Source organism: Marivirga arenosa, assembly GCF_030503875.2.
GTDB lineage: Bacteria > Bacteroidota > Bacteroidia > Cytophagales > Cyclobacteriaceae > Marivirga > Marivirga arenosa.
On the sequence record NZ_CP129968.2, the window covers coordinates 2,774,115 to 3,004,800 of the forward strand.

General features: G+C 33.0%; 194 protein-coding genes and 3 tRNA genes (1 of these 197 running past the window's edge). 114 read left to right on the forward strand and 83 right to left on the reverse strand.

The features are described from left to right. The first annotated feature begins 29 nt into the window (after positions 1-29). The 3 genes from QYS47_RS11955 to QYS47_RS11965 all read left to right on the forward strand — a co-directional run bounded on the left by QYS47_RS11955 (position 30) and on the right by QYS47_RS11965 (position 2,445). On the forward strand, positions 30-1,196 hold the full coding sequence (locus QYS47_RS11955; protein WP_322346391.1) for a hypothetical protein: 1,167 nt from the start codon (positions 30-32) through the stop codon (positions 1,194-1,196). A gap of 4 nt (positions 1,197-1,200) precedes the next feature. Further along, on the forward strand, positions 1,201-1,638 hold the full coding sequence (gene secG, locus QYS47_RS11960) for a preprotein translocase subunit SecG (protein WP_322346393.1): 438 nt from the start codon (positions 1,201-1,203) through the stop codon (positions 1,636-1,638). Between the two features lie 96 nt (positions 1,639-1,734). Continuing rightward, entirely contained in the window at positions 1,735-2,445 is a 711-nt protein-coding gene (locus tag QYS47_RS11965) for a TonB-dependent receptor (RefSeq protein WP_302124461.1), read from the forward strand. 7 nt (positions 2,446-2,452) lie between these two features. Here QYS47_RS11965 and QYS47_RS11970 read toward each other — a convergent pair whose 3' ends face one another. The 3 genes from QYS47_RS11970 to hppD all read right to left on the reverse strand — a co-directional run bounded on the left by QYS47_RS11970 (position 2,453) and on the right by hppD (position 6,228). Further along, on the reverse strand, positions 2,453-2,953 hold the full coding sequence (locus tag QYS47_RS11970) for a metallophosphoesterase family protein (RefSeq protein ID WP_322346394.1): 501 nt from the start codon (positions 2,951-2,953) through the stop codon (positions 2,453-2,455). 217 nt (positions 2,954-3,170) lie between these two features. Next, positions 3,171-4,892 (reverse strand): phospho-sugar mutase, encoded by a 1,722-nt coding sequence (locus QYS47_RS11975; RefSeq protein ID WP_322346395.1) that lies wholly within the window; start codon positions 4,890-4,892, stop codon positions 3,171-3,173. Positions 4,893-5,133: 241 nt separating this feature from the next. Beyond that, entirely contained in the window at positions 5,134-6,228 is a 1,095-nt protein-coding gene (gene hppD / locus QYS47_RS11980) for a 4-hydroxyphenylpyruvate dioxygenase (protein ID WP_308356414.1), read from the reverse strand. A gap of 159 nt (positions 6,229-6,387) precedes the next feature. Between hppD and QYS47_RS11985 the strand changes: the two genes are divergently transcribed. From QYS47_RS11985 to gldC, 18 genes are all read left to right on the forward strand, one after another. After that, positions 6,388-6,795, forward strand: coding sequence for a hypothetical protein (locus QYS47_RS11985; RefSeq protein ID WP_308356413.1), 408 nt, complete (start codon positions 6,388-6,390; stop codon positions 6,793-6,795). A gap of 273 nt (positions 6,796-7,068) precedes the next feature. Then, on the forward strand, positions 7,069-9,276 hold the full coding sequence (locus QYS47_RS11990; RefSeq protein WP_322346396.1) for a sodium-translocating pyrophosphatase: 2,208 nt from the start codon (positions 7,069-7,071) through the stop codon (positions 9,274-9,276). A 162-nt stretch (positions 9,277-9,438) separates the two neighbouring features. After that, positions 9,439-11,370 carry a GAF domain-containing protein gene (locus tag QYS47_RS11995; protein ID WP_322346398.1) on the forward strand — a complete coding sequence of 644 codons (1,932 nt, stop codon included), beginning with the start codon at positions 9,439-9,441 and terminating at the stop codon, positions 11,368-11,370. 43 nt (positions 11,371-11,413) lie between these two features. Then, positions 11,414-13,015: an ATP-dependent DNA ligase gene (locus QYS47_RS12000; RefSeq protein WP_322346400.1), complete on the forward strand. Its 1,602-nt coding sequence runs from the start codon at positions 11,414-11,416 to the stop codon at positions 13,013-13,015. Further along, positions 13,008-15,434 (forward strand): ligase-associated DNA damage response DEXH box helicase, encoded by a 2,427-nt coding sequence (locus tag QYS47_RS12005; protein WP_322346402.1) that lies wholly within the window; start codon positions 13,008-13,010, stop codon positions 15,432-15,434. Before QYS47_RS12000 ends, QYS47_RS12005 begins: the two co-directional genes overlap by 8 nt. A 43-nt stretch (positions 15,435-15,477) precedes the next feature. Continuing rightward, positions 15,478-15,909: a DUF2147 domain-containing protein gene (locus QYS47_RS12010; RefSeq protein WP_302124452.1), complete on the forward strand. Its 432-nt coding sequence runs from the start codon at positions 15,478-15,480 to the stop codon at positions 15,907-15,909. 4 nt (positions 15,910-15,913) lie between these two features. Beyond that, on the forward strand, positions 15,914-16,573 hold the full coding sequence (pdeM, locus tag QYS47_RS12015) for a ligase-associated DNA damage response endonuclease PdeM (RefSeq protein WP_322346405.1): 660 nt from the start codon (positions 15,914-15,916) through the stop codon (positions 16,571-16,573). Positions 16,574-16,722: 149 nt separating this feature from the next. Further along, the gene (locus QYS47_RS12020; protein WP_322346407.1) at positions 16,723-17,268 is read left to right on the forward strand and encodes an RNA polymerase sigma factor; all 546 of its coding nucleotides are present in this window, start codon (positions 16,723-16,725) and stop codon (positions 17,266-17,268) included. 5 nt (positions 17,269-17,273) lie between these two features. Then, complete coding sequence (locus QYS47_RS12025) at positions 17,274-18,152, forward strand: anti-sigma factor (RefSeq protein WP_322346409.1); 879 nt, start codon at positions 17,274-17,276, stop codon at positions 18,150-18,152. A gap of 116 nt (positions 18,153-18,268) precedes the next feature. Continuing rightward, entirely contained in the window at positions 18,269-19,165 is an 897-nt protein-coding gene (locus QYS47_RS12030) for a cell division protein FtsX (RefSeq protein ID WP_322346411.1), read from the forward strand. A 9-nt stretch (positions 19,166-19,174) separates the two neighbouring features. After that, the gene (locus QYS47_RS12035) at positions 19,175-19,384 is read left to right on the forward strand and encodes a DUF3098 domain-containing protein (protein ID WP_302124443.1); all 210 of its coding nucleotides are present in this window, start codon (positions 19,175-19,177) and stop codon (positions 19,382-19,384) included. A 1-nt stretch (position 19,385) separates the two neighbouring features. Beyond that, positions 19,386-20,183: an undecaprenyl-diphosphate phosphatase gene (locus QYS47_RS12040; RefSeq protein WP_322346414.1), complete on the forward strand. Its 798-nt coding sequence runs from the start codon at positions 19,386-19,388 to the stop codon at positions 20,181-20,183. Next, a complete protein-coding gene (truB, locus tag QYS47_RS12045; protein WP_322346415.1) occupies positions 20,180-20,875 on the forward strand; it encodes a tRNA pseudouridine(55) synthase TruB in 696 nt (231 codons plus the stop codon). Before QYS47_RS12040 ends, truB begins: the two co-directional genes overlap by 4 nt. Then, positions 20,862-21,800, forward strand: coding sequence for a bifunctional riboflavin kinase/FAD synthetase (locus tag QYS47_RS12050; RefSeq protein ID WP_302124441.1), 939 nt, complete (start codon positions 20,862-20,864; stop codon positions 21,798-21,800). The genes truB and QYS47_RS12050 overlap by 14 nt, the downstream gene beginning before the upstream one ends. Before the next feature lie 63 nt (positions 21,801-21,863). Continuing rightward, positions 21,864-22,559 carry a CoA transferase subunit A gene (locus QYS47_RS12055; protein ID WP_308356400.1) on the forward strand — a complete coding sequence of 232 codons (696 nt, stop codon included), beginning with the start codon at positions 21,864-21,866 and terminating at the stop codon, positions 22,557-22,559. A 3-nt stretch (positions 22,560-22,562) separates the two neighbouring features. Continuing rightward, positions 22,563-23,225: a 3-oxoacid CoA-transferase subunit B gene (locus QYS47_RS12060; RefSeq protein WP_322346419.1), complete on the forward strand. Its 663-nt coding sequence runs from the start codon at positions 22,563-22,565 to the stop codon at positions 23,223-23,225. Between the two features lies 1 nt (position 23,226). Then, positions 23,227-24,045, forward strand: a complete 819-nt coding sequence (locus tag QYS47_RS12065; protein ID WP_322346421.1) for a M48 family metalloprotease — start codon at positions 23,227-23,229, stop codon at positions 24,043-24,045. 31 nt (positions 24,046-24,076) lie between these two features. Further along, positions 24,077-24,415, forward strand: a complete 339-nt coding sequence (gene gldC / locus QYS47_RS12070; RefSeq protein WP_308356399.1) for a gliding motility protein GldC — start codon at positions 24,077-24,079, stop codon at positions 24,413-24,415. Positions 24,416-24,440: 25 nt separating this feature from the next. On the opposite strand, the gene QYS47_RS12075 is transcribed toward gldC, so the two are convergent. The 3 genes from QYS47_RS12075 to QYS47_RS12085 form a co-directional block, all read right to left on the reverse strand. Next, positions 24,441-24,821 carry a PH domain-containing protein gene (locus tag QYS47_RS12075; protein ID WP_322346423.1) on the reverse strand — a complete coding sequence of 127 codons (381 nt, stop codon included), beginning with the start codon at positions 24,819-24,821 and terminating at the stop codon, positions 24,441-24,443. A 67-nt stretch (positions 24,822-24,888) separates the two neighbouring features. After that, entirely contained in the window at positions 24,889-26,172 is a 1,284-nt protein-coding gene (locus tag QYS47_RS12080) for a hypothetical protein (protein WP_322346425.1), read from the reverse strand. Positions 26,173-26,190: 18 nt separating this feature from the next. After that, positions 26,191-27,288, reverse strand: coding sequence for an esterase-like activity of phytase family protein (locus tag QYS47_RS12085; protein ID WP_322346427.1), 1,098 nt, complete (start codon positions 27,286-27,288; stop codon positions 26,191-26,193). Positions 27,289-27,451: 163 nt separating this feature from the next. Here QYS47_RS12085 and QYS47_RS12090 point away from each other — a divergent pair, with 163 nt between their 5' ends. Both QYS47_RS12090 and msrB read left to right on the forward strand, forming a co-directional pair. Next, entirely contained in the window at positions 27,452-27,643 is a 192-nt protein-coding gene (locus QYS47_RS12090; protein WP_302101170.1) for a cold-shock protein, read from the forward strand. 144 nt (positions 27,644-27,787) lie between these two features. After that, entirely contained in the window at positions 27,788-28,228 is a 441-nt protein-coding gene (gene msrB / locus QYS47_RS12095) for a peptide-methionine (R)-S-oxide reductase MsrB (protein ID WP_322346430.1), read from the forward strand. Here the strand turns inward: msrB and QYS47_RS12100 are convergent, their stop codons facing one another. The 4 genes from QYS47_RS12100 to QYS47_RS12115 are packed head-to-tail and all read right to left on the reverse strand — an operon-like array spanning position 28,229 to position 31,250. Continuing rightward, entirely contained in the window at positions 28,229-29,068 is an 840-nt protein-coding gene (locus QYS47_RS12100; protein ID WP_308356395.1) for a substrate-binding periplasmic protein, read from the reverse strand. A 56-nt stretch (positions 29,069-29,124) separates the two neighbouring features. Continuing rightward, positions 29,125-29,526, reverse strand: a complete 402-nt coding sequence (locus tag QYS47_RS12105) for a hypothetical protein (RefSeq protein WP_302124433.1) — start codon at positions 29,524-29,526, stop codon at positions 29,125-29,127. Beyond that, positions 29,523-30,251 (reverse strand): lipoyl(octanoyl) transferase LipB, encoded by a 729-nt coding sequence (gene lipB, locus QYS47_RS12110; protein WP_322346432.1) that lies wholly within the window; start codon positions 30,249-30,251, stop codon positions 29,523-29,525. Before lipB ends, QYS47_RS12105 begins: the two co-directional genes overlap by 4 nt. A 3-nt stretch (positions 30,252-30,254) precedes the next feature. Beyond that, positions 30,255-31,250 carry a bifunctional phosphoglucose/phosphomannose isomerase gene (locus tag QYS47_RS12115; RefSeq protein WP_302124431.1) on the reverse strand — a complete coding sequence of 332 codons (996 nt, stop codon included), beginning with the start codon at positions 31,248-31,250 and terminating at the stop codon, positions 30,255-30,257. Between the two features lie 59 nt (positions 31,251-31,309). Between QYS47_RS12115 and QYS47_RS12120 the strand changes: the two genes are divergently transcribed. Then, the gene (locus tag QYS47_RS12120) at positions 31,310-31,657 is read left to right on the forward strand and encodes a YraN family protein (protein WP_302124430.1); all 348 of its coding nucleotides are present in this window, start codon (positions 31,310-31,312) and stop codon (positions 31,655-31,657) included. Positions 31,658-31,659: 2 nt separating this feature from the next. Here QYS47_RS12120 and QYS47_RS12125 read toward each other — a convergent pair whose 3' ends face one another. Beyond that, complete coding sequence (locus tag QYS47_RS12125; RefSeq protein WP_322346436.1) at positions 31,660-32,679, reverse strand: glycosyltransferase family 9 protein; 1,020 nt, start codon at positions 32,677-32,679, stop codon at positions 31,660-31,662. Positions 32,680-32,681: 2 nt separating this feature from the next. After that, the gene (gene polX, locus QYS47_RS12130; protein ID WP_322346438.1) at positions 32,682-34,394 is read right to left on the reverse strand and encodes a DNA polymerase/3'-5' exonuclease PolX; all 1,713 of its coding nucleotides are present in this window, start codon (positions 34,392-34,394) and stop codon (positions 32,682-32,684) included. A 126-nt stretch (positions 34,395-34,520) separates the two neighbouring features. On the opposite strand from polX, the gene QYS47_RS12135 reads away from it, so the two are divergent. The 3 genes from QYS47_RS12135 to QYS47_RS12145 are packed head-to-tail and all read left to right on the forward strand — an operon-like array spanning position 34,521 to position 37,556. Next, positions 34,521-36,050 carry a hypothetical protein gene (locus tag QYS47_RS12135; RefSeq protein WP_322346441.1) on the forward strand — a complete coding sequence of 510 codons (1,530 nt, stop codon included), beginning with the start codon at positions 34,521-34,523 and terminating at the stop codon, positions 36,048-36,050. Positions 36,051-36,081: 31 nt separating this feature from the next. Further along, positions 36,082-36,630: a bifunctional pyr operon transcriptional regulator/uracil phosphoribosyltransferase PyrR gene (pyrR, locus tag QYS47_RS12140; protein WP_322346444.1), complete on the forward strand. Its 549-nt coding sequence runs from the start codon at positions 36,082-36,084 to the stop codon at positions 36,628-36,630. Further along, the gene (locus QYS47_RS12145) at positions 36,627-37,556 is read left to right on the forward strand and encodes an aspartate carbamoyltransferase catalytic subunit (RefSeq protein WP_322346446.1); all 930 of its coding nucleotides are present in this window, start codon (positions 36,627-36,629) and stop codon (positions 37,554-37,556) included. The genes pyrR and QYS47_RS12145 overlap by 4 nt, the downstream gene beginning before the upstream one ends. Here QYS47_RS12145 and QYS47_RS12150 read toward each other — a convergent pair. Together QYS47_RS12150 and QYS47_RS12155 are read right to left on the reverse strand one after the other, a co-directional pair. Next, the gene (locus tag QYS47_RS12150) at positions 37,553-37,843 is read right to left on the reverse strand and encodes a hypothetical protein (RefSeq protein WP_302101182.1); all 291 of its coding nucleotides are present in this window, start codon (positions 37,841-37,843) and stop codon (positions 37,553-37,555) included. The two genes, QYS47_RS12145 and QYS47_RS12150, sit on opposite strands and share 4 nt — an antisense overlap. 57 nt (positions 37,844-37,900) lie before the next feature. Then, complete coding sequence (locus QYS47_RS12155; protein WP_302101183.1) at positions 37,901-38,203, reverse strand: hypothetical protein; 303 nt, start codon at positions 38,201-38,203, stop codon at positions 37,901-37,903. A gap of 137 nt (positions 38,204-38,340) precedes the next feature. Between QYS47_RS12155 and QYS47_RS12160 the strand changes: the two genes are divergently transcribed. Further along, complete coding sequence (locus QYS47_RS12160) at positions 38,341-39,711, forward strand: cystathionine beta-synthase (protein WP_308356387.1); 1,371 nt, start codon at positions 38,341-38,343, stop codon at positions 39,709-39,711. A 54-nt stretch (positions 39,712-39,765) separates the two neighbouring features. Here QYS47_RS12160 and QYS47_RS12165 read toward each other — a convergent pair. The 3 genes from QYS47_RS12165 to QYS47_RS12175 all read right to left on the reverse strand — a co-directional run bounded on the left by QYS47_RS12165 (position 39,766) and on the right by QYS47_RS12175 (position 40,271). Then, positions 39,766-39,849, reverse strand: a tRNA-Leu gene (locus QYS47_RS12165). Positions 39,850-39,923: 74 nt separating this feature from the next. Beyond that, positions 39,924-39,996, reverse strand: a tRNA-Lys gene (locus tag QYS47_RS12170). A 202-nt stretch (positions 39,997-40,198) separates the two neighbouring features. Then, positions 40,199-40,271 (reverse strand) — tRNA-Lys (locus QYS47_RS12175). Between the two features lie 128 nt (positions 40,272-40,399). On the opposite strand from QYS47_RS12175, the gene QYS47_RS12180 reads away from it, so the two are divergent. Next, positions 40,400-41,119, forward strand: coding sequence for a tol-pal system YbgF family protein (locus tag QYS47_RS12180; RefSeq protein WP_302124425.1), 720 nt, complete (start codon positions 40,400-40,402; stop codon positions 41,117-41,119). 76 nt (positions 41,120-41,195) lie between these two features. Beyond that, on the forward strand, positions 41,196-42,596 hold the full coding sequence (gene rlmD, locus QYS47_RS12185) for a 23S rRNA (uracil(1939)-C(5))-methyltransferase RlmD (protein ID WP_322346449.1): 1,401 nt from the start codon (positions 41,196-41,198) through the stop codon (positions 42,594-42,596). Between the two features lies 1 nt (position 42,597). Here the strand turns inward: rlmD and QYS47_RS12190 are convergent, their stop codons facing one another. Then, the gene (locus QYS47_RS12190; protein ID WP_322346451.1) at positions 42,598-44,550 is read right to left on the reverse strand and encodes an OmpA family protein; all 1,953 of its coding nucleotides are present in this window, start codon (positions 44,548-44,550) and stop codon (positions 42,598-42,600) included. Positions 44,551-44,747: 197 nt separating this feature from the next. On the opposite strand from QYS47_RS12190, the gene lon reads away from it, so the two are divergent. Genes lon through hslU form a run of 3 tightly spaced genes read left to right on the forward strand, consistent with a single transcriptional unit; the run spans position 44,748 to position 49,674 of the window. Further along, positions 44,748-47,243, forward strand: coding sequence for an endopeptidase La (gene lon / locus QYS47_RS12195; protein WP_308356382.1), 2,496 nt, complete (start codon positions 44,748-44,750; stop codon positions 47,241-47,243). Then, a complete protein-coding gene (gene porQ / locus QYS47_RS12200; RefSeq protein ID WP_302124421.1) occupies positions 47,240-48,289 on the forward strand; it encodes a type IX secretion system protein PorQ in 1,050 nt (349 codons plus the stop codon). The genes lon and porQ overlap by 4 nt, the downstream gene beginning before the upstream one ends. Then, complete coding sequence (gene hslU, locus QYS47_RS12205; RefSeq protein ID WP_322346454.1) at positions 48,286-49,674, forward strand: ATP-dependent protease ATPase subunit HslU; 1,389 nt, start codon at positions 48,286-48,288, stop codon at positions 49,672-49,674. The genes porQ and hslU overlap by 4 nt, the downstream gene beginning before the upstream one ends. A gap of 118 nt (positions 49,675-49,792) precedes the next feature. On the opposite strand, the gene QYS47_RS12210 is transcribed toward hslU, so the two are convergent. Beyond that, entirely contained in the window at positions 49,793-50,302 is a 510-nt protein-coding gene (locus QYS47_RS12210) for a hypothetical protein (protein ID WP_322346456.1), read from the reverse strand. Between the two features lie 103 nt (positions 50,303-50,405). Between QYS47_RS12210 and QYS47_RS12215 the strand changes: the two genes are divergently transcribed. The 4 genes from QYS47_RS12215 (at position 50,406) to QYS47_RS12230 (ending at position 59,461) form a co-directional block, all read left to right on the forward strand. Further along, positions 50,406-51,134: an SDR family NAD(P)-dependent oxidoreductase gene (locus QYS47_RS12215; RefSeq protein WP_322346458.1), complete on the forward strand. Its 729-nt coding sequence runs from the start codon at positions 50,406-50,408 to the stop codon at positions 51,132-51,134. A 143-nt stretch (positions 51,135-51,277) separates the two neighbouring features. After that, positions 51,278-55,366: a hypothetical protein gene (locus QYS47_RS12220; protein WP_322346460.1), complete on the forward strand. Its 4,089-nt coding sequence runs from the start codon at positions 51,278-51,280 to the stop codon at positions 55,364-55,366. A 167-nt stretch (positions 55,367-55,533) separates the two neighbouring features. Continuing rightward, on the forward strand, positions 55,534-57,297 hold the full coding sequence (locus tag QYS47_RS12225) for a UvrD-helicase domain-containing protein (protein WP_322346462.1): 1,764 nt from the start codon (positions 55,534-55,536) through the stop codon (positions 57,295-57,297). Between the two features lie 124 nt (positions 57,298-57,421). Then, positions 57,422-59,461: an OmpA family protein gene (locus QYS47_RS12230; protein ID WP_322346463.1), complete on the forward strand. Its 2,040-nt coding sequence runs from the start codon at positions 57,422-57,424 to the stop codon at positions 59,459-59,461. A 48-nt stretch (positions 59,462-59,509) separates the two neighbouring features. Here the strand turns inward: QYS47_RS12230 and dapA are convergent, their stop codons facing one another. The 3 genes from dapA to ligA are packed head-to-tail and all read right to left on the reverse strand — an operon-like array spanning position 59,510 to position 62,934. Next, positions 59,510-60,412 carry a 4-hydroxy-tetrahydrodipicolinate synthase gene (gene dapA, locus QYS47_RS12235; protein ID WP_302124409.1) on the reverse strand — a complete coding sequence of 301 codons (903 nt, stop codon included), beginning with the start codon at positions 60,410-60,412 and terminating at the stop codon, positions 59,510-59,512. Further along, positions 60,384-60,914, reverse strand: coding sequence for a DUF6913 domain-containing protein (locus QYS47_RS12240; RefSeq protein WP_322346464.1), 531 nt, complete (start codon positions 60,912-60,914; stop codon positions 60,384-60,386). Before QYS47_RS12240 ends, dapA begins: the two co-directional genes overlap by 29 nt. 4 nt (positions 60,915-60,918) lie before the next feature. Next, complete coding sequence (gene ligA / locus QYS47_RS12245; protein ID WP_322348402.1) at positions 60,919-62,934, reverse strand: NAD-dependent DNA ligase LigA; 2,016 nt, start codon at positions 62,932-62,934, stop codon at positions 60,919-60,921. A 221-nt stretch (positions 62,935-63,155) separates the two neighbouring features. Here ligA and QYS47_RS12250 point away from each other — a divergent pair, with 221 nt between their 5' ends. Then, positions 63,156-65,318: a S9 family peptidase gene (locus QYS47_RS12250; RefSeq protein WP_322346466.1), complete on the forward strand. Its 2,163-nt coding sequence runs from the start codon at positions 63,156-63,158 to the stop codon at positions 65,316-65,318. 222 nt (positions 65,319-65,540) lie between these two features. Here QYS47_RS12250 and QYS47_RS12255 read toward each other — a convergent pair whose 3' ends face one another. Then, on the reverse strand, positions 65,541-67,208 hold the full coding sequence (locus QYS47_RS12255; protein WP_308356373.1) for an AMP-binding protein: 1,668 nt from the start codon (positions 67,206-67,208) through the stop codon (positions 65,541-65,543). A 374-nt stretch (positions 67,209-67,582) separates the two neighbouring features. On the opposite strand from QYS47_RS12255, the gene sufB reads away from it, so the two are divergent. From sufB to QYS47_RS12290, 7 genes are read left to right on the forward strand one after another with little or no spacing between them, the layout of a single operon-like run. Further along, positions 67,583-69,028, forward strand: a complete 1,446-nt coding sequence (gene sufB / locus QYS47_RS12260) for a Fe-S cluster assembly protein SufB (RefSeq protein WP_308356372.1) — start codon at positions 67,583-67,585, stop codon at positions 69,026-69,028. 51 nt (positions 69,029-69,079) lie between these two features. Continuing rightward, a complete protein-coding gene (gene sufC / locus QYS47_RS12265) occupies positions 69,080-69,835 on the forward strand; it encodes a Fe-S cluster assembly ATPase SufC (RefSeq protein ID WP_322346468.1) in 756 nt (251 codons plus the stop codon). Positions 69,836-69,853: 18 nt separating this feature from the next. Beyond that, complete coding sequence (sufD, locus tag QYS47_RS12270; RefSeq protein ID WP_322346469.1) at positions 69,854-71,182, forward strand: Fe-S cluster assembly protein SufD; 1,329 nt, start codon at positions 69,854-69,856, stop codon at positions 71,180-71,182. Between the two features lie 33 nt (positions 71,183-71,215). Beyond that, positions 71,216-72,454 carry an aminotransferase class V-fold PLP-dependent enzyme gene (locus tag QYS47_RS12275; protein WP_322346471.1) on the forward strand — a complete coding sequence of 413 codons (1,239 nt, stop codon included), beginning with the start codon at positions 71,216-71,218 and terminating at the stop codon, positions 72,452-72,454. A 10-nt stretch (positions 72,455-72,464) separates the two neighbouring features. Next, positions 72,465-72,908 carry a SufE family protein gene (locus tag QYS47_RS12280; protein WP_308356368.1) on the forward strand — a complete coding sequence of 148 codons (444 nt, stop codon included), beginning with the start codon at positions 72,465-72,467 and terminating at the stop codon, positions 72,906-72,908. Between the two features lie 11 nt (positions 72,909-72,919). Continuing rightward, positions 72,920-73,261, forward strand: coding sequence for an SUF system Fe-S cluster assembly protein (locus QYS47_RS12285; RefSeq protein ID WP_308356367.1), 342 nt, complete (start codon positions 72,920-72,922; stop codon positions 73,259-73,261). Between the two features lie 50 nt (positions 73,262-73,311). Then, positions 73,312-73,728 carry a BrxA/BrxB family bacilliredoxin gene (locus QYS47_RS12290; RefSeq protein WP_308356366.1) on the forward strand — a complete coding sequence of 139 codons (417 nt, stop codon included), beginning with the start codon at positions 73,312-73,314 and terminating at the stop codon, positions 73,726-73,728. A 101-nt stretch (positions 73,729-73,829) separates the two neighbouring features. On the opposite strand, the gene QYS47_RS12295 is transcribed toward QYS47_RS12290, so the two are convergent. Together QYS47_RS12295 and QYS47_RS12300 are read right to left on the reverse strand one after the other, a co-directional pair. Further along, positions 73,830-75,473: an amidase family protein gene (locus QYS47_RS12295; RefSeq protein ID WP_322346473.1), complete on the reverse strand. Its 1,644-nt coding sequence runs from the start codon at positions 75,471-75,473 to the stop codon at positions 73,830-73,832. A gap of 108 nt (positions 75,474-75,581) precedes the next feature. Beyond that, positions 75,582-76,526 carry a polymorphic toxin type 23 domain-containing protein gene (locus tag QYS47_RS12300; protein ID WP_322346474.1) on the reverse strand — a complete coding sequence of 315 codons (945 nt, stop codon included), beginning with the start codon at positions 76,524-76,526 and terminating at the stop codon, positions 75,582-75,584. Between the two features lie 298 nt (positions 76,527-76,824). Between QYS47_RS12300 and QYS47_RS12305 the strand changes: the two genes are divergently transcribed. The 3 genes from QYS47_RS12305 (at position 76,825) to QYS47_RS12315 (ending at position 81,403) form a co-directional block, all read left to right on the forward strand. Next, complete coding sequence (locus QYS47_RS12305; protein ID WP_322346475.1) at positions 76,825-78,570, forward strand: DEAD/DEAH box helicase; 1,746 nt, start codon at positions 76,825-76,827, stop codon at positions 78,568-78,570. Between the two features lie 382 nt (positions 78,571-78,952). Next, complete coding sequence (locus QYS47_RS12310) at positions 78,953-80,443, forward strand: Gfo/Idh/MocA family oxidoreductase (RefSeq protein WP_322346476.1); 1,491 nt, start codon at positions 78,953-78,955, stop codon at positions 80,441-80,443. Positions 80,444-80,581: 138 nt separating this feature from the next. Further along, positions 80,582-81,403, forward strand: a complete 822-nt coding sequence (locus QYS47_RS12315; protein WP_302124393.1) for a 3-keto-disaccharide hydrolase — start codon at positions 80,582-80,584, stop codon at positions 81,401-81,403. Between the two features lie 55 nt (positions 81,404-81,458). Here the strand turns inward: QYS47_RS12315 and QYS47_RS12320 are convergent, their stop codons facing one another. The 3 genes from QYS47_RS12320 to QYS47_RS12330 all read right to left on the reverse strand — a co-directional run bounded on the left by QYS47_RS12320 (position 81,459) and on the right by QYS47_RS12330 (position 83,498). Next, positions 81,459-82,355, reverse strand: a complete 897-nt coding sequence (locus tag QYS47_RS12320; RefSeq protein ID WP_322346478.1) for a sugar phosphate isomerase/epimerase family protein — start codon at positions 82,353-82,355, stop codon at positions 81,459-81,461. A 67-nt stretch (positions 82,356-82,422) separates the two neighbouring features. Continuing rightward, a complete protein-coding gene (mscL, locus tag QYS47_RS12325; RefSeq protein ID WP_308356360.1) occupies positions 82,423-82,848 on the reverse strand; it encodes a large-conductance mechanosensitive channel protein MscL in 426 nt (141 codons plus the stop codon). Between the two features lie 101 nt (positions 82,849-82,949). Further along, positions 82,950-83,498 carry a DUF2911 domain-containing protein gene (locus tag QYS47_RS12330; RefSeq protein ID WP_308356359.1) on the reverse strand — a complete coding sequence of 183 codons (549 nt, stop codon included), beginning with the start codon at positions 83,496-83,498 and terminating at the stop codon, positions 82,950-82,952. A 72-nt stretch (positions 83,499-83,570) separates the two neighbouring features. On the opposite strand from QYS47_RS12330, the gene QYS47_RS12335 reads away from it, so the two are divergent. Together QYS47_RS12335 and QYS47_RS12340 are read left to right on the forward strand one after the other, a co-directional pair. Further along, entirely contained in the window at positions 83,571-84,053 is a 483-nt protein-coding gene (locus tag QYS47_RS12335) for a deoxycytidylate deaminase (protein ID WP_302124387.1), read from the forward strand. A gap of 92 nt (positions 84,054-84,145) precedes the next feature. Continuing rightward, on the forward strand, positions 84,146-84,643 hold the full coding sequence (locus tag QYS47_RS12340) for a hypothetical protein (RefSeq protein ID WP_308356358.1): 498 nt from the start codon (positions 84,146-84,148) through the stop codon (positions 84,641-84,643). A 13-nt stretch (positions 84,644-84,656) separates the two neighbouring features. On the opposite strand, the gene murB is transcribed toward QYS47_RS12340, so the two are convergent. After that, positions 84,657-85,682, reverse strand: a complete 1,026-nt coding sequence (murB, locus tag QYS47_RS12345; RefSeq protein WP_322346481.1) for a UDP-N-acetylmuramate dehydrogenase — start codon at positions 85,680-85,682, stop codon at positions 84,657-84,659. An 81-nt stretch (positions 85,683-85,763) separates the two neighbouring features. Here murB and QYS47_RS12350 point away from each other — a divergent pair, with 81 nt between their 5' ends. Further along, a complete protein-coding gene (locus QYS47_RS12350; RefSeq protein ID WP_302124385.1) occupies positions 85,764-86,564 on the forward strand; it encodes a tetratricopeptide repeat protein in 801 nt (266 codons plus the stop codon). A gap of 9 nt (positions 86,565-86,573) precedes the next feature. Here the strand turns inward: QYS47_RS12350 and xseB are convergent, their stop codons facing one another. The 5 genes from xseB to dnaG form a co-directional block, all read right to left on the reverse strand. Next, positions 86,574-86,777 carry an exodeoxyribonuclease VII small subunit gene (gene xseB, locus QYS47_RS12355; RefSeq protein WP_322346482.1) on the reverse strand — a complete coding sequence of 68 codons (204 nt, stop codon included), beginning with the start codon at positions 86,775-86,777 and terminating at the stop codon, positions 86,574-86,576. Positions 86,778-86,821: 44 nt separating this feature from the next. Continuing rightward, entirely contained in the window at positions 86,822-87,604 is a 783-nt protein-coding gene (gene surE, locus QYS47_RS12360; RefSeq protein WP_308356355.1) for a 5'/3'-nucleotidase SurE, read from the reverse strand. Positions 87,605-87,611: 7 nt separating this feature from the next. Further along, positions 87,612-88,244: a hypothetical protein gene (locus QYS47_RS12365; protein WP_308356354.1), complete on the reverse strand. Its 633-nt coding sequence runs from the start codon at positions 88,242-88,244 to the stop codon at positions 87,612-87,614. A gap of 1 nt (position 88,245) precedes the next feature. Beyond that, on the reverse strand, positions 88,246-89,469 hold the full coding sequence (locus QYS47_RS12370; protein ID WP_308356353.1) for a bifunctional 3,4-dihydroxy-2-butanone-4-phosphate synthase/GTP cyclohydrolase II: 1,224 nt from the start codon (positions 89,467-89,469) through the stop codon (positions 88,246-88,248). 99 nt (positions 89,470-89,568) lie between these two features. Further along, positions 89,569-91,491 (reverse strand): DNA primase, encoded by a 1,923-nt coding sequence (gene dnaG, locus QYS47_RS12375; protein ID WP_322346484.1) that lies wholly within the window; start codon positions 91,489-91,491, stop codon positions 89,569-89,571. A 137-nt stretch (positions 91,492-91,628) separates the two neighbouring features. Between dnaG and QYS47_RS12380 the strand changes: the two genes are divergently transcribed. From QYS47_RS12380 to QYS47_RS12405, 6 genes are all read left to right on the forward strand, one after another. After that, a complete protein-coding gene (locus tag QYS47_RS12380; RefSeq protein ID WP_322346486.1) occupies positions 91,629-92,723 on the forward strand; it encodes an Mrp/NBP35 family ATP-binding protein in 1,095 nt (364 codons plus the stop codon). Between the two features lie 12 nt (positions 92,724-92,735). After that, positions 92,736-93,011 (forward strand): NifU family protein, encoded by a 276-nt coding sequence (locus QYS47_RS12385; protein WP_302124383.1) that lies wholly within the window; start codon positions 92,736-92,738, stop codon positions 93,009-93,011. Between the two features lie 111 nt (positions 93,012-93,122). Next, on the forward strand, positions 93,123-96,077 hold the full coding sequence (locus QYS47_RS12390) for a M43 family zinc metalloprotease (protein WP_322346487.1): 2,955 nt from the start codon (positions 93,123-93,125) through the stop codon (positions 96,075-96,077). Positions 96,078-96,219: 142 nt separating this feature from the next. After that, the gene (locus QYS47_RS12395) at positions 96,220-98,904 is read left to right on the forward strand and encodes a D-alanine--D-alanine ligase family protein (protein WP_322346488.1); all 2,685 of its coding nucleotides are present in this window, start codon (positions 96,220-96,222) and stop codon (positions 98,902-98,904) included. Continuing rightward, positions 98,901-99,689 carry a PASTA domain-containing protein gene (locus tag QYS47_RS12400; protein ID WP_302101228.1) on the forward strand — a complete coding sequence of 263 codons (789 nt, stop codon included), beginning with the start codon at positions 98,901-98,903 and terminating at the stop codon, positions 99,687-99,689. Before QYS47_RS12395 ends, QYS47_RS12400 begins: the two co-directional genes overlap by 4 nt. Continuing rightward, positions 99,686-101,602 carry a T9SS type A sorting domain-containing protein gene (locus tag QYS47_RS12405; RefSeq protein ID WP_308356347.1) on the forward strand — a complete coding sequence of 639 codons (1,917 nt, stop codon included), beginning with the start codon at positions 99,686-99,688 and terminating at the stop codon, positions 101,600-101,602. Before QYS47_RS12400 ends, QYS47_RS12405 begins: the two co-directional genes overlap by 4 nt. Positions 101,603-101,662: 60 nt before the next feature. Here QYS47_RS12405 and prfB read toward each other — a convergent pair. The 9 genes from prfB to QYS47_RS12450 form a co-directional block, all read right to left on the reverse strand. Continuing rightward, a protein-coding gene (prfB, locus tag QYS47_RS12410; RefSeq protein WP_308356346.1) for a peptide chain release factor 2 occupies positions 101,663-102,758 on the reverse strand; the annotation gives its coding sequence in 2 pieces (ribosomal slippage) (positions 101,663-102,697 and positions 102,699-102,758; 1,095 coding nt in all). An 82-nt stretch (positions 102,759-102,840) separates the two neighbouring features. Next, positions 102,841-103,905 carry a branched-chain amino acid aminotransferase gene (locus tag QYS47_RS12415; RefSeq protein WP_308356345.1) on the reverse strand — a complete coding sequence of 355 codons (1,065 nt, stop codon included), beginning with the start codon at positions 103,903-103,905 and terminating at the stop codon, positions 102,841-102,843. Between the two features lie 57 nt (positions 103,906-103,962). Then, entirely contained in the window at positions 103,963-104,511 is a 549-nt protein-coding gene (locus tag QYS47_RS12420; protein WP_322346490.1) for a cob(I)yrinic acid a,c-diamide adenosyltransferase, read from the reverse strand. Between the two features lie 86 nt (positions 104,512-104,597). After that, complete coding sequence (locus QYS47_RS12425; RefSeq protein WP_322346492.1) at positions 104,598-105,776, reverse strand: hypothetical protein; 1,179 nt, start codon at positions 105,774-105,776, stop codon at positions 104,598-104,600. Positions 105,777-105,801: 25 nt separating this feature from the next. Further along, positions 105,802-106,278, reverse strand: a complete 477-nt coding sequence (locus QYS47_RS12430) for a T9SS type A sorting domain-containing protein (RefSeq protein ID WP_322346493.1) — start codon at positions 106,276-106,278, stop codon at positions 105,802-105,804. Between the two features lie 394 nt (positions 106,279-106,672). Further along, on the reverse strand, positions 106,673-107,140 hold the full coding sequence (locus QYS47_RS12435; protein WP_322346494.1) for a c-type cytochrome: 468 nt from the start codon (positions 107,138-107,140) through the stop codon (positions 106,673-106,675). 31 nt (positions 107,141-107,171) lie between these two features. Then, positions 107,172-107,816: a DUF2202 domain-containing protein gene (locus QYS47_RS12440; protein ID WP_322346495.1), complete on the reverse strand. Its 645-nt coding sequence runs from the start codon at positions 107,814-107,816 to the stop codon at positions 107,172-107,174. A 175-nt stretch (positions 107,817-107,991) separates the two neighbouring features. Further along, positions 107,992-109,518 (reverse strand): SulP family inorganic anion transporter, encoded by a 1,527-nt coding sequence (locus QYS47_RS12445; RefSeq protein ID WP_322346496.1) that lies wholly within the window; start codon positions 109,516-109,518, stop codon positions 107,992-107,994. Between the two features lie 141 nt (positions 109,519-109,659). After that, positions 109,660-110,913 carry a cystathionine gamma-synthase family protein gene (locus tag QYS47_RS12450; RefSeq protein WP_322346498.1) on the reverse strand — a complete coding sequence of 418 codons (1,254 nt, stop codon included), beginning with the start codon at positions 110,911-110,913 and terminating at the stop codon, positions 109,660-109,662. A 124-nt stretch (positions 110,914-111,037) separates the two neighbouring features. Here QYS47_RS12450 and QYS47_RS12455 point away from each other — a divergent pair, with 124 nt between their 5' ends. Both QYS47_RS12455 and QYS47_RS12460 read left to right on the forward strand, forming a co-directional pair. Next, entirely contained in the window at positions 111,038-111,514 is a 477-nt protein-coding gene (locus tag QYS47_RS12455; RefSeq protein ID WP_308356338.1) for an Lrp/AsnC family transcriptional regulator, read from the forward strand. Positions 111,515-111,596: 82 nt separating this feature from the next. After that, on the forward strand, positions 111,597-113,819 hold the full coding sequence (locus QYS47_RS12460) for a helix-turn-helix domain-containing protein (RefSeq protein WP_322346501.1): 2,223 nt from the start codon (positions 111,597-111,599) through the stop codon (positions 113,817-113,819). Here the strand turns inward: QYS47_RS12460 and miaA are convergent. Continuing rightward, positions 113,816-114,736 carry a tRNA (adenosine(37)-N6)-dimethylallyltransferase MiaA gene (gene miaA / locus QYS47_RS12465; RefSeq protein WP_322346502.1) on the reverse strand — a complete coding sequence of 307 codons (921 nt, stop codon included), beginning with the start codon at positions 114,734-114,736 and terminating at the stop codon, positions 113,816-113,818. The two genes, QYS47_RS12460 and miaA, sit on opposite strands and share 4 nt — an antisense overlap. A 55-nt stretch (positions 114,737-114,791) precedes the next feature. On the opposite strand from miaA, the gene QYS47_RS12470 reads away from it, so the two are divergent. From QYS47_RS12470 to QYS47_RS12490, 5 genes are all read left to right on the forward strand, one after another. After that, positions 114,792-118,076 carry a PAS domain S-box protein gene (locus QYS47_RS12470; RefSeq protein ID WP_322346503.1) on the forward strand — a complete coding sequence of 1,095 codons (3,285 nt, stop codon included), beginning with the start codon at positions 114,792-114,794 and terminating at the stop codon, positions 118,074-118,076. 1 nt (position 118,077) lies between these two features. Then, positions 118,078-118,455: a response regulator gene (locus QYS47_RS12475; RefSeq protein WP_302101246.1), complete on the forward strand. Its 378-nt coding sequence runs from the start codon at positions 118,078-118,080 to the stop codon at positions 118,453-118,455. A gap of 83 nt (positions 118,456-118,538) precedes the next feature. Further along, entirely contained in the window at positions 118,539-118,814 is a 276-nt protein-coding gene (locus tag QYS47_RS12480) for a hypothetical protein (RefSeq protein ID WP_308356334.1), read from the forward strand. Further along, on the forward strand, positions 118,811-119,572 hold the full coding sequence (locus tag QYS47_RS12485) for an MBL fold metallo-hydrolase (protein ID WP_302124360.1): 762 nt from the start codon (positions 118,811-118,813) through the stop codon (positions 119,570-119,572). The genes QYS47_RS12480 and QYS47_RS12485 overlap by 4 nt, the downstream gene beginning before the upstream one ends. A gap of 1 nt (position 119,573) precedes the next feature. Beyond that, on the forward strand, positions 119,574-121,145 hold the full coding sequence (locus QYS47_RS12490) for an NFACT RNA binding domain-containing protein (protein WP_322346506.1): 1,572 nt from the start codon (positions 119,574-119,576) through the stop codon (positions 121,143-121,145). Positions 121,146-121,147: 2 nt separating this feature from the next. On the opposite strand, the gene QYS47_RS12495 is transcribed toward QYS47_RS12490, so the two are convergent. Continuing rightward, positions 121,148-123,412, reverse strand: coding sequence for an ATP-dependent helicase (locus QYS47_RS12495; RefSeq protein WP_322346507.1), 2,265 nt, complete (start codon positions 123,410-123,412; stop codon positions 121,148-121,150). 217 nt (positions 123,413-123,629) lie between these two features. Here QYS47_RS12495 and QYS47_RS12500 point away from each other — a divergent pair, with 217 nt between their 5' ends. Beyond that, on the forward strand, positions 123,630-124,955 hold the full coding sequence (locus tag QYS47_RS12500) for a sensor histidine kinase (protein WP_322346508.1): 1,326 nt from the start codon (positions 123,630-123,632) through the stop codon (positions 124,953-124,955). Positions 124,956-125,056: 101 nt separating this feature from the next. Continuing rightward, positions 125,057-125,626 (forward strand): DUF3109 family protein, encoded by a 570-nt coding sequence (locus QYS47_RS12505; RefSeq protein ID WP_302124355.1) that lies wholly within the window; start codon positions 125,057-125,059, stop codon positions 125,624-125,626. Positions 125,627-125,649: 23 nt separating this feature from the next. On the opposite strand, the gene QYS47_RS12510 is transcribed toward QYS47_RS12505, so the two are convergent. The 3 genes from QYS47_RS12510 to QYS47_RS12520 form a co-directional block, all read right to left on the reverse strand. Continuing rightward, on the reverse strand, positions 125,650-127,881 hold the full coding sequence (locus tag QYS47_RS12510) for a PAS domain-containing sensor histidine kinase (protein WP_322346511.1): 2,232 nt from the start codon (positions 127,879-127,881) through the stop codon (positions 125,650-125,652). Positions 127,882-128,093: 212 nt separating this feature from the next. Then, positions 128,094-128,897 carry a 3'-5' exonuclease gene (locus QYS47_RS12515; RefSeq protein WP_302101253.1) on the reverse strand — a complete coding sequence of 268 codons (804 nt, stop codon included), beginning with the start codon at positions 128,895-128,897 and terminating at the stop codon, positions 128,094-128,096. Positions 128,898-128,949: 52 nt separating this feature from the next. Beyond that, positions 128,950-130,323: a UDP-N-acetylmuramate--L-alanine ligase gene (locus QYS47_RS12520; protein WP_322346514.1), complete on the reverse strand. Its 1,374-nt coding sequence runs from the start codon at positions 130,321-130,323 to the stop codon at positions 128,950-128,952. Between the two features lie 184 nt (positions 130,324-130,507). Between QYS47_RS12520 and dnaB the strand changes: the two genes are divergently transcribed. From dnaB to QYS47_RS12535, 3 genes are all read left to right on the forward strand, one after another. Continuing rightward, on the forward strand, positions 130,508-132,073 hold the full coding sequence (gene dnaB / locus QYS47_RS12525) for a replicative DNA helicase (protein ID WP_322346516.1): 1,566 nt from the start codon (positions 130,508-130,510) through the stop codon (positions 132,071-132,073). Positions 132,074-132,161: 88 nt separating this feature from the next. Next, positions 132,162-133,154, forward strand: a complete 993-nt coding sequence (locus QYS47_RS12530) for a quinone oxidoreductase family protein (RefSeq protein WP_308356327.1) — start codon at positions 132,162-132,164, stop codon at positions 133,152-133,154. A gap of 79 nt (positions 133,155-133,233) precedes the next feature. Further along, a complete protein-coding gene (locus tag QYS47_RS12535) occupies positions 133,234-134,016 on the forward strand; it encodes a sterol desaturase family protein (protein ID WP_322346519.1) in 783 nt (260 codons plus the stop codon). Here the strand turns inward: QYS47_RS12535 and QYS47_RS12540 are convergent. From QYS47_RS12540 to QYS47_RS12550, 3 genes are all read right to left on the reverse strand, one after another. Then, positions 134,010-134,258, reverse strand: a complete 249-nt coding sequence (locus QYS47_RS12540) for a DUF7218 family protein (protein ID WP_302101254.1) — start codon at positions 134,256-134,258, stop codon at positions 134,010-134,012. The two genes, QYS47_RS12535 and QYS47_RS12540, sit on opposite strands and share 7 nt — an antisense overlap. Positions 134,259-134,350: 92 nt before the next feature. Further along, positions 134,351-134,743: a DUF779 domain-containing protein gene (locus QYS47_RS12545; protein ID WP_322346522.1), complete on the reverse strand. Its 393-nt coding sequence runs from the start codon at positions 134,741-134,743 to the stop codon at positions 134,351-134,353. A gap of 191 nt (positions 134,744-134,934) precedes the next feature. Further along, entirely contained in the window at positions 134,935-136,458 is a 1,524-nt protein-coding gene (locus QYS47_RS12550) for an aldehyde dehydrogenase family protein (protein ID WP_322346524.1), read from the reverse strand. 219 nt (positions 136,459-136,677) lie between these two features. Between QYS47_RS12550 and QYS47_RS12555 the strand changes: the two genes are divergently transcribed. After that, entirely contained in the window at positions 136,678-137,613 is a 936-nt protein-coding gene (locus QYS47_RS12555) for an AraC family transcriptional regulator (protein ID WP_302124348.1), read from the forward strand. Between the two features lie 72 nt (positions 137,614-137,685). Then, the gene (locus QYS47_RS12560) at positions 137,686-138,603 is read left to right on the forward strand and encodes a glutaminase (RefSeq protein WP_322346526.1); all 918 of its coding nucleotides are present in this window, start codon (positions 137,686-137,688) and stop codon (positions 138,601-138,603) included. 9 nt (positions 138,604-138,612) lie between these two features. On the opposite strand, the gene QYS47_RS12565 is transcribed toward QYS47_RS12560, so the two are convergent. Then, positions 138,613-139,911, reverse strand: coding sequence for an MFS transporter (locus QYS47_RS12565; protein WP_322346527.1), 1,299 nt, complete (start codon positions 139,909-139,911; stop codon positions 138,613-138,615). 39 nt (positions 139,912-139,950) lie between these two features. Here QYS47_RS12565 and QYS47_RS12570 point away from each other — a divergent pair, with 39 nt between their 5' ends. Then, positions 139,951-140,187, forward strand: a complete 237-nt coding sequence (locus QYS47_RS12570; protein WP_308356317.1) for a hypothetical protein — start codon at positions 139,951-139,953, stop codon at positions 140,185-140,187. Here QYS47_RS12570 and QYS47_RS12575 read toward each other — a convergent pair. The 6 genes from QYS47_RS12575 to QYS47_RS12600 form a co-directional block, all read right to left on the reverse strand. After that, a complete protein-coding gene (locus tag QYS47_RS12575) occupies positions 140,171-140,539 on the reverse strand; it encodes a hypothetical protein (RefSeq protein WP_322346528.1) in 369 nt (122 codons plus the stop codon). The genes QYS47_RS12570 and QYS47_RS12575 overlap by 17 nt on opposite strands. Before the next feature lie 10 nt (positions 140,540-140,549). After that, positions 140,550-141,320 carry a LytR/AlgR family response regulator transcription factor gene (locus tag QYS47_RS12580; RefSeq protein ID WP_322346529.1) on the reverse strand — a complete coding sequence of 257 codons (771 nt, stop codon included), beginning with the start codon at positions 141,318-141,320 and terminating at the stop codon, positions 140,550-140,552. Beyond that, a complete protein-coding gene (locus QYS47_RS12585) occupies positions 141,317-142,324 on the reverse strand; it encodes a sensor histidine kinase (RefSeq protein ID WP_322346530.1) in 1,008 nt (335 codons plus the stop codon). The genes QYS47_RS12580 and QYS47_RS12585 overlap by 4 nt, the downstream gene beginning before the upstream one ends. A gap of 85 nt (positions 142,325-142,409) precedes the next feature. Continuing rightward, the gene (locus tag QYS47_RS12590) at positions 142,410-144,302 is read right to left on the reverse strand and encodes a fasciclin domain-containing protein (protein ID WP_322346531.1); all 1,893 of its coding nucleotides are present in this window, start codon (positions 144,300-144,302) and stop codon (positions 142,410-142,412) included. A gap of 134 nt (positions 144,303-144,436) precedes the next feature. Then, entirely contained in the window at positions 144,437-145,150 is a 714-nt protein-coding gene (locus tag QYS47_RS12595) for an MbnP family protein (RefSeq protein ID WP_322346532.1), read from the reverse strand. After that, positions 145,137-146,252 (reverse strand): cytochrome-c peroxidase, encoded by a 1,116-nt coding sequence (locus QYS47_RS12600; protein ID WP_322346533.1) that lies wholly within the window; start codon positions 146,250-146,252, stop codon positions 145,137-145,139. Before QYS47_RS12600 ends, QYS47_RS12595 begins: the two co-directional genes overlap by 14 nt. Before the next feature lie 169 nt (positions 146,253-146,421). On the opposite strand from QYS47_RS12600, the gene QYS47_RS12605 reads away from it, so the two are divergent. From QYS47_RS12605 to QYS47_RS12615, 3 genes are all read left to right on the forward strand, one after another. Continuing rightward, a complete protein-coding gene (locus tag QYS47_RS12605) occupies positions 146,422-147,897 on the forward strand; it encodes an aminopeptidase P family protein (protein ID WP_322346534.1) in 1,476 nt (491 codons plus the stop codon). An 80-nt stretch (positions 147,898-147,977) separates the two neighbouring features. Next, complete coding sequence (locus tag QYS47_RS12610) at positions 147,978-148,409, forward strand: hypothetical protein (RefSeq protein WP_302124333.1); 432 nt, start codon at positions 147,978-147,980, stop codon at positions 148,407-148,409. Positions 148,410-148,689: 280 nt separating this feature from the next. Further along, the gene (locus tag QYS47_RS12615) at positions 148,690-149,319 is read left to right on the forward strand and encodes an LON peptidase substrate-binding domain-containing protein (protein WP_322346536.1); all 630 of its coding nucleotides are present in this window, start codon (positions 148,690-148,692) and stop codon (positions 149,317-149,319) included. A gap of 21 nt (positions 149,320-149,340) precedes the next feature. Here QYS47_RS12615 and QYS47_RS12620 read toward each other — a convergent pair whose 3' ends face one another. The 4 genes from QYS47_RS12620 to tilS all read right to left on the reverse strand — a co-directional run bounded on the left by QYS47_RS12620 (position 149,341) and on the right by tilS (position 155,560). After that, complete coding sequence (locus QYS47_RS12620; protein WP_322346537.1) at positions 149,341-152,538, reverse strand: T9SS type A sorting domain-containing protein; 3,198 nt, start codon at positions 152,536-152,538, stop codon at positions 149,341-149,343. Between the two features lie 167 nt (positions 152,539-152,705). Further along, complete coding sequence (mdh, locus tag QYS47_RS12625) at positions 152,706-153,626, reverse strand: malate dehydrogenase (RefSeq protein WP_302101280.1); 921 nt, start codon at positions 153,624-153,626, stop codon at positions 152,706-152,708. A gap of 100 nt (positions 153,627-153,726) precedes the next feature. Next, positions 153,727-154,194: a Crp/Fnr family transcriptional regulator gene (locus tag QYS47_RS12630; RefSeq protein ID WP_308356310.1), complete on the reverse strand. Its 468-nt coding sequence runs from the start codon at positions 154,192-154,194 to the stop codon at positions 153,727-153,729. Between the two features lie 49 nt (positions 154,195-154,243). After that, positions 154,244-155,560 carry a tRNA lysidine(34) synthetase TilS gene (tilS, locus tag QYS47_RS12635; RefSeq protein ID WP_322346538.1) on the reverse strand — a complete coding sequence of 439 codons (1,317 nt, stop codon included), beginning with the start codon at positions 155,558-155,560 and terminating at the stop codon, positions 154,244-154,246. 8 nt (positions 155,561-155,568) lie between these two features. Between tilS and QYS47_RS12640 the strand changes: the two genes are divergently transcribed. The 7 genes from QYS47_RS12640 (at position 155,569) to recN (ending at position 163,126) form a co-directional block, all read left to right on the forward strand. Beyond that, positions 155,569-157,221, forward strand: coding sequence for an OstA-like protein (locus tag QYS47_RS12640; RefSeq protein ID WP_322346539.1), 1,653 nt, complete (start codon positions 155,569-155,571; stop codon positions 157,219-157,221). A 106-nt stretch (positions 157,222-157,327) separates the two neighbouring features. Next, complete coding sequence (locus QYS47_RS12645; RefSeq protein WP_302124320.1) at positions 157,328-158,026, forward strand: T9SS type A sorting domain-containing protein; 699 nt, start codon at positions 157,328-157,330, stop codon at positions 158,024-158,026. Between the two features lie 83 nt (positions 158,027-158,109). Beyond that, positions 158,110-158,934: an outer membrane protein assembly factor BamD gene (locus QYS47_RS12650; protein ID WP_302124319.1), complete on the forward strand. Its 825-nt coding sequence runs from the start codon at positions 158,110-158,112 to the stop codon at positions 158,932-158,934. Positions 158,935-158,940: 6 nt separating this feature from the next. Beyond that, on the forward strand, positions 158,941-159,252 hold the full coding sequence (locus tag QYS47_RS12655) for a DNA-directed RNA polymerase subunit omega (protein WP_302124318.1): 312 nt from the start codon (positions 158,941-158,943) through the stop codon (positions 159,250-159,252). Positions 159,253-159,260: 8 nt separating this feature from the next. Then, positions 159,261-160,460, forward strand: coding sequence for a bifunctional phosphopantothenoylcysteine decarboxylase/phosphopantothenate--cysteine ligase CoaBC (gene coaBC, locus QYS47_RS12660; RefSeq protein ID WP_322346540.1), 1,200 nt, complete (start codon positions 159,261-159,263; stop codon positions 160,458-160,460). A 2-nt stretch (positions 160,461-160,462) separates the two neighbouring features. Further along, positions 160,463-161,362 carry a type IX secretion system protein PorD gene (porD, locus tag QYS47_RS12665; protein WP_322346542.1) on the forward strand — a complete coding sequence of 300 codons (900 nt, stop codon included), beginning with the start codon at positions 160,463-160,465 and terminating at the stop codon, positions 161,360-161,362. 111 nt (positions 161,363-161,473) lie between these two features. Continuing rightward, positions 161,474-163,126 (forward strand): DNA repair protein RecN, encoded by a 1,653-nt coding sequence (gene recN, locus QYS47_RS12670; protein WP_322346544.1) that lies wholly within the window; start codon positions 161,474-161,476, stop codon positions 163,124-163,126. A gap of 1 nt (position 163,127) precedes the next feature. On the opposite strand, the gene QYS47_RS12675 is transcribed toward recN, so the two are convergent. After that, positions 163,128-164,135: a LuxE/PaaK family acyltransferase gene (locus QYS47_RS12675; protein WP_322346546.1), complete on the reverse strand. Its 1,008-nt coding sequence runs from the start codon at positions 164,133-164,135 to the stop codon at positions 163,128-163,130. Between the two features lie 12 nt (positions 164,136-164,147). Here QYS47_RS12675 and QYS47_RS12680 point away from each other — a divergent pair, with 12 nt between their 5' ends. Then, positions 164,148-164,885: a hypothetical protein gene (locus QYS47_RS12680; RefSeq protein WP_308356302.1), complete on the forward strand. Its 738-nt coding sequence runs from the start codon at positions 164,148-164,150 to the stop codon at positions 164,883-164,885. Positions 164,886-164,938: 53 nt separating this feature from the next. Here QYS47_RS12680 and QYS47_RS12685 read toward each other — a convergent pair whose 3' ends face one another. Then, positions 164,939-165,835 (reverse strand): M48 family metallopeptidase, encoded by an 897-nt coding sequence (locus QYS47_RS12685; protein ID WP_322346549.1) that lies wholly within the window; start codon positions 165,833-165,835, stop codon positions 164,939-164,941. 139 nt (positions 165,836-165,974) lie between these two features. Between QYS47_RS12685 and QYS47_RS12690 the strand changes: the two genes are divergently transcribed. The 7 genes from QYS47_RS12690 to QYS47_RS12720 are packed head-to-tail and all read left to right on the forward strand — an operon-like array spanning position 165,975 to position 172,534. Further along, the gene (locus QYS47_RS12690; RefSeq protein WP_308356300.1) at positions 165,975-166,586 is read left to right on the forward strand and encodes a fumarylacetoacetate hydrolase family protein; all 612 of its coding nucleotides are present in this window, start codon (positions 165,975-165,977) and stop codon (positions 166,584-166,586) included. Continuing rightward, entirely contained in the window at positions 166,573-168,468 is a 1,896-nt protein-coding gene (locus QYS47_RS12695; RefSeq protein WP_322346552.1) for a M23 family metallopeptidase, read from the forward strand. The genes QYS47_RS12690 and QYS47_RS12695 overlap by 14 nt, the downstream gene beginning before the upstream one ends. Positions 168,469-168,473: 5 nt before the next feature. Next, complete coding sequence (gene bcp / locus QYS47_RS12700) at positions 168,474-168,923, forward strand: thioredoxin-dependent thiol peroxidase (protein WP_322346554.1); 450 nt, start codon at positions 168,474-168,476, stop codon at positions 168,921-168,923. A 6-nt stretch (positions 168,924-168,929) separates the two neighbouring features. Next, the gene (locus tag QYS47_RS12705) at positions 168,930-169,781 is read left to right on the forward strand and encodes a transketolase (RefSeq protein WP_308356297.1); all 852 of its coding nucleotides are present in this window, start codon (positions 168,930-168,932) and stop codon (positions 169,779-169,781) included. A gap of 43 nt (positions 169,782-169,824) precedes the next feature. After that, on the forward strand, positions 169,825-171,210 hold the full coding sequence (locus tag QYS47_RS12710) for a vWA domain-containing protein (RefSeq protein ID WP_322346556.1): 1,386 nt from the start codon (positions 169,825-169,827) through the stop codon (positions 171,208-171,210). Between the two features lie 10 nt (positions 171,211-171,220). Further along, a complete protein-coding gene (locus QYS47_RS12715; protein ID WP_322346558.1) occupies positions 171,221-172,180 on the forward strand; it encodes a transketolase family protein in 960 nt (319 codons plus the stop codon). 57 nt (positions 172,181-172,237) lie between these two features. Beyond that, positions 172,238-172,534: a putative quinol monooxygenase gene (locus tag QYS47_RS12720; RefSeq protein ID WP_322346560.1), complete on the forward strand. Its 297-nt coding sequence runs from the start codon at positions 172,238-172,240 to the stop codon at positions 172,532-172,534. A gap of 1 nt (position 172,535) precedes the next feature. On the opposite strand, the gene QYS47_RS12725 is transcribed toward QYS47_RS12720, so the two are convergent. Next, positions 172,536-173,510, reverse strand: a complete 975-nt coding sequence (locus QYS47_RS12725; protein ID WP_322346561.1) for a polyprenyl synthetase family protein — start codon at positions 173,508-173,510, stop codon at positions 172,536-172,538. Positions 173,511-173,547: 37 nt separating this feature from the next. Here QYS47_RS12725 and QYS47_RS12730 point away from each other — a divergent pair, with 37 nt between their 5' ends. Next, a complete protein-coding gene (locus QYS47_RS12730) occupies positions 173,548-174,405 on the forward strand; it encodes an alpha/beta hydrolase family protein (protein ID WP_322346562.1) in 858 nt (285 codons plus the stop codon). Between the two features lie 10 nt (positions 174,406-174,415). Here QYS47_RS12730 and QYS47_RS12735 read toward each other — a convergent pair whose 3' ends face one another. From QYS47_RS12735 to QYS47_RS12765, 7 genes are all read right to left on the reverse strand, one after another. Beyond that, complete coding sequence (locus tag QYS47_RS12735) at positions 174,416-174,835, reverse strand: hypothetical protein (protein ID WP_302124305.1); 420 nt, start codon at positions 174,833-174,835, stop codon at positions 174,416-174,418. Continuing rightward, positions 174,835-178,581, reverse strand: coding sequence for a T9SS type A sorting domain-containing protein (locus QYS47_RS12740; protein ID WP_322346564.1), 3,747 nt, complete (start codon positions 178,579-178,581; stop codon positions 174,835-174,837). Before QYS47_RS12740 ends, QYS47_RS12735 begins: the two co-directional genes overlap by 1 nt. 207 nt (positions 178,582-178,788) lie before the next feature. Next, positions 178,789-180,261: a SusD/RagB family nutrient-binding outer membrane lipoprotein gene (locus QYS47_RS12745; RefSeq protein ID WP_322346566.1), complete on the reverse strand. Its 1,473-nt coding sequence runs from the start codon at positions 180,259-180,261 to the stop codon at positions 178,789-178,791. Between the two features lie 12 nt (positions 180,262-180,273). Beyond that, the gene (locus QYS47_RS12750; protein WP_407660334.1) at positions 180,274-181,407 is read right to left on the reverse strand and encodes a SusC/RagA family TonB-linked outer membrane protein; all 1,134 of its coding nucleotides are present in this window, start codon (positions 181,405-181,407) and stop codon (positions 180,274-180,276) included. Between the two features lie 84 nt (positions 181,408-181,491). Then, on the reverse strand, positions 181,492-183,249 hold the full coding sequence (locus QYS47_RS12755; RefSeq protein WP_322348404.1) for a TonB-dependent receptor plug domain-containing protein: 1,758 nt from the start codon (positions 183,247-183,249) through the stop codon (positions 181,492-181,494). Positions 183,250-183,258: 9 nt separating this feature from the next. Continuing rightward, complete coding sequence (locus QYS47_RS12760) at positions 183,259-183,468, reverse strand: carboxypeptidase-like regulatory domain-containing protein (protein WP_322346569.1); 210 nt, start codon at positions 183,466-183,468, stop codon at positions 183,259-183,261. A 260-nt stretch (positions 183,469-183,728) separates the two neighbouring features. Next, complete coding sequence (locus tag QYS47_RS12765) at positions 183,729-184,046, reverse strand: HesB/IscA family protein (protein ID WP_302124295.1); 318 nt, start codon at positions 184,044-184,046, stop codon at positions 183,729-183,731. A gap of 110 nt (positions 184,047-184,156) precedes the next feature. Here QYS47_RS12765 and QYS47_RS12770 point away from each other — a divergent pair, with 110 nt between their 5' ends. Further along, entirely contained in the window at positions 184,157-184,678 is a 522-nt protein-coding gene (locus QYS47_RS12770) for a DUF7935 family protein (RefSeq protein WP_322346571.1), read from the forward strand. Between the two features lies 1 nt (position 184,679). On the opposite strand, the gene QYS47_RS12775 is transcribed toward QYS47_RS12770, so the two are convergent. The 3 genes from QYS47_RS12775 to QYS47_RS12785 form a co-directional block, all read right to left on the reverse strand. Next, on the reverse strand, positions 184,680-185,141 hold the full coding sequence (locus QYS47_RS12775) for a nuclear transport factor 2 family protein (protein ID WP_322346573.1): 462 nt from the start codon (positions 185,139-185,141) through the stop codon (positions 184,680-184,682). 14 nt (positions 185,142-185,155) lie between these two features. Continuing rightward, on the reverse strand, positions 185,156-187,396 hold the full coding sequence (locus tag QYS47_RS12780) for a TonB-dependent receptor (RefSeq protein ID WP_322346576.1): 2,241 nt from the start codon (positions 187,394-187,396) through the stop codon (positions 185,156-185,158). Between the two features lie 83 nt (positions 187,397-187,479). Further along, positions 187,480-188,373 (reverse strand): hypothetical protein, encoded by an 894-nt coding sequence (locus QYS47_RS12785; protein ID WP_302124288.1) that lies wholly within the window; start codon positions 188,371-188,373, stop codon positions 187,480-187,482. Positions 188,374-188,436: 63 nt separating this feature from the next. Here QYS47_RS12785 and QYS47_RS12790 point away from each other — a divergent pair, with 63 nt between their 5' ends. Genes QYS47_RS12790 through dtd form a run of 5 tightly spaced genes read left to right on the forward strand, consistent with a single transcriptional unit; the run spans position 188,437 to position 190,775 of the window. Then, positions 188,437-188,658 (forward strand): hypothetical protein, encoded by a 222-nt coding sequence (locus QYS47_RS12790; RefSeq protein ID WP_302124287.1) that lies wholly within the window; start codon positions 188,437-188,439, stop codon positions 188,656-188,658. Further along, the gene (locus QYS47_RS12795; RefSeq protein WP_308356279.1) at positions 188,651-189,052 is read left to right on the forward strand and encodes a YkvA family protein; all 402 of its coding nucleotides are present in this window, start codon (positions 188,651-188,653) and stop codon (positions 189,050-189,052) included. Before QYS47_RS12790 ends, QYS47_RS12795 begins: the two co-directional genes overlap by 8 nt. Before the next feature lies 1 nt (position 189,053). Continuing rightward, positions 189,054-189,659 carry a thioredoxin family protein gene (locus tag QYS47_RS12800; protein ID WP_302124284.1) on the forward strand — a complete coding sequence of 202 codons (606 nt, stop codon included), beginning with the start codon at positions 189,054-189,056 and terminating at the stop codon, positions 189,657-189,659. A 1-nt stretch (position 189,660) separates the two neighbouring features. Continuing rightward, the gene (locus tag QYS47_RS12805; RefSeq protein ID WP_308356277.1) at positions 189,661-190,320 is read left to right on the forward strand and encodes an NAD-dependent epimerase/dehydratase family protein; all 660 of its coding nucleotides are present in this window, start codon (positions 189,661-189,663) and stop codon (positions 190,318-190,320) included. A 2-nt stretch (positions 190,321-190,322) separates the two neighbouring features. Beyond that, positions 190,323-190,775, forward strand: a complete 453-nt coding sequence (gene dtd / locus QYS47_RS12810; protein ID WP_322346582.1) for a D-aminoacyl-tRNA deacylase — start codon at positions 190,323-190,325, stop codon at positions 190,773-190,775. On the opposite strand, the gene QYS47_RS12815 is transcribed toward dtd, so the two are convergent. From QYS47_RS12815 to QYS47_RS12850, 8 genes are all read right to left on the reverse strand, one after another. Beyond that, positions 190,772-193,126 carry a hypothetical protein gene (locus tag QYS47_RS12815; protein WP_322346584.1) on the reverse strand — a complete coding sequence of 785 codons (2,355 nt, stop codon included), beginning with the start codon at positions 193,124-193,126 and terminating at the stop codon, positions 190,772-190,774. The genes dtd and QYS47_RS12815 overlap by 4 nt on opposite strands. Next, complete coding sequence (locus QYS47_RS12820) at positions 193,123-194,220, reverse strand: DUF4249 family protein (protein ID WP_322346586.1); 1,098 nt, start codon at positions 194,218-194,220, stop codon at positions 193,123-193,125. Before QYS47_RS12820 ends, QYS47_RS12815 begins: the two co-directional genes overlap by 4 nt. A 52-nt stretch (positions 194,221-194,272) precedes the next feature. Continuing rightward, on the reverse strand, positions 194,273-195,367 hold the full coding sequence (locus QYS47_RS12825; RefSeq protein ID WP_322346588.1) for a DUF4249 family protein: 1,095 nt from the start codon (positions 195,365-195,367) through the stop codon (positions 194,273-194,275). A 4-nt stretch (positions 195,368-195,371) separates the two neighbouring features. Beyond that, complete coding sequence (locus tag QYS47_RS12830) at positions 195,372-197,978, reverse strand: TonB-dependent receptor (protein WP_322346591.1); 2,607 nt, start codon at positions 197,976-197,978, stop codon at positions 195,372-195,374. A 97-nt stretch (positions 197,979-198,075) separates the two neighbouring features. After that, complete coding sequence (locus QYS47_RS12835; protein ID WP_322346593.1) at positions 198,076-200,298, reverse strand: efflux RND transporter permease subunit; 2,223 nt, start codon at positions 200,296-200,298, stop codon at positions 198,076-198,078. A gap of 63 nt (positions 200,299-200,361) precedes the next feature. Then, positions 200,362-201,831, reverse strand: coding sequence for a cryptochrome/deoxyribodipyrimidine photo-lyase family protein (locus tag QYS47_RS12840; RefSeq protein ID WP_322346595.1), 1,470 nt, complete (start codon positions 201,829-201,831; stop codon positions 200,362-200,364). 124 nt (positions 201,832-201,955) lie between these two features. After that, the gene (gene acnA, locus QYS47_RS12845) at positions 201,956-204,724 is read right to left on the reverse strand and encodes an aconitate hydratase AcnA (protein ID WP_322346597.1); all 2,769 of its coding nucleotides are present in this window, start codon (positions 204,722-204,724) and stop codon (positions 201,956-201,958) included. 91 nt (positions 204,725-204,815) lie between these two features. Next, positions 204,816-208,265, reverse strand: coding sequence for a pyruvate carboxylase (locus QYS47_RS12850; protein ID WP_322346598.1), 3,450 nt, complete (start codon positions 208,263-208,265; stop codon positions 204,816-204,818). Between the two features lie 196 nt (positions 208,266-208,461). Here QYS47_RS12850 and QYS47_RS12855 point away from each other — a divergent pair, with 196 nt between their 5' ends. From QYS47_RS12855 to QYS47_RS12935, 17 genes are all read left to right on the forward strand, one after another. Next, positions 208,462-209,229 carry a LytTR family DNA-binding domain-containing protein gene (locus QYS47_RS12855; RefSeq protein WP_322346601.1) on the forward strand — a complete coding sequence of 256 codons (768 nt, stop codon included), beginning with the start codon at positions 208,462-208,464 and terminating at the stop codon, positions 209,227-209,229. Between the two features lie 96 nt (positions 209,230-209,325). Continuing rightward, on the forward strand, positions 209,326-209,559 hold the full coding sequence (locus tag QYS47_RS12860) for a hypothetical protein (protein ID WP_302124259.1): 234 nt from the start codon (positions 209,326-209,328) through the stop codon (positions 209,557-209,559). 707 nt (positions 209,560-210,266) lie between these two features. Beyond that, positions 210,267-216,737, forward strand: coding sequence for a Calx-beta domain-containing protein (locus tag QYS47_RS12865; protein ID WP_322346602.1), 6,471 nt, complete (start codon positions 210,267-210,269; stop codon positions 216,735-216,737). Between the two features lie 23 nt (positions 216,738-216,760). Beyond that, the gene (locus QYS47_RS12870; protein ID WP_322346604.1) at positions 216,761-218,305 is read left to right on the forward strand and encodes a PorP/SprF family type IX secretion system membrane protein; all 1,545 of its coding nucleotides are present in this window, start codon (positions 216,761-216,763) and stop codon (positions 218,303-218,305) included. A 49-nt stretch (positions 218,306-218,354) separates the two neighbouring features. After that, the gene (locus QYS47_RS12875; protein WP_322346605.1) at positions 218,355-219,191 is read left to right on the forward strand and encodes a hypothetical protein; all 837 of its coding nucleotides are present in this window, start codon (positions 218,355-218,357) and stop codon (positions 219,189-219,191) included. 295 nt (positions 219,192-219,486) lie between these two features. Next, positions 219,487-219,660: a hypothetical protein gene (locus QYS47_RS12880; protein ID WP_302124244.1), complete on the forward strand. Its 174-nt coding sequence runs from the start codon at positions 219,487-219,489 to the stop codon at positions 219,658-219,660. Between the two features lie 88 nt (positions 219,661-219,748). Next, positions 219,749-220,015 carry a hypothetical protein gene (locus QYS47_RS12885; RefSeq protein ID WP_302124242.1) on the forward strand — a complete coding sequence of 89 codons (267 nt, stop codon included), beginning with the start codon at positions 219,749-219,751 and terminating at the stop codon, positions 220,013-220,015. 269 nt (positions 220,016-220,284) lie between these two features. After that, complete coding sequence (locus QYS47_RS12890; protein WP_322346607.1) at positions 220,285-220,866, forward strand: LytTR family DNA-binding domain-containing protein; 582 nt, start codon at positions 220,285-220,287, stop codon at positions 220,864-220,866. Between the two features lie 95 nt (positions 220,867-220,961). Beyond that, positions 220,962-222,116, forward strand: a complete 1,155-nt coding sequence (locus tag QYS47_RS12895; RefSeq protein ID WP_302124237.1) for a serine hydrolase domain-containing protein — start codon at positions 220,962-220,964, stop codon at positions 222,114-222,116. Positions 222,117-222,118: 2 nt separating this feature from the next. Continuing rightward, positions 222,119-222,841: a hypothetical protein gene (locus tag QYS47_RS12900; protein ID WP_322346609.1), complete on the forward strand. Its 723-nt coding sequence runs from the start codon at positions 222,119-222,121 to the stop codon at positions 222,839-222,841. Between the two features lie 195 nt (positions 222,842-223,036). Further along, positions 223,037-224,155: a helix-turn-helix domain-containing protein gene (locus QYS47_RS12905; RefSeq protein WP_322346611.1), complete on the forward strand. Its 1,119-nt coding sequence runs from the start codon at positions 223,037-223,039 to the stop codon at positions 224,153-224,155. Positions 224,156-224,226: 71 nt separating this feature from the next. Next, on the forward strand, positions 224,227-225,039 hold the full coding sequence (locus QYS47_RS12910) for a CPBP family intramembrane glutamic endopeptidase (protein WP_322346612.1): 813 nt from the start codon (positions 224,227-224,229) through the stop codon (positions 225,037-225,039). 90 nt (positions 225,040-225,129) lie between these two features. Then, the gene (locus tag QYS47_RS12915) at positions 225,130-226,008 is read left to right on the forward strand and encodes an alpha/beta fold hydrolase (protein ID WP_302124229.1); all 879 of its coding nucleotides are present in this window, start codon (positions 225,130-225,132) and stop codon (positions 226,006-226,008) included. A 43-nt stretch (positions 226,009-226,051) separates the two neighbouring features. Next, a complete protein-coding gene (locus QYS47_RS12920; RefSeq protein ID WP_302124227.1) occupies positions 226,052-226,471 on the forward strand; it encodes a hypothetical protein in 420 nt (139 codons plus the stop codon). 101 nt (positions 226,472-226,572) lie between these two features. Next, entirely contained in the window at positions 226,573-227,880 is a 1,308-nt protein-coding gene (locus tag QYS47_RS12925; protein WP_322346613.1) for a serine hydrolase, read from the forward strand. A gap of 223 nt (positions 227,881-228,103) precedes the next feature. After that, a complete protein-coding gene (locus QYS47_RS12930) occupies positions 228,104-229,216 on the forward strand; it encodes a TlpA family protein disulfide reductase (protein WP_322346615.1) in 1,113 nt (370 codons plus the stop codon). A gap of 115 nt (positions 229,217-229,331) precedes the next feature. Next, positions 229,332-230,686 carry the 5' portion of a cadherin domain-containing protein gene (locus QYS47_RS12935; RefSeq protein WP_322346616.1) on the forward strand. 979 nt of this gene lie beyond the right edge of the window, so 1,355 of the gene's 2,334 nt are visible here — the first part of the coding sequence; the start codon lies at positions 229,332-229,334; the stop codon falls past the right edge of the window.

The following is a 230,686-nucleotide window of genomic DNA, read 5'->3' on the forward strand; positions in this document are numbered from 1 at the left end:
TTAATTTAAATTCTTTAAAATAGAACCAAGTGGAAAAACAAAGGCTTACAACCCTTATTAATCAACCAGAAAAATTAGATGAAAATGACTTCAATTCCTTATTGAAATTGAAGCAAGAGTTTCCTTATTTCCAAGCGATATTTCCTCTTATTACATTAGGTTCTAAAAAATTTGCTCCTGCAAAGGAAAAAAAATACACACAATCAGCCGCTATTGGTGTTTTAGAAAGAAAGCTTCTTAAGGAATTTTTAACAACCGATTTTGAAGAAGTAAATACTGATGAAACTGAAGTTAAAGAAGTAAAATTAAAAACAAAAAGTCCTCAGGGTCATACTGAAGAACCAAAAACTAATTCTGATAGTGAAACTAAAAAGGAAGTAATTCCTACTTCTCCTACTGAGGGTAAAAATAAAATAGAAGCGACTGAGCCCCCTATAGATTCTCATTTACCTGATTCATTCTTTTCTGAACTGATGAAAGAAATGGAAGAACTGAAAGCTGAGAAGGAAAATTATCTTAAAACCTTAGAAAGAATAGAATCTCTGGAAGAAAAACCAAAAACCAGGGGGACAAAGAAGACGAGTTCGACTAAAAATACTACGAAAAAAGCTTCTAGTCCGAAAAAAACAACTGCTAAGAAAACCTCCGCAGCAAAGAAAAGCAATACTGGAAAAACTAAAGCAGCAAGCACATCTGCAAAAAGCAATACTGCTAAAAAAACCTCCTCAACGGTTAAAAAAACTACTGCATCTAAGAAACCTAGCGTTGAAGAAAAAAAAACTAGCTCAGCAAAGGCAAAGTCATCTACTAAAAAGTCTGAAAGCGAAACAACAAAAAAAAACAAAAATGAAGAGGTAGATTTAATTCAAGAAATTAGAGCTAGAAAGGAATTAAAAATTAGTGATTCACATAAGAAAGAACAATTAGATATCATTAACAATTTTATTGAAAATGAACCTGTTCTAACTAGAAGAATTGATTCTGATAATCAATCAAATAAACAAGAAGCAGAGGACCTTTCAGCCAGCAGTACTAACCTTTCTGATGATGTAGTTTCTGAAACTTTGGCAAAATTGATGATAAAACAAGGCAGAAAGCAGAAGGCCATCGATATTTACAAGAAATTAATTTGGAAATTTCCACAAAAAAAGACGTACTTTGTCGAAATTATTGATGAATTAAAAAAACAATCATAAATACATGTTAACATTATTAATTACTTTAATCATTTTAGTTGCCATTTTATTGGTATTAGTAGTATTAGCTCAGAATTCAAAAGGTGGTGGATTATCTAGCCAATTTGGAGGATCAGGAGCAAGTCAGGTTGTAGGTGTAAAAAGAACAGGAGATATATTAGAAAAAATCACTTGGGTATTAGCTATTAGTTTAGTGGTTTTAAGTTTAGCTTCTTCTTTTGTTATCAAAAGTACTTCTGTCGATACTGGTTTTACTAGTCCTAACATGGAAAAAGTACAAGATGAGACTTTACTTCCTGGTATGGAAAGTGGAGGACAAGAAGGTTTATTACCTGCTACTGAGGACGAAGAAAGCACTGAAGGAACCTCATCTGAAGAAGGAAATTCTGAATTGATTGAAGGTTTACAAGAAGATACTGAAGAAGGAAGTTCTGAAGAGTAATTCAAACTTCTTTTAACGAATATTTAAAAGGGAATCCATTGGGTTCCCTTTTTTATTTTATTCAAATTATTGTAAATTCATTATATACAATATTATATGAAAACGTATTTCAACCTTATCGTTTTAACTCTTCTGAGTTTTCAATTATTATCTCAAGAATTCCCTTCCTTGAAAAGTCAAAATAGAGCCATCAATAACTATTTTACGATAAAGTACAAAGTGGTTGATTTTAAAAATAGCCTACATATTAAAGATTATAAAACCTCAGAATTTCAATTAGAGAACGGATTTGATTATTATTTAAACAAACTTATTTATATTTCTTTTGGTATCAAGGGAGGCGTTATTTTAGGAATCCCATACAAAAATAGATTGCAAGCATACTTTAATAGTGGTAATGTTTCGGGTTTAGACACTTTTCTTAAATATTACGATGAGATCGATTTCATAGATCAATCTTTGGCTATAACTAGATATTTCATAGGTGTGCAACCTCAACTAGGTTTTAATATCACAGAGAAATGGAAAATTTTGGCTGGTACAGAATTACGCTACTTCTTTCAACATTTTTTTGAAAGAAGAACTTTCGATGGAACACATGTCATTGATGAAGGGGTAAATTTCAACCTATTAGGAACCATAGGATTAAACTACCTTTTGAATGAACAACTTTCAATAGGTCTTAATTATGATAGAGGACTGTCATACTTACGCAGAATATTGATAATAAACTCAGGCGGGAATGGACCCTATACAAGTTCTGTTAGATATCATAGCTTAGGTCTCAATCTGAAATATTGTTTTTAAATTGCTTCTATCCTCTTTTACCTAATTCAATTACCTCCAAATTCTCCACTCTCCCATTGTTAATTTCAAAGCGCATCATTGTTCTGATTTTATGAAAACCCTGATTACCTGCAGCTCCAGGATTTAGGTACAGTAAATTATTACGCTTTTTATCAGGCATCGCTCTTAAAATATGGGAATGACCACATATAAAAACATTTGGTTTTTCAGATTCAATTAATTTCCGAACTCTTGGATTATAGCTTGGAGGCTTCCCTCCTATATGAGTCATAAAAATTTTCACTCCTTCTCGCTCAATAAATAAATCTTCAGGATATATATTTTGAAATTCAGGGGTATCTATGTTGCCAAATACTGCTAATGTTGGAGCGACCTGTTCTAGCTTTTCAATTATCTCTCCAGTTTCACCTATATCTCCAGCATGCCATATTTCATCACAATCTTTGAAATATTTGGGAATATTATCATCCCAAAAGCTATGGGTATCGGAAATAAGACCTATTTTCATAAATTGGTAGTTATTTTTGTCGTAACAGCTTAAGAAGAACTCAAAACGAACAGGTATTTTAACCTTTGGTTAAAATAAACAGATTCCTGTCTTCATAGGAATGACGCACAGATCTTAGATCAAATGATAACAAATATCTAAATCTACTAACTAAATCTCGGGCGTCACTTCTGTGAAGAAAGAGATTTATCCTATTGACTCGAAGTTTCAGTACGCGTTACAAATCCAAATCATCTAAATAGGCTTTAATGATATTCCCTAATTCCGCAAAATCACTTTCGAAGCTATCTTTTGAATTTAAGCTCCCCTTCACACTCACATAAAATTTAATCTTAGGTTCTGTGCCAGAAGGTCTTGCAGAAATTTTACTACCATCCTCCAGGAAGAATTGTAATACATTAGATGCTGGAAAATCTAATCTTGACATTTTACCAGTCTCTAAATCTAAAATTGTTGACTTCTGATAATCTCTTACCTTTAGAACCTTTGTCCCTGCAAGGCTTTTAGGAGGTTCTTCTCTAAACCTAGTCATCATAGCCTTAATTTCCTCGCTACCCGATTTACCTTTCTTAGTAATGGAAACTAGATCTTCTCTATAAAAACCGAATTTAAGATACATCTCAATAAGATAATCATATAAAGTCTTTCCTTTTGACTTAACGTAAGAGGTCATTTCAGCTATCATTGCAACGGAAGCAATAGCATCCTTATCGCGTACATAATCACTAATCATATAGCCATAGCTTTCCTCACCACCGCCTATAAAAGTTTTCTTACCTTCTAATTCTCTAATTACAGCTGCGATATTTTTAAAACCAGTGAGGGTATCATAACAATCTACTTTGTAGGCTTCTGCTATATTTTTAAATAGTTCTGTAGTAACTATGGTTTTAACGATATATTGATTGCCATCCAATTTTCCTAAATCATTCCATCTACTTAACAGATAATAGATTAATAGTGAGCCTGTTTGATTCCCGTTAAGCAATTCAAATTCATTATTCCCATTTTTAATGGCAATCCCTACCCTATCAGAATCCGGATCTGTAGCCATCACAATATCTGCATCAACTTCTTTTCCTTTAGCTAATGCCATAGACATGGCTTCCTTCTCTTCAGGATTAGGATAAACAACAGTAGGAAAATCTCCATTGGGTTCTGACTGTTCTTCTACGATATGTACATTTTTAAAGCCGAAGGATTCTAAAGCTTTAGGCACTAGTGTAATTCCTGTTCCATGAATGGAAGAAAATACTATATCAATTGATTTATCATTTTCACTGGCGTCAGGAAATAGTCTCAATTTCTTGATTTCTTCTAAATAAGCTTCATCTAAATCTTCTCCTATAAATTCAATAAGGGCATCTTTCCTTTCGAAGGAAACATCATCAATGGAAGAAATAGATTGAACTTCATTCATAACGTTAATATCATGAGGAGCAACCATTTGAGCTCCATCTGTCCAATACGCTTTATAACCATTATATTCTTTCGGATTATGCGAAGCCGTTAACACTACACCACTTTTACAGCCTAAATGACGAATAGCAAATGATAATTCTGGCGTTGGTCTTAAAGCTTCAAAAAAGAATACTTTTATATCATTAGCTGTAAAAACATCTGCCACAACATTAGCAAATTCATCTGCATTATTTCTACAATCGTGAGCAATTGCCACAGAAACACCTTGTTCTTTAAATGTTTTGTTCAAGTAATTACTTAAACCTTGAGTAGCCATCCCTAAGGTGTATTTATTCATACGGTTACTCCCAACTCCCATTATGCCACGCAAACCACCAGTTCCAAATTCTAAATCTTTATAAAAAGATTCTTCAAATTCTTCTTTATTATTTTCCTGTAAATCTCTTATCTGTTTTTTAGTAGCCTCATCCACAGCTTTACTGTCTAACCACTGCTGGGCTTTTTCCTGACTTGTCATGATGGTTCTTATTTTTAATTAATAAAATCTGAATAACGACTAATTATGATCTCTTAAGATTAGAATTGATTCTCACTGCAAATCTTTTAGATAATCAAATAATAATGAAAGTTAAATTACTGAATAATGTGCTAGCAAAAAACAAAAATTGTCTTTAAAGCGCTTTAAGCATAAAAAAACCACAGCTAAAAAAGCCTGTGGTTTTTTGGTTTATTTTTTAATTGCTCTTATGAGCAGATTACTATAAGTTCCCTCTTAGCTCTTGTTCTCTTTCAATTGCTTCAAATAAGGCTTTGAAATTACCTTTACCGAAAGACTTAGCTCCTTTTCTTTGTATAATTTCATAGAAGACAGTTGGTCTATCCTGAACTGGTTTTGTAAAGATTTGAAGTAGATATCCTTCATCATCTCTATCTACCAAAATATTATTTTCTCTGATGGGTTCTATATCCTCATCTATTTCTCCTACCCTTTCGAATAAATCGTCATAATAAACATCAGGAACCCTCAAGAATTCAACCCCCCTTCTTCTCATTTCAGATACAGTATCCACGATGTCATCAGTTGCAATGGCAATATGCTGAACGCCTGCTCCTTTATAAAAATCTATATACTCCTCAATTTGAGATTTTTTCTTACCCTCAGCTGGCTCATTAATAGGGAATTTGATAAATCCATTCCCATTAGAAACCACTTTAGACATTAGGGCAGTATAATCAGTAGAAATATCTTTATCATCAAAAGTGATTAATAAGTTGAAGCCCATAACATCTCTGTAAAAATCAACCCATTTGTTCATTTCACCCCATCCTACATTACCTACGCAATGGTCAACATATTTTAAACCTATAGGGCTTGCAGGTAATTCACTTGTTTTTTCAACATAGCCAGGTAAGAATACCCCACTATAATTTTGTCTGTTAACAAATGTGTGAAGTGTATCGCCATAAGTATGAATAGAAGCTACTGTTACTTCTCCATGCTCATCTTTAATAGTTTTGGGTTCAGAATGTGCTTTTGCCCCTCTTTTAGTGGTTTCATTAAAAGATAACTCAGCATCATCAACCCAAAGTGCTAATACTTTAACTCCATCTCCGTGTAATCTAACATGTTCTGCAATTTCGGAATCCGGCTCTAAGGAAGAAGTTAATACCAAACGGATCTTGCCTTGTTGCAACATATATGAAGCCCTATCCTTAATGCCTGTTTCCGGACCAGCGTAGGCTTTTAACTCAAAACCAAAAGCCGTTTGATAATACATGGCTGATTGCTTAGCATTTCCAACATAAAATTCAATGTAATCGGTGCCATTTATAGGCAAAAAATCCTGTTCCATAGTCTTTTAAATCAATTTTAAAATTAATTATATTCAAAATTATGCATTTTGACCACTTATAGAAATTAAATCCAAAACTATTACTAAATAGTGCTCGTATTACTTGGAAGTTAATTTCAATCTAAAGAATTTTACATTCAGAAAACAATAGCGCATAGCATGATAGATATTAAAAAGTTAGATGAAGATTTGACAGCATTGGTAAAGGCAAAAATTGCTTTAAGTAAATTGACTTATGCTGATAATGATTATGACAAAATCGAAGAAGAACTTCATGATTTAGAGGATGATTTCCAAGAAAATTATGGTGAATACTTGGAAGAAGCATTAGCAGACGTTCATGATGAATTCTGCCCAGACAATGATGTTTTGCTTCCGATTGCCTATTTAGCTGATGAATATGTTGTTACTGAAGATACAATAGATGTAGCTCCAGGCCATGGAGTGTTAGTTGAAGCTGATGATTTCGCCAGCTCTAAAGTTACATTAGCATTAGCTCCAAAACCTACAAGAATAGTTTTACAAGCTGGAAATGACCACAAAGAAGTGGTTTGGAAAGCGAGCTAATTCTTAATTAATAGCATAAACTAAAAAGTTCTTTAGTACTCTAAAGAACTTTTTTTATTTAAGACCACATATTGCTTTATCCGATTGCTTATAAACAATAGTCTTCTCTATTTTTATGAGCTTATAGTTCATTTATACCTCATATCTATTATTTACCAAATGAATTATGGAAATGAAGTAGATTAACAATTCATCATTTTCTTTGAGGAATTTATTTCCATTTACCAATCATCCCTCTATATTTGCAGGGTTTCAAAAAAATAACTAAAACTTATGAGCAATATTATCTGGATTGTCCCGATTCTCGGGATTGTGGGACTGATTGTTATGGCTATCAAATCCGCATGGGTATCGAAGCAAGATGCCGGTGATGAGAGGATGCAAGAATTAGCTGGATACATAGCAAAAGGTGCTATGGCATTTTTAAAAGCCGAATGGAAGGTAATGTTCTACTTTGTGATCATTGCCGGTATATTGTTGGCATATTCTGGCACATTAGTGGAAACATCATCTCCTGTAATTGCAATTTCATTTATTATAGGTGCTATTTTTTCAGCATTTGCAGGTTACGTAGGAATGAATATTGCTACTAAAGCGAATGTGAGAACTACTCAATCCGCAAAAACTAGTCTAGCAAAAGCTTTGAAAGTATCATTTTCAGGTGGTACTGTAATGGGGCTTGGTGTTGCAGGCCTTGCAGTTTTTGGAATGGGTACTCTATTTATTTTCTTCTATAACCTTTATGTATTACAAACTGGTGGTGATGTAAACGGTTTGGAAATGGAAAAAGCATTAGAAGTGTTAGCAGGTTTTTCTTTAGGAGCTGAATCAATTGCATTATTCGCCAGAGTTGGTGGTGGTATCTATACGAAAGCTGCCGATGTTGGTGCTGATTTAGTGGGTAAGGTTGAAGCTGGAATTCCAGAGGATGATCCAAGAAACCCTGCAACTATTGCAGATAATGTTGGAGATAATGTTGGAGATGTTGCAGGTATGGGAGCCGATTTATTTGGTTCTTATGTAGCTACTATCTTAGCTTCAATGGTATTAGGTAGAGAAATCATCTCTGAAGATCAGTTTGGTGGTATTGCACCTATCCTTTTACCCATGATAATTGCAGGTTTAGGATTAGTATTCTCTATTGTAGGTACTCTTTTCGTTAGAGTTCAAAATGAAACTGATAGTGTTCAAAAGGCACTAAACTGGGGAAACTGGTCTTCGATCATTCTTACCGTTATAGCTTCTTATTTCTTAGTGGACTACATGTTACCAGAAACACTTGTTATCCGTGGATTCGAATTTGGTAGTATGGATGTATTCTGGGCTATATTTACAGGTCTTATTGTAGGTGCTTTAATGAGTATCATAACAGAATATTATACTTCTATGGGTAAAAAACCTGTATTATCTATAGTGAAACAATCAAGTACTGGTTCTGCTACAAACATCATTGGTGGTTTAGCAGTCGGTATGCAGTCAACTGTATTGCCGATATTAGTTTTAGCGGTAGGTATAGTAGTTTCTTATTCTTTCGCTGGTTTATATGGTGTAGCAATTGCTGCTGCTGGTATGATGGCAACTACAGCTATGCAATTAGCGATTGATGCTTTCGGTCCTATTGCTGATAATGCAGGTGGTATTGCAGAAATGAGCGGATTACCTGAAGAAGTAAGAGATAGAACTGATAATCTTGATGCGGTTGGTAATACTACTGCTGCAACGGGTAAAGGCTTTGCTATTGCTTCTGCTGCATTAACTGCATTAGCTCTTTTTGCAGCTTTCGTTGGTATTTCCGGCATTGACTCAATTGATATTTACAAAGCTCCTGTATTGGCTGCTTTATTTGTTGGGGGTATGATTCCATTCATCTTCTCTTCATTAGCAATAGCTGCTGTAGGTAGAGCTGCAATGGATATGGTACAAGAAGTAAGAAGACAGTTTAAAGAAATGCCTGGCATTATGGAAGGTACAACTAAACCAGAGTATGAAAAATGTGTAGACATCTCTACTAAAGCCTCTATTCGTGAAATGATTTTGCCAGGTGCTATTGCGTTAATCGTTCCTTTATTAGTTGGATTTGGTTTAAAAGGAGTATTTGAAGATACTTCTTCTGCAGAAATCTTAGGTGGATTATTAGCAGGTGTTACCGTTTCAGGTGTTTTAATGGGAATATTCCAGAATAACGCTGGTGGTGCTTGGGACAATGCTAAAAAATCATTCGAAAAAGGAGTAGAAATTAATGGCAAAATGGAGTATAAAGGATCTGAAGCTCATAAAGCATCAGTGACTGGTGATACCGTTGGTGATCCTTTTAAAGATACTTCTGGCCCATCTATGAACATTTTAATTAAATTAATGTCTATTGTAGCATTAGTTATCGCTCCTCACATTTCTGTTAAGGACCATAGCACTGCAGAAGTGAAGAAAGAGGTTAAAGAAATAGTAGTGGAAAAAAGCGAAGTGATTCAAGCTGAGAAATAAGCTTTTTTAAATGATTTGTGAAAGGTTAGTTGGTCATCCAACTAACCTTTTTTGTTAAAATTGTTTTCTGAATTCTGAAATCAATTCACTTACCTTTTATTGTATTTACAGTAAATCATTTCTATTTTGCTAATTAATTGAAGCATTAGAAAAAGTAATCAAATGGCGGATAAAAATTCTCGAAATCAAGAACAGAACAGAAAGCTTAATATTAAAAATTACGTTCGAATTGATTTTAAAACCCTTCAAGGCAGAATTTCTATAGGTTTTATTATAATTGGTGCATTCGCATTGATTATGTTAGTAAGCAGCAACAGAGCTTGGAAAAACCAAATTGAGGATGGTAAAAATCTAATTGCTTTAAATAAAAACAGTAATACGCTAGTAGCTGAGGTTCAACAATTGGTTGATTTAACCACTATTTTAACCTTTCGTTACGTCAGTACAGAAGATGATTTCTACAAAAATGACCTAGAAAGATGGTGGGCTGATGAACTATACCCTAAAGTTGATGAACTCGATAGCTTAGTAAGAGAATATGGAGACAAAAATGTAATCACTTATACGGAAGAGCTGAAAGAACATCTTCCAAAAATAAAGAAAACCCAAAAAGAAGCTATTGATAATCTTAACTATTCAATATTGAATAGTGATTCAACGATAGACGATATCTTACATTTAACTTTTTTAAGAGAAAATATTCAAGATAGATTACAAATGGCTGAGCAAGAAGCTATTCAAGATATTCAAGACGCAGAAAGAAACATTCCTTTAATGCTTATAATTGAATTCATAATAGCCTCTATTATCAGTAGCATTATAGCTGTATTTATTATTCGATCAGTTCTGAAAAGAATAAACTTCCTAAAATCAAATATTAGAGAACTTTCTAAAGGTAATCTTCCAGATAATTTAGAAGAATCGGAAGATGAAATGAATTCCATTATCAAAGGTATCAATGAATTAATATTTAATTTAAAGGGAATAACCCGATTTGCTGAAGAAGTTGGTAAAGGTGATTTCAATACGAAAATATCTGTTTTTAATAACGAAGGTCATTTAGGTCAGTCTTTAGCCGACATGCGCAATAAACTGCAAACCGTTGCGGAACAGGATAAAAGAAGAGTTTGGTTTAATGAGGGAGTTGCAAAATTTGGGGATATTCTACGTAAAAATGATAGCAGTATAGAGGATCTCTCATCCAGCTTAATATCTGAACTAGTAGAATATACGGATTCTATTCAAGGTTCATTATTTATTGTTGATAAAGAAAATGAAAATGATATTAAAATCATTCTTAAGGGAGCTTATGCCTACCATCGACAAAAATTCATTGAAAAAGAATTAGCTCCTGGTCAAGGTTTAGTTGGACAATGTTATTTAGAAAAAGAATACATCTATTTATCTGAAATACCTGAAAATTATGTTAGCATCCGATCTGGTTTAGGTGAATCATCCCCTACTCACATTTTAATTAGCCCAATGAAATTGAATGAAGAAATATTCGGAATAATTGAATTAGCATCATTCCAACCATATGAAGAATATCATATGAATTTCATTGATAAAGTGGGTGAAAGTATTGCCTCAACTATTCAAGGCCTTCAAGTATCATTAGAAACTAAAAAGCTTCTTGAAGAGTCTCAAATGAAGGCAGAACAATTACAAGCTCAAGAAGAAGAAATGCGACAAAATGCTGAAGAGCTTGAAGCTACTCAAGAGGAAATGGAGAGGCAAAGTAAAGAAATGGGGGCCTTTAATCAAGGAGTTCGCGTTTCAACTATGGTAGCTGAATTTAATAAAGAGGGTGAGATTTTAGATATCAATAATCAATTACAAATTCAAACAGGTTGGAGTAATGACGAAATTATAGGTTTAGATAGAAAGAGGCTAATCATATATGATGAAGATATTGATTGGACACAAACTTGGAATAAAATTACAGACAGCATGTCATTGAGTGCTTCTGGCACTTTAATTGGTAAAAGCGGTAATGAAATTCCTATTATTGCTCATTGTATTCCAGTTTCTGATGAATCAGGTAATACTGCTAAAATTGCGTGTATTTTCATCAAGAAAGAGAATTTTCAATAACATTATAATTTAATGCTGGTTATAATTCTTTAAAGCTATAGCCTTGAAAGAATTTTCGAAACTCATTACGGCATTAGATCAAACCAACAAGACAAACGATAAAGTTGAGGCGCTAAAGCATTATTTCAAAAGGGCTGAGGACCATGATAAAATATGGACTTTGGCACTTTTTACTCATCGTAGACCCAAAAGAGCAGTCAAAACATCCTTACTAAAAGCATGGGTAATGGAATGGACCTCCATACCTGAATGGCTTTTTCAGGAATCTTATCATGTAGTGGGTGATTTAGCTGAAACAATCTCACTTCTACTGGCTAATATAGATTGTAAATCTAATGCTGAGGATAAACCCCTCACCTATTATATCAACACTTTGAACAGAATCAGAAATGAAGATCTGATTGAAAAAAAACAAGTATTATATACTCTTTATCAAGAATTAGATCAACAAGAGAGATTTGTATTCACAAAAATCATGACAGGTGGCTGGCGAGTTGGTGTATCTCAAAACTTAATTACTAAAGCACTTAGTGAAACTTACAATATAGATAAAACTATTATTGCTCACAGATTAATGGGAGATTGGTCTCCAGAAAAATTAAGTTTTGAAGAACTGATATTTGAAGAAAATAGCAAAGATTTAGCATCAAGGCCCTACCCTTTTTATTTGGCACACCCAATTGAAACCAATGAAATAAAAGAAAAGCTAAAACCGGAAGAATGGCAAGCAGAATGGAAATGGGACGGTATAAGAGGCCAAATCATTAAACGAAAGGAGGAAGTTTTCATATGGAGCAGAGGGGAAGAGTTAATCACTGATAAATTTCCAGAACTAAAAGAGATGGCCAACCAATTACCAAATGGTACTGTTCTAGACGGAGAAATCACTGCATTTGAAAATGGCGAACCTTTATCTTTTGCAGTTTTACAAACAAGGATTGGACGCAAAAATGTCACTAAGAATCTATTAAAAAAGGCTCCTGTTGTTTTTATCAGTTACGACTTAATTGAGTTTAACGGGCTGGATTATAGAAATCGACCACTTAATACTAGAAAAGCTGAATTAGATAATATCATTCAGCAAACATCAGATAGTCGGCTAATCAGTTCTGAAAGTTTAAGGTTTGATAATTGGAGTGAATTAGAGGAGATTAGAAAAAAATCTCGTTCAGTAAAAACTGAAGGCATTATGCTAAAAAACCTAGATTCCGTTTATGAAGCTGGTAGAAAAAGAGGAAGCTGGTGGAAATGGAAAATTGCTCCATTAACTATAGATGGCGTAATGATTTATGCCCAAAAAGGACATGGCAGAAGAGCAGATTTATATTCAGATTACACATTGGCTGTTTGGCATGAGGATGAATTAATACCTTTCGCTAAAGCCTATTCTGGACTGACAGATGCCGAAATGAAAAAAGTTGATTCTTTTGTCAAAAAAAATACAAAAGAAAAGTTTGGTCCTGTCAGAACTGTGAAACCTGCATTGGTTTTTGAAATAGCATTCGAGGGCATTCAAGAATCAAAGCGACATAAATCAGGTATTGCTCTACGCTTTCCAAGAATCAAAAGATGGAGAAAAGACAAATCCATATCTGAAGCTAATAAACTCATTGATTTACAGGAATTATTAGAAAAATATGGATGATCAATTGAAAGCTGGAATTAATTGGTTTAAGAAAAAAGGTTGGGACCCTTTTGCTTTTCAATTGGAAACATGGAAACACTTCATTGATGGTAATTCTGGCCTACTTAATGCGCCAACTGGCAGTGGAAAAACCTATGCAATCTGGATTGGCTATTTACTTTCCAACTTAAATAAAAAACCAAAAAAGGGATTGAAGTTTTTATGGGTTTTACCTTTAAGAGCACTTTCAAAGGATATTCAATCTGCAATTCACGAAGCTGCTTATGATTTTGGTTTTGATTGGAAAATTGAAATACGAACAGGTGATACGTCAACTAAAGATAGAAAACGACAAAAAACAAGCCCTCCTGATTGCCTAATCACTACTCCTGAAAGTTTGCATCTACTTTTGAGTCAAAAAAATTCTACCAGCTATTTTAAAAATCTTGAAGCCTTGGTAGTAGATGAATGGCACGAATTATTAGGAAGTAAAAGAGGTGTTCAGGTAGAATTAGCTCTATCATCATTTAAAGCTTTCAGCAAAAGCAAACTTAAAATATGGGGGATCTCAGCCACTATAGGTAATCTACCTGAAGCTCAAAAAGTATTGCTTGGACCTAATAATTCAGATGGTATTTTCATCAGTGCAAAACTTGATAAAGAAATAAAAATTGAATCCATACTTCCCGATGAAGTAGAAAAATATCCATGGGCGGGACACTTAGGAATAAAACTCATTGATAAAGTTCTACCCATAATAAATGAGAATAAAACTACTTTAATATTTACAAATACGAGATCCCAAACTGAAATATGGTATCAACAATTACTGAATAAAGATCCTAATCTAGCTGGAGCTATTGCCATGCATCATGGCTCATTAAATAATCAAATCAGAACTTGGGTAGAAGAAGCTTTGCATTCTGGCCAGATAAAAGTTGTGGTTTGTACTTCCAGTTTGGATTTAGGTGTTGATTTCAGACCAGTTGATACCATTATTCAGGTTGGTGGACCAAAAGGAGTAGCAAGATTTGCACAACGAGCTGGGAGAAGTGGGCATAGGCCAGGTGAAATCAGTAAAATATACTTCCTTCCTACTCACTCTTTAGAACTAATTGAAGGTGCGGCTTTAAGATCAGCCATTAAACAAAAGGATTTCGAAGCTAGAATCCCTATTAAAATGGCTTTGGATGTACTGCTTCAATTTATGACCACTTTAGCAGTAAGTGATGGTTTTGATGCAGATAAGTTATTTAAGCAAATTACAGAAATCTATTGTTATCAAGACTTATCCAAAAAAGAATGGAATTGGTTATTAGACTTTTTAAAAACAGGTGGTAAAAGCTTATCAGCTTATGATGAATATCAAAAAACTACAGAAGAAAATGGCCTTATTAAAGTGACAAACAGAAGAATTGCAATGCGCCATAGGTTATCCATTGGTACCATAGTAGGCGATCAGGTATTAAATGTAAAATATGTAAAAGGAGGTCATTTAGGAACAATAGAAGAGTATTTCATCAGCAAACTTAAAGTTGGTGACACTTTTTGGTTTTCTGGTAAAGCATTGGAATATGTTAGACTAAAAGATATGACAGTTCAAGTAAAGAAAAGTAAAAGGAAAACCGGCTTAATTCCCCAGTGGATGGGTGGTAGAATGCCATTATCTTCACAACTGTCACTACATATAAAGGAAAAACTTGAAAAAATAAAAAACAATCAATTAGATGAAATAGAATTATCTACAATACAACCTCTAATAAATAGACAACTAGAACTATCCGTCATTCCAAACAAAGACGAATTGTTAATAGAATCTGTAAAATCAAAAGAAGGTTTCCACATATTCATATTTCCTTTTGAGGGGCGATTTATACATGAGGTAATGGCCGGACTTATTGCCTACAGGATAAGTGTTTCTCAACCCATTACATTTTCCATTGCAATGAATGATTATGGCTTTGAATTACTCACGGATGAAGAATTTGATTTTGAAGAAATGTTATCACTTGACTTATTTTCACTAAACAATATTAAAGAAGATATTATGCTGGGAATAAATGAAACAGAGATGGCTAAAAGAAAATTTAGAGATATAGCTTCAATATCGGGCATGATTTTTAAAGGGTTTCCAGGAAAGAATATAAAGGAAAAACACATTCAAGCTTCCTCTTCTATTTTATATGATGTTTTTACTGAATATGAACCTGAAAATCTGTTGTTAAAGCAAGCTCATAAAGAAGTAGTTGAGCAACAATTGGAGGAAGAAAGATTAATTGAATCGATGCGGAAAATCAATCAACAAAAAATAATTTATAACAAAACTTTAAAACCCTCACCTTTTGCATTCCCTATTATGGTGGATCGATTAAGGGAAAAATTTTCAACAGAAAGTCTGGAAGAAAGAGTGGCGAAAATGCAGATACAATTAGAAAATTAATAATTTTAACTTTAGATTTGAAGGCTGTAATATTTAAAATAAAATGAAGAGATTTACATTACTATTAGTATTTATAGGGATAAGTTTCACTGCAATATCACAATCCGTTGTCACTGGAAAGTGGAAAACAATTGATGATGAGACAGGAAAAGAAAAAAGTATTGTTGAGATATATGAAAAAGATGGAGAGCTTTATGGAAAAATTTTAAAAATATTTACCGAACCTAATGAAGATCAGGACCCTATTTGTGATAAATGTTCTGGTGACAGAAAAAATAAAAAAATCATAGGAATGGAAATCATTCGTGATATGGAATGGGATGCAGATGATGAAGAATGGGAAGACGGTGAAATTCTTGATCCTGAAGATGGAAAAACTTATGATTGTGTAATCTGGAGAGAGGGTGATGATCTTAAAGTAAGAGGATATGTAGCCTTTTTCTATAGAACTCAAACTTGGAAAAAAGCAGACTAATCATTTGATATTAAAAGTAGTAGGCAAAGAATTAGAACTTTCAGAAGACCGAGTTATTTTTTGGTCCGATAAAGAAGTATTATTTATTGCGGACTTACATATAGGCAAAACCAGTCATTTTAGAAAATCTGGAATTGCTATTCCCACTGGAATTATTGACGCTGAAATAGCAAGACTTGAAGCTTTAATTAAAAAGTATCACCCTAAAAGAGTTTTCTTTTTGGGTGATTTATTTCATAGCGATTTAAATCATGAATGGACTCTATTTGATCATTTCTTAAATCGTAATTCTACAGTTGAATTTATTCTTATTAAAGGCAATCATGACATTCTTCCAAAAGCTATCTATGATCAAAGTATTTTGATTATAGAAGAAGAGCCATTTCAATTAGATTCATTTATTTTAAGTCATCATCCATTAATAAAATCTCAACTAAAAGAGGGTTATATTAATCTTTGCGGACATATACATCCAGGCCTTTCTATAAAAACTAAAGGAAGATCCTACCTAAAACTACCTTGTTTTTATCATAAAAAAAATCAATTGATATTACCTGCATTTGGTAAATTAACTGGATTAGCCAAAATCAGTCCTTCAAAAGAAGAGACTGTTTTTGTAACACTTAATAATTCGGTTAAAGAAATAAAATTAAACAAACATTAACTTTCCGTTCATTAATTTCAAATTATCTGAAACTATTGAATTGTAATGTATTCGCTGTTTTTATATTCAATTATTTATAATTTTTTCCGTATAATTATAATTATTTAAAAATCTTGGGGTTACCTAAAAGCCTTAAGAAGTATTAACAAATGAAATTAACTGACGAACAAGTACTAAACCGCATCAAATTAGGCGATGAATCTGCTTTAGATTATCTCTACAAGCAGCATTATAAAATGATGCTTAGGATGGTTCTCAGAAATAATGGTTCAGAGCAAGAGGCTTTGGACATCTTCCAAGATGCCTTAATTGTATTTTGGCAAAAAGCAATGGATGAAAAATTTACGCTAACTTCAAAAATAAGTACTTACTTATTTAGTATATGTAAGAACTTATGGAGAAAAGAATTAGATAGAAAGAAAAATTTTGAAGAAAGCGATAAAGAAGAAAGCGAGCATAACCAATTTGAAAATCAAGAAATGGTTAAAATAATTCATGAATGTATTAATGAATTAGGAGACTCGTGTAAACAAATATTAAACTATCACTATTTTGATGGTCTGTCAATGGATCAAATAGCTAAAAAAATGGGACTGGCTAATAGTGATACAGCTAAAACAAAAAGGTATAAATGTAAAAAAAGACTGGATGATCTTATCAGATCAAGATATCAGGCCAGCGACTTTTTAGACTAACAATTATGAGTGAAATCAATTACTTTCGCTTAATCGAAGCATATTTTGAGGGGACTATCTCCCCTAATGAGAAAGCTATGCTTGAAGCAAAAATTGAATCTGATCCGCTAGTAAAAGCTGAATTTGATTTACAAAAAAACATCATTCAAGGAATAGCTAATACACGAAAACTAGAATTGAAATCAAGATTAGCTTCAATTGATTTACCTACAACTGCTGGAGTTTTAGGTGGAAGTGGAGTTAAATGGCTAGCAGGCACTATTACTGGAGTAACTTTATTTGGTAGTGTTCTTTATTGGTCACTTTACAATTTTAATGAAGTGATTAAACCACTTGACATCAATGTTGCTCAAGCTATGGAATTTAAAAGTCCAAAATTTGATGAAATCCCAACAGTTCAAAGAGAAATCACAAGTACTCCAAAAAATATAGCTGAAAAACCAAGTTCAATAGAGCTTGTTGAAGAAAAAATTAAAGAAGAAGAGAGAAAAGAAAATACTGCTAAGGTAAAACCACAGTCTTTAATTTCTTATGAAGACGACAAAATATTTTCTGAGCATAATGAAGAGGAAATAGAGAATATCTCTAGTAAGGATATTGCGCTTAATAGAGCTGACAAGACTGAAATACAATTATTTGAAGGAATTGATTCTCAAGACAATTTCCATTACAGATATTATAACTCTAAGCTTTATTTATATGGGGACTTCAAAAAGATGCCTTACCAAATCATTGAGTTAAATGATAAAGGAAGGAAACAATTGTTCCTAAGCTATAATCAGGATGTATTTATTATAAAAGATAATACAACGGATATAACACCATTATCAAAACTTGATGATGAATTATTAAAAATGGAAATAGACCTAATTCTAGAAGATTAACTACTAGGTTTAAACAATAATAAATGAGGCTTTTCAATTTTTGGAAAGCCTTTTTTGTTTTTATATCAAATTAATAAGCTAAGCATAAATAAATTCTTATTTTTGGGCTTTGATTTATGAGCAAAGAAAAAAAATATAGAAAGAAGAAAAAGCTTGGGCACTATCCTTTTGTAAGCGTCATATTAAGTATGACGCTTGCCTTATTTATTCTAGGTTTATTCGCACTTTTAATTACCACCACTTCCTCTCTAACAAAAGTGATTCAGCAAAATGTGGAGATGCAAGTATATTTAAATTCAAATTTATCTGAACCGCAACAGTTAAGGATAAGTAAATCATTAGCTTCAAAAGCTTATATTCTTAAGGGAGAAGATATTGAATCAGTGAGATTTATTTCCAAAAAAGAAGCTGCTGAAAAATTTATTGAAGATACTGGTGAAGACTTCATGGAATTCTTGGGTGATAACCCTCTAAAAGATGCGTATATCGTTAAAATCTCATCAGATTTTCATTCTTCTGAAAAAATGCTTGAAGTACAAAAAGACATAGAGAAAATTAACGGTGTTTTTGAGGTTATTTACACCAATAACATGGTACAAAGTATCAATGAAAACATCACAAAAATTAGTATTGTGCTATTAAGTATCTCAATCTTACTATTTATTGTGATCGGTATTTTGATTAACAATACAATAAAATTAGCATTGTTTTCACAAAGATTTTTAATAAGAAGTATGCAACTTGTGGGCGCAACTAAAGGTTTTATCAGAAAACCATTTATTTATCGTTCCATTTTACATGGAATAGTTTCTGCCACAATTGCTGCAGCTTTATTGTATGGATTATTAGCATATGGTAGCGAGCAATTGGAAGGTTTAGCAGAATTACAAAACCAACAAATGCAATTGATAATTTTTGGTGGATTAATTTTAACCGGTATTATCATTGCAACTTTTAGTACTTACAGAGCCATGCAAAAATATATGGCAATGTCTTTAGATGAATTATATTAAATAATATTTATGTCAGAGAAAAAGAAACTAGCATTTGGTAAAAGCAATTATATTTTAATGATTGCTGGAATTTTAACTCTTATCACAGGATTTATCATTATGACATTAGATTCCGAACAATATGGTTTTGGATTTCTTGGTCTTACATTAGGTCCTATAATCGTTTTTATAGGTTTCATAGTAGAAATATTTGCAATTCTTAAGCGACCTAAACACTAAAATGGGAGTATTAGAAGCTATTATCCTTGGTATCATCCAAGGATTATCTGAGTTTTTACCAATTAGCAGTAGCGGTCATTTAGAAATCGGAGCAGTATTATTAAACGCACATACTTCTGAAAGCTTATTATTTTCAGTATTAGTTCATGCTGCCACTGCATTATCGACTATAATAGTTTTCCGAAAAGACATTGGAAATATCTTTCAAGATCTATTTAAATTCAAATGGAACGAATCTTATGATTTTGTATCCAAAATAGTGCTGTCTATGATTCCAATTGGAATTATAGGAGTCTTTTTTGAAGATCAAGTTGAAAGCTTCTTTACAGGTAATTTACTTTTGGTTGGCAGTATGCTTTTGGTAACAGCAGTTTTACTCGCATTTACAGAAACTGTAAAATCAAAAGAAGGAGGAAATGTAAACTATTGGCAGGCTCTTGTAATTGGAATAGCTCAATCTATCGCTATTCTTCCTGGAATTTCAAGGTCAGGGGCTACTATAGCAACTGCCTTGTTAATAGGGGTTAATAAAGAGAAGGCAGCAAGGTTTTCATTTTTAATGGTCCTTGTACCGATTTTAGGTGCTTCTTTCTTAAAAGTTTTAGATTACCTAGAACAACCCGCTGTGGAAAGTCAAACTTCATCACTTGCTTTACTACTAGGTTTTTTAATGGCTTTTCTTGCTGGTCTATTTGCTTGCAAAGCCATGATTAAAATTGTTAAAGAAGGAAAATTACTTTATTTCGCTATTTATTGTGCGATCATTGGAAGTATAGCTATAATAAGCCAGTTAATATGAGTGAGGAGCAAAATGGCTATAATGAGGGAAAAGTACTCCTTATTGATAAACCATTAAATTGGACATCTTTTGATGTTGTTAAAAAATTAAGATACACCTTAAAGGTTAAGAAAATTGGTCATGCAGGCACATTAGATCCCTTAGCAACGGGATTACTTATCCTATGTACTGGTAAGATGACGAAGTCTATTGAAAAATATCAAGCTCAACAAAAAGAATATACTGGAGAGTTTACTATTGGATATACAACCCCTTCCTATGATTTGGAAACTGAACCTGAATTCCAAAAGTCAACTGAAAATATTTCGTTAGAGGATTTAAAAAAGGCCACCGAAAACTTTATTGGTGAAATTGAACAAACCCCTCCTATTTTTTCTGCTGTTAAAAAAGATGGTAAAAGAGCATATGAATTAGCTCGAGAAGGTAAGGATGTGAAATTAAAATCGAGAAAGGTAAATATTGAAGAGTTTGAAATTATCGATTTTCAAAATCAAAAAGTAAAGTTTAGAGTTAGTTGCTCAAAAGGCACATACATTAGAAGCCTGGCAAATGATTTTGGTGAGATACTTGGTGTAGGTGCTTACTTATCAGAATTAAGAAGAACAAAAATCGGTAACTTTTCAGTTGATGATGCTGAAAACCTGAGTGAATTTGTAGAAAAACATAAAGCAAGCGTCAATGATCGTCCATGACGGGTATGAAAATTTAGAAGGTATAAAAAATGCTGTGGTCACCATCGGTACATTTGATGGCGTTCATATCGGGCATCAAGAAATAATCAGTCGTATTATTGATTTGGCTAAATCAGTTGATGGGGAAACTGCTTTAGTAACCTTTTGGCCACATCCAAGATATGTATTAGGCAAAAATCCAGATCACCTAAAACTATTAACCACTTTTGATGAAAAAGCTGAGATTTTAGAGCAATTAGGTCTAGATCATTTGGTAAGAGTAAATTTCACTAAAGAATTTTCTCGCTGGACCTCAGAACAATTTATTCAAAGAATTATAATATTAGCTTTACATACCAAAAGATTAGTAATTGGATATGATCATCGTTTCGGTAAAGACCGAGAAGGTGGTTTTGAACATTTAAAAAATAATGCTAAGCGATACGGCTTTGATGTTGAGGAAATATCAAAACAAACTATAGATAATGTAGGTATCAGTTCGACTAAAATACGTAATGCAGTTGAAGAAGGAAATGTACAACATGCTCATGATTTTTTAGGTAGATATTATGAAATAAATGGCGTAGTGGTGAGTGGTGACAAAATCGGTAAAACACTCGGCTTCGCAACTGCGAATATTGATGTTGAAGAGAAATATAAATTAATACCAGCTGATGGGGCTTATGCAGTTTTAGCAACTGTAAAAAACAAAACCTATCATGCAATGCTTAATATTGGGTACAGACCTACTGTAGATGGTAAAACAAAAAGGATTGAAGCTAATCTTTTTGATTTCAATGACAGTATTTATGATGAGAAAATTAAAATTACTTTCATAAAAAAGTTAAGAGATGAAATAAAATTCAACTCCAAAGAGGAACTTAGTGACCAGCTAACGAAAGATAAAGAAAATGCGATACAAATCTTAAATCAGCATATTCAATAACCATTAAATTAATTAACTTAGAGTAAGATTACATTTAATCAGGAGCTTTTAAATAGATAAAAAATGATTAATAAAGTAGTTAAAAATGCTAGTGAAGCAGTAAAAGACATACCTGATAATGCAGTATTGATGTTAGGAGGTTTTGGTTTGTGCGGTATTCCTGAAAACAGTATTTCTGCATTATTAGATAGTAAAGTAAAAGGATTGACCTGCATTTCTAATAATGCGGGTGTAGATGATTTTGGTATCGGACTTTTATTAAAAACTCACCAAGTAAAGAAAATGATCTCTTCATATGTAGGAGAAAATGCAGAGTTTGAGAGGCAACTTCTTTCTGGTGAATTAGAAGTAGAACTTATACCTCAAGGTACTTTAGCTGAAAGGGTAAGAGCTGGTGGTGCTGGTATTCCTGCATTTTTTACGCCAGCAGGCTTTGGGACTGAAGTTGCCGAAGGTAAAGAAACTAGAGAGTTCGATGGTAAAATGTATCTATTAGAATCTGGATTAACAGCTGATTTTTCATTGGTGAAAGCCTGGAAAGGCGATACTGCTGGAAATTTAATATTTAAGGGTACCGCCAGAAACTTCAATCCTATGATGGCAGCAGCTGGTAAAATAACTATTGCTGAAGTTGAAGAATTAGTACCTGCAGGTGAATTAGATCCTAATGAAATTCATACTCCTGGAATATACGTGCAACGTATTTTCGAAGGTAAAAATTATGAAAAAAGAATAGAACAAAGAACTGTAAGATCTTAAGTTATGGCACTAGATAAAATTGGAATAGCAAAAAGAATAGCTCAGGAAGTACAAGATGGAATGTATATTAATCTTGGTATTGGTATACCAACCCTAGTTGCCAATTATATCCCTGATGCTTTAGATGTAGTATTACAATCAGAAAATGGTTTACTAGGCATTGGCCAATTCCCTACTGAAGATGAAGTGGATGCTGATTTAATTAATGCTGGTAAACAAACCATTACCATGCGCGATGGATCAGTATTATTTGATTCTTCTGAAAGCTTTGCCATGATTAGAGGTGGGCATGTAGACCTGACTATTTTAGGGGCCATGGAGGTTTCCGAAAATGGTGACATTGCCAACTGGAAAATTCCAGGAAAGATGGTAAAAGGAATGGGTGGAGCGATGGATTTAGTAGCTTCAGCTAAAAATATAATTGTTGCCATGCAACATACTAGCCGAAGTGGTGATTCTAAACTTTTAAAAGAATGTACACTTCCAATAACAGGCTTGAATTGTGTAAAGAAAATTGTGACCAATTTAGCAGTTCTAGAAGTTCAGGAAGAAGGTGGTTTCAAATTAATCGAAAGAGCTCCAGGTGTTAGCGTTGATGAAATAAAAGAAGCCACAGCTGGTAAGCTAATTATTGAAGGCGATATACCTGAAATGAAAATTGATTAATATGAGAAAGCTAAATGTAAGCGTATTTTTAATTGCACTACTCAGTACATTCATTTTCAAAGCTTGTAAAGACAAGAATGATGATTTTGTATTCCTTTCAATTGAAGAGGATGTGGACTTAGGGGCTCAAGTAGCAGCCGAAATAGAAAATGATCCTGAACAATTTCCTGTTTTAGATGAGGCAGAATACGCAGATGCTTATACCTATTTAAATGGATTATTAGATGAAATATTAAATTCAGGAGAAGTAGCTTATAAAGAAGAGTTTGCTTGGGATATTCATATTATAGAAGACGACTCCACATTAAATGCATTTGCAACACCAGGTGGTTATATTTATGTGTATACAGGTTTAATAAAATATCTTGATCAAGAAGATGATTTAATGGGGGTTTTAGGTCACGAAGTTGCACATTCGGACTTAAGACATACAAGCAAGAACTTACAAGTTCAATATGGTTTAAGTTTTTTAATCAGCTTAATATCAGGTAATAATTCTAGTGATTTAACAAAAATAGCAGGCCAAATAGCAGGTACAGCAACTGGATTAACTTTTTCTCGTGCTTATGAAAAAGAAGCCGATGATAAATCCGTTGAATATTTGGCTAAAACACCTTACGCATGCAATGGGGCTTATTCATTTTTTCAAAAGTTAATTGATGAAGGGAATTCAGGTAGACTTCCTGCTTTTTTAAGTACTCATCCAAACCCAGAGGATAGAGTGGAAGATATTAATGTAAAAGCTGATGAATTAGGATGTGATACAAACCCTTTAAATCCTGCAAGTTATCAGGATTTCAAAAATATGTTACCGAATTAGTATAAAGTATAATATAGATAGAAGAGCAATAATGAAGAAATCGAACATTAATTTCGAAATTGAATTAGATAAAGATAACGTACCTGAGAAAATCAATTGGAGCGCCACTGATGCAGGTAATGAATTGACAGAGACAAAGAGCATCAGTATATCGCTTTGGGATCATATTCAGAAAAACTCAATGAGAATCGATTTATGGACTAAAGAAATGCCTGTTGATGAAATGAAAAGGTTTTATATTGATTGCTTGGGTGGAATGGCACAAAGCGTATTAAATTCTACTGGTGATGAATTTATGGCTGAGGAAATGAATATGCTTTGCGAAAAATTAGTGAAGCATCTTGAACGAGAAATGAAAGAACAAAAATAAATGAAAGGTGGCTTCGGTCACCTTTTCAGTTTATCATATAGCTTGATAATATCTTTTGTACTTCATACACATCAACTGAATCATTAAACTCTTTATTTACCTTAGGATATTCATTGCCTACCAAATAAATTTTGAGGCTAGCCTTTGAATCAAACTCCTTTGAAGCCTCAATACTGATACTTTCAATTTTTGAATAAGGTATAAAATAATATTCGATAGTTTTATCTTCCTTTTTTCTATGTTCTTCAATAATGAGCCTTTTATTGGTAAAGATATAGGTATCATGATCTATTTTGAACCCCACATCTACTATCTCATCATTTATAAACAAATTACTATATTCTTCGATAAGCTTAGTAGTTTCAATTACACCAGAATTTGAATGAAAAAATGATAGAATTCCCATAGCATTATATTAATAGTTATAATAATTAACGAGAAATCTTGATAAAGGTATGTGATTATTTATATTACTAAAATAATAAACCTAGTTCAAATTTTAATTGATGATAATTAAAAGTTTTATCACCTCCTTGAATTCTACCGGAGTTTAGATAGAAATTATTCGCTTGGTATCTCAATCTATTAATGACTTTAAATTTGTCTGATATCGAGAAATTCACCCCCACAACAGTCCATATACCAAATGAATTATTCGGTTCTAATTTCTGTGTACTATTTTCAAATATGTTTTCTTCTCCAATATTTCCAGTTTTAGGTTTTCTCCTAACAAGATAATTTGTTGAAACATTTAAAAATCTAGTATATGTATAACCAATACCAAAGTATGGTACATTTTTACTTTCACTAAATTCCTTACCAAATCCAAATGGTATATCAAGTTGATCGAATTCAAACGTTAAATTATAATTATATATCCAATACTTATTTGCTGTTGCTATAGTTTCGACTGAATAAGTATAATTAGAAATATAATGGGGAGAAATAAGAATAAAGTAACTGCTTGAAGATCTTAATTTATATTTAAGATCTACACCAAAAAAGATATTATTCCATCTAATTCCAGTAAGTTCATTTATCCTATTTGTTGAGATTCTAGATGAAGTCCAGGAGGTACTCAATCCTATGAAAGTACCAATTTCTAATGAAGGATTTAATCGCTTTTCATCAATAAATATTTTATATTTCTGATTATTACATTCGTGGTAATTTTTCAATATATGTACTAAGCTTTTATAGGTTAAGTTTAAGGACGTTATTTTATCATACAATCCATAGCAGTCACTTAATAAGACATTTAAAGTAGATATATACTCCTTATTATATTTTACTACCACATCTCCTTCTTTATTCTTTTTATTTGATTCAGTATTTTTTAACTTATATAATTTCTTATTTTTTTCTAGATAAAAATCTGACTGATACTTGTAAAGACTAACCTTCCCTTTAAATAATAATTGAAAAAAATGAAATGATGGGTTTCCAAACCTTAAAATACTTTTTTTATAATAAAATTCCCCTTTGCTATTCTTGTATGCTATAATTTCTTCGGTGGGAATTAATTTTCTTTCAATAGTATTCGATTCAATAAAGAAGCCATTTCTGTCGTGTAGAGGATCATTTACTCGTCTTATATCTCCAAATAAAGTATCATTTGATTGTAAAACCAGAAACTCCTGATAATTTTCGTTTTGTGATTTTAATTTATTAGAAACAAGAATTAAGATAAAAATCAAGATTAGACATTGTAAGATTCTTTTAGTGAAGTCTCTTGAGACTAAATATTTTAATGTCATACAAATTTAAATTACAAATTAAAAATCATAGTTCATCTTAAACAACCACAATTGTGTTTCCTGATCTTTATTAAAATTATCATCGGAAATAAATAAAACACTTTTACTTCCATCAGGAAAATTGGGACCAAAAGTTAAGCCTTCAATATTATCAATTCTTATATTATAATCTGAGAAGTCAAGTACTAACCTTTTTGATACAGAATTAAATTCTGAACCCTCTAAATACTCAATATTTTGTATATCTGATGCTTTTGAGGTATTTACTTGGTAAACTCTAACAAAATTACCCACACCTGTTGTATAAGACCTTTCCATCACCCATAATGTGTTATCATCAATCCATAATATTTCAGGGACAGAGTTGATATAAAAGCCATCCTCTGGAATTGGCTTTTTTTGTAATGGTTCAATTTGATAAGCATATTGAGCTAATACTTTGTTATTCTTAATATCATACCTTACTAAACGAAGTGGATAACTTCCTTTGGTAAAGCCTGGTGAAATTCCATCTTGTATTAAAGGTAATTCGTTTACATACCATATTATAGTATCATTCTCAAAGCTTAAACTTTCAAAAGCACCATTTTTACGTACTCCCTTATCCTCATAAAATCTAAATAATGACGGTGTTTCAATATTTCTTAAAAACTCTCCATTTTTATTAATTTCCCAAATAAACGGATCTATATATCCCCCTATTCTCCCTCCTTCACTAGTTATAAAATATGAGTTAGATTTTTTTCTATAGCGAATAGATTCAGGGTCCAACTCATCTTGGGAAAACCTATTATTTAATTCATTTTTCAAATATATAGTATTTAAAAACTCATAGTTTTCAATACCTTCCTCTGAGAATTGAATTTGTAATTTATATAATCTTGCGTCTGAATATTCAGATCTATCATCTGAAATAACTATGTACTGATTAGAACCTAAATAATCTATTGATGACAACCCTCCCAAAACACTTTCATCTTTTATTTTATTTGGATCTAGAATTATTTGATCTACTAATTCGAAGGAATATTTTAAACTTTCATCTGAAGAATTAGAAAGGCTGCAGGCGGATAAAAACAGTATAATTGAAAATAAACTTACTACTCTAAGATTCATGGAATTCAATAAAATTTTTGTCAAAAATAATCAAATAAATGGGCTTTGGATTCAGAAAAACAGCTTTTATCGAAATTAGATGTTTTCTTTAAAAAATATAATTCAAAATTATGCTACTATTGATATTTAAAGGTGTACCTTTGTGTAAATTAAAATTATTATAATGAATAAAGGAACAGTAAAATTCTTTAATGATTCAAAAGGCTTTGGATTTATTATTGACGAAAGCACTCAAAAAGATTATTTCGTACACATTTCAGGTCTTATTGATGATGTTAGAGAAAACGATGAAGTTGTTTATGAGCTTCAAGAAGGTAAAAAAGGTTTAAATGCAGTGAATGTTAAGTTAGCTTAATTGATAAATATACATTTTTAATACATTTGATTATTGAAGGTTTCTCTGTTTAGAGAAACCTTTTTTTATTTCATCAAATTATAATTTCAAAACTTGAAAACAACATGAATCTGATAGTGTTGTCTGTATATAATTTTAGTTATTATGAATTGGAACGAGGTAATTAAATACGCAAATAATGGTAGTCCTGAACCACCTAAAAAAGTGGAGAAAACGGAAACGGAATGGAAAGAAATTCTAACTGCTGAAGAATTCCAGATCACCAGAAAAAAAGGTACTGAAAGAGCATTTACTGGGGAGTATTGTGAAGCTCATGAAGCAGGTAAGTATGCATGCAGATGTTGTGGAACTACCTTATTTGATTCTACCTTGAAATTTGACTCTAGTTCAGGTTGGCCAAGCTTTACTGAACCATTTAAAGATAATGTAATCAAGTACGAAAAGGATGTTAGCTTCGGAATGGTAAGAGTAGAGGTATTATGTAATGTATGCGAGGCTCATTTAGGACATGTATTTCCTGACGGCCCTCCTCCAACAGGCTTGAGGTATTGTATCAATTCCGCTTCCATAAAATTGGAAAATTAATTACCTTATCAAATTTACAAAGGAAGTACCGAGATTATCTGCTAAGATTTTTTTGTACGTAACGCTTTCCTTAAATGCAGGTGTTAAAAATTCACCCCATATTTTCTCCCAATCGCTGCCTTTTGGAAAGATAAATCCTAATTGATCTTCTAATTCACTAAGTGGAATGGGGTGACGCGTAACATCCATTCTGTTCCTAACTGCATCAAAATACTCTGTAAAATCAATTAAAGTAAAATATTTTTCTCCACTTCTAAGTTTTGCATTCACTTCAGACCCTGAGTTCGCATATTCAATATCTAAATCAGGATAGTATTCAGAAGAAATTTCCTTTAAATATTTCTCATGCGTTGAACCCTTTATTATTATTGCCTTATAATCAGAGAAATTACTTGATATTTCAGATAGTTCTTTAATTGCAGGAGCATTTCCATTGGACAATAGTACAGATGGATTATTCATATAAGCTGGTGAAAACGCTAAATATTTTTTCCTTTCGTTTGTAATACTTGTATTACAAACTCCCATTATATTTTTACCATTCTTTACTGTATTTATAAAATCAGTAAATACAGGGACTTTCTTCTTGAAGTCAAACTCTAAATTTACATTATATTTTTCCTTTACAAAGGATTGAAATTCATTCATTATATCAACACAAACACCCTTCATCTGACCTCCTTCCTCAAAAACAAGGCCTGGAGTTTGATAATAAACACAAGTTAATTCTCCTTGACCTTTGCCTTTTATATCTGACCAACTAGAGCCATTTATTTGAGCTTGAGCGCTGATTCCAAGAAATATGAATATTAGATTAAATAATGCAGTAGATAGTTTCATTATATTTAAATTTTGCCATAAATATATTTATTGAAACTATTATTTACAAAAATAATTTAAGCATGTCGTATTCCCATAAGATCTAATTCTGGGATATACTGAAGATTATCTTCCTGTATTGAATCAGGAACGAAAACGAATTTTTTATCAAAGATTTGATTTAAAATGTAATAGCTAACCCAGTACTCATTGTTTAATTGAAATAATTCAGGTTGAATAGGTTCAATTCTAGCGTAACTCTGCTCCTCAACTTTTTCAATCATATGTCTTAAAACTGAAGTTTCTTTCTTATGGCCATCAATTTCACCGTATCCTTTTGAAGTAATCATTACAGTTTCCAGTTCAATCAAGTTTTTATTGACCAAATAAACATCCCATTGAGTTTCACCATTATTTTCTGATTTAGTTAAAACCAACTCTACTCCAGTAACTGGTGAAAAATCTATATCTTTTTTCATGATTTCTCAATCAATTTCATCTCAAACAAATTAGCAATATGCCTTTTTAATTTCTGGCTTACTTCATTAAAATCTTGCTTCTCCCCTAGTTCTGCTTCCATTGAAGTAACGGCTTTATCATCTATACCACATGGAATAATATTGTTAAAATAATCTAGATTTGTATTTACATTAAAAGCAAATCCATGCATCGTTACCCATCTACTGGATTTCACCCCTAGCGCACAAATTTTTCTTGGATTTTTAGCTCCTACCTTAAAATCAATCCAAACGCCTGTCAGACCTTTAATTCTACCTGATTTTATACCGTATTCTTCTAATGTTAATATTACTGCTTCTTCAAGTAGTCTGAGGTATTTATGGATATCAGTAAAGAAATTATCTAAATCTAAAATTGGATACCCTACAATTTGTCCAGGGCCATGATAAGTTATATCACCTCCCCTATTGATTTTATAATAAGTAGCTTCCTTTTCCTTTAGGCCTTTTTTATCTAATAACAAATGATCTTCAGAACCACTTTTTCCCAACGTATAAACATGAGGGTGCTCTAAAAATATTAGGTAATTTGGAGTAATCTCGTGTTCTTCTTCAGTTAGCTTTCGATTAGCTGTTTTTATGTCAATTGTTTTTAAAAACAACTCTTCCTGATAATCCCAAGCCTCTTTATAGTCCATCATTCCTAAGGAAAGGAATTCAGTATTTTTATTTATTTTGTAATTCACTACTTAATGAGCCAGTTTATTTTTCAGATAATTTATTTTCTCAACAGGAAACGGATCAACATGGTTTTCCTCTGCTAAACAAAAACTAATCCAATCTGCAAGGTGAATGAAATAATAAACCTGCTGAGTAAAAGTTTCACCTAAAGCCATTAATTCTATTACTTCAGTCTTTTCTGCTAAAATAGACTTGCTTATATTCATCCTTAACTTATTTCGTTCATGATCTAAATCTGAACGAAGAATAATTACTTTAGAATTTGAAATATGATGCTTTGGATTTTCCCAACCTACCAATTCATTGTGGTTAAGTTCTGGGAAGACATTTAAATGAGATACTTGTTTACTGTTTTCAGCAAGTTGCTGCTGAAACCTTAATAATGCTGGGTAAAATATTTGATCACCATACAAGAATGTAAAATGATTTGAAATAGCTTTTGAATATTTTTTAGCTAAATCAATAATAGCCTCCTGTTCATTTTGTAAAAATTCAGAAGTCTTTTGAATTTCATCTTTAATATTCAAACCAGGACAAAATCCAAGTTTTGATATGAGACTGAGCATCGCTACCGAAGGAAACGCAAGACCTGCTCGCGGACATTCAGCTTCTCCCGAAAAATTATATTGTGGATAAGCATTCTGATCAGAAATTGCTTTCAACTTACCACCAGTTGTAATCGTGAAAATATTTTTTGTCACCTTTTTTGCAAGTTCCAATAAAGTCAAAGTCTCTTCAGTATTTCCACTATAAGAGCATGCAATAAAAAGTGTGCTATCATTAACCCATTTTGGCAATCTATAACCTTGAATAAGTGTTATGGGTACATGACAATAATCCTCAACTATGCTTTTAACCAAGTGCACACCAATTCCTGATCCTCCCATTCCACTGATCACAATATGATTAACATCTTCAAATGAAGTATTCAAATCATCCAGCTGATGAGTAAGTTCAAGAGCTTCAGAGAGTTGATTAGGAAAAGTTTTTATTAAATTTATCACAGTAAATTTTAATTCAATATTTTAGCTCACAAATATAATACTTGAATTATACCTGAAGCGTGAATAACAAAAAAATAGGCGATTTAGGAGAAGATTTAGCGATAAAAATTCTCCAATCAAAAGATTATGAAATCTTAGAACGTAATTACAGATATAAAAGATCTGAAATTGATATTATTGCTTTACATCATAATTTATTAGTTTTTATTGAAGTAAAATCATTGCATTCCTTTCAACATGGATTTCCAGAAGAACGCGTTAATCAAGCAAAAGTTGATAAAGTAATGGAGGCCGCTGAAGATTATATACATGCAATTAATTGGCAAAAAGACATTAGGTTTGATATTCTAAGTATAAACTTAAAAAAGCCATCAGAATATCTCCACATCGAAGATGCTTTCTATTAGTATCAAGGTAACCAAAAATCAAAAACTATTTTATTCATACAATTAAAATGTCCTTTAGGGCATTTCTGATATCCAATTTTTGAGCATGGTCTACAATTCACCTTATTATTCTCCAGTATTGTAAATTTCGTTTTGTATGGATACATTCCAAACATTGGAATTGTATTCCCCCAAATGCAAAATATGTTCTTTTTAAAAGCAGCGGCAATGTGCATTAGACCTGTATCATGTGTAAAAACATAAGTTGCTCCTTTCACAATGGAAGCTGATTGATTTAAATTGAACTTTCCACAAGAATTAAATACTTTTGCTTTTTTACCCAATTCCGTGAGTTTCTCTTCATAGGGTTCAGAAAAATCAGTTTTCTTGAAAAAATCTTCAACTCTTTCACCCATTTTAGCATCATCTGGTCCTCCTACTAATACTATAGGTTTATTTATTTTATCGCATAATTCAACCATTCTCTTAAATGGCAGTTTTTTAGTGTTATGCTGGGCTCCAATAACATAAGCCACATATTCTTTTTGATGAGATTCAGGAAGCCATTCTTTTTCAATCTCATCCTTTTCAGGAATAAAATAATCTAAACCGAACTGATCTTTTTTAACACCTAGTTCGGATGCGGCCTCCATATAACGGTCAACAATATGCTTATTAGGCAGCTTATCCACCTTCAAATTTACCATCAGCCATTTTTCAAAATTTAACTTTTGAAAGGATTTTGATGGCTTATTCAGCCTAAGTTTGATAATTCTGCTTCTTAAATTATTATGCAAATCCACTATATAGTCATAGTTTTCAGCCTTCAAATCTTGAATTAAATCATCAATTTTATCTTCTAAAACATGAACTTTATCTACATAGTGGTTATTTTCCAGAATATTAGCATATGCTCTTTTAGTGGCATAGTGAACCTCCACATCATCTAATTGGAGTTTGATTGCTCGAATAACAGGCGTAGTCAAAACAATATCACCTATTGAAGAGAACCGAAGTATAAGTACTTTATTAAGCTTTTTCAAGTTTATGATTTTGAGAGTGCAGACTTTTTACGATTTATGAAATACTGAGAAATCTCATCCCTATTCATAGTGTTTAAGGTTTCTTCAGCAGTAAGTCCTGCTTTTCTACCAACACACAGACCATAATACATATCGTGGTATCCTATTGTTTCGTGGGCATCAGGATTTATTGAAATCTTAACTCCTTTATCTAAAGCATATCTAACATGTCTCCAATCTAAATCCAACCGCCATGGATGAGCATTTATTTCAATTACCACATTAAACTCAGCACAAGCATCTATCACTGCCTTATGATTAATGGGATATCCTTTTCTTTGCAATAGTAACCTACCGGTCGGATGACCTAATATAGTGGTGTATGGATTTGAAATAGCAGTAATTAGTCTATTGGTCGCAGTCTTTTCATCCATATTGAGAGGAGAATGAATAGATGAAACTACAAAATCAAAACTATCCAAAACATCATCTGCATAATCTAAGGAACCATCATTGAGTATGTCTGATTCAATTCCTTTAAAAATCTTAAATGGTGCTAATTCTTTATTCAGTTGCTCAATTTCCTCATGCTGCTTCTTAATTCTAAATTCCTGTAGCCCATTCGCATATGCAGCAGTTTTACTATGATCGCTAATTCCTAAATATTCATAGCCTAATTCCTTACAGTATTCTGCCATCTCTCTTAAAGTATTTTTACCATCACTGTATGTGCTGTGATTATGTAATATTCCTTTAAGATCATCCATCTCAATAAGCTTTGGAAGTTTATCATTTTGAGCCCAATTAATTTCCCACAATCCTTCTCTTAACTCTGGTTCAACATAAGGCCAATCAGCGGCCTTATAAATTGCTTCTTCCGAAGAATATTTTTTTTCTTTTAAAAGCTCATTAAACGTACTTTTATTATGAAGCTCTAAGCTTAAATGTTGTAGATTAGCAGTAGTTTTAAATAATTCATTTACAAAATCTTCCTCAGTGGTAAAAATGATTTTATAGGATGCATTAAGTGCTGAATGAATAAATTTCAAACTCATTGGGCCAGAATTCTTTTTATCTAATTCTAAGGAATCAGCCTTTATAATATATTGAATTACCTTAGCTTTATTTTCTGCCGCTACTAGTAATTCAGTGGTATTAATTACTTCTATTTTTCGCCTTAAATCACCCGTAATGGATATCTTTTTGACTCCCTCTATCTCTTTTAGTTCTTTAATTATTTCTGCTGCTAACTTTTCTGCCTCTCTAAAATGAAGATATCCTCTCCAACTTAATTTAAATTCAATTGCTTCTAATAATTTTGTTTGCGTTTTAGCTCCAAAGCCTTTTAAAGCTGCTACTTTATTTTCTTCACAAGCTAATTTTAAATCTTCAAGATTATCTACCCCAAGTTTTTCCCAAATTAATTTAATTTTCTTGGGACCAAATCCGCTGAGTTGCATCATTTCTATAATTCCGGCAGGAGTTTTATCATGCAATACTTCAAACTGATGCAGAGTACCCTTTGCACTTATTTCAAAAATAGATTGTGCTAAACTTTTACCTACACCATCAATTTTTTGCAGCTCATTTTCACTTAAATCAGAGAGCCTATTATCAAACCGTTCTAGGCTATTGATAGCAGACTGATAGCTTTTAATTTTAAAATCATTTTCACCGTGCAGCTCCATGAGCTTAGCAGTATTTTTTAAAACTTTTATTATTTGTTTATTTTCCAAAGCTTATTGATTTTTTGTAAAATTAAAGGATATATTGGGTTTGATAATGGATTGTTTCTATAATTTTAATGTCTAACAAATCAAATAATCGAATGTTATCAATGCTGATTTTATAATCTATTATTTATGAAATTATATTTTTCGCTTAGTCTTTTATTTATTCTTAGTAGATTTTTTGCTATTGGACAAGTCTCTCAACCTACTCGTTATGAGATTGAAATAGATGACCTTAATGATGACTATTACATTGTTTCAGCAAAAGAAAAAGGACTATTTCTTTTTAAAGAATTAGAAGAAAATGAAACTAAAAATGAAAATGTATGGGAAATTATAAGGCTTGACACCAATCTTATAGAAATCAACAGACAGGAAGTATTGATTGATAAAAAGTTTTCTTTTAAAGGCTACAGCTACGATAAAGATAGATTTGTAATGCTTTTCCAAGAAGGTCTTGAATATGCTAAAGATCTATTATTTGTCACTTTTTCAGCGAAATATGATAATGAATTTAAATCCTACCTATATAATAATGTTGTTCCGATCAGATTAACCGAATTTGAAATAAAAAATGATGCGGTAATCTTTGGTGGAAATGTTAATATGAGAACCGTGGTGATGTTGTACAATTTTACAGCTGAAAAAGGAATTGTACTTCCAGGCTTTTATAGCGATAGAAGCACTCTTCTTCAATTGGTTACTAGCACCAATGATGATTTCATAAGAGTAATTACATCAGATCGCTTGATGAATAAAAGATATGGTATTACAATAAGAGCATTTAATACATTTGGAGAACCTGAATTTACAAGAACATTAGAAGCAAAAGACAACCTCAGTTTAACCGATGGACGTATTGTGAATAGTAGTGAAGGTGGAAATTTACTTGCTGGAACTTACTCTATTAAAAGAAGAACTGAAACCTCCAGAGGTATATTCATTGCAGATTTAGAGAGAGAACAGGAGAAACAAATCCGATATTATAATTACGGAAATCTTGACAATTTCTTTAACTACATGAAAGAAAAAAGAAAGAATCGCGTATTAAAAAGAATAGCTCGCAAAAAAATTAAAGGTAAAAAACTAAAGTTTAGTTATAGATTATATGTTCAAGACATAGTAAAACAGGAGGATCAGAATATTTTAATTGGTGAGGCATATTTCCCCACCTATTCAAATAGATCCTATGGATATGGATATACAGCCTACAGTTATGACCCTTTTCTCAATAGGGGATCCACTCAGGTTTTTGATGGCTACAAATATACGCATGCAGTTATCATTGCATTTGATGATGATGGTAATTTAATATGGGATAATAGCTTTGAAATTAATGATTTGAAAAGCTTTCAACTTGAAGAACACGTTCATCTTGCATTCTTAGATAATGAAATTGTAATGCTTTATTTATATAACCAGGAATTGAAAATTAAAGTTATCAAAGGCAGCGAAATTGTAGAGGGTAAATTTACAGAAAGCTTGAAATTGATGTATGAGAATGATGAAATGAAAAGTAGTGATGAAGAATTAGAAGGGCTTAAACAGTGGTACGGTAATAACTTTTATGCTTTTGGAGTAAATAAGGTTAAAAACCTTAGAGATCAAAACATCAAGTTGAATAGAAAAGTATTTTTTATCAATAAAATCGTGGTCGAATAAATTACTGTTTTATTATCTTTGCCAGTGCACAATGGAAAAACGCCTAATTTTAGATACCGACCTTCTTCAAATCACCATTAATAGGTTAGTAGAAGAATTAATTGAAAATCACAAAGATTTTGAAAACACAGTTTTAATAGGCCTACAACCAAGAGGAGTTTTTTTAGCTCATAGAATTCAAAAGCGCTTAAAAGAAAGGCTTAATAAAGAATTACCTTTAGGACTTCTAGACACTACTTTCTATCGTGATGATTTCAGGAGAAGAGAAACTCCTATTAAAGCAAATGCGACTAAAATTCCTTTTATAATAGAGGATAAAAAAGTTGTGTTAATTGATGATGTACTGTTCACTGGGAGAACTGTAAGAGCTGCTCTAGATGCTATGATTGCGTTTGGCAGACCTAAATTAGTTGAGCTTCTTACTTTTATTGATAGAAAGTATACTCGAGACTTACCCATACAACCTGATTATGTGGGAAGAGGTGTTAATACTATTAAGACCCAAAAGGTATTGGTTGAATGGACGGACCAAGGTGCAGAAAGTGATAAAATCTGGTTAGTGACAAACGAAGAAAAATGACAAATTTAAGTGTTAATCATTTATTGGGTATCAAAGATTTAACTACAGAAGATATTCAATTAATTTTTCAAACTGCCGACCATTTTAAAGATGTTATTAATCGACCAATCAAAAAAGTACCTTCTTTGCGCGACATCACGATTGCCAATATTTTCTTTGAAAATTCAACTCGAACTAAACTATCATTTGAATTAGCAGAAAAAAGACTTTCTGCTGATGTGGTTAATTTCTCCTCTTCAAATAGTTCTGTAAAGAAAGGAGAAACACTGTTAGATACAGTGAATAATATACTTTCGATGAAAGTAGATATGGTAGTAATGAGACATTCTAGCCCAGGAGCAGCACACTTTTTATCTAGAAATATAGAAGCCAATATAGTTAATGCTGGAGATGGTACACATGAGCATCCAACTCAAGCTCTTTTAGACACCTATTCAATTCGAGAAAAGATAACTGATTTACAAGGTAAAAAAGTGGCAATTATTGGAGACATATTACACTCAAGAGTAGCATTATCAAACATTTACGCCCTGAAAAAACTAGGTGCAGAAGTAATGGTTTGTGGTCCAGCCACCTTAATCCCAAAATATATTGGTGATTTAGGTGTTAAAATAAGTTGGGATATTAAAGAAGCCTTAGAATGGTGTGATGTTGCCAACATGCTAAGAATACAATTAGAAAGGCAACAACTTAAATACTTCCCTTCATTAAGAGAATACTCTCTTTATTATGGACTTAATAAAAAATTATTGGATAGCCTTCAAAAAGAGATTATTGTAATGCACCCAGGCCCCATAAACAGAGGTGTTGAAATTAGTAGTGATGTAGCTGACTCTGATCAATCAATTATTCTAAATCAGGTTGAAAATGGGGTAGCGATAAGAATGGCTGTACTATACCTTTTAGCACAAAAAAGGCAGAATTAAGATTCTGCCCCTAGTATAAATTCTGTAAGTTCTTGGTTTGCACTTGGCCCAAATCCATCAGCTATAGTTCCTTTAACTCCTGATTTAGTTTGTATTTGATACAAGATTGATAAATCATCGGGATTTGACTTTCCTTCGAACCTATATTCTTTGATATCTTGGATTTCATTTTTATCAAATGAATCATTTTCTGTATTCAGCTTACCATTCTCAAAAAAGAAATCTTCAGAAAAACCTTTTCCTTTTAATTCTTCTATTTTTTCTTTTATTGTATTCATTGAATCCATAAAATATTTTTTAGTGTTTATGTATTCAACGAGTAAAAACCATGAATGTTAAACAAATTAGTCTTCTAATGCTTCGAAGTAATTGATTAATGGAAACTCACCAGTAGAATTCATGGTATCAATTGCATAGCCTAGTTCACCGTCATTAGTCATAAAAGTTATAACAGCGGAACCATTATCTTCATATAAATACTCAGCTTCTACCGACACTTGCTCTGCTACATAGTGTTTTTCAATCTTAGAATCATCTTCTTCCTTTCTTAACACTAGTTCACCATTCTCAAATTGAAAATTATTATTGTATCCATAATCAGACAATTCATTTATCTTCATTAGGATTTGTGGATTAAGGTTTTCCATAGCTTTAAATTTTAATTACACTACAAATAACGCCACTATTGTAGTGACTGTTCTTTCTAAAAGATTATGAATATTACATACGTCACATTTCACTGATGATTTTAAATAACTACCTTTGTCAAAAAAAAGAATTTAAAATGTACTACAACTCTATAATAGAGACCATTGGAAACACACCATTGGTAAAACTAAATAAGGTAAATAAAGGTATTCCTGGAACCATCTTAGTAAAAGTAGAATACTTCAATCCTGGCAATTCAATGAAAGACCGAATGGCTATAAAGATGATTGAAGACGCGGAGAAAGAAGGGAAATTAAAGCCAGGAGGAACCATTATTGAAGGGACTTCAGGGAATACGGGAATGGGATTGGCATTAGCTGCTATTTCAAAAGGTTATAAATGTATCTTCACTTTAGCAGATAAACAATCAAAAGAAAAAATGGATATTTTAAGAGCTGTAGGAGCTGAAGTGATAGTTTGTCCTACTAATGTAAGTCCTGATGACCCTCGTTCTTATTATTCTGTTGCAAAAAAATTACACGAGGAAACACCAAACTCAATTTATCCTAATCAATACGATAATCCTGCAAATGCAAAAGCTCACTATGAAACTACTGGGCCAGAAATTTGGGACCAGACTGAAGGAAAAATTACACATTGGGCTGCTGGTGTGGGTACAGGTGGTTCTATGTGTGGAACCTCTCGTTACTTAAAAGAACAAAATCCAAGTATCGTTAGTGTAGGTATTGATTCTTACGGATCTGTTTTTAAGAAATATAAAGAGACAGGGAAATTTGATGAAAAAGAAATCTATCCTTACTTAACAGAAGGCATAGGTGAAGACATTCTGCCTAAGAATGTTGACTTTGCAATGATCGACCACTTTGTAAAAGTAACGGATAAAGATAGCGCAATAATGACCAGAAGATTAGCAAGAGAGGAAGGTCTTTTCTGTGGCTGGTCATGTGGTGCTGCTGTTCATGGTGCATTAGAATACGCTGAAGAATTCTTAAAAGAAGATGATGTTATGGTGATCATTTTACCTGATCATGGGACACGTTATCTTGGAAAGATTTATAATGATGACTGGATGAGAGATCATGGGTTCCTAGAAAATAATGATTATGCTACAGCAAAAAATATTATTAAGAAAAGAGGTGATAATTATAATTTAATCAGTATCGAAAGTGACCAAAAAATTGGAGAAGTTGTTAGACTTTTAGATGAGTTATCAATTTCTCAATTACCAATTACTCATAATGGTGAATTTGTTGGTAGTATTTCAGATACGAAATTACTAAACAAACTAGTAGAAAAACCTGAATTACGTAATAATCCAATAAAAGAAATAATGGATGATCCATTTAAATTTATTGCTTTAAACACCACAGTAGATACCATTTCATCCATGATGAATCATGGTGATAAGGCATTAATGGTTTTAGATGATAATAATGCTCCACACATAATCACAAAACAGGATTTATTAATGGCATTTACGGATTAAAAGTAGAGTGGATATCAAAATAGAAAGGCTGTGAACATTCACAGCCTTTTTTTGTGCGCACGAGAAGATTCGAACTTCCACGGGCTTGCGCCCACCACCCCCTCAAGATGGCGTGTCTACCAATTCCACCACGTGCGCTTAATTCTTAAGCAAATATAAAGGCTAAAACTAAAAAACCTATCCATTTTTCAACAGATAGGTTTAGTAGTAAGTGACCCGCTTGGGGTTCGAACCCAAGACCCCATCCTTAAAAGGGATGTGCTCTACCAGCTGAGCTAGCGAGTCATATAATTATTTTAAATTTTCTAGAAGTCTTGGCTACCAAGACCCACCCGATTCTTTTAATCGGGATACTCTACCAGCTGAGCTAGCGAGTCAAAGTCTTTGAAGACTTTATTTTAATGAATTAAATTAAAGCTGATTCTCTTAATCAGTCACTATTTAATCAATTTTATCGAAAAATGTTTTTATTTTTTTCGATAATTTGTGACCCGCTTGGGGTTCGAACCCAAGACCCCATCCTTAAAAGGGATGTGCTCTACCAGCTGAGCTAGCGAGTCATTTTTTTGATTACAAAACTCTTTATAAATAAACTCAACTATTATGAGTTAAGAGCGTTTTTATTGCTTTTAAGGAGTCGTTTTCCTTAATTGCGTTGCAAAGGTAAGTACTAAATAATAAAATGCAAATGCTTAAGTTTAAAATTCTATCCTACTCCCTTTTACTTTTTACATTTATAAGCCAATATGGATTTGCGCAGTCGCCTGAAAAGGAATTAGTTAAGGCTGATTCTTTGTATCAAAAAAAACAATATATAAGTGCGATAAAAATTTATAATAAAATTTATGAAAGTGGAAATGCTAGTCCTTCAATGCTATTAAAGCTCGCTAGAATTGAGGAAGGAATGGGTAATCCTGGTAAATCATTTTATTATTTAGAGAAATATTATCAGCTCACTAAGGATGAAATAGCCCTCGATTATTTAAAAGAAAATACTGAAGAAGAAAATATAGCTGGATTTGATTATGGCTTTGCTTACAAGCTTGACTTATTGTACAAAGAATGGAAGATTTACATTCAACTCTTAGCTTCAATCTTAATGTTCCTTTTCATTGGATTGATGATTAAAAACAGAGAAGATTCCAGCAAAAAGAAAAACTATTTTGCAGCATCTATGCTCCCTATTATTATTTTAATCTTTCTAACTAATTATGAGGGTAGAAATGAAGCAATCATAACCAATAACCCTAGTTATTTACTTGAAGGCCCTTCATCTGGATCCAACCTAGTTGAACAGCTTAAATCTCCAGCCAAGGTTAAATTGAAATCAGAAATTGATGTTTGGAGTAAAATCATATATGATGATAAAGTTGCCTACATTAAAAGCTCTCAAATTAAAAAATTGTAAAAATTAAAATCTGTAGATTTATAAATTCTACTTTCGTGCTTTTTGCTTCCATAATTATAGCCTAATTTTGCAGGCTATGGGAAGAAAACCGCATCCAATAATAAGGGAATTAAAGATTGAAAAAATAGCTTCAGAGGGTAAGGCCTTAGGTTATTATAATGATAAAGTCGTATTTGTAGGAGGAACTGCTCCAGGAGATGTTGTAGACGTTAGGGTTAATAAGAAAAAGAAAAGTTTTCTGGAAGGACAGGCCATTCATTTTCATAAAAAATCTGAAATGCGAATAGAACCATTTTGTAGCCACTATGGTGTATGTGGTGGTTGTAAATGGCAGCATTTGAGCTATGAAGATCAGCTTGAGTTTAAAAGTGAGCAAGTAAAAGATTCGTTAGAAAGAATTGCAAAAGTTGATTTACCTAAGATATCCCCAATACTTGGATCAGAAAATACTACTTTCTATAGAAACAAAATGGAATTTACATTCTCTAATAACCGATGGTTAACTCGAGAAGAAATTGATTCAGGAAAAGAGTTTGAGTCCGATGCATTAGGTTTTCATGTACCTAAGAGATTTGACAAGATAGTTCAAATCGACAAATGCTATCTTCAGGCAGATCCTTCAAATGCAATTAGAAATGCAGTTGACCGCTTTGCTAAGGATAATAAGATCACCTATTTTGATTTAATTAAGCAAGATGGCTTTCTTAGGAACCTGATTATCAGAACTACCTCCACTGGGCAGCTAATGGTAATTTTGCAAGTAGCAGAAGAAAATGAGGAGTGGCTAAATATGATGCTTAATCATATAAAAGAAAGCTTTCCTGAAATTACTTCTTTGCTTTATATCCTAAATCAAAAAGGAAATGAAACTTTCCATGATTTAGAGGTAAATGTATTTCATGGGAAAGATCATATTATTGAAGAAATGGAGGGATTGGAATTTAAAATTGGTCCAAAATCTTTCTATCAAACAAATTCCGATCAAGCTTATGAATTATATAAAGTAGCTAGAAATTTCGCGGATTTAAAAGGTAATGAAACTGTTTATGATCTGTACACTGGAACAGGAACAATCGCTAATTTTATAGCTAAAAGTGCAGAAAAAGTAATAGGAGTTGAATATGTACCAGAAGCCATTGAAGATGCTAAAGTAAATTCAGAGTTGAATAACATCAAAAACACTAAGTTTTTTGCTGGTGATATGAAGGATGTTTTCAATAATGAATTTTTGAAAGAACATGGGAAGGCTGATGTAATTATAACCGATCCTCCACGAGCAGGCATGCATCCTGATGTAGTAAAAACAATATTAAATATTGAAGCCGAAAAAATAGTTTATGTAAGCTGTAATCCAGCTACTCAAGCAAGAGACTTGGCACTGCTAGATGAGAAATACAAAGTAACTAAAGTTCAAGCTGTTGACATGTTCCCTCAAACCCATCATGTTGAAAATGTAGTGCTTCTGGAAAGAAAATAAATTAATTTGAATCGGGGCGGTAGATTTCAAACTCTACCCTCCTATTCAATCTACGGTCATCATCAGTTTGTTCATCTGAAACTACTGGTTTACTATTTCCAAAACCTTCAGCAACCACTCTACTAGGATCAATTGGGTGTAACAAAATAATATAATCACGAATTGCGTCTGCTCTTTCTTGTGACAAAGACTTATTCCTAATCTCATCACCAGATGAATCGGTATGACCTGAAATTTTCAGTTTAAATTCAGGATAGTCCAGAAGAAAATCTACCACTTTATCCAAATCAAAATACATATCTGGCCTTAGTTTTGCAGAGTTCTCCTCAAATTCAATGGATTTGAATCTGATTTTACTGGACATTGGATCAATGTTTTTATTCATAACCGTATCACCCGAAAGGAAAAACATTTCTTCAATTCTAAATAATTCATCAGATTGCACTACCATCACATAATTAGCATTATTGATTAGATTGAATTCAAAACTCCCATCTTCTCTTGTAAACTTAGGTGCTATCTCAATTCCATTTTCGATATCGACTATTGAAACTATACCTCTGAAGGGTTTTCCTTTTACCGTATCCGTTACAACACCACTAACTTTTGTATTCGCTCCCGGTTGAGCTTCCATTGGTAACGGGAAAGAAAATAAATCTAAATTGTGGCTTCTCATCGAGGAAGAACCAGCATAAAACAAATCTTCAGATTCAGAATCTATTGTGAAATAATATTCATCTCCTTCGGTATTGATTAATGGTCCTATATTTTGGGGTTCATCCCATAAAAACATTTTAGAATTAGATTTATATATGTCAAAACCTCCAAAATTTAACAAATGTCCGTTTGAGCTAAAATATAGTATCTGATGTCTAGGGTGTATAAAAGGACTCACTTCATTCCCTCTGGTATTCACTACTGGACCTAAATTTTTTGCAGCAGACCATTGCCCGTCTTCATTTTTAACTGAAAAATAAATGTCTGACAAGCCAAAGCCACCAATTCTGTCGGATGCGAAAAATAAGGTGTCACCTGTAATAGAAAGTGATGGATGAGAATCCCAGGCTTTAGAATTTAAATTGGCTCCTAGATTCACTGCCTTACTCCAAGTGCTATCTTCTTGCAGATGTGTTTCATATAAATCACAATTACCAAAGCCATCATATGATCCGCAGCGTGCAAATATTATTTCATTTCCTTCAGCATTTAATGCTGCTGAGCCTTCATTATTCCTACTGTTTATACCTCTAATCGGGACTGCATCCTGCCACATGCCATCTATCTGAACAGAAACATATAAATCCTCATTAGAATTATTTGATAGTAAGCTGCCGCTAATACTTCTTTTAGATGTGAATATGATGGTTTTATTATCCAGAGTAAGAGCAGGTGCATAATCAGCCATATTGGAATTGATCTGCTTTCCCATACTTAATAAAATTCCTCTTGGCGGTACTAATGTGTCAATAGATTTTCTAAAATCTACCAATTCATAATAATAATCTATCGGCACGTAATCATCAGTTTGCTCAAGCTTAACTGAATCAAGAAATATTTCCATCTGGCGAAGATCAATTTTGCTTTGATGATGCTTCAATGCCAATCGGTATAGACTTTTAGCTTTTTCAAGATCACCATAAAGTTCTTCCATCTTAGCCAATTGCCATATTAAACGAGTATCTTTATAGAAATTTTCAATGGCAAATTGCTGAACATAATCCTCTAACAATTCCTTGAATTTTTCCCAGTTTTTAGATTGCTGGGTCCGGTTTATTTTCTCAAGTTCATTTTCATCTTGATAATAATTGAATTGATTTACATTAGGGAAATAGAAAGGAAATAATTCCTCTGCCTCCTTTTTTGATAATTCAACCTGAGGATTAAATTGAGCCTGAATATCGATAGAAAACAGGATCAGAATAATTAAAAATAATTTATTAAGATATTGATTCAAGACAAATTGATAGTTTTACGGTAAATATGTCAGTTTTTCAAACTTTAATATCCGAAAAATGTCTGAATTACCATTTAATTAAAACCAAAATTAGGTATAATTTTATTGGCATAACAATTGAATTAGTCAAGAACCCCATTTAAAGGGACAAATAAGGGATTTCAAATGCCAAATTGGCTGAAATATTAATGATATATATGGATTCAATATTAAAGCATACACAAGCGCTTTCTGAGATAAATGATGATGAAACTGGTGAATTAATACAACTCATATCTACTGATGAAGAAAATAGTATGAGAGAAGATGATTTACCAGATCAACTTCCAATTTTACCAATAAGAAATACAGTTTTATTTCCTGGTGTAGTTATACCTATTACGGTTGGCCGACAAAAATCAATTAAGTTAGTTAAAAAGGCTTATAAGGGAGATAGAATTATAGGAGTAGTTGCTCAATCAAATAGCAAAGTTGAAGATCCTGGAAAGGATGACATTTACAATATTGGTACAGTAGCTAGAATATTGAAAATGATTGTATTACCAGATGGGAATACAACCATTATCATTCAGGGTAAGCAGAAATTTAAAGTAAAGGATGTGGTACAGGAGGACCCATTCTTAATTGCCACATATGAAGAATTGAATGACGAGGAATTAGATCCTAAATTAAAATCTAATAAGGCAGTTATTCAATCTTTAAAAGATGCTGCCAGCAAAATAATGAAGCTCAATCCGGAAATTCCTCAAGAAGCACAAGTTGCGCTTGATAATATTGAAAATCCGAATTTCCTAACTCACTTTTTATCTTCAAACATAAATTCTGAGGTAGCTGATAAGCAAAAATTGCTGGAGAAAACCAATGCTAAAGAACGAGCTACTTTGTTATTGGAATTCATGCTTAAGGATATCCAGATGCTGGAATTAAAAAATGAAATCCATAAAAAGGTTCATACTGACATTGACCAGCAACAAAGAGATTACTTCTTGAGGCAACAAATCAGAGTGTTACAAGATGAATTAGGTCAAGACAGTCCTGATCAAGAGTTGGACAACTTAAGACAAAAAGCGAAAGATAAAAATTGGCCTTCAGAAGTCCAAAAACACTTTGATAAAGAAATAGATAAGATTTCTAGAATCAACCCACAAGCCGCTGAATATCCAGTAGCTATGAATTATGTTGAGCTTCTTCTAGAATTACCATGGGGAGAAGTTACTAAGGATAATTTTGATTTAAAAAGAGCCAAGAAAATTCTAGACCGCGATCACTACGGACTAGAAAAAGTGAAAGAAAGAATAATAGAATATCTTGCCGTTCTAAAATTAAAGCAAGATATGAAAGCTCCTATCCTATGTCTATACGGACCTCCAGGTGTTGGTAAAACTTCCTTAGGAAAATCAATTTCTGATGCACTAGGAAGAAAATATGTTCGCATGTCTTTAGGTGGCGTTCATGATGAAGCTGAAATCCGTGGACATAGAAAAACTTACGTAGGTGCAATGCCCGGTAAAATCATCCAAAACATGAAAAAAGCCGGTAAATCAAATCCTGTTTATATTTTAGATGAAATTGATAAGGTTAATTCTGATTTCAGAGGCGATCCATCCTCAGCTTTACTTGAGGTATTAGATCCTGAGCAGAATGAAACTTTCCAAGATAATTATCTTGAAGTAGAATACGATTTATCTAATGTGCTATTTATAGCTACTGCTAACTCCCTAGACACCATTCAGCCAGCTTTAAGAGACAGAATGGAAATCATTGAAGTAACTGGCTATACACTTGAGGAAAAGGTTGAAATTGCTAAAAAGCATTTAATTCCTAAGCAAAAGAAAGAGCATGGGCTTAAAGCAAAGGATGTTACTTTTAGTAAAAAAGCAATTGCTAAAATCATAGAAGATTACACTAGAGAATCAGGGGTAAGAGGCTTAGAAAGAACAATTGGAAAGGTGATTCGAAATATCGCTAAATCAATTGCTATGGAAGAAGAATACAATAGCAAGATTGAGTCAGAAGATATTGTAAAAATATTAGGTGCTGAAGTATTTGAAAAGGAAACTTATCAGGATAATGAGACTGCTGGATTAGTTACTGGTTTAGCCTGGACTTCAGTAGGTGGTGAAATACTCTTTATTGAATCTAGTCTGAGTAGAGGGAAAGGTAAATTAACCTTATCAGGTCAATTAGGAGATGTGATGAAAGAGTCTGCTATGACTGCCCTATCCTACCTAAGATCACATGCTGATGAATTAGGTATTCATCATAAAATCTTTGATAATTACGATTTACATATTCACGTACCAGCAGGTGCTGTTCCTAAAGATGGGCCTTCAGCTGGTATCGCAATGATTACTTCTTTGGCTTCAATTTATACTCAACGAAAAGTGAAATCGAAGCTGGCTATGACAGGTGAAATTACTTTAAGAGGAAAAGTATTACCGATTGGTGGACTGAAAGAGAAAATATTAGCGGCAAGAAGAGCCGGTATCAAAGATGTAATTCTTTGTAAACGTAACAAAAAAGATATTGAGGAGATCGACTCAAGGTATATCAAAGGCTTAAACATTCACTTTGTAGATCAGGTGAATGAAGTATTAGAGATTGCACTATTGAAAGAGAAAATCAAAAATCCAATCAATTTTGTAATCCCAGATGAGGACGATAAAAAAACTGTGCCTGCTAATTCCATATGAGGTTCCAAAAGGTCATACTGAGCCTTTTGGTTTGCATGCTTGCCTCCCAAACTGCTTTTGCGCAGATTGGGGGCTTACGGACTTTTGAATTTTTAGAGTTACCTAATCACGCACGAGTTGCAGGTTTGGGTACAGTTAATGTTAGTTCTAATGCAGGAGATGTCAATATGGTTTGGCAAAATCCAGCATTATTAAATGCTGATATGGGAGGCCAAGTATCCTTTAACTTCATTCCTTTTTATGCTGATATTTATAACAGTCAGCTTACCTATGCACAAAATTTTGAAAACGCTGGAATTTTCAGTTTAGGAGTAAATTATTTAAGCTATGGTAGTTTTAAAGGTTTTGATAATACAGGAGCTTCAACTAACGATTTTACAGCTGCTAATTATGCCATTCAAATAAGTCATTCGAGAACAGATGGTGCTTTTCAATATGGGGCCAATGTGAAATTTGTTATGAGTCAGATAAGTGGATTTAATCAATCTGCTATTCTTACTGACTTTGGCGGTGCCTTTATTCATCCTGAAAAAGACTTATCGATAGGATTGGTTATAAAAAACATTGGTTTTTATACCAATAAATATGAAAATGAAGACAGAAGTTTACCATTTGATGTACAATTAGGGAGTACATTCAAACCTGAGTTCATGCCTTTCCGTTTCTCTTTAACACTTAATAGACTTTATCAATATGATCTAAGTTATTTTGATAATAGTTTAATTCCTGAAGATGATAGCAATGTATTTACAGATATTAGTAACAATCCACCTAATACATTTGATAAAATTTTTCAGCATGTGACAATTGGAACTGAATTAATCTTAGGTGAAAACATTAATCTTAGAGCTGGCTATAATCATTTAATCAGACAATCATTAAAAGCTGAACAAGTTGGAGGAGCAGGGGGTTTTACCTTTGGGTTTTTTGTACATACAAAGAATTTTAATATAGCATATTCTAGTGCGATATATCAAGCGGGTAGTTTTGCTCACTTTATTACTTTGGGAAGTAATTTGAAAAATATAGTAAAGAAAAAATCATGAATAATAAATTATTTTTGACACCAAAAGAGATCGTCTCAGAGCTCGATAAATATATAATCGGACAAAATGATGCAAAGCGTAATGTTGCCATTGCTTTGCGTAATAGATGGAGACGTATGAATACACCTGAGGATATTCAAGGTGAGATTGTACCGAATAATATCTTAATGATTGGAGCTACTGGTGTTGGTAAAACAGAAATTGCCAGAAGATTGGCTAAGATAGCGGATGCTCCTTTCACTAAAGTGGAAGCTTCTAAATTCACTGAAGTAGGTTACGTTGGACGTGACGTTGAAAGTATGGTTCGTGACTTAGTAGAACAATCGGTAAATCTAGTGAAAGCTTCTAAAAAAGAGGAAGTGAAAAATAAGGCTGCTGATATTGTTGAAGATATCATTCTGGATGCCTTGATCCCACCTATGAAGTCTAACAGTCAGCGTCCGATTAGCACAACTGCTGATAATCAAGTACCGGACAATGATTATGAACTGAATCAAAAAACTAGAGAGAGATTCAGAGAAAAATTACGTAATGGAGAATTAGAAGATCGTAAAATTGATATCAATGTAAAAACCCCTGCAAATAATGGAATGGGCATGATTGGTGGTGGCATGATGGATGAAGCATCTATGATCAACTTGCAAGACATGCTTAGTAACATGATGCCTAAGAAGAATAAAAAACGTAAGGTTACGATTGAGGAGGCTAGAAAGCTATTAATTGAGGAAGAAGTTTCCAAATTGATTGATATGGATGAAGTGAAGGAAGAGGCAATTCAAAAGGCAGAGAATACAGGTATGATCTTCATCGATGAAATTGACAAAATTGCCAAAGGAAGCAGTAATTCGAGCGGTGGTGATGTAAGTAGAGAAGGGGTACAAAGAGATTTACTTCCAATTGTAGAAGGAAGTGCTGTCAATACTAAGTATGGTATTATCCATACCGATCATATTTTATTTCTAGCTGCAGGGGCATTTCATGTAAGCAAACCATCTGATTTAATTCCAGAATTACAAGGAAGATTCCCAATCAGAGTGGAATTAGATAGCTTAACGAAAGCTGATTTCCTTAGAATATTAAAAGAACCTAAAAACTCATTAACAAAACAATATACTGCTCTGCTTAAAGCAGAAGAAGTTGATTTAACATTCGATGATGATGCCTTAGAGGAATTAGCTGAAATCGCTTTTAGAGTAAATTCAGAAGTTGAAAATATTGGTGCAAGAAGACTTCAAACTGTAATGAGTAAACTTCTTAATGAATTACTTTTTGACATTCCTGACAAAATCGGTGCAAATGCTAAAGTGGTAATCACTAAACAAATGGTGGGTGAAAAATTAGACGGCTTAGTAAAAGACAAAGATCTAAGTCAATATATACTTTAACCTAAATTTCAATGAAGAATAAAGCTTGTCATTCTTAACAGGATGTCAGGCTTTTTTTTATGGAATACGGCAGAACTAAATTTCTATAAATAAATCTCATTTATTTATTCATCAATGCTTATTCGTAGTAATTTAGATCAAATCTACCTTCAGTGACTTCTACTGTATCACAATCACTAAACACTATAAATTCAAAAGTACCAGCAACTATTTTATTTATTGAATCAATTTTTAAAATTTCTAAATAGCCAGAATTAGAATCTGTTTTCAAATTACAATTATCTTCCATAGAAACTGAGGCAAAACTTTTTTCGGTCTCTTGCTGATAGAACTGTATTGATTTATCTTGATTAAAAATATCTCTTAATGTAAATTCTAATGATTGAGATTTAGGTTCATACAATGCTTTAATATGCATATCTATACCTCGATTTAGAAATGCTTCCAATATATTCCCACCACTATTCAAATATCGATCATCAGGCAACCATACTTCACCATTTATCTTGCATCCAAACGTTCCATTCCCTTCTTCTGTAACAGGTGGTAATTCGGGCTCTGGATCAAATAGCAATTCACAAGAAGTAATAAATATCAATGCTGTTAGAATTATGAATAGATTTTTCATAAAGTAAAGTTTAACAAAAATTAAGTAAACAACTATACTTTCAACATAAAAAGTATCCTTCCGTATCAATAGTTTTATATTAGATTAAAAGAAAGAAAGAAAGATGAATAAATCACTTTTTATCATAACAGGTGCTAGCAAAGGAATTGGAAATGGTTTAGCCAATAAAGCTTTGGAATCTGGAGCTTCTGTTTGGGGAATTAGTAGAAGTCATTCAATATCTGATGAAAACTATAAAGCTATTTCAATAGACCTTTCCAATTTAGATGAATTGAAAAATGAATTACCCAATCTTTTCAATGATGCGAAGGGATATGACAAGGTAGTTTTAATTAATAACGCTGGAACATTAGGAGACATCAAACATTTAGGAAGTATTGAAAACGATAGCATACCTCAACTTTTCAATTTAAATGTAAGTGCACCTCTCCTACTGATGAATCAGTTTATGCATGATTTAAAAGATCATGAAGGAGAAAAAATAATCATTAATATAAGCTCAGGAGCTGGTAAAAATGCCGTAGATGGTTGGTCAGGATATTGTGCCTCCAAAGCTGCTTTAGATATGGCTTCAAAAGTAGCGGCTAAAGAAGCTGAATTAGATGGAAATGGCTTTATCATTAAAGCTATCGCCCCTGGTGTTGTGGATACAGAAATGCAAACACAGATCCGAAATGCGGATGAAAAGTCCTTCAGCGGAATAGATAGATTTAAAAATCTAAAAGCTGACAATGCTTTAAGTAGCGAGAAAGAAGTAGCTGAAAAATATTTTTATTACCTGGAAAACATAAATCAGTATCCAGATGTAATCTTAGATGTGAGAGATGTATAAAATAAAAAAGGTAGAGTTTTAACTCTACCTTAATTGATACCCTAATATCTTTAGAGACATCTATTGTTAACTAAAATTTTAATAATAGTCCTCCAGTTCTGATAAATTCATTCAAATGGATTATATTAAACTTTCAGTTTAATATGAACCCGAAAAGAAAAAAACTATACCGCGCACTTCTAATTATAGCTATTACCATAGCAGTGGGAATTATTGCAAATAATTACCTTAGGAAACAAGGAAATAAGATTTCAGGTGAGTATTTAAAAGAGCTGGTTAAAAAAGAAAGCAAAGGCTTATATCAATTAGAATTTGAGGAAATTGACCTCAATATTTTCCTTAAAACAGTTACGATTAGAAATTTAGAACTCTATGCTACACCAGAGAATAGAGAGGATACAATTAATGCTAAAAATTTATATGAAGCAGTAGTAGATGAAGTCAGTATTTCATTAGAATCTGTTTTTCGGATTTATACGGATAAAGAACTAGTAGTGGATGGCATAGAAGTCATTAATCCATTGGTTTATATGACCAAAATTAATCCTGAAAAACAACCGTTGAAATTTGGACGCGAAACAGGAGAACTATATGATGTAATTTCCCAATACTTGAATCTATTACAAATCAACTATTTGAAGGTTAAAAGTGGGACGATCGACCACTTTCCTAGCAAATTCAGATTGAAATCAATTGATTTTGCTGTTGAAAACTTTGTAGTAGCGGACAAAAAAAAACAGAAAAGGAAAAAGATATTCTACTCAGAAGCCATCAACTTAGGGGTCAATCAGCAATCGATTCTATTACCGGATAGTATTCATCAATTAAGTTTTGATGGCTTTGAATTATCCACAAGAGATTCAATACTTTATTTCAATAATTTTAGAATTAATGCTCGAGATAAAATAAATTCAAAAGAAGTATTTCAAGACCAAAATCAAAATATTTATGATATCGAAATCCCAACACTTGAATTACGCGGAATTAATTATCTAAAAGCTTATGAAGATAATTTTTTAATCGTTGACCAGGTTAATATTCCTCAACCGAATATCAAAATAAAATCTGTTTTAAAATCAAAAAAAGACAGTACTCCCCAGGCTCAAAATAGTATTGGAGCTTCATTACTTGCACTTTTCGATTTAATAAAGATTAATGATTTAAGAATTCAAAGAGGAGGTCTAGACTTAACACTTAAAGGAGATAACAAACAAAGCTTTTTATCAAATAATATAAGCATTGAGTTATTTAATATCTCTCTTGATTCTACTCAGCGAGACATTCAAAATATTTTAAATTATTTTAAGGATGCTGAAATTGAAATAAACGATTACGATTATTTATTACCAGATAATCTACATGAAATAAAATTCGAAAAGCTTAAGTTCAAGACCTTGGATTCAACTTTGAATGTCAAAAACCTTCGAATTAAACCCTCTAGAAATTTAGATGACAGCACATTAACTCAATTTAATTTAAATTTACCCTCTTTAGAAATGAAAGGAGTGGCTCAAAACCAGATTTATGAAAATGAAATTATTGATTTAGATTTTCTAAAATTAATTAATGGAACCATCAATATTACCCCTCCATACTTTAGAAATAGTGATGAAAAAAAAGCTGTCATCACAGCAAATGGTTTGTATGGAATATTAGGTCAATACTTTAAGTACATCAATATTGATGATTTTTCTATTGTTAATTCAAACCTAGGGGTCGGCAACTTTTTAACAGGAGAACAAATCAATTTAAATTCTGAATCTTTAAAAATTGATTCTACATTAAACTCTTGGCATCAGATTTCAAATAATACTCGTATTGATGGTAAGTTGCTTAATTATGATTTCGAAGGCAATTCATTATTAATTAAAAACTTCGCCTCTAGTAAAAATCTGCATAATATTAAACTAGATGAATTAGACCTTATTTATCAAAATGAAGATAATAAAGTCAATTCAGGTTTAATTGAATTTTCAGGCATTCAATTGGATAGCATTATAAATTATGGAATTGTACAAATTGATAGCATTAAACTTGATAAAGTTGATATTAGATTAAATCCTGAAAGTATTCGTAATAAAAAACACAAATCAGCAACTAACTGGAAATTCTCAGAAAAACCCATTAATGTCTCATTAAGTGACTCAAAGTTAAAATATAGGCAATCTGGTAATGACCTTAGTGTTCAAAATTTCAATTTAGAATTGAATTACCTGAATGATATTGAAATTATTGAGGCTCAATTTTTAAATACAAAATTCAATAACAAACAATTATACCACCAATTAAGTGCTCAAAATATCAGTTTAGCTAAGCATAGTAATAATCTTGATATAAAGAATGTAGAAATTGAGCCCAATCAATTTTCTAAAAACCTTAAACTCAAATTGGATATTCCTTCAATAAGGTTATCAAATATTAATAAGCAAGGTTTATTTAAAAGCAAATTATTGGAGGCGGATAGTTTAATTGGAGAAATAAGTAATCTAAACCTTCACTATATTAAAGAACTGAATAAGTTAAAGTCTAAAAATCTTGATTCCGCAAATTTTAATGTTGCCTTTAAAAGTATCCTTTTTGATATAGATAAAACTGATATTAATATTCAAAATGATGAGAAAATTAATCTAATTAAAACTCAGAAATCCGTTATTACACTTACGAATTTTACCCTCCTCAAAAAGCAGAATGCAAATCTATTTAATGCTGAGAATTTCACTTTTGATAACGACAAGCTCTACTTTTTAAGTCCTAAAAAGGATAGCCTGATCGTAAATAACTTCTATTATGAAAGCTTTAATGAAGAAGGAAATATAGATGGGATCGAATACATAGAAGAAAATAAAAACACTCAACTAACTTTCAATGATATCATTCTAAAAGGAGCTGATTTTTATAATCTTTTGGAAGAAAATCAAATCAAGATTGATGAGATTAGTAGCGGACGAACCGATTTAAAAATTGAAATTGATGGAGAAGCTAAAAACTCTTTACCTACAGAAATAAAACTACCCTTCGAATCTGTAAACATAAAAAAATCGAACACCAGAAATATTAACGTTAAAATTTATGATAAAAAGAAAGAGCGAAATTACTATGTAAGAAAAGCGGACTTATTTATTAATGGTATAAAAACGGATTCTATAATCCATACAAACCAAATACATAAATATGTAAACTCCTTTATATTCATGGGTAAAAATTATAAAGAAAACTTTTCTCATTATACCGTAACTGCTAATGATTATTCTTTTAAATATCCAGAGTCGAATTTTGAAGCAAACAATATAAAACTAAGATCAAAATATTCCAGATTTGATTATAGCCAGCATATTGAATATCAAAACGACTGGTTTAAACTCGATATCGATCAACTAAAACTTAATAAAGTAAAAATTGACAGTATCTTGAAAGATCAAAAATATATGGTCGATAAACTGTCAGTAGTAAATGGTGACTTCATTGTTTTTAGAGATCTGAACGTACCTCATAATAGAGATAGAAGAGTTCCTATGCCTCAAAAAATATTATCTGAATTACAATTCGCTTTTAAGGTAGATACCGTTTTTGTTAATTCTGATATCAAAATCCATATAGTACCAAAGGATGCAAGCGGAATAGGAACTATGAGTATTTTCATTGATAGTGGTCATATATATAATATGAGAACTCATCATTTCAATAGTAATGAGGTTATGCATCTTACAGCTAAAGGGAAACTAAATAATAAAGCTAATTTTAATACAAAAGTTGATTTCCCTATACCTTCCACTAAGAGTGATTTCCATTTCATTGGTAATATAGGGAACCTGAATCTAACTGCTTTAAATGATATGTTAATTCCGTTAGGGGCAATTGAAGTTAGATCAGGCTACAATGAAGAAGTTAATATAAATTTCAAGGGAAATGATGATTATGCTGAAGGAAAAATGGAATTTAGATATAACAACCTTAAAATTGATATTCTGGATCGACAGACTTATCAATCGAAAGGTTTCGGGAATAACTTAAAGACAATTTTTGCAAATAGCTTTATAGTAAGTACAAGAAATCCAAGATGGTTTAAATTGCAAGAAGGTAATATTTTCTTCGAACGAATAAAAAGTAGATCGATTTTTAACCTTTGGGCAAAAGCTCTTCTAAGTGGTGCAGTTAGTAGTATCGGGATTAAGAAAAGTAAAGAAGAGGCAAAGGCTTATTATAAAGAAAATAAGGAAGAAATTGATGAGTAATCGCACCATGGCTCCTCTGTTTATTATACTGTGAACCTTCGATTTTCATCATATTGAAGTTTTTGGAGATTAGTTTATTTTTGATAATTTTAAGAACAATAACTCATTAGATTATTAATCTAAAGGGTACCTCTGAAAAGTAGCTTCAGCTACAAAACTATCAACCAATGAGATTATCCAAAGAACAATCCTCCATCATCCAATCAAATAGCAATATAAAAATCAATGCGGTGGCCGGTTCAGGAAAAACCACTACCCTAATTGCATATGCTGAAAGCAGACCCAAAAATAGTAGAATCCTTTATTTAGCTTTTAATAAATCAGTGAAGCTTGAAGCAGCTAAAAGATTTAAATCAAAAAAGCTTTATAATGTGGATGTACAAACTGCGCATTCATTGGCCTTTAAGCATGTTGTTATTGGTAAAAATTTTGAGATCAATAGTAATGGATATAAAAATCATGAAGTCGCAGATATTCTGAATATTCAAATCAAAAGTGAGCCATTGGCTGAAATGATTATTGCCAATCACATTAGCAAATTCACTGCATACTTTTGCAATAGTAGCGCTTCAAAAGTGGAAGAACTAAATTATGAAGATACAATTTCAGATAAAAAAGCATTAGCTTTTGTGAAAGGAAATTATTCATACATCAAAAAGAAAACTAGAGAGTTCTTAGCTAAAATGAATAAGGGAGAAATACCAATCACCCATGACTTCTACCTTAAGAAATTTCAACTTCAAAACCCTCTGTTGGATTATGATTACATACTCTTTGACGAGGGGCAAGATGCCTCCCCAGCCATGCTTGATGTATTCCTAAAACAAAGGGTAATTAAAGTGATTGTAGGTGACACTCATCAACAAATCTATTCCTGGCGCTATGCTGTTAATTCTTTAGAAATGGTCGATTTTAAGCCTTATAAGCTTTCTATCAGTTTTCGATTTAATGAAAAAATAGCTCATTTGGCACAAGCAATAGTAGAAAGGAAAAAACTCCTGCAAACAACTCTAAAATTTCAAATAAAAGGAAAGGGCAATCCATCACAAGGACAACAAAAAGCGGTAATAGCTCGCACCAACCTAGGACTGTTGACCAAGGCCATCGACTACATATCCGAAAAGGAAAATTTGGCCGACATTTATTTCGAAGGCAATATCAATTCCTACACCTATGCTGATGACGGCACCTCATTATATGATGTATTGAATCTCTATGAGGGTAAAAGGAAATTCATCAGAGATCCTTTAATTAAAAAAATGAAGGGACTAGAGGATTTGGAAGAATATATAGAAAAAACAGAAGATATGCAGTTGGGCATGATGGTGGAATTAGTTAAGGAATATGGAAATGAAATTCCAAAATACATCAAGCAACTGAAGGAAAAACATCTTGAAAATGAAGATCGTGATAAAGCACACATCATTTTCTCCACCGTGCACAGGTGCAAAGGAATGGAATATGACGCTGTTCAGCTAGTCAATGATTTTTTAACGGAAGAGAAATTAAGGAAATTGGTACAACAAAAAGATTTGCCTGAGCTGATCAAACAAAAGCTAAATGAAGAAATCAATTTGCTATATGTTGCGATTACCAGAACCCAAAACAAACTCTATATAGAAGAAGATTTACTCCCTGAAAACTGGACGAAAAATGGCCAAATCATACTACTGAGACGTAAAGAGGAAAAAGAAAATACTTCAATTAAAGATTTGAAATTAAATAGTTTTGAAGAAAAGGCTTTTGATATGGGCGAGATTAGAAAAACGCATAAATCTGCCTACACACCTTGGACTGACGAATTGGATCGGGAATTAAAATTTATGTTTGAAGAAGGATTGAGTACTAAAGATTTGGCAAATCATTTTGGCAGAACCAAAGGGGCTATCAGAGCAAGGATTAAGAAATTATACTCCTTTGAGGATTCATGAAGCACAGCTAATTCAAATAATTAATCCTTAATTTCTTTCAAAATATTACAGATGAATACAGTTTAATATTCGATGAATAGCTATTTTTCTTCTTTTTGTCAATCTTTACTTCAAATTAATAAAAATGAAAAAGCTAGTACTACTCTTTTTATCTATACCATTCCTTTCCTTTAGTCAAAATGAGGAGATATTATATCAATTAGTGGAGCTCAATGATGAGGTAAACTCTCGATATCATGAAAGTGCTCCACTAGTAACACCTGATAATCAGCGTCTATATTTCAGTATATCTAATCATCCTGAGAATAATGGCGGACGAGAAAATTCTCAAGACATATGGTATTCAGATAAGAAACCTGATGGGACTTGGGGAAAGGCAGTTCATATGGATTCCCCTTTTAATAAAAGGCAATTCAATCAGGTTCTTACCATTTTAGATGATGGAAATACTTTATTTATAAGAGGTGGGAATCGAAGAAAGGAAAAAGGTTTTTCAATCGTAACTAGAGATGATAAAGGATGGAATAATCCGGAAGAATTACCAATTGAGGGATATGAGGAAATGAGTAATGGCCGTTTTTCGGGTGCTGTAATTAGCCAAGATAGAAGTGCAATTGTTATTTACATGAATGAACGATCAGGGAAAAATTACAGTGACTTATACATAAGTAAAAGAAAAAGTGATGGGACTTATTCAAGACCCATCATGATAAAATCTCTAAGTACTTATAAAGATGAATTTGGCCCCTATTTAACCGAAGATGATAAGGTTATGTATTATGCCAGTAATAGAGAAGGCTCAATTGGAGATGTAGATGTTTGGAGAGTTCGAAGATTAGATGATAGCTGGTTAAAATGGAGCGAACCTGAAAATATTGGACCTCCAATTAATACAGACGGTTTTGATTCTTACTTTTCAGTGGATGCTACTGGAAATAATGCTTTTACCACAAGAACCTATGTAAGTGCCGATGGTAGTAATATGAATATTTATGGATTAGTACCCAAAGCTAAAATAACGGTTAAAGGGAAAATATTAGATAAAGAAACTCAAAAACCATTGTCACTTTATCTTACAGCACAGGCAGAGGAATCTAAACCCATTAATGTAGAAGTGAAATCAGATGGTAAATATTCCTTTACAACATATAATAATAAGCCATTTTCATTTATTGCCGCTAAAATTGGATATGAACAGCTTGATGAATCTTTAGATCTTTCAGATATTAAACAGGATACTGTTATCGAAAAAGATTTTATCCTTACCCCCGTAAAAGCCAAAGTCAGATTAAGCGGTTTTATAACAGATTCAAAGACACTAAATCCTGTAAACGCAAGAGTTTACGTCTTAAAAGATAATTTTAAAGATTCTGCCAGAACTGCCTTTCAAAATGGAGGATATGGTATGGAGCTAAATGGAGCTGGGAAATATGAAATCAAAGTGCTTTCAGACGATTATGATAATATAATTGAAAAATTTAGTGTAGAAGTTCCTGAAGGTACTTATGAATTTGAGGTGAGAAAAGATTATGAGATGGTTCGCACTATTAGACCTTATATAGTTTCAGGTGTAGTGTTAGATGAAAAAACAAAAGAACCGCTAATAGCTGAATTAAGTTTTGAAATGGAGGATTCAATAATAAATGAAATTTCCAGCAATGCCGATGGAACCTTTCAAGTCAAAATCCCAAGCGCGGGAGATTTAATTATAAGAGGTAAAAAGGTCAATTATCTAAACCTGGAAAGCGAACTTAATATTAGCGATAATCAAGATTTCTTAGAATACAGCACAACACTTGAGATGGCTCCTATAGAAGTCGGTAAAACTGTAATCATCGATAATATTTACTTCAATTTTGACAAAACTACATTGAAAGAAAGCTCTTTTCCGGAGTTAGATAGATTAACTGATTTAATGAAACAAAACCCTGGAATAAAAATTGAAATTATTGGTCATACTGACAATAAAGGAAGTGATGAATATAATCTTCAATTAAGTGAGGGAAGAGCTCAATCTGTAATGCAATATTTATTGGAGCAAGATATTGCTCAAGATAGAATGACAGCAAAAGGATTGGGAGAAACACAACCCATAAGCTCTAATGATACTGAAACTGGTAGAGCCGAAAACAGAAGAGTCGAATTTACGATTACAGCAAAATAAAAAAAGCCTGATAGGATTACTATCAGGCTTAACATTAAAATTTCTAAATTATTTCAATTCGTATTTCTTAATCATCTCTTTTATCCTATTGGATAGATTATCAGATGCGGGTAATAATGGCATACGCACATAATTGTCACAAACCCCTTTTAATTTTAAAGCCTCTTTTGCTCCTATGGGGTTGCTTTCTTCATACATTAAAGGATTGATTGGCAAAAGCTTAAATAAGCTTTCATTAGATTTAGCAAAATCACCTTTCAATGCATTTTGAATCATTTCAGCAAATACTTCTGGAAAAGGATTGGCTAGTACTGAAATCACACCCACCGCACCCAGAGTAATCATTGCATTGGTTAATAGATCATCTCCAGAAATAAGTAAAAACTCTTCAGGCTTATTAGCCATTATTTCCATGCACTGACCTAAATCACCAGAAGCTTCTTTAATTCCAATAATGTTTTCATGCTGAGCTAATCTTAGAGTAGTTTCAGCAGTCATATTTGAAGCCGTTCTTCCAGGTACATTATACAAGATAACTGGAACGGGTGAAGCATCTGCAATCTTTACAAAATGCTGATATATTCCTTCTTGTGAAGGTTTATTATAGTGAGGAGAAGCAGATAGAATTGCATCAACACCTGACAAATCCATTTGACCTATTAGGTCAATAACTGCTTCAGTATTATTACCTCCTGCTCCAAAAACTATTGGTAAATTCTTAGGATTATGCGTTTTTACAAATGCTAAAATTTCTTGCTTTTCTTGTAATGTTGTGGTTGCAGATTCACCGGTAGTACCCTGAACTACAAAATAATCAGCACCTTTCGCTGTATGAATTAAAAGCTTTTCTAAAGCTTCTCGATCTACCGTTAAATCTTCTTTAAATGGGGTAATTAAGGCTGGCCCCACACCTGTGAATTTTTTAGTTATTTCCTGAAATCTTTCTGACATAATGAATTATTTCTTCTGTTAAAACTTTTGTATCTCCGTTTGATTTTGGCTTAATCATTAATTCAAAAAAAGCGGCTTCATCTTCTGTTGGCTGAAAAGCACCAATTCGGGTATCAGATTTAGTGTGTACTAACAAATACTGCATGAACAAGTTTAAGGAATCATCTAAACAAAACAGATATTCAAGCTTTTGATCTAAGAAACTTTGAAAATAAGGGTTTTGAATGCTACCGAAAAAGCCAATGTCTTTATCTTCAAAGAAATCAAAATAAAATTCGAAATTCTGGGTGTCCTTAGGTTTATAAGCTAAAGTTTTGACTTCAATACCATCATTTTCTAATACCTTAATGAATTTTTTAACTGCTTCATGCTTTTTCAAATCATCAAAAGAAAAAATAACACCTACTTTCTTAAGCTTATTATAAGGATAAGCTTGGTGTAAAAATTTACTTTTCTTTTGACCTCTTTTTATCTTGTATGAAAGAATTTTATGTTTAATCACGTTTTTAGTTTTCTTTGATCAGGCTTCGGAATTCTTCTTCCGAAATAATCTGAATGCCTAACTTGTCCGCTTTTTGCTTCTTAGAAGGCCCCATATTTTCTCCAGCCACTAATATATCTACTTTTCCTGAGATAGCCGAAACTACCTTCCCACCATATTGCTTTATGACTTCTTTTATTTCATCTCTTCCGTAATGTTCAAAAACACCCGATACCACTAAAGATTTCCCTTCTAATGCACTACCTTTTTGCTCAACCTCTACTTCCTGAACTTCAAATTGTAAACCAGCATTCTTAAGCCTTTCAATCAATTCAATATTATCTGTATCTTTAAAATATTCCACCACACTTTGAGCAATTCTCTCACCTATTTCAGGAACTTCAATCAATTGCTCATAATTAGCTTTAGCTAAATTGTCGATATTTTTGAAATGAGCTGCGAGTTTTTCAGCAACAGTTTTACCAACAAACCTTATTCCTAATCCAAATAGTATATTCTCAAAAGGAATATTTTTAGAAGCTTCAATACCTTTCAAAAGGTTTCGAGTGCTCAAATCTTTAAAGCCCCCTAATTGAAAAACTTGATCATAAGTCAAATCATATAAATCCGCAATGTTTCTCACCAATCCCTTTTCATATAATAAATGGATGGTTCGCTCTCCCATTGAATCAATATCAGCAGCTTTTCTTTGAATATAATGCTCGATTGATCCTTTTATTTGAGGGGGACAGCCTTTTTTATTAGGACAATAATGTACTGCTTCTCCTTCAGCTCTTACCAATTCAGAACCACACTCAGGGCAAGTTCTGATATAATCTACTTCTTTGCTTCCTAAATCTCGTTTGCTAAGGTCAACCCCAGTAATTTTAGGAATAATCTCTCCACCTTTTTCTACATGAACGGTATCCCCAACTCTTAAATCAAGACGAGCAATTTCGTTTGCATTGTGTAAAGAAGCTCTTTTTACTGTGGTACCAGCTAATAAAACTGGCTCTAAGTTAGCCACTGGCGTTACAGCTCCAGTTCTACCTACCTGGTAGCTTATTTCTTTAAGAATTGTTGTAGCACTCTCTGCTTTGTATTTATAAGCAATTGCCCATCTTGGACTTTTTGCAGTAAAGCCCAATTCTTCTTGTTGAGCAATGCTATTTATTTTGATTACAATTCCATCTGTATCAACATTGAGAGTATGTCTTTTTTCTTCCCATTTATTAATGAAATCGAAAACTTCATTAATATTTTTGCACTTTTTATAGGTTTGGGAAACATTAAAGCCAAATTTTTCGAGTTGTTTTATTCCTTCCTCATGTGATTCAATTGGCAAATCTTCACCTGCATAAGAATAGAGATAGCAATCCAGTTTCCTTTTTGCTACAACAGCAGAATCTTGCATTTTAAGAGTGCCTGATGCCGCATTTCGTGGGTTTGCTAATAAGGCTTCCCCATTTTCTTCTCTTTCTTTATTGATCTCATTGAAACTTTCTCTAGGTAGAAAAACCTCTCCTCTAGCTTCAAAATATACAGGGTATTCTTCTCCTCTTACCTTCAACGGAATAGTTCTAATAGTACGAGCATTATTGGTAATATCATCACCTTTTGATCCATCCCCCCTGGTAACTCCACGAACCAACTTTCCATTTTCATAATGTAGACTTATCGCTACTCCATCAAATTTAAGTTCACAGAAATACTCATACTCTTCATGACCTAATCCTTTTTTTACCCTTCCATCAAAATCATCAAGTTCTTCCTTAGAATATGTATTTCCTAAAGAAAGCATAGGGATTTTATGTTCTACCGTTTCAAAATTTTTGGTTATATCCCCTCCTACTCTCTGGCTCGGTGAATCATCAGTTTTTAAATCTGGATATTCTTCTTCAAGCTTTATTAGCTCATTGAGCATCATATCAAATTCATAATCTGATATTTCAGATACACTTTCCTGATAGTATTTATAATTATAGTAATGAAGCTTATCGCTTAATTCCTTTATTTTCTCTTCAGCTGATTTTTTATCCATCTTAAATGCAAAAGCTTTAATCACAAATCTAATAATTTGAGAATTGCTTTATCTATAAATAATTTAAAAAATAATAACCGGCAATACTTATTTATATCAATTTTCAGGAATTGTGTTTTCATAGAATAACCATTCAAACTATTAAGCTTCCTTTAATGCTATTTCCTTCTTCGGTTTATTAGAATGCTTATTACATTTGGAGCTGAATCAATTCAATGATTATGAAAAAATTATTAGTACTAATATTTGTTTTAAGTTCAAGTTTAGCACTTGCTCAAAAAAATATCACTGTATCCGACATCTATGAAAAAGGCACTTTCAGACAAGAGTCTGTTTATAATGTGAACTGGATGAACGATGGAAAGTATTATTCTGCCCTGGAGGATAATAAAGTCCAAAAGATTAATGTTGAAAACGGAAAAGTTGTTGAAACTTTAGTAGACGGAAATGAGCTAGAGCCTGCATTAAATATTAGAAGTTATACATTTAGTGAGGATGAGAAGAAGTTATTATTAGCTACTGAAGTGAATTATATCTACAGAAGATCCTTTACTGCTCAATATTATGTGTATAATTTGGAGGATGAGAGCTTAACCCCTCTTTCAGAAAACCCACAGATGTTTGCTACCTTTTCGCCTGACGCCTCTAAAGTAGCTTATGTGTTTGAGAACAATATTTACATTTTTGATTTAGAAAGTGAAGAAACTACGCAAGTTACATCAGATGGAAAAATCAATGAAATCATAAATGGTGGTTCTGACTGGGTTTATGAAGAGGAATTTTACATCACCAAAACTTTCTATTGGTCACTAGATGGTAAAAAATTAGCTTATTACACTATGGATGAAAGCCATGTTAGAGAATATACGCTTCAAAAATGGAATGATGGTCAATTATACCCTGAAAATTATGTTTATAAATACCCTAAAGCGGGAGAAGATAATTCTTATGTATGGATTTCAGTTTATGATTTAGCTTCTGAAAAGAGTGTGAAAATGGATATTGGTGAAGAAAAAAACCAATATATTCCTCGAGTACAATGGACTAAAAATTCAAATCTTTTAAGTATTATCAGAATGAACAGAAGACAGAACATTCTTGAAATACTTCATGCAAATGCCAGCACAGGAGAAAGTAAAGTTGTTCTTAAAGAGGAATCTGAAACCTATGTAGCCTTAAATTATTGTGATGATTTAACCTATACAAATGATGGGAAATACTTTATTCATTCAAGTGAAATGGAAGGCTTTAAGCATCTTTATCTTTATACATTAGATGGTAAATTAGTTAGACAAATTACTGAGGGAGATTGGGAAGTAGTAAGTATAGTCGGTATTGATCAAGATAATAGTACCATCTATTATATCAGTACGGAAAATTCACCATTAGACAGATCTTTTTATTCTATCAAAATGAATGGAAAGAAAAAGCAATTGTTAGGTGAGAAAATGGGTGTTAGTCGTATTAATATGAGTAATGATTTTGAATACTACTTGAAATACTACAGCAATCCAACTACACCAAATCAAGTAAGCCTACACCAAACGAAAGGCAATAAAAAATTAGTAACCCTAAAAGACAATAAAAGCTATAAAGCAATCACTGAAGAGTTTGGCTTTGTTGAGAAAGAATATTTTACTTTCAAAACTTCAGAGGATGTGGAATTAAATGGTTATTTCTTAAAACCAGCTAATTTTGATGCTTCTAAGGAGTATCCTGTCATTGTATACCAATATAGCGGACCTGGTAGTCAGCAAGTTCAAAATGGATGGAGCGGAAGCCATTTCAATTGGCACCAAATGATGACTCAGAAAGGATATGTTATTGCCGTTATCGATCCTAGAGGAACTGGTGGAAGAGGTGAAGCTTTCAAAAAAATTACATACCGCCAATTAGGTAAGTATGAAACGAAAGATATGATTGAGGCCGGAAAATATTTAGCTAGTCTTAATTATATAGATTCTGAAAGAGTTGGAATATGGGGATGGTCATACGGTGGCTATATGGCTGGAAATGTAATTTTAGACGGGGCTGATGTTTATAATGCAGCAGTTTCAGTAGCGATGGTATCTAATTGGAGATATTATGATACTATTTATACTGAAAGATATATGGATACTCCTCAGAATAACCCTAATGGTTATGATGATAATTCACCATTAAGTAAGGTTGAAAAATTAGAAGATCCTTATTTGGTGATTCATGGTACTGGTGATGATAATGTGCATGTTCAGCATACAGTAGTTTATCAAGATGCATTATTAGAAGCTGGAAAACAATTTGATCTATTCTATTATCCTGACAGAACACATGGAATAGGTGAAAATGGCGCAAGACCACATCTTTTTAGAATGATGACTGACTGGTGGTTGGAGAACTTATAATCAATAGTAAAGTTATAATATGAATTAAAGCTCGGTTCTACCGGGCTTTTTTATTTTCTGCATACTAGAGTATCTACGAAATATCTTTCAAACACAAAAATAATCCATAATTTAAAAGCATAAGTCTGCCTTACGCCTATCCTATAATCAACAAAAAAGAGGTTGTCTTAAAATTTTACTTTTTAGACAACCTCTTTTCAATATTAATAAGATTTAAATGTTTTAATTATCTCTTAAGTGTCTTCTGATGATCTTACCCACATTTGATTTAGGTAATTCTGTTTCAAAAGATACTGATTTTGGACACTTATAGGCAGTTAGGTTTTCTTTGCAATACGCAATTACCTCTTCTTCAGTTAAGCTATCATCTTTTTTCACAACGAAGGCTTTTACCACTTCCGTTGATTTTTCATCGGGAATACCAATTACAGCTACTTCAAGAACTTTATCCATTCCTGCAATTACATCTTCAATTTCATTTGGATACACGTTGAAACCAGATACATTAATCATATCTTTCTTTCTATCCACAATTTTGAAGAACCCATCCTCATCCCTTACTCCAACATCACCAGTTCTAAACCAATCACCATTAAAGAAAGTGGTATCATTTAATTCTGGTTTATTCCAATAACCTGACATTACCTGTGGTCCTTTACCACAAATTTCTCCTGGTTCACCAACTGCAACTTCATTGCCTTCATCATCTAATATTTTCATATTAGTACTTGGGGTAGGAATTCCAATCGTACCAATTCTTTCAGTACCATCCAATGGATTAACACTCAATACGGGTGAAGTTTCACTCAATCCGTATCCTTCTACTAAAGGACCACCTGTTAGTTTCTTCCACTTTTCAGCAACAGCTCTTTGAACAGCCATACCGCCTCCAATAGAACCTTTTAGATGAGAAAAATCTACTTCATTAATATTTGGCTGATTTAATAAACCATTAAATAGAGTATTAACACCGGTCATTAAGGTAAATGGATGCTTTTTCAATTCTTTAATGAAAGCAGGCATGTCCCTAGGATTGGTGATTAAAATACTTTTAGCCCCAATACTGAACATTAAAATACCATTTACAGCTAATGCAAATATATGGTATAATGGTAAAGCTGTAATCATTTGTTCTTGCAAACCATCTGTAAATAATGGTTTAAACCATTCCTTAGTTTGCATAGTATGCGCCACAAGATTTCTATGTGATAATTGAGCACCTTTACTTACTCCTGTGGTACCTCCGGTATATTGCAAAAATGCAAGATCAGAAGAATCAATTTCAGGCTTTTTAAAAGTATAATTTTTACCCTTTTTCAAAACGTCCTTAAATTTTATAGCAGACGGTAAATTGTAGCTAGGGACCATCTTTTTAACATTCTTTACTACAAAATTTACTATACCACCTTTCAGACCACCCAGCATATCCCCTAATTGAGTCACGATTACCGTTTTGATTTCAGTTTCTGCTAAAATCTTTTCAAGATTGCTAGCAAAGTTGGCTACAATAACGATAGCTTTAGCACCTGAATCCTTAAACTGATGAGCCATTTCTCGTGAGGTATATAATGGATTGGTACCTACTACAATTAATCCAGCTTTTAAAGCTCCTATCATGGCAATAGGGTACTGCAAACAGTTAGGCATTTGGATTGCTATTCTATCTCCTTTTTTTAACCCTGCCTCATTTTGTAAATAAGCAGCAAAGTTATTTGAAAGCTCATCTACTTCAGAATATTTTAAAACCTTACCCATATTCTCATAGGCTTCATTATCGCCATGCTTTTGAAAAACTTCTTCAAATAATTCAGGTAGGTTTTTGTATTGATCTGGGTTTATCTCTTTTGGTACTCCTTTTGGATAGTGATTGTACCATGGAAAGTCGCTCATAGTCGTATATTTAATTCAATTTTTAAATTTTCGGATTGGAAATTAATAAAAAATATTCTTCTTCCATAGAGCTATTTTAAACAACATTCATACATATGAATCTAATATTTCAATATTTACTGTAAATCAGACTTTTACAGATAACCGCTTCTTCTGTATTATTACTGGAAAATCTATTGAAAAACATTCTCTAATAACATTTAGTCCAATATTTCGTCAAAATACATGTAGCTGTATGTATTATAAGCTTTACCTATTGCGCAATAGTTTTTATTGATAATTCTGTGTTTAAAAAATATAGGTTTTTGATAACATTAGCACATAAAATATGTTAGCTTTGTACCTAAATTGAAATTAGTCTAAATAATCCATATATGAGTAAGGACGATCAAATACTGGAAGAATTTGCTTCTAAAGAATACGAGCATGGCTGGACAGTTGATATTGAAGCTGACTCGGCACCTCCCGGTTTAAATGAAGATATTGTACGTTTTATATCTGCAAAAAAAGAAGAACCTGAATGGCTTCTTGAATGGAGGTTGAAAGCTTATAGAAATTGGAGAAAAATGACAGAGCCGAGTTGGGCCAACGTTCATTATCCAAAACCAAATTTTGAAGATATTATTTATTATTCTGCTCCTAAGCAGAAAGATAAACCTAAAAGCTTAGATGAAGTGGATCCTGAATTAAGGAAAACTTTTGAGCGTTTAGGAATTTCTTTGACAGAGCAAAAAAGATTAACAGGTGTAGCGGTAGATGCAGTAATGGATTCCGTTTCTGTGGGTACTACCTTTAAAAAGCAACTAGCTGAATTAGGAATTATTTTCTGTTCATTTAGCGAGGCTGTTAAAGAACATCCTGAGTTAGTTAAAAAATATCTTGGTTCTGTTGTACCTTCTAATGATAATTTCTATGCTGCTTTAAATTCTGCTGTATTCTCTGACGGTTCATTCTGTTACATTCCAAAAGGTGTAAGATGTCCGGTAGAGCTTTCAACTTATTTCAGAATCAATGCAGCAAATACAGGACAATTTGAAAGAACTTTAATTGTTGCTGAAGATGATTCATATGTAAGTTATCTGGAAGGATGTACTGCTCCTATGCGTGATGAAAATCAATTACACGCTGCTGTAGTTGAAATTTATGCAGCTAAAAATGCAGAAGTAAAGTACTCTACGGTACAAAACTGGTATCCAGGTAATAAAGAAGGTAAAGGCGGTATTTATAATTTTGTTACCAAAAGAGGTATCTGTGCCGGAGATTATGCAAAGATTTCATGGACACAAGTTGAAACTGGTTCTGCTGTAACTTGGAAATACCCTAGTTGTATACTCAAAGGAGATTATTCACAAGGTGAATTCTATTCTGTTGCTGTTACTAATAATATGCAACAAGCAGATACTGGTACTAAAATGATTCACTTAGGTAAAAATACTAAAAGTAGAATTGTTTCTAAAGGTGTTTCTGGAGGTAAAAGCCAAAATTCCTACAGAGGTTTAGTGGAAATTCATAAAAGAGCTGAGAATTCAAGAAACTTTTCTCAATGTGACTCTTTATTAATGGGTGATAGATGTGGAGCACACACTTTCCCTTACATTGAGGTTAAGAATAAATCTTCTCAAATAGAACATGAAGCTACCACTTCTAAAATTGGAGAAGATCAAATTTTCTATTGTCAGCAAAGAGGTATTGACGAAGAAAGTGCAGTTGCCTTAATCGTAAATGGTTATTGTAAAGAGGTTTTAAATAACCTTCCAATGGAATTTGCTGTAGAGGCTCAAAAATTATTAGCCTTAACTTTAGAAGGATCTGTAGGATAATAGACCTTTATTCAAACACTAGAATATTATTATTTTTTGAAATAAGTAGATATGTTATCGATTAAAAATTTACACGCCTCAATAGAAGGTAAAGAAATACTAAAAGGAATTAACTTAGAAGTTAAGCCAGGCGAAGTACATGCTATCATGGGACCCAATGGTTCTGGTAAAAGTACTTTAGCTTCTGTTTTAGCTGGCAGAGAGGATTATGAAGTAGACTCAGGTGAAATTTCTTTCAATGGTAAAGATTTGCTTGAATTAGAAGCTGATGAAAGAGCGCAGGAAGGCGTATTTTTAGCATTTCAATATCCAATTGAAATTCCTGGAGTAACCACTACAAACTTCATGAAAACAGCTTTAAACAAGATTCGTGAACATAAAGGGTTAGAGCCATTAGATGCTGTATCATTCCTTAGCTTAATGAAAGAAAAAATGAAGTTGGTTGAAATCGACCAATCATTATTAAGCCGTTCACTAAATGAAGGTTTCTCAGGTGGTGAGAAAAAAAGAAATGAAATTTTCCAAATGGCGATGCTTGAGCCTACCCTATCTATTCTAGATGAAACTGATTCTGGTTTAGATATTGATGCGCTAAGAATTGTAGCAAATGGTGTAAATAAGCTTAAAAGTGATGACAACGCTTCCATAGTGGTTACTCACTATCAGAGATTATTAGATTATATCGTTCCAGATTTCGTACACGTTCTTTTCAACGGAAAAATTGTTAAAACTGGTGGAAAGGAATTAGCTCTTCAATTAGAAGAAAAAGGATACGATTGGATCAAAGAAGAAGCAGGCGTTGCATAATTTTAATCAGCAATACATATGAGTAAATTGATTAAAGAAGATATAGATAAATTTTTCATCGAGCAATTTCAAGCTTTTGAAAATTCTTTAAACGGAGAAAGTAAAAAGCCTTTACATGCCGAAAGAAAAACTGCCATTGATAAATTCAAAACAGCAGGTTTTCCCCATGCAAAAGATGAAGAATATAAATACAGTAATATAGCTAAGACATTTGGTAGACTTTTTAGTTTAGACAACATGTCAGATGGTGCTTTTTCATTAAGCATCGATGAGGCTTCTAAATATTTTATTCCTGAATTGGATGCTATTCGTTTGGTATTTGTAAACGGTGTTTTAGATGCTAATCTGTCAGATGACTTTAGCTCTCTTCCAAAAGGAGTTCATATTCAGCCAATAAAAATTGCAGCCGATGACTATGCTGAAGATTTTGAAAAGCACTTCAACAAGCACGAAATCGAAGGGTCTGATAATTTTACAGATTTAAATACAGCTTTTACAAATGGCGGAGTATTTGTAAAAATTGATAAAAGCGTAGTGGCTGAAAAGTCAATTGCATGTTATTATTTCAACGATGCGAAAAATGCTGATATAGTAAGTCAACCTAGAAATTTAGTTATAGCTGAAAAGAATAGTCAGGCATCTGTTATAGAATCCTACATTACATTAGGTGAGCACGCTAGTTTTACCAATGCAGTAACTGAAATTGTGGTTGAAGACGATGCAATATTTGACTATTACAAATATCAAAACGAATCGGATAAAGCGATTCAAGTTGGTACAACTATGGTACACCAATTAGGCAAATCAGTTTTTAATGGTGTTACTCTAAGTTTGAATGGTGCTATGTTACGTAACAATCTTAATATAGCTGTATATAAAGAGCATTCTGAAACGAATATGTATGGTTTGTATCTACTGGATGGAAACACACATGTAGATAATCACACAGTAGTAGACCATAAAGTACCTAATTGTGAAAGCAATGAGATGTACAAAGGTATCTTAGACGGCAAGTCTAGAGGTGTATTTAATGGTAAAATCTTTGTTCGTCAGGATGCACAGAAAACAAATGCTTTTCAATCTAATAGAAATGTAGTTTTATCGGATGATGCTGAGGTTGATACTAAGCCTCAATTAGAAATTTGGGCAGATGATGTTCAATGTTCTCATGGTTGTACAGTTGGCCAGCTAGATGCTGATCAATTATTTTACCTAAGAGCAAGAGGTATTGATAAAAAAACTGCTAAATCCATACTTTTAAATGCTTTTGCATCTGATGTATTAAGCAATATTAAAATAGAAGCATTTAGAACGCTAATGGAGAACAAAATTCATGAAAGGCTGTAGTCAATCAATAAATTAAATCATTAAATATATTTTATGAGTGTAGCTTTAGCTTCCAATATTGATATAAATAGTATTAGAAAAGATTTCCCAATCATTGATCAAAAGGTAAATGGGAAACCTCTTATCTATTTTGACAATGCAGCTACCACACAAAAACCCAAATCGGTTATAGAAGCATTATCTGAATACTATAGTTCATATAATGCTAACATACATAGAGGATTACATACTTTAGCTGAAAAGGCAACTACTGCTTTTGAAGATACTCGAAAAGTATTTCAAAAGTTTATTAATGCAAATGAAGTTGAAGAAGTAATTTTTACAAAAGGAACTACAGATAGCATTAATCTAGTAGCTAACGCCTATGGTAGAAAATTTTTAGAGAAAGGTGATGAAATAGTGATTACGGCTATGGAACACCATTCTAATATTGTTCCATGGCAGATGATAGCTGAAGAAAAAGGAGCTGTATTAAAAATTATACCTGTTAATAAGAAGGGTGAAATATCACTAGATGATGTAAAAGCTACTGTTAATAAGAATACCAAAATTGTAGCAGTAGTTTACGCTTCCAATTCATTGGGAACTGTTAATCCTGTTAAAGAGATTGCAAAAATAGCCCATGATCATGATGCAGTAATGCTTGTAGATGGGGCTCAAGCCTCCTCTCATTGTATAGTTGATGTTCAGGATTTGGATTGTGATTTTTATGCTACTTCTGGCCATAAAATGTATGGGCCAACAGGTTGCGGGATTCTATATGGTAAAAGAGCTATTTTAGAAGAAATGAATCCTTATCAAGGTGGTGGTGAAATGATCAATAATGTATCATTTGAAAAAACTACTTATAATGATATTCCATATAAGTTTGAAGCTGGCACACCTAATATTGCAGATGTAGTAGCACTAAAAAAAGCTGCAGAATACATCAATAATATTGGAAAAGATAATATCATGGCACATGAAAAGGCATTAACAGCCCACGCTCATGAAAGATTATCCGAAATACCAGGCATTAACTTTTATGGAACAGCTGATGATAAAGTAAGCGTTGTTTCATTCACTATCGATAATCTACACCCTTATGATGCAGGTCTTATGTTAGATGCTAAGGGGATTGCAGTCAGAACAGGTCATCATTGTACGCAACCCTTAATGGAGCATTTCGGAATTGATGGAACAATTAGAGCTTCCTTTTCTGTTTACAATACGATAGATGAAATAGATTTTTTTGTAGATTCTTTAAAAGATATAGTAGCAAAATTTAGCTAAATTATATTCAATGTCTGATCAATCAATTAATACGAGACAAGACGACATCATTGAAAAATTCTCCATGTTAGATGGAGATATGGAAATGATGATAGGTTATTTAATGGAGCTAGGCGAAAAGCTTCCTGAAATGCCTGAAGAAATAAAAACGGAAGATAATATTGTAAAAGGTTGTCAATCAAAAGTTTGGTTAACCGCTGAAGAAAATGATGGTAATCTTAGCTTTCAAGCCGATAGTAATACAGCGATTACTAAAGGATTGGTAAGTTTATTAGTGTCTATATTAAACAATAGTGCAATAGATGATATTTTAAATGCTGATTTATATTTTGTTAATAAAATTGGTATGAATAGGTTTATTGGTACGCAAAGGTCTAATGGTTTTTTAGCTATGATTAAGCAAATCAAAATGTTTGCACTAGCGTATAAAACCAAATTAGAAAATGAAGCTTAAACAATAGCATTATGGCTGAAGAAACAAAATTCGAAAAGAAATCGGAAATACCTAATTTAAGAGATAAGGTTCTAGAGGCTTTAAAATCAGTTTATGACCCTGAAATTCCAGTGGACATTTACGAATTAGGATTAATATATGAGGTGAATGTATACCCAGTTAATAATGTATACATTTTAATGACTTTAACCTCTCCTTCTTGCCCAGCAGCAGAGGATATCCCTAGCGAAGTCGAAATGAAAGTGAGAGCCATTGAAGGAATCAGTGATGTAAAGGTTGAATTAACTTTCGATCCACCTTATACTCAAGAAATGATGAGTGAAGCTGCAAAGCTTGAATTAGGCTTTATGTAATTAATAAAAAGTAGAATAATCTAATATTTAAAATAATAAATTCATAATATATGTATCCTGAAGAATTAGTAGCACCAATGCGTGCAGATTTAACGGAAGTTGGTTTTGAAGAATTCAAAACAGCTGACCAGGTAGTGGAACACCTTAAAGATCATAAAGGAACTTCTTTAATGGTTATAAACTCAGTATGTGGTTGTGCAGCAGGTGCAGCAAGACCAGGTGTTAAGTGGGCAGTACAACAAAGCCCTAAAAAACCTGATAATTTAACAACTGTATTTGCTGGTGTTGATCAGGAAGCGGTTGCTAAAGCAAGAGAATTAACTGCTCCATACCCACCATCATCTCCATCAATTGCTTTATTTAAAGATGGTGAGTTGGTTCATTTTGTGGAGAGACACCATATTGAAGGTAGAACTGCTGAAATGATTGGAAATCATTTGGTTCAAGTATTCGAAGAGTATTGTTAATAATATAATCTAGCATCTAGATTACTAAACAAAAAAGGGGTAATGAATTAAGTTTCATCACCCCTTTTTGTATTTAAGATAATATTGAGATTAATTAGGTTTTACTTATACTTTGCAGGTATTTTTCTAGCTTGAGTTGCCTTTTCAAATGCATAAGCATATGCTAATAATTTCTGCTCTGAAAACGGTTCTGCTATAAATGTCAATCCTTTAGGTTGCCCATTTTCCTCGTAGCCCATAGGTACTGTTAATGCAGGATAATGTGCTACAGCAGCATAACCTGCTGTCCAATTATTGATGGATAAAATAGCATCAAGATCATTTTCACTCATCATCGTTTCAAAATACCTTCTTCCTTCGCTCATCAATCGAGTTTTTAAGGTATCAAACTCTGAAGCAGTGGTAGAGTCAGTCACTATTCCTTCAAATCTGGCTTGTCCATAAGGAATTCGTTTTGCTGAATCTTCTTTATTAAAATCCATTACATCCTGAACTGAATTAAAGCTAATAGAAGGACCAGCATAATTTTCAAAATAATGGGGTAAATCAGCCTTCATATCCAAATTCAATAAAGTTAAAAAGCCTGATAAATTTACTTCTGGGGCTTCAACTTCTACAATGACAGCTCCCATATCTTTTAACTTCTCAACTTGAATCTTGTATAATGAATCTTCTAAGAATCCTTTCAGAGCAGCTAATCTCTTTCCTTTCAGAGCATCAGCATTTAAGGACTTCCAGTAGTCTTTTTGTGGCGAATTACCAACAGTAACTCGATCTTCTGAATCTTCACCAGTTAAAGCAGACAACATAATAGCATTATCCATAACGCTTCTTGTCATAGGACCAGGTGTATCCAAAGTACTAGAAATAGGAACTATCCCTCCTCTACTTAATAAGCCAACTGTTGGCTTTAAACCTACAATAGAATTTGAACTAGAGGGAGATAAAATTGAACCAGAAGTTTCAGTTCCAATAGCTCCTGCTGCATAATTAGCCGCGATAGAAGAACCACTTCCCGAACTTGAGCCTCCTGTATCAAATTCTCCTCTTCCATAAGGATTTAGAGTTTGACCTCCAATAGCATTATAGCCATTAGGACATCCATCACATAAAAAGTTAGCCCATTCACTTAAGCTTGATTTACCCAGAATAATAGCTCCAGAAGCTTCTAATCTCTTTACTATAAAAGCATCTTCTGCCATATTATCTTGTAAAGCAGCAGCTCCAGCAGTGGTAGGAATACCTGCAAAATTCACATTATCCTTCAATAATATGGGCATACCATAAATTGGATGATGCTCTTCTGAATTATTTTCATCTTTTGCTATCGCTTCTTGAACTGCAGTAGGATTAATTGAAATGATATTATTTAATGTGCTTAAACTATCATTTTCAAAAATTACAATTCTATATAGGTACCATTGCGTGAGCTGTTTATAGCTTAATTTGCCTTCATCTATAGCATTTTGCAGGCTCATCATATCCTGCTCAAGTATGATGGGTTTTAATTTCTCATAATCTTTGAGAGAAAAATCGCTAATCTGAGGCTCTATTTGTGCCCAAAGGTCATTTCTATCACTAATTTTTGATTGAATCAATTTATAGCGCATAAAACGTGATTCGTGATCAGCATTCTTCTCAATTATGGCTGTTTCATCATAGGGTACCCAAGTATCAATTGTAGTTTTGGGCTTTTCTTCACAAGCCCACAAACCTAAAATCAATAAGTAAAATATCTTTTTCATAAATTATTCTATTTAAGTTTATGCTTATAAAAAACAAGATAAGCAAAATAAGAAGCTTAATTCTGAATCAGAATCTATTTTACAGGACTGGTATGTTTTAACTTTTATTTAGTAGAATTCAGGAGTATTCAATCCAATATTGAAATAAAATTGACCTTCTCTTAACTGCTGACCATCTTCATAGAGATAGGAATTTCCTTCTTGGTCTACCATTGGAATATGTCTGCTTTTAGCAGTATTCCATTTTTTAGGATAGAATGGTAAATCATGCATAAATTTATTTTGAATTGCATTTCTTATTTTTTCATGATCATAACCTAATGAAAACCTAAGTTGATTTGCCAATGGAAGTTGTCGAATATAATCCACGGCAAGAACACCATGAGAATATTTACCAAATGGTGTATCGCTTAAGTCAAAGTAACCATATCTTGAAAATTTCGATTCATTTATTCTTTTGGTCTTAGGATTATCTTTATTACCGGTCCAGAACGTAAAAGATGTTGCGAAACTTTGAATAGAATCCTGATATCCTAAACGCATTGCAGCAGTACGGAATTTATCAACTGATTTAGCTGCTAATAAATCATTTTCATGATAAATGTAAAAATGACCGAAGTTTAAACCAATTTCACCGGTGGGTTGAGCAGTATTCCAATGATTAAAATAATATCTATACTGATAATGAAATTCATAAAAACAATTACTACTAAAAGGAGAATACTGAAATGATCTAAAACTATGATCTCTTCGGTCAATTGCTGTAGTTACTTTAAATCCTAAAATATGTTGAAATGTCTTTTCGTAATAGCCAAAATCAGAAAGTGTATATAAAACATTATACTCAAGTCCCAAATTAGCATAATCTCTTCCTCCTTTTGCAGAAACTGATATCCCTACCCTATTTTGATGTGAGCCAAATTGAAATACTACTCCAGCTTGAGCATAATAGTTTAAATTTCCACTTATGTTTAATACTTCTTGACTGTATAAATCTAAATGATTTAATAGATTAAAGATTAATACAACAGAAAGCACTTTAAGAAATTTCAATATCTAAATGGTTAAGTAATTATTTAAAAATTCAAAATTAATTAAAAGCATAAAAACTTTAACCCATTTCATAACAACTTTAATCGCAGAATATAATTTGGTTTCTTAATTGTAAATTGCAATAAATCAAAAAACTATTTGTACCTTTGTACCACATTACAATCCTAGGCTACTCGAAAGGTTCGAAATATGGCTTGGGTTAAGCCGGGGAAAATCGAGAGTCGCTTTAATGCAATAGGCTGCTTAGCAGTCATGTCACAACATATCCCTGCTATTGTATTAATTTTTAAACATTAAAATGCTAACATTCGAAGAATTAGGCCTTAAGCCTGAAATTCTCAAAGCTATTTTAGAAATAGGTTTTGAGACACCAACTGCTATTCAGCAAAAAACTATCCCTCATTTATTAAACTCTAAGCAAGATTTAATTGCTTTAGCACAAACAGGGTCTGGTAAAACAGCCGCTTTTGGATTACCTGTAATTAATCAAATCGACAGTAATTCTAAAAAGACTCAATCTTTAGTATTATGTCCTACTAGAGAATTAGCTATTCAAATCGCTAATGATTTTAATGCATATACAAAATTCTCTAATAGATTAGATGTTTTACCAGTTTATGGTGGAGCAAGCATTGAAACTCAAATTAAAGCCTTAAACAGAGGCGCTCAAATAGTGGTCGGAACACCTGGTAGAGTTGTTGATTTAATCAAAAGAAATAAACTAAAGCTAGAAGACATTGAGTGGGTAGTGTTGGATGAAGCTGATGAGATGTTGAACATGGGATTTAAAGATGATCTTGATTTCATTCTTTCTCACACTCCTGAAAGCAGACAAACCTTATTATTTTCTGCTACAATGTCAAAAGAGGTATTAAGGATTTCAAATAATTATATGTCTAATCCTGAAGAAATATCTTCTGGAAAAAGAAATCAAGGGGCTGATAAAGTCGACCATTTCTATTATGTAGTAAAAGCAAAAGATAAATACCTTGCTTTAAAAAGAATTGCAGATATAAACCCAAATATTTATGGGATCATCTTTTGTAGAACCAAAAGAGAAACCCAAGAGATCTCTGATCAATTAGTAGCCGATGGCTATAATGCTGATTGTTTACATGGTGATTTATCTCAAGCTCAGCGTGATGCTGTGATGGGACGTTATAGAAAAAAACATCTTCAAATGCTTGTTGCTACTGATGTAGCTGCTCGTGGCTTAGATGTAAATGAAATTACCCATGTTATCAATTACAATATTCCTGATGATCTTGAAACTTACACACACAGAAGTGGAAGAACAGGAAGAGCAGGTAAAGCTGGTATTTCGATGGCCATTATAGGTCCTCGTGATGTCAATAAAATTAAGCAACTTGAAAAGGTATTAGGTAAATCATTTACAAAAGCTGACGTTCCTGCTGCTGAAGCGGTAATTGAAAAGCAATTGATGTCATTTGTGAATAAGGTTAAATCAACAGAAGTTGATGAAAAGCAAATGGAGCCATTCATTGAAAATATTGCTGCTGAATTTGAAGAATTAAGTAGAGAAGAATTAATTAAGAAATTCGTTTCGGTGGAATTCAATAAGTTCTTAGATTATTATAAAAACTCATCTGATATTAATCAAACTGCTTCAGCAGGAAGAGATAACGAAAGAGGAGATAGCAGAAGAAAGAATGGTAACTTCAATAAGCTATTCTTAAATATCGGTCAAAAAGATAATCTAAATGCCGGTACGCTTCTAGGATGGATCAACGGCTTACAAAACGTTCCAAATGGAATCGAATTTGGTAAAATTGACGTTCAAAGAAGCTTTACTTTTATGGAAGTTGAAAGCCAACATGAGGACACAATTTTAGGCGCTTTAAATGGCAGCGAATTTGACGGCAGAAAAGTAGTCGCTGAGCCAAAAACAGGTGGTGGTCCAAGAAGTTCAGGACGTTCTGATGGAAAGAGAAAAAACAGTAGTGGTTTCAAAAAAAGAGCTGGAGATAGAAAACCAGGTGGACGCTCAAGAGTAAAAGCGGGCTCTGGTGGTAGAAGAAGATAGAAGTTGGGAGTTGGAATACTAGAAGTTAGGAAGATTGAAATTTGGAAACTGTGACCTAAGCCATGTCGGTACCGAAGGTAAGACATTGAGATGAAAGTAGGAAGCTTGAAGTAGAGAGATTATCGATCGAAATCTAAAATTTCCTAAAACAATAAAGCCTTTTTGCAGTAATGCAGAAAGGCTTTATTGTTTTAATATGTTTCAATCTCAAATACACTAAGTGTAAAAATTACACTATCTTTCAAAGCAAATTAACTGCTGTATATCAATAACTTATCTTTATTTTTATAATACAGCTATGACCTTTTACCAAATATTTTTATGTTTTATTCGAGAGATTTCATAATTTCATTCCAATCAAAAACTCACAAAACTATTTATTATGGACGACTCAAATAAAGATAATCACTTGAACAGACGGAAATTCCTAAAGAATATGGGATTGGCTGCTGCGGGTATAACTATCGTACCAAGCAATGTAATTGCAGGTTTAGGTCATACAGCACCTAGCGATAAACTAAATATTGCAGGAATTGGTGTGGGCGGTATGGGCCGTACCAATTTACGCCACATGAATTCACAAAACATTGTGGCTTTAGCAGATGTGGATTGGAAATATGCTGATAGAACATTTAAAGATTATCCTAAAGCAAAAAAATATAAGGATTATCGAAAAATGTTAGAAGAGATGGACAAGGATATTGATGCTGTCATGATCAGTACTCCGGATCATACCCACTACGTTTCGGCTAAAGATTCAATGAACGCAGGTAAACATATTTACCTTCAAAAGCCATTAACTCATTCCGTTTATGAGTCAAGAAAATTAAGAGAATTAGCGGATGAAACTGGGGTTGCTACCCAAATGGGTAACCAAGGTAACTCTTCTGATGACATGCGTAAAGTGTGCGAATGGATTTGGAATGGAGAAATTGGTGAAGTAACTAAAGTGGATGCTTGGACCGATAGACCAATCTGGCCGCAAGGACTTGAAAGACCAAGTGAGAAAATGGAAGTTCCTAAAACATTGGATTGGGATTTATTCATCGGCCCTGCTCAATATAGACCTTATCATGAAGCTTATACTCCATGGAACTGGCGAGCGTGGTGGGACTTCGGTACTGGTGCATTAGGTGATATGGCTTGCCATATTATGGACCCTGTTTATAAAGCTTTAGAATTAGGTTACCCTTATGCTTTTGAAGCAAGTTCATCTCAAGTAAATACTGAAAGTGCTCCAATGGCTGAAAAAGTAACTTATTATTTTGGAGAAAGACCTAAGAAAGGTAAAATTAATATGCCTGGAGTAGAATTCACATGGTATGATGGCGGTTTAAAACCTGATAGACCCGAAGGCTTAAAAGAAGGCATGTACCCTGGTGACCAAAGAGGTTGGGGAGGTGCAATCTTCTACGGCACTAAAGGAACTTTAGTCTGTGGTACTTACGCTATGGATCCATTTATTATTGGTAGAGAGGATAATCCACCACCCGTTACCAATGAATTAAGAAGAATTCCTAAAGCAATGGAAGGTGGTCATGAAATGGACTGGGTAAGAGCTGCAAAAGAAGACAAGAAATCAAGAGTTGAATGTAGTTCTAATTTTGCTTATGCAGGACCATTAAATGAAGTAGTGGTTGCAGGTAATCTTGCTGTTAGACTTCAAGATCTAAGAAGAAAGTTAGATTGGGATGCTGAGAAAATGGAAATCACCAACATTGGCGATGACGAGGAAATTAGAGTAGTTACTACGGATAGCTTTACTGTTGTTGATGGTGATCCAAGATTCGATACGAAATATGATACCATGAATGCGAAGCAAGCAGCCAAAGAATATATTAAAAGAACATATAGAGAAGGCTGGAGCTATTGATATAATAAATTATTGCTAGTCATATCTCATAAATCTCTGTTGATTATTGATTTAAGTTAATTTGATATATGAGGTATGGCTATAATCTATTAAATAAATACAATCACATATATTTTCTAAATTTTAAAATATAAAAACATGAAAAAATCAATATTTATCGGTTGTGTTGCCATGATGGCAATTTATGCATGCGATAGTAGTAAAAAGGGAAACTCAGAAGAAGCTTCAGATGCAGAAGCTAAAGAAGAAATGGTTGAAGAAGTAGCAGAAGCTCAACCAGCAGAAGAAATGCACAATACTTTAACGGAAGCAGAAAAAGCAGACGGTTGGATGTTATTATTTGACGGTAAATCAACAGAAGGTTGGAGAGGTTACAAAAAAGAAACTTTTCCAGTTGCGTGGAATATTGAAAATGAAGCTTTACATATACAAGGATCAGGAAGAGGTGAAGCTGGAGCAAAAGACGGTGGAGATATTGTATATGACAAAGAGTTTGGCGATTTCCATTTAAGTATTGAGTGGATGGTTGATAGTGCTGCCAACTCTGGTATATTATATAGAGGGAAAGAAGAGTTCGATTATATCTGGAAAACAGCTCCAGAAATGCAAGTACTTGATAATGCTCATCACCCTGATGCTAAATTAGGTAAGAATGGAAACAGACAAGCAGGTTCATTATATGACCTAATCCCTGCTGATCCGCAGAACTTCAAAGGACATGGTACATGGAATAAAGCTGAAGTAATTGCTAAAGGTAATGACATTGTGCATATCCAAAATGGAGACACTGTTGTACAATACACTATTGGTTCTGATAGAATGGCTGATTTAATTGCAAACAGTAAATGGGCTGAGATTAATGAAAACTGGGGTAATATTGCTCCTTCAGGTTTAATTGCCTTACAAGATCATGGAGATAATGTTTGGTATAGAAATATCAAAATCAAAGAATTAAAGTAAGGTAAAAGTCGGAAGTTGGAAGCTCTAAGAACCTCCAACTTCTCACTTCTAACTTCTAACTCTTTTTAATTCCCTTTAAGTATTCGTAACTTTTAGTAATCTCTTCAAAAGGTTTACCACTTTTCGTATCATCTTGTTCAACAAAGAATTGCTTTAATCCAGCTGTAGATGCATGATTAAAGATATTCTTCCAATCAATCACACCTTCTCCCACAGCTGAGAAAAACTGATCTTCTCCAGCTGCCATATCCTTTACATGCCAAAGTGGAAACCTTCCCTCATTATCCTTAAAATATTGAATGGGGTCTACCCCTGCCCTTGCCGTCCAGTATAAGTCTAATTCAAATTTAACTAGATTAAGGTCACATTCAGAAAGTAAAAGGTCGTATGGAATTTCACCGTCTAATTTCATGAATTCAAAATCATGATTATGATACGCCATTTGCAATCCATACTCTTTAGCCGTTTCTCCACAGGAGTTCAGTAAATCAGAAAGATTTTTATAGTCATCAATAGATTTTCGTTCAGAATCAAATAAATACGCGCATACTATGTATGATTGGCCTAGCTCAGCAGCATCTGCTACAGTTCGTTCCCAGTCATTTGTCATTGTCCCAACATTATCTGGCATAGACCAGCCTGTTAATACATGACTACTTTTAGCTTTCACACCTAAATTATTAAATATAGACTTGACTTCCTTTATACTGTTGCCAAAGTACTTCCCATTAGAATAATTAAATAATTCTAGATTTTTATAGCCTATTTTAGCAGCTCGTTCAATAGTCCCTTTGAAATCCTCTTCCAGACTTTTCCTAAGAGTATAGATTTGTAGACCAGCCTCACCCGCTACTCCCTGTACGTTTGAACTACATGAAGCTAAAATAGAGGGAGAAACAAAAGCTAAGACAGATGCAATACCTGCATTTCTAATAAATTTACGTCTTTCCATAGTTATGATGTTTGATCATTGAATTTAGCAATAATTGTAATGACAAGGAAATGCTTTACCAAAAGGATTACTTTCTATTCTCTTTTAAAAGATCTCTTATTTCAGCTAACAACTCAATATTTTTAGGTGTTGCCACAGTATTATCTTCCTCATTTTCAGACCTTTTCCTTAATTTATTAAATGTCTTCACTACTAAATAAATGCAAAAGGCAATGATTAGAAAATCGACAGAAGATTGAATTAAATTACCATAATTAATGGAAACAGCTGCATGAAGCAAATTACCTTCCTTATCGTACTCTTCCGCTCTAAATACATACTTAAGATCTTTAAAATTTATTCTCCCAACGAAAATGCTAAGAATAGGCATAATCAAATCTGAAACAATTGAATTGACTACTTTAGTAAAAGCTGAACCAATAATGATACCAATTGCCATGTCAAAAACATTTCCTTTAATTGCAAATTCCTTAAATTCTTTTAAAAACTTCATAGCTAAAATGGACATAGTGGAAAAATGAGAACAAAAAAATAGCTGCCATACGAAAGCATGGCAGCTACTATAAAAATAATTAAATACTGATATTAATATTCTTATAGAAATTCAAATGGGATACTTATCATCGTATTCGCCCAAATCATTTGAAGGCTAACATCACCATTTGCCTGATCAAATCTGATTGTAAAGGGTTCATACATCTCATCTGATTTATTAACCGGAACTTCGAATCTCAATAAATCTTGTTCTTCATCATACTTATATGCTCCCCATTGGCCAACATCTTTATTTAAAATTATAGTCCAGCTTTTAGCACCTGGTATAGTAAACATGGAATATGTTCCAGCAGGAACAGTTTCACCAGCCATTTTTACATCAGAAGTTACGGTAATTTCAGTTGCTTCATTCGCTCCTGTTCTCCATATTTTTCCTAAAGGAGCTAATTCTGATGTTTCTGTAAAAGCTTCTCTACCTCTTAAATGGGGTCTTCCGTAAGTCACTTTAACATAAGTATCTTCGAAAGTATAAGTAACCATTCCTAAAGGACTTGGCTTTTGTTTTAAAGCTTCTTGCGCATGCGCATCAATACTAAAAATAGCAAGCATGATGAAACAAGCTAAAATTGATGTGAATAATTTTTTCATGATTTCCTGTTTTATTTTAAAGCAATTTACAATTTTATTAATCATAGTGCCATTATCCCTTATATTTGTTTTATGGAAAAACCACAATTCGATGATATTTTCATGGAGCTAGCTGTAAACCTAGCAAAACGTTCTCATTGCATTAAAAGGCATGTGGGTGCAGTTCTAACAAAAGAAACAAGAATTATTTCTATCGGCTATAATGGGCCTCCTGCAGGTACCCATAATTGTGATGAAGAATTTCCTGGTAAAGGCTGTGGACTCGATTCTAAGGGAAGCTGTATGTTAGCAATTCATGCTGAACAGAATGCCATTATGTATGCTGTTAAGAATAATGCTTCCGTAGAGAACTCCACTCTTTATGTTACGCTATCCCCTTGTCTATCATGTGCGAGAATTATTTTTAGCATGGGAATAAAAAAAGTAATTTACCTAAATTCTTACGCTCAATATAAAGGCTTGGAAAGAGATGAAGGTCTAGATTTTCTCCAAAAATTTGGTGTAGAGGTAGAACACTATGAAGGAAACCTTCAAAATGTTACACATATGATTTGATCTACCTAATGGTTTTCTAAAAGTAAAAACTGGAAAAAGGTATATTATCGATAAAACCTTTTACTTTTGAACTTCAACTTAATTAAAAATACATGAAAAATTTAAAATTACTATTCGTTTTAGTAGCAAGCATGTTCTTATTCCAAGCTTGTAATGATGATGAAACTGCAAAAGAAGGTGAAGTAGAAGGTCTATGGAATGTAACTAACTTTACAGTTGACTTTACGATCAATGGTGAAAGTTTTACTGATTTTTTTGCTGATGATCAATCTACTGCTGATTTAGTTGAAGAAATTTTAACTGCTTCTTTTGAAGATAGTTTTGGTGGTACAATAGAATTTAAAAGTGACGGAAGTTATGTAGCTCAAGATGACAATAACACAACGGGTGAGGGAACTTGGTCAATTAATTCTGACGGCACCGTTTTAACGCTTGATGGAGGTACAGCTGAAGAATTTTCTTTTGATGTAATTACTGCAACCAAAAGTTCATTAGTATTAAATTACACTGAATCTCAAAGTCAGGACATTGACTTTGACGGAACAACTGATGAAGTGTCTACTTCTTTAGATTTAACATTATCAAAATAATATTAGCATAATATTAAATAAAATTAACTTCAGGGCTTAATTCAATACCAAACTCAGATTGAATTGAGCTCTGTATTTTTTTAGCCAAATTTAAAATATCTCTCCCTCTACCCTGACCATGATTCACCAACACAAGCGCTTGCTTATGGTGAACTCCTACTCCATTCTCTTCATAGCCCTTCCAACCTGCTTTTTCAATCAACCAACCGGCAGCAAGCTTTATTTGCCCACTTTCTAATTCATAGCTAGGAATAGATGGATATTGTTCCTTTAAAGCCTCAAATTGAAACTTGTCAATAATAGGGTTTTTAAAGAAACTTCCAGAATTACCAATTTCTGCAGGATTAGGGAGCTTTGACTCTCTGATTTCAATAACAGCATTGCTTACATCTTTAATAGAGGGTTTATTTATATCCCTTTGTTCCAGCACATCTCTAATGACTCCGTATTCAAGACTCAATTTGTGAAAATTCTTTTTGTGTAATCGGAAACTTACTGACACTATCAAATACTTCCCTTTCAGTTTGTGTTTAAAAACACTTTCACGATAACCAAATTTACATGCATCAGTATTGAAGCTTTCAATTTCTCCACTTTCCAGATTTACGGCTTCTAAATTCTCAAAAGTATCTTTGATCTCTATACCGTAAGCTCCAATATTTTGCATTGGCGCTGCCCCAACCGTTCCTGGGATTAATGATAAATTTTCTAAACCTCCCCAATCATTATTGATAGTAAATAGTACGAATTCATGCCAATTAACCCCTCCACCAACTTTAACAGTCACAGTTTCATCATCTTCTGCAACTTTTTTAATACCGCTAATTTTATTTATTACAACTAAACCATGAAAGTCATCAGTTAATAAAATATTACTCCCTCCTCCCAAAATAAGATGGGAATTTTCCTTCCATTCTTTACTCTCTAATAATAATTGAAATTCTTCTATTGTATTTATCTCAATTAACAAATCAGCAACAGCGCTAAAGCCAAAGGTATTGTAGGAACGGAGAGATTCTGACTTAAGGAAATTTAACATAAGATATTTAATGGTATTAAAAATTGGATTTTAAATTCAAAACTATTTTATTAGTTATAATCTATTATCCCTAAAATTACTATGAAAAACTTATTCCTCACAACTATTACAATTTTCATTTGTACAGCATGCACTAACCATAAAGAAAAAGGAGCAGAACTCTTTGAATCAGGCCAATATGACAAAGCCTTATATCATTTTGAAGAAGTTTTAAGTCTTGATCCACGAAATGAAATGATGCTCTATAATGCTGCTAGATGTTATGAAGAATTAGGAATGTATGATGAAGCAATCCTTAGATATGAAAAGAGCATAAATCAAAAAAAAGATTTAGCAATAGCCTATTTGGGTAGAGGAAGATCATACTTTAAAAATGGTGATTATAAAAGTGCTACGATTGACTTCGGAAATGTACTCTATTATGATAAGAAAAATGAAGATGCTCTTTTTTATGCCGGACTAAGCTTTATGAAAGATTCAGTTTATGAAAAAGCAGGAAAAGCTTTCAGCGCTTTACTTGAGTTAAATCCTGATCATTCTAAAGCAAGGTTTAATAGAGGCGTATTATATGCAATTCAGGCTAATACACTATTTGCTCTTTCAGATTTTAACAATCTCATAAGAAATAAAAAATATCTCTCAAACTCCTATTTTAACAGAGGTATGATCTACCAACACATGGAAAACTATGCAGGAGCAGTACACGATTATAACAAAGCAATTGAATTGGGGCTCAAAAGTGAATCAATATTTATTAAGCGAGCTGAATGTTATATAATTCAAAAAGATATTGTAAAAGCTTGTGAAGACTACCACGAACTTATAAAATATGATGAAATGAAAGCGCAAGAATATATTAGCAAATACTGTGTTGAGCTATAATTTATATAATTATTCTTCTAAATCATTAAATGCACTTTCAACCCTGTTTTCAGCATTCTTCAACATGTTCTTACAATTTTTCAATAACTCCATAGATTCATTAACATAAGCTGTTAATTGATCTATGGGAATATCTTCATTTTCTACTTTATTCAAAATCTCTTCTAGTTTGTGAAGTGATTCTTCATAGCCAAGCTTTTTTTTCTTTGCCATTATTGAAAATTATAAGATTTCAAAAATATAATTTATTCAAATTGTTAATCTATTTTGATATCCCATTCATCATTCAATTGACTAATGGTATGATGAGCAGTTAAATCAAACTGACAAGGGACAACAGACACATAATTATTAGCAATAGCCCACTCATCGTTATCTTCTCCCTTATCAAAATTCACGAAATTTCCCGCCATCCAAAAATATCTTCTTCCATTTGGATCATATCTTTGGTCAAATTCCTCTTCCCATTTAGCTCGTGCTTGTCTACAAACCTTCACTCCCTTTATTTTTTCATTTCGTTTTGGAGGGAAATTCACATTGAGTGTTGTGTATTTAGGTAGACCAGTCTTAAGGACTTGTTTTGCTATAGCTTTTACATAATCTAATGTATGTTCAAAATCTGCATCCTGAGCGTAATCACATAGTGAAAAGCCTATAGAAGGATAACCTTCAATAGCTCCTTCAATAGCTGCCGACATGGTGCCTGAATACAACACACTAATTGAAGTATTGCTTCCATGATTAATACCACTCACTACCAAATCAGGGTTTCGATCTTTCAAAACATGATGCTTAGCTAGTTTAACACAATCTGCTGGAGTACCAGATGATTCATAAGCGGCTATATCATCTCCAAAAATGTCTGTTTTATCTAATCGTAAAGTATTTCCAATCGTAATTGCATGTCCCATTCCAGATTGAGGACTATTGGGCGCCACTACTACTACTTCTCCTAACTCCTTCATGCATTCCACTAAATGACGGATTCCTTTACTAGTTACTCCATCATCATTACTTACTAATATTAAAGGTCTTTCCATAAATCTTTTACTTTCGTCCAGATACTAATCCATTATAATATTTCATAATGGTTACTAAATCACCCTGTTTTGTTGTTTTTAACCTTCTGTCTTTTACGAATTCTTCAACCTGTTCTTTATATACGCCAAAAAACGAGTACAAATCTTTCTTTTTCTCACTATATTTATGAATTACGCCATCATTAGTCAGTAAAAAATAGTCATAAGTAAGTATTTCTCTGCCTCCAAAACTTCTAGAAGGCCTGTACATTGGATTTCCAAACCTATTATTATCGATTACAACATACTCTCTAGTCATGAAAGTAATATAGCCCTCCTCTAAGATTTCAAAAAAGACAGGTACCTTCATTCTTCCTTTCAAATCATAAGGAATAGAATATACCGTTCTCGGACGATTAAAATATTGACAATTAAAACGAAAGAAAAGAACATTTTGTGAAGTAAACGTTCTCACCCTATTTTTATCACCAGAAAATTGAACTAGGTTCGATTCAAAATCATACTGAATATTACCCCTTAATGTATCTTGAGAGTCTAAAACAACTATACCTGGATGCCACATTTCTTGCGGCAAATCTTGCCCAGAAGATATAAAGGTTGCTACAAAATAGAATACAATAAAGAGGTTGAAATTTTTCACTTTAATCCTTTTTAAGAATGGTATGCCCCATTTTATCTCTTTTAGTTCGTAGGTAATTTTCATTATGCTTATTAGGTGGAATTTCTAATGCAACATTTTCTACAATTTCCAGGCCATAACCAAGTAATCCAGCTCTTTTTGTTGGATTATTTGAAATCAATCGAATTTTTCTAACTCCTAATTTTCTAAGAATCTGAGCTCCAACACCATAATCTCTCTCATCCATTTTAAAGCCAAGAGCAACATTAGCTTCAACTGTGTCCATTCCCTCTTCCTGTAGCTTATATGCCCTCAATTTATTCATTAAACCTATTCCTCTACCCTCTTGGTTCATATAAACAATAACACCTTTGCCTTCTTTTTCAATCATCTCCATGGCCTGATGTAATTGAGGACCACAATCACATCGGCATGAACCAAATATATCGCCTGTTAAACATGAGGAATGAACTCTTACCATGATAGGTTCATCTTCTTCCCATTCGCCTTTTACTAATGCTAAATGGTTATCTTTAGTATTGGTTTGTTCAAATGCCACTAATTTAAAGTCACCAAAATCAGTTGGCATTTCAACATCAACTTTCTCTTCAACTAATGATTCGTTGTTTAATCGATATTCAATCAAATCCTTAATAGCAACCAGCTTTAAGTTGAAATGATCCGCTACTTTTCTTAAATCGGGAAGACGAGCCATGGTACCGTCTTCATTCATGATTTCAACTAATACACCACCAGGGATTAAACCCGCTAATCTGGAGAAATCAACGGCAGCTTCAGTATGTCCTGTTCTTCTTAAAACTCCTCCTTTTCTAGCTTTAAGAGGAAATATGTGGCCTGGTTTGCCTAAAACCTCAGGTTTAGTATCAGGATTTACTAAGGCTTGAATTGTTTTCGATCTATCACTAGCAGAAATACCAGTAGTTGTACCTTGCCCTATTAAATCTACAGAAACAGTAAAAGGAGTCTCGAATTGAGCGGTATTTTTACCCACCATTAATTCTAATCCTAATTCATCACATCTGTCTTCAGGCAGAGATGCACAGATTAATCCTCTACCGTGCTTTGACATGAAATTAATTATTTCCGGAGTTACCTTTTCTGCAGCACAAATAAAATCGCCTTCATTTTCTCTATCTTCATCATCTACTACGATGATGATTTCTCCATTTTTAACAGCTTCAATTGCTGATTCTATAGTATCTAATTGGATTCTTTCTGATGACATAAATCTTTGAAAAATAATAAATCACAAAGGTAGCCAATATTTCATGATTACCTGACAAATTTTAAAACGATTACAAATTGATTAGTGTTTTAACAAATTCTATTTTACCACCACCATTCCAAGTAAATTACCTATCTCCAACTTGGCCTGATTAAGCTGCATTAGATATTGCAAGATTACTTCCTCATCAGCCTCACTTTTTACATTTTTCAGCTCCTCTGTATTCTTCTCCATCAAATGTAATATTGATCGGTGCTTTAAACGAAGCACATGTGTATAAATAGAATCATTTAAAATATGACGCTCATGTGGAGTATAGATTTCGAATTTTTTTTCCCAGTTTTCACTTAACTCATAACGATCTGTGTATAGTGAGAAAATAACCTTCCTTACTTCCTCTGAACCATTTTTAATAAAATAAGACTCATTTAAGATTTTACCTTCTTTCAAATGAGCTACAAATTCATTTAAAATTTCACTGTAAACTGGATGAATAAACTCCGTATCATCTAATTCCTGAAGTAAATAGTCAATGACTAATTTGTCATCAGCCAAAGGTAAATCAGCATAAGTTAAGAGCAGACGAATACTTTCTTTTTCCTGTAAAGCCACAACTTCAAAAGGAGTGTATTGCTTTTGAATCTGCTCAGGTGTTTGGCTATAATTTTCACTTAAGTAATTTGCCTGCCTTTTAGTAATATCACCTTTACTTTGCTTATCCCTTAGGACAATCTTATTCTGTTCTGCAACAAGTAAAGCTTCATCTATTTCCAGTATATCGCTACATTCTTTTATATATACTGCACGTTTTACAGGATCAGGAATTTTAGAAATAGACCGAACTATATCTTGAATAGTTTCTGCTTTCCTGATAGGATCTTTTTTGGTTTCCTGAAGTAATAAATCAGATTTGAACCGAATGAAATCTTTAGCATTTTCATTCAAATAATTCTTGAATGCCTCATCTCCCATTTTCTGAGAGTAGCTGTCAGGATCTTCACCATCAGGAAAAATTACAACTTTAACATTAAGCCCTCCTTCTAAAATCAAGTCAATTCCTCGCATTGCAGCCTTTAAACCAGCAGCATCCCCATCAAAAAGAACAATAACATTATCGGTGTAGCGACCAATCAATTTAATTTGTTGAGTGGTTAATGAAGTTCCTGAAGACGCAACTACATTTTCAACTCCCGATTGATGTAGCGAAATTACGTCTGTATATCCTTCAACCAAATAACAATTTTCTTCATTCCTGATACTCTGTTTGGCCTGAGAAATTCCATAAAGCACCTCACTTTTATGATACACCTCTGTTTCAGGCGAATTAATATACTTTGGCTGCTTTTTATCATTCACCAATATTCTAGCCCCAAAAGCAATGGGTTTACCCGAAATGGAATGAATCGGAAAAATTACTCTGTTTCTAAATCTATCGTAAGTCTTATCTTCTTTTTTAATAATAAGACCTGCTTTTTCTAATAACTCTTCAGTATGCCCCGCTTTTTTTGCTGCATTTATTAGCCCATCCCATTGATCTAATGTATATCCTAGATCAAATTTATCAATAGTAGCATTTGAAAATCCTCTTTCTTTAAAATAACTTAAACCAACAGACTTTCCTTGAGGATTATTGTGTAATAAGTCTTTAAAATATTCAGCAGCAAAATTTAAAACAATATAAAGCGATTCCTTTTCATTATATGCTTCTTGTTGTTCGGGAGAGCTCTCAGTTTCTTCAATTTCAATCCCATATTTTTCTGCCAACTGTCGGATTGCTTCAGGGAAATTCAATCCTTCTAAATCCATAATAAATTGAATTGAATCACCGGCTTTACCACATCCGAAGCATTTATAGATACCTTTATTAGGAGCAACTGAAAAAGAAGGCGTTTTTTCGTCATGAAAAGGACAGCAAGCCCAAAGATTTTGCCCCTTCTTTTTTAAAGGTACATAATCCCCCACAACCTCTTCAATCTCTACCCTATCTTGAACATCTTGTATCGTTTTTTGACTTAATCCCACTTATTTAGCGCTATTTTTTGTATTTATTTAAACTAATTCCAACTTATTTAGCTTATCAATTGTTAGCTTATTCTATAAAGTTTAACTTGCAACAATTTTGTAGCAAAACTACGGTTTTTTTTAAATATTAAAGATATATGGCTGTTACTAAAGATAGCATAATTAAAGCATTAAGTACTGTTGAAGATCCAGATTTTAAAAAAGATCTGGTAACGCTAAATATGATAAAGGATGTACGCATTGATGGAAATGCGGTACATTTCACTGTAGTACTTACTACTCCAGCATGTCCGTTAAAGGAAATCATAAAAAATGATTGTATTAATGCAATACATAAACATGTAGATGCAGACTTACAAGTATTTCCTAATATGAGCTCTGATGTTACCTCTACCAGAAATACTGAACCTCTTTTACCAAATGTGAAAAACATTATAGCAATCGGTTCCGGAAAGGGTGGAGTTGGAAAATCTACTGTAACTGCAAACTTAGCTGTTGCATTAGCTCAAGAAGGTGCAAAAGTTGGATTGATTGATGCAGATATTTTTGGTCCCTCAATCCCTACCATGTTTAACTGTGAGGCTGAACAACCAGAGGTTAAGCAAGTAAATGGAAAAAATGTAATTGTTCCTATTGAGCAATATGGAATTAAATTAATATCTATAGGATTCTTAACCCCACCAGATAATGCAGTAGTATGGAGAGGACCTATGGCTAGTTCTGCTTTAAAGCAATTTATTAGTGATACAGACTGGGGTGAATTGGATTATCTACTAATAGATTTACCTCCAGGCACAAGTGATATTCATTTAACATTAGTGCAAACAATTCCTGTAACAGGAGCTGTGGTTGTAACCACTCCGCAAAAAGTAGCTTTAGCAGATGCCAAAAAAGCTATTGGAATGTTTAAACAACCACAAATTAATGTTCCAATCTTGGGGATGGTAGAAAATATGGCGTATTTCACACCTGCTGAGCTACCTGATAATAAATACTTTATTTTTGGTGAAGGTGGTGGCTACAAAATGAGTGAGGAGTATGAAATCCCTTTCTTAGGTCAAATGCCACTGGTTCAGTCTATTCGTGAAAGCGGTGATTCGGGATATCCTACTGCCATGAAAGATGGTCCTTCTGCTGATGCTTTCAGAGAATTAGCTCAAAAACTTGCGAGACAAGTAGCCATTAGAAATGCGAGTATGGCAGGTACCAAAACAGTTGAAATGACTAGTTGAAATTAAAAAATTATGGAAATTTTAGATAGAGTTGAAAAAGCATTAGATTCCATCAGACCTTATTTAGAGGCAGATGGTGGAAATGTAAAGGTTCTAGATATAAACGAGGGTATACTTAGACTCGAATTATTAGGTGCTTGCGGAAATTGCCCGATGTCAACAATGACATTAAAAGCTGGAGTTGAGGAAGCTGTTAAAAAAGCAGTACCCGAAATCATATCAGTGGAAGCGATAAATATTACATCAGCTGATGATCCAAATGCAGAGTTACCCCAAACAATGAAATAAAATCGTATTGTTTAACATATGCCAGAAGTATAAAATTAGTTTTTTACTTCTGGCATTATTCTTGGTTTTAAATATCAGTCTATTTAATTTAGAGCAAACTATTTAAACCAAATGCAAAGAAAAAACCTCTCTTATATTGATTTCATTTTTAGGAGTGGTTTATACATTCTCATCACAACATTACCTCTTTTTAGCATTTCGGCTCAAGAAAGATGTGCCGTACCAAAAATACTCGAAGAAAGAGCTCGTAATAACCCTAATTTAAGTACCCAACAATTTGAAAATTGGCTTTCTAGTCAACAAATATTACAGAAAGTTTTATCCCCTCTCAGAACACGGCAAGAAAAAGTTACAGTACCCGTTGTTTTTCACATCATTCATAATGGAGAAGCAATAGGAACAGGAGGTAACTTATCAAAAGAACGTATAGACAGACAGCTGGAAATATTGAATGAAGATTTCAATAGACTTAATGCCGATACAACTGAAACTTTAGATGAATTTAAAGCTTTGGCATCTTCTTTCGATATTGAATTCATTTACGCCAAACAAGACCCTGATGGCTTTGAAACATCCGGAATTGTAAGAATACCAGGAAGCCTAGTTGATTATAGTTATCAAGAAAGATCTATACTTACAGCAGAGAGCTATTGGCCAGCAGAGGATTATTTAAATATATGGGTAGCTGATCTAGCGGGAGGTAGTTTAGGATGGGCTGAATTTCCAATTTCTAATCTTGAAGGTTTGGAGGAAGCCAGTAATAATCGATTAATTGATGGAGTTACCATTGATTATGTATTTTTTGGAGAAAACCCTGATAGCCCAACCTTTGAAAGTAAAGGAAGAACCCTGACACATGAAATGGGACATTTTTTTGGATTAAGGCATATTTGGGGTGATGGCGGCTGTTCTGTAGATGACTTTTGTGAAGATACGCCTACCGCTAGAAATTCAAGCACAGGTTGTAATCTTGGAAAAATTACTTGTGAAAGTTTAGATATGGTACAAAACTTCATGGATTATACTAATGATGCCTGCATGAATATATTTACTGAAGATCAAAAATCTAGAGTTAGAACGGTTGTAGAAAATAGCCCTAGAAGGTTGAGTCTGACAAGCTCACCTGCATTAGAAGCACCTCCAGTATATGATGTAGATTTAGGCTTATCCGAAGTAAATTCAAGATATACAGGAAGTTGCAGTGGAAATTTCAACCCTCAAATAACGGTAAAGAATCAAGGATTGCTTCCTATTGGCAATTATAGTGTTCAATTATTTGTTAATGATATCTTAGAAGAATCAATTATAGTAGAGGACACACTCAATAGCGGAGAAGAAAAAACCATTTATTTTTCACTATTGAATTTTAATGAAATGGGCGAATATTCAATTTTTTACAATGTTGATTTAATAGGAAGTTTTCTGGATGAAAGAACCGATAATAACAAAAAAATAGAATATTATCAAAGAATACAACAAGCAAGTCTGCCATATGAAAAGTCTTTCAATAACATTACTCCATGGATTATTCGTAATCCAGATGAAGAAGAAAGCTGGCAGATATTTGATGTGGGTCTCGGAGTTCCTTTTTATGGTAATAGACAAAATTTTGGCGAAAGAGAAGATATTATTTCTCCGATCTTTGATTTTACAACTATAGATGTCCCCGAATTAAGTTTCGTATTTTCACAAGTTGGTGATTCTATTCCTAATAATATAAAAATTTATGCTTCCTACGATTGCGGAAGAACGTTTAATGATTTAATTTTTTCCAATTCAATTACCGATTTATCTACAGCCTATCCTACAGATACTGTATTTATACCCGCACATAGATTAGATTGGGATACCGTAAAAATCGATTTAAATAGATTGAAAGATGAACCCTCAGTTTGCTTTAGCATAGTGGCTGAAAACCGCCTGTCTAACAACTTTTACATTAATGAATTCCGTGTACAGGAATCAAGTAAAAAAAATAGAGAAATTGATATTATAAGATGGGAAGATGTAAACCCTTTAGTCTGTAATGAAACTCTTGAAGGAGTAATAACAGTTAAAAATGTAGGTAGAGAAAATATTGATAGTTATGAGATTCAAATTTTAGAAAACGACAATCTCGTAAATGAATTCACCATGAATAATGAAGTTCTCGTTCCCGGGCAGGAAACCCAAATTAACTTAATCATACCAGTTCCAAGTTCAAATATTAATGAATATGAAATTCAGGTAATTACTCCTTCAAATGATGCAGATATTGTGAATTCACTTTATTTACCATTCTCAAATGACTGTGTTGAGGAATTACCTCCTTTACGCTTAAGTTTAAACGAAAATGGGAGAGATAATTGGTATGAATTCAATCCTGATAAAGATGCAGGCTGGACTTTTAATCCCAATCTGTTAGCAGTAAACAGTAATTCTTCTCAAATTAATACAAAGGGTTCTGAGGATTGGTTAATTAGCCCATTACTTGACGTGAGTAGGGTAAATTATTTAGGATTGATTTTTGATATTTCTTATCGCAAGCCTTTTAGGCAATCTGAAACCTTTGAAATATATATTTCAGATGAAGGAGGTAAATATTTTAAGTCATTAATCTATAGCAAATCCGGAGATTCATTAGCCACCTCTTTAGGTAATGATATAAAGGAGCAACTCATATGGAGAAATGAGTTTGTTGATTTATCTCCCTATGTATTCCGAAATAAAATTAGATTAGCGTTTAAAATAAAACATGATAATGGGCAAGATGTAAATTTAAAAAACATTACATTTTTTGTAGGTCAATCTCCGCCTCCAGCCTATCCGAATACTCTTGAGCCATTTGTTATCTACCCAAATCCAGTACAAAATGAAATTAATTTACATCTGAATCTAGAAATAGCAGAAGAGGCATTTTTTCAAATATTGGATTTAAACGGTAAAGTGATGTTGGAATTCATTGAACCTAAAATTCTCAATCAGTTTATAAGCTTTGATGTATCTCAATTAGCGGCAGGTGTTTACATTCTTAGATTAAATACTGATAGAATAACTGCAACAGAAAGGTTTATCGTAATAAAGTAATCTGAATTCTTCAGTAGATTAATACATTCTGAATTTCATTGGTAAAATTCTTAATAGATATGCTATTTTTACAATTCGAATTTTGATAAACCTGTAGAGTTATCATCAAGTAATATTTTTGAATACAATTGAAAAGTACTAAATGAAGATTGGAATATTTTTCGGAGGACAATCTAGAGAAAGAGAAATCTCCTTTGCGGGTGGAAGAACAGTATATGATAACCTCAATAAATCGATATTTGAAGCAGTGCCCATTTTTGTGGATAGTAAAGGCCATTTCATTTTATTAGATTGGCAATATATTTATAAAGGTACAATTCGAGATTTTTATCCTCCAGTAAAATATTTACCACAATCAGATCTTCCGGTTCAGATATATGCTGAATCATTAGAAAACTTATCCGAAAACGAATGGGATAAACTAATCAGTGAAGTAGGTAAAAAGTTAGAACCATCTGAATTTAAAGAATATATAGATTTTGCTTTCCTAGCCATGCATGGACCATATGGTGAAGATGGAAATATTCAAGGCATGTTAGAATGGTATGGAATCCCTTATAGTGGTGCAGGAATATTACCATCTTCAATTGGAATAAGTAAAATAGCGCAAAGACAATTATTACAACAAGCTAATTTTGAAAGCCCCAAAAGCATAACATTAAATAAAGCGGATTGGAAAAGCCACGATCATTCTAATATATTTGAGAGTCTCCAGAAAGAACTAGGATTACCACTAGTCATAAAAGCTCCGCATCAAGGGTCTTCTATAGGAGTTAGTATTTTAAGTGAAGACAATCTTGAGGATTTTGAGAAGCTTATTCAAAAAAGCTTTTTCGAACTTGAAATTCATCATTCCGAATGGTCAAGCTATGCTGAAGATGAAAAGATAAAATTCATTGCCAAATTAGTTGATATTAGAGAAGGAATAGGATTGCCAGTAATTCATAATGAATCCATCATTTATACTCCGGATGATTTATTAAATACTTTGAATCAAAAACTTTCTTCAAATTCAGAAAGCATCAAACTTCAAGCTATCGATTCGGAAGATTCTCTTTTGATCGAATCCTTTATAGAAGGAAAAGAATTCTCTTGTATTGTAATTCAAGATGAAAACGGAAAACCTATAGCACTTCCCCCTACTGAAATCAGAAAAGGAAAAGATGTATTTGATTATAGATCGAAATATTTGCCTGGCATAAGTAGGAAAATCACTCCTATCAATGCTCCTCAAGATATTATTGAGAAAATAAGAACTAAATGCGCTAATCTATTTAATGCATTACAGATCGATGTATATGCCAGAATAGATGGATTTATTACTGAAGAAGGTAAAGTATTCTTAAATGATCCGAACACCACTTCAGGTATGTTACCCTCTTCCTTCTTCTTTCATCAAGCTGCGGAAATAGGATTGAATCCTTCTCAATTTTTAAGCTATATTATCAGAACATCTTTAAAAGCTCGATTAAAAACTGGCAAACATCATTTTGAACTTCAGAAGATGGTGAAAAAGCTTGATACTAAATTAGAAGGACTAAAGAATGAAGCTCAGCAGAAAATCAATGTAGGTGTTATTATGGGAGGTTTTTCAACTGAAAGGCATATATCGGTTGAAAGTGGTAGAAATATTTACGAAAAACTAGCTTCTTCAGAAAAGTATTTACCCATTCCTATTTTCTTGAGTGGGGATGAATCCAAGCATATTCTACACATCCTACCCATCAACATTATGTTAAAGGATAATGCTGATGACATAAAAGATAAAATTCAACATTATGAAGTTCACCCTATTATTTCTCAAATAAAATTTGAGTGTCAAGATATAACCGATAAATATGTCTCAGGTGGAACAAATGAACTTAAAAAGATAAAATACAGTGATTTAAACAAACTTATTGATGTTGCTTTTATCGCATTACATGGCAGACCAGGAGAAGATGGTGCTGTTCAATCGGAATTAGAGAAATTAAATATCCCATATAATGGATCCGATGTTGAAAGTTCAAAAATCACGATAAATAAATATGATACAAATGAAATTTTGAAGAAAGCAGGAATTTCAGTTGCTGATCATAGATTAGTTTTTGAAGATAAATGGCAATCCAATAAAGAGGCTGAATTAAGTGCTATTGAAGGGCAATTAAACTATCCACTTATTGCGAAACCTGCTGATGATGGTTGTAGCTCTGCAGTGAAGAAAATAAAAAATAGAGCTGAACTAGAAGCTTTTGCTGGCATGATGTTTAGACCTCAAGCTGAATTCATCGAAAGTTTAGCCAAAACATTAAATCTTAAGAAGAACGAGGAATTCCCTCAAAAGAATTTCTTCCTTTTAGAAGAATTAATAGAAAAGAAAGATGCTAAATACTTCCTTGAGATTACAGGAGGCTTATTAACACATTTAAATCATGATGGCTCAGTTAGATATGAAATATTTGAACCATCAGAAGCGTTAGCTGGTGGTGAAGTGTTAAGCCTTGAAGAGAAATTTTTAGCTGGAGAAGGACAAAATATAACTCCTGCTAGGTATACTCCAAAAAGTGAAGAGTATGATAAAGTAGCTGAACAAGTGAAAAACACATTAAAGAAAACCGCTGAAGTGTTAAATATTACGGGTTATGCTCGAATAGATGCTTTTGTTAGAGTTTTTGATGATTTAACAGCAGAAACCATTATTATTGAAGTTAATTCTTTACCTGGCATGACACCTGCCACATGTATTTTTCATCAAACGGCAATCAATGGTTACAAACCATATGACTTTATTGATAAAATACTTTCTTTTGGGACAGAAAAAATGAAAAATCAAACCATTGAAAAATGAAATTAAAAGCTGATTCAGTAAAAGACATATTGATTCATTTAGGAATCATAGTTACCCTAGGCTTAATCATAGTACTCACTTTCTTTTACATTTATTTACCTGTAACTACACATCATGGTGAAAGTATAACGGTACCTCAATTAGAAGGTGTTCATTTGGATGAATTAGATGAATTTCTTCTTGAAAGAGATTTAAGATTTGAGGTAACTGAAGATTCTGGCTATTCAGCTGAATATCCACCATTGACAGTATTAAGTCAAAATCCAAAAGAAGGTAAAAAAGTAAAAGAAAATAGAAAAATTTACGTTTCCTTAAATGCTACTAGTCCACCGAATGTGAAAATGCCAAAATTGGTTGACGGTTCATTAAAAAATGCTCAAATGGTTTTAGAAAGTTATGGTTTATTATTAGGAGACATTACCTATGAGCCTCATGAATTTCAAAATGCTGTTCTGAAACAAAAATTTAATGGGAAAGAAATAGAAGCAGGGTCTGATATTGCTAAAGGCTCAACCATTGATTTGGTAATAGGAAATGGTTTAGGAAGACCTTTTGCTATGCCTGAACTTGTGGGCAATAACAGAGAAGATGCCGAATTTATTATCGTAGGTAGTGGTTTACAAATTGGAAAAGTAAGAACCCGTGAAGATGATGAAAAAGCATCTGGAATCGTACTACAACAATATCCAGAAGCAGGTAGCTCGGTTAGAACTGGTAATCAGGTAGATATTTGGGTTGTAGCACCTAAAAATCAAGAACAATTGTTGACACCGGATAAAATATGAAACCATTATGGCTTCTTAAAATAAAGATTATTTTAATAATTAGTGGTTATTCCATGGTTGCAAGCGCTCAAATCATTGAAAAACCTACAAACTTTAAACGGATAAATCATACAGATTTTAGATCCATAGCTAATCCTGATACAATTACTTTACCCTTTTGGGACGATTTCTCATATGATTTATCGGCTCCAGACAGTTCATTATGGCAATTTGGAGAAAATGTATTTGTCAATAATAGCTATACTTATCTTCCCCCATCATATAATGTCGCAACCTTAGACGGTTTTAATGGTCAGGGCGTAGCTTATGCTGACGATGCTGGTAATAATGGAATTGGTGACAGCCTAGTATCGCAACCCATTGACTTATCAGCTTATTCTGTCAATTCTAATATCAATTTAAGTTTCTTTTGGCAGCAAGGATATGGGGGGTTTGCCCCTGACAATCAGGATTCATTAAAATTAAGCTTTAAAAATGAAGCAGGTGATTGGATTCAAGTAAATGGCTTTGGCGGAACAGGTAATGTAGAACCTACAAAATTCTCACAGCATTTTGAACGAGTGAATGATCAAAGCTTTTTACACTCAGGTTTCCAATTTAAGTTCGAGGTTTCTGGAAATTTAGCAGGTGATTTCGATGTCTGGAATATCGATTATATTTATTTAAACGAAGGAAACACCCCTGTAAGTACTCAGAATAATGCTTATGATTCTTATGAAGACAGGACATTCTCGAGAAAAGCAGAAACCATTTTTAAAGATTATTATGCAATTCCACTGCATCATTTAAATAGAAACTGGTTGGAAGAGAACTTAAAACCCTCAAATTTTATCTATAACAATCTATGGGGAGGAAATTCGACTAACTTTTCTTTTGGTACAGAATTTTTCAGCATTGTTTATGATACTCTCAAACCTTTAAACATAATTGATTCACTTGATGTAACTGGAAATTTCATAACTGACCTACAAGATACTGCCTTATTTAATTATGATTTATCAAATAAAGCTGCTTTCATAGATTATTTATTAGCCGAAAAAGAACAAGAGGATTCTATTTATCTTAATTTTCAATTCAACCTGGGAACCAATGACAGCCTATTTTTTGAAACCATTAATGGAGTAGCTAATTATTATCCAAATTTAAGTTTTAGACAAAACGATACAATATCAACCATCATCCCATTAGATGATTTTTATGCTTATGATGATGGCACCGCTGAATCTAGAGTTCAGCTAAATTCTAGAAATTATTTATTAGCTCAAGGCTTTGAGATGATCGGAGAGCAATACCTTACTGGAATAGAAGTTTATGTGCCCAATATTACCCAAAATTCATCTAATCAAAATATAACTTTATTGGTTTGGAGTGACTTAACTGCAAATACTGATGATATTTTAAGGGCTAAAAATGTATTGATTAGTAAAGAAACCGAAATTAATGAATTCCAAAGATTCTCTTTTGATAGACCAGTTTTACTAAGTGGAGAATTTTATATCGGATATAGAGAAGAAAATGACCAGCCTATTTCAATTGGATTTGATAAAAATACTAACAATGCTAATAGGCTTTATTACAACCAAAGTGGGACTTGGGAACCCAATATCATATTAGAAGGAAGTGTGATGATAAGACCAGTTTTTGAGGAGGAACGCATCACTTTATCTACCCGAAATCCATTTAATGAAAACTGGAATATGAGAGTTTATCCGAATCCGAATAGTGGGCTATTAAAGTTTACTGATAATTGGGATACTATCTCTATTTATGATTTACAAGGAAAAATAAAATATCAATCTGATAATAATGAGTATAAAAATGAGTTAAATATCAGTTTCCTTGATAAAGGTTTATACTTTATAAAAATCAGAAAAGGGGATTTAATTTCAACTCAAAAGATACTTCTGAAATAATCTTAAGCAATAAAAAAGGCCTGAACTCAGGCCTTTCAAATTACTATATTTAGTTACATTTTATTCACCAACAGTTTCATCACTACCCATTAAATAGGCTTTAATGAAATCATTCAGATCACCATCTAGAACATTTTGAACATCAGTTCTTTCAACTCCAGTTCTAGCATCTTTTATCAATTTATAGGGATGAAGTACATAGTTTCTGATCTGAGATCCAAAATCAATTTTCTTCTTACCAGCCTCAATTTCACTTCTTTCGGCATTTCTTTTCTCTACCTCAATTTGATATAATTGAGATTTCAACATCTTCATTGCCTCTTCTCTGTTTCCTAATTGAGTTCTATTGGCCTGACATACCACAACAATTCCTGTTGGCTTATGGGTTAATTGTACTTTAGTCTCAACCTTGTTCACATTCTGACCTCCAGCACCTCCAGATCTTGATGTTTGCATTTCAATATCATTAGGATGAATGTCAATTTCAATTGTATCATCCACTACTGGATAGACATAAACTGAAGCAAAAGATGTATGTCTTCTTCCACCACTATCAAATGGCGAAATTCTTACTAATCTATGAACCCCATTCTCAGATTTCAGAAATCCATATGCCTGAGGCCCGTCAAATTCCAAAGTAACAGATTTCACTCCGGCAACATCACCTTCCTGAAAATCTACTTCCTTTACCTTATAACCATTTGATTCACCCCACATGATATACATCCTCATGAGAATGCCAGCCCAGTCATTACTTTCTGTACCACCAGCTCCGGGAGTGATTTGAAGCATAGCTGAGAACTGATCTTCTTCTGAAGATAGCATTTTCTTCAATTCTAAATCTTCAGTTTTCGCTAAAGCTTTTTCATAGGCTTTTTGTACTTCTTCCTCACTAGATTCACCGATTTCTAAAAACTCATGATACGTTTCAGTTTCACCATATAGTTCATTCAGCTCATCAAAATGTTTGGTCCATTCTTTAAGACCTTGAATTTTCTTCATGGTCTTCTCTGCTTCATCTGAATCATTCCAAAAGTCAGGTTGAGCAGAGACTAATTCTAATTCTTTTATTTCTTCTACTTTCTTATCGTAGTCAAAGATACCCCCGAAGTGCTTCCACTCGGGCTTTTAAATCTTTCAAATCGTCAGTAGTCATAAAGACAGCTTATTTAATTTTTTAAAATAAAAAATGCCGTATAATTCACATCATACGGCAAGTTCAATATAATTATGTTGCTTTAAAGCTTAAAAATCCAGTCATGCTTATCTTCAGCTTCACCTAATTTTATAGCATCAAGCGCTTTCAATACTTTATTTGAGAACTTTCTTTCTTCGATCGGAGGCAAAGTATAATCTACTCCATCATGGCCGATAAGTGCAATATGTGCGATTGTAGCCGCTGTTCCCGCTCCGAAAGCATCTTGTAGCGTACCATTCTTGGCCGCCTCAATCACTTCGTCAACACTAACTCTTCTCTCTTCCACTTTCATTCCCCAATCTCTTGCCACTGTGAGAACAGAATCTCTGGTGATACCTCTAAGGATAGTTGAACTTGCTTCTGGCGTAATTAAAGTATCATTAATCACGAACATGATATTCATGGTACCTGATTCCTCTATGTAGGCATGCTCTTTTGCATCGGTCCAGATTAATTGATGATACCCCTGTTTCTGAGCTAATTTTGCAGGATATAAAGAACCTGCATAATTACCAGCAGCTTTTGCATATCCTGTTCCACCTTTAGCAGCTCTAGTAAACTCAGTTTCAATCTTAACTTTTACAGGTTCACTATAGTAAGCTCCAACAGGGCATGTAATAATCATAAATCTGTACTTCTCAGAAGGCTTAATTCCTATATAATCATCCATTGCAAAAACGAATGGTCTGATATATAAGGCAGTGTTTTCCTTATTAGGAATCCAATCCTTATCAAGATTTAACAATTCCGTCATAGCTGTTATGAAAAGCTCTTCAGGAACTTCCGGAATGCACATTCTTTCAGCTGATTTGTTCAATCTTTTAGCATTGGCTTCAGGCCGAAACACCACTGCTTCTCCTTTATTGTTTTTGTAAGCTTTTAAACCTTCAAAAACAGATTGACCATAGTGAATAACACTTGACGCTGGTGCTAGAGAAAGATTCTCATAAGGCACTATACGTAAATCACTCCATTGACCATCTTCATAGTCCGCAATGAACATATGGTCAGAATAAACTTTTCCGAAAGGAATATTGTCAAAATCAACCTCATTGATGCGTGAATTTTGAACTTTTTGAATGGAAATATCTAAAGTATCTATCATGATGGTCGGTTTAAATTAAAATTGCACGAAAATACAAAAAAAAGGTCAAATTTCCAATTACTTTTTAGGTACCCATGGTACTTCATCTACCTTTAATTCTTGGGTTAATTTCCGTGATAACATGAATAAATAATCTGACAATCTGTTTAAATATGTGATTATCAAATCATTGACTTCTTCATGCTCCTTGAGAGTTACTATTCCCCTTTCTGCTCTTCTACAAACCGTTCTGGCAATGTGGGTGTAAGATACTAACTGATGTCCACCTGGTAAGATGAAATTTTTCATTGGTGGTAACTGATCGTTCAATTCATCAATTACTTTTTCAAGTCTATCTACATCGCTTTCAGAAATATCTGGAATGGGAAATTTGCTTTCTCCTGGTTCCTTTGCAAGTTGAGAACCAATAGTAAATAATCTATCTTGAATTTCAATTAACAAAAGATTTCGAGATACATTCTCTTTATGATCTCTCAATAAACCAATCCAAGAATTTAGTTCATCTACATTGCCATAAGCATCAATTCTTATATGCGCTTTTGATACTCTGGAACCTCCCAATAATGATGTTTTACCTTTATCTCCTCCTTTAGTATATATCTTCATAGAAATGATTCATTAGTCGAAGTGCAAATATAGAATAATTCATAAGAAGAAATTACTTCTTAAAAGGATTCAAAATACTATTAACATTAAAATGATCGAATAGCTCTTACATTTCTTGGGACTTGTTTTCCAAAACCTAATTGAACCCCTGCATTAAACTGCATAGCTTCTGCATTATTTGCATTTATTTCGTTAGAACTCCAATAAAAATCAGAAGCAAATGCATTCCCTCCTGCACTTACAGCTGAGGAATTAATTAGCTCTTTATTATTATACATAATGCCTAATTCAACCATTGAAGGAAGATACCAGTCTCCGTAATCAACCCCATTTTCTGTGACAACTAATTCATTACATATTCTTGCTGCATAAGTTTCACCATCATCTCCTATTGCTACATGTGAACTTATCGCAATAGCAGTATTTGATTTTCCCGCATAAATGCCATCACCTTTTGCTTGAGTACTGCCTTTTGTTCCAGCATGCCATCTAATACCAGCACTCTGATCAGATATTGCGCAAACTAAGCCATGTCTTCCGGTAGCATCGACCCAAAAAACAACTCCTCCCTGCGCTAAATCCCCTACTTCGTAAATATTGTCTGTTGCTGTAGTTGCAAAACCCATATTTGCAATGGCTGTTGAATCAAGTTGTGGACCAGCCACATATCCATAATTAGCAATATCAGTTGAGTCTGTGTGAGGTCCTGTAACAAATCCAAATTCAGCAATTTCATCACTAGTTAATTTAGTATCCTCAGTATGAGTATTCCAAAATGCAGTATCCGCTTCTGTAATTCCAGATGCCAATGAGGATTGAAAAATAGGATCTGATTCTTCGGTCACAACATTAAAAGTCAATTCATCAGCGGTATTGGCATGTAGCGCGTAAGGCACACTTAATAGTTGACTAGTACTTACTATGGTATAGTTACTTCCACCTTGTGGATCTGTTTCACTTTTAATAAAATAAGGCCCTTCACTCCAATCTATACCAGAAAAATCACCTGATACAACTTCCCCCTCTCCTATTATTATGCTTAATAATCCATTTGCATTAGTATTTGATCTGTGTGTCTCAGAATAAACAGCACCTCCATTTACAGAGTTTTGAATAATGCTAATTTGCATTGCCACATTTTGTTGATTAAGCACTTTACCATCGGCATTTCTAATTACAGCTTGGTAACTAAATTTTTCAGGACTTTGTGCGTATGACGTTAGCGCGATGAAAAATATTGATTGAATTAATAATAACTTTTTCATAATATATTTCCCTTCCTCTTTTCTTTTATTGCTTTAATACTTTAAATGATTTAAGAACTTTACCTTTACTGTTAACATTAATAAAATAAATAGCTGCAGGAAGCTCTCGTATATCAATCACAGTTTCCGATGTTTCTACTATATGTGATTTTAGGATATTTCCATTTGCATCAAATAATTGGTATAAATAACTGCCAATGCCTTTTACTTCCAATTTCAATTCATTTGAGGTTGGGTTTGGGTAAATTTTTGATTCTATCTTGATATTTTGATTTCTTAACCCAGAAACAACTTCTGTAATTACAGGCTGTTGCACTCCAGAAGATAGGATTCCATGAGAAGAACTTACTGAAGTATATATCACTTGGCCGATAGAGGCGCTAACTGAACCTCCACTCCCTACAGCTTCAAAAGCTGCAGTGTTTACACTTTCCTGTGCTTTTAAATTTGAACAGCTTATAACAGCTATAATCAGGGCAATTATTAAACCTTTGAATGTCATACGATTCATATTGAAGAATTGAAAATTAGACTCAGCCCCTATTATATTTTAAATCTAAATTTCAACGAGAATTAACTAAATCAAAATCATGAATGCTTAATTAGGATAAGTGATTTCAGGTTTTGATTTCTATACATCAAATTTATATATTAAATATTTGTTTTAGACATCTAATTCTTTCAGTTCATCGAAATATGAAAAAAACAGTACATCAATATTTTATAAATTTTAAAAGTAAAGTGCAAAATGAAGTAACTATTAGGGTATTAGAGAAGGGTTTTAAATAACATATAGTAAGATTTAGTAACAATTATCAAAAAGGGAAATAAAAGTATTTTAATAAAATATTACCTAAGAATAATCAACTTGGAGGGTTTAGCTTAGTAAAAGATACCTAATGTTTCTTCTTATGTTCATTAAACCATTTTGGTGCTGGAATATCGTTATCATGAATATAATTTATAATAACTTTAATTTCATCTTCTGACAGTGCTGTTTTAGGCATTAATCCAAATCGTTTTACTGGCCCTTTCATCAAAGCTTTATCTTTTGAAGGATTATAAGCGAAAGAAGTCATTTTATTTATAAAATCAGCTCTATCAGTTGATGCTTTCAAATACCTTTCTTTAATTCCTGCAAGTGGTGGTGCTATTATTTCTTCATGTGAATTACTATTTGGATTATGACATACATAACAATTACTACTTATCAATTGGGCACCATTTTGAGAAATGATTGAATTAGAGGCCAAATCAGTTTTTTGAGATTCAGTAGAACTATTTGACTCATTATTTTGACAGCCAAAAAATGTTAAAGCAATTGTTAGTGGTAATATTCCGCTTAATATTATTCTATTATTCATATTTTTATCTATTCTTAAAATAAATTTATTATTAGTTTTCCTTTTCGGAATTTATAATCGAATTATATAATTCTTGGCTTAAGTATTCAGGATTATAAATTATGCCTCGATTTAACAAATTCTTAACAAAAGCACGAAGGTGATTTCTAGATCCTTTTAATAAATTCTCATAGACATAATTAATATCTTGATTGTCGATAGAAGTATCCAAATCATTTTGAATATCTATAATATCAATTTCTTCAATTACAGCCCCTACCTTTAATGCTTCTATAATATTATCAGAACCTTGAGAGATTAAATCATTGTAAAGCTGTTGTAGTTCAGCATTTTGAAACTCTCCGAAATGGGTATCTTCAGCAGGATCACTCAAATCATATCTATTGATCAATTGTAAAACTGCATCCATGTGACTTTGCTCGCTTTCAAAAATATTATTGAATACTATAACAGAATACTTATCATATAAAAAACCATAGACATCTCTGGCTAGTTTTTCTTCTTCTCTCATAAAGTAAATGGAAGAAATTTCTTGTTCACTTAATGGCTCTAGAGGAAAACTACTTATCATAGTCAATTTATTGTCCAATTTAGGGCTAATATTATCATTCAACGGATCACAAGACAATATGATAAAGGGTGAAAAAATTAGAATGATTAAAGCTGATGTTCTCATGACTTTTTAAGTTTATTCCTATAAAAATAGCCATTTATTCTATCAGCTGAGGTAACACTTGTTACAGCGAAAGGATATATTTGATTGACTTAATTAGATAAAAAAAGAAAAGCCGGGGTCACTACTCCCGGCTTTCTAACCTAAACCAAAACTACTCACTATGAAAAACTAAAATCTATTTATCAACCGCTAGTTTGTAACTAGGGTCTTCTATAACATTAACATCAATAATTTTATCTGCATTTTGAAGAAGTCTTCTACAATCAGGGCTTAAATGCTTAAGGTGAACCTTCTTTCCAACCTTTAAATATCTTTCAGTAATTTTATTTAAAGCCTCAATTGCAGACATATCTACCACTCTACTTTCCGCAAAGTCAATAATCACTTCTTCAGGATCATTCATCACATCAAATTTCTCATTGAATGCGGCTGTAGATCCGAAAAATAATGGGCCATAAATTTCATAATGCTTTGTACCCTCTTGGTCTACACTTTTTCTAGCTCTAATTCTTTTGGCATTATCCCAGGCAAAAACTAACGCTGCAATGATTACTCCCACTATTACGGCCAGTGCCAAATTATGCAATACAATCGTCACGAGAGTTACCAATACCATTACCAAAATATCTGACTTTGGCATCTTATTAATGGTTTTCAAACTTGCCCATTCGAAAGTACCAATTGAAACCATGATCATAAGCCCTGTTAAGGCTGCCATGGGTACAAGTTCAATATAAGATGAACCAAACATAATAAACACCAATAGCATTATTGCAGCAACGATTCCTGATAATCTTGCTCTTGCACCGTTCGAAATATTAATAAGGCTTTGTCCTAACATGGCACATCCTCCCATACCTGAAAACAAGCCAGATAAGATATTAGCCGTACCTTGAGCTACTGCTTCTTTATTTCCTCTACCTCTACTTTCAGTAATCTCATCTACAATATTGAGGGTAAGCAAACTTTCAATTAAACCTACTGCAGCCATAATTGCTGAGTATGGTAAGATAATCATTAAAGTTTCCCATTTAAGAGGGACGCTAGGGATATGAAATGGCGGAAAAGTACCTTTAATTGAAGCAACATCCCCTACAGTTCTCGTATCTATATCGAAAAAGAAAACTACTCCAAAAATCACTAAAATAGCAGCTAATGAAGAAGGAATCGCTTTTGTTATTTTAGGTAAGCCCCAAACGATTAACATTGTTGCCAAAACTAAAGCCAATAATATATAAAGAGGCTCTCCACTTAACCAATTACCAGACCCATCCTTAAATTGAGCCAGTTGAGACGTGAAAATAATAACTGCTAAACCATTCACAAATCCGAATATTACTGGATGAGGCACTAAGCGCATAAATTTACCTAGCTTTAGCACACCAGCCAGTACTTGAATTAATCCAGATAAAATCACTGCTGCCAACACATATTCAACACCATGTTGTTGAGCCAATGAAACTATGACTACTGCAATTGCACCAGTTGCACCTGATATCATTCCTGGCCTACCACCTAAAATAGCAGTAACCAAGCCCATAACAAATGCAGCATATAAACCAGTAAGAGGGGAAAGACCTGCTACGAAAGCAAAAGCAACTGCTTCTGGGACTAGTGCCATAGCTACTGTCAATCCTGAGAGCACTTCTGTTTTGTAATCTACTCTTTGTGTAAGATCAAATAATTTAAAATATTGCTTCATTTGCTTATTTTTGGCTGTTTTTCAATTATTTATCTTTAGCCGTCTTCCAAATAAGCGCGCAAAGGTAAGAGTTTTATTTTAAAAATAAAACTATGGAAAGAAAAAGCCTAGATTTATAAACATAAACCTAGGCTATGTAAATTATACTTGTGCTAATGCTTGTTCAATATCCCAAATTAAATCTTTAGCATCTTCCACACCTACTGAAATTCTTACAAGGCTTGAAGTAATGCCAATTTTATTTCTTAAATCCTCATCCACATCAGAATGCGTCATTGTAGCCGGATGTTCCGCTAATGATTCGGTGCTTCCTAAACTAACTGCAAGTTTTATCAACTTAACATTATTTAGGAATTTAAAAGCTTCTTTCTCACCACCTTGAATATCAAACGCTAACATAGCACCGTTTGAAGTACATTGCTTTTTAAATATATCATACTGGCGACCGTCCTCAGGTTTAAGATTACCCAGATAATGTACTTTTTCAACTTTAGGATGTGAGTTCAGAAAAGCAGCTACTTCTTGAGCGTTTTGCGCTTGCTTCTCCATTCTAACTTTTAAAGTCTCTAAACTTCTCATCAACAACCAGCCAGTGTGAGGTCCGGCCATATTACCCATGAAGGTTCTAAAACCCTTAACTCTTTTTATTAAATCAGCTGAACCCAAGCAAGCTCCTGCTACTAAATCACTATGCCCTCCAATATATTTTGTAGCAGAATAAATGACCATATCTGCACCTAATTTTAAAGGATGTTGCCAAATAGGCCCCATATAAGTATTATCAACCCCAATATAGATTGGCTCTTCCTGAGTATTGATTGAATCTGCAATTTCTCGGAACATACCGATATCAACCAGCGCATTAGTGGGATTTGCAGGAGTTTCAAGATATACAAAACGGATTTTATCTTTCAATCCGCTCGCCTCAATTTCTTTCATGACATCTTCCTTATCTTGATATGGATTAACACCAATTGAATGAATGCCCCATTTCGGTAAAACATGATTAATAAAATGATCAGTTCCACCGTAAACTGGTACAGAATGTAATAAAACATCTCCAGGATTAAGGAATTCCATTAGCATACTGCTAATTGCTCCCATTCCACTTTCGAAAATAGCAGCGTCTTCTGCTCCATCCCATAAACACAGTCTATCTTCTGTGATTTGTAGGTTTGGATTATTTAATCTGCTGTATATCAGACCTAACTCTTCCTCATCAGTCTTCTCCCTTTTTCCGTAAGCCACCTCAAAAAATGCCTTACCATCTTCCGCTTTCTTAAAGGCGAAAGTTGAAGTTTGAAAAATTGGACACTTGATTGCTCCTTCAGATAATTCAGGTTTATAGCCGAATGACATCATCTGACTTTCTGGTGAAAAAGAATGTTCGTTCATAATTTCTAATATTTTTTATAAATTTAGAAAATAGTTCTTGTGATTCATATAATGAAGAAAATAAAACTACTTTTTACATTTAATAAGAAATATCATCTATTTAGCAATCTTTTAATCTCAATAAATGGAAAATAATTCTACACTAAGACTGGATCGAACAGATATAGAAATTTTAAAACTGCTTCAACAGAATGCAAGAATGACCAATAAGGAACTTGCTGCTAAACTAGACTTAACTATCACTCCTATTTATGAGCGAGTTAAAAGATTAGAGAAAACGAAGGTTATAAGGCAATATGTAGCATTAATAGATGCAGATAAAACTGGTAAAGGGCTGATGGCGTTATGTATGCTTCGTTTAGAAAAACATACAAAGGATAAATTAGCTCAATTTGAAGATCATATCTCTAAAATCCCCGAAGTTACGGAATGTTACCACTTAGCAGGTCAATACGATTATCACCTTAAAATTCTAGTAAAAGATATGAACGCTTTTCAGGATTTCATAGTAAATAAACTATCTACTAACCAAAACTTAACCAACATTCAAAGTTCTTTTGTGATGAAGAAAATCACAGATACCACTGCTATTCCTTTATAATAAAATGAGTTTTACCCCATCTCTTTTCATAAAGTAGGTTTTTAACTAGATTTACAATTCTAAACCAAAATCCCTTCAAAATATGCCCCAACAGAAACTAACTGAACTCGCAAATCTAGCCGTTAAATATGTCAATACTACTAATAGATTAATATTTCTAACTGGTAAAGCAGGTAGCGGTAAAACCACATTATTAAGGCATATTATAAAAAATACCTACAAAAATGTTGCAGTAGCAGCCCCAACCGGTATTGCTGCAATAAATGCAAAAGGAGTTACATTACACTCTTTATTACAGTTACCATTTGGTACTTTTATTCCAGATGATAATGCAGTTGATTTCAGCAGAACTAGTGAGCAAATTCATACTCCACGGACATTTCTTCAACAATTTAAAATGTATGGCAATAAAAGACAGATTATTAGAAATCTGGAATTATTGATTATAGATGAAGTCAGTATGCTGAGAGCTGACATTTTAGATTGCATGGATTTAGTATTAAGAACTGTTCGTAAAAATCCTAATCCCTTTGGAGGATTACAAATCATGTTTATTGGAGATTTAAATCAGCTTCCTCCAGTTATTAAACAATATGAATGGCAGTATTTGAATCATTTCTATAATACTGGATACTTTTTTGAAGCCTTAGCTATTCAAAAATCAGAAATGGTTTACATCGAACTTGATAAAATATTTCGCCAATCAGATCCGGAATTTACTTCAATATTAAACCGATTAAGGGACAATCATTTAACAAAGCAAGATCTGAAAAAATTAAATGAGCATTATGTAGAAGATGCAGAAGAATCTACAAAGAATGGTTACATCCATATCACCACTCACAATAACAAAGCTGATCTTATAAATGAAAAGGCGTTAAAATCATTAAGTGAGGATGAAACTAACTATACGGCCGAAATAGAAGGAGATTTTCCTGAAAACATGTACCCAATACCTGCGCAATTAAATTTCAAACTAGGCGCACAAGTAATGTTTATTAAAAACGACTCAAGTGGTGATGCACGATATTTTAATGGTAAAATAGGAGAAATATCAGAGCTCAATGAGGACACTATAAAAGTAAAACTGAAAGATCCGGAAGATGAGGTTACGGTGGAAAGATACGAATGGCTGAACCAACGTTATAGTTTGGATAAAGCCACTAATGAATTAGAAGAGAAGTGGCTGGGTACTTTTAAGCAATTCCCTTTAAAATTAGCTTGGGCCATTACAGTACACAAATCACAAGGTTTAACTTTTGAAAAAGCAATATTAGACTTGTCCGATAGTTTTGCGCCTGGTCAAATGTATGTTGCTTTATCTAGACTCACGAGTTTAGATGGCTTGATACTCTCAAAACCTGTCCATAATATTACCATAAACTTAGCAGATACTTTAAAGAATTTTGAACAAAAAAAGGTAGATTCCTCTGAGCTGAAAAAAAATCTAGCTTCCGATCAAAAAAGATTCTTATTTGAACATGTTCGGGAAGCTTATAATTTTCAAGAATTAAAAAATGAGCTGAGTCACCATTTCAAAAGTTTCAATAAAAATGAGAACCGCTCATTAAAACAACAGTATGCTAAGTGGACGCACGAAAAACTAGAAAGCCTAAATGAAATCAATAAAATCGGTTTAAAATTCCAAAGCTCACTAGCTCATTATGAGGCAAAATCAGAATATCTTCAGGAATTAGAAGAAAGGGTGCATAGTGCTGAATCCTATTTTAAACCTAAGCTAAAGGACCTATATGATGCATTTAAAGCTCATTTGATTGAGACTTCTAAACAAGATAAAGTAAAAAGCTATTTAAAGGAAATAGAATCAATCACTGAATTACTTAAGTCAAAAATTTTACAAATAAGTAAAACTGGTCTACTTGTTAATTCAGCTGTTGACAATCGTATTTTAACTAAATCGGATTTAAATCAATCTGCGGAATATGCTGATGCGAAAAAGAATTCAAAAAAATCAAAGCCAAAAAAGGATAAAACTCCCACAGCTGAGATTTCATTTAACTTGTATAAAGAGGGAAACAGCATTGATCAAATTGCAAACAAAAGAGGTTTTGTAGAAGGTACTATTTTAGGACATTTATCTAAATATATTGAGAGTGGGGATATAGATGTAACAGAATTAATTGATCCTGTCAAATTAGACCAAATTTGTCAAGTTATGGCTTTAGATGAAGTAAAAGGAAGCGCAGATGTGAAAGCAAGATTAGGAGATGAATTTACCTATGATGATATAAAAATTGCTTGGGGTCATTTTAGGAAAAATCAAGCTCAAAATGCAGAAAATTAAATTTTGTTAAGGGAGTTCTTTATATACTCACGAATAAAATTTTCATCAATGGGTGAAAACCATTTAAACTCGGTATCTTTTTTAAACCAAGTCATTTGCCTTTTTGCATATCTACGGCTATTTCGTTTTAACAATCTTATCGCTTCCTCTTTATCATAATCCCCATCCAAATATCCAAATATCTCTGAATAGCCTACTGTTTGCAATGCATTCAAATTTTTAAACGGATAAAGTTCGTTTGCCTCTTCAAATAAACCAGCTGCAATCATTTGGTCCATTCTTAAATTTATTCTTTGGTATAATTCTTCCCTTGGTCTTTCTAAACCAATTTTTATGATATTAAAAGGCCGTTCTACTTTACTGGTTTGGGCTCTATAATAGGTCATATTCTTGCCCGTAGCTCTAAAAAGTTCTAGGGCTCTAATCAATCTTTGAGGGTTTTGCTGATCCACAATGGAATAATATTCTGGATCAACTGCTTGAAGCTCATTTTGAAGGTATTCCAAACCAAACTTTAGATATTCATCATTTAATTGAGCTCTTAGTTCTTGAGGGATCTTGGGCATTTCATCAATACCTTCACAAAGTGCTTTAACATATAAGCCTGAGCCCCCTACCACAAAAACAACATCATATTTTAAAAACAGCTCACTTAATAAATTCAAACTATCCTTCTCAAAATCACCAACATTATATTCATCATGAATACTATGTGAATTAATAAAATGGTGAACTATTCCATCCATTTCACGCTTTGAAGGTTTAGCAGTACCTAATTCCATTTCTCGATAAAACTGCCGCGAATCAGCCGAAATGATTTCTGTATTAAATTGTTTAGCTAATTCAATTGACAAAGAGGTTTTTCCTACTGCAGTAGGCCCCGCTAAAATCACGATAGTTTTAGAATATTTAGTCAAATTAGATATAGAATTTGAGCTGAAAAGATTAAATTGAGCTATTAAAATAAATGTTTTGGAGCTACAAAATTACGATAAAGATCAACTTATAAAAGAGGTAGAAAGATTACGTTTAGCTATCTATCAAAAAAAGTACCTTCTAAAGAACTCAAGAAGTTTCGAGAGTACTAAATTCTTAGAAGAAGGTATTGATTTGAGCATGGAATTTACCGAAGATGGTAAAATTCTGAAAACGAATAAAAACTGGCGTAAAACTCTTGGGTATTCCACAATTGATCTTAAACACATTTTCATTCGAGATATAATATATTCCGATGACTGGCATAAATTTAAGGAAGCTTGCTCTAATGCAAAAGCAAGTAAAGTTCAAGAATTATTAGAAGTCAGACTTAGCTCTAAAAACAATGATAAAATCTACGTTACTGGTATTATTCTGATAAGTATAAACAGTCAAAATTTTATCGCTAACTTCCAAGATATTACTGATCAAATACATGCTCAAAAAGCACAAAACCTGTTTTATGAGATTACAAATCTTACTTTAAAGAGTACGGATTTAGATGGGCTTTTTAGAGGTATCCATGATAAGCTGAATGAGGCAATGGATGCAAAAAACTTCTTCATAGCCCAATTTAAATTTGATCAACAAGAATTATATTTTCCTTACATAAATGATGAGATAATTTCTGGTGCTCCAAGATCCATGATATTCAAATACAAAAAGGGGCTTTGTGAGTACATATACCATCAGAAGAAATCTGTTTTACTAAAGGAGTCAGAAATCATGGATTTGATTTTACAAGGCAAAATCCACCAGTACGGTACTATTCCTAAGGTTTTTATGGGGGTTCCGTTTCAAACTGAAAAAGGAATTCCAGGAGTTATTGGTGTTCAAAGTTATAATGATGAAAACGCTTTTAAAAACAGAGACCTTAAGCTTTTAAACTTCATATCGAATCAAGTTTTGCTTTCCGTTGAACGCAAATTCATTGAAGAAAAAATTAGCAATCAAGCGGCTCGTTTGCAATCAATATTTAATAGTAGCAATCATATTATATGGTCAATAGATAAGGACTATTTACTCACCTCATTTAATGAGAACTTTGAGTATGAATTTTTGAAATATTTCAATTTTAAACCTAAAGTTGATATTGATTTGAGAGGAAAAGCTATATCGGAGTTTTTCTCTAAAGATGCCTTTAAATTTTGGGGACAAAAATTTGAAAATTGTTTAGATGGAAATGCTTTGAATTTTGAAATTGAATTTCAAAACCCATTAGATAACTCAACAGTATGGAAAGAAATATTCCTCAACCCAATTTATACTGAAGGTGGAGAAATCACAGGACTATCTGGAATTGCCCATGATATTACAGAAAAGAAAATTAATGCCTTAAATATTCAAAAAAGTGAATGGCGATTTAGAAATATATTCGAATCTTTTCAGGATATTTATTTTAACTGTAGATTCAACGGTGAAATTATATTAATTAGTCCGTCTGTTAAAGAGAATATTGGCTACGAACAAGATGAAGTGACTGGTAACAATATCACGAATTATTATTTATACACTAAAAAAACCAAGGATTTACTTAAAAAACTGGTTTCAAGAAGAAGAGTTCAAAACTTTGAGGCCACGCTCATTACTAGGGATGGACGATTAATAAACTGTATTTGTAACGTCCGATTGGTGCGCGATAAAGATAGCAGAGAAGTTACCATAGAAGGTGTAGCCCGTGACATTACCAAACTTAAGCAAGCCAATAGAGAATTATTACATGCTAAAAATGTGGCCGAAAACTCCTTAAAGGTAAAAGAGCAATTTCTTGCTAATATGAGTCATGAGATCAGAACCCCTATGAATGGAGTAATAGGAATGGTGGATCTTTTATCACAAACTCAGTTAAATCCTGAGCAGCAAAATTTTGTTCAAACCATTAAACGCTCATCCGAAACGCTATTAACTATATTAAATGATATACTTGATTTAAGTAAAATAGAAGCAGGTAAGATGAAAATTCAACCTCATGTTTCTGAGGTGAAAAGTGTTTTTGAAAAAGCTTTAAATCTATTCAGCCAACAGGCAAAAAGCAAAGCAATCGACTTAAATTTCAAAATAGATAATGATGTTCCTACCTACCTAAAAATTGATGAAACAAGAATCATCCAAATCGTATCGAATTTAACTTCTAATGCTTTAAAATTCACTGAAAAAGGTGGAAAAGTGTTGCTTCATATATCAAAGGAAATTAAAGAAGACTTATATCGCATAGCCGTAGAAGATACTGGAATTGGTATTTCTGAGAATGATCAACATCACTTATTTAAGTTATTCACTCAAGTTGATAATTCGAGCACAAAAGCCTATAGTGGGACTGGATTAGGTTTAGCCATTTCAAAGCAACTAAGTAGTTTAATGGGTGGCCAAATAGGGGTAAGTTCTGAGCCAGATGAAGGTAGCGTTTTCTGGTTCACACTAATTGGTGAACAACCTACTCAAGATGAAATTGAAGAATTCAATAAGAACAAAAAGAAATTAGCAGAACCTAAGGAATTCCACATTAGCAATGAAAACCCGCCACATATTTTAATTGTGGATGACAATACGATAAATCGCCAAGTTGCGAGTCAAATATTATTAAAATCAGGATTTAAAACAGATCTTGCCTTTAGTGGAGCTGCTGCAATTGAAAAGGTTAGTCAAAATGATTATGATTTAATCTTGATGGATATTCAAATGCCCACCATGGATGGGGTTACAGCTACTCAAGAAATCAGAAAACTCAATAAAAACATACCTCCTATTATTGCTATGACGGCTTATTCCATGAAAGAAGACCGTCAGAAGTTTTTAGATAAAGGAATGGATGATTACTTATCCAAACCCATTGTTTCTAATCTATTATTGGAAGTAATTCAAAAAAATCTTCCTGAACATAAAAAAAGTGCGAGGAATATCAGTAAAAGCTCAACTGCTCAACCTGCAAAGCATAATCTCGAATCAGAATTAATCGATAAAACCACTTTAAAACAATTAAGCAAATACGCTGATAAACCGACTATAAAATCGTTCTTTGAAGAGTTTGAAATTGAAGCAAAAAGTTTGATATTGGAAAGTATTAATGCTGAAAAAACTTCAGATTTAGATAAAATCAAAAGTAATTTACATACTTTAAAAGGAAACGCAGGAACGCTGGGAATTCGATCATTAGAAAATCAAGCAAAAAAGATAGAGGAAAATTTAAAAAATCAAAAAACTGAAAAGCTTATAAAAGACTTGAATCATTTATTAGATAATTTTAATAAATTTACAGACAATTACCAGTCAATATTGAAGTAAAATGGCAGAAAACAAAAAAGTACTTATAGCAGAAGATAGTTCAGTAATACAGAACTTGACCAAAAAGATTTTAATGATGCAAAACTATAGCATTCATTCAGCTAAAAATGGAGAGCAGGTTTTAAAAGCATTAGAAAAAGAATCTTTCGATATCATTTTAATGGATATCAACATGCCTAAAATGGATGGCATGGAATGCACAAGAGCTATAAGAGCATTAGATGATGAACAAAAATCATCTATTCCGATTATTGCCATTACCGGTAATGCGAAAAATTATACTAATGAAGAATTTAAAGAAGCTGGCATAAACGAATACTTGCAAAAGCCTTTAAACTTTGATCAATTAGTTGAAACTGTAAAAAAGTTAACCAACTAATTTTCTTTTAATTTCAGCATCTGAAAACATTTTACTTTAATTATCATTACTAAATAGTGATGATATAATTTAAAATAATCATTATGCAGATAAAATACACTAAATCATTCCTCAACAAATTGGAAGACGTATTCGCAGAATCAGAATATGTATTACGGTATGAAAAAGGAAATTTCAAATCAGGATATTGTGTATTAAAAGATCAGGGTATTGTAATCATAAATAAATTCTTCGATACGGAAGGAAAAATCAACTGCTTAGTAGATATCTTAAAAAATGTAGAATTAGATACCAAAACACTAAGCGATAAAAACAAATCATTCTTTTTAGAACTTCAACAAACCGAATTGGCACTTTGAAGGTAACATTTCTAGGAACAGGCACATCTCAAGGAGTACCCGTAATAGCATGCGACTGTGAAGTTTGCAGCTCTTTGGATTATAGAGATAATAGAACTAGAACTAGCATCCATCTAGAAATAGAAGGGAAAAGTATTGTGATTGATACAGGTCCTGATTTTCGGGAACAAATGCTAAGGGAAAGAATCAATCATTTGGATGCTGTGATTTATACACATGAGCATAAAGATCATACAGCAGGCTTGGATGATGTGAGATCCTACAACTTTAAGCAGGATATGGATATGCCAGTATATGGTAGAAAATCTGTGCTAGAACAAATACAAAGGGAGTTTGCTTACATTTTTGCAGCCAATAAATATCCAGGGATACCAAAAGTTGAACTGAACGAAATAGAAAATAAGCCATTCAAAATTGATGAGATAGAGATTACTCCTATCAATGTGCTACATTATAAACTACCAGTTTTTGGTTATCGATTTGGTGATTTCACGTACATCACCGATGTAAACCATATTCCTGAGGAAGAAAAACATAAAATTAGAGGGAGTAAAGTATTAGTATTAAGCGCTTTACAAAAATTCTCTCATCTATCACATTTCAATTTGGAACAAGCCATGGAGGTAGTTAAAGAATTAGAAATTCCTCAAGCTTATTTTATTCATATGGGACATAAAATGGGCCTTCATCGAGATATTGAAGAAGAACTTCCTGAGGGTATGAATTTAGCCTATGATGGACTACAAATAGAAATTTAAGATGCATAATAACTATTATGTATTCAGGCAATTATCTCAAGAATTAGAGAGCAAGATTTTAGGCTTTGAACTATTAGAATGTTTTAGCCAGAGTAAAGATGAATTAATTTTAGGATTTGGGCTTCAAAAAGAAGAATTCTACATCAAAGCTTCTTTAAAACCTGAGTTTTCATGTTTAAGCTTTCCTAATCAATTCGCAAGGACTAAAAGCAATAGTATTGATTTATTCACCGAGTATATAAATCAAAAAGTAACTTCAATTCAACAATATGAAAATGAAAGATGCTTTACTATTCATTTTGAAAATGATTTGAGTATACTGTTTAAAATGCATGGTAATCGATCCAATATTATTGGTTACAAAAATCAAAAAGCTACAAAACTATTCAGAAATAGTTTCCCTCAAGATATTGAATTAGAATTAGACTCTCTAGATCGTACTTTAGATCAATCTAAAGAAGCCTTTTTTAAATATGATGGAAATTATCAAAAGCTATTCCCAACATTCGGTAAGCTTATCAAGCAATATTTTAAAAGCATACATCTTCAGGAAAAAACCTTAGAAGAACAATGGGAAATCATTTCAATCTTAGCTGAAGATATAAGCTCTCCTAAGAGCTTTTACACTATTATTTGGAATGAAGAAATTCACTTTTCATTAATTCCTATTGGAGAAGTCATTAAAGAAGAAAAAAGTTGTTTAGAGGGAATTACTCAGTTTTTCTACACCTATGCCAAAGAAAACTTTATTAGGAAAGAGAAAAAAAGACTTAGCAAACAGCTTGAAAAACAAAGAAACCAAACCATCAATTACATCAAGAAATCTAATCAAAAGCTAGAAGAAGTAATTGAGAAACCAGGTTACAACCAATTAGCCGATATTTTAATGGCAAATATGCATCAAATCCCTCCACACGCTAAGGAAGTTGATTTGATGAATTTCTATACTAACGAAATGGTAAAAATACCTTTAAAGTCAAATTTGAGTCCGCAGAAGAATGCTGAAAATTTGTATAGAAAATCAAAAAACCAAAAGATTGAATTACAACAATTAGAAGCTTCTATCAAGCAAAAAGAGCAGGAATTAGAGGAAATAGAGCACAAACTTGCTGAAGTAAACAATACAGAAGATATAAAATCTCTTAAAAAGTTAATTAAGCAAAACCCTAAACAGGAACGAGCACAGGTAGAATTAAAAGTACCTTATAAAAAATTTGAATACGGTGGCTTCATTATTTTAGTTGGAAAAGGTGCTAGAGAGAATGATGAGCTTACGCTTAAATATGCAAAAAAGAATGATTTATGGTTACATGCAAAAGATGTAACTGGCTCACATGTCGTATTAAAACAACAAAGTAATAAACCGTTTCCACAAGATGTAATCGAGCATGCAGCACAGGCAGCAGCCTTTTATTCAAAACGTAAATCAGACAGTTTGAGCCCCGTAATCGTGACGCCTAAAAAGTATGTCCGCAAACCTAAGGGATTACCTCCAGGCATGGTTCATGTAGATAAAGAAGATACTATTTTGGTAAAACCAGAAGCATGGTGGATCGCTAGCAATCCCTCTTGATTTTATAAAATTCTCAGCTTCGCAAAAGTTAAAAGCAATGTCTTCTCCCCAAAGTTTTCAAATTCAATAGTTGCTTTTCTGTTTGCACCTTGAATATCCATCTTTTTCACCTCTCCAAAACCAAATTTTGGATGCTCTACTCGCATTCCAGTATCCAAGTCTTTAGTATCACTTGGAGCAAAATCAGGTGAAGGAGTATGAAGCTTTTTACCAGGTGGGACCGCTTTTCTCTCTGTCTTTCGTTGTGCCACAAGGTTTTTAGCATAAATGCTATTGGAAGTACCATTGTTTAAAGCTCCCATAGGTTCAGATCTATTAAACTTCCTATCTACTTTAATGAAAGCTGGGTCTATTTCTTCAATAAACCTGCTTGGTTCACAATTCTTAAGTCTACCAAACCTATAACGAGTAAGGGCATAACTTAAAGTTACTTTTTCCATGGCTCTAGTTATAGCTACATAAAAAAGCCTTCTCTCCTCTTCTAAATCCGCTCTACTGTTTAGCATCATTTGAGAGGGGAATAAATCCTCCTCAAGTCCTACTATGTAAACATGCTTAAACTCTAATCCTTTAGCAGAGTGAATCGTCATAAGGTTTACATAATCGGTATTTTCAACATCCTCATTATCAGCATCTGTCAATAAAGCCACATCAGCAATAAAAGCTTCTAAAGATTTATCTTCTTGTTGCTCATCATCAACAAACTCTTTAATCGCATTTAGTAATTCCTGAACGTTTTCATATCGGTTGAGTCCTTCAATAGTTTTATCATCATAAAGCTCTTTTAATAACCCACTTTGCTTTGCAATAAAAGCTGCAGTTTCATAGGCATCTGCCTGATCTAATCTTATTTTGAAAGACTTGATCATAGTCACGAAATTATCAACCGCATTAGCCGCTCTGCTTGGCAATACTCTTTGACTTTTCTGCAATACTTCCCAAATCCCCAAATCATTTTCAAAGGCAGTTACCACCAATTTATCAACTGAAGAAGCTCCTATACCTCTTTTAGGTAAGTTGATTATTCTCCTAAAGGATTGCTCATCATTATGATTTATGGTAAACCTTAGATAAGCTAATAAGTCCTTGATTTCTTTACGTTGATAGAATGACAGCCCACCAAAAATGCGATATGGAATATTGCTTTTCCTAAGCGCTTCCTCCATCGCACGAGACTGGCTATTGGTTCTATAAAGAATTGCAAAATCCTTATTCTCTAACTTTTTATTATTCTTATCTTCAAAAATTGAAGAAGCCACTAATCGTCCTTCTTCATTATCTGATGTAGACTTAATAAGATGTATTAATTCACCATCATCATTTTGAGTCCAAACATTCTTTTTTAGCTGAGCAGAATTCTTTAGAATTACGGAATTAGCAGCATTTACTATATTTTGAGTACTTCTATAATTTTGCTCTAACTTAATTACTCTTAAATCAGGATAATCCTTCTCAAAATTTAATATGTTTTGAATATTAGCCCCTCTAAATGCGTAAATACTTTGCGCATCATCACCTACTACACAAATATTTTGATGAACTGCTGATAAGCGTTTTGTTATTAGATACTGAGAGATATTAGTATCCTGAAACTCATCTATCATCACATATTTAAAGCGCTGCTGGTATTTATTTAAAACATCTAAATGATCTCTAAACAAAACATTGGTATTAAATAACAAGTCATCAAAATCCATTGCACCAGAACGGAAACAACGCTGAACATATTCTTTATAGATAGCGCCCATTTTCGGCTTTTGGGCTTGTTCATCATCCGAAATGTAAACTGGATTATTGATATAATTTTGCCAAGAAACAAGATTGTTTTTAGCCCCGGAAATTCGGTTGTATACCACATTTTGTTTGTACACCTTATCATCAAGCCCCATTTCTCTTACAATGGTTCTGATCAGAGATTTAGAATCTTCAGTGTCGTAGATAGTAAAGTTACTTGGGTAACCTAATTTATCTGCCTCAGCTCTTAGAATTCTAGCAAATACAGAGTGAAAGGTTCCCATCCATAAATTTCTTGCATCAGTGCCTACAACTCGCTCAATTCTTTCACGCATTTCTTTAGCCGCTTTATTAGTAAAAGTTAAAGCTAAAATGCTGAAAGGATCTACATTTTTAGAAGTGATTAAATGAGCAATTCTATAGGTAAGTACTCTTGTTTTTCCAGAACCTGCACCAGCGATAATCATCGTTGGCCCCTCTAAATTCTCAACGCCTTCTCTCTGTGGGGGATTTAAATGACTTAAATAATCCATACAGCAAATTTATAATCTAATTGCCATTTGCCATTAGAAAGTAGGTGGAAATATTAAAGAAAGTTTAATTAACCTAAATCTTTATGATTTCATTCATATTGAAGAGTAAAATTATTCATAATCAATCTTCAATCTTACATGATGTAGAATCCTCACTCATCGGAACAATTGCTTTAATTTAGATTTATTTAATATATTAGTTTAAACATATAAATTTTTGAAAAAATTATATCAATACAATTTATTCTTACTGTGGTTCAAAAAACCAAAAACTGAGGAAAAATTCAACTTAAGCTGTTTTAAAGAAGACCTTTATTCCTTGCGCTTTGTTATAATTCTGGGAACAGCACTAAGTATCATATTTATATTTGTTGATATCATCCGTTATGAACCAGATTTCATTTCCATTTTATTCAGAGGTGGGATGGGAATTGTTTTATTGATGCTTGGAGGTCTTACGTTTTTATTCAAACCTGAAAGATACAAGCTCACTCAGTATATGGGAATATTGATCGCTCTTTTCGTGTCTTCTTTATTCTTTTTACACTATCATTTTAACGATGATCCTGCTTTTGATATTTTCTTGTCCAACATATTAATGGTTCTTATTTTTATTATTTCAACCATAATGGGAATGAGATTTAGATATGCCTTATTGGTGAATTCGATCAACTTTTTAGGCTATATCCTATATATAGAGAATTTTAATTATTCCATGATTGCGGAAAGACAAATATCGCAGCTTTTTGTTGTGTACATGGTAGGTATTTTAGCTTCATACATTTTGGAACGCCAAAAAATGTTATCCTTCATTAATAAGAATGAATTAGATCTTGAAGTTAAAAAAGTAGAATCCCTCAATACTGTTAAAAACAAACTATTTTCTATCATTAGTCATGATTTGAGGGCGCCTATAGTATCATTAAAAGGGATATTAAATTTATACCAAAGTAATTCACTCACTGAGAATGAATTTAAATCGATTACTAAAGATTTAGAAGAAAATTTAAATAATTCCTCCATTTTATTAGACAATTTATTAGCATGGTCAAAAAGTCAGCTTCAAGGCTTAGAAATTAAAAAAACTGAGATTAATCTATTTAAGAAGTTTGAGAACTTAAAGAAACTGTTCAAAAATCAACTTAAATCAAAAAACTTATTCATTAGTATTGACATTAATGAAAATGACAAAGTTTTTGCTGACCGGGAAACTATTCAAATTGCCTTTAGAAATATTATATCCAATGCTATAAAATTCACTCCACATGGAGGTGAAATCACAGTAAAGTCAAAGCCAGAAGCTGAAGACAAAATATCTATTTGCATAAAAGACACAGGGATGGGGATGAGCCCTAAGAAGTTGAAAAACCTTTTTCACATCAATAATGAAACATTAATTGGCACTTCAGATGCCAGTGGAGCAGGAATAGGATTATTATTAGTAAAAGAATTTATAGAATTGAATGATGGTGAAGTTTCAGTAGAAAGCACCTTAGGAGAAGGCACTAAATTTAAAATAGTATTACCACTCCTTAAGTTATAACTATGCCTTTCATTAGAAGCTTTTTAATAAAAGCAAAAAGAATCTCAAAATCATTAAGCTTCTATTAGAGTCAATTCCACGAAATCAATTAATTTTGTAATATGATATTAGTAGGAAATACTGTCATCTCTGATGACATTAAAGAAAAGAACTTCGTTTGTAATATTGAGAAATGCAAGGGTGCTTGTTGTGTAGAAGGTGATTTAGGAGCACCTCTAACGGATGAGGAATTACCCATCATGAAAAAAATATATCCTAAGGTAAAACCTTACCTATCAAAAGAAGGCATTAAAGCCATTGAAGAACAAGGAGAATACATTGAAGACTGGGAAGGGGATTACAGCACTACTACTATAAATGAAAAAGAATGTGCCTATGCTATCTATGATGAAAAGGGAATTTTAAAATGTGGAATTGAGCAAGCCTACAACGATGGTGAAATTGATTTTATCAAGCCAGTTTCTTGTCATTTATATCCTATTCGTATTACAAAATACGATGATTATGATGCTCTAAATTATGACAGATGGCACATATGTGATCCAGCTTGTGAATTAGGTGATAAGCTAGGAACTCCAATCTATAAATTCACTAAGGACGCCCTTATTAGAAATTACAGTAAAGAGTGGTATGAAGAATTAGTTAGAGAAATCGAGTCTGATAATGCGTAATGTATCATCAGAAAACTAGGCAATTACTTAGCTAAATTTGGTAAAACAACCGTGAACTTTGTCCCTTCTTTTGGAATAGATTCAACCTTTATCTCACCTTTCATTTTCTGAAGAGTTTCTTTCACAATGTAAAGACCAATTCCTGTACCCTTACTGTGATTTGATGCTCTATAAAACATATCAAATATCTTATCGAGGTATTGTTCCTCAATTCCTAAGCCATTATCAGATATCTCTATGACAGCCCTCTTTTTATCAGCCTTGATTTTAATATTCACATATGAATTAAACAAATAAGGATTATAGTATCGAATTGCATTTGATACTAAATTATTAAAAATGACTTTCAACCTTCTTTTATCAGAATAAAAGTCAACATCACACTGTACCTCAATTTTTCGCTCAATTTTACTAAAATTATCTAGGTATTGATAGTTGTCAAAAGTATCCTGAACTAACTCCTCAAAATTGAGAAGCTCTGGCTTTATTTTCTGTCTTGCATTTCTTGATAAGTCAACAATATCACGAATGAAGTCATCTAACTTATCAATACTTTTATCCGCTAGTTGCAGATAATGAGCTAATTGATCTTTATTTGATTCGGTCTTCGCTAAGTTAATTAATCCCTTTACCGAACTAAGCGGTGCTTTTAAATCGTGAGAAGCACTGTAAACAAAGCTATCCAATTCAGTATTCAGCTTTTTCAACTCCCGGTTCTGCCTTTTTAACTTTTCCTGTACATTCTTTAAAGCGGTAACATCACGAATGGCTCCGTCAAAGTATCTTACCCCGTTTTCATCTTCACTGACCATACTGCTTAATAGCCCGGTAAATACTTCACCATTCTTTTTCCTGAACTGGACTTCAATATTGGTCATTTCTTTTGACTCTATTAAAAGCTTTCCTAGTCTTTCTCGATCCTCCGGGTTTGCATAAATATTTTGAAGTTGGTTATTCTCATATAACTCTTCTTTTGATTCGAAACCAAACATTTTTACAAAAGCTTGATTTATAAAAATCAATCCTTTTTCGTGTGAACTTCTATAAATGGCTTCTGAAATATTTTTATTAACAGAGGCAATTATTCTTTCGTTGCTTTTAATTTTTTCTTCTGCCTCAAAGCTTTCTGTAATGTCTTTTGTAAGACAAGCCACACCAAATATCTTTTCATTTAATACTACAGGGAAGATTTTTGAATCTACTACCTTTACAATCTGCTCTCCGTCTCTATAAAAATCTATATAGCTTTCTTCCTTACCATCCAGAGCCTTACTAATTCTTTCATATGTTTTATCATAAGTCTCTTTTAGCTCCTTGTAATCAAGTACATTCATCCCAATTTCAGGAGTAATACCATACATTGTTTTTAAATGATGATAAAACTTATTATTAAAAGCCATTAGGTTAAAGTCAGCATCCACCATCCAAATAATTGAGTCTAAACTATCAAATATTGACCTTAGACTTGCTTCTTGATGCATGACTTCACCTACTTGAAATTTCAACTTATTATAAAATTCATCTTGCAGGCTAGTATGTTCTTTATGTAGCTCTTTAAAATCAAAAATAATCGAGTTTAGCAATCCACTAATTGCTTTTAACTCTTCACCTCCTTTAGGCTCTATATATTGCGTTTTCTCTTTCTCCCAAGCTAAATTGCTAATGGATTGTACTAAATCACTAATTTCAGGCGTACTTGAATTTTCTTTTGATTTTCTTAGCCTTCTAACTTCTGCAATTAATTCTTCCTTAGAAAGACTTTCTAAATCATCATCCTTTACAGTGCTTCGAAAACCTTCTAAAACATATTTAACTGCTTCTTTTGGTTCATTTACCCGAGTTATGCCCTCTACATGTTCTGGCTTGTGAAGTTCATACATATCAATAATTAGCTTACCTATACCTTGATTTATAAAAAGAATGTCCGACCAATATTTTCTAAGTGATAAGTTAAAATAATTCACTTCCTTTCTTGTTGAAGAAGGTATATTGCTTAATTGAGTAGTATCTAAAATAATACTTAATTTTTGACCATTGCCCAAACCAGACGCTTGATGTAAATTTTTAAAGAATTGCTGAGATTTATCACCATCAGTTTCACCAATAGGCATTACATACAGTATTTTATTCTCTATAAGGAGATAAAAACACTTATAATTGGCATATCTGGTTATGTTTAAATCATCTAATAACTGGTATTGATACTTTTGATTATTCAAAAGCCCAGTTATTTCATTAAGATATTCGGTATTCAACCCTGTTAATATTTAAAATATTTTGAATATTTTAAAATTAACTAAAATTAATATTATAAAATGCTCTCTTTATAAGTTTTATATATGATGTAGGATAAACCAAAAATCTATGATTATACTGTATTAAAAACGGAGTGTAGTTATTGAAATAATTAAGAAACAAAAAAGCCCAATTCATAAATTAATTGGGCTTTTGATATTTTGAATGTTTACTAATTCTGAAAACCTCTTAACTTAATTTCGGTTAATTTTCGCTTTGTATCCATTGGAAAATCGCCTTTCATCATCCAATCATAATAGCCAGACTCCTTTTTCAATACATTTTCAACCGCTTGACCTTTATGCTTTCCAAAATTGAATACTTCTATACCATCATCATTAAACACAAATCGACCCGCCAGATCAACCATATTATCATTCGTTATTTGATGTAAGGTTTCTACATTATTCTCAATTGTGCCCAAAACCTTACCTTTTAAGTCTTTCAAACTTTCACCTTCATATCTTTTAATCTGCGCATCTAAAACCTCCAAAGTAGCTAGAGTATCCGCTTCTGCAGAGTGAGCATTTACTAATTCTTTATCACAATAAAATTTATAGGCTGCTGACAAAGTTCTCTTTTCCATCATATGGAAGATTTTTTGAGCATCTAGTAGCTTTCGCTTCGAGATATCAAAGTCAACGTCTGCTCGCAAAAATTCTTCTACCAATACTGGAACATCAAATTTCAATATGTTAAAGCCTGCTAAATCACACCCATGAAGAAATGATGATAACTCTTTAGCTACTTGCTTAAATGTGGGCTTTTCTTTCACATCTTTATCATAAATTCCATGAATTAGACTACTTTCTACTGGAATTGGCCTTTCAGGATTTACCTTATCAGTATTTTTAATGGTTGAACCATCAGGCATTACTTTAACGAACGAGTATTCTACGATCCTATCATTCACAACATTTGTACCTGTAGTCTCTAAATCGAATATTACGAGTGGATTTTTAAGCTTTAAAAACATAAATAAATTTAAAAAATTAAATGGGTGTAAAGATGGTTTTTCAAATGGATATTTAAGAAACTATTTCTTTTGCTAACTGCTCAAGATCTAATTGGCCAAAATGGCCAGAACTTAAAAAAGCAAAAGTTGACGCTTTTCCTTTTTGAGCTAATATAGCTTCTTTCAATTTTTCATCATCATTGAAAAATCTCAATTCAGAATCATTAAATGCATTTTTGAGTAAATCTTCATTTATGTCTGCGCCTCCATCAATTTTTAGATTATCAGGATTAATATATAAAAAAGAAATATCTGAATGCTTTAGAGAATCTTTATACTCCTTTAGAAAGTCTTTATCAAGACTACTAAAAGTATGAAGCTCATAAGCAACACACAATTTCTTGTCAGGAAATTGATAATTTAATGCATTTACAGTTGCTCTTAGTTTTGAAGGTGCATGTGCATAATCCTTATATACTTTTACTTCAGAGGTTTCAGCAATTAATTCAAGTCTATTTTTAGCTCCTTTAAATGACTTTATGGCCTCATAAAATTTATCAGAAGGCACACCTAAAATTGAACATACTTCTTGCGCTGCTTTAATATTTTGAAGATTGTGTTTTCCAAAAACAGCTACTTCCACTTTACCATGATCATTTGTTTTCAAAAAGGTTTTCCCGTTGACTACTTCAGCATCATGCGCTGCATAAGCCACCTTACGTACATCTTCTCTATCTTTAGCCCCTACAATATTTGCTAAGTTATCTTCTTCACAATAAACAAGAGATCCAGCTTTAGGAGTTTTATCGGCAAAAAGATCAAACTGTTTTGTATAATCTTCAAGATTAGGAAATACATTTTTATGGTCCCATTTAATCCCTGAAATCACTCCTATATGATGATCATATTTTAAAAACTTAGGAGTAAGGTCTAGTTTTGATGATAAATACTCATCACCTTCTATAATGATGATGGGGGCATCAGAAAGCTGAACTGTTAAATCAAAACCTTCCAATTCAGCCCCAACCAAATAATCAAATGGCTTCCCGATAGATTTTAGAACATGCATAATCATGGCAGTAATGGTACTCTTTCCATGACTACCGCCTACTACAATTCTTTGTTTATTGCTAGAAACTTCCCTGATGAATTCTGGAAACGAATAGATTTTTAATCCTAACTCTTTAGCTTTCTTTAATTCAGGATTATCTTCCTTAGCATGCATTCCCAAAATCACTGCATCTAAATCAGAATTAATACAACTATCATCCCAACCAATAGAAGGAGTTAAACCAGCAGCTTTTAATTTACCTTTTGCAGGTTCGTAAATTTCATCATCAGAACCTGTAACATGAATATTTTTTTTATGAAGGGCAATAGCTAAATTATGCATCACACTTCCACCTATTGCTATAAAATGTATTTTATTTATTTGATCTAAATTCATTTGGTTTTTGTTAGTTAGTCAAAAATAGAATAAAGTTTAGCGCGTGGCAAATTATCTTTTATTTTTAGCTGTTGATAAGCTGTTGATAAGTTGTCGGAAACTTGGTCGGTTTTCGTTAAAGATAACGAAAATAATAATTTAGTTTTGTTAGCTTTTGAAATTTCAAAATTAAGTAGGGGAACATATGGAACAAAGGAAATCATCCGCATTGAGAATTGGTCAGAAAAACAAAAAAGTCGATTTAAGCGACAATATGGGCAAAATACCACCTCAAGCGGTTGAATTAGAAGAGGTTGTTTTGGGAGCATTAATGCTTGAAAAAGATGCATTAACGAATGTTATTGATATTTTAAAACCAGAAAGCTTCTACAGAGAAGCACATGAAGAAATATATAAAGCCATTATCCAACTTTTCAACAATTCGGAACCAGTTGACCTTATGACGGTTACGAATCAGTTAAGAAAAAACGGGAAATTAGAATTAGTTGGCGGTTCATATTATATCACATCCTTAACATCTAGAGTTAACTCAGCTGCCAATATTGAGTACCATGCAAGAATCATTGCAGAACAAGCAATTAAAAGACAACTGATTAAAATTTCAAGAGAAATTCAGGAGGATGCTTATGAAGACACTACTGATGTTTTTGATTTATTAGACAAAACAGAACAAGAACTTTTTGATGTAACCAACTCAAACATCAAAAAGAATTATGCTGACATGTCCTCTTTAATGAAACAAGCCTTTGTTGAGTTAGAAGAGCGTAAAAATCATACTGATGGATTAACGGGTGTACCAACTGGTTTTTCTGCATTAGATAGAGTTACGTCTGGCTGGCAAAAATCAGATATGGTGATTATTGCAGCCCGACCTGGTATGGGTAAAACAGCATTCGTGGTTTCTGCATTGAGAAATGCAGCTGTTGATTTCAAGCAGCCTGTTGCGATTTTCTCACTAGAGATGAGTTCAGTACAGCTGGTTAACAGATTGATATCGGCAGAAGCAGAATTGGATTCAGAAAAAATCAAAAAGGGAGATTTGAAGGATTATGAATGGCAGCAGCTAGTACATAAAACTGCTGCATTAACAGAAGCCCCTATCTTCATTGATGACACTCCTGCCCTTTCGATATTAGAATTACGAGCAAAGTGTAGAAGGTTAAAACAGCAGCATGATATTCAATTAGTGGTAATTGATTATTTGCAGTTAATGTCAGGTGATAGCACAAAATCAGGAGGTGGATCAGGAAACCGTGAGCAGGAAATCGCTTCTATATCAAGGGCATTGAAGAATATTGCAAAAGAATTGAATGTACCAGTAATTGCCCTTTCTCAGTTAAGTCGTGCTGTTGAAACACGGGGTGGAGATAAAAGACCTCAACTTTCCGATTTGAGGGAGTCAGGATCAATTGAGCAAGATGCCGATATGGTAATGTTCCTTTACCGACCGGAATATTATGGAATAACTGAAGATGAAAACGGCATGCCAACCTCAAATGTAGGTGAAGTTATTATAGCCAAGCACAGAAATGGTTCTTTAGAAACCGTACCTCTGAAATTTATCGGTAGATTTACCAAATTCTCTGACTTGGATGCACCCGGCACAGGAGGAGAAGCGGTTCCGTATGGAACTACATTCCCATCTCAAGCAGGTGTACCTTCTGATTTTGACACCCCTAGTGCAGTAACTATGCCTAGTAAGGCTACCGGTAATGATACTTCTCAGGATTCTGACGAAGCTCCATTTTAAGGTAATTATTCATATTTAGCTTTGGTATTATGTATTTGTCCAATTAGATTTAAATTTTACTAAGCTACTATCTAAAAATCTCGGATTAATGAAAGCACTTGTAATAGCAGATAATCACAAATTAGAATTTAGAGAAAAAGAAACTCCTGCATTAAAAGAAAACCAAGTACTTATTAAAATTCAGGCAGTCGCCCTTAATCATAGAGATCAATTTATAAGAGAAGGCAAATACCCTGGAATAAAAATTGGAACTACTTTAGGTTCTGATGCATGCGGACGGGTTATTGAAACAGGAGAAAAAGTTGATGAAGTATGGAAAGGAATGGATGTATTAATCAATCCTAATGTGGGATGGGGTGAAAACCCTAACGTACAAGCTCCAGATTACCATATATTAGGAACCCCAACCGATGGCTTGTTCTGTGAATATGTGGCTATAGATGTTAATAAAATAGCTGAAAAACCTACACACCTTGATGCTGAGATCGCAGCAGCATTACCTTTAGGCGGTATGACAGCCTACAGAGCATTATTTCATCATGGGAAATGTGAAGCAGGAAGTAAAGTTTTAATTTCTGGTGTTGGCGGTGGTGTAGCTCAATTTGCTTTTCAATTTGCCTTAGCAAAAGGGGCTGAAGTCTTCGTAACTTCAAGTGATGAAAATAAAAGATCTAAAGCCATAGAACTTGGTGCATCAGCAGCATTTAATTACAAAGATGAGAATTGGACAAAAGAAGCAAAAGAGAAATCAGGAGGTTTTGATATAGTGATTGACAGTGCAGTTGGAGATGGTTTGAATGACCTTATTAAATTAATGAACCCAGCAGGACGGATCGTTTTTTATGGGGCTACCAATGGGAAGCCAAAAGATATAGATGTTTTCAGAATGTTTTGGAACCAGATAACCCTTCAGGGAAGCACAATGGCTAATGATGATGAATTCAAAGCTATGCTTACTTTTGTCAAGAAAAACAGAATTGAACCTATAATTGATTCCATTAGACCTTTTGAAAATATAGTAGAAGCCTTCGATAAAATGAAAGAAGGTAAACAGTTTGGGAAATTAGTAGCTAAATTTTAACAACACTCCTAAACTCTATCATTTACTGCTTCAATAACATTGTTATTGTTTTTTAACCATCATTTATTGATATTACACAATGATAGAATGGATGGAGTTCATTTATGATTATTTCTCTCGAGCATTTTGGAATATCTCTTATCGATACTTCATAACTGCCAGCATAGCTTTTGTTAGCTTTTATATCATATTCAGAAAGTTAGTTGCAAGTCGAAAAATTCAAGATAAGTTTCCAAAATTGAATGACTACGGACGTGATATTGGATATTCAACACTTACCATTTTCATTTTTACAGTAATTGCAGTTCTCAGCTTAAAAACCTTTGCAGAATACTCTTTGATTTACGATTCCATTTCGGATATGCCAAAATGGTACTATTTCACTTCTTTAGGCCTAATGTTTATCCTTCATGATTTCTATTTTTATTGGATGCATAGAATTATGCACCACCCAAAATTATATAGATACATTCACAAAGTTCACCACACCTCTACAAACCCTTCACCTTGGACAGCTTATGCTTTTCATCCCTTAGAGGCAATTATTGAAGCAGGTATTATTACTTTAATCGCTTTTACAATTCCAGCTCATAGAAGTGCAATTGCTATATTTTTCATTTTTCAGATAATTTATAACGTATATGGACATACCGGCTATGAATTGTGGCCAAAAAACTTCCACAAGACTTGGATCGGGAGATTCGTAAATACCTCGGTAGCCCATAATATGCATCATAAAAAATTTCATGGAAACTACGGATTATATACACTACTTTGGGATAGAGTTTTCGGTACAATCCGAAAGGATTATAACACTGATTATGAGAACCTTTTTCTTAAAAACAAACATCAAAATCAGTGATTTCTTAACGAATCAATAAGTTCCTTTTTATTCATTTTAGATCGCCCTTCGATTCCTACTTTTTGAGCCTGATCTTTTAATTCATCAACTGTCCATTCCTCATATGCAGCAGACTTCCCTCCTTTTTTACCAGAATCAGGGGTATTTGCTATTCGAGCAGCCTTCTCTTTACTCATACCTTTATCTCGTAAAGCTTCGTATTGTTCTTCGTTTTTTATGCTTGGTATATTATCTTTTCCCATTTTTTATAAAAGCTTTTTTTATTTAACCGTTTATAAGAGTGAAGGTTACTATAAAGAATGAAGATTATATTCGAATAGTATAGGATTAATAATCAAATACTTTCTTTATCCAAATACTCTTCCCCTGACATTACAGGGTCTAAATTTTCTAATTCTTCCATGGTAAAAATTCTAGAACGAATTAAAAACCGAACTCCCATAGGAATTTCTAAAGAAAAGCTTGAGCCTCTTCCTTCTGTTACATCCAGGGTTAAATGGGTATGCTTCCAGTATTCAAACTGATCTTTGCTCATAAAGAAATCACAACCATATACTTGACCTAACCAGATATCACCTCCCCCCACTTTAAAATCACCTTTTTCAAAACACATAGGAGAAGAACCATCACAGCATCCTCCACTCTGATGAAACATTAATTCTCCAAAGCGATCTCTTAATTCATCTATTGTTTCTATTGCTCTGTCAGTAATTGATACTCTTTCCATAATTTACTGCTGTTCTAGTATTGAAAAACCTGTCAGGTTTTCTAAAATTTAGATGATAAAAATGACCTAATTTTGTAGTGATCAAGTAGTTTAAACCTGACAGGTTTATTTTCTTAATGATAGTATAAAAGAATAGGTTGTAAATGAATCTCCTTACTTAAAACCTATAACTTTCTACTTAAAAGAATCTACTAAAAGAATCCTAATTTATTTTTATCATATGAGATCAACATATTCTTAGTCTGGCGATAGTGATTCAACATCATTTTATGCGTTTCTCTACCAAATCCAGATTTTTTATAGCCTCCGAATGGAGCATGCGCTGGATAAGCGTGGTAACAATTTACCCATACACGACCCGCTTTAATCGCTCTAGGTACTTGATATAACTCATGAGCATCTCTACTCCATAATCCCGCACCTAATCCATACATAGTATCATTTGCTATTTCAATAGCTTCATCTACATCTTTAAATGTAGTTGCTGATGTAACAGGGCCAAAGATTTCTTCCTGGAATACTCTCATCTTATTATGGCCTTTAAAAATAGTAGGTTCAATATAATAACCATTTTCTAAGCCTGAGTTTAAACCTGCTTTCACTCCTCCACATAATACTTCAGCACCTTCTTGTTTACCAATTTCAAGGTAAGATAATATTTTCTCAAATTGATCATTCGAAGCTTGAGCACCCATCATGGTATCTTCAGCAAGCGGATGTCCCATTTTAATTGCTTTAGTTCTTTCAACCACTCTTTTTAAGAAGTCATCGGCAATATCCTCATGGACCAAGATTCGGGAAGGACAAGTACAAACCTCTCCTTGATTAAGAGCAAACATTACGGCTCCTTCTATCGCTTTATCCAAAAACTCGTCATCCTTATCCATGACAGATTTCATGAATACATTAGGAGATTTACCCCCTAATTCCATCGTCACTGGTATCAAGTTTTCAGAAGCATACTGCATAATCAATCTACCTGTAGTGGTTTCACCCGTAAAAGCTACCTTAGCAACTCTATCAGATTGTGCTAAAGGCTTACCAGCTTCGGGTCCAAAACCTGTCACTACATTTAATACTCCAGCAGGGACAACATCTTTTATTAACTCCATTAAAACCATAATGGAAGTTGGAGTTTGCTCAGCAGGTTTCACTACCGTGCAGCAACCTGCTGCTAGTGCAGGTGCAATTTTCCAAGTTGCCATTAACAGAGGGAAGTTCCAAGGAATAATTTGTCCTACTACACCTAAAGGTTCTTGTAAGTTAATACTTACGGTATGTTCATCATGCTCGGACATGGTACTTTCATCCGCTCTAATTGCCCCAGCAAAATAACGGAAGTGATCTACGCAAAGTGGTAAATCTGCCGCTCTTGTTTCTCTTAATGCCTTACCATTATCAATAGTCTCAACTCGCGCAAGCATTTCTAGATTCTCTTCAATAATATCAGCAATTTTTAGTAAAACGTTAGCCCTCGCAGCAGCAGGAGTTTTTGACCAGGTTTCAAAAGCCTTGTGAGCCGCATCTAAAGCCAAATTTATATCTTCTTTTGTTCCTCTTGCAGCCTTTGTAAAAGGCTTTCCATCAACAGGGCTGATATTGTCAAAGTATTCTCCTTTGGTTGGTTTCACCCATTCTCCTCCAATAAAGTGTTCGTACTGCGCCTTGAAAGTTGGACGCTCCACTGTTTTGTGAGTCATTTCTAATGTTTCCATAGTATATAGTTTTAATTTTTATATACTCTCAATATGCATTATTATATTCCTAATTATTTTGTTATGAGTATCAATCATTTTGCTATGAATCTAATTTTCAGAATTAATTAAAATTTACTAAATTGAAAGACTGTGAAAACAAGTGAATAATTGAGTAAATCACTGATTTATAACAGTATAAATATGGAATAGACTACAATTAAATTACTAAGATAAATTATGAATGATTTAATAAAACCTTATCAAATACCTCTTAAAACTGAGAATTCATTATTTACTTTAGTAGAAAACAGAACAGCTTACACTTATGATAGCTGTGAACTCAATGTATTTGAGACCCATCAAAAAGCAGAGGATGTGAAATTGGTATTCAATGATTTTGTTTTCACTTCCATGTTGAGAGGAAAAAAAATAATGCACTTAGAAAACAAAGAGTCATTTGAATATTTACCTGGTGAATCTGTTATAGTAGGCCCAAACGAAATCATGGAAATTGATTTTCCTGAAGCTAAAGAAGATCAACCGACACAATGCATAGCTCTGGCTATTTCACAACATCTAATTGACTTCACTTTAGAAATGTTAAATGAAAAACACCCTAAAGTTTTAGATCAAGAAAAGTGGGAAATTGACCCTAGTGTTCACCATATAATTAATAATCAAGAATTAATTAATACAGTCAATAGAATTATTAAGATTTCAAAATCTGAAAACAGCGTTACTAAAGATTTATATATAGATCTGGCAATGAAAGAAATGATTATTAGGTTGATGCAAACCCAGGCTCGTCATGTTTTTACTTCCTCTATTCAGACTTTATCAAATCATCATCCTTTGGCCTACGCTATTGAAATTATACAAAGTAAAATCACCGAAAAAATAGATTTCGATAAATTAGCTAATGCTGCATGCATGAGTAGAGCATCATTCTTTAAAAAATTTAAAGAAACTTTTGGTTACACTCCAGGTCAATATGTATTATCTGAAAGGATTAAATTAGCAAAACAATGGTTAAAAAAATCAAATTGCAGTATAACCGAAGCTTGTTTTAATTCAGGTTTTGAAAACCTATCGCACTTTACTAGTACTTTCAAAAAAGAAACTGGTTTATCTCCATCTTCTTTTCAAAAACAGTTTAGATTACATGCCAATTAAGATTTAGTTCTTTTGATTTAAGATTATTGTATCTTGACCAGTTAATTACCGTAGGCATAGAAAAACTTTAATTTGAAAGACTACAATAGATTATTAGACGATATATTAAACACAGTAAATTCTGTAAAACATCCTGGTTCGGTTGCTTCCTATATACCAGAATTAGCTAAAATAGATCCTGATAAATTTGGTATATCCTTACAATTTGTGAATGGGGAAACCTATAATGCTGGTGATTATAATGAAAGGTTCTCTATTCAAAGTATTTCAAAAGTATTTACTCTGAGCATGGCCATCCAATCCATTGGGGACAAAGTATGGGATAGAGTGGATGTGGAACCTTCAGGTGATCCCTTTAACTCTTTAGTGCAGTTAGAACATGAAGAAGGTATTCCAAGAAATCCATTTATCAACTCAGGGGCCATTGTGATATGTGATATTTTATTCTCGGAATTAGAAAATCCGAAAGAGGAATATTTAAAATTTATCCATGAGCTAAATGGATCCGATAAAATTAAGTACAATGAGTTGATCTACAAATCTGAAAAAAGTAAAGGATATCGAAATATTGCAATGGCAAACTTTATCAAAAGTTTTAAAAATTTAGATAATGACCCTGAAGATGTTTTAGATTTCTATTTTTACACTTGCTCGATCGATATGAGTTGTGTAGAGCTAGCTTGGTGTTTTCAATTGTTTGCCCAACATGGGAAACAAGCTGCAGATGGCACTTTATTTCTTGATCCTAATCAGATCAAAAGAATAAATGCCATAATGCTTACTTGTGGTTTTTATGATGAATCGGGTGAATTTGCTTTCCGCGTTGGCTTACCCGGTAAAAGTGGTGTTGGAGGTGGAATTGTCGCTGTTCATCCAGGAGAATATAGCATAGCTGTATGGAGTCCCAAACTAAACGAGAAAGGGAACTCCGCTAAAGGAATGCATGCTTTAGAGCTTTTTACCACGCATATAGAGAAATCTATCTTTTAGACTTCTTTATCACACTTTTTTTAATCGATAGCTTAAAACGATTGCTCCCACTAATAAGCTCATAAAAAATAAAATCTGTGCTGGAAGACCGAAATACTCAGCAACTAAACCAAAACCTGCAGCAATCAGAGTAAATAAACCTATAAATGTATTCGCTACAGAAACATAAGTAGCTTTGTTTTCACTCGGGGCATAATCTACCAAATACGTTTTTCTGCTAAGTCGTGCCCCACTGTATGCTATTCCGTTAATAAAGAATACTGGAATGAAATAATAAAAGCCCAAATTCCAATCCGATACGAAGTAGAAGAGCAGAGCGTAAATTCCACCTGCTATGGCTATGAAAGAAGAAATTCTCATCAATCGAGTGGATGATTGATCTGCAATTTTTCCCCAGAAGGGACTACTAAGTACGTTAGCTAAACCATTTACAATAATCAAATATCCAAGCAGACTCCAAGTGGTATCATCTATATCTTTCGCAACCAATACATAAAAGGGTTGTAACAAAGGCACCGCCATTAGGAGCGCTCTAGTAAAAAGAAAATTTCTAAAATCCTTTTCATCCTTAATTAAACTCACACCTTCTTTTATTTCCTGAAAAGGATTCCTACCTCCTTCAGTAGCTCCCTTTTCTTCTTTAATGTTAAAAAACAACAAAGATGCAATCAGCCATAAGATAGAGGCAAACAGAAACATATATCCATAAATCGTTTTATCTGCGTTCTCTTGAATGAAGAACACTAATAAAACTCCGGCAATCAAGCTCAAAACCCCACCAAAGGTAGATCTGTAGCTTAACATTTGGCCTCGAGTATTTTTAGGAATCGTTTTACCAATCACATCTTTATAGGCAACAGATGCTACTCCACTCGCAATACTAAATACAGCCAATAAAATAAGAATAATTAGAGGTACAGTATCCTGATTTCCAAAAAATATATGACCTGCTGCCGCTAGCCAGCAAAATGCTTGGACTAAACCACTTATAACCCAAAAGTTCTTTCGAATAGAATATGATCTTATTTTACCTGAAACAGCTAGTTGCGGTAATAGTGAACCGGCATCCTTTATGGGTACCAAAGCTCCTACCATCGCTGATGAAGCTCCAAAAAAATGCATAATCCAAGCCAAAGTAAGATTAGGACTAATGATTTTTTCAGCCAGCTTGGTCAAGGTACCATTTGCAATGTTTAAAGTGAAATTTTTGGGAACATTGGTGCAAGCATCATCAGGAATCGCTCTACAGGCTCTAGGTTCGTCTTCTTCGATTAAATAATCGTAAAATCTTTCATTTAATTCTGCCATACAAAAAATAGAACTTAATTTTGAAAAAATATTTTAATTATGCGCGTAATAGGAGAACTTCCAAACAACTATTGTAAAACTACCTTGTTTCAATGGAATGAAAAATATTTAGTAAAGTTTGAATTAGGTTTGTACGAACAAACTTATAAAATTGACGAATACGAGGTAGCCGATGTGGAAGAACTTAAAAGCTTAATTTCTGATGAATTTATAAAAAAAGTAATGGTTAGATTTGATGAAATGCATAAAGATTGGGGATCTATTGCGTTGGATTGAAATCTGTTTGCTTTATTTCTAAACTTATCTTATTGAAGCCATTAACTAATACAATAGTACCCCCTATGCCTATTGCTCCGCCTGTGTATAGCAAAGCTTCTCCCAGCTGAGGATTTGTACCCAAAAGTTGTCCGCCAATTATTGTTACAGTATAACCTAAAGTAGCGACAAAAATTCCAGTTTTAAGTGTTTTTTTCGCATTATTCAAATTTAACTGGATCGAATTTACTTCATTCTGTATATTAAAAATATGAGATTTTATAGAATCTAATTCTTGTTTAGAAAATTCTTGCGCAAAAGAAAGTGAATTAAAACTAAGTAGAATCGTTAAAATTGTAAAAAAGTACTTCATGCTTATCCTTTTATTGATTAATCCAGTCTTTAAAGTGTCCCACTCGTTCTCTAGCTACTATTAAATCCATATCATCAGATGATTGAACGATTAGTTTCAATCTACCATTATGGTAACTCTTCATTTCAATTAGAGCCTCTAAGTTAATAATGACGGATCTGTTAATCCTATAAAAAATTGAAGGATCTAAAAGTTGATTTTCTAATTCCTCTAAACTGAAATTAACTATGTATTTTTTTGAGGATCCAATTTCTTTAAGATAAACAATTTTATCTTCAGCATAGAAATAAGCAATTTCATCTACCTCTTTAAATAGCATTTTATTGCCTACTTTAGTAAGAAATCGCTTCTTAAACTTTTTACCATTCAACTTTTCGATAACCTGATTAAGAAGTGCATTGTCATTACTCTTGCCTTCTTGACTAACGCATAATTCTTCAAATTTTTCAAATGCGTCAATCAACCTCTTTTCCTGAAGTGGTTTTAAAACGTAGTCAATACAGTAATGATCAAATGATTGTAAGGCATGTTGATCATAAGCTGTTAAAAAAATAATGGGTATTTTTCTATTTTGATTTTCAAATACATCAAAGCAATTACCATCTGCCAAATGAATGTCGCTGATAATTAAATCTATACTTTGATTATTCTGCAGTAATAGTCTTGAATCTTTTATACTCTGTGATGTACCTACTATTTCCCAATTTGGCCGAAATTTATCAATAATTTGTTTTATTCTCTCTTGAGCTAATGGCTCGTCTTCAAAAATTAAAATTTTCATTTTATATTGATTAATGGAACTGATACCTCAAAAAATTCTTCAGTTTTATTTATCGAGATTTGTTCTCCTAAAAACCTATATCTCTCAGAAATGTTTTTTAATCCTATCCCAATAGAATCTATATCTTCTTTTTTTAATTGGATAGTATTTTTAATGAGTAGATGACCATTTTCGCCAGTTATATCTACCTTAACGGGTGCCTCTTGTGTAAAATAGTTATGCTTTACTACATTTTCAATTAGTAATTGAAGAACTACGGGAGGAATAAATAATTTAGATAAATCAGGATTAATATTTAATGAAATGATAAGTGAGTTTTTAAATCTGATTTCAAGAAGTGAAATATAATCTTTAAGAAAATTTAATTCTTGTTCAACTGGAACCAGTTCTTCATTTACGTTTAAAGATATATACCTATACATCGAGGATAGTTTTTGCAGAAAAATGTCTGCTTTTTCTAAATCAGTGTGCATCAATGAGGATAATGCATTAAGATTATTAAAAAGAAAATGCGGATTTAGCTGGTGGTTTAATCTTTCATATTGACTACCAATTGTTGCATTTTTCAATTTCTCAGTTTCCAATTCTTTTTCTCTGAATTTCTTATTGAAAAAATAAATTGCATTAACAGTATTTAAGAATAGGTTTATTCTGGAAGTAAATCCAAATGTCAACATAAAATTTTTCTGAGTCAGAGTAAAGGGGTCCCCTAATGTTAAAGAAGTCAATTCAACCGATAACAGACTAATCAAAACAGTAGCTATTATACTTATCAAAAACTGCTGTAAAAGCGGATGAATACTTTTTATACTCTTGATTAAATAATTCTGAATAAAAAGATTGGCCATCCATACTGAAAAAGATAAACCAAAAATCGTAATGAATAGCAGATGGTAGGGTAGAGCAGCTTGGTATAATCGGTCTCCTTCCAGCACTATAATATTCACGAATGAATATATTGCAAGTAGCGTAATAAAGAGAAACCTTCTTTTGTGCTGAAACATGGCCTTGTAATTAAGAATCTTAAGAGCGTTGTGAATATACTAAAAAAGGGTGAATATGAGTCCACCCTTTTAACAGTATCAATAATTATAAAGTTGGTAATAAAACTCCATCAATTACATGTACTACACCGTTTTCAATTGCTACATCAGCGGTGGTTACATTGAAAGTGTTATTATTAACATCTGTTACCGTTACTCCATCTTCCAAAACATTAACCGTTAAGCTTTCTCCCTGAAGAGTTTCAAATGTATCACCATCTGTTAAATCGTGAGAAAATGCTACCGCAGGAACTACATGAAATTGTAAAACAGCTGCAACTGCTTCAGCTCCTAACTTAGCAATTAAACCATCTAAATCATCTACTTCCTGAGCTGCTAATAAATCAGCAAAAGCAGCGTTGGTTGGAGCAAAAACAGTAATCGCTTCAGCATTGGAAACATCATCATCCAATTCAGCTGCTACCAATGCATCTATCAAAGTAGACAATCCTGCATCAGTTGCAGCATCAACAACAGACGGTAAAGTGATTTCTGGCAATAATACACCATCAATTACATGAACAACACCATTATCTATTGCTACATCAGCAGTAACTACATTATAAACAGTACCATTGAAATCTGTAACGGTTACACCATTTTCCGTAACATTAACAGTTAAAGTACCTCCTTGAAGTGTCTCAAAAGTTGCACCATCTTCTAAATCATGAGAGAATGCAACAGCAGGTACAACATGGAAACCTAACACTGCTTCCAAATTATCAAGACCTCCTAATTCAGCTACTAATTGATCTAATGTGCTTACACCATATGCTTCAAGTGCATCACCAAATGCTTCGTTTGTTGGTGCAAATACTGTAATGGCATCTGAATCTAATAAGGTTTGATCTAAACCTTCTACTGCTCCTATTGCATCAAGTAAGGTGGTAAGTTCTGCAGAAGTTGCTGCTTCAACAACTGTCGGTAATTCAATCTCAGGTAATAGAACACCATCGATAACATGAACCACTCCATTATCAATTGCTACATCAGCTGTAATTACATTAAATGTATTGCCAGCGGCATCCGTCACCGTAACATTAGTACCTGTTCTTGTTACTGTTAAATCCTGCCCTGCTAGAGTAGAGAAGCTTTGTTCTCCTTCTGCTAAATCCTCAGCAAAAGCAGTTGCAGGTACTACATGAAAACCTAATACAGTTTCTAGATTATCGACCCCGCCTAATTCTGCTACTAATTCGTTGAGGGAATTTACACCGTATGCTTCCAATGCATTTCCAAAAGCTTCATTAGTTGGTGCAAATACAGTAATTGCCTCCGCTGCTAGTAGGTTGTCTGCTAATCCATTAACAGCGCCAACTGCGTCTAAAAGCGTTGTTAAACCAGCTTCAGTAGCTGCATCAACTAAATTTGGAAGTTCTTCCTCTGGTTCTTCTGTTTCAGGTAATGTAGGAAGTAAAACTCCATCGATTACATGAACAACTCCATTTTCGATTTCTACATCGGCAGTCTGAACATTTACTGTATTACCAGCTGCATCAGTAACAGTTACTGCACCACCTGATAAATTCACTAAGAGTTCCTGATTAGCTAAAGTAGTGAAAGTATTCTCTCCTTCATTCAAATCTTCAGCAAAAGCAACCGCAGGAACTACGTGAAATCCTAGGACAATCTCAAGGTTTCCTATCCCGCCTATTGCCGCAACCAATTCATTTAAATCCGCTGCATTAAATGCTTCTAATGCCGCAGCAAAGGCAGCGTTTGAAGGTGCAAAGACAGTAATTGCCTCAGCATTCAATAATGTTTGATCCAAACCATCAACAGCGCCAACTGCGTCCAATAATGTAGTTAACCCTGCATCTTGTGCTGCTTCAACTAAATTTGGTGCTGGCGTCATATCATCCTCATCCATCTCATCCTCACATGCGAACCCGATAAACATCAAGGGTATCAAAACGAATAATCTCCATAAATTTCTCATAGTATAATTTTTTTTGTTTGCTTCATAAACAGAAAAAATTATTTGTAGGTACATCCTTTTAGGTTGAATCAGCCTTTATAAAAGATGAAATGTAGAATTAAAAGGACGAAATGTAGAGTACTTATTAATATTGATTACCTTAAATCGATAAAGCCATCAGCATAATTATCACCGATTAAATCTGCTTCATTATTAAATTGGAAATCACTCAGGATTTCAAAATCTATTGTGTTAGGTCCTTTAAACAGTTCTAGCAAATCCAATTCAAAATTTAACTTTGATGTATTTTGGTTTAAAACTAAAGGAGTGTTAAAGGTAAACTCTTGTTTTTTAAGATTCTTTTCAGTTCCGATATGAACTACAACCCCTCTCCTATTTCCTGCTTTATTTTTAAATTCACCATCAATTCTAATAAATTTATAACCAGTAGTCCAGTTCCAGGCCATATTGTTCGAAGGATCCAGATCACCAATTGCCGTACCCGATAGATTTTCCTCACCCTCTACCCCTAAGTAAAACTGGATTGAATTATAAGTGGCCGATGGAATATTTTTTAAGTTTAAAGTGTACTTATTATCGTTTTGAGGCTCAATAAGATGGTAACTTTCTGGAACAGCATAAACTTCTCCATTTGAATTGATCAGTTCAATTTTGCTGATGTACGTTCTCCATAAACGTACTGAAAACTCATTTCCGGCTTCATTTTGGTATAATGATTCATAATTAAAACTCTCTTCATCAGCCATATGGATGAATTCTAAATCTAAATCAGCGGTACTTTCTTCATTTCCACCACAAGCAAAAATGAATAGAGGCAAAATATAAAATAGATAGTTAATTATTTTCATTTTCGAATGGATTAGAAAAGTCAGGATTAGAAATAAAGTCTTCGTCAGTTAGCATATGAAGAAATGCAATTATATCTTCCTTTTCCTGTTCTGTTAAAAACAGTCGTGGTCTTTCACCAGCGTCTTGATTTTCATTGCTTCCTTCAATTATCAAAATATCTAAAGTAGAAGATTGATGGATTCCATTATCGTAATGCTCTATTACCTCTTCAAGCGTTTCAAATCTACCATCATGCATATAAGGAGCTGTTAAAGCAATATTTCGAAGGCTAGGAGTCTTGAAACGACCTTTATCTTTAGGATCACCAGTTACCGCCATTAAGCCTTCATCTATATTTTCATCTGTATCAAGGCCATTATTATGAAAGCCCTGAAAACCATCAATAGCACCAGAAGTTAAGGGCCCCAAATGGCAATCTCCACAGTTCCCTCCTCTCAATTGACCAGGAATAGGATGTGTAAAAAATAATCTTTCACCTCTTTTCTCTGAGGGTGAAGGTTCATACTCTCCCCTCAAATATTGATCGTATTTTGAATTGGAGGAAATTAAAGAACGCTGAAATTGCGCTAAGGCTTTCCCTATTAAATCTTCAGTGATCTCTTCAGCATTAAAAGCTTCCTGAAATAATGTGGTATACCCTTCTTCCTCTAGTTCTTGAATTGCGTGATCAAACGATTCATGCATTTCAATTGGGTTTCGAATAGGCTCAATGGATTGAGATTCTATTTGCTCAAATTTACCATTCCAAGTAAAATGCTCTGCCCACATTAAATTTACCAAGGACATGCTGCTCACTTTTCCATTAACACCATCTATACCAGGACTAGTAGCTAATCCATCGGTAAACGCTTTCTTCTGTTGATGACAGCTGGCACATGACATACTATTATCGCCTGATAACTTCTTTTCATAAAAAAGCATTCTACCTAATTCAAATCCTTTTCGGGTAATAGGGTTATCATCAGGTATTCGATTGCTATAACTCCCAAAATACTCAGGTGGATTTAATTCCCTTTCAGAATTAGGGTCAATATTAGTTTCTTTAGGATTGCAGCCGATTATCAAACCCGTTATAACAATCAAATAAAATATTTTAGTCATTTGGCAATCATGTAATTAAACAATTAATAAACGTTAATTCGGAGTAAAATAGTTTAAAAAATATAACTAATTGCAAAATTGCTTCTCTTCATCGAAACCCCTAACCACTGAAATAAATTCTTTTAAAAAAGCCATTTTTATTAATTAGCTTTCAAAAAAAATAGTACGCATGAAAATTATATTATCAATATTTCTAATTGTAATTACAAGCCAAAGTACAATTGCACAAAATCGTCCACAAGATTTCTTATCCAGTGAATTTCATAAAGAAAGACGGGAAGTATTAAGAGAAAAAATGCCTAAAAATTCTGTTGCTGTTTTCTTTTCTAACCCCATAAGGAACAGAGCGAATGATGTAAATTTCAAATACCATCAAGATCCAAACTTTTATTATTTAACCGGTCATAAACAACCTCATGCCTTATTGATGATATTTAAGGAAGAACAAAATATTAACAATACTTCCTTTGATGAAATCATGTTTGTAAGAGGAAGGAATGCCTTGGCAGAATTGTATGATGGAGGTAGGATTAGTACTGCTGAAGCTGTAAATCAATTGAAATTAACTGCTTCTTTGGAAACACCAGAATTTAAAAACTTCCCAATTGATTTTTCAAAATTTGACCAAGTATTATTTTATGATTTTAAGAATGATGTAAGACAAACTAATGAAGAAGGAGATCTCTATGATTTGATTGAACAGTTTAAGGAAAAAGTCAATTATCCAGATCAAAATAATTTAGACATTACACCTGAACCTCAACAAAACAACTTAAACACTAAGTTGCTAGAAGAATTGTTAAGACCGATGCGCGGTATAAAAACAGAAGAAGAACTTGAATTACTTGAAAAAGCAGTGAAAATCTCTGCACTTGGTCAAGCTGAAGTAATGAAAGCAATTAAACCCGGTATGTCCGAATTAGAGGTTCAAGGCATGCATGAATTTATATTCAAGAAATACAAGGCAGAATATGAAGGATATCCTAGTATTGTAGGCGCAGGTCATAATGGTTGTGTTTTGCATTATATTGAAAATTACAAACCAGAAATTGAAGATGGAGAATTAATCCTTATGGACCTAGGAGCAGAATACCATGGTTATACTGCTGATGTTACCAGAACTATACCTGTAAATGGAAAATTCACAAAAGAACAAAAGGCAATATATGATTTGGTTTATGAGGCTCAAGAAGCTGCCGCTTCAATTGCAAAAGCTGGAGTTCCGTTTTCAGATTTGTATGATACCACTTTGACCATTATCAATAAAGGACTATTAGAACTAGGTATAGTAAAAAGTTTAAAGGAAGAAGATTTAATCGATCCCACTACTGGCAGACATCGTTATTACCCTCACGGCTGCTGCCACCACATCGGTTTGGATGTTCATGATTTAGGAGAATACGGAAAATTAGAAGAAAATATGGTCATAACGATTGAACCAGGAATTTACATACCAGAAGGTAGCCCATGTGATGAAAAATGGTGGGATATTCCGGTTAGGATTGAAGATGATTATCTCATCAAAAAAGAAAGTGCCGAATTATTATCTGATGATGCTCCAAGAAAAAGTGATGAAATTGAAAAACTTATGAAAGAAACTAGTGCCTTTGAGCAGTTTAATTTACCAGAATTGGAAAACAAGTAATCTAATAAACTATTATATACTATTAAGAATTGAATTTATGTATTTTCTTTGTCATTAAATTAAACTTAAAAATCATTTAAATGTACAATATTTTAAAACACGCGCATTCAGGAATAGCCTATTTACTTTTATTAGCTTTGGTCATTGCTCTTGTCTATAATATAATTGGATGGGCAGGAAATAAAGCTTTCACAAAAGGTAATAAAATTGCTGCTTTAATCGGCTTCATTTCAAGTCATCTTCAATTACTATTAGGTTTAATATTATATTTTGTTTCACCTTTAGGTGTATCAAATTTAAGTGGTGAAACCATGAGTGATTCTATGTCAAGACTTTATGCTCTTGAACACCCTCTTACTATGATAATAGCAATTGTTTTAATAACAATCGGGTACTCTAAATCGAAACGAGCTGAGGATGATAAGAGCAAATACAAAAAAATCGTTTTGTTTTATGCAATTGGCTTAATCTTAATATTATCTAGAATACCTTGGTCTGTATGGCCAGCGTAATTAAAACTTTTGCATCCTACTAAAATAACTTTGTAGTCATGCAAGCATTTCAAATTAAAAAGGCTGGGTTTCTAGCCTTTTTTTTGCATTCATTTTTTAAAGGACTGTATAAGAATCGATATTAATAGCATTTCCTGAAATACTTTAATCAAAACGAATAGATATTTAATTATTCAAATATTTTATATTATTTTTCAATACATATCGTAAATTATTTAAGATTAATGAAACTTCAACATTAAACAAAACTTTAAAATAATTGAATCAATGATCTGAAGTAATGAGTAGAACTTTACCACTTTTCCCATTAAATTTGGTAGCGTTTCCTTTTCAAAATTTAAACTTACACATCTTTGAGCCCCGCTACAAGGAATTGATTGCAGATTGTATTGAAAATAACAGCACATTTGCTATCCCTTCTTATGTTAAAAACAAGGTTGAGTATGGGACTGAAATGGAAATTCGGGAAGTAAGCAAGAAATATGATGATGGTAGGTTTGATATCAAAACTAGAGGAATTAGGATTATAAAAGTCCTAAAAATGGATAACCCCTTTAAGGATAAAAAATATGCCGTTGGATCAATAGAAGAAATATCAAATAAAAATAATCCTGATATCATCATGAAAGAAGAAATATTTGAGGCTGTACAAGAAATGTATGATATAGTTGAGGTTGACGAAAGAAAACTTTCAATGGATTTTCAAATATATGATATTGCACATCAAATTGGACTTTCAAAAGATGCTGAATATGAATTGATTCAAATTAATGAGGAGCGACAAAGACAACGTTTCGTTCTAGATCATTTAAAGGTCTTATTACCTAAATTAAGAGATTTGCAAAGATCTAAGGAGTTGATAAAGATGAATGGCCATTTTAGAAAATACAATCCTCCTCAAGAGTTTTAAGCCAAGTACTGCCACTTGGCTTTATTTTTTTATAAATTTCTTGAACACAATTTCATCTTCATTGAGTAAAATTAATTTATAAACACCAATCTCAAGTTTAGATATATCTACTCTACTTTTAAATTTCCCCTTTAGAACTTCTTTACCTTCTATATTTAAAATTTTATAAGCTTGATATTTGTCCGACCTAACCTCTATAATTAAATATGAATTAGCAGGATTAGGATAAACTTTCAAATTATTAGCTGAAGACCGATCATTTGAAGTAATTAAAGTCTCCACTCCCATTAAATTAATAATCTGTTTTTGATCTTTTGAAGAATGAATAATTTGACCAAGAATTTTACCTTGATTGCCGCTTTCTGGTGCGAATCGAACATATACTTTTATTCTAGGTAGGTTACCATATATATCTACAGGTAATTGTATGCTCTTATCATAATTTGATTTCTCAAACAAACTGACTTGAAAATTATCAGTACATTCAATTAATAAATCACTGCTTACGTTTTCAACTTTTAAAGCATAAAATTGAGGTTCGGAATAATCATAAATTTGAACCGATTCAAATTCAATACTGTCAGTTGATTCTATTATTATTTTAGATTCTCTTTTAAGTTCAATTAGATCATTTTCAAATTCAGGGTATAGAAACAGTTGCCTATCTAAGTGCATTAATAATCCTTGGAAATCAAAGTACCCGTAAGGAATTAATTCACCAAGCAACCCCAACTTCTTGGATAAAACAAGCTTTAAAGTATCTCCTGACAGGGCTATTACTTCATAATTTTCATTTTCAAAAAATCCTTCTTCTATAAAATTCAAGCTATCAAGCTTGATTCTCATGAATTCAAATTGTAGAAAATCCTTCTCATGCATATCAATTGCAGCTATTGACGAAGAATCCTGAGAAAGTATGTTAATTGGCTCTTCAATAGTAATTGTGGCTCCATATTTACTTTGAATAAGCGTCCCCACTAATTGAACACTATCACCAAAGGCCAATTGGGGTACTTCAGCTCCTTGAATTAAAATACCATCAGTGCTGTCCTGAACTGCTCTCAATGAATCAAAATGACTGGCTCCTCCAATGACTCTAGCATTAAACTTAACTCTACTCCCCAAATCATAATTTTTAATATTTTTTATAGATTCTGTTTCTAAGGTGGCTTCTTCAGCACTTAAAATTAAATACAACTGATCTGCTCCCTTAGTACTAATTTTCAATGAATCCAGAATCTGATCACCTATGGCGCTCTCAGGAGAAAATCGGACAAAGATTTCTTGATCCTCAATCAAATAATCTGAAAAAAAGATAGTATCGAATGCCTGAGTAAATTCTTCATTTAGAGATAACTCAAAATGTGGTGGGGATATGATTAAAAGACTATCCTGTAAATTTTGTGCACTTAATGTAAATGAACTGGCATTTGAATTATTGGGATAATAAATTAGACCAAAATCATTATTAAAATCAGAGCTATCAATTTCTATAGTTGTCTCTTTAAATTCAATAATGTAATCAGATGACAATACACCATCAGTAAATGTTATAGTAATTTCCTCTTCTTGATTATACTTCAGATTTGATAATAATAGTTTACCATCAATAAGTTCCACATTTGATGTAATAGATAATGTACCACTTCCACCATGACTGATAGTGATAGTTCTATCCATAACATCTAAATTCTCAAAACTATCGAGTGCTGAAATTCCTATACTAAAAGTATCATTTACGTAGTAATGATCGGTAGTTGATTCAATTGATAATTGATCTGCTTGAACATCTAATTGAAAAGAATTTGAGAGTATTTGATTTGAAAGAGTATCTAATAAAAAACTACCTGTTGAATAGACTTCAAATGAGTGCAAAGTAGGAATCGAAAAATCCATTAATAATTCATCCTCAAATATTTCTTCTATCCAAATACTAAGTACTATTTTAGCAGTATCTCCATCAGAAATTTCAAATTGCTGATTTTCAAAATTGAATAGTAAACTATCTTCATATATAACAGTTTGAATGGTCTCTATTTCAGTTCCATCATTAATCAGCTTAGCACCTTTTATAATTTCTGACCAATCCAAAACAGTATTTTCAGGTCCTTTCTCAATTACCACCTTTTCAATTATAGTAGGCAATCCATCTCCACTTCCAAAATCTATAATATTAAACTTAAATACATCTATAGAACTGCTTTCTGATGAATTATTGATAGTGATAATTCCTGATTCTAATGGTTGTTCAGGGTTTTGAATATCACTATCAGAATTGATATTTATATTTGTGTTAACAACTAAAACTTCATCTATTAATGAATAGCAATAAGTATCATCAAAATATTCAAATATTGAAAAGTGATACCCCGTATTAGAATTTAAACCACTAAGATTTACAAAATCTCCTGTCCCACTATATACCACATAATTCCCATTCCCAATTTCATCCGCTAATTCATTGCTTAAATCTGCATCTGCATTATATGTTACACCGTTTTCTGGAATCGCATCTACTGGTTGGGATTCTTTTAGTAATACTAATACCGCATCCCCATTTCCCCTTTGCCAATTTAACTGAATTTGATTTTCACTAATATCTTCTTCCTCAACAGTTAAGAAAATAGCTTGCTCATCAGGAGCAGTGCAAGGCAACATAAAGCTTTGACCCTCATTTATTTGTCCTTTAGTTGCATCACTTGGCTCCAGCCACGAATAATCACCATATTCTACACCATCACCAGTCAATTGTAAAGATTGATTCAATAATGTTGAAGAATTACTCTCTGAAACTCCAACATCAATTGATTCAATATTGTCAGCAGGTCCACCAACCCCTAAAAATGAACCTTCATAGCTTATAAATTGAAGTAATGAGCCATCATATTCCAAAGCAAAGCCATCTGGCCCATTTTGAATTCCTGATATCTCTAAATAAAAAATTGAAAAGCCATTTTCTACATCAGCAGGTGTAAATTCAGTTAAATTATAAGTATTTCCATATGTTTCACCATTGGAACCATTAAAAAGATAAAACTGGAATAAACTCAAATCATAAGAAGACACATCTTTAATCACTATTTCTACAAATTCATTAACATCGGATCCTTCATTATCATAATGAAACTCATTAATCCATGCTGTTTGAGCTAATAAAATCGATTGAAAAAGAAGGAATAAAAGAATGCTTAAAAGGCTAGTTTTGGGGAGTAATTTCATTTAGGTTTTGGTAGTTCTGTACTAAAATCTAAAATTTCATTCTAAATTCATAAAATATCTTGAAATATTTAAGATGTAGATTCAACTGAAAATTCTACTTGTAAAAATTGGGCATAAAAAAAGCATCTGCAATTAACAGATGCTTTTAAATAATTTATAAATAATAATTAAAGAAGACCGTTAGTTTTTCTTACAGCTTCCGCACTTTCATTTAATTTCGCTTTTTCTGCGTCATCTAATTCAATTTCAACAATCTCTTCAATTCCGTTTTTACCAATTATAGCAGGAACACCTATAGAAATATCATTCAATCCATATTCACCTTCTAATAAGCAAGAACAAGGGAACATTTTCTTAGAATCGCAAGCAATAGCTTGAACCATAGCTGAAACTGCAGCACCTGGTGCATACCAAGCAGAAGTACCTAATAATTTCGTTAATGTAGCTCCACCTACTTTAGTTTCCTCTCTTACATAATCCATTTTTTCTTCAGAAATGAATTTTGAAACAGGTACACTATTTCTTGTAGCTAATCTTGTTAATGGAATCATACCTGTATCGCTATGACCACCTATAACCATACCATCAACATCTGATGCAGGACATCCTAAAGCTTCTGCTAATCTATATTTGAAACGAGCTGAATCTAATGCTCCACCCATTCCAATAATTCTATTTTTAGGTAAGTTAGTCGCTTTGTGAGCTAAGTAAGTCATAGTATCCATTGGGTTAGATACTACAATGATTGTTACATTAGGTGAATTTTTAATTAAATTCTCTGCAACCTGCTTAACAATTCCTGCATTAGTTGAGATTAATTCCTCTCTTGTCATACCAGGTTTTCTAGGAATACCTGATGTAATTACTGCAACATCACTATCAGCTGTTTTACTGTAATCGTTGGTAACACCAGTGATTTTAGTGTCAAAACCATTTAAAGAAGCAGTCTGCATCAAATCCATAGCTTTACCTTCAGCAAAACCTTCTTTAATGTCAACTAATACTACTTCTTCAGCAAAATCTTTAATGGCAATGTATTCAGCACAACTTGCACCTACTGCACCAGCTCCTACTACGGTAACTTTCATTTTATTTATTTTAAAGGTTAAACAATCTTGAATTCGATTACAAAACTACAAAAAATAATATTATTCTGCTTTGATACTTATAGGTTCAATAATTCAGAATTTAAATATTATTATTATACACATGACCTAAATCAAAAAAACCAAAATTTGTTTTATATGTTGAAAACAAACGGGCCATATAGTCATTTTGTTGCTGTGTGTAGGATTCTAAAACTTTTGCTTTTATTTTGGGATAGTGATCAAATATTTCAAATATATTAATTTGCGGAATTACATAGATTTGAGCCTTCTCTGACTGAACAACCGCATTATAAATTCTCCTTGCTTCAGGGATTAATGCATTATCTCCAAAAGACATATTTTCAGATAGCTTGCCTAAGCTTTCAAATCTATCTTCTATATCAATGGTTAAAGAAATCTCACCTCTTTGAGTTAAATACAACGCGTGGCTTGGATCATCTCTAAAAAACACTACCTCATTCTTTTTATATACTCTCATATGCATAAAAGGAAGAAAATGAGATAATTGCTCAAAACTCAGTTGCTCGAATATTTTTATTTCTTTCAAAAACCGAAATAAGACCAGCTGTTTATGGTCATAAGATTTTTTGAAGGGATTAAGAATTTTCATAATGTTCTATTCGTAATACTTTTTTAGTACTGTCTTTAACCTTAAATAAATCTGAAAATTTATGTCCTACCAGCCAAACTACCTCTCCTTCAGATTTTAAAACCAATTTATTTTCCTTTTGATGCAAAGGTACTTTTTGATCTATCAATATATCACTAATTTTTTTCTTACCCTTCATTCCTAAGGGTTGAATTTTGTCGCCCTCCTGCCAATAATCCAGTTCAAGGGTACCATTTATGGATTCCAAATCTATAAAAACTAGCTTTTGATTCTTTGCAAAATCAACTTCTTCTTTGTCAAGAATATTAATTTTAAACTTTCCGATAGAAGTATGAATCAACTTAGACTCTATTTTCAATTCCTGCGGAAATTCTTGCTTAGTTTTTTCACCCCTTATATTTACGAAAATAAATTTTCTATCTACAATTAGCATATGAGAATTGGAATATAACTGAGCCCCAACCCTATCGAAATCAAAAGATTGCAATTGATTTAAACTGAAATCAAAATCACTAAGCAAATCTGATAAATAAACGATTGGGAAATCTATGTCTAAAATTGATCTTTTGATTTTCACCTCACCATCAGTTAGGATAAAATATTTCGTTTTAAGCTGGTCTAATTTATAATTATAAGCTTGCTCAGCTGCTCTCATTTTTAATGAGGTTTGTTGAAAGCCTTTAATTACATTAGGATTTAGATTTTCAAATTGTGGAATTATGTGATGCCTAATTTTATTTCTATTATAATGATCGATTTCATTTGAAGCATCCTCCCTCCAGTCAATTTCTTCATTTTCAGCATATTCTATAATCTCCTTTTTACTGGCAAAAAGTAATGGTCGTGCAATTTTATTTTGAAGGGGTAACATTCCTCTAAAACCCTTTATTCCACTCCCTCTACTTAAATTAAATAATACAGTTTCAAATTGATCATTTGCATGATGAGCCGTCAATAATTTATCATATGAATGACAAATCATCAATTCCTTAAACCATTTATACCTTAAATTTCTAGCTTGTAATTGGGTAGAACCTTTTTCTTTTTGGATCTCAACTTTTTTTACGTGAATAGGAACTCCCAATTCAGAAGCTAATGATTCAACATATTCTTGATCTTTGTCAGATTCTTCTCCTCTGAGTTGAAAATTCATATGCGCCAAAGAAAAATGAAACCCAATGTGTCTTAGAAGGTGAGCTAGTACCACTGAATCTACTCCGCCACTGATTGCTAAAAGCAAATGTTCATTTCTTTCAAAAAGAGATTCCTTCTTTATATAATCTAAAAATGATTCGCTTAACATATTTCTTTATGAAATTACTTAGATTTGCACAGAATTTGCTTATCGAAGCTATCAAAAGTAAATGTATGAACTTCCAACGAATTATAATCCTTAGTTTTCTTCTAATCTTATCTATTGGGGTAAAAGCTCAAAGAAATGGGGTGAGATATGGATCAAAAGGATATTCTGAAACTATTAACAAAGGTAAAGACAGCTTTACACGACTAGTAGAAAAGGTTTGGTTTGAGATAAAAAAAGAGAACATCTATATAAAAGGAGATTCTGCCCTTTACTACGATAAACAAGGAATCATGATAGTTTTTGGAGATGTAACCATCACCAAAAACGACTCTATTGATATTACTTCTAAGCGTTTAAATTATTATGTAACTGAAAATAAAGCTGAGTTAAGAAATAATGTAGTATATGATGATGGTGATATGAGAATGACTACTAATTATCTTGATTACTATATGAATTCTGAAGATGGCCACTTTTTCAATGGAGGTAAATTAGTAGATGGGGAAACCACTTTAATAGCAGAGGAAGGTTATGTGGTTAATGCAGAAGATCTAATAAAGTTTTATGAAGATGTTGATTTGACAAATCCAGAATATCAATTATTAACGGATACTTTATTTTATCATAGAACCACTAAAATAGCCACAACTTACGGTCCAACTAAAACCATTATGAAAAATGGTGAAGTCGTGGATGCTGACAAAGGAGGTAAATTCTACACAGATAAAAAGAATGCCCAATATACCGCTGGGAAAATTACAACAGAGTCCTATGAAATCTTTGGAGATAATTTATTTTTCGATGATTTAAGACAAGAATCCAGAGCACAGGGAAATGTTAAAGTTATTTCAGAGGAAAACAATATTATCATTTTAGGTAATGAAGCTGCTACAAAAAAGGAAGAAGGTATTACCAAAATATGGGGTAATCCTGTACTGAAGCAAGCAGTTGAAAATGACACTTTGTATTTATCAGCCGATACGCTAATTTCTATCGATTCTGAATATGATTCCTTAAGTAGATTACTTGCTTTCAATAATGTTAAAATCTTCAAATCTGATATGCAAGGAGTATCAGATTCAATGGCATATATGCTTGAGGACTCCATGATTTTCTTCTATAAAGATCCTATTTTATGGAGCGAGGGCAATCAAATAGTGGCGGATACAATCTCCATGGAAATTAAAAATGGTAAAATGGATAAGCTAAATATGAGAAATAAGGCTTTTACCATTAATCAAGATACTGTTAGTAATTTCAATCAAATTAAGGGAAGGAATATGACTGCCTATTTGAAAAATGATGAGATGGATAAGATTTTAGTTGAAGGCAATGGAGAAAGTATATATTTTGCTGTGGATGAAAACACTTTAGAGCTCATTGGAATGAATAAGGTACTGTGCAGTTCTATGAAAATTCAGTTTCTAAATGGAGAAATGAATGATATTACATTTTATAAAGATCCAGAGGGAAGATTTATTCCACCACATGAAATTGAGGAACCGGAAACAAGGTTAAAAGACTTCAAATGGCATATTGAGAAAAAGCCAACTAAAATTGAGGTTTTAGGAAAACATGCATACAAAGAACAAATATTAGAAAATGATAAAGCTGTCCTTCCTGATGATGTAAAACTCGAAACAGAGAATAAGAGACCCTAAACGCATTGCTGTATTAAATATTATTCTAGCTTCTATTTTTTTTAATAAATCATTAGACTTTATAATAAATAAATCCTATTTTTACTATGCATTATACTAAAGTCTAATGAAACTAGTTTTTACCATATTTTTATCCTTTTTAATCCATTCAGTTTTACTGAGTCAGGATTTTATGGTTAAAGACTTTAGAGGCGAAATTATCACAGGTTTTCAAACATCAAAAACCACCACTTTTAAGATTCAGAATTTCAGTAATAGTAGCAAATCAATCAGAATAAAGCATAGCTTAGATAAAATTCAAGGTGGCGGTAATTTTACAATTTGCTACGATGATATTTGTAATACCGATAACGAATTTTTAATCATCAATATTCCAGCGAACAGTATAACTAATGATATTGAATTAACATTGACTGGGGGTCTTTCAAACTTAAATACTATAACTTATTTAGAATTTATTGATTTACAAATTGATAATGTGATTAAAAAAGAGCTATCACTTAAAATCAATGAAGAAAAGCAAAAAGACATCTTCTTTGAAAAAGGAGACATAATAGTTAGCAGCTTTTTTCCAAATCCATCTGTTAAAAACGCCATATTAGAATACAATATTAATCCATATGAAACGGAAGCTAAAATAACCCTTCAAAATGTTTTAGGAAGTATAATTGAAACCTATGAGCTAAGTCCAGATGAAAACAAACTCAACATTAATACAGAAAATTTAAATCCTGGAGTATACTTCTATACTTTATCAATTAGAGATGAAGGTTTAGCAACAAGAAAATTAATCGTAAAAAAATAATCTTCAATCCAATCTTAATAGTATTGCTTCGTTAGCAATAAAAAATTGTTCATTCCACAAAACAAATGTATATTTGCACCCTTATGCGAAATTCGTACAGAAATTTACTTTTTACATTCATAGTTACCATCCTATTCAGCTCTTGTAGTGATTTCAGAAAATTACAAAAAAGCGATGATTGGGAAAAGAAATATGATGCTGCTATAAATTATTATGACATAGGTGAATATTATAAAGCTAATGTGCTATTAGAACAAATACTCCCTATCATAAAAGGTTCGGAGAAAGCAGAAATTGCTAATTTCTACTACGGATACACTTATTTTTATCAGGAACAGTATTTATTAGCTTCTCACTATTTTAAAGTATTTTATGATACTTTCAATAGAAGTAAGTTTGCTGAAGAAGCTAGGTTCATGTTTGGCTATTCCTTATACAAGGATTCACCAAGATATAACCTTGATCAAACAAGTTCAAAAGAAGCGATTACTGCCTTACAAGGTTTCATTAATTTATATCCAAAGTCAAAGTTTGCACAAAAGGCAGATGAAGCTTTAGTTGATTTAAGAGATAAATTAGAGAGAAAGGCATATGAAAAAGCTTTATTATATTATGATTTAAAAAAATTCATGACAGGTGAATATCTTAAAGCTGCATTAGTAGAATTTGGTAATTTTCAAGATGACTTTCCTGGCTCAAAATACACTGAGGAAATTCAATATTTAGAAATCGAAGCTATGTACAACTTAGCTGAGGTGAGTATATATTCAGTTAAAAAAGAAAGGTATTTGGAAACTATAAGTTTTTATGAGAGTTTTATAGAAAACTATGAAAACAGCAAATACCTTAAAAAAGCTGAAAAAATTTACGAAGATTGTTTAGAAAAAGTAAGAAAATTAAATTCATAAATAAATATGGCAAATCCATCAATCACTACTAGAGATACTGCTGAATTGGTAAAGGATACTGATAATATCTACCAAACAGTTGTTGTAGCATCAAAAAGAGCTCGTCAGATCTCAAGTAATATGAAAGAAGAATTGAGTAACAAGCTTGCTGAATTTGCTTCAACTGTTGATAACTTAGAGGAAATTTTTGAAAACAGAGAGCAAATTGAAATCTCAAAATTCTATGAAAGAATGCCTAAGCCGACCATTTTGGCTATGGAAGAATTCTTAGAAGGTAAAGTATATTATAGAAAAAGAGAAGAAGAGGAGGATAAATAATCCTGGAGATGCTCCAAGGTAAGAAAATAATTTTAGGCATAACGGGTAGCATTGCAGCTTACAAAACTGCAATACTTACCCGTTTGTTGGTTAAAGAGGGTGCTGAAGTTCAGGTCATCATGACGGAAGATGCCAAAGAATTTATCACACCTTTAACGCTAAGCACATTAAGCAATAATCCAGTCTTATCCATCTTTTCAAATAAAGAAACTGGTGAATGGAACAACCATGTTGACTTAGGAATATGGGCTGATTTATTATTGATTGCTCCTGCATCTGCAAATACATTAGGGAAATGTGCCAATGGAATTTGTGATAATCTCCTTTTAGCCACATATCTATCTGCAAAATGTCCTGTAGCTTTTGCCCCTGCAATGGATTTAGATATGTACAAACATCCCACCACCCTAAGTAATATCAAAAAGCTGGAATCCTTGGGTAACAAGATCATTGAAGCTGAATCAGGTGAATTAGCAAGTGGACTTGAAGGCCAAGGCAGAATGCAAGAGCCAGAAGTTTTAGTTGAGGAGATCAAAAAAATATTAGACTTAAAAAAAAAGTTTAAGGGAAAGAAAGTAGTTATTACAGCAGGCCCTACTCATGAAGCGATTGATCCAGTAAGGTTTGTTGGAAACCATTCAAGCGGTAAGATGGGTTATGCTTTAGCAGAAGAATTTGCTTCTGAAGGCGCTGAAGTAACTCTTATCTCTGGACCTTCCAGCCTAAAGGCACCTCAAAACCTATCAGAATTCATTTCTGTAAAATCTGCTCAAGATATGTATGAAAAGGCAGACCAAGCATATCCAAACTCAGATATTGCAATTTTTGCTGCTGCAGTAGCAGATTACAGACCTAAAACCGTAGCTAAAGAAAAAATTAAGAAAAAAGAAAAAGGCATGACCATTGATATGGAAAAAACAGTGGACATTGCTAAATCTTTAGGAAAAAAGAAAAAATCAAATCAAATCAATATTGGTTTTGCTCTTGAAACAGAAAATGAAGAACAAAACGCTCAAAAGAAATTAGAAAATAAAAACTTTGATTTAGTCGTTCTTAATAGTCTAAGAGATGAAAAAGCTGCTTTCGGTCATGATACCAATAAAGTTAAAATTTATAGTAGTGATGGATTGGTGGAAGAATCTCCATTACTATCAAAAAAAGAGGTAGCTAAAATCATTTTACATCAAGTTTATAATTTGAGCAACTAGAAATGAATCGATATTTATTCACAATTATTCTTTTCCTTTTTTCTTCATCAGCAGTATTATCTCAAGATTTATTCTTTGATGTGAAAGTTGACGCATCAACTGCAAACACCTCTGAAACCAGAGTTTTTATAAATATGGAGAATTCCTTCAAGCAATTTATTAATGAAACCAAATGGATGGATCAAAATATTGAATTGTTTGAAAGAATAAAAGGCATTATAGCCATAAACATAACTGAAATCCCGAGAACAGGAAGGTTTCAAGCTCAAATGCAGATCCAGTCAATAAGACCTATATATAATAGCAACTATGAATCAGTTATGATCAATATTGCTGATAGAAACTTTAATTTCGATTATACTGAATCGCAACCTTTAATTTATACTCAGAATAGCTTCAATGATAATTTAGTGAGTATTTTAGCCTTTTATGCAAATTTTCTTTTAGCCATGGACTTCGACAGCTTTTCAGAATTAGGAGGACAAAAATACTATGATGAAGCATTGAATATAGCAAGATCTGCTCAACAGCAAGGTTTTAAACCAGGCTGGGAACAATTTGGTAACTTGGAAAGTAAATACTCCTTAATTCAATCGGCTTTAAACTCTCAATTAGAACCCGTTAGACAAAGTTTGTATTTATATTACAGAAAAGGGTTAGACTTGATGGAAGAGGACCCTGAGGCTGCTCGTGCTTCAATTCTGCAAGCTTTGGAAAATATTCAAAAAGCAAATAAACTTAATCCTAATTCACCTTTTATCACTTTACTGATTCAGAGTAAAGCGGATGAAATAGTTCAAATATTTACAGAAGGAGATCTAGCTCAGAGAAGAAAAGCCTATGAAATTATGAGAGAAATAGCTCCCTCTAATTCTGAACGATATGAAGTGATGATAGATTAGAAATTACTGCTTTTCAACAAATCAAGCTATTTTGAATAAGAAGAAATTATAGATTAATCAATCCGTAATTTTTAAGTAAATTAGCCCTAATTATTTAAAGATTTAGCGAATATGCTTCAAAAGCTCTTAATTAAAAACTACGCATTAATACAAGAATTAAATATTGAACCTTCTCCAAATTTAAACACTATAACAGGTGAAACGGGAGCTGGTAAATCTATTATGTTAGGTGCAGTGGGTTTATTAATTGGAAAAAGAGCTGATACTAAAGTTCTTTACTCATCAGAGAAAAAATGTATAGTTGAAGGTATATTTAATATCAAAGAATATAACCTAAAATCATTTTTTGAAAATGAGGACTTAGATTACGATGAAGAATGTGTAATAAGAAGAGAAATAAGCGCAAGTGGTAAATCAAGAGCTTTCATTAATGACACTCCAGTAACTTTAGATGTATTAAAAAAGCTCGGAGCTTATTTAATGGATGTTCATTCTCAACATGAGACTCTATTATTAGGGGATCAAGATTTTCAATTACGGATTATAGATGCCTATTCAAATACTCTCGATAGCCTTTCGGAATATCAAGCGTTATACAAATCATATGTTGAGGCCCATAGAAAACTAAAATCATTCAAAGAAAACTCAGCTCAGCTTCAACAAGAAAAAGAATTCAATCAATTTCAATTTGATGAATTAGATAAGGCTAAATTAAAAGCTGACGAACAAGATGATCTAGAAAATAAGCTGGAAATATTAGAGAATGGAGAACAAATAAAACTGAAACTATCTGAAGCTTATGAGTTGGTAGATGGATCTGAATTTTCTGCTATTCAAAATTTACATCAAGCGGTTGAAAGTCTAAAAAGTATTCAGACCTATGGCAAAGATTTTCAAGAACTTTCTGATAGACTAAACAGTACTTTTATTGAAATTCAGGATATAGCTAAAGAGCTAGAAATAACCGCAAATGAATTTGAACACCAGCCAGAAGAGCTTCAATATACACAGGAAAGACTTAGCCTAATATACTCCTTACAGCAAAAGCATAAGGTTGATAAAGTAGTTGATTTAATAAAAGTTAAAGATGAGTTAGAAGATAAGCTCTTATCTGTTCAAGATGCCGAAGGAAGTGAACAGAAACTCCAGCAAGCAGTAGATCAAACTTTTGAGAATATGAATAAAAAAGCTCAAGAGATAAGTAAAAAAAGAACTCAACATTTCAACAAATTAGAAAATGAGTTAATTGATCTGTTAGCTGATTTAGGAATGGAAAATGCAATTGTGAAAATTGATAACCAGCCAAAAGATCATGACAAAACAGGCATAGATGATATAAAAATTCTATTCAGTGCCAACAAAGGTATTGCTCCTCAAAACCTTAAAAATGTTGCCTCCGGTGGTGAATTTTCAAGATTAATGTTTTCAATAAAATATATTATGGCAGATAAAATTGCCATGCCAACCATTATTTTTGATGAAATAGACACAGGAATTTCAGGTGAAATTGCCATAAAAATGGTAAATATGATGCTTAAAATGTCAGAAAACCATCAAGTTATCACCATTAGTCATCTACCGCAGATTGCAGCTAAAGGACATCAGCATTACTTTGTTTATAAAGACAACTCGTCAGAAAAATCAGTAAGTAAAATTAAGTTACTCACTAAGGATGAAAGGTCTATGGAAATTGCAAAGATGATTGGAGGTAAAAACCCTAGTGAATCAGCAATCCAGAGTGCAAAAGAATTATTGGCTGTCTAATTTATTGAACCATCAAATTACAACCCCTAATATCTGAATTATCAAAACGACCTAAAACCTGAAAACTACCATCCGGATTCACTTTTCCTACATCCTGAGTCTCGATAAATGCACAGCTATCAATGTTGGCAAGGTCAATCACATTAATACCTCCAGTTCGAGTAGCATATTCTTTAATATCAAATGGATCATTTACTTCACGGATAAGGATTTTCATAGAATTTGAGGGTTTAAAAATCCCATTTCCTGTACTATAGCTTTGTGATAATAGTTCCGTCATACCATATTCAGAATGAATTTCATTCACTTTTAATCCTTCACATAAAATGCTATGTAACTCCTCCCTTACTATCTCTTTCCTGCGTCCTTTCATCCCTCCTGTTTCCATGATGATACAATCTGAAAAATTACACTTATAATTTTCAGCTAAATCTAAAAGTGCAAAGCTTACCCCCCAAATGATAATCTTTTTTCTTGTATTCTCACTTTTCAACTGTTTTACTTTATTAACTAAGCTGTTCAAATCATTTAAATAAAAACCAGAATGTGGTGATTCAGTCTTTTTAATAAAATCATCAACCATGACTACCAATGAAGAACCTGTTCTTTCTAAATAGGATGGCAATAAGGCTAAAATAATATAATCATGAAGCTCCCCATATTCTTGCTGAAAAATCTTTTCAGCATTTTTAATATAATGATTTAAGGAAGGTAAATAATGCTTACTAGTTGTACCAGAACCCGTACCACTACTCTCAAAAACAGCCTCAAAATTTACAGTTGCTTCAGAAGTAGTTACAACTTGATGCCTTTTAAAAAAATCAATGGGTAGAAATGGAATATCTGATATATTCTCGATAACTAAAGGATCAATTTTAAGAGCTTCTATGAATTTTTTATACAGTAAATTATATTTACTTTGATATCTGAAAAGAGATAAAGCAAATTCCGTAAAATTTTCAACATTTAGGGCATCAAATTGCTTTATTAAGCGTTCTCTATCTGACATTAGTTTTAAATTATGCAATACAATATTAAAAATAAGGCATCGCATCTCATATTAAATTCCTTCTTAATTATTGGAATATTAGTTTTTTTAACCGGATGTCCTACTCCGCCAGAATTTCCAGATGAACCTACTATAGAATTTGAAGATATTCAGTTTCGTCAAGAAACAGAACAATCCCCTAGTGGACAACCTTTAAACCAAGATGTAATCAGTGTTACCATAAATTTTGAAGACGGTGATGGGGATTTAGGTTTACGATCAAGTGAGATTGAACCTCCTTATCAGAATTTTGACATCCCTTTAGATGAAAATGGAGATCTTATCTTTTTTGGCGACTCTCCTGATTTACCACCATATAATTTTTATGATTATTTAATAGTATCTGATTCTTTAACAATAAATGGTACAGTCCTGTCAAATGATACATTATATGTTAGATTTAATGAGAGGCATTTTAATATCTATATATCATTTTTCTATAAGAGACCAGGGGATTCTGATTATCGTCAGTTTGATTGGGAAAGAGAACCAAGATTTTATCAATCATTTCATGGTAGATTTCCTATTCTGAATACGGAAAGCTATGAAAGACCGCTGAACGGATCTTTAACCTATGAAATGAGAAGTGCTGGTTTTCGATCAATATTTCGTGATTATCCAATGTATTTACAAGTCTATATTTTAGATAGAGCAGGAAATAAAAGTAATACCATCACCACTGACCCCATTAGATTAATAGGCTCACAATAAAAAAGCACATGATTAAGAACCATGTGCTTATGAATCGTTTAAACTGAATTAATTTAATTACCAATCTTCATTTTCATCTGAGTTTTTGTGTTAGTCTTATTAGTTGATGAAGTTGAAACATTATCTAAATTAGGAATTGGATCATTTCCTGCTTTTCTACTTCTAGCATAATATTTCTTAGCTTCGGGTAACAATTTCTTTAAATCATTTATTCTTGTATCACTACTTGGGTGGGTACTTAAAAATTCAGGCGGAGCACCCGCTGATTTAGCTTTCATTCTTTTCCAAAATTCAGGAGCTTCTTCAGGATTATAACCTGCTAAAGCCATAAATTTAATACCAAGTTCATCTGCTTCAGATTCATGAAGTCTACTAAATGGCAACATAGCTCCTACTGTACTTACTCCGGTATAAGCTGTCATAGCAAGAGCTTGAGCTTTTTCTGGTTGCTCTCTCATTAAAACACTTAATAGAACCCCTCCTCCTTGTTGAGCTAAGGCCTGACTCATTCTTTCTCCACCGTGCTTTGCCACTGCATGGGCCACTTCATGTCCCATTACTACTGCAATTCCAGCTTCGTTTTCACAAACTGGAAGTATCCCTTCATAAAAAGCAACTTTACCACCTGGCATACACCACGCATTCACAATATTTTCTGCAATCAGGTTAAACTCCCATTCAAAACCCTCAGTAGCACTTGACAAGTCGTTTTCCTTTAAATACTCTTCTACAGCATTCTTAATTCTATTTCCTACCTTTTTAACCATAGCAGTTTGTGCAGCATTAGAAGAAAGCTTACTTTCTTTTAGCACCTGATTATATGAACTAAAGCTTGATGCATTTAATTGACTATTAGGGATTGCATTAAACTGCCTTCTATCCGTTAAAGGTACCTTTTTACATGCTATTACAATTAATAACAATAAGAATAGACTTAATAACTTTTTCATATTTCAATGTTTAAATACAAATGGTAAAATTACAGTTTAAAATCGCTTAAGTACCATTGAAAAGAAATCTTTTATAATTTAACGAAACTTTCATTTTTATAGTTAAAAGAAACTATATTTTTGCATAAAATTTCATCTCATGAAGATACTGGCAATTGGAAGAAATTATGGAGATCACATTAAAGAGCTTAAGAACGAGCGACCTGATGAGCCTGTAATTTTCACAAAACCCGATACTGCCATTCTTAAAAATAATGATCCTTTTTATTACCCGCCTTATTCAAATGATATTCATCATGAAGTAGAATTAGTGGTCAGAATTTGTAAAGAAGGTAAATTTGTAAAGGAGGAACATTCACATAAATATTACGATAAGATAGGTTTAGGTATTGATTTCACTGCTCGTGATCTTCAAACTAAAGCAAAAGAAAAAGGATTACCATGGGCGATTGCTAAGGGCTTTAATGGTTCAGCTCCTATTTCAGACTGGATAGAGAAAGGAGAATTTGAGGATATTCAAAATATCAATTTTTCACTTAAAGTTAACGGAGAATTAAAGCAATCTGGTAATTCGGAATTGATGCTTTTTTCAATTGATTATATTATTTCTTATTTATCAAAGTTTTTTACTTTAAAAACTGGAGACATAATATTCACTGGTACTCCGAAAGGTGTAGGTCCTATTAACATTGGAGATAGACTTGAAGGTTATATTGAAGATAAAAAATTACTTGATTTTGAAATTAAATAATTATAAAATAACATTTACCCTTTTCATCCTAAGCTTAGCTTTCACGCTTAAAGCACAAAATTCTGACCCCTACACTTTCCCAATACGTCCAAATAAAACAAATTTCTTATCCGGTACAATGGGAGAATTACGTTCCTCTCACTTTCATGCTGGTATAGATATTAAAACGGGTGGAAAAATTGGAGAAGCTGTTCATGCAACTAAACGAGGATATATAACCCGAATAAAGGTTTCTACTGCAGGATATGGAAATGCATTGTATATGCTTCATCCTGATGGTAACACTTCAGTTTATGCTCATTTACATGAGTTTGATGAGGAGATCCAGAAATACGTAAAAGAAGAACAATACAAACAACAAACATTTGAAATCGAATTATTTCCTGAACCTTATCAATTTTCCTATAAAACTCAGGAAGTGATAGGTGTTTCTGGTAATACAGGAGGATCAATGGGTCCTCATTTGCATTTTGAAATTAGAGATTCTCAACAAAGAGTTCTGAACCCATTGCATTACGGTTTTAAAGAAATTAGAGATAATATTCCTCCTATTTTGCAAGGCCTTGCAATTAGGCCAATGAATGAAGATTCAAAAGTTGAAAATGAATTCAAAAGGCAAAATATACCCTACAATAGAACGGGTTTTAATTATACAGTAGAAGATACAATTAATGCAATTGGTGAAATTGGCCTAGAACTATGGGGCCATGATAAATTAAATGGATCTGCGAATAAAAATGGAATTAGCATAATTGAAGTGAATGTAAATAATGAACTTCAATACAGACAGAATATTGATGTGATGAGCTTTGGCTTACAACGCCATATTTTGGTTCATTACCCATATGATGTAAAAATAACATCAGGGGCACGGTATCATAAGCTTTATGTTGATGATGGAAATAGCCTAAAATATTATGATACCAAAAATGAAAACGGCACGCTAAATATTAAAAATGGAGAGGTGTATAATATTAGCATAAAAATGTTAGACCCGTATGGAAATACTAGTAAGCTTGAAATGGTAATCAAAGGAGAGCAAGCTAGGAGCCGATTAGATAAATCGATTGATTTTGAATTAGATGAGTTGGAATACATGGTAGATGATGATTATCTAAAAATTTATGCTCAGTCCAATTGTAATGATGATGCAGAAGAATTGAATCTCAACTTCGATAAAAAAATCAAAAGCATAAACCCTTCTTATTATTTAGATAGCGTAGCAGTTTATATTTGGAGTTTAAAAAAAGGTATACCTACCTCAATTTTAAATTGTGAAAAAGGAATGTCAATCAATCCAATTAAACAAATTGTTCCATATAGCGAAACTTCCATTTCAGAATCAAATATGGATATTAGCTTCAGTAAATACTCATTATTTGATACCATTTACTTTCAAACAGATTATGAAATCATAACTAAGGACTCACTAGAAATATTTTCATTGAATCCTAGAACTTCACCTTTAAAGAGTTATATAGAAATAGAATTGAGTCCTCAATTAAATCACTATGATGAAGAGAAAAGTCATGTTTACAAAACAGATGATACTGGGAACTTCTCATTTGAAGGCGGAGAATGGAATAATGGTAAATTAAAGTTTAGTACAAGAGAATTAGCGAATTATACCATTTTATCTGACACTGCTCCACCTACTATTAAACCAAATGGAAATCTTAGTTATATTATTATAGATAATTTATCAGGAATAGCATCTTATGAAGCTCATTTAAATGGAGAATGGATTCTTATGAAATATGAGCCAAAAGATGATTTAATATGGGTTGAATGGCCAGACACACCGATTGAAAAAAACGGTGAATTTGTGTTAAAGGTCATTGATAATGCTGGAAACGAAACAGAATATATCACTAAATTATAAATACTATGGACTTAAATATAGGAGATAAAGCACCTGATTTCAATGCCAAGGATCAGGATGGAAATGAAGTTAAATTAAGTGATTTCAAAGGTAAAAAAGTAGTTTTATACTTTTACCCTAAAGACAATACACCGGGTTGCACGGCTCAAGCTTGTAATTTGAGAGATAATTATGAAGCCTTACAGGAAAAAGATTATGTAGTTCTAGGTGTAAGTCAAGATTCTGAGAAATCACATCAAAAATTTATAGAAAAGCAAAACTTGCCTTTTCCGTTAATTTCAGATGAAGATCACACAGTGCATAATTTATATGGTACTTGGGGCGAGAAAAAAATGTATGGTAAAACCTATATGGGTACATTAAGAACCACTTTCATTATTGATGAAGAAGGTAATATTGAAGACATCATTAATAAAGTAAAAACAAAAGAACACACAGCACAAATTTTAAAATAATAATCAATGGCAAGTCAGGCAAACATTCCAGAACTGGAAAAAATAGCTTCTCAGGTTAGAAGAGACATCGTTAGAATGGTACACGCAGTTAATTCAGGTCACCCTGGAGGATCTTTGGGATGTACTGATTTTTTTGTGGCTTTATATTTCCACATATTAAAGCACAATAAAGACTTTAATATGGACGGAATTAATGAAGACATTTTCTTTTTGTCTAATGGTCACATTTCACCGGTATGGTACAGTGTTTTAGCAAGAAGTGGTTACTTTGAAGTTTCAGAATTAAGCACCTTCAGAAAAATTAACAGCAGACTTCAAGGCCACCCTACAACAGAAGAAAAACTTCCAGGAGTTAGAATTGCATCTGGATCATTAGGCCAAGGATTATCTGCTGCATTGGGCGCTGCTCAGACCAAAAAGCTCAATAATGATGATCAATTAGTTTATGTATTAATGGGTGATGGAGAGGTACAAGAAGGGCAAATCTGGGAAGCTGCCATGTATGGAGCCCATCATAAAGTGGATAATATAATTGCTACCATTGATTATAATGGACAGCAAATTGATGGCCCTATATCAGAGGTAATGGACTTAAAAGACCTGAAAGCAAAATGGCAAGCTTTTGGATGGGAAGTTATTGAAAGTGAAGGTAATGACATGTCTGAAATCATAAAATCATTAGAACATGCTAAAAGCCTTACCGGAAAAGGTAAGCCTATTCTAAATCTAATGAAAACCGAAATGGGTTATGGTGTAGATTTCATGCAAGGCACACACAAATGGCATGGTGTTGCTCCAAATGATGAACAACTTACTGATGCACTATCTCAATTAGAAGAAACATTAGGAGACTATTAAATATAAAATTATGCGTTAGGAAAATTTCCTAACGCATCATTTAATGAAAATTAAATATACCATATCGTTCATATTTTTACTCTTTGTGATCCATTTTGCAAAAGCACAGAGAGTAGAGCAGAGTATTCCTGAAAAAACAAGAATATTATTTCTTTTTGATGCATCAGGTAGTATGTTGGCTCCTTGGGGAAATGAACTACGTATCGATGCTGCAAAAAGAGTATTAACAGACTTAGTGGATTCTCTTAGAGTAAATGATAAGGTAGAATTAGCTCTTAGGCCATATGGCCATTTAACACCTGCCAAAGAAAGAAATTGTAAAGATACTAAACTGGAAATCCCTTTTGGACCTGATAATAATGATGATATAATTAATCGATTAAAATACATCTATCCTAGGGGAACCACTCCTATTGCCTATTCATTAGAACAATCAGCCAAAGACTTTCCACAAGATGATAATTATAGGAACATCATCATAATTATAACAGACGGTATAGAATCATGTGATGGTGATCCTTGTGCTGTTTCATTAGCACTACAAAAGAAAGCCATATTCCTTAGGCCCTTCGTCATTGGTTTAGGAATGGAAGAAAAATTTGAAGCCGAATTTGATTGTTTAGGTGAGTATTTTAACGCTAAAAATATTAATGCCTTTAGAAGTGTTTTAAATGGAATCTTAAACCAATCCTTAAGTAAAACTACTGCAAGTGTTGAGCTATTAGATGAAAATAACAGGCCGGTAGAAAAAGATGTAAATGTGTCTTTTATTAATACTTTTACTGGTATATCTGAATTTGACTTTATTCACTTTAGAGATAAAAATGGTAAACCTGATACCGTAGAAGTTGATCCAGTTTTGAGTTATGATGTAGTTGTGAACACTGTTCCTCCTGTTGTAAAACGAAATGTATATTTAAAAGGCGGTACACACAATGTAATTAGAATAAAAAGCCCCCAAGGATCCTTAAGAGTAAACCAAGATAATTCTTTTGAATACGATAAAGACGTTCAAGTAATTATTAAAAGATCTTCCGGAAGCGAAATCGTTAATACTCAAGCTATAAAGGCAGAAGAGAAATATTTAATCGGGAATTATGACATCGAAATATTAACCTTGCCAAGAATTAACATTAAAAACATCAACATTAGTCAAGGTGAAAAAAGGAATATCAACATTCCAGCACCAGGTAGAATCAATATCATTTATAGTAGTAAAGGTAAAGGAAGCTTATATTCAGTAGATGAAGACGGAAGGCAAACCTGGATTAAAAAATTAGATTTAGATGGAGGAAAAACCAGTTTTGGTATACAGCCAGGAAGATATAAATATGTTTACCGCTCAGATAGAGCTATGGGAAGTAAATACACTCAAATAAAAGAATTTGTAGTAAAATCAGGACAAACCCTTAATATTAAAATATACTAATAAGAGTAAAATGGCAGAAACTAAATTTACGTTTACAGAAAAAAAAGATACTCGCTCTGGTTTTGGTGATGGTCTTTTAGAAGCAGGCAAGAAAAATGATAAGGTTGTTGGCTTATGTGCAGATTTAATTGGATCTCTGAAAATGGGAGCATTTCAAAAGGAATTTCCTGACAGATTTTTCCAAACAGGTATTGCAGAAGCTAACATGATGGGGCTTGCGGCTGGAATGACAATTGGAGGGAAAATTCCTTTTACCGGAACATTTGCCAATTTCTCTACAGGAAGAGTATATGATCAGATTCGTCAATCTATCGCTTATTCTGAAAAGAATGTGAAAATATGTGCATCTCATGCAGGAGTAACTCTTGGGGAGGATGGAGCAACTCACCAAATATTGGAGGATGTAGGAATGATGAGAATGCTTCCTAATATGACTGTTATAAATCCGTGCGACTACAATCAAACTAAAGCGGCTACTTTAGCTATAACAGATCATGAGGGACCTGTATACTTAAGATTTGGTAGACCTAAAGTTCCTGTATTCACTCCTGCAGATCAAAAATTTGAGATTGGAAAAGCAATAAAAATGATTGAGGGTTCAGATGTTACTATTTTTGCTACCGGTCATTTAGTATGGGAAGCTGTTGAAGCTGAAGCAATTCTAAGAGAAAAAGGTATTAGTGTTGAACTAATTAATATCCATACAATAAAGCCTCTAGATGTGAAAGCTATTTTAGAATCTGTTAAAAAGACTGGCTGCGTGGTTACCGCTGAAGAGCATCAGAAAAACGGTGGCTTAGGGGATGCTGTAGCGCAAGTATTAACAGAACAATTACCAAGTCCACAAGAATATGTTGCTGTGAATGATAAGTTTGGAGAAAGTGGAACTCCTTCTGAATTAATGAAAAAATATGGCTTAGATGCTGAACATATTGTTTCAGCAGTAGAAAAAGTTATAAAAAGGAAATAATACCGATAATCAAAGCCTGTTATATGAAAAATATAGCAGGCTTTTTACTTTCTAATTATGGTAATCAGAATTGTTAAAATGACCTTTAAAGAAGGAAAAGTTGATGATTTTCTTGAAATATTCAATAAATACAAATCAGCAATTCGCAATCAGAAAGGTTGTAATCATTTAGAGCTTTGGAGAGATAAAGATAATACCAATACCTTCAGTACTTACAGTATATGGGACTCAGAAGAATATTTGAACAATTATAGAGGTTCAGAAATATTCGGTTTGGTATGGCCAGCTACAAAGGCACTGTTTTCTGAAAAACCACAAGCTAGTACTCACATTCAAGAATATAAATTAGATTAGATTATTTTTTCCTCTCAATCGTATACTGTACTAAATCCATTAATGATTTACGATAGTTCGAATCTGGAAAGTCTTTAATGATTTTCATCGCTTCATCATAATAGTTATGCATTACCTCAGTTGCATAGTCTATCCCATTTTTTTCCTTAACAAAAGACACCACCGTTTTTACAGTGGAATTCTTCTCACTCTTATTCTTGATTAACTTAAGAATTTGTTTTTGTTCGGATTTATCAGAATTGTTTAAAGCGTAAATCAAAGGCAGAGTCATCTTCTTTTCTTTGATATCAATTCCTAATGGTTTCCCTATTTCATTAGTACCATAATCAAATAAGTCATCTTTAATTTGAAAAGCCATACCTACCTTCTCACCAAAGAGTTTCATTTTCTCACTTACTTCATCATTCTTAATTACAGAACGACTTCCAACTGCACAGCATGAAGCAATTAAAGATGCCGTTTTTTGTCTTATAATATCATAATAAATATCCTCTGTAATATTAAGCTTTCTAGCCTTTTCAATTTGAAGTAACTCTCCCTCACTCATTTCTCTCACGGCCTCGGAAACAATTTTAAGCAAATCATAATCCTCATTATCTACAGATAATAGTAATCCACGAGACAAAAGATAATCACCCACCAGAATAGCGATCTTATTTTTCCATAATGCATTGATTGAGAAAAATCCTCTACGATAATTAGCATCATCCACAACATCATCATGAACAAGAGTAGCCGTATGCAATAATTCAATAAGGGCAGCACCTCTATAGGTAGCCTCATTTATTTCACCATGTACGCCTGCAGAAAGAAAAACAAACATAGGACGCATCTGTTTTCCTTTCCTCTTTACAATATAACCCATGATTTTATCAAGCAAATAAACCTTACTTTTCATGAACTGACGGAATTTTATTTCAAATTCAGCCATTTCATTTTTTATGGGTGATTGTATTTCTCTAATTTTACTACTCATGAGTGTGCAATATTACTACCAAATGAATATCTAAGCAATGCAATCAAACAAAATGATTCAAGAAAATATAATTATTAATAGTTCGCTTCACGAAAAGCCAATTACTGCAGATATTAAATATATTCCTTCTAAGGATAAGAAACCGTTAATACTTTTTGTTCACGGTTTTAAAGGATTTAAAGATTGGGGAGTATTCAATCTTTTTGCTAATGAAATGGCTAATAGAGGATTTATTTTTATGAAAATAAATTTAAGTCATAATGGAACTACTCCGGAAAATTTAACAGATTTTGAAGATCTGGAAGCCTTTGGAAATAATAACTTCACTATTGAATTACATGATCTAAAAGATAGTATAGATTATTTATATTCTGAGAATAATATAATCCCAAATGACGAAATTGATTATAATCAATTAAACCTGGCTGGGCATAGCAGAGGTGGTGGACTGGTTATATTAAAAGCCAGAGAAGACGATAGAATCAAAAAAGTAATAACTTTAGCAGCTATTAGTGATTTAAGCAAAAGATGGCCTGAGAGCTTCTTAAAAGAGTGGAGAGACAAAGGAGTTCAATACATAGAAAATAAGAGAACAAATCAGCTTATGCCACTTTATGTTCAATTATATGATGACGTTTTAGAGAATCCTGATAGATTATCAATCCCCAATGCTATCAAAGAAATGAAACAGCCTCTTTTAGCTTTTCATGGAACAAAGGATGAGACACTACCAATTGAAATGGCTTATCAAATAAAAGAGATAAAACCAGATACAGAATTAATAATATACGATAATGAGAATCATGTGTTTGGAGCAGCCCATCCATGGAAGGAGAATAAACTTCCACAAACTTTCGAAAATATTTTGAACGAAATAGAGAGATTTTTAAAGTAAAAAAAGCTGCTCAGTTTTGAGCAGCTTTTTTATTTGATTTCTTACCTGTTTTAACATCAATTATTGAAGTATAATCTTCTATGGTTTCAGAATCATTTTTAAGTATTCCTGGTGGCCTGACTACTTCAATTTCATAAGTAGAAACCCATTTTACCTTTCCGTTTGCAATCGATTCTTTCAGGACAATTTCATTTGAAGCCTTATTAATTACAGCATACTTCAATATATCATTTCCTGGCTTATCACCTACATTATCATTGAACACCGCCAAAATGAACTCTTTATTTTCATTTAAAATAAGTTCATCTGCTTCATGCTCAAAATACTCTTGCGCTAATTCCTTATAGTAATCATCTGATTGAGATGCCATATTTTTATTGGTACAAGCAAATGCCAATATTACAAATGCTATACTGTAAATATATTTCATTATTGTTTTATAATTCTTCTTGTGAATAATTTACCCTTTGCATCAGACATCTGGAATAAATATATACCCTGTTTTAAATCTGAAACATCAATTTGGTTCAAATCAGAAATATTTATTTGTTTAACCAAAACACCTTTAGAGCTGTAAATCTTTAATGAACTAATATTATTAGCTTTTGATATATTAATAATATCATTTACTGGGTTAGGATAAATGTTGAACTCAGTATCTAATTGATTATTATTTGATGTTATCAATTGTTCTTGAGCAGAAGCTACATATTCCTGCCCATTTAAAAATGCCTTTACTTGCAAATTATTTCTTGCGGCCTGATCATAATCAAAAGTAATTATTCTGTTTCCATCCTCTTCAGTTAATATTCTTTCATCTATATGAACGACTTGAGAGTTAAATAAAACTTCAACCTTTTCAAATGGCTCATTATTTTCAACCTCAATAGTAACCGGATATATCCCATCATTATTACTTACACTAAAACCAAGTATATCTGGAGTTACATCAATTGTTTCAATATTAAATTTTGGAGCGTAAAACATTTCATTATTTAATTCAGCTAATAATCTAATATTTGAATTATTAAATTCATTAATACCTTCAATTGAAACGCTTCTAATGCCAGCTGCAACATTATCCAACACTAAATATTCGGTATCATTATATAATAATGTAATCTTATCATATGATCTTTTAAGATCGAAGGTAACATCTGCTTTACCATATCCATTATAGGTAAAATCTTCAATTTCCAAAGCTGCTAAGCTCAATTCATCAATTTCTGCAGTCCATATTCCTCTCCCATGAGTACCTAATACCACTTGATTATCAACTACTTTCATAGACCAAATGGATACTGATGGCATATCTGCTTTAAAATTCCAGCTATTACCGCCATCAAGTGACTCAAATAAACCTATTTCTGTACCTGCCCAAATAATATCAGTATCAAAAGGCATCACTAACAATGAATGAACATATGCATCAGGAAACCCATTATTACTACCACTTTCACTGCCCTCAAAACCTGATATGTCCGTCCAGGTTTTACCTAAATCTGTTGTTTTTAAAATTTTAGGAAAATTTGGCAAACTGAATAATGCATAAGCAGTGCTATCCTCTACTGGGTGAGTATATATGCCAGTAAAAAATGCATTTGGATCTGGAGAATAATTATTTGTCTTTTCATATGATCTTCCTCCATTAGTAGAAACAAAAAGATTCAATGCTCCGTCTGCCATACCAGCTCCAGCCCATACTATTTGGTCATTAGCCAAAGAAACCGTTACATCACTTGCACTTGCATTTCCACCCCAAGAATCATCAGATATTAATCTCATTGACCAAGTATCTCCAAAATTTGTAGAACGATAAACACCTAAATTACCTATTGCGTAAACTGTGTTTGGAGAAGTTTTTGAACTAGCAAGTCTTGTAATAAATGGACCATCTTCTTCTCCTATTCCTGAACTTGAAGCTGTAAATGAATTACCACCATCTGTAGATTTAAAAATTCTATTATTATATATTGTAGCTAGTACAAGATTTTCATTGTCCGGGTGCCATACAACCTCGAAACCATCACCACCTAAAACAAATTGATAGTCGGAGGTTTCATTGACAGTTCCGGTAGTAGACAACCATGTACCATTGTCTTGAGTCCCTCCTACATATTTATCAGCTCCAGGCGCTTTGTCTGCACCGTAAAACTGGCTAGTAATATACCCATTTTCAATTTGCTGAAATGTACCTCCATTATTTCTAGAAATACCTAACCCCCCGTCATTACCATTAACAATCATGAATGTCTCAGTAGATTCATCCATAGGAATTAAAGTAAAATGATGATGATCAGGATGTAAATTATTAATATTTTGTCTGCCAAAACCGCCATAGGCATCGTAAACAGCTGTCGCATTTGCTACTGCAACTGATTTAGAATCATATAATATTCTTAATATGGAGTTTTCTAGCTCAGATGGATTCCATTCTTGACCCGCTGCTAAAATTGGCCAAAAATAATACATATTTGCAAATGCAATTCCACCGCTTTGTTCAGCGACATCTGGACTCGGAGAATCTGGGTTATATTCTAAATCATGGATATATAAGTATTCACGAGAATTTAATAACTCTGGATCATTTGCGTCATCTCTAGGATTTAAGTTAAATGTACCGTCATTTTTTTGATCCCTGTATGAAACCATTAATTGCCTATTATTCTCAACATCCCAAACCTCAAATGGCACATCTGAATAATCTTCAAAATTATATTGAGTTTCTGGAATACCTGCTCCCCCATCACCATTAGCACCACCATCAGCTGGTACACTAAACCTATGAGCTTTTTGAGTATTATTTCCACCAAAACGTATTTCAACAGTAACTGGGTTTTCAGAAGGAGATAAATTACCAGTTGCAATGTTTAAAATACCGTTAGAAAAATCAGCCCCAAAATTTACAAATGATAAAAACTCAATATTCTCAAACTCCAAACCTAAAAATTGTCTCTCAGATTCTTGAATATTTTGTCCATCAACCACATATTTACCAATATTAACACCTCCTACAAAAACTTCTGTTTCGTCATAAGGATTAACGGCTATTGAATTATCATACCATCCTTGTCCTCCTAAATAATCTGTATTAGAATCTTCATCTTCTACCTGATACCAGCTAGCACCTGCATCACCAGAATAATATAAAAAGGTAGTCTGTCCTACCTCTGTGGAAGTATATATGACATCTGTTTTACTTGGCGCTATTGCTATTTCAAATCGTGTGCCATCAGTTATTCCTTCTGATGTTAGTTCCCATGTTTCACCACCATCCATTGATTTCACGATACCAACAGAATTAACTCCAGCATATTGAATATCAAAATTAGTTGGATCAACTTGTAGATCCTGTACTGAATTGAAGGCATTCGTATTTGGAACTATAGATTCATACTTCTTCACCCATGAATTTCCCCCATCAATTGATTTAAATATTCCAGAATTGGTTGCTATAATAACAACATTCTCATCAGTTGGATCAATTGAAATTCTATTAACTGATTCGAAATTATTATTCCCTACAGTTGAGACTAGCAAATCCCAACTTTCACCTCTATTTATAGATTTGTAAATCCCATCTCCTCTTACAAAAGTTGCATTAGCTGCAAAAACCTCCCCTGTTCCAACATATATTACATCTGGGTTAGACGGTGACTGAGCAATAGAATTAGTAGAAAGGTTTGGTATGTTTGGTGATATATTGATCCAACTTTGACCACAATCGGTAGTTTTCCATATTCCACCACTTGCAGCGCCTGCAATCCAAGTGCAGTTCGTATTATCATCAGGATCAACAGCTATTGCTCTTGTTCTTCCTCCTACATTACCAGGACCTCTAGACTTAAAAACTGCATTATAACTAGATGAACTGCGAATGCTTTTCGCCTTATTTAATGCTGACTTTAACTCATTAAATCTATAACCTGGCTTATAACTATTACTACCTTCACCAAATTTAGAAGATATAGAATTGAAATATTCAATGAATCCATCTGGCTTCATGTATTCATCCTTTCCGGACTTAATTTTTGTCTTTTTAGTAGACCATATTTCACTTCCCTCTGAAGAATTTGTATCGAAAGTCTTAGGTGAATTGAATTGAGTAGATAAAAATAATATTAGCAAAACAAGCAAACTAGAGCCTGTTAAATAATTAGTAAAATTATGCTTCATAAGTATTAAGTAATTTTTCCAAAAGTAATACAAAATATTACATGAAAAAATTCACTGTAATAATAATTTTAAGTTTCAATAGAGAAAAAAAATTTTCTATTGGGAAATAACAGGATTTATGGAGTAAATATTTTTATAGTTTATATCTCCTATATAACAAAAAAAGCTACCGATGGGTAGCTTTTTAATATAAAAATAAATAATTTATTATTTAACGTCCCAGAATACTTTAGTAGTTAAATCATCACCACCTATTGCTGAAGCAGCATCTTGACGGTTAGCATTATTAACACTTCTTTCATCAACAGGATACTGTAATCTAGTAGGTATATCACTAGCTGACATCCCCTCAGGTGGCACTAAAGAAGGATAATCCATTCTCCTCCACTCATACCATGCAGTCATACCTCTATTAAATAATGAGATATATCTTTGTTTAGCAATTGCATTCATTGCATTACCATCTTCTGCAGTAGCAAAAGCCACTTCTGGTTGTGCCAAATAAGCAGCGGCATCTGCAACGCCATCATTACCATCTTCAGCAATCGATGCCCAATCAGTAATTGAAGCAGTAACACTTTCTTCATACCATTCTTGAGCAGATCCACCAACATTCCATCCTCTTTGTGCAGCTTCAGCTAAATAAGAAGCTACTTCAGAGTAATCCATTAAAACACCTCTGAATGTTTCTCCTAAAATATTTGATCCAATAGTTGAATAGTTTGGAACTGCGGCTAAACCTACTCCAGTCTCTAAACCATATCTTAATCCAGCATAATCACCAGTGGCTGAAGCAGGCTCCATGAAATATGCTCTTCTTGGATCATTTAATGGATTAACGATATCCACAAATGTTTCACTAATCACATAATCGTTTCTACCTGAAACTACTAAATTAACGTAGATAGGATTTGCATACGATCCACCAGCATATTCTAATGTAGCATTATCTGCATTAGATGTAAAAGTATTTGCTGCAGCAGTCTCTACAAGGCTTTGCGCCTGTGAAGAATTCACATCAGCTAATCTCATTCCTAATCTAATTTTTAATGCATTAGCAAATTTAACCCATTCAGCATTAGAACCGCCATAAATTACATCAGCAGATCCAAATCCAGTACCTTTGTTTAAATCAGAAATTGCACCATCTAATTTAGTTACTAAATCTGCATAGATAGTTGCAGCATCATCATAAGCTGGTGATTTCACATCAGCTCCAGCTAATGCTTCACCATAAGGAATATCACCAAAAGCATCAACCATAAGCTGATAGGTATATACTTCAAGAACAGTAATCATAGCATTTTTAGTTGCTATATTGTCCTCATTAGAATCAAAATTAGGAATTTGTTCTTTTGCTAACATTAAATTGTTCAATACATCACGGTATGAATTATTCCATAATGCATCAGAAATTTGTCTGTCATCCAACAAATATCTACTTTCAGTCACGTATGTAACTTGAGATAATTGCTGAGCTAATAACCTTCCAACATTAGTATTATTACTGGGAGAATTAATATAATCAGATAATTCAATTTCAGCATATGTAAATAGATAATTAGGATCTACATTTGCTGGTTTTTTTGGGTCTATATTCATATCATCAAAATCACTACATCCCGCCAGTAATATTAATGAAAGAAATAGACTAGATAATTTTATAAATATATTTTTCATGTCTACTTATTTTTAGAAATTAAACTTCACATTAAAACCATAAGTTCTAGGAGTTGGGTAAGTACCTGACTCGTAACCTTGAGCGTTACCTGAACTTCTTGTTACTTCTGGATCAAAATGTGTAACATTACTGTAAAGTATTGCTAAGTTTCTACCTACTACACTTAATTCTAAGTTTTTGATAGGAAGATTTCCTAATGTACTTTGTGGGAATTTATAGCTAAATGCAAGTTCCCTTAACTTAATGTAAGAAGCATCAAATACATAAGCTGCAGCAGGGTTATTTGATCCATACTGCCACACTTGCCCCCATTGAGACGCTGGAGCATAAGTCGTGTTTTGACTTCCATCTTCCTGCACACCTTCTAGTAAAACTCCACCACCTTCTGCTACAGGATCTCTTTTAGGATTTCCTTTTGCATTTAAGCCAGCAGTTTCTTCGTATAAACCAGTCGCTCTACCGAATGCAGTATTAAGAGAGAATATATCTCCACCCATTTGCATATCAAATAGAGTTCTTAAAGAGAAACCTTTATAAGAGAATGTATTAGAGAATCCCAAGTTCCAATCTGGAGTAGCATTACCAATAGTTTGAATAGAATCATCAATCGCATAATATCCGTCTGAAGTAATTACTTTCTGACCATCTTTATATTGGAAATTAGTACCTCTAATTGTACCAAATGCCTCTCCTTCAGTTGCATTAATTGACGCAAAGAAGAACGATGTAATCGTATAGTTATCTATACCTTCCGCTAACTCTACTACAGTATTTACGTTTTTAGCCCAGTTTACATTCATATCCCATCTGAAATCACCATCAACAGGAGTTGCATTTAATGCTAACTCAATACCTTTGTTTTCAAAGTTACCAGCATTAATATACTGGAAATTAAAACCAGTTGCTGTTGATGTTTTTACAGGGATAATCTGATCAAATGTATTGTCTTTATAAACTGATGCATTTAACCCAATTCTTCTATTAAAGAATAATAACTCAGTACCGAATTCTAATCCTTCTTTAGTTTCTGATTTAAGTTGTGGATTATTTAATGTTGTTCCATATCTATAAACAGGAGAAGACCCAAAGCTATTTTCAGCTTCGAAATAGTTTCTTGTTCTGTATGGACGAGTATCATTACCCACTCTTGACCAGTTAGCTCTTAACTTACCAAAAGAAAGAACATCAGAATTTCTTAACCCTTCAAGTTCTGTAAAAATGAAAGATGTTTAAACGGATGGATAGAAATAACTATTAGCTCCCTCAGGTAAAGTAGATGACCAATCATTTCTAGCTGTTAAATCTAAAAATAACATATCATTGAAACCAAAAGAAAGGTTACCGTAAACACTTCTTTGCGCTTTTTCGCTAAAATCATCAGTATACTCTACTTCAGGACTAACAGTATTAGAGATAGCAAAAACATCTTTATTTACCATACCTCTAAACGTACCCATCTGAAGACTAGCATTTGTTGTGTTCCTATGGTTAACACCAACTAAACCAGAAATTGAAAAGTTATCATTTAAATACTTGTCAACAGTTACAAAGAAATCATCATTTCTCTCCATGAAAGTATATTCTCTTCTAACATAAGAAGGAACATCAGTAATAGCAGATCCAACGTTTACTCTTTCTTGCTGTCCAAAATTATAGAAATCTAAAGTTGATCTACCATTTAATTTGATTCCATCAGCCAATTCATATTCTAAGAATACATTACCAAAAACTCTATCTCTTCCATCACTTTGGTAATTTTCATTTACTACCCAATATGGGTTATTAAAATAATAACCTCTTGGATCACTTGGCCCTGCTAAATTCCAAGCTCTTTGGTTACCTGCTTCATCTTTATAATTTTTTAATCTATTAAAATCTAGATTAGTCTGGAACCACTGTCCAAAAGACTGCATTACATTAGTGCCTGAGTAACCAGTACCATAACGACCTATTACATCATTTCCAACATAGTTAACACTTGTAGAGATTTTTAATTTTTCAGTCATCTCTAATGAAGCATTTAAAGCAACCTTGTTAGACTTCATAGATGAATTAGGCACAATACCTTTTGTATCTTCATTTGTATAAGATAATCTGTAAGTAGCTTTTTCTGTACCACCACTAACAGAAATATTATTTCTTAAAGAAACACCCGTTTCAAAGAATTCTTCAATTCCTGCTTCACCAGCTACCCAAGGTCTAGTTTCACCATAATTATCCTCACCTAGAAATAAAGCGTCCCAGTGAACAACCTCTAAGTTAGGATCAAATTTCGCACCCCATGAGGCATCATCTGCAGTATTAACGATTTGTTCGTCAACACCATCTCCATCTAAGTCAGCATAAGTCCAATACGCACCATAACCAGCACCATATTCTTTTTGATGTTGTGGTAAAGTATTCTTATTAACTTGACTGAATGTTACTGATGAGTTTACAGAAACACCAACTCCTTGATTTTTAGCACCTTTTTTAGTAGTAATTAAGATTACACCATATAAAGCTCTTGAACCATAAAGTGCTGCAGCAGATCCACCTTTTAATACAGACATTGATTTAATATCTTCTGGATTTAAATCCGCAGCTGGGTTACCATAATCGTAACCTCCACCACCACGCTCTTGGTCGGCAGAGTTATAAGAAGAGTTATCGATTGGAACTCCATCAACTACAAACAATGGTTGGTTATTACCTGCCAAAGTGTTTGTACCTCTAATAAGGATATTTGCAGAACCACCCATGGTATTAGATGATCTTACTTGAACACCTGCAACTTTACCAGATAATGAGTTGATTACATTTTGTTCTTTAGCTTCAGAAAGTTGCTCACCGCTAACTTCCTGCACTGAGTAACCTAAAGACTTTTGATCACGCTCAATACCTAATGCAGTTACAACAACTTCTCCTAACTGCTGTACATCTGGTTTTAAAGTTACATCAATTACTGATTGTGCTCCAATCGTAATTTCAGTTTTTTCAAAACCGATGTAGGTAAATTATAAAGCTTCTGCGTCCGCAGGAACAGATAGCTTATAATTACCATCTAAATGAGTTGTGGTACCTTGTGTAATACCCTTCACAATTACGTTTACACCTGGCAATGGACCGTCTGCATCAGTCACTGTACCAGATACTGTTCTATCCTGTGCCCATGAAAAAGAGGCGACCAAAATGAAACTTAGCATTAGTAATAGTTTCTTCATCATATTTTGTTTAGGTTAAAAAATTGTTAATTCTCTAATATAAAATAACTATAACCTAAAAGACAAAAAAAGAAAACAAATAGATTCAAAACATGGTATTCAATTTTTTAGACAAAAACATATTGAAATATTTATATTAAATGATTAAAAATATCACCAAAAGTTATTTTTAAGCTAAAAAATATTAATTTTATGAACATTTTATACAAATGTATCATTATTGATAGAGGTATAACATTAACAAAATGAATCAAATTAATTAACTAATTCAATTCTTCCTCTGTTTCTGGGTTTACGAATATAAAGCCACGAGCATCATTACCTTCATGGAAGCGGACTTCCATTCCTATAATATACATTACATGGCCTTTATCTATATAGATAGGAATACCTTCAATTTCAAAAGTTTTATCTGAATCCTTAGCTTTATCAAATCCTAGCATGTAATTCATACCAGCAGCACTGCAACCTCCTCCTCCACGAACACCAACTCTTAATCCATACCCTTCAGGAATATTTTTATTTTCCATTATATTCTTTACTTCCTTTAATGCCTCTTCTGATATTTTAACTGGAATCATAAAACTTATTTTTCTGAATTAACGGTTGAATAAAAGCAAAAGTTTGAATGATTTTATTGCTTTTATTTGACGCGAATTTAACTAAATTTGAAAATCAAAAAAGAAAATTTATGGAACCGATTTGGGACTTAATAAAAATCATCATCCCTGCTGGCATAGTCTTGTATGCAATGTATTTAACAGTTAAAACAATGCTTCAAAAGCAGAATGAAGCTAAGATCATAGAAATAAAAGCAAAAAATAAGGAAATCGTTCTACCTATAAGACTACAAGCTTATGAAAGAATGAGTCTATTCTTAGAAAGAATTTCACCAGATCAGCTTATAAAGAGAGTTCAGCAAAACGATCAAAATGTAGCTGAAATGCAATACTTATTATTAAATGAAATTAGAGAAGAATTTAATCATAACCTATCGCAACAAGTTTATATGAGTGATGAAGCTTGGAAAATTATTAGAAATGCGAAAGAGGAATTAATTATGCTTGTTAACCAATCAGCAAAAAGTTTGGATCCTGAAGCTAAAAGCATTGAGTTAGTTAAAAAGATTTACGAAGAATCTTTAGACAAAAATATTGACAGCATTGAGTATGGATTAAGCTTCCTAAAAAATGAAATCCAGCAAGAATTTTAAATTATTTTTCCTCAATTAATTCTATAAATTTCTGGATTTTATCGTTATCAATCGTTACCGATAGATCATAAAGTGCTATTTTCCATCCTTCGTTTGTCAATTCTAAAACTGCTGTACCTTTACATACTCCCATCCAAGTATCAAGCTTTTCATTAAGCCAAGCTACTTTTCCGTTTTCAGAAAAATAAATATCTCTACTAGTGGCAGTAAATGACCATGCTGATTCTCTTTCAAAATACTCTTTAGCCCATACTGCCATTTCATCTCTAGTCCACTTCTCAGTTTTATCAGTTCCTAAATAAATCCCATCCTTAGTCATACTACCAAAAAACACCTCTTCATCAGCAGAAGCTGCAGCTTTATGCCAACTATCCATAAAGGTGTTTATTATTTTTTCATTATTTTTTTGAGCTAAAGAATTGAAAGAGATAAATAAAGCAGCAAGTAGAAAGAGTTTTTTCATGATGTTAATATTTTTCAGAAAAATAAAGAAAATTTAGCTCTTAAGAAAAATGGTGTGCCTGGTGTAAAATGTACTTCACTAACAGGATCACTTTCAAAAGGTAATCTAGATTCTGTATCAAATTGCGCTTCACGCCAATCCACATTGAAAATATTATCTACCATTATTCCTATCTCAAATTTTGAAGTAGAGTAATTAATGTTGGCATCGGCTACTATATATCCAACTGCCGTTTCAGAAAAATCTTCATTTGCTGGTCTATCCCCCAAATATCTGGCTCTAAAAGTTCCATTAATGCCACTATTGTGCTTAAATGTTAATCCGCCTACTCCAGAGTAAATTGGAGCTAATGGAATATAATTTTCACCTTCTGCTTCATCTATACTTCTTGGCTCAGTATAATTGAAATCAGCATCAGCATAAAGCCAAGGAAGTATCTGATATCGGGCACTTAAGTCAATTCCTTTCCTCTCTGTTCTACCACTCGGCTCTACCACTGCCGCATCTCCTACGTACACGAATTCCTGCTCAAGAAATAAGTACCAGGCTGTAACATCCACAATTAAATTATCAAATGGTTTAAACTGGGAACCAAAATCAGCTCCATAAGCTCTTGGTAGAATATCATCCCCATTTTGAGCCACCATCACTCGCGTGTCATTCGAATGAAAACCTGTACCCGATTTCAAATAAAGATTCCAATTAGAATTTACTTGGTAGTTAAAATTTAGCTTAGGACTTATAATGCTTTTTTGTTCACTCTGCCGCACAAAATTGGTTTGGAGATTATCAATATAATTGAATTTAAAATAATCCAGGCGAACCCCTGCGTTGATTAGTAATCTATTGATTTGCCAACTCTCATTTATATATGCAAAAGCATTGCTCTCTGTTATATCTCCAAAAGCTAATCTCTCTAAATTTGTTCTTCTATTTACAGTTCGGGTCAGTTCATTTCCATTTGACTTATCATGTCGAAAACCTATCCCTGCCGAAGTATTGAAGGAATAGCCCATCAGCCTTCCCTCATGATGCAATTTTGATTGATAGCCTAACAAACTTCGCTCTTCTTTTTGTTTGATTTGGTCTCCATTTATAGGATCTTCCAGAAAGAAAGTGAAATTCGAATAAAGTTCGAAATCATATTGCGTAAAGTAAATATTGTTCTCTAAATAAGTTTTCTCTCCGATCTTTTCATCCAACGTAGCACTGATATCAGTTCTTCCCGTGATACCACCTTCCGTATCATCAATCGCACCAAAACGTCCAATCAATCCTTGTTCAACTGCTCGGATTGGAATTTGACCTGAATGATCCCATTCTGACCTAAAGGTGGACGCTTGTAATGTCAACATTCTATTAGCATTCAATAATTGATTATACTTTCCAAAAAGATTATACCTATAAAAATTTTGAGGGCTTTCAAATGGGCCATCTGTCAACATAAATTCACCTGCTATATAAGCACTTTGGTTATTGGAATTTCCTTTTTCTCCTAACAAATCAATTGCCGCAACACTTCTAACAGTATTAAATTGCCCACCTTCCACTTTCACCATGCTTTTATCTAGCTTATTTTTTGTTCTAAAGTCTACATAACCTGCTGTGTTAAAATTACCTTGATCTGCATAATAGGTACCTTTCCCGAAATCAACCGATTCAATTATTTCAGGAATAACAAAATGCATATCAGCATAACCCTGACCATGTGCATGAGAAACCATATTAACCGGTTTTCCATCAACAGAAATACTAATATCAGTACCATGATCTATATCAAAGCCTCTTAAGAATATTTGCTCTGCTTTCCCTCCTCCCGCATGTTGTGCTATAAATAAGCCAGGCACATATCTGAGAATTTCTTGAGACGAATTTACTGGTCTCAATTCAACATCAATTTTTGCCAACTGATTGATAGATTTGATATTAGAAGATTGTACTGAAATCTCACTGAGCATTAATGAAGTAGGTTGAAGTTTTATGATTAGTTCTTCATTTGGCCTCTGAACTTCGATTATTTGCGTTTCATATCCTATATACTGAACTATTAATTCTGCTTTTTCAGCATCAATTGATAAATCAAAGTATCCGAATTGATCAGTAGTAGTACCTGTTTGTGTACCTTTTACCTGAATTGTGGCCCCATACAATGCTTGTTGATCTTCATCACTAATTATTCTTCCCTGAATGGAGATGTGAGCAAATGCAGAAAGACTACTAACAACTAGAAATAGGGATAGCTGAAAAAATTTCATGTTTTTTTTTGCAAAAAAAGCAAATAGAAAATTAAAAACAATGCTAGGCTTAGTCACTCAATAAAATATTCCATGAATGGTTTTCATAACTTAATTGTTGCCGCAAAAAAAGGAATACCAAATGGTACGAATCTGGCGATTTCGGCATTATAAATCAATCCTAGGTCGTATGATCCAAAATCGGTTAGCAATCGTCCACCATATAATAAAAAAGTATATCTATCATTAAATTCGGTTGTAACATAAAATCCTTCTGACAAAACCATTAAACGTTTAGAAATTCTTGCCATGGCAGACAAAGAATAAAACGGATTAATTCTTTCAACATCAGAAATAGTACCGAAATATGCCGTTCCTGTTATGTTTAAATCGGGAATACCTACCGTAAAACCTGTATTAACAAAAGCACCTGCAGCCCCATCAAAAGAATCAACTAAGGTTACTGCAAATGCATCTACTCCAATTTTGTAATGTACATATTCGCCTAAGTGTACTGTATATTTTGGATTTAAGTAAATTAAAGGAGCTCCTATAACCATTGTAAAAAAACTTGTCCCTACTCCTATTGAAAAATTTTCTGTTAATCCCCTGTGAAAAGTAAATGGATTATTTCTTATGTAATTGACACCTTTTTCATAATTGAAAGCACTGGTGCCTATCATATATCTCATACTATTTAAATTGCTATATGACTTTTCTGATAGGCCATAATCACCACTACCATCACCTAAAGACTCTACTTTTTTAATTCTTTGTGTTGATATTTTTCTTTTTCCACTTTCAAAAGTTTCTATAATTAAAAAGTCTTTGTTTTGTGATATAAAATATCCTACTATCTCCTCTCCAGTTTTTGTATAAACTTTTATTCTTGATCTAGCTATATCTTTATTATTTTCAATTTTCTGATCTTGTATTTGAGCATTAGTTAGGCTCGCAATTAAAAATAAAAGCGAAAAAATAAGGTTGAGTTTTTTCATCTAAAAAATGATTAATAGTTCAATTATTGTAATTTTAACAAACGTTTAAATAATACAAGTATTATGGATAATCCACATAGAAACAGTCAAATTAAAGCAAATAATATTAGACTTTGGGTAGGTGTAATTAGTTTAATTGTTGCTTGGTCGCTTTTTACATATAAGAACTTATTACACGATTTATACTTAATTCTTATTGGAGCATTTACCTTATACACTCTTTTTGCGTATATACTAGTACCAATTCAAAAAAACAAAAAGTTGAGAGATTCGGATAATGAGTAAAAAAACGAATTATAAACAAGCTTTTAATAGAGCTATCAAAGTCTTAAATGATAGAAGACTTAGTAGTAAATTAGTTGATGAGGCTAAATCAACCTTAACTAGTAGAGCTGATAGATCAGAAAAAATAGCTAAGCTAAAAGGTAAATTTCAAACTCTCATTAGGCTTGTAAAAGAATACACAAAAGGAAATTACAGACAGATCTCAAAAAAAAGCATGCTTTACACCGTTGGTGTGTTGATATATTTTATAACCCCAACAGATGTAATTCCTGATTTCATTCCTGTATCAGGCTTTGTTGATGATGCTTCATTATTGATTTGGCTTTACAATCATTTAGGTAAGGAATTGAAACAATTTACAGCTTGGGAGAGTAAGCAAGAGAAAGCACATTAAAATGACAGAAACGATACAGGAAGAGAAAGAAAAAGTATTCTCTCAAGCATTGAATTACACTGAGTACAGAGCATTAATAAAATCATTACTAGCGGATAACAAAACTACAGGAGCCAATCATTCAGACGCCATGATAGGTTATACCTTAATGAATGATAAAAGAATGGATAGGCTTGACAAAACATTAAGCTTAGCAGATGAAATCATTCAGAAAGTAAAAAAATTAGACCGCATGAATTGGCTAGTTATAACTGAAGCATGGTGTGGAGATGCAGCTCAGAATATACCTTTAATTGCAAAAATGGCTGATTTAAATGATAATATCGATTTAAGATTTATCATGAGAGATGAGAATCCTCAAATTATGGATCAATATTTAACCAATGGGTCAAGATCAATTCCCATAATTATTTTTATGGACGAACATTATCGAGATCTTTCTACCTGGGGACCAAGACCTCAGCCTGTTCAAAATATGATTTTGGATGCTAAAAACAATCCTGATACGGAACAAGCTAAATTGATTGAAAAACTGCATAAATGGTATGCGGTAGATAAATGCAAAACATTAATGGAGGAGTATAATAATATTATAAATAACTTTTAATATGTCGAAAACAGCACTAATTGCAGGAGCTACAGGATTAGTAGGAGGTCATTTATTAGATCAAATCTTAGAAGATGAGCAATATTCAAAAGTTATTGTATTAAGTAGAAGAAGCTTAGGCGGTGATGACGGAAAACTTAAAGAGTGCATTATAAAAGATTTTGACAAGTTAGAGGATCATATTAGTGAGCTTCAAGCTGATGATTACTTCTGTTGTTTGGGCACTACCATGAAAAAAGCCGGTAGTAAGGCAGCTTTTAAAAAAGTAGATTTTGAATATCCTGTAAGCCTAGCTGCAATTGCCAGAGAAAATAATGCTTCTTCTTTTCATCTTATTTCTGCAATGGGAGCTGATTCAAATTCATTTATATTCTATAATAAGGTAAAAGGGGAAACTGAGGATGCGATTAAATCAATGAAGCTAAATAAAGCATTTATCTACAGGCCTTCATTTATTGCAGGCGAAAGAACCGAAAAAAGAACTGCTGAAAAAGCTGCCCTTTGGTTTGCTGATAAACTTGACTTTATATTCTCAGGGCCATTGAAAAAATATGCTGCAGTTGATGCTTCAAAAATTGCAAGTAGTATGATAAAAATGGCTCACTCCAATAATTCGACTTTCAAAGTATTGTTGTCTGATGAAATCAATGAAATTGGATAAAAATGATTGCAGTCTTACAAAGAGTATCGGAAGCTTCTGTAAAAATTGAAAATGAAATCAAGGGAAATATTAACTATGGCCTAATGATTTTATTAGGAATTGAAGAAGCCGATAATCAAGAAGATATAGAGTGGCTTACTCGAAAAATTATTAATATGAGGATATTTAATGATGATAATGGGGTCATGAATAAAAGTTTATTAGATGTAAATGGTGAGATTTTATTAATTAGTCAATTCACCTTGCATGCTAGTACAAAAAAAGGAAATCGCCCTTCTTACATCAAAGCCGCAAAGCCTGATATTGCTATTCCCTTGTATGAAAAAATGCTGAATGAATTAGACCAACAAATTACTACTGAAATTCAAAGTGGTGAATTTGGAGCAGATATGAAGGTGAGCTTAGTTAATGATGGACCAGTAACAATTATTTTGGATAGTAAAAACAAACTTTAGTCCTCATTCAGTATAAAATTTTGGTGGTACTGGCTTATTTCTCCATCTCGACTAACCATATCAACTATAATTTCATATCTACCAGCATTATTAGGTGCTTTATAATGAATAACTTCATTCAATAAATCAATTTTTGAATCCCAGAATAGTTGATTTCTAAAATCAGGAAAATTTTTATTTGAAAGTTGCTTCTCTCCACAATTTGTAAAATTGGATTTAGAAATACTAGGAGAAAATCCAGTATAATCCATTTTATACTGGCCTGCTAAATCCCTATTTAAAATAAGCTTCTTCTTTGTATTAATTTCAAGCAATCCTGAGAATGATATGTCATTTAATAATACCTCCGTATTAATTGTTCTAATGAATTCTATGTCTCTAGGATCCAAATCAATAATAATATCATGATCGTCAATTGGAATTCCATCCAATAAAATCAGAGGAGATTCATCAAACATTTTATCTAAATACTCTCCTCCCGGCTCAGAATATGTCATTAGTCTTATTTCATTTTCTCTGCGTTTTCCTTTTATTATCTTTATCGAAAAAAATAACTCTTTAATTATCTCTCGAAAATCGTTCAAAAGAATATAATTCTTATAATTTAATTCATTTGTATAGTCGGAGAAAAAGCTTTCATTAAAAACAGTACTAGAATTAGTTTTTCTAACACTTTTTACGCCACAATAAATACTCTCTATTGTTTTTCTTTTTACTGCAATTTTAGAATAATTATCATATTTCTCATCTCGCCTAATATTTAATAAGTCATTTTCTACAAATCGATCCAACTTAGGCTCATTCAACGACACTTTAAACTTATCTATTCTATCATAGAATGGTTCCTCTATATTTTTAAAGATGACTTTTGAATTCCCCTCAAATGATTCAACAGGAATTCTGAAAGTTCCATTTTCATCCGTTTTAAAATGATAGATTAACTTCTTCTCCCCGATTACAATGCAGAGCATTGAGGTATTCGCTAATGGTTCTCCAGATGAAATGATTTTGATACCGCCCTTTAATGTAAATTCATTACTAAATTCAGGTTGGAAAAACTGAACATCTCCATCATTTTTATTTTCAAATTTGAAGGTTTTCAAAGATTTTGTTATAAGAAATTTATCCAGCCAGATTGTATCACTTTTGATCTTATTTAAGATCTCATATGATAGTACTGTTGTACCTATTTCAGAAAAAAGTTCTTTTTGTAAAGATAAATCGAATACATTTTTTGCAGGGTAATCATCTGATTCTTGAATCAATATGGTAGAATGAAAATCTTTATCAGATTTAATATTTAAATCAATAAAAGAATTAGTCTTAATACTCTCTTCTAAACCTTGAACTGAAAGTGTATTGTCCGTTTTATCTAAATTGACAAAAATTAACCGCTCAGTTAGTTTTTCACCGGACTCATTTAGTAATACGAACTGATTGAGCCCTGTTTCCATTTTTTCATAACTAAATTCAAATTTCGCTCTTCTATAACCAGTATAAGCTATTTTCTGTTTGCTTAAGATCAATCCTTTTGATTGAAGCAAGAGCTCTACGGTATCTGATTTAAATTGACTGCCAAAATTTATTAAAACTAACACACCATCATCATTCTTAACAATTTTAAAACTTGCTGCTTGAGGGTTTATCATAGGAAATGAGACACTTAAAGTATCCTTCTCGAATGCTATAGAATAAGGAGCATCTTCTTTAGGAAGTATACTAAAATTGCCATACCCTACAGAATCTATTTTGAGAGTGGCTACCTTTTCTGTTTGACTATTTATGATATTTGCTTCCTTTCCATAATACTCAGAATCCTTTGAATAAAAACTTACTAAATTAAGCTGTCCTGAAATTAAATTCCCTCCTTCTGGATAAAATGTGAATTTATCTTTTTTTGAATCTTTAAAATCTTGATTTGGAAATTTAGGATTATGTACGTTGAGCCAATGTTGTGAATAAGAGAGATTTGGGAAATTTAGCATCCAGTTAGTATGTCCCACTAAAAGTAATTCTCCTGTACCTATTGAGGATGGGATTTGAATTACTCCGGTAGAAACCCCATTTTCTATTCTAAGTTTTTGTGAAATAATACTTTTACCTTCGTAAAATAAATCAACATATAAAATCTTACTGGTTTCTGATAAATTATAACTCTCATAATCAAATATGTAAGCTTTAAAATAAATACTGTCTCCAACTAAGTAAATTGATTTATTAGTTTGAAAAATAACTTTTTCGGGAGCTGGCGCTTCGTTTTGGGCACTTACTTTATGCCCTAAAAACATTACACAAATTATCGTTAAAACTCTTGTAACTCTTTTCAAATCTGATATTCCTTTAATGTTCATATTTCCGGGAAATAAGTAGGCCTAGTTGTAAATGCTCCAGGATACAATCTACAATCACAACAATAATCAAAAAATGGTTGACCGCAACCTGGATCCGATTCTGGGCACTGACAAAAATTTTCTTCTGCATTATTTATAAATGGAACAAATATTCTCGTTTTATAATTATTGGATATGCTGAAGTTTCCTAAAGTATAGTCTTCTTTAGAATTGATATTAGAGATATTTCCTATGATATTAGTAGGTGGTGGATCAAATAATCCACCACCATAATCCAATTGATTCTTTTGTGCAAGTGTATACTCATACGTTTGTTTACTTATTGCATTTATATCGAGCTCAATACTATGTCCTCTTAAAAACTTAAAATCTAGTAACAGACTAATTAATGTTAAGTTGTCATTTTCAGGTTTAAGTTCTTGGACATTCAAAGGTCGTTCTGCACTGTCTTTAGCATAACAGAATGTAAAGACAGATAAATCAGATGGAATCTCATCAAACTCATCTTGCAATGACCAGCAATCTGTCAATCCTTGTAATGGTGGATATAACTCAAATGTACTCACGTATCCAGTTTGAAAATAAACTGAAGAGGTTCTCTGCATTTCATTGATACCAATAAAATTTATGCTTTTCAAAAAAACTGCTCTTTCATCCACTACTCTTAATACCTCTTCCACCTCATAATCATAATATTGAAAATCAACTCGCTTTGGAACATCTATTGTTTCCGATGAATATAAGCTACCATCCTGAATCAAAATGAATAATTGGTATGAAGTATTTTGCTCCAAACAAAGTTCTTCGCTAGTTATAGTGTATCTACCTCCTCCTTGATGAATGAAGAAATACTCTTTATTATTTGAATCTTTAATGTAGACTTGTTCTGCAATTATACCACTTGTCGGTTTTATAGTATCTCCTACTGCAAATGTTCTACTTAAGAAAATCTCATGAATGCTATCGTTAACTTTTAGATTGGCGTCAACCACCAATCTATTTTCATTTTTGATATTGTTATAATCAGGATCAAATTCATCAATACATCCTGAACATAAATAAAGAATTAATATAGATATTAAAATTATTCTCAATCTCTTAATGAATTAGGCTGATAGCATTATATGGTTTTTCTAGATTTTCCATCTATTGAGCTGGAAAAAATTCTGGTCTAGTAGTAATAGCACCTGGATACTGTCTGCAATCGCAACAATAATCAAACGGTGGTTCAAAACAAATTCCCTCAGCTGAATAATCGCAGAATGAATAATCAGCATTTGAAATAGCGGGAACATGAACTCTTATTTCATAACTATTAACAATACTGAAGTTTCCTAAGGCATAATCTTCTCTTCTCTGAGGATTGGATATATTACCAATTATATTTGTAGGTGGCGGATCAAATAACCCTCCTCCATAATCTAATTGATTCTTTTGAGCCAAAATATATTCAAAAGTACTTTTATCAATTGAATTAATTATCAAATTCATGCTATACTCTCTAGCAAATTTGAAATCTGTTGGAAGGCTGGCAACTACTATTTCATTATTTTCAGGTTTTAAATCAATTACATTCAATGGGCTATAATCGACATCTGGAGCATAGCAAAAAGTCAGAGATGATAAATCAGGTGGTATTTGATCCTCTTCCCATTTACAGGCTGGCCAGCATATGCTACTACCCTGATAAGGAGGATAAAGAGCAAAAAAACCTTCGTAACCTATCTGATAAAATATTGAATTATTTCTTTGTAGGTTATTTATACCATAGAAATCTATATATTGAACATAAACTTCCTCTTCATCAACTATTATTAACTTATCCTGAAGTCTATACTTAATTTCAGTAAATTTCACTTGCTCAGGTAAGGATACTGGAGTAGAAGAATACTGAGTACCATCTTCTAACTCAATATTTAATTGATAAGTATTATCTAACTCAAAACATAATTCAGATGAGGCTAACTCATAAATACCTTGCCCTTTGTGCACAAATGAATATTCTAAACCATTATCATCTAAGATAAATACCCGATTTGCAATTATAAAATTTGCGCTTGTATCAGCTCCAACATCTATTGTATTGCTCAAAGCAATTTTATAAATAGTATCTGCGTTCGAAAGCTTAGCATCTACCACTATTCTATTTTCATTCTCAATGTTGCTGTAATCAGGTTCGTATGGATCGATACAGCTGATGCAAAGACAATATAAAATGGTATACAGAAATATTTTTTTCAATACATTAAAATTTAAAATTATAGCTCAATGCTGGAATTGGCACACCGATTACAGACAATCGAAATGCATCAATTGTAGACATTGATTGATTAGTTCTAAAAAATACAGAATATGGATTTCTTCTTCCATAAACATTATAGATTATTAAACTCCAATTTGCCTCAATCATTTTATACTTTCTTAAAGTTGTACCTAAATTAAAGGAAATATCCAATCTGTGATAATCAGGTATTCTACTATTATTTCTTTCTGGATAATTTGCTACAATCGCACCATTAAATTCATAAAATGAATTAGGAAAAGTTATTGGCCGCCCAGAGGAATAGACGAAATTTAATGACATATCAAATCTTCTACTAAAAACAATATTTATTAAAGAATTAACATTGTGAGGTTGATCATAAAAAGTAGGAAAAAACTCGCCATTATTAATTGTTTCTGAAGAATTCTCTCCTAGGATTCTTTCAAATGACCTTAACCATGTGTAACTTAACCAACCCGTGAGCTTCCCTACCTTTCTTTTTGCATAAAACTCAATACCGTAAGCTCTTGCCTCACCTTGTATTACTTCCTCATCAATATTATCTGTACCTAATAAGTTTGCCCCATTTCTAAAATCAAGAAAATTATCACTTTCTTTATAAAAACCTTCTACAGAAGTCTCAATATTATTAGAATTGAAATTCTTGAAATAACCTAAAGAAATTTGATTTGCTACTGAGGGATTTATATTATCATTACTTAATCTCCATAAATCAAATGGGGTTATTGATGCAGTGTTTGACAATAAATGAATAAACTGTCTTGATCTATTATAGCCAAATTTAACTGAATTCTTGCGATTGATTTTATAATTGATTGAGAATCTTGGATCTAACCCTACTTGATTTTCAGAAACTTCTTTCGAATAATAAGATGATCGTAGACCTATTAGGACATCAATTTTTTTAACTGGTGAAAAACGATCAGTAATAAAAGTAGAAACAGAATAAGCTTCTTGATTTGGATATGAAAAAGTATTTTCTGCATTCCCAACTACTTCTTTAATAGCACCAGAATTAACATTATATTCTATTGCCTCAACACCTGCTTTAATATCATGAATATCAAATATTGTTGTTTCTATGGATGTTAAAAACTTATGATTCTGAACATATGCATCTAAATTATAACTCTCATTAATGTCATTTTCGCCAAAGCTATAATTATACCTACTATAACTATAATGAAAATCAAGAAATAAGTTATTTGTAATATTATTACCATAATTAAGAGACAGCAAATTATTATCATAATTTAAAATAACTTCATCTCTTAAGTTAAATCGATCCAAACTTTTATATGCAGAGGCTTTAATGAAGCTTTTATCGGATATATTATGTTTATATGATAAATTAAAATCACCAAAAGCTGAGCTGCTTGTATTCAGATCTCTAGCTTCGAGAAAACTCGTAATAATATTGGGATAAGCTGCCCTTATACTAGAGCTAAGAGAGCTCTTATCTTTAATTATTGGGGTATTAATACTCAAACGACTTGCAATTATACCAACCCCACCATAACCATTTAAATTCTCAGCATTTCTGCCATCTCTTAATTCCATTTTCAAAATGGAGGAGGTTCTTCCTCCATATTCTGCAGGCATAATACCTTTAAATAATTCAACACTTGAGATAGCATCTGAATTTACCGAACCGTATAATCCAAATAAATGTCCTCCATTATATAATATACCATTGTCTATCAATATTAGATTTTCGCTACCACTACTACCTCTCACATTAAAGCCAGCCGAAGTCTCGCCTGAATTTCCTACACCAGGTAAACTTGATAAACTTTTTATCACATCTGCTTCACCTAAAAAAGGAGGGATTTTTTCAATTTCTTCTAAAGTCATCCTTTCTGAACCTGCAGTATTATCTGAAATATTTTCATCAGGTCTAGTAGCTGATACAGAGACTTCCTCTAATTGTAAAAAATCTCTAAAAAGATTAATATCTAATTTAGAACTACTATTTAAAACTAGTTCCACATCTAAATCAGATATCCCCAAAGCTTTAAAAGAAACTCTATTATAACCAACAGGTAATTTTAATTCATAGTAACCATTAGAACTAGTAACTTCTTGAATCCCAGTATTAGATGTAATAAGAGCTCCACTAATCGGTTTTGAATCCTCAGCTGAATTTATATATCCAGTTAATTTAGCTGAATCAAGACCAAGTTCAACTTGACCCAATACCAAGGGGCTTGTATTTTTATTTCCTGTCTTTTCTTGTTGGTAAGTAAAATTTTGAGGTGGAGATTTTAAAAGGACGATAAAGTTTGGTTCATACAATAAATATCTTAATTCTAATTGTGATAGACAATTATCCATTAATTCCTCTATAGTATACTCTCCCTGGTTTATTGATAAAAATTTATTTTCTATCCAAGCCTCTTTATACTTAAGCTTGAATGATGATTTCCTTTCTATAAGATTAGCAAGTTGATTAAATGATATTGAATCATATGATTGATCAATAGTGACTCTATCTGTTAATAGATTCTGACTTTTAAGTTGATTGCTGATAAAACTCAAAAGCACTATCGATAAAAAGATAGTTCTCAAAAATAGGTGATTGAAATTTATTTTATTCATAATAAGAAGACAATATAAAGAGAACTTTTTATCAAATCAATTAGTAGTTTAGTTAAAATATAATTGACTACCTCAATATTATTGGTAGAAATACAATATCTGTTACTAAAGCAATAAACATGCCAAAGGTTAAGAAAAACCCCAAATAAAAGGTAGTGGCGAATGATGAGAAAGTGAATAAAACAAAGCCTCCAATAATTAAGATTGAGGTGATTAAGATTGCTAAACCAGCTGATCTTAAGGTTTTAATGATTCGCCAAATGGGTGAGCGTGCAGTTTGCTTTTTAAAACTACCTAAAAAGTGAATAGTATCATCAACGGCTATACCAAAAGACACCACAAAAATAATAGCTGTTGTTAACTTTAAAGGCACTTCCATGAATCCCATCAGTCCTGCAGTTAATATTAGAGGAATAACATTAGGAATAAGACTAATCAATAGCATTTTAAAAGATTTGAAATAGATAGCGATAAACAATGCTATTATAAAAATTGCAAACACTAATCCCTTAATTAATTCAATGGATAAGTTTTCATTACTTTTATCAATTAAATAGGTGGTCCCTGTTAATTTAGTGTCTAATACCTTAGAATCAATATTGGATTTAATAAATTCTCTTAGCTTATCATTCCGCTTTTGAGTAGCATTTGAACCCCATTCAGGAATAAATCCAGTGAACCTACCATATTTTAAGCTTGAATCTACAACATTATTTGCTATACCCTTCTGTAATAGAAATTTCCTAGTGGATTTTTGCTTATCATAGTTTAATTCATTGGGTAATTTGTATTGATTGAATACTCCTCCATTTTCAATTTGATTAGCATATTTTACTAGCTCAAGAGGAGATACAACATTTTCAATTTTAAAGGAATCTTTTAAGTACTGTTCAATTTTTAATATTTCAACTAAAATATCATAATTTAGTATAGTTTCATTTTTATCAGCTGGATAAATAGCCATTTCCCATGGTTTTGAACCCCCGTAAAATCTATCCATGAAGGTAAAATCATCTCGAACCTGAGAATTTTTAGGTAAATCCTTCAATAGATATGCATCAGTTTTCAGTTTAAAAACCCCAAAAAATGATACTACTACAATCAATAAATAAACTAGAATAATAGCTCTTCGATTTTTTAAAATTTTAACGGTCCATTTTCTAAAGGGTAATTTAATTTGTTGATTTCGATAGTTCTTTCTAATTAATAAAGGACCGATTGCAAAATTGACAACAAAAGCTATTAAAACTCCGATACCGGCAAATAGTCCCAATTCATTTATAGGTTCAGTTGGTAAAACCAGTAAGCTAAAGAAACCCACTGCGGTGGTAATAGAGGTTAAAAGCGTAGCTGAAAACACTTTTTTAATAGATAACTTTAAACGTCTTATAAAATCCTGCTCTGGATTTTGTCGGTAAGCATTTATTAAATGAATGGCATCTGAGGTTGAAACAAACAATATAATAGGTGGAATCAATACGCTTAAAATACTGAGCTCCACTTGAAACATTGCCATAAACCCTAAAAGATAAATTAATGATGAAATGCTCATCATTAATGGTAGAAGCATAATGTTAAAAGAACGATAAATCAGTAAAAGTAACAGAATAGTAACTCCTATTCCTGCCGCTAGGAAAATACTAAAATCCGATTTTATATGATCAACAAAACTCTGCTGAGCTACTAACTTCCCAACTATTCTATAATTGCTTAGATTATTTTCTTGAAGAGATACTTTCAATTTATTGAAGAATTGAAATTCTTCTTTTGGTGAAGTAAAATGTCTATGATTGAGCTGAATTATAGTGGATTGAGCATCATTGGAAATAAATTTAGAATATAAATCATGAGAAGATATTCTGACACTATCACTTTTAAGGCGATTCTCATCATCAACATGGAGTAACGGAATTGCATTATAACCAAAGGGAGCTTTAATAATATGTTTTAGTTCAAAAAGAGATCGAGCGCTTTGAATCCCGTCAATTGAATCTATGGAATTCGTCCAATGTTCTAGTTTTTGCAAAAAAGATGATTGAAATATTGAAGGTGAATTTTGAATTGCTACTAGCAAGTAATCATTATCATATCCAAATTTTTCAACATGCTGCTCAAAAAACACTCTGTCCTCATTTCCCTCAGCAAAGAATTTTTCAAATTCAAAACTTACACTCAATTTAGGGAATTGCGAAATAAAAAATGCTAAGCTGATAATCCATACCGCATATAGCATCACCCTAAATTCTTTATCCTTAAAATTATTATAGTAGTTGCTGATTATTTTTTTCAAAAAATTAAGGTTTTTGACTGATGCATTTATTAACGAGAAAAAGTTCAGAAACAGATTTAAAAATTATGGATTTCTATTTTCTACTGTATGTTTAGCTAATATTCTTTTAGATTCCTTTTTAACTAATGGATCTTTCCTCATATCCCAGATTACTGTTCTTGCTTTCTTCCCTGCTTCTTCAAGATCAACAATAGGTTGAGGATAATCTTTTCCGATCTCAATGTTAAGATCCTTCTGTTCAATGTAGCTTAATTTCCATGGTTCATGAATAAAGTTTTTGGGAACATCTTTTAACTCCGGAATCCATGATTTTATAAAATCACCATCAGGATCATGATCAATTGATTGTTTTACAGGATTATACATTCTGATAGTATTAATACCGGTAACCCCTGATTGCATTTGAAATTGCGGATAGTGTATTCCAGGTTCGAAATCTAAAAACATCCTACCTAAATGCATAGCCCCTCTTTTCCAAGGTTGCCATAAATGGTAAGATAAAAAAGAAACCAGCATAGCACGCATTCGGAAGTTAAGATAACCCGTTGAGTTCACACATCTCATACAAGCATCTATTAGAGGAAACCCAGTTTCGCCCTCCTTCCAGGAACTATATAAAATATCATTTTCATCCGTTCTAATTGAGTTGTATCCTCTATTAATATTTTCAAATTCATAGCGGTCTTCCATTTCAAATTTCTGTATGAAATGACAATGCCATCTTAATCGAGAAGCAAAATTATTTAAAGCACTTTTATTTCCATTCTCCTTGGCCTTCTTCATAGACTGGTATACCGATCTCATACTGACATTACCATATGCTAGATAAGGTGATAAACGGCTGCAAGAAGTTCTAGCAGCTGAAGGCTTACTAATATTTTTACTGTACTGAAAATGACGCTCTGAAAGAAACCCATTTAAATATCGTTTTGAATTTATGCTTCCACCTTTCTGAGTAACTCCAGCTTCTTTTTTAATTCCTAAATCCTTGGACGAATTAACTATTGGAACTTTTGATAAATCACTTATGTGAAATGGATTAATTTCAGCAATTTGATTCTTAATTAAACCGTTTTCCATGAAAGCATACCATGCTTTAGACCAATTATCTCGATTTCTTCTACCCCTCTGTACACCAAATTGAGGAAACTCTTTCCAAACAATATTATGTTGGTTACAAAATTTCTTCACTTCTACATCTCGGTGGAAAGTCAGTTCTATCCCAGTCTCTTCATGGGATAGTAGATATTTGATATGATATTTCTCACTAATCTCATTTAAAAAATCTGTAGGTTTTCCATGAATTTGAATTAAATGAATATCATAGGTTTTTAGCTGATCGCTTAATTCAGCTAAAGATTCGGAAATAAATTGCCAATGCCTATTACTGTAATCCTGAGCAAATAACAATTCTGGTTCCCATGCATAAAAAATTAAAGTAGGTAATTGCAGTTCAGCTGCTTTTTGAAGAGGAGCATGATCTTCTAAACGTAAATCTCTTTTAAGCCAGACAATGGAAATAGGTTGTTTCATTAAAAATACCGAGGATATAACTGAAAAACTTTAATGAATAAGCTTTGTTTTAACTTTTAAAACAAAAAAAACCGGAATAGCACATGATATGCTAAACCGGTTTTAACCGTAAATAAAACTAGATTTATTTTCTTAAAAAGTCTCTGAGTACATATTGAAGAATTCCTTTATTCTTATAGTATTCAACCTCAATTTGAGAATCCAATCTTGCTAAGACTTCAAATTTGATTTCAGTTCCATCAGATTTCATAGCTTTAGCAGATAACTTTTTAGATGGAGTTAGTCCTTCTGATATGCCAGTTATTGAAATTTTTTCAGAACCATCCAAACCTAAGCTCTCCGCTGATTCACCCTCGCTATACTGTAATGGTAAAACTCCCATTCCAACCAGATTACTTCTGTGAATTCTTTCATAGCTTTCAGCAATAACTGCTTTTACTCCCAATAAATAGGTTCCTTTAGCGGCCCAGTCTCTTGAGGAACCACTACCATATTCTTTCCCACCTAAAACAACGAGAGGGATATTATTCTCTTTATATTTTTGGGCTGCATCAAAGACTGTCATCTCCTCTCCTGTTGGGATATACTGAGTATAACCTCCTTCTTTTTCAGCTAACTGATTCTTGATTCTAACATTTGCAAATGTTCCTCGAGTCATAATTTCATCATTACCTCTTCTGGAACCATATGAGTTAAAATCCTTTCTCTCAACTCCTCTCCCTTTTAAATATTTACCCGCAGGGCTATCCTCTGCAAATGCACCAGCTGGAGATATGTGGTCTGTAGTAATCGAATCTCCTAGTTTCAATAATACCTGGGCCTCATTGATATCTTCAAAATCTTCTGCTTCCTCTGTTATATCTTTAAAAAATGGCGCCTCCTTTATATAGGTTGATGCATCATCCCATTCGTAATCTTTAGAATCTGGAGCTTTCATAGACTTCCATTGTTCATTTCCATCGAAAATCTCGCCATAGTTCTTTTTGTAAGAATCAGGAGAAAGAACCTTTCGCATCACTTCAAAGATCTCATCCTGACTAGGCCAGATATCTTTTAAATAAACGGGTTCCCCATTCACATCATAACTTAATGGATCATTGTTGAGATCAATATCAACTCTACCTGCTATAGCATATGCCACAACTAACATGGGTGACATCAAGAAATTCATTTTTACATCTGGATGAACCCTAGCTTCAAAGTTTCTATTTCCTGATAATACAGAAGATACCACCAAATCATTTTCTTTAACTGCCTTTGCAATATGAGGTGGAAGTGGTCCTGAATTCCCTATACATGAAGTACAACCGTACCCTACCACATGGAATTTTAATGCTTCCAAATCATCTAATAATCCTGCAGCTTCTAAATAATCGGTTACCACTTTTGAACCAGGGGCTAAACTTGTTTTAACCCATGGTTTTACATCTATCCCTCTTTCAATTGCTTTCTGTGCTACTAGGCCAGCTCCTAACATTACGCTTGGATTAGAAGTATTCGTACAACTAGTAATGGCAGCAATCACGATTGATCCGTCACTTAAGCTAAACTCATCATTATGGGTCTTAATTTTAACAGTTTTTAAACCATTTTCCTGTTCCGTTTCTATCGCTACATCATCAGCAACTGGTTGTTGAACTGGTTGTGATCCTCCTTCAGAATACCATCTGCTGACTGGTCTCTCGTACATTCCTAGGTAATCTCTACCATGCTCAGTCTTAAGAAGGTCTTTGAATTTATCTTCAAACTCTCTTACTAAAATTTTATCTTGAGGTCTCTTAGGCCCAGAAACTGTAGGTTCTACAGTACTTAAGTCTAGTTCTAATACTGTAGAATAATTGATTTTATCTTCATTTTCTCTCCATAGCATATTTGATTTAGTATATTTTTCCACCAAATCAATTTGGTCTTTGGAACGATTAGTCTTTTCCATATACGACAAAGTTTGATCATCTATTGGGAAATAGGTAACCGTACAGCCAAATTCAGGTGACATATTTGAGATTGTAGCCCTATCAGGAATGGTTAGCTTATCTAATCCGGGACCGAATACCTCCACAAACTTGCCTACTACTCCATGGCTTCTGAGTAAATGTGTAATGGTTAAAACTAAATCAGTTGCGGTAGTTCCTAATGGTAATTCACCAGTCAGTTTTAAACCAATCACTTCTGGCATGATGAAATAAATAGGCTGACCTAATATTGCCGCTTCTGCTTCAATTCCACCTACACCCCAGCCTACAACTCCGATTCCATTTACCATAGGGGTATGTGAATCTGTTCCTACTAAAGTATCAGGAAAAACGTACCCATCTCTAGCGATTGCCCCTTGTGCTAAATACTCTAAGTTAACTTGGTGGCAAATCCCCATACCTGGAGGCACAACAGAAAAATTGTTAAATGCCTTTTGAGCCCATTTTAAAAATTGATAGCGCTCACCATTTCTTTCATATTCTTTATCTACATTTTTAGCATAAGAATAATTGGTGCCAAAATAATCTACTTGAACTGAGTGATCTATTACTAAATCAACAGGAATGAGCGGATTTATCTTTTGTGGGTCTTTACCTTTTCTTACTGCCTCTGCTCTTAAAGAAGCTATATCAACTACTGCTGGTACTCCAGTAAAGTCTTGCATTAAAACCCTAGCTGGCTTATAAGGTATATCCTTATCAGAAGCTTCTGGTTTCCAGTTTAATAGGGTTTCTATATTTTCTTTAGTTATCGCAAAATCATCATAATTTCTTAAGGCATTTTCAAGAAGGATTCTTATTGAGAAAGGTAGTTTATCAATATCATAACCTTGATTTTGAAGTTCTTGTAAACTGTAATATTTAAGCTTACCCTTCTGACTATCAAGTTCTTTAACAATTTTAAATGGGTCTTTATGCATAGTGAAAAAGTTTTAGTTTAAAAGTTGATAATAAAAAAGGAGGTTATAACTCTTCATAACCTCCTTTATTAACCCATTTTATTACAAAATGTTACTCAAGACTTATAACCAGATCATCCTGTTCCACCATATCACCTGCTTTAAGATGAACAGATTTTACAACTCCGGCCATAGGGGCTGTAATGGAAGATTCCATTTTCATTGCCTCGATTACAAACAATGCCGTGTTCTCTGTCACCTCATCTCCAGGTTTAACTTTTATAGAAGCAAGCTTTCCTTGTAAAGGAGCCCCTACTTCATTTTCATTCGATACTTTCTGATTCGTAACCTTATCTACTTTTGCAGAATTATCTTTGATTTTCACTCTTCGGGTTTGACCGTTTAATTCAAAGGAAACTGTTCTTAATCCTTCATCATTAGGTTCAGAAATATAAAGAAGCTTTATGATAATTGTTTTACCCTCAGAAATTTCAACCAAAATTTCCTCACCATTTTTCATTCCATAGAAAAAGGCTAAAGTTGGAATGTAGCCTACTTCACCAAATTTTTGCTGATGCTTATAAAACTCTTCGTATACCTTTGGATAAAGTAAATAAGCTATTAAATCAAGTTCATCATCATGCCCATCAAATTTCTTTTTGAATTCTTCTAATTCATGGTCAAAATCAACAGGAGTTAAATGTTTATTTGGTCTGTCCGTGAAAGGCTTTTCACCTTTTAAAATTATTTTACTTAAATCTTGAGGAAAACCTCCAGCTGGCTGTCCTAATTCTCCTCTAAATAAATCCACTACTGAATCTGGGAATGATAAAGTATGTCCTTTTTCGAAAATGTCATTAGGAGTTAAATTATTAGCGGTCATATATAAAGCCATATCCCCCACTACTTTAGAAGATGGCGTTACTTTAACCAAGTCTCCAAACATTTTATTTACCAGCGCATAATTATGTTTGATAGTCTCAAATTTATCCCCTAATCCTAATGCCTCAGCCTGTGGACGCAAGTTAGAATATTGACCACCTGGAATTTCATTATCATAAATTTCAGCAGTACCAGCTTTTAATCCTGACTCAAATGGATAATAATATTCGCGGACATACTCCCAATATGTAGAATAATCATTTAATGATTTTATATTGATCTTTTGTTCTCTTTCATGCCCTTGCATATAACTAGCAACAGAATTAAAGTTAGGCTGCGAGGTTAAACCCGACATGCTACCTAAAGCAACATCCACCACATCCACCCCTGCTTCAATGGCTTGTAAATAAGTAGCGGATTGAACAGAAGAAGTATCATGTGTATGTAAATGAATAGGTAAATTAATTTCTGATTTTAAAGCTGAAATCAGCTCTTTTGCTGCATAAGGTTTAAGTAATCCTGCCATATCTTTAATTGCAATGATATGAGCCCCTTCATTTTCCAATTGCTTAGCAAAATCAACATAATATTCTAAAGTGTATTTGTCCTGATTTGGATCCAAAATATCCCCTGTATAACACACCGATGCTTCGGCAATTGAATTGGTCCTATCGCGAACGGTTTTAATACTCACTTTCATAGCCTCAAGCCAGTTCAGAGAGTCAAAAATTCTGAATACGTCAATTCCAGTTTCAGCAGATTTTTCAATAAACTTCTCAATCAAATTATCAGGATAAGCTTTATACCCTACAGCATTAGAACCTCTTAGTAACATTTGTAGAAGAATATTAGGCATAGCTCTTCTGAACTTAGCTAATCTCTCCCATGGGTTCTCATGTAAAAACCGCATACAAACGTCAAAGGTAGCTCCTCCCCAAACCTCCATAGAGAATATCTCAGGATTATTTTTTGCGTAGCCTTCTGCAACTTTCATCATATCAATACCTCTCATTCGAGTGGCAAGCAATGACTGATGCGCATCTCTGAAAGTAGTATCCGTATAATGGATTGCCTTTTCCTTTTTAAGCCATTCTGAAAATTTTTCAGGGCCTAATTCTGTCAATAAATTTTTAGTGCCCTTTGGAAAAGTCCCGTACTTATCATAATCAGGGATCACGGGATGCCTAAATTTCTTATTTTCATCCTTAAATTTCACATCAGGATGACCATTTACACTTACATCTGCTATAAAGCGTAAGGTCTTGGTTCCTCTATCGAATTTCTGAGTGATTTTAAATAAATCAGGATTCTCATCAATAAATTTCACATTACACTCACCATTATAAAATGTTGGATGAGAAATTACGTTTTCAAGGAACCCAATATTGGTTTTCACACCTCTAATTCTGAATTCTCGTAAAGCACGGTGAAGTCTTTGAGCTGCACCTCTTAAAGTTCGGCCATGAGAAGACACTTTCACTAACATGGAATCAAAGAAAGGTGAAATATTTACACCCGCATAAGAACTTCCTTCGTCAATTCTTATTCCAAAACCACCCGCATTTCTATACGCTATAATAGTACCATAATCAGGTTTAAATCCATTTTCAGGGTCTTCAGTGGTAATTCTACATTGAATGGCATAGCCATTACAATGCACATCAGATTGATCTTTTATATATATTCTTGGATCTTTTAAAGCATGTCCCTTGGCAATCAAAATCTGAGAACGGACAATATCAACTCCAGTAATTTCTTCTGTAATGGTATGCTCAACTTGAATTCTAGGATTTACTTCAATAAAAAATATATTTTCATCCTTATCAACTAGGAATTCAACCGTACCAACATTATTGTAGTTTACTTCTCTAGTTATGGCTAATGCATATTCATAAAGTTTATCTTTAGTTTCCTGAGATAAGTTAGCTGATGGTGCTACCTCCACAACCTTTTGAAATCGCCTTTGAACTGAGCAGTCACGTTCAAATAAATGGACAATATTTCCATAATTATCTCCCATTATCTGCACTTCTATGTGCTTTGGATGGTCAATGTATTTTTCTAAGAAAATGGTGTCATCACCAAAGGCATTTCCTGCTTCACTTTTGGAGTCAGTAAAAGCAGTTTTTAATTGTGATTCATTTTGAACGACTCTCATCCCTCTTCCACCACCTCCGGCAGCAGCTTTCACCATGATAGGATAACCAATTCTATTGGCTTCTTTAACAGCAGTTTCAGTATCTATTAATTCAATCTTACTATCCTCAATAATTGGAACATTTGCTTTTATGGCAATGTCTTTTGCACGAACCTTATCTCCTAGGGCATTCATCACTTCAGGTTCAGGGCCAACAAAAATAATCCCCTCTTCTCTACATCTTCTTGCTAACTTTACATTCTCTGATAAAAAGCCATAACCTGGATGAATTGCATCCACTCCTTTATTTTTAGCCAGACTTATAATTTCTTCTATATCAAGATAAGGTTTTAAAGGATCATCATCTTTACCAATTTGATAAGCCTCATCAGCTTTATAACGATGCAACGAATATCGGTCCTCATAAGTGTAAACTGCTACAGTACGGATCCTGAGCTCTGATGCGGCTCTTAAAACACGTATAGCAATTTCTCCTCTATTAGCTACAAGTAGTTTATTAATTTCAAAAAGTTTCGTTGTCATATTGATGTTTTATAATAAATTAGATCAGTTTTTTTAGGATGCTGAATTTAAAAAGCTAAGACGAGAAAGGGAAGAAAAAGCACCATTAATTAAGAAATAGGTACTTATTAATTTTTATTAAAGACAATAATTTAGAGCGAGAAATAATGTGGTTTGTATAAGTTCACTATTTTTGTTGAAAACTCTCCGCCCATAAATGAAATTAAAAGTCAGCAGAAAAATATCTAATTATTTACCACTACTATTCGGCATTATTTCAGGTTTCTCTGTATTCTATTTTCTATATTTTTTTAGAGCTTATGGAATTCAAACGGGAATCTCTTATTCGGGTCATTCGCATATTTTTAGGGCTATTTGTTTTGGTGTGTTAACTTTTCTCTACTTGACCCCTGCAGAATATTGGCTTAAACCAAAATTAAAGCTCAAAAAGACTCTTCATCATATTTTATGGTATTTAGGACTGGTGTTTTTAGGAGCCCAGCTAATTTTCATTCTATTTAACTTCTTTTGGAATTGGCAAGAATGGGACTGGGTTGGCTACTATCTTATTATGCTAGAATTTCCTTTAATGATGATCTTTCCACTCGTTCTCTATGGGTTAATTCGAATGGTTGTTTTTTCTACAAAAGAAACTGATAAATATTTAATCCTTCAATCAGAAAGTGGAAAGGACAAATTGAAAATTAGAAAGGAGGATTTTTTGTATGCTAACTCCTCTGAGAATTACATCAATATTCAATATTTAACCGGACAATCAAGCAAGCAACACCTCATCAGAAAACCACTAAAGAATTTAGAGAATGAATTAAGTAAATATTCAAGCATAAAAAGATGCCATAGAGGTTACTTAGTGAATAAAGAAAACATTAAAAATATTAAGCAAGATAGAGGTAAAATTCAGATTGAAATTGACTCTACTCTCCTTCCTGTTTCAAAAAAATATGAATCCGCATTTATCAATTAGAAATTTCATCACAAATACAAAGATTTCGTCCCAAAAGTAGGATAAGATTATTCAAATAGGCTTTTCTCCTTTCATATTTGAGAAAAAGAAAATCCTATGATTAAAAATAAAAATTTACTCATTCTGCTTTTTGTGGGATTCATTCTACTTTCCTGCAGTCAGAATAAAACAGAAAAAACACAATCAATCACTGACCCAAGAATCAAAGAAATTGATTCTGTAATTATAGCACGGAACAAGCAAGATTTATTTCAAGGGCAAATAGTTATTACAGAAAATGGAAATGTGATCTATGAAAACATTTTCGATAAAAGCTGTGGATGTTATTGATGACTAAGAGATGAAAAGAAATGATATTTCCATACCCAATATGATTTTGAAATTTCATGGCCAATCCGCATACTTAAAACCAGGAAACTTTGGTGGAGATTTGGACAATTACAAAAACTTTATGGATTCTTCCTTTGCAGTCATTAATCAGGCAAAAACTGAAAGCTTGATAATAGATTTAAAAAACAATCATTGTAGGTGAAGAAACAGCAGAATTTCCAAGTTTATATGTCTCACAATATCAATATAACCTACCTAAAACAGGGATAGCAGTAAAAGTATCGAAAGGCTATATCGTGAGGGTAAATGGCAGCAAAAAAGCTGAAGGAGTTATTCCAGATATACAGATTAAAGACTACTTATTAGACGAAGAAGATCAGATACTCGATTAATTATTAAATTTAATTGAAGGAAACTAACTTATTTTGTCCTAAATATTTAGTTTAGACAAATATAATTTATTTAATCTAAATGTATAGTTACCATTTATACAATTTTTGCTCGTAATTTTTATTAATGTTTACAATTTGAAATTTTAAGGTTTTGATGAAAGTATTCATTTTTTGATTTAATCATGAGCTTAAAACAATATTTATATTTAATAAACCTTAAACTGATTAATTCTTGACCTAACCTTAATGAATAGTTGAATTCAATTTATCTAATTTTTATTTAAAGACTCACTTTTACTTTTAATACTACACAGAATGAAAAAAAACATTTTAATTCTAGGACTTTTCCTACAATATTATCTTTTCAGCTCAAGCATATTTGCACAATGTCCGATAAGCACAGGAATAATTAATTTTGAAGAGACTGGCTGGCCTGGTAGCACTTTCACAAACTTTACTGGAAGTACTTCTTTCTCCAATTCAAGTGAGTGTTTAACTGTTGAATTACAGGGGTCTGGCCCATTAAGATATAGGGTAACTGGGGCCTCGCCAAATGTTTTTCTTGATTTGGGATCAGCTGGCGGCACCTACTCTTCACACATTATAAAATCTTCAAACGGCTCTGAATTTAAATTAAACTCCGTCTCATTACGTGTAGTCAACGCAGCAGAAGATGGCATCACAACAACATTTACAGCAAAAAAAAATGGTGCTACCGTTGGAAGTACTACTTCCTCAGTAGCCCGTGCTAGTACTTCAGTTGTAAACTTAAGCGCAGTTTCTGGATTTAGTGACTTCGATGAGCTCACTATTTCTGGCCCAACTTTAGGTATAAGAATTTTTGAAATGGAATTTGGCGCAGCTGCCTCTAATAATGCTCCTACCGCTTCAAGCTTCACAGCTTCAAACGGCCCTTACGAAGACTTAACTTACACTTTCTCCACTTCAGACTTTGGCTATTCTGATGGAGATGGTGATCCTTTGAATAATATTTTAATTGAATCAGTACCAAGTGCAGGAACACTTTATGTCGATGCCGATAATGATAACAATCTTGATGGTGGTGAAGCTTTATTTAGTGGAAATTCGGTCTCAAAGGCAGATTTAGATGCTGGCAATTTACAGTACATCCAAAACGGATCTACAAACACTTCTTTTCAGTTTGAAGTAAATGACGGAACAGAGAATAGTACAGGTAACTATATAGCTTCTTTAAATGTGATACCAGTTCCTACAGTCACATTGGGTCTGTCACCAACTTCCAGAAGTGAATCCGTTTCAACAAACAATACGATAACGGCTACCCTTTCCAATGCATATGGAAATCCAGTGCAAGTCAATCTCTCGCTTTCGGGAACTGCAATAGGATTTGGAGTTGATTACAGTATTTCATCTACTACCATAACAGTAGGTACTGGGAATACTACTAATTCTGTACTCTTAACTAATGTAAATGATGCTTTATATGAGGGAAATGAAACGGTAGTAATAGATATTTCAGGTGTCACCAATGGTAGTGAAAATGGTACTCAACAAGTTACCTATACTATAACGGATGATGACCCTCAGCCTAATGCAACTTTAGAGGTATTGTCAATTTATAATCCTATAACTGATGAAAGTGGAGGTCAAGCCTATGTTAGAGGAAAGATAGATGCAGTGGCTGGTACTACAGTAAGCATTCCTTTGAGTTTTTCTGGTACAGCAACTGGTGGTGGGACAGATTATTCTCTTACCGGAACAACAATTACATTAACTGCAGGAGAAACCATGGACAGTGTGCGCTTAACATCACTTTTTGATGGAATTGAAGAAGGGGATGAAACGGTCATTATTGATATGGGAACACCTACTAATGCAGTAGAAAGTGGTACACAACAAGTAACGCTAACCATTGAAGATGAAGATGCCGCTCCACCTTCTGGGTATTCCGCGTCTATTGATCAAAGTCCTATCAATGCTAGCAATGAAAGCTCCGCAAGTTTTACTTTTGCAGGAGCAGAAGTTGGTACAACCTATAATTATACCTTTAGCAGCTCTGGAGGAGGCACTAATGTCACCGGATCAGGAACTATAACTACCGCTACGGATCAGATTTCTGGTATTGATTTAAGTGGTTTAGGAGATGGTACCATTACACTTTCTGTTACCTTAACGGATAATTTTAGCAATACAGGGTCCGCTGCTTCAGATACAGAAACCAAAGATACTTCTCCTCCTTCTGGGTATTCAATTTCCATTGATCAAGCAGGCATTAATCTGAACAATGAAGGCTCCGCAAGTTTTACTTTTGCAGGAGCAGAAGTTGGAGCAACCTATAATTATACATTTAGCAGCTCTGGAGGAGGCACTAACGTTACGGGATCGGGAACTATCACTACCGCAACGGATCAAATTTCTGGTATTGATTTAAGTGGTTTAGGAGATGGTACCATCACACTTTCAGTCACGCTTTCAGATGGTGCGGGCAACACAGGCAGTGCGGCCACAGATACAGAAACGAAAGACACTAGTGTTCCAAGTGGGTATTCCGTTGCGATTGATCAAAGCCCAATTAATGTTAGTAATGAAGGCTCAGTCAGCTTTACTTTTGCTGGTGCCGAAGTCGGAACTACCTATAACTATACTTTCAGCAGTTCAGGAGGAGGCACTAACGTTACTGGTTCTGGTACAATTACTACAGCAACGGATCAAATTACAGGTATTGATATCAGTGGTCTTGGTGATGGCACTATTACACTTTCAGCTACACTCACTGACGGAGGTGGAAATACTGGTACAGCTGCCACTGACACCGAAACCAAAGATGCAGCAGCTCCAACCGGATACTCGGTAAGTGTTGATCAGGGATTTGTTAACATCGCAAATGAAACGGCCATAAGCTTCACCTTTGCAAGTGCAGAGGTGGGTTCAACATATGAATACACTTTCAGTAGTTCGGGTGGCGGTACTAATGTCACTGGGACAGGCACAATCACTACAGCTATAGATCAAATCACAGGAATTGATTTAAGTGGATTGGGTGATGGTACCATTACCCTTTCAGTTACACTTACTGATACTAATTCAAATACTGGTTCAGCAGCCACAGATACTAAAACAAAAGATACTAGTGCTCCAAATGGTTACACTGCAACTATTGATCAAAGCCCAATTAACTTAGGAAATGAATCGGCAGTCAGTTTTACTTTTGCTGGTGCTGAAGTAGGGGCTATCTACAATTATACATTTAGCAGTTCCGGTGGTGGAACTAATGTTACCGGTTCAGGAACCATCATAACTGCTGGCGATCAAATTACAGGTGTTGATCTAAGTGGTCTGGGAGATGGTACTATTACACTTTCTGCCACGCTTACCGATGCTGTAAATAATTCAGGAACTGCTGCTACTGATACGGAAGTAAAAGAAACAGTCCCTCCTTCGGGGTATTCTGTAACGATTGATCAGAGTCCAATCAACAAAGGAAATGAAACTGCTACAAGCTTCACATTTGCAGGAGCAGAAGTTGGTACAACCTATAATTATACATTTAGCAGCTCTGGAGGTGGTACTAATGTCACTGGATCGGGAACTATAACTACCGCAACGGATCAGATCTCAGGTATCGATTTAAGTGGCCTTGGTGACGGAACGATTACACTTTCAGTTACACTGACAGATACTAACGGAAATGTTGGGTCAGCCGCGACAGACACAGAGACAAAAGATACTGGAGCTCCTGCTGGATATAGTGTGGTTTTTGACCAATCTGCGGCTAATAATGGAAATGAAACAGCTATTAGCTTCACCTTTGCATCCGCTGAAGTGGGGGCAACATATAATTACAGCATTAGCAGTAATGGTGGTGGAACAGCTGTAACCAGTAACGGAACAATAAGCACAGCTTCCGACCAAATATCAGGAATTGATGTTAGCGGCCTAAGCGATGGGACGCTCACCCTATCGGTTACACTGACAGATGCAGCTGGTAATACAGGAACAGCAGCCACAGACAATGTTGAAAAAGACGTTGTGATTCCTTCCGGCTATTCCGTTTCCATGGATCTTTTAGGGGAATCCTTCATTAATGTAATCAATGAAAGCATCATTAAATTTTCCGGCTCAGGATTGGAAGCAGGAACAACCTTAAATTATACTTTTAGCAGTGACGGAGGTGGCACGCCAGTTACGGGTATGGAAACTGTCACTTCATCATCTGAGACGTTTGACAATGGTGGTGTTGGTTATGACCTAAGCGGTTTGACAGATGGCACGGTTACACTTACGATTAGCCTCACCGATGATGCAGGAAATACGGGATCTGATGCTACGGATACAGCTAATAAAGATGCAGGGCCCCCAACAGGTTATACTGTTTCTTGGGATGATGCCCTAATCAATACAACTGAAGCTTCTACTGCAAGTTTTACTGTTTCCAATGCCGAAATTGGAACTACTATAAATAATTCAGTGAGTAGCTCAGGCGATGGGAATACCGCAACAGTTTCTAATCCTATTACGGTTACAAGTACTACGCAGGTAGTTACCATAGACGTCAGTTCATTAGATGATGGAGTGCTCACGGTTGAAGTGTCTTTAACAGATGCAGGAGGTAATACTGGAGGAACAGTAAGCGATAATTCTACTACACTTGACCAAACAGCTCCTTCAGGCTATTCCGTTGCAATAGACCAGGCGGATATCAGTGCTGACAACCAAACAGAGGCAAGTTTCACATTTGCTGGGGCAGAAGTGGGAGCAACTTACAATTATACGCTAAGTAGTAGCGCAGGTGGAACCGATGTTACTGGGTCTGGAACAATAGCTACGGCAACGGATCAAATTACTGGAGTTGATGTAAGCGGTCTAGCAGATGGGACCATAACATTATCTGTAGACTTAACTGATCCTGCAGGAAATGAAGGATCAGCAGCTACCGATAATGTGTCAAAAGATGCCACTGCACCCAATTTCATTTCCGTGGAAGATGATGGAGGAGATAATTCCTACAAATCAGGAGAAAGCCTTACCATCGTTGCTGACTTGGGCGAAACGGGATTAACGGTTACAGCAGATTTGTCAGTAATCAATTCCGGCTTGAGTGCAACGGCTGCCATGACAGACTCTGCCGATGGCACTTATAGCATTACGGTAGCTGATGTAGATAATGGAGGTAATATGATAGAGGGAGCCGCTATTGCAGTGCCATTGGTAGCTACTGATGGGGCTGGGAATCAACAGGCGGATAATAGTCTAACCTTAAACCTTGATAAAACAGCACCTGCTGGTTACACCGTGAGTGTTGACCAATCCATTATAAATGCTGCTAATCAAGCAGCCATGAGCTTCACCTTTGCATCCGCTGAAGTGGGGGCAACTTATAATTACAGCATCAGCAGTAATGGTGGTGGAACAGCTGTAACCGGTAGCGGAACAATAAGTACAGCTTCTGACCAAATATCTGGACTTGATGTTAGCGGCCTAGGCGATGGGACGCTAACCCTATCGGTCTCACTGACAGATGCAGCTGGTAATACAGGAGCTACTGCTACCGACAATGTGACCAAAATAGCCACATCCATAGCTTTCAATTCTACAGCTAGTAATGGTGATGAATCGGTGGAAAATGCAAGTATTCAGGTAGATCTATCCATTAATAGTGCATTTGATGTTAGTGTTGATTATGAGGTATCAGGTACTGCTAATGGTGCTGGGAATGATTATACTTTAGCTAATGGAACATTAATCATTCCTTCAGGAAACCAAAGTGGGGCTATTGACCTAACTGGCATAGTAGATGATGAATTGATCGAAGGAGATGAAACCATTATACTCACACTTTCAAATCCAACTAATGCTTCATTGGGCTCTACCACGGAATTCACTTATACTATTAATGATAATGATAAAGCAGAAATTAGTGTGGTAGCAGCTAGTCAAGCTGAAGAGGATGATGTAAATGGATCATATACCATTTCCACATCGAAGGAATTTGCTAATGATGTGACCTTAACATTTACAATAAGCGGAACAGCTTCTGAAGGTACCGACATAGAGTCCCTTGGAACTTCAGTTATTTTCCCTGCATCAACTAATTCTATAAACATTCCTGTAGTGGTTCTAGCCGATAAGGAAGTAGAAGAGGATGAAACGGTTATATTAACCTTAGAGAGCACGGATAATACTGCTATTTTGATAGGAACTGAGAATTCAGCTATCATTACCATTATTGACAATGATGAGAAGCTTCTTCAAACCATTACCTTCAATCCTATTACAGATAAAAAATTAAGTGATAAGGAGGTGATTTTAGAAGCCACAGGTGGTGATTCTGGTGAGCCCATTACTTATACTATTTCAACAGATCCAGTGAATGGTGTAGCCACTTTATCGAATGGAGTAATTTTGCTAGAAGGTGTTGGGACCGTAACAGTTACTGCAAGCCAAGCAGGTAATGATTCCTACCTAGCAGCTGAAGATGTCAGTCAAAGTTTCACTATTCTTTCAGATGAATTATTGCTACCGACCCTCTTTACACCTAATAATGATAGGATAAATGATGTGCTACTCATCCGAGGGGGCGCAGCAGTTCAATCTATTAACCTTAGAATCTATGACCGAACAGGTAATCTTGTTTTTGAATCCGATAGTTTTCAGGAATTAACAGAAATCGGTTGGGATGGAAAGAAAAACGGAGTCAATCAGCCTGCAGGCACCTATGTATGGGTAATCTCAGGTACGATGACAAATGGTGAACCGATAAGGGTTAATGGAGCAAGTAGAGGAACAATATTCATCGCAAGATAAAAACTGAAAAACATTCAAAATAGATGAAAAATTTTATTCAATATATAGCAGTAATAACCTTGATTGCAGGTCTAAGCAATGTTTCAGTGGCTCAGGAAGGTAATTTCTCCATGTATAGATACACTCCTTTTTATGCCAATCCAGGACAGATATCGACTACAGATCAGCTGAATTTCATGCTCAATAGCCGGATTCAACCGCTTAATACAGGTGAGAATTTAACCACTACTATTGTTTCGGGATACATGCCCATTCATTTTTCGAATAATCATAAATTGGTAGTAGGTGCAAATGTCAGTTCAGAGCAAACGGCAAGCTTACTAAACTCTAATGGTGGAATGCTAGCTTTGTCCTATTCTGTTCCTTTAAACGAAAGGTCTGAATTAAGTTTAGGAGTGCAAGGTGGCCTATTTCAAAATAAAATTGGAGGCGACTTTGTCACTGACGGGCAAATCGAAGGCGGGGTTTTAGATCCTGGGGCAGGTCAGCTTGATCCGGTTTTAAATCAACAACATGCCTACCCGACCTTAAGTAGTGGAATCTACTATAGATTAAAAGATGCTGATTATCAAGACAGAGCTTTTGTTGGAGTTTCATTATTTAATATGATAGAACCTAATATCTCCTTTGTTGAAAATGGAGATGCAGCTAAACTTCCGATGAGTATAAAAACTATAGCAGGATATAAAGTGTATGATAATGCTACGCTGTCAGTATCCCCTACTATAAGGTGGATCAACCAAGCTCAAAATAATGCATTTGATTTGGGGACTGATGTTGGCTATAGGCTATCTGGAGATGCAGAAGATTTTAAAAAGTTGATTTTAAGTCTATGGTATAATTCCAATTCAATTGGTGTGATGAGTCTAGCTTATGAGCAAAAAAGAATAGCCGTTGGAGTTAGCTACGATATCCCAGTTGGAACAGGATTTAACCTGGCACAGAATGGTATTTTTGAATTTGCTATTTCGTATAAATTAAAAAATAGGAAGCAGGTAAAAGAAACGCCAAGCGTAATACAACAAAAAGAAACAGAGGTTCAACAAGAAGAGCCTGAGATTGAAATAGAACAACCAGAAAAGGAAAAGGTTGAAGTAAATGAAGAAGAACCTCAAAAAAAAGAGCAGGTTAAGGAAAAAATAGTAATAGAGGAACAATTTAAAAAAGAACCGAAAATTGAAGAGCAAGCAGCTGAAGTCACTGTTCAGCCACTTACTGAAAAAGAAAAAGAAACGCTAGCCAAGACGGTTCGATTCAAATTAAATTCAGATGATTTAAACGAGGATTCAAAAGAGTTTATAGACCAAGTAATTGATATTCTATCTAAGAAAGAAAATTATAATATTACTTTAATTGGGCATACTTGTAATTTAGGTGAAAGCTCTTTTAATGGTGAATTAGGTATGGATAGAGCAAAGATCGTAAGGGATTATATGGTGGCTAATGGCATAAATGAAGCTAGAATCAGTACCAATTCCAAAGGTGAAACTGATCCAATTGCAACAAATGAAAACAAGATGGGTAGAGAGAAAAATAGAAGAGTAGAGTTTAAAGTTACATATCAATAACTGGTTAAACATAAATAACATTTCCTATTTCATTATTAGGCTAAAAGCAATGAAAAAAACTTTAAAATCATCACTTATACTATTTAACCTTATGCTATTGCTAACATTAGGTTGCAGTAATAAGAAGGAGAAAATTGAAAAAGATTATGTATTAGTTGTAGATGATGATGGCATAATGGTAGAAAAGTTTGACACTACTAATATTGATGAGAATAAGTTTAACCTCAACAATGAGGTATTTAAAGTAGGAACTAGCTTTAAATATGATTTTGAGCACAGAACAACTTCAGGTGAAATAAAATATTTCAAAATCAATCCTGATCATAAAGGGTGGGATTTTGTAGATGCTGATGATACAGACTCATTAATCGTGAAATCAGTAGTTATACAAGTGATGAATGGTAATCCAATAGCTCAATTTATTCCTGATTATAACCAAACTGCTATTGCATACATATTAATCGAGGGTGTCCCCTTTTCAATGTCAGGAGCAATTGAAAATGAAGCGAATATTTGGATTCACCCTCCAAGAGAACACTATTTTAAAATCCTAGAATTAAACCCTTTCCCTTATATCAAAGCTCCTTATAAAATAGGCACCAAATGGAACTGGAATTTAATAATAGGCAGTAGCTATGCAGATAGGCGATGGAAAACGTGGGAAAATACAATAGAAAACAACTATCAATACGAAATAACTAATAAGATTTTACTTGAAACAGCACTTGGGAATTTACAATGCTATGTAATTGAATCTGAAGCGGAAAGTAGAATTGGAAAAACAGCTCTGACTGCCTACTTTCATCCAAAGTACGGTTTTGTAAAATTAGATTATACAAATATTGATGGAAGCAAAACAATGCTTGAATTAATTAAAACAAACTAATTTAATCTTATAATTATGAAAAATATCAATATTATTATATTGATATTTTTCTTTTATATTCTGTTCTTTCTTTAAATGGTCAGGTTTTAACAGAAAAAATAGGGTTTAAATCTTACAAGATAGAAACTCCCGGTGATACAATTAAGTTTTTCATCTACAACCCAAATAATCTTAACAAGACAATTTTATTCATGTAAGTGGTTTTTGGCCAGCTCCTCTATGGATTGAAACAAGCCCATGTTGTGTAAGTAGTAATTCTTTTACCGACAATTTAATTACTGAAGATTATGCTTATGTGGTTATATCAAAATACGGCTTTCCTTTTAGTGATAAAGAGAACTTTGATATGCCTACTTATTATTGGCAGAAAAAGACCTTGGGTTTTAGAGTAAACCGAACAAATGAAGTCAGAAAACATATTCAGAAAAACATAATTAAACCTAGAAAAATTGTTGTAGATGGTACTTAACAAGGTACTAATGCAGCAGCAAAACTTGCTACAATTAATAAGGATATAACCCACTTAGGTTTCTGGGCGGGGCGGCTTACTCCAATTATTGGAATTCATACATTTTGCGCGGAAGGAAGCAATAGCTAGTAAAATAACAGAGGAAGCAGCAACACTTAAAATTGATTCTTTATTCCTTCAATTTGATCAAATGCTTGAAAATGGAGAATATCATTTCAAAAATAACACGCTCTTTTATATGGATTTAGAAGGAGGAAATTTAGTAAAAAGGAGAGCACTTTTAACAATGACAAATGAGATGCTAACTTTTAAAGAAATAGGTAAAGCATTCGAAAGACAAGCGCAAATAAATTAAATTTTTCCAAAGATTCCCTTTCTATTTCCCTGATTATTAACGGGAAAGGGGGTGACGCAAATCTGATCTTCATAAAATTACTAGATAAATTCTAAAGCAGAAAAATTCTTTTATTATATTTTCCTTTAATATTTGATATTATTTCAGGTTTCTCTGTATTCTATTTTCTATATTTTTTTAGAGCTTATGGTATTCAAACGGGAATCTCTTATTCGGGTCATTCGCATATTTTTAGGGCTATTTGTTTTGGTGTGTTAACTTTTCTCTACTTGACCCCTGCAGAATATTGGCTTAAACCAAAATTAAAGCTCAAAAAGACTCTTCATCATATTTTATGGTATTTAGGACTGGTGTTTTTAGGAGCCCAGCTAATTTTCATTCTATTTAACTTCTTTTGGAATTGGCAAGAATGGGACTGGGTTGGCTACTATCTTATTATGCTAGAATTTCCTTTAATGATGATCTTTCCACTCGTTCTCTATGGGTTAATTCGAATGGTTGTTTTTTCTACAAAAGAAACTGATAAATATTTAATCCTTCAATCAGAAAGTGGAAAGGACAAATTGAAAATTAGAAAGGAGGATTTTTTGTATGCTAACTCCTCTGAGAATTACATCAATATTCAATATTTAACCGGACAATCAAGCAAGCAACACCTCATCAGAAAACCACTAAAGAATTTAGAGAATGAATTAAGTAAATATTCAAGCATAAAAAGATGCCATAGAGGTTACTTAGTGAATAAAGAAAACATTAAAAATATTAAGCAAGATAGAGGTAAAATTCAGATTGAAATTGACTCTACTCTCCTTCCTGTTTCAAAAAAATATGAATCTGCATTTATCAATTAGAAATTTCATCACAAATACAAAGATTTCGTCCCAAAAGTAGGATAAGATTATTCAAATAGGCTTTTCTCCTTTCATATTTGAGAAAAAAAAACCCTATGATTAAAAATAAAAATTTACTCATTCTGCTTTTTGTGGGATTCATTCTACTTTCCTGCAGTCAGAATAAAACAGAAAAAACACAATCAATCACTGACCCAAGAATCAAAGAAATTGATTCTGTAATTATAGCACGGAACAAGCAAGATTTATTTCAAGGGCAAATAGTTATTACAGAAAATGGAAATGTGATCTATGAAAACAATATTGGTTTAGCTGATCGAAGCTGGAATATTCCGGTTGATGGAACAGCTAAATACGACATTGCCTCTATTAATAAATCAATGATCTCAGCTTTAATTATGAAAGCGGTTGAGCAGGAGAAATTAAGCCTTAATGATAAATTAATAGACTTATTAAAAGATTATAAATATGAGGGTTCCTTTCATCCAGATATAAGCCTGCATCATATGATGAGCCATAATGCTGGTTTACCAGATTACGATGGAGTATCTGAAGAACTAAGAATGAATGGTTTTTTAAAATTAAAAAGATCAAGATTCACTAATACAGAATACGTTGATTTCATTAGTAAATTAAAACCAATTGCTAATCCTGGCAAACAATTCTATTACAGTAATTTTGCTTATCACTTATTAGCTATAATTATAGAGGATACTTATGGTCAAGCATTTGCTGATGTCCTATATGAAAACTTGACGAAACCATTGGGCTTAAAAAATACAGTTGCAACAAGTAGAAATGAGAAGATTATAAAAAAACTAGCGGATGCCTATCAATTCAATGAGGCAACTAATCAATGGGAAGAAACTCCATTTATAGACCTCAGCTTAGGGAGAAGAATATTTTCTACAGCTTCAGACTTAAACCGATGGGCTTTATCTATGAGCAATCCGGGTTATTTATCAGAATCTTCCTTAAAAATAATTAAAACCAATCATCTAAAAGACATTAGCAATTCTGTCAGCTATGGTTACGGCTGGGTAACAGTAAATAAAGAAAATAAAAGTCAATTCGGTGATTTGGGAATTGAAAAGCCTTACATCATTCACGGAGGTAGTACGGATGGCTATAGATCTTTATTAATAAGTATTAATGAAGGTGAATTCGTCATTAGTTTTTTAAGCAATGTAGGCAATAGAACTGATGAATTAAATCTAGGAAAAATTATCACACACATTTTAATAAAATAATCATGATAAAATCAATTAAAAACTATTCAATAATTTTCCTTATGCTTTTTGCTTTCACATCATATAGTCAGAAATCAAGAATGACAGGGTTGTGGGAAGCCATAAATGTAAACGTGGGAGAAAATAATATGACTCCGGTCGCCAAGTGGTTTCGTTTTAACCCTGACGGCACTACCCAATCTGGTAATGGTTGGTTAAAAAATTATGAAGGAAATTGGCAATACGATTCTCTGGAAAATAAATTTAGCAGCAATAATCCTTTAGGTATAAAAGATGAATTTGGTGCATTTGATGTATCATTTGATAAAGATCATATGTACTGGGAAAGAGAAGAGGAAGGAATGAATGTTAAAGTAACTTTACGGCCTATTGAAAAATTACCCATGTCACCAGCTGATTATTTGCAGGGAATTTGGTTATTAGAATCTATAGAGAAAGATAATCAATCCATTATGGAAGAATTTGATCCAAACGGTAAGCATTATCTTCACATACGGTGGGATAGAATTTACAGAAACCGAAATACAGAGGGTGAAAGACTAAGCGGTTATTGGCATATCAATGGACATAGACCTGAAATTACATTTCTACCTCATTCTGAAGGAGAAAATGCAGAAAGTTGGAAAATTGAGGTAAATGAAGAGAACTTAATTATGACTGGAATTTCTGATTCAAATGATACAATCGTTAGAAAATATAGAAGGGGAAATAAATTTCCTCGATAGATTAAAATAATTCAGATAATGTAACCCTAATAGTATAAACATTTATGAAAAGCACTTTTGAGATTCAAAAGTGCTTTATTTATTCTATTTAAAGCATAAATGTTAATCTTCATCTTTTTGCATTATTACATCTCAAACCATTACTTTTAATAGATTTTATGATTCATCGTATCAAGTATTCAGTTTAAAGTATTCATGAAACTACTAATTGCAGCAGTTATAGGGGTTTTAGTATTTGTGATTTTTCAAATGTTAAGGAAAGATGTAGCAAATAAAAGATCACAAAACTTCAGTATACTTTTACAAACCCTTTGGTTAATTAGATTTTTTCTGATCTATATTAAATTAGATCTTAATGAAACCCCTGCAGCTTCTTATATCATTTATGATCAGACACTATTATTATTAGATGGCCCATTATTCTGGCTTTACACCCGGTCTTTAATCGATTCCAAAAGATTATCAATTAAAGATTTCATTCACTTTATACCATTTATTTTACTTTTTATACTTTCTACTTTTCAACTTATAGCCGATCCGGCTACAATCGTCAACCAGTATCAACAGGCTGTTAATAATATGCTTAATGGTTCTTCCATGGCAGATTTAGACGCCAGCATTTTTATACTTTTTGCAATGGGATTAAGTTTAATTTATATAGTTAGAGCAGTTAAAATAGCAAGAATTTATAACCGTGGATTATTAGATAGGTTTTCTACTATAGATAGCTTAAAAGCAAATTGGATAATAAGTTTTCAGCGTTGGTGGATTGGACTATTTTTCCTTCCCCTTCTAATATATTTCATTTTGTACGTATTCCCCTTTATTTCTGCAATGTACGTTGCGGGCACTGTTTTAATCTCAATTTCGGCATTTAGTATATTTTTTAGCTCCCATCTTCTCAATCAAAATTATGCACCTCCAAAATTAGTAAAGAATAAAAAAGCAGCTGTTTCAACTTCAACAGTTAATAACAGAGATCATTTATTTGAACAACTTTCCGAACTTAAAGAAAAACTAGAAAAGGAAAAGTATTATTTAGATGAGGAATTAAGCCTCAATAAACTTTCAGATTATATTGGAATTAAACCAACTCATTTGACTGAACTCATTAAACTAAGTGAATTTGAAAATTTCTATGACTTTATAAATAGCTACCGAATAGAAGAAATAAAAGAAAAATTAATTGAGACGGATGAACAAATCATTGTAATAGCCTACCAAAACGGATTCAAAAGTAAATCTACATTCAATAAAATTTTTAAAGAGAAGACTGGATATACGCCTAAACAGTACAGACTATCTAAAAAATAAGTCCGAATAAGATTAAATGGACTTTCAAAAACTCCAATTTTATTTGGTTTGCATCATTAACAAAAATAAAAATGATGAAAACTCTTTGGAAAAAAACACCTGCATGGCTGAAAGCCATAATTTTAAATCTAGTTATACTATTTCCAGTAGTTATTGCAATTCAATCTTTAATTGGATTGAATTTTCAACTACATAATGAATGGCCATGGTCCGTACCGATTGCTGCTATTTTGCTTTATGCATTTTATAAGCTAAATAAAAAGTACGCGAAATTTGATCTGCAAAAGGATGTTCAAATATCTTTTAGATTTAATATGAAAAAATCGGATAATTGGCTCTATTTAATTGCAATATTGTTAATTGTTCAATCGATTGGCCCATTATTTTCTTACGTGTTCAACATTGACACCACGCAACAAGTAGCCTATATTCAGAGCTTTAAAGCTTTAAATTTGTTTACTGCTATTCCTGTTCTTGCATTATTAGCTTTTTGTGCAGGACTCACTGAAGAAATAGTATATAGAGGTCATATTCAAAATGTTTTAGTTAGAAAATATAACAAATGGTTAAGCTTTAGTCTTACAGGAATCATCTTCGCAGCTTTACATTTTCTGCCGCTACCTTTAATTCTCCCATATATTATTATTTCGGTAATTTTCAGTATAGTTGCAGACCGAATGAAATCCACTGCATTGGTTATATGGGGGCATTTTTTAGTGGACCTGACCAGTTTTATGCTCATTTTGTTCTTCCCAAATTTTCTACACGAGCCTAGTGGATTAAATATACTAATTACAATAGGTATGCTGTCAATTGGAATATTTTTTCTTTTTAGACAAAACTATTCAAGCAAAAAAACATCCTTAGCGAAAGCAGCTAACTAATAATTAAAAAAATTAAAGGAGAGATTTAAGGATACCTGCGCCATCTCTCCTTTCATAACTTCCTCTAAATTCAAACTTTAATAAGGTAACATGAATAATAATTACAATATTTTACGGCTTTCTGACGGAAGAAATCTAGCCTTTAATGAATATGGAGATTTGAATGGATATCCTATAATTGCCCTACATGGTTTACCTGGCTCCAGAATATGGTTTAAAGTGGAGGATGAAATAAGTAAATCTTTAGGCATACGATTGATTACAATTGACAGACCTGGATTTGGAAATAGTACCCCAAGTGCTGATGTCTCATTTATGAATTTCAGTAAAGATATCATGGAACTTATCCATTTTTACGGATATTCCAAAGTCTCTATACTGGGTCTGTCAGGTGGTGGTGTATTTGCTTTAGCCGTAGCAAGCATGAACTCCCCCCTCATCCAAAGATGTGGAATAGTTTCTACAGTAGGCAAATTTAAGAAAGGTAAGCCTCCAAAACATATGGCATCTGAAAACAAAATGATCTTCAGATTGGCTAAGCAATTTCCTTGGTTGCTTAAAAAGCTACTGAACGCGCAGAAAAATGTAATAGATAATCATCCAGATCGCTACATAAATTCAATTATATCCAATACCAAGCATCTTTGTAGGGCTGATAAATTAATAATTGAAAATAAGGATAATGCGGAACTTTTACTTTTACACATGAGAGAAGCATTTAAAAACGGAGTTCAGGCTGCAACAACAGAAGCAAAACTATTTACAAAGAGCTGGGACTTCTGCATAAAAGACATTAAAACAAAAATAGAGCTATGGCATGGCATGGAAGATACTTTATCTCCCATTCAACCACTTGCGCAGCTCGGTAATGAACTCCAAAATTGCACCAAACACTTTATTAAAGGTAAGGGGCATTATCTAACTGAAGACCCTGAAATATGGAGGAAAATCCTTCTGTCCTTAAAATAATATTAAGATAATTTAATATACTTAAAGCTAAACATTCAACATTATGAAATACATCCTAACCGTAATAATACTAGGTACAATCATTCAATCTGAACCAAAAATTGAAGGAAAATGGAAAATTCAATCTTATGGAGCAATTGATAATATAAAGCTTTCTCCTGCTTATACATTTGGAGACCCTGATACAAAAGAACAAATTGATGAATTATTCAGGCTCATGCTAGAAAAAGGAGAATATCATTTTCAAAATGATACACTTATTTATACAGATATTGAAAAACAAAAATTAGTAAAAAGAAGGGCTATCTATAAAAATAAGGATGGTATCCTTACTATTACCGAAATCGATAGACCATATGAAAGGCAAGCAGAAATTTATCACCTCTCAAATGATTCCCTTATTGTCTTACCAATTATTGAGGGGAAAAGCGGATCAAAATTGATTTTCAAAAAAGTAAAATGATATTTTGATAATGAGCCTAAAAGAAAGCGGTGGGTGGTTTACATTTATACAATTACAGAAGTTTGTAGATCTTTAATTTTGCAAGAAAATAATACTAAATCATGAAAGTAAAATCTGTAATACTTCTTGCATTTGTTGGCTTATCACTTGTTTACTGTAAGGAAGACAGAGAGTCCGATAATAAGATAAACCAACCAACAAGCTTTACTATACTAGATACATACATGACTGCCTTAACTGACCTAAAGCAGTTCAATGGTGTACTTTTAGTTGAAGATAGTGCAGGCCATGTTTTCTCAAAGGCATACAATATAGAAGCGGAAATTCCTACTTTAAAAGTAAGTGTGCAGCATCAATTTGACCTTCGCTCTATAGCAAAACTATTTGCAAAAGCTTCCCTAGTAAAACTTGAACATGAAGGAAAGTTAGCATTTGATCAAAAGCTTTCTGATTTTTTCCCTGAATTCCCACGAGGCGATGAAATTACCATTGATCAATTGATGCATCACCAATCTGGTTTAGGGAGAGAGTTTAAAAATTATGAAGGAAAAGGAATTGACCTATCACCTGAACAAGTAGTCGAATTAGCTCATCAAGAAAAATTGGAGTTTGAACCTGGGTCAGATTCTCGTTATTCTAACATAGGTTTTCAACTTTTATACAAGATCATTGGGGAAAAATCGGGAGGAACATATGCAAATTATTTAAGAAATAATTTTTTCGATCCTCTTAAAATGAAAAATTCCGGTAGCCATTATTTAGACCCCAAAGGTCAATTAAATAAATATGCTTTTGGACATACTGAAAAGAATGATTCTATTCAATTGGTAGGGGAAGATGAATCTGATATGCAACAAGGACATACTTTTTCAACGGTGGAAGACATGAAAAAATTTCTTGACTTCATTACAGAAAATAAGCTCTATAATGAGTTAGCTGAAGATAACATCATCACTCATGCCGGAGGAACCAAAGGTAAAAGAGCATGGGTTTATACAGATTTACAAAAAGGATATAAAATTATATTCCTAGCGAATTATGACAATATCCCCTTTTCAAATCTAACCAAAGATCTCATCTCAATTATGGATGGAGGTGATGTGGAAATACCAAAGGAAGTGAACAGAAAAGCTATTGAAGTTCCATCATCAATATTAGAAAAATATGTGGGCACTTATGATTTCGTAGATGCGGGTCATATCGTGATATCGGTAAAACTTGAAGAAGGCAAACTAAATGCCTATCAAAAAGGGAATTTTGCAGGTGAATTAATTCCTGAAAATGATTCTACTTTTTTCTGGGATCCGAAAAGTAAGGAGTCGTTTATTTTTACCAAGGATAAAGAGGGTAATTCTATTGCCTTAATGGATTTTCAAGGAGTTAGGTGGCAAGGTATTTTAATTGAATAGTCAGTTGGTTTAATATTGTCAAGGTGTCTTTACGGCACCTTTTATTAAGCATTTTATAAATTGCGATACAATAACCTCGCTTAAATAGTCTCAAATACCCATATAAGACTTAAAGTATTTCAGCATATAACAAACTCGACCTTTATTTGAAACACATTATGTCGGAAACTAACCATCAATGAGAGGATTCCCAATGTAAAATACTACATTAATTATAAACAAAATGAAAAATTTCACAATACTACTCGTTCTTTTCCTATTTGGAATAATTTCCGCTTGTAAAGAAGATCCTCAAGCATTACTCAGAGAAGCAACGGATAAATTAAAGAGTAGCAAAAGTGTTCAATATCAGCAAACAGGCCTTTTTCCTAATCCTTCAGGACAAATTGATACCATTAATACAGTTTCAACTTTTGTTAAAAAAGGTTTAAATGCTTATGATTATGATTTTGTTATTAAAAGCGATCTTGGTGGTCTTATACAAATAGACGGAGAATGGAAATTAATCAACCAGTATACAAAGCAGGTTGTAAAATATCCAGAGAATAGAGCTGAAATATGGGAAACGCAAAAAAAATCTTCACCAAACTTTAAGCATTCACCACTTGTCATGTTACAAGAAAAAGACTGGGTCTATCTAAGGGACACTGTATTGAATAATAATTCTCTAAAGAATTATTTCTTTGTAGAAAATGACAAAGTGGTTGATGGTAACAAAGTTTATACAGAACAGCATATTTTTATCAATCCTCAAACCAAATTAGTAGAGAGATGGGCGCGCTTAAATTACTATAAGAATAAATTATCGCAGATACGGATTGTTATTTATTCAAACTATATTTTAAGCTCAACTCCAGAAAAATTAACTTTTACAAATCCTCCCGGATACACATCAACTGTATATACAGGAAAAAAAGTTATAAAACACCTAGAGGTAGGCCAAGAAGCTCCTTTCTTTAAAATCGATGATCTTCAAAATAAAGAAATTGATTTAGAAGACTACCGAGGTAAAAAAATTCTATTAAACTTTTCTAGTGTTGGCTGTGGTTATTGTAAAGATGCCCTTCAATTGATGAATGCAAATGATTACAAATTGGCAGATAATATTCAAGCTTTCTATTTATCCATTCAAGATCAAAACCAGCTTGATAAAGTAAAATATTATTTCGAAAAGATGCCGATATCGTATCCTGTCATTCCTGAAGCTGATAAAATTGCGGAATTATATGGTGCTGCCTCCACACCTAACTTTTTTCTAATAGATGAAGAGGGTCTCATTGAAAAGGTAGTAATCGGATTTGATAAAGATTTCTTAATGACTTTAGCAGAAAATTAATATGAGTAATCAATTTTTACAATTTATTGAAAATGAAATTAATTGAAATTAAAGTTTTGATGACCTATTCTTTTCTAGGATAGTAACCTTTTTAATTATTTAAAAATCTCAGTATATGAAGTCAATAATAAAATTCTTTTATACGGTACTATTATGCTATTACCCCTCCATTATTTTTAGCCAAATCAATACGAATGATTCTCTGGCTTTAGTACAATTATACCATTCAACAAATGGTGACAATTGGAATAATAATAATAATTGGCTCACTGGAAATGTTGATTCCTGGTATGGAATTTATGTTATAGATAACAGAGTAAAACAAATTAATTTATTGGCTAATAATCTTGTAGGTGAGATCCCTGAGGAGATAACTAATTTAGTCGAAATCACCAATATCACATTGGATCAAAATACATTAAGCGGTATAATTCCATCAAGTATAAATAAGCTTACTCAACTCGAGATTCTGTCGCTTCAGCGAAATCAAATAAGTGGAGAAATCCCAAGCTCTATAGGAGATTGTACTGAATTAGTAGTTCTAAGTCTTGGGAATAATGAATTAACAAGTAGTATTCCACAAACGATTGGCAAGCTTAATAAGCTAACAAGCCTAGGACTAGAAGTGAATCAATTGAATGGCTCTTTACCTGAAGAAATAGGAAATCTGATTAACCTTCAATTTTTCAATTGCGGAGTAAATAATTTGAGCGGCACAATACCTGAACTATTTGCTAATTTAACTGAACTTAAATCTTTCAGTCTTCCCTCAAATAATTTAGAAGGAAATGTTCCTATTTGGTTAGCAGATTTAACTAAACTAGAAATCATTGATTTAAATTCAAATCAATTTACAGGGACTATTCCTTCCGAATTGGGTAATCTTAGCTCACTCAAGAACCTTTCAATACAAAATAACTTACTGACGGGATCAATTCCTCAAAATATTTTTCAACTTACCGCTTTAAGAAAATTAGATTTATCTAGTAATCAATTAATTGGTTCAATTGCTGCAGAGTGGAATAATTTAATAAATTTAGAAACCCTCAGTTTAAGAGGAAATCAATTTGACGGTGAAATCCCGATACAAATTGGTAACCTCACAAATTTAAGATTTATTGATATCGCATTAAATAATTTTGAAGGTGCTTTACCTGAATCATTTACTGGTCTTCTAAACTTAAAAACCCTTGATATTCAGGATAACGAAATTAATTACTTACCAGATTTATCTAATTTACCGCTAAATTATTTTACAGTAGTTAATAATAGACTTCAATTTTCTTCCCTCGAAAAAAACATTGATCTAACAATATCTTATGTGCCTCAAAAACCCTACACTTTAGATTCAACTATTACATTGCAGTGGGGCGATGACATTACTTTATTAAGCGAATTAACAGGTACATTAAACAATTACCAGTGGTACCTTGAATCAATTCCAATTAAAGGAGCAGATTCCGCCTCACT

Bases quoted from the DNA above. Each gene is read 5' to 3' on its own strand.
- secG (WP_322346393.1), top strand. From the start codon at position 1,201: ATGTTAACATTATTAATTACTTTAATCATTTTAGTTGCCATTTTATTG.
- QYS47_RS11965 (WP_302124461.1), top strand. From the start codon at position 1,735: ATGAAAACGTATTTCAACCTTATCGTTTTAACTCTTCTGAGTTTTCAA.
- QYS47_RS11970 (WP_322346394.1), bottom strand. From the start codon at position 2,953: ATGAAAATAGGTCTTATTTCCGATACCCATAGCTTTTGGGATGATAAT.
- QYS47_RS11975 (WP_322346395.1), bottom strand. From the start codon at position 4,892: ATGACAAGTCAGGAAAAAGCCCAGCAGTGGTTAGACAGTAAAGCTGTG.
- hppD (WP_308356414.1), bottom strand. From the start codon at position 6,228: ATGGAACAGGATTTTTTGCCTATAAATGGCACCGATTACATTGAATTT.
- QYS47_RS11985 (WP_308356413.1), top strand. From the start codon at position 6,388: ATGATAGATATTAAAAAGTTAGATGAAGATTTGACAGCATTGGTAAAG.
- QYS47_RS11990 (WP_322346396.1), top strand. From the start codon at position 7,069: ATGAGCAATATTATCTGGATTGTCCCGATTCTCGGGATTGTGGGACTG.
- QYS47_RS11995 (WP_322346398.1), top strand. From the start codon at position 9,439: ATGGCGGATAAAAATTCTCGAAATCAAGAACAGAACAGAAAGCTTAAT.
- QYS47_RS12005 (WP_322346402.1), top strand. From the start codon at position 13,008: ATGGATGATCAATTGAAAGCTGGAATTAATTGGTTTAAGAAAAAAGGT.
- QYS47_RS12010 (WP_302124452.1), top strand. From the start codon at position 15,478: ATGAAGAGATTTACATTACTATTAGTATTTATAGGGATAAGTTTCACT.
- QYS47_RS12020 (WP_322346407.1), top strand. From the start codon at position 16,723: ATGAAATTAACTGACGAACAAGTACTAAACCGCATCAAATTAGGCGAT.
- QYS47_RS12025 (WP_322346409.1), top strand. From the start codon at position 17,274: ATGAGTGAAATCAATTACTTTCGCTTAATCGAAGCATATTTTGAGGGG.
- QYS47_RS12030 (WP_322346411.1), top strand. From the start codon at position 18,269: ATGAGCAAAGAAAAAAAATATAGAAAGAAGAAAAAGCTTGGGCACTAT.
- QYS47_RS12035 (WP_302124443.1), top strand. From the start codon at position 19,175: ATGTCAGAGAAAAAGAAACTAGCATTTGGTAAAAGCAATTATATTTTA.
- QYS47_RS12040 (WP_322346414.1), top strand. From the start codon at position 19,386: ATGGGAGTATTAGAAGCTATTATCCTTGGTATCATCCAAGGATTATCT.
- truB (WP_322346415.1), top strand. From the start codon at position 20,180: ATGAGTGAGGAGCAAAATGGCTATAATGAGGGAAAAGTACTCCTTATT.
- QYS47_RS12050 (WP_302124441.1), top strand. From the start codon at position 20,862: ATGATCGTCCATGACGGGTATGAAAATTTAGAAGGTATAAAAAATGCT.
- QYS47_RS12055 (WP_308356400.1), top strand. From the start codon at position 21,864: ATGATTAATAAAGTAGTTAAAAATGCTAGTGAAGCAGTAAAAGACATA.
- QYS47_RS12060 (WP_322346419.1), top strand. From the start codon at position 22,563: ATGGCACTAGATAAAATTGGAATAGCAAAAAGAATAGCTCAGGAAGTA.
- QYS47_RS12065 (WP_322346421.1), top strand. From the start codon at position 23,227: ATGAGAAAGCTAAATGTAAGCGTATTTTTAATTGCACTACTCAGTACA.
- gldC (WP_308356399.1), top strand. From the start codon at position 24,077: ATGAAGAAATCGAACATTAATTTCGAAATTGAATTAGATAAAGATAAC.
- QYS47_RS12075 (WP_322346423.1), bottom strand. From the start codon at position 24,821: ATGGGAATTCTATCATTTTTTCATTCAAATTCTGGTGTAATTGAAACT.
- QYS47_RS12080 (WP_322346425.1), bottom strand. From the start codon at position 26,172: ATGACATTAAAATATTTAGTCTCAAGAGACTTCACTAAAAGAATCTTA.
- QYS47_RS12085 (WP_322346427.1), bottom strand. From the start codon at position 27,288: ATGAATCTTAGAGTAGTAAGTTTATTTTCAATTATACTGTTTTTATCC.
- QYS47_RS12090 (WP_302101170.1), top strand. From the start codon at position 27,452: ATGAATAAAGGAACAGTAAAATTCTTTAATGATTCAAAAGGCTTTGGA.
- msrB (WP_322346430.1), top strand. From the start codon at position 27,788: ATGAATTGGAACGAGGTAATTAAATACGCAAATAATGGTAGTCCTGAA.
- QYS47_RS12100 (WP_308356395.1), bottom strand. From the start codon at position 29,068: ATGAAACTATCTACTGCATTATTTAATCTAATATTCATATTTCTTGGA.
- QYS47_RS12105 (WP_302124433.1), bottom strand. From the start codon at position 29,526: ATGAAAAAAGATATAGATTTTTCACCAGTTACTGGAGTAGAGTTGGTT.
- QYS47_RS12135 (WP_322346441.1), top strand. From the start codon at position 34,521: ATGAAATTATATTTTTCGCTTAGTCTTTTATTTATTCTTAGTAGATTT.
- pyrR (WP_322346444.1), top strand. From the start codon at position 36,082: ATGGAAAAACGCCTAATTTTAGATACCGACCTTCTTCAAATCACCATT.
- QYS47_RS12145 (WP_322346446.1), top strand. From the start codon at position 36,627: ATGACAAATTTAAGTGTTAATCATTTATTGGGTATCAAAGATTTAACT.
- QYS47_RS12150 (WP_302101182.1), bottom strand. From the start codon at position 37,843: ATGGATTCAATGAATACAATAAAAGAAAAAATAGAAGAATTAAAAGGA.
- QYS47_RS12155 (WP_302101183.1), bottom strand. From the start codon at position 38,203: ATGGAAAACCTTAATCCACAAATCCTAATGAAGATAAATGAATTGTCT.
- QYS47_RS12160 (WP_308356387.1), top strand. From the start codon at position 38,341: ATGTACTACAACTCTATAATAGAGACCATTGGAAACACACCATTGGTA.
- QYS47_RS12180 (WP_302124425.1), top strand. From the start codon at position 40,400: ATGCTTAAGTTTAAAATTCTATCCTACTCCCTTTTACTTTTTACATTT.
- rlmD (WP_322346449.1), top strand. From the start codon at position 41,196: ATGGGAAGAAAACCGCATCCAATAATAAGGGAATTAAAGATTGAAAAA.
- lon (WP_308356382.1), top strand. From the start codon at position 44,748: ATGGATTCAATATTAAAGCATACACAAGCGCTTTCTGAGATAAATGAT.
- porQ (WP_302124421.1), top strand. From the start codon at position 47,240: ATGAGGTTCCAAAAGGTCATACTGAGCCTTTTGGTTTGCATGCTTGCC.
- hslU (WP_322346454.1), top strand. From the start codon at position 48,286: ATGAATAATAAATTATTTTTGACACCAAAAGAGATCGTCTCAGAGCTC.
- QYS47_RS12210 (WP_322346456.1), bottom strand. From the start codon at position 50,302: ATGAAAAATCTATTCATAATTCTAACAGCATTGATATTTATTACTTCT.
- QYS47_RS12215 (WP_322346458.1), top strand. From the start codon at position 50,406: ATGAATAAATCACTTTTTATCATAACAGGTGCTAGCAAAGGAATTGGA.
- QYS47_RS12220 (WP_322346460.1), top strand. From the start codon at position 51,278: ATGAACCCGAAAAGAAAAAAACTATACCGCGCACTTCTAATTATAGCT.
- QYS47_RS12225 (WP_322346462.1), top strand. From the start codon at position 55,534: ATGAGATTATCCAAAGAACAATCCTCCATCATCCAATCAAATAGCAAT.
- QYS47_RS12230 (WP_322346463.1), top strand. From the start codon at position 57,422: ATGAAAAAGCTAGTACTACTCTTTTTATCTATACCATTCCTTTCCTTT.
- dapA (WP_302124409.1), bottom strand. From the start codon at position 60,412: ATGTCAGAAAGATTTCAGGAAATAACTAAAAAATTCACAGGTGTGGGG.
- ligA (WP_322348402.1), bottom strand. From the start codon at position 62,934: ATGGATAAAAAATCAGCTGAAGAGAAAATAAAGGAATTAAGCGATAAG.
- QYS47_RS12250 (WP_322346466.1), top strand. From the start codon at position 63,156: ATGAAAAAATTATTAGTACTAATATTTGTTTTAAGTTCAAGTTTAGCA.
- QYS47_RS12255 (WP_308356373.1), bottom strand. From the start codon at position 67,208: ATGAGCGACTTTCCATGGTACAATCACTATCCAAAAGGAGTACCAAAA.
- sufB (WP_308356372.1), top strand. From the start codon at position 67,583: ATGAGTAAGGACGATCAAATACTGGAAGAATTTGCTTCTAAAGAATAC.
- sufC (WP_322346468.1), top strand. From the start codon at position 69,080: ATGTTATCGATTAAAAATTTACACGCCTCAATAGAAGGTAAAGAAATA.
- sufD (WP_322346469.1), top strand. From the start codon at position 69,854: ATGAGTAAATTGATTAAAGAAGATATAGATAAATTTTTCATCGAGCAA.
- QYS47_RS12275 (WP_322346471.1), top strand. From the start codon at position 71,216: ATGAGTGTAGCTTTAGCTTCCAATATTGATATAAATAGTATTAGAAAA.
- QYS47_RS12280 (WP_308356368.1), top strand. From the start codon at position 72,465: ATGTCTGATCAATCAATTAATACGAGACAAGACGACATCATTGAAAAA.
- QYS47_RS12285 (WP_308356367.1), top strand. From the start codon at position 72,920: ATGGCTGAAGAAACAAAATTCGAAAAGAAATCGGAAATACCTAATTTA.
- QYS47_RS12290 (WP_308356366.1), top strand. From the start codon at position 73,312: ATGTATCCTGAAGAATTAGTAGCACCAATGCGTGCAGATTTAACGGAA.
- QYS47_RS12295 (WP_322346473.1), bottom strand. From the start codon at position 75,473: ATGAAAAAGATATTTTACTTATTGATTTTAGGTTTGTGGGCTTGTGAA.
- QYS47_RS12305 (WP_322346475.1), top strand. From the start codon at position 76,825: ATGCTAACATTCGAAGAATTAGGCCTTAAGCCTGAAATTCTCAAAGCT.
- QYS47_RS12310 (WP_322346476.1), top strand. From the start codon at position 78,953: ATGGACGACTCAAATAAAGATAATCACTTGAACAGACGGAAATTCCTA.
- QYS47_RS12315 (WP_302124393.1), top strand. From the start codon at position 80,582: ATGAAAAAATCAATATTTATCGGTTGTGTTGCCATGATGGCAATTTAT.
- QYS47_RS12320 (WP_322346478.1), bottom strand. From the start codon at position 82,355: ATGGAAAGACGTAAATTTATTAGAAATGCAGGTATTGCATCTGTCTTA.
- mscL (WP_308356360.1), bottom strand. From the start codon at position 82,848: ATGAAGTTTTTAAAAGAATTTAAGGAATTTGCAATTAAAGGAAATGTT.
- QYS47_RS12330 (WP_308356359.1), bottom strand. From the start codon at position 83,498: ATGAAAAAATTATTCACATCAATTTTAGCTTGTTTCATCATGCTTGCT.
- QYS47_RS12335 (WP_302124387.1), top strand. From the start codon at position 83,571: ATGGAAAAACCACAATTCGATGATATTTTCATGGAGCTAGCTGTAAAC.
- QYS47_RS12340 (WP_308356358.1), top strand. From the start codon at position 84,146: ATGAAAAATTTAAAATTACTATTCGTTTTAGTAGCAAGCATGTTCTTA.
- murB (WP_322346481.1), bottom strand. From the start codon at position 85,682: ATGTTAAATTTCCTTAAGTCAGAATCTCTCCGTTCCTACAATACCTTT.
- QYS47_RS12350 (WP_302124385.1), top strand. From the start codon at position 85,764: ATGAAAAACTTATTCCTCACAACTATTACAATTTTCATTTGTACAGCA.
- xseB (WP_322346482.1), bottom strand. From the start codon at position 86,777: ATGGCAAAGAAAAAAAAGCTTGGCTATGAAGAATCACTTCACAAACTA.
- surE (WP_308356355.1), bottom strand. From the start codon at position 87,604: ATGGAAAGACCTTTAATATTAGTAAGTAATGATGATGGAGTAACTAGT.
- QYS47_RS12370 (WP_308356353.1), bottom strand. From the start codon at position 89,469: ATGTCATCAGAAAGAATCCAATTAGATACTATAGAATCAGCAATTGAA.
- QYS47_RS12380 (WP_322346486.1), top strand. From the start codon at position 91,629: ATGGCTGTTACTAAAGATAGCATAATTAAAGCATTAAGTACTGTTGAA.
- QYS47_RS12385 (WP_302124383.1), top strand. From the start codon at position 92,736: ATGGAAATTTTAGATAGAGTTGAAAAAGCATTAGATTCCATCAGACCT.
- QYS47_RS12390 (WP_322346487.1), top strand. From the start codon at position 93,123: ATGCAAAGAAAAAACCTCTCTTATATTGATTTCATTTTTAGGAGTGGT.
- QYS47_RS12395 (WP_322346488.1), top strand. From the start codon at position 96,220: ATGAAGATTGGAATATTTTTCGGAGGACAATCTAGAGAAAGAGAAATC.
- QYS47_RS12400 (WP_302101228.1), top strand. From the start codon at position 98,901: ATGAAATTAAAAGCTGATTCAGTAAAAGACATATTGATTCATTTAGGA.
- QYS47_RS12405 (WP_308356347.1), top strand. From the start codon at position 99,686: ATGAAACCATTATGGCTTCTTAAAATAAAGATTATTTTAATAATTAGT.
- QYS47_RS12415 (WP_308356345.1), bottom strand. From the start codon at position 103,905: ATGATAGATACTTTAGATATTTCCATTCAAAAAGTTCAAAATTCACGC.
- QYS47_RS12420 (WP_322346490.1), bottom strand. From the start codon at position 104,511: ATGAAGATATATACTAAAGGAGGAGATAAAGGTAAAACATCATTATTG.
- QYS47_RS12425 (WP_322346492.1), bottom strand. From the start codon at position 105,776: ATGAAAAAGTTATTATTAATTCAATCAATATTTTTCATCGCGCTAACG.
- QYS47_RS12430 (WP_322346493.1), bottom strand. From the start codon at position 106,278: ATGACATTCAAAGGTTTAATAATTGCCCTGATTATAGCTGTTATAAGC.
- QYS47_RS12435 (WP_322346494.1), bottom strand. From the start codon at position 107,140: ATGAATAATAGAATAATATTAAGCGGAATATTACCACTAACAATTGCT.
- QYS47_RS12440 (WP_322346495.1), bottom strand. From the start codon at position 107,816: ATGAGAACATCAGCTTTAATCATTCTAATTTTTTCACCCTTTATCATA.
- QYS47_RS12445 (WP_322346496.1), bottom strand. From the start codon at position 109,518: ATGAAGCAATATTTTAAATTATTTGATCTTACACAAAGAGTAGATTAC.
- QYS47_RS12450 (WP_322346498.1), bottom strand. From the start codon at position 110,913: ATGAACGAACATTCTTTTTCACCAGAAAGTCAGATGATGTCATTCGGC.
- QYS47_RS12455 (WP_308356338.1), top strand. From the start codon at position 111,038: ATGGAAAATAATTCTACACTAAGACTGGATCGAACAGATATAGAAATT.
- QYS47_RS12460 (WP_322346501.1), top strand. From the start codon at position 111,597: ATGCCCCAACAGAAACTAACTGAACTCGCAAATCTAGCCGTTAAATAT.
- QYS47_RS12475 (WP_302101246.1), top strand. From the start codon at position 118,078: ATGGCAGAAAACAAAAAAGTACTTATAGCAGAAGATAGTTCAGTAATA.
- QYS47_RS12480 (WP_308356334.1), top strand. From the start codon at position 118,539: ATGCAGATAAAATACACTAAATCATTCCTCAACAAATTGGAAGACGTA.
- QYS47_RS12490 (WP_322346506.1), top strand. From the start codon at position 119,574: ATGCATAATAACTATTATGTATTCAGGCAATTATCTCAAGAATTAGAG.
- QYS47_RS12495 (WP_322346507.1), bottom strand. From the start codon at position 123,412: ATGGATTATTTAAGTCATTTAAATCCCCCACAGAGAGAAGGCGTTGAG.
- QYS47_RS12505 (WP_302124355.1), top strand. From the start codon at position 125,057: ATGATATTAGTAGGAAATACTGTCATCTCTGATGACATTAAAGAAAAG.
- QYS47_RS12515 (WP_302101253.1), bottom strand. From the start codon at position 128,897: ATGTTTTTAAAGCTTAAAAATCCACTCGTAATATTCGATTTAGAGACT.
- QYS47_RS12520 (WP_322346514.1), bottom strand. From the start codon at position 130,323: ATGAATTTAGATCAAATAAATAAAATACATTTTATAGCAATAGGTGGA.
- dnaB (WP_322346516.1), top strand. From the start codon at position 130,508: ATGGAACAAAGGAAATCATCCGCATTGAGAATTGGTCAGAAAAACAAA.
- QYS47_RS12530 (WP_308356327.1), top strand. From the start codon at position 132,162: ATGAAAGCACTTGTAATAGCAGATAATCACAAATTAGAATTTAGAGAA.
- QYS47_RS12535 (WP_322346519.1), top strand. From the start codon at position 133,234: ATGATAGAATGGATGGAGTTCATTTATGATTATTTCTCTCGAGCATTT.
- QYS47_RS12540 (WP_302101254.1), bottom strand. From the start codon at position 134,258: ATGGGAAAAGATAATATACCAAGCATAAAAAACGAAGAACAATACGAA.
- QYS47_RS12545 (WP_322346522.1), bottom strand. From the start codon at position 134,743: ATGGAAAGAGTATCAATTACTGACAGAGCAATAGAAACAATAGATGAA.
- QYS47_RS12550 (WP_322346524.1), bottom strand. From the start codon at position 136,458: ATGGAAACATTAGAAATGACTCACAAAACAGTGGAGCGTCCAACTTTC.
- QYS47_RS12555 (WP_302124348.1), top strand. From the start codon at position 136,678: ATGAATGATTTAATAAAACCTTATCAAATACCTCTTAAAACTGAGAAT.
- QYS47_RS12565 (WP_322346527.1), bottom strand. From the start codon at position 139,911: ATGGCAGAATTAAATGAAAGATTTTACGATTATTTAATCGAAGAAGAC.
- QYS47_RS12570 (WP_308356317.1), top strand. From the start codon at position 139,951: ATGCGCGTAATAGGAGAACTTCCAAACAACTATTGTAAAACTACCTTG.
- QYS47_RS12575 (WP_322346528.1), bottom strand. From the start codon at position 140,539: ATGAAGTACTTTTTTACAATTTTAACGATTCTACTTAGTTTTAATTCA.
- QYS47_RS12580 (WP_322346529.1), bottom strand. From the start codon at position 141,320: ATGAAAATTTTAATTTTTGAAGACGAGCCATTAGCTCAAGAGAGAATA.
- QYS47_RS12585 (WP_322346530.1), bottom strand. From the start codon at position 142,324: ATGTTTCAGCACAAAAGAAGGTTTCTCTTTATTACGCTACTTGCAATA.
- QYS47_RS12590 (WP_322346531.1), bottom strand. From the start codon at position 144,302: ATGAGAAATTTATGGAGATTATTCGTTTTGATACCCTTGATGTTTATC.
- QYS47_RS12595 (WP_322346532.1), bottom strand. From the start codon at position 145,150: ATGAAAATAATTAACTATCTATTTTATATTTTGCCTCTATTCATTTTT.
- QYS47_RS12600 (WP_322346533.1), bottom strand. From the start codon at position 146,252: ATGACTAAAATATTTTATTTGATTGTTATAACGGGTTTGATAATCGGC.
- QYS47_RS12605 (WP_322346534.1), top strand. From the start codon at position 146,422: ATGAAAATTATATTATCAATATTTCTAATTGTAATTACAAGCCAAAGT.
- QYS47_RS12610 (WP_302124333.1), top strand. From the start codon at position 147,978: ATGTACAATATTTTAAAACACGCGCATTCAGGAATAGCCTATTTACTT.
- QYS47_RS12615 (WP_322346536.1), top strand. From the start codon at position 148,690: ATGAGTAGAACTTTACCACTTTTCCCATTAAATTTGGTAGCGTTTCCT.
- QYS47_RS12620 (WP_322346537.1), bottom strand. From the start codon at position 152,538: ATGAAATTACTCCCCAAAACTAGCCTTTTAAGCATTCTTTTATTCCTT.
- mdh (WP_302101280.1), bottom strand. From the start codon at position 153,626: ATGAAAGTTACCGTAGTAGGAGCTGGTGCAGTAGGTGCAAGTTGTGCT.
- tilS (WP_322346538.1), bottom strand. From the start codon at position 155,560: ATGTTAAGCGAATCATTTTTAGATTATATAAAGAAGGAATCTCTTTTT.
- QYS47_RS12640 (WP_322346539.1), top strand. From the start codon at position 155,569: ATGAAATTACTTAGATTTGCACAGAATTTGCTTATCGAAGCTATCAAA.
- QYS47_RS12645 (WP_302124320.1), top strand. From the start codon at position 157,328: ATGAAACTAGTTTTTACCATATTTTTATCCTTTTTAATCCATTCAGTT.
- QYS47_RS12650 (WP_302124319.1), top strand. From the start codon at position 158,110: ATGCGAAATTCGTACAGAAATTTACTTTTTACATTCATAGTTACCATC.
- QYS47_RS12655 (WP_302124318.1), top strand. From the start codon at position 158,941: ATGGCAAATCCATCAATCACTACTAGAGATACTGCTGAATTGGTAAAG.
- coaBC (WP_322346540.1), top strand. From the start codon at position 159,261: ATGCTCCAAGGTAAGAAAATAATTTTAGGCATAACGGGTAGCATTGCA.
- porD (WP_322346542.1), top strand. From the start codon at position 160,463: ATGAATCGATATTTATTCACAATTATTCTTTTCCTTTTTTCTTCATCA.
- recN (WP_322346544.1), top strand. From the start codon at position 161,474: ATGCTTCAAAAGCTCTTAATTAAAAACTACGCATTAATACAAGAATTA.
- QYS47_RS12675 (WP_322346546.1), bottom strand. From the start codon at position 164,135: ATGTCAGATAGAGAACGCTTAATAAAGCAATTTGATGCCCTAAATGTT.
- QYS47_RS12680 (WP_308356302.1), top strand. From the start codon at position 164,148: ATGCAATACAATATTAAAAATAAGGCATCGCATCTCATATTAAATTCC.
- QYS47_RS12685 (WP_322346549.1), bottom strand. From the start codon at position 165,835: ATGAAAAAGTTATTAAGTCTATTCTTATTGTTATTAATTGTAATAGCA.
- QYS47_RS12690 (WP_308356300.1), top strand. From the start codon at position 165,975: ATGAAGATACTGGCAATTGGAAGAAATTATGGAGATCACATTAAAGAG.
- bcp (WP_322346554.1), top strand. From the start codon at position 168,474: ATGGACTTAAATATAGGAGATAAAGCACCTGATTTCAATGCCAAGGAT.
- QYS47_RS12705 (WP_308356297.1), top strand. From the start codon at position 168,930: ATGGCAAGTCAGGCAAACATTCCAGAACTGGAAAAAATAGCTTCTCAG.
- QYS47_RS12710 (WP_322346556.1), top strand. From the start codon at position 169,825: ATGAAAATTAAATATACCATATCGTTCATATTTTTACTCTTTGTGATC.
- QYS47_RS12715 (WP_322346558.1), top strand. From the start codon at position 171,221: ATGGCAGAAACTAAATTTACGTTTACAGAAAAAAAAGATACTCGCTCT.
- QYS47_RS12720 (WP_322346560.1), top strand. From the start codon at position 172,238: ATGGTAATCAGAATTGTTAAAATGACCTTTAAAGAAGGAAAAGTTGAT.
- QYS47_RS12725 (WP_322346561.1), bottom strand. From the start codon at position 173,510: ATGAGTAGTAAAATTAGAGAAATACAATCACCCATAAAAAATGAAATG.
- QYS47_RS12730 (WP_322346562.1), top strand. From the start codon at position 173,548: ATGCAATCAAACAAAATGATTCAAGAAAATATAATTATTAATAGTTCG.
- QYS47_RS12735 (WP_302124305.1), bottom strand. From the start codon at position 174,835: ATGAAATATATTTACAGTATAGCATTTGTAATATTGGCATTTGCTTGT.
- QYS47_RS12740 (WP_322346564.1), bottom strand. From the start codon at position 178,581: ATGAAGCATAATTTTACTAATTATTTAACAGGCTCTAGTTTGCTTGTT.
- QYS47_RS12745 (WP_322346566.1), bottom strand. From the start codon at position 180,261: ATGAAAAATATATTTATAAAATTATCTAGTCTATTTCTTTCATTAATA.
- QYS47_RS12760 (WP_322346569.1), bottom strand. From the start codon at position 183,468: ATGATGAAGAAACTATTACTAATGCTAAGTTTCATTTTGGTCGCCTCT.
- QYS47_RS12765 (WP_302124295.1), bottom strand. From the start codon at position 184,046: ATGATTCCAGTTAAAATATCAGAAGAGGCATTAAAGGAAGTAAAGAAT.
- QYS47_RS12770 (WP_322346571.1), top strand. From the start codon at position 184,157: ATGGAACCGATTTGGGACTTAATAAAAATCATCATCCCTGCTGGCATA.
- QYS47_RS12775 (WP_322346573.1), bottom strand. From the start codon at position 185,141: ATGAAAAAACTCTTTCTACTTGCTGCTTTATTTATCTCTTTCAATTCT.
- QYS47_RS12780 (WP_322346576.1), bottom strand. From the start codon at position 187,396: ATGAAATTTTTTCAGCTATCCCTATTTCTAGTTGTTAGTAGTCTTTCT.
- QYS47_RS12785 (WP_302124288.1), bottom strand. From the start codon at position 188,373: ATGAAAAAACTCAACCTTATTTTTTCGCTTTTATTTTTAATTGCGAGC.
- QYS47_RS12790 (WP_302124287.1), top strand. From the start codon at position 188,437: ATGGATAATCCACATAGAAACAGTCAAATTAAAGCAAATAATATTAGA.
- QYS47_RS12795 (WP_308356279.1), top strand. From the start codon at position 188,651: ATGAGTAAAAAAACGAATTATAAACAAGCTTTTAATAGAGCTATCAAA.
- QYS47_RS12800 (WP_302124284.1), top strand. From the start codon at position 189,054: ATGACAGAAACGATACAGGAAGAGAAAGAAAAAGTATTCTCTCAAGCA.
- QYS47_RS12805 (WP_308356277.1), top strand. From the start codon at position 189,661: ATGTCGAAAACAGCACTAATTGCAGGAGCTACAGGATTAGTAGGAGGT.
- dtd (WP_322346582.1), top strand. From the start codon at position 190,323: ATGATTGCAGTCTTACAAAGAGTATCGGAAGCTTCTGTAAAAATTGAA.
- QYS47_RS12815 (WP_322346584.1), bottom strand. From the start codon at position 193,126: ATGAACATTAAAGGAATATCAGATTTGAAAAGAGTTACAAGAGTTTTA.
- QYS47_RS12840 (WP_322346595.1), bottom strand. From the start codon at position 201,831: ATGAAACAACCTATTTCCATTGTCTGGCTTAAAAGAGATTTACGTTTA.
- acnA (WP_322346597.1), bottom strand. From the start codon at position 204,724: ATGCATAAAGACCCATTTAAAATTGTTAAAGAACTTGATAGTCAGAAG.
- QYS47_RS12850 (WP_322346598.1), bottom strand. From the start codon at position 208,265: ATGACAACGAAACTTTTTGAAATTAATAAACTACTTGTAGCTAATAGA.
- QYS47_RS12855 (WP_322346601.1), top strand. From the start codon at position 208,462: ATGAAATTAAAAGTCAGCAGAAAAATATCTAATTATTTACCACTACTA.
- QYS47_RS12860 (WP_302124259.1), top strand. From the start codon at position 209,326: ATGATTAAAAATAAAAATTTACTCATTCTGCTTTTTGTGGGATTCATT.
- QYS47_RS12865 (WP_322346602.1), top strand. From the start codon at position 210,267: ATGAAAAAAAACATTTTAATTCTAGGACTTTTCCTACAATATTATCTT.
- QYS47_RS12870 (WP_322346604.1), top strand. From the start codon at position 216,761: ATGAAAAATTTTATTCAATATATAGCAGTAATAACCTTGATTGCAGGT.
- QYS47_RS12875 (WP_322346605.1), top strand. From the start codon at position 218,355: ATGAAAAAAACTTTAAAATCATCACTTATACTATTTAACCTTATGCTA.
- QYS47_RS12895 (WP_302124237.1), top strand. From the start codon at position 220,962: ATGATTAAAAATAAAAATTTACTCATTCTGCTTTTTGTGGGATTCATT.
- QYS47_RS12900 (WP_322346609.1), top strand. From the start codon at position 222,119: ATGATAAAATCAATTAAAAACTATTCAATAATTTTCCTTATGCTTTTT.
- QYS47_RS12905 (WP_322346611.1), top strand. From the start codon at position 223,037: ATGAAACTACTAATTGCAGCAGTTATAGGGGTTTTAGTATTTGTGATT.
- QYS47_RS12910 (WP_322346612.1), top strand. From the start codon at position 224,227: ATGATGAAAACTCTTTGGAAAAAAACACCTGCATGGCTGAAAGCCATA.
- QYS47_RS12915 (WP_302124229.1), top strand. From the start codon at position 225,130: ATGAATAATAATTACAATATTTTACGGCTTTCTGACGGAAGAAATCTA.
- QYS47_RS12920 (WP_302124227.1), top strand. From the start codon at position 226,052: ATGAAATACATCCTAACCGTAATAATACTAGGTACAATCATTCAATCT.
- QYS47_RS12925 (WP_322346613.1), top strand. From the start codon at position 226,573: ATGAAAGTAAAATCTGTAATACTTCTTGCATTTGTTGGCTTATCACTT.
- QYS47_RS12930 (WP_322346615.1), top strand. From the start codon at position 228,104: ATGAAAAATTTCACAATACTACTCGTTCTTTTCCTATTTGGAATAATT.